This is a genomic window from Rhodococcus sp. NPDC080181 (genome assembly GCF_040702225.1).
GTDB classification, from domain to species: domain Bacteria; phylum Actinomycetota; class Actinomycetes; order Mycobacteriales; family Mycobacteriaceae; genus Rhodococcoides; species Rhodococcoides fascians.
Window position 1 is genome coordinate 1 of record NZ_JBFBKN010000001.1, and the last position, 230686, is coordinate 230686.

219 protein-coding genes and 2 pseudogenes (1 of these 221 cut by a window edge) are annotated in these 230686 nt (G+C 64.9%); 94 read left to right on the top strand and 127 right to left on the bottom strand.

The annotated features are described in order from the left end of the window. Positions 1-149: 149 nt before the first annotated feature. Entirely contained in the window at positions 150-767 is a 618-nt protein-coding gene (locus AB0O58_RS00005; RefSeq protein WP_366237697.1) for an alpha/beta fold hydrolase, read from the bottom strand. An 81-nt stretch (positions 768-848) separates the two neighbouring features. Between AB0O58_RS00005 and AB0O58_RS00010 the strand changes: the two genes are divergently transcribed. Beyond that, a complete protein-coding gene (locus AB0O58_RS00010; RefSeq protein WP_366237698.1) occupies positions 849-4298 on the top strand; it encodes a TM0106 family RecB-like putative nuclease in 3450 nt (1149 codons plus the stop codon). Here the strand turns inward: AB0O58_RS00010 and AB0O58_RS00015 are convergent. Together AB0O58_RS00015 and AB0O58_RS00020 are read right to left on the bottom strand one after the other, a co-directional pair. Further along, positions 4268-5482: an alanine racemase gene (locus AB0O58_RS00015; RefSeq protein ID WP_366237699.1), complete on the bottom strand. Its 1215-nt coding sequence runs from the start codon at positions 5480-5482 to the stop codon at positions 4268-4270. The two genes, AB0O58_RS00010 and AB0O58_RS00015, sit on opposite strands and share 31 nt — an antisense overlap. 83 nt (positions 5483-5565) lie before the next feature. Continuing rightward, a complete protein-coding gene (locus tag AB0O58_RS00020; protein WP_027498003.1) occupies positions 5566-6207 on the bottom strand; it encodes a helix-turn-helix domain-containing protein in 642 nt (213 codons plus the stop codon). Positions 6208-6282: 75 nt separating this feature from the next. Between AB0O58_RS00020 and AB0O58_RS00025 the strand changes: the two genes are divergently transcribed. After that, on the top strand, positions 6283-7596 hold the full coding sequence (locus AB0O58_RS00025) for a D-arabinono-1,4-lactone oxidase (protein ID WP_366237700.1): 1314 nt from the start codon (positions 6283-6285) through the stop codon (positions 7594-7596). Between the two features lie 61 nt (positions 7597-7657). After that, positions 7658-9145, top strand: coding sequence for a molybdopterin-dependent oxidoreductase (locus AB0O58_RS00030; RefSeq protein ID WP_032401320.1), 1488 nt, complete (start codon positions 7658-7660; stop codon positions 9143-9145). Position 9146: 1 nt separating this feature from the next. On the opposite strand, the gene AB0O58_RS00035 is transcribed toward AB0O58_RS00030, so the two are convergent. Then, positions 9147-10088: an adenosine deaminase gene (locus AB0O58_RS00035; protein ID WP_032375178.1), complete on the bottom strand. Its 942-nt coding sequence runs from the start codon at positions 10086-10088 to the stop codon at positions 9147-9149. Between the two features lie 10 nt (positions 10089-10098). Further along, entirely contained in the window at positions 10099-10890 is a 792-nt protein-coding gene (locus AB0O58_RS00040; RefSeq protein ID WP_032375185.1) for an enoyl-CoA hydratase/isomerase family protein, read from the bottom strand. Positions 10891-10976: 86 nt separating this feature from the next. On the opposite strand from AB0O58_RS00040, the gene AB0O58_RS00045 reads away from it, so the two are divergent. Next, positions 10977-12122 carry an acyl-CoA dehydrogenase family protein gene (locus AB0O58_RS00045; RefSeq protein ID WP_366237701.1) on the top strand — a complete coding sequence of 382 codons (1146 nt, stop codon included), beginning with the start codon at positions 10977-10979 and terminating at the stop codon, positions 12120-12122. Between the two features lie 52 nt (positions 12123-12174). On the opposite strand, the gene AB0O58_RS00050 is transcribed toward AB0O58_RS00045, so the two are convergent. The 3 genes from AB0O58_RS00050 to AB0O58_RS00060 all read right to left on the bottom strand — a co-directional run bounded on the left by AB0O58_RS00050 (position 12175) and on the right by AB0O58_RS00060 (position 14728). Continuing rightward, positions 12175-13638, bottom strand: a complete 1464-nt coding sequence (locus AB0O58_RS00050) for a DHA2 family efflux MFS transporter permease subunit (protein ID WP_366237702.1) — start codon at positions 13636-13638, stop codon at positions 12175-12177. Then, positions 13635-14252 carry a PadR family transcriptional regulator gene (locus AB0O58_RS00055; RefSeq protein ID WP_052067140.1) on the bottom strand — a complete coding sequence of 206 codons (618 nt, stop codon included), beginning with the start codon at positions 14250-14252 and terminating at the stop codon, positions 13635-13637. Before AB0O58_RS00055 ends, AB0O58_RS00050 begins: the two co-directional genes overlap by 4 nt. Positions 14253-14524: 272 nt before the next feature. Then, positions 14525-14728, bottom strand: coding sequence for a cold-shock protein (locus tag AB0O58_RS00060; RefSeq protein WP_008714360.1), 204 nt, complete (start codon positions 14726-14728; stop codon positions 14525-14527). Positions 14729-14922: 194 nt separating this feature from the next. Between AB0O58_RS00060 and AB0O58_RS00065 the strand changes: the two genes are divergently transcribed. Beyond that, complete coding sequence (locus AB0O58_RS00065; RefSeq protein ID WP_366237703.1) at positions 14923-15666, top strand: GNAT family N-acetyltransferase; 744 nt, start codon at positions 14923-14925, stop codon at positions 15664-15666. Between the two features lie 64 nt (positions 15667-15730). Next, entirely contained in the window at positions 15731-16744 is a 1014-nt protein-coding gene (locus AB0O58_RS00070; RefSeq protein WP_366237704.1) for a glutathione S-transferase C-terminal domain-containing protein, read from the top strand. A gap of 9 nt (positions 16745-16753) precedes the next feature. On the opposite strand, the gene AB0O58_RS00075 is transcribed toward AB0O58_RS00070, so the two are convergent. Further along, entirely contained in the window at positions 16754-17134 is a 381-nt protein-coding gene (locus AB0O58_RS00075; RefSeq protein ID WP_032365504.1) for a VOC family protein, read from the bottom strand. Next, positions 17131-17265, bottom strand: coding sequence for a hypothetical protein (locus AB0O58_RS00080; RefSeq protein ID WP_257885960.1), 135 nt, complete (start codon positions 17263-17265; stop codon positions 17131-17133). The genes AB0O58_RS00075 and AB0O58_RS00080 overlap by 4 nt, the downstream gene beginning before the upstream one ends. 97 nt (positions 17266-17362) lie before the next feature. Between AB0O58_RS00080 and AB0O58_RS00085 the strand changes: the two genes are divergently transcribed. The 6 genes and pseudogenes from AB0O58_RS00085 to AB0O58_RS00110 all read left to right on the top strand — a co-directional run bounded on the left by AB0O58_RS00085 (position 17363) and on the right by AB0O58_RS00110 (position 28794). Next, on the top strand, positions 17363-18082 hold the full coding sequence (locus tag AB0O58_RS00085) for a hypothetical protein (protein WP_032365401.1): 720 nt from the start codon (positions 17363-17365) through the stop codon (positions 18080-18082). A gap of 43 nt (positions 18083-18125) precedes the next feature. Next, a pseudogene (locus AB0O58_RS00090) lies at positions 18126-18964 on the top strand (LLM class F420-dependent oxidoreductase). A gap of 107 nt (positions 18965-19071) precedes the next feature. Next, a complete protein-coding gene (locus AB0O58_RS00095; protein ID WP_366237705.1) occupies positions 19072-20130 on the top strand; it encodes an ATP-binding cassette domain-containing protein in 1059 nt (352 codons plus the stop codon). Between the two features lie 8 nt (positions 20131-20138). Further along, entirely contained in the window at positions 20139-20897 is a 759-nt protein-coding gene (locus AB0O58_RS00100) for a hypothetical protein (protein WP_230591922.1), read from the top strand. A gap of 251 nt (positions 20898-21148) precedes the next feature. Then, on the top strand, positions 21149-24886 hold the full coding sequence (locus tag AB0O58_RS00105; protein WP_366237787.1) for an ABC transporter ATP-binding protein: 3738 nt from the start codon (positions 21149-21151) through the stop codon (positions 24884-24886). Between the two features lie 110 nt (positions 24887-24996). Continuing rightward, complete coding sequence (locus AB0O58_RS00110; protein WP_222063377.1) at positions 24997-28794, top strand: multifunctional oxoglutarate decarboxylase/oxoglutarate dehydrogenase thiamine pyrophosphate-binding subunit/dihydrolipoyllysine-residue succinyltransferase subunit; 3798 nt, start codon at positions 24997-24999, stop codon at positions 28792-28794. A 264-nt stretch (positions 28795-29058) separates the two neighbouring features. On the opposite strand, the gene AB0O58_RS00115 is transcribed toward AB0O58_RS00110, so the two are convergent. Then, positions 29059-29706 (bottom strand): TetR/AcrR family transcriptional regulator, encoded by a 648-nt coding sequence (locus tag AB0O58_RS00115; protein WP_032371667.1) that lies wholly within the window; start codon positions 29704-29706, stop codon positions 29059-29061. A 69-nt stretch (positions 29707-29775) separates the two neighbouring features. Between AB0O58_RS00115 and AB0O58_RS00120 the strand changes: the two genes are divergently transcribed. From AB0O58_RS00120 to AB0O58_RS00130, 3 genes are read left to right on the top strand one after another with little or no spacing between them, the layout of a single operon-like run. Beyond that, complete coding sequence (locus AB0O58_RS00120) at positions 29776-31344, top strand: NAD(P)/FAD-dependent oxidoreductase (RefSeq protein WP_283541941.1); 1569 nt, start codon at positions 29776-29778, stop codon at positions 31342-31344. After that, positions 31341-32174: an SDR family NAD(P)-dependent oxidoreductase gene (locus tag AB0O58_RS00125; RefSeq protein ID WP_032365394.1), complete on the top strand. Its 834-nt coding sequence runs from the start codon at positions 31341-31343 to the stop codon at positions 32172-32174. Before AB0O58_RS00120 ends, AB0O58_RS00125 begins: the two co-directional genes overlap by 4 nt. Positions 32175-32186: 12 nt before the next feature. Further along, on the top strand, positions 32187-33143 hold the full coding sequence (locus AB0O58_RS00130; RefSeq protein WP_032386323.1) for an alpha/beta hydrolase: 957 nt from the start codon (positions 32187-32189) through the stop codon (positions 33141-33143). Here AB0O58_RS00130 and AB0O58_RS00135 read toward each other — a convergent pair. Continuing rightward, the gene (locus tag AB0O58_RS00135) at positions 33099-33992 is read right to left on the bottom strand and encodes a glycine betaine ABC transporter substrate-binding protein (RefSeq protein ID WP_032386322.1); all 894 of its coding nucleotides are present in this window, start codon (positions 33990-33992) and stop codon (positions 33099-33101) included. The genes AB0O58_RS00130 and AB0O58_RS00135 overlap by 45 nt on opposite strands. Before the next feature lie 209 nt (positions 33993-34201). On the opposite strand from AB0O58_RS00135, the gene AB0O58_RS00140 reads away from it, so the two are divergent. Genes AB0O58_RS00140 through AB0O58_RS00155 form a run of 4 tightly spaced genes read left to right on the top strand, consistent with a single transcriptional unit; the run spans position 34202 to position 37675 of the window. Then, positions 34202-35176 carry an ABC transporter substrate-binding protein gene (locus AB0O58_RS00140; RefSeq protein WP_032365502.1) on the top strand — a complete coding sequence of 325 codons (975 nt, stop codon included), beginning with the start codon at positions 34202-34204 and terminating at the stop codon, positions 35174-35176. After that, positions 35176-36327 (top strand): ATP-binding cassette domain-containing protein, encoded by a 1152-nt coding sequence (locus AB0O58_RS00145; RefSeq protein ID WP_283541939.1) that lies wholly within the window; start codon positions 35176-35178, stop codon positions 36325-36327. Before AB0O58_RS00140 ends, AB0O58_RS00145 begins: the two co-directional genes overlap by 1 nt. Then, positions 36324-36986 (top strand): ABC transporter permease, encoded by a 663-nt coding sequence (locus AB0O58_RS00150; RefSeq protein WP_032365390.1) that lies wholly within the window; start codon positions 36324-36326, stop codon positions 36984-36986. The genes AB0O58_RS00145 and AB0O58_RS00150 overlap by 4 nt, the downstream gene beginning before the upstream one ends. After that, positions 36983-37675 carry an ABC transporter permease gene (locus tag AB0O58_RS00155; RefSeq protein WP_027498027.1) on the top strand — a complete coding sequence of 231 codons (693 nt, stop codon included), beginning with the start codon at positions 36983-36985 and terminating at the stop codon, positions 37673-37675. Before AB0O58_RS00150 ends, AB0O58_RS00155 begins: the two co-directional genes overlap by 4 nt. Positions 37676-37752: 77 nt before the next feature. Here the strand turns inward: AB0O58_RS00155 and AB0O58_RS00160 are convergent, their stop codons facing one another. From AB0O58_RS00160 to AB0O58_RS00175, 4 genes are all read right to left on the bottom strand, one after another. After that, entirely contained in the window at positions 37753-38952 is a 1200-nt protein-coding gene (locus AB0O58_RS00160; protein WP_032375496.1) for an NADP-dependent malic enzyme, read from the bottom strand. 245 nt (positions 38953-39197) lie between these two features. Continuing rightward, a complete protein-coding gene (locus AB0O58_RS00165; RefSeq protein WP_045840758.1) occupies positions 39198-39491 on the bottom strand; it encodes a hypothetical protein in 294 nt (97 codons plus the stop codon). Beyond that, positions 39488-40102: a MarC family protein gene (locus tag AB0O58_RS00170; protein WP_027498030.1), complete on the bottom strand. Its 615-nt coding sequence runs from the start codon at positions 40100-40102 to the stop codon at positions 39488-39490. Before AB0O58_RS00170 ends, AB0O58_RS00165 begins: the two co-directional genes overlap by 4 nt. Then, the gene (locus AB0O58_RS00175; RefSeq protein ID WP_027498031.1) at positions 40099-40935 is read right to left on the bottom strand and encodes a PHP domain-containing protein; all 837 of its coding nucleotides are present in this window, start codon (positions 40933-40935) and stop codon (positions 40099-40101) included. Before AB0O58_RS00175 ends, AB0O58_RS00170 begins: the two co-directional genes overlap by 4 nt. 79 nt (positions 40936-41014) lie before the next feature. Between AB0O58_RS00175 and AB0O58_RS00180 the strand changes: the two genes are divergently transcribed. Beyond that, the gene (locus AB0O58_RS00180) at positions 41015-42103 is read left to right on the top strand and encodes a magnesium and cobalt transport protein CorA (RefSeq protein WP_027498032.1); all 1089 of its coding nucleotides are present in this window, start codon (positions 41015-41017) and stop codon (positions 42101-42103) included. 90 nt (positions 42104-42193) lie between these two features. On the opposite strand, the gene AB0O58_RS00185 is transcribed toward AB0O58_RS00180, so the two are convergent. Next, positions 42194-42778: a suppressor of fused domain protein gene (locus AB0O58_RS00185; RefSeq protein WP_032371948.1), complete on the bottom strand. Its 585-nt coding sequence runs from the start codon at positions 42776-42778 to the stop codon at positions 42194-42196. Between the two features lie 80 nt (positions 42779-42858). Here AB0O58_RS00185 and AB0O58_RS00190 point away from each other — a divergent pair, with 80 nt between their 5' ends. The 3 genes from AB0O58_RS00190 to AB0O58_RS00200 all read left to right on the top strand — a co-directional run bounded on the left by AB0O58_RS00190 (position 42859) and on the right by AB0O58_RS00200 (position 45989). After that, the gene (locus tag AB0O58_RS00190; protein ID WP_048317143.1) at positions 42859-43575 is read left to right on the top strand and encodes a metallophosphoesterase; all 717 of its coding nucleotides are present in this window, start codon (positions 42859-42861) and stop codon (positions 43573-43575) included. Next, positions 43565-44428 (top strand): chromosome partitioning protein ParB, encoded by an 864-nt coding sequence (locus tag AB0O58_RS00195; protein WP_366237706.1) that lies wholly within the window; start codon positions 43565-43567, stop codon positions 44426-44428. The genes AB0O58_RS00190 and AB0O58_RS00195 overlap by 11 nt, the downstream gene beginning before the upstream one ends. 124 nt (positions 44429-44552) lie before the next feature. Then, positions 44553-45989 carry an MFS transporter gene (locus AB0O58_RS00200; protein WP_366237707.1) on the top strand — a complete coding sequence of 479 codons (1437 nt, stop codon included), beginning with the start codon at positions 44553-44555 and terminating at the stop codon, positions 45987-45989. 67 nt (positions 45990-46056) lie between these two features. Here AB0O58_RS00200 and ugpC read toward each other — a convergent pair whose 3' ends face one another. From ugpC to AB0O58_RS00230, 6 genes are all read right to left on the bottom strand, one after another. Further along, positions 46057-47226, bottom strand: a complete 1170-nt coding sequence (gene ugpC, locus AB0O58_RS00205; protein WP_027498036.1) for a sn-glycerol-3-phosphate ABC transporter ATP-binding protein UgpC — start codon at positions 47224-47226, stop codon at positions 46057-46059. A gap of 5 nt (positions 47227-47231) precedes the next feature. Then, entirely contained in the window at positions 47232-48065 is an 834-nt protein-coding gene (locus AB0O58_RS00210) for a carbohydrate ABC transporter permease (protein WP_027498037.1), read from the bottom strand. Continuing rightward, positions 48065-49009: a sugar ABC transporter permease gene (locus AB0O58_RS00215; protein ID WP_027498038.1), complete on the bottom strand. Its 945-nt coding sequence runs from the start codon at positions 49007-49009 to the stop codon at positions 48065-48067. The genes AB0O58_RS00210 and AB0O58_RS00215 overlap by 1 nt, the downstream gene beginning before the upstream one ends. Next, entirely contained in the window at positions 49006-50328 is a 1323-nt protein-coding gene (locus AB0O58_RS00220; RefSeq protein ID WP_027498039.1) for an ABC transporter substrate-binding protein, read from the bottom strand. The genes AB0O58_RS00215 and AB0O58_RS00220 overlap by 4 nt, the downstream gene beginning before the upstream one ends. 196 nt (positions 50329-50524) lie before the next feature. After that, entirely contained in the window at positions 50525-51013 is a 489-nt protein-coding gene (locus AB0O58_RS00225) for a general stress protein (RefSeq protein WP_027498040.1), read from the bottom strand. 99 nt (positions 51014-51112) lie between these two features. After that, entirely contained in the window at positions 51113-52069 is a 957-nt protein-coding gene (locus AB0O58_RS00230) for a CoA ester lyase (RefSeq protein WP_032365386.1), read from the bottom strand. A gap of 60 nt (positions 52070-52129) precedes the next feature. Between AB0O58_RS00230 and AB0O58_RS00235 the strand changes: the two genes are divergently transcribed. From AB0O58_RS00235 to AB0O58_RS00260, 6 genes are all read left to right on the top strand, one after another. Beyond that, positions 52130-53404, top strand: coding sequence for a CBS domain-containing protein (locus AB0O58_RS00235; RefSeq protein ID WP_027498042.1), 1275 nt, complete (start codon positions 52130-52132; stop codon positions 53402-53404). Positions 53405-53424: 20 nt separating this feature from the next. Beyond that, a complete protein-coding gene (locus AB0O58_RS00240) occupies positions 53425-53955 on the top strand; it encodes a DUF1003 domain-containing protein (RefSeq protein ID WP_366237708.1) in 531 nt (176 codons plus the stop codon). Positions 53956-54080: 125 nt separating this feature from the next. Beyond that, positions 54081-54953 carry a lytic transglycosylase domain-containing protein gene (locus AB0O58_RS00245; protein WP_032365384.1) on the top strand — a complete coding sequence of 291 codons (873 nt, stop codon included), beginning with the start codon at positions 54081-54083 and terminating at the stop codon, positions 54951-54953. A gap of 70 nt (positions 54954-55023) precedes the next feature. Further along, entirely contained in the window at positions 55024-56160 is a 1137-nt protein-coding gene (locus AB0O58_RS00250) for an Mrp/NBP35 family ATP-binding protein (protein ID WP_366237709.1), read from the top strand. Positions 56161-56252: 92 nt separating this feature from the next. Continuing rightward, complete coding sequence (locus tag AB0O58_RS00255) at positions 56253-57710, top strand: amino acid ABC transporter substrate-binding protein/permease (RefSeq protein WP_027498046.1); 1458 nt, start codon at positions 56253-56255, stop codon at positions 57708-57710. Then, positions 57707-58480 (top strand): amino acid ABC transporter ATP-binding protein, encoded by a 774-nt coding sequence (locus AB0O58_RS00260; protein ID WP_045840754.1) that lies wholly within the window; start codon positions 57707-57709, stop codon positions 58478-58480. Before AB0O58_RS00255 ends, AB0O58_RS00260 begins: the two co-directional genes overlap by 4 nt. 160 nt (positions 58481-58640) lie before the next feature. Here AB0O58_RS00260 and tatB read toward each other — a convergent pair whose 3' ends face one another. The 4 genes from tatB to sigE all read right to left on the bottom strand — a co-directional run bounded on the left by tatB (position 58641) and on the right by sigE (position 61665). Continuing rightward, positions 58641-59105 carry a Sec-independent protein translocase protein TatB gene (tatB, locus tag AB0O58_RS00265; RefSeq protein WP_032390319.1) on the bottom strand — a complete coding sequence of 155 codons (465 nt, stop codon included), beginning with the start codon at positions 59103-59105 and terminating at the stop codon, positions 58641-58643. Between the two features lie 18 nt (positions 59106-59123). Next, positions 59124-60629 (bottom strand): trypsin-like peptidase domain-containing protein, encoded by a 1506-nt coding sequence (locus AB0O58_RS00270; protein ID WP_032375490.1) that lies wholly within the window; start codon positions 60627-60629, stop codon positions 59124-59126. An 84-nt stretch (positions 60630-60713) separates the two neighbouring features. Continuing rightward, a complete protein-coding gene (locus AB0O58_RS00275; protein WP_032365497.1) occupies positions 60714-61040 on the bottom strand; it encodes a hypothetical protein in 327 nt (108 codons plus the stop codon). A gap of 16 nt (positions 61041-61056) precedes the next feature. Further along, on the bottom strand, positions 61057-61665 hold the full coding sequence (gene sigE / locus AB0O58_RS00280; protein WP_174557314.1) for an RNA polymerase sigma factor SigE: 609 nt from the start codon (positions 61663-61665) through the stop codon (positions 61057-61059). Between the two features lie 257 nt (positions 61666-61922). Here sigE and AB0O58_RS00285 point away from each other — a divergent pair, with 257 nt between their 5' ends. Beyond that, positions 61923-62534, top strand: a complete 612-nt coding sequence (locus tag AB0O58_RS00285; protein WP_032365496.1) for an O-methyltransferase — start codon at positions 61923-61925, stop codon at positions 62532-62534. Between the two features lie 61 nt (positions 62535-62595). Here AB0O58_RS00285 and glgC read toward each other — a convergent pair whose 3' ends face one another. Beyond that, positions 62596-63810, bottom strand: a complete 1215-nt coding sequence (gene glgC, locus AB0O58_RS00290) for a glucose-1-phosphate adenylyltransferase (protein WP_027498053.1) — start codon at positions 63808-63810, stop codon at positions 62596-62598. A gap of 76 nt (positions 63811-63886) precedes the next feature. Here glgC and glgA point away from each other — a divergent pair, with 76 nt between their 5' ends. Next, positions 63887-65050 carry a glycogen synthase gene (gene glgA / locus AB0O58_RS00295; RefSeq protein ID WP_027498054.1) on the top strand — a complete coding sequence of 388 codons (1164 nt, stop codon included), beginning with the start codon at positions 63887-63889 and terminating at the stop codon, positions 65048-65050. On the opposite strand, the gene AB0O58_RS00300 is transcribed toward glgA, so the two are convergent. From AB0O58_RS00300 to AB0O58_RS00330, 7 genes are all read right to left on the bottom strand, one after another. Beyond that, entirely contained in the window at positions 65020-65898 is an 879-nt protein-coding gene (locus tag AB0O58_RS00300; RefSeq protein WP_032400860.1) for a putative RNA methyltransferase, read from the bottom strand. The two genes, glgA and AB0O58_RS00300, sit on opposite strands and share 31 nt — an antisense overlap. A gap of 142 nt (positions 65899-66040) precedes the next feature. After that, complete coding sequence (locus AB0O58_RS00305; protein WP_008714277.1) at positions 66041-66208, bottom strand: DUF3117 domain-containing protein; 168 nt, start codon at positions 66206-66208, stop codon at positions 66041-66043. Between the two features lie 96 nt (positions 66209-66304). After that, on the bottom strand, positions 66305-66883 hold the full coding sequence (locus tag AB0O58_RS00310) for a DNA-3-methyladenine glycosylase I (protein WP_205913228.1): 579 nt from the start codon (positions 66881-66883) through the stop codon (positions 66305-66307). Positions 66884-66909: 26 nt separating this feature from the next. Continuing rightward, the gene (locus AB0O58_RS00315) at positions 66910-67323 is read right to left on the bottom strand and encodes a DivIVA domain-containing protein (protein WP_052055088.1); all 414 of its coding nucleotides are present in this window, start codon (positions 67321-67323) and stop codon (positions 66910-66912) included. A gap of 55 nt (positions 67324-67378) precedes the next feature. After that, positions 67379-68308, bottom strand: coding sequence for a glucosyl-3-phosphoglycerate synthase (locus AB0O58_RS00320; RefSeq protein WP_032386312.1), 930 nt, complete (start codon positions 68306-68308; stop codon positions 67379-67381). Beyond that, on the bottom strand, positions 68305-69165 hold the full coding sequence (gene folP / locus AB0O58_RS00325) for a dihydropteroate synthase (RefSeq protein ID WP_032375486.1): 861 nt from the start codon (positions 69163-69165) through the stop codon (positions 68305-68307). Before folP ends, AB0O58_RS00320 begins: the two co-directional genes overlap by 4 nt. Continuing rightward, positions 69162-69599, bottom strand: a complete 438-nt coding sequence (locus tag AB0O58_RS00330) for an ester cyclase (RefSeq protein WP_366237710.1) — start codon at positions 69597-69599, stop codon at positions 69162-69164. Before AB0O58_RS00330 ends, folP begins: the two co-directional genes overlap by 4 nt. 54 nt (positions 69600-69653) lie before the next feature. Between AB0O58_RS00330 and AB0O58_RS00335 the strand changes: the two genes are divergently transcribed. Then, positions 69654-70298: a TetR/AcrR family transcriptional regulator gene (locus tag AB0O58_RS00335; protein ID WP_051365251.1), complete on the top strand. Its 645-nt coding sequence runs from the start codon at positions 69654-69656 to the stop codon at positions 70296-70298. Here the strand turns inward: AB0O58_RS00335 and AB0O58_RS00340 are convergent. From AB0O58_RS00340 to AB0O58_RS00365, 6 genes are all read right to left on the bottom strand, one after another. Then, positions 70288-72063: a long-chain-acyl-CoA synthetase gene (locus AB0O58_RS00340; RefSeq protein ID WP_032400861.1), complete on the bottom strand. Its 1776-nt coding sequence runs from the start codon at positions 72061-72063 to the stop codon at positions 70288-70290. The genes AB0O58_RS00335 and AB0O58_RS00340 overlap by 11 nt on opposite strands. A 91-nt stretch (positions 72064-72154) precedes the next feature. Next, positions 72155-72718 (bottom strand): TIGR00730 family Rossman fold protein, encoded by a 564-nt coding sequence (locus AB0O58_RS00345; RefSeq protein WP_230074810.1) that lies wholly within the window; start codon positions 72716-72718, stop codon positions 72155-72157. Next, positions 72715-73485, bottom strand: coding sequence for a TIGR00730 family Rossman fold protein (locus tag AB0O58_RS00350; RefSeq protein WP_051365252.1), 771 nt, complete (start codon positions 73483-73485; stop codon positions 72715-72717). Before AB0O58_RS00350 ends, AB0O58_RS00345 begins: the two co-directional genes overlap by 4 nt. A gap of 10 nt (positions 73486-73495) precedes the next feature. Continuing rightward, positions 73496-74581 (bottom strand): succinyl-diaminopimelate desuccinylase, encoded by a 1086-nt coding sequence (gene dapE / locus AB0O58_RS00355; RefSeq protein ID WP_032365377.1) that lies wholly within the window; start codon positions 74579-74581, stop codon positions 73496-73498. A 10-nt stretch (positions 74582-74591) separates the two neighbouring features. Continuing rightward, on the bottom strand, positions 74592-75512 hold the full coding sequence (locus AB0O58_RS00360) for a hypothetical protein (protein ID WP_366237711.1): 921 nt from the start codon (positions 75510-75512) through the stop codon (positions 74592-74594). A gap of 69 nt (positions 75513-75581) precedes the next feature. Continuing rightward, positions 75582-75725 (bottom strand): hypothetical protein, encoded by a 144-nt coding sequence (locus AB0O58_RS00365; protein WP_155289653.1) that lies wholly within the window; start codon positions 75723-75725, stop codon positions 75582-75584. Between the two features lie 204 nt (positions 75726-75929). Here AB0O58_RS00365 and dapD point away from each other — a divergent pair, with 204 nt between their 5' ends. Next, the gene (gene dapD, locus AB0O58_RS00370; protein WP_027498065.1) at positions 75930-76883 is read left to right on the top strand and encodes a 2,3,4,5-tetrahydropyridine-2,6-dicarboxylate N-succinyltransferase; all 954 of its coding nucleotides are present in this window, start codon (positions 75930-75932) and stop codon (positions 76881-76883) included. A gap of 107 nt (positions 76884-76990) precedes the next feature. On the opposite strand, the gene AB0O58_RS00375 is transcribed toward dapD, so the two are convergent. The 5 genes from AB0O58_RS00375 to AB0O58_RS00395 all read right to left on the bottom strand — a co-directional run bounded on the left by AB0O58_RS00375 (position 76991) and on the right by AB0O58_RS00395 (position 80489). Further along, positions 76991-78358 carry a DUF222 domain-containing protein gene (locus AB0O58_RS00375; RefSeq protein WP_366237712.1) on the bottom strand — a complete coding sequence of 456 codons (1368 nt, stop codon included), beginning with the start codon at positions 78356-78358 and terminating at the stop codon, positions 76991-76993. 117 nt (positions 78359-78475) lie between these two features. Continuing rightward, positions 78476-78853: a DUF4440 domain-containing protein gene (locus AB0O58_RS00380; RefSeq protein ID WP_366237713.1), complete on the bottom strand. Its 378-nt coding sequence runs from the start codon at positions 78851-78853 to the stop codon at positions 78476-78478. Positions 78854-78866: 13 nt separating this feature from the next. Continuing rightward, complete coding sequence (locus AB0O58_RS00385; protein WP_032375463.1) at positions 78867-79322, bottom strand: 6,7-dimethyl-8-ribityllumazine synthase; 456 nt, start codon at positions 79320-79322, stop codon at positions 78867-78869. 10 nt (positions 79323-79332) lie between these two features. Further along, complete coding sequence (locus AB0O58_RS00390) at positions 79333-79764, bottom strand: DUF1810 domain-containing protein (RefSeq protein ID WP_032375462.1); 432 nt, start codon at positions 79762-79764, stop codon at positions 79333-79335. 140 nt (positions 79765-79904) lie between these two features. Then, positions 79905-80489 carry a TetR/AcrR family transcriptional regulator gene (locus AB0O58_RS00395; protein ID WP_032390519.1) on the bottom strand — a complete coding sequence of 195 codons (585 nt, stop codon included), beginning with the start codon at positions 80487-80489 and terminating at the stop codon, positions 79905-79907. A gap of 61 nt (positions 80490-80550) precedes the next feature. Here AB0O58_RS00395 and AB0O58_RS00400 point away from each other — a divergent pair, with 61 nt between their 5' ends. Further along, positions 80551-81312, top strand: a complete 762-nt coding sequence (locus AB0O58_RS00400; protein ID WP_366237714.1) for an SDR family oxidoreductase — start codon at positions 80551-80553, stop codon at positions 81310-81312. Positions 81313-81315: 3 nt separating this feature from the next. Here AB0O58_RS00400 and AB0O58_RS00405 read toward each other — a convergent pair whose 3' ends face one another. The 5 genes from AB0O58_RS00405 to AB0O58_RS00425 all read right to left on the bottom strand — a co-directional run bounded on the left by AB0O58_RS00405 (position 81316) and on the right by AB0O58_RS00425 (position 85911). Further along, positions 81316-81801 carry a CoA-binding protein gene (locus tag AB0O58_RS00405; RefSeq protein WP_032365367.1) on the bottom strand — a complete coding sequence of 162 codons (486 nt, stop codon included), beginning with the start codon at positions 81799-81801 and terminating at the stop codon, positions 81316-81318. Next, positions 81798-83096 (bottom strand): O-acetylhomoserine aminocarboxypropyltransferase/cysteine synthase family protein, encoded by a 1299-nt coding sequence (locus AB0O58_RS00410; protein ID WP_366237715.1) that lies wholly within the window; start codon positions 83094-83096, stop codon positions 81798-81800. The genes AB0O58_RS00405 and AB0O58_RS00410 overlap by 4 nt, the downstream gene beginning before the upstream one ends. A 4-nt stretch (positions 83097-83100) precedes the next feature. Then, positions 83101-83613: an OsmC family protein gene (locus AB0O58_RS00415; protein WP_027498074.1), complete on the bottom strand. Its 513-nt coding sequence runs from the start codon at positions 83611-83613 to the stop codon at positions 83101-83103. Positions 83614-83803: 190 nt separating this feature from the next. Continuing rightward, complete coding sequence (locus AB0O58_RS00420) at positions 83804-84463, bottom strand: SDR family oxidoreductase (RefSeq protein WP_283541925.1); 660 nt, start codon at positions 84461-84463, stop codon at positions 83804-83806. 47 nt (positions 84464-84510) lie between these two features. After that, positions 84511-85911 (bottom strand): acyl-CoA synthetase, encoded by a 1401-nt coding sequence (locus AB0O58_RS00425; protein WP_196251036.1) that lies wholly within the window; start codon positions 85909-85911, stop codon positions 84511-84513. Positions 85912-85928: 17 nt separating this feature from the next. On the opposite strand from AB0O58_RS00425, the gene AB0O58_RS00430 reads away from it, so the two are divergent. Further along, the gene (locus tag AB0O58_RS00430; protein WP_032400873.1) at positions 85929-86351 is read left to right on the top strand and encodes a hypothetical protein; all 423 of its coding nucleotides are present in this window, start codon (positions 85929-85931) and stop codon (positions 86349-86351) included. A 13-nt stretch (positions 86352-86364) separates the two neighbouring features. Here AB0O58_RS00430 and AB0O58_RS00435 read toward each other — a convergent pair whose 3' ends face one another. The 5 genes from AB0O58_RS00435 to AB0O58_RS00455 all read right to left on the bottom strand — a co-directional run bounded on the left by AB0O58_RS00435 (position 86365) and on the right by AB0O58_RS00455 (position 92122). Beyond that, positions 86365-86982, bottom strand: a complete 618-nt coding sequence (locus tag AB0O58_RS00435; protein WP_032390332.1) for a LysE family translocator — start codon at positions 86980-86982, stop codon at positions 86365-86367. Between the two features lie 261 nt (positions 86983-87243). Beyond that, positions 87244-88347 (bottom strand): succinyldiaminopimelate transaminase, encoded by a 1104-nt coding sequence (gene dapC / locus AB0O58_RS00440; RefSeq protein ID WP_363798627.1) that lies wholly within the window; start codon positions 88345-88347, stop codon positions 87244-87246. Between the two features lie 4 nt (positions 88348-88351). Continuing rightward, complete coding sequence (gene fdxA, locus AB0O58_RS00445) at positions 88352-88675, bottom strand: ferredoxin (protein WP_027498080.1); 324 nt, start codon at positions 88673-88675, stop codon at positions 88352-88354. A gap of 114 nt (positions 88676-88789) precedes the next feature. Then, a complete protein-coding gene (locus AB0O58_RS00450) occupies positions 88790-89545 on the bottom strand; it encodes a hypothetical protein (protein WP_027498081.1) in 756 nt (251 codons plus the stop codon). 36 nt (positions 89546-89581) lie between these two features. Next, entirely contained in the window at positions 89582-92122 is a 2541-nt protein-coding gene (locus AB0O58_RS00455; RefSeq protein ID WP_256987586.1) for a bifunctional FO biosynthesis protein CofGH, read from the bottom strand. Between the two features lie 134 nt (positions 92123-92256). Here AB0O58_RS00455 and AB0O58_RS00460 point away from each other — a divergent pair, with 134 nt between their 5' ends. From AB0O58_RS00460 to AB0O58_RS00470, 3 genes are read left to right on the top strand one after another with little or no spacing between them, the layout of a single operon-like run. Then, on the top strand, positions 92257-92736 hold the full coding sequence (locus AB0O58_RS00460) for a PH domain-containing protein (protein WP_045840735.1): 480 nt from the start codon (positions 92257-92259) through the stop codon (positions 92734-92736). After that, a complete protein-coding gene (locus AB0O58_RS00465; protein WP_287453869.1) occupies positions 92733-94250 on the top strand; it encodes a PH domain-containing protein in 1518 nt (505 codons plus the stop codon). Before AB0O58_RS00460 ends, AB0O58_RS00465 begins: the two co-directional genes overlap by 4 nt. A 26-nt stretch (positions 94251-94276) precedes the next feature. Next, complete coding sequence (locus AB0O58_RS00470; protein ID WP_057472835.1) at positions 94277-94978, top strand: uracil-DNA glycosylase; 702 nt, start codon at positions 94277-94279, stop codon at positions 94976-94978. Here AB0O58_RS00470 and AB0O58_RS00475 read toward each other — a convergent pair. The 7 genes from AB0O58_RS00475 to AB0O58_RS00505 form a co-directional block, all read right to left on the bottom strand. Continuing rightward, positions 94905-95357 carry a hypothetical protein gene (locus AB0O58_RS00475; protein ID WP_287453866.1) on the bottom strand — a complete coding sequence of 151 codons (453 nt, stop codon included), beginning with the start codon at positions 95355-95357 and terminating at the stop codon, positions 94905-94907. The two genes, AB0O58_RS00470 and AB0O58_RS00475, sit on opposite strands and share 74 nt — an antisense overlap. A gap of 86 nt (positions 95358-95443) precedes the next feature. After that, a complete protein-coding gene (locus AB0O58_RS00480) occupies positions 95444-95602 on the bottom strand; it encodes a hypothetical protein (RefSeq protein ID WP_008714214.1) in 159 nt (52 codons plus the stop codon). Positions 95603-95629: 27 nt separating this feature from the next. Beyond that, entirely contained in the window at positions 95630-96523 is an 894-nt protein-coding gene (gene mshB / locus AB0O58_RS00485) for an N-acetyl-1-D-myo-inositol-2-amino-2-deoxy-alpha-D-glucopyranoside deacetylase (RefSeq protein ID WP_287453889.1), read from the bottom strand. Between the two features lie 106 nt (positions 96524-96629). Next, a complete protein-coding gene (locus tag AB0O58_RS00490) occupies positions 96630-97313 on the bottom strand; it encodes a haloacid dehalogenase type II (protein WP_287453865.1) in 684 nt (227 codons plus the stop codon). Then, positions 97310-99091: an ABC transporter family substrate-binding protein gene (locus tag AB0O58_RS00495; protein ID WP_287453887.1), complete on the bottom strand. Its 1782-nt coding sequence runs from the start codon at positions 99089-99091 to the stop codon at positions 97310-97312. Before AB0O58_RS00495 ends, AB0O58_RS00490 begins: the two co-directional genes overlap by 4 nt. A 103-nt stretch (positions 99092-99194) precedes the next feature. After that, the gene (gene typA / locus AB0O58_RS00500; RefSeq protein ID WP_032365354.1) at positions 99195-101132 is read right to left on the bottom strand and encodes a translational GTPase TypA; all 1938 of its coding nucleotides are present in this window, start codon (positions 101130-101132) and stop codon (positions 99195-99197) included. A 317-nt stretch (positions 101133-101449) separates the two neighbouring features. After that, positions 101450-101875, bottom strand: coding sequence for a (deoxy)nucleoside triphosphate pyrophosphohydrolase (locus AB0O58_RS00505; protein WP_032381364.1), 426 nt, complete (start codon positions 101873-101875; stop codon positions 101450-101452). 14 nt (positions 101876-101889) lie between these two features. On the opposite strand from AB0O58_RS00505, the gene AB0O58_RS00510 reads away from it, so the two are divergent. Beyond that, positions 101890-102174, top strand: coding sequence for a 4a-hydroxytetrahydrobiopterin dehydratase (locus tag AB0O58_RS00510; protein ID WP_283550862.1), 285 nt, complete (start codon positions 101890-101892; stop codon positions 102172-102174). On the opposite strand, the gene AB0O58_RS00515 is transcribed toward AB0O58_RS00510, so the two are convergent. Next, positions 102116-103336, bottom strand: coding sequence for a mannosyltransferase (locus AB0O58_RS00515; protein ID WP_283550863.1), 1221 nt, complete (start codon positions 103334-103336; stop codon positions 102116-102118). The genes AB0O58_RS00510 and AB0O58_RS00515 overlap by 59 nt on opposite strands. 301 nt (positions 103337-103637) lie before the next feature. On the opposite strand from AB0O58_RS00515, the gene AB0O58_RS00520 reads away from it, so the two are divergent. After that, positions 103638-104498 (top strand): hypothetical protein, encoded by an 861-nt coding sequence (locus AB0O58_RS00520; RefSeq protein ID WP_048317156.1) that lies wholly within the window; start codon positions 103638-103640, stop codon positions 104496-104498. 105 nt (positions 104499-104603) lie between these two features. Here the strand turns inward: AB0O58_RS00520 and AB0O58_RS00525 are convergent, their stop codons facing one another. Further along, the gene (locus AB0O58_RS00525; RefSeq protein ID WP_032365350.1) at positions 104604-105353 is read right to left on the bottom strand and encodes a DUF1906 domain-containing protein; all 750 of its coding nucleotides are present in this window, start codon (positions 105351-105353) and stop codon (positions 104604-104606) included. Between the two features lie 226 nt (positions 105354-105579). On the opposite strand from AB0O58_RS00525, the gene AB0O58_RS00530 reads away from it, so the two are divergent. Then, positions 105580-106158, top strand: coding sequence for a TerD family protein (locus tag AB0O58_RS00530; protein ID WP_032390340.1), 579 nt, complete (start codon positions 105580-105582; stop codon positions 106156-106158). Between the two features lie 123 nt (positions 106159-106281). Beyond that, on the top strand, positions 106282-107103 hold the full coding sequence (locus AB0O58_RS00535) for a hypothetical protein (RefSeq protein ID WP_032390341.1): 822 nt from the start codon (positions 106282-106284) through the stop codon (positions 107101-107103). A gap of 62 nt (positions 107104-107165) precedes the next feature. On the opposite strand, the gene AB0O58_RS00540 is transcribed toward AB0O58_RS00535, so the two are convergent. Beyond that, positions 107166-108539 (bottom strand): sialidase family protein, encoded by a 1374-nt coding sequence (locus tag AB0O58_RS00540; RefSeq protein WP_283550864.1) that lies wholly within the window; start codon positions 108537-108539, stop codon positions 107166-107168. Positions 108540-108732: 193 nt separating this feature from the next. Between AB0O58_RS00540 and AB0O58_RS00545 the strand changes: the two genes are divergently transcribed. Together AB0O58_RS00545 and AB0O58_RS00550 are read left to right on the top strand one after the other, a co-directional pair. Next, complete coding sequence (locus tag AB0O58_RS00545; RefSeq protein WP_283550865.1) at positions 108733-110112, top strand: WS/DGAT domain-containing protein; 1380 nt, start codon at positions 108733-108735, stop codon at positions 110110-110112. A gap of 73 nt (positions 110113-110185) precedes the next feature. Then, on the top strand, positions 110186-111058 hold the full coding sequence (locus AB0O58_RS00550; RefSeq protein WP_230074539.1) for a PE-PPE domain-containing protein: 873 nt from the start codon (positions 110186-110188) through the stop codon (positions 111056-111058). A 6-nt stretch (positions 111059-111064) separates the two neighbouring features. Here AB0O58_RS00550 and AB0O58_RS00555 read toward each other — a convergent pair whose 3' ends face one another. The 3 genes from AB0O58_RS00555 to AB0O58_RS00565 all read right to left on the bottom strand — a co-directional run bounded on the left by AB0O58_RS00555 (position 111065) and on the right by AB0O58_RS00565 (position 114421). Continuing rightward, on the bottom strand, positions 111065-111424 hold the full coding sequence (locus AB0O58_RS00555; protein ID WP_032369663.1) for a VOC family protein: 360 nt from the start codon (positions 111422-111424) through the stop codon (positions 111065-111067). Positions 111425-111478: 54 nt separating this feature from the next. Further along, positions 111479-112432: an alpha/beta hydrolase family protein gene (locus tag AB0O58_RS00560; RefSeq protein WP_032369664.1), complete on the bottom strand. Its 954-nt coding sequence runs from the start codon at positions 112430-112432 to the stop codon at positions 111479-111481. A gap of 75 nt (positions 112433-112507) precedes the next feature. After that, entirely contained in the window at positions 112508-114421 is a 1914-nt protein-coding gene (locus AB0O58_RS00565) for an alpha-amylase family protein (RefSeq protein ID WP_063216020.1), read from the bottom strand. A gap of 71 nt (positions 114422-114492) precedes the next feature. Here AB0O58_RS00565 and AB0O58_RS00570 point away from each other — a divergent pair, with 71 nt between their 5' ends. Next, on the top strand, positions 114493-115452 hold the full coding sequence (locus AB0O58_RS00570) for an SDR family NAD(P)-dependent oxidoreductase (RefSeq protein ID WP_283550866.1): 960 nt from the start codon (positions 114493-114495) through the stop codon (positions 115450-115452). A gap of 6 nt (positions 115453-115458) precedes the next feature. Here the strand turns inward: AB0O58_RS00570 and AB0O58_RS00575 are convergent, their stop codons facing one another. Together AB0O58_RS00575 and AB0O58_RS00580 are read right to left on the bottom strand one after the other, a co-directional pair. Then, positions 115459-115998, bottom strand: coding sequence for a hypothetical protein (locus AB0O58_RS00575; protein WP_283550867.1), 540 nt, complete (start codon positions 115996-115998; stop codon positions 115459-115461). Between the two features lie 37 nt (positions 115999-116035). Next, positions 116036-117775 carry a GAF domain-containing protein gene (locus tag AB0O58_RS00580; protein WP_283550879.1) on the bottom strand — a complete coding sequence of 580 codons (1740 nt, stop codon included), beginning with the start codon at positions 117773-117775 and terminating at the stop codon, positions 116036-116038. A 71-nt stretch (positions 117776-117846) separates the two neighbouring features. Here AB0O58_RS00580 and AB0O58_RS00585 point away from each other — a divergent pair, with 71 nt between their 5' ends. Continuing rightward, entirely contained in the window at positions 117847-119220 is a 1374-nt protein-coding gene (locus AB0O58_RS00585; protein ID WP_057472822.1) for an FAD-linked oxidase C-terminal domain-containing protein, read from the top strand. Between the two features lie 35 nt (positions 119221-119255). After that, positions 119256-119816 (top strand): DUF2716 domain-containing protein, encoded by a 561-nt coding sequence (locus AB0O58_RS00590; protein ID WP_283550868.1) that lies wholly within the window; start codon positions 119256-119258, stop codon positions 119814-119816. A gap of 50 nt (positions 119817-119866) precedes the next feature. Here the strand turns inward: AB0O58_RS00590 and AB0O58_RS00595 are convergent, their stop codons facing one another. Then, positions 119867-121213 (bottom strand): MFS transporter, encoded by a 1347-nt coding sequence (locus AB0O58_RS00595; protein WP_057472820.1) that lies wholly within the window; start codon positions 121211-121213, stop codon positions 119867-119869. Positions 121214-121377: 164 nt separating this feature from the next. Here AB0O58_RS00595 and AB0O58_RS00600 point away from each other — a divergent pair, with 164 nt between their 5' ends. The 4 genes from AB0O58_RS00600 to AB0O58_RS00615 all read left to right on the top strand — a co-directional run bounded on the left by AB0O58_RS00600 (position 121378) and on the right by AB0O58_RS00615 (position 125369). Beyond that, the gene (locus tag AB0O58_RS00600) at positions 121378-122151 is read left to right on the top strand and encodes a metallophosphoesterase family protein (protein ID WP_366237716.1); all 774 of its coding nucleotides are present in this window, start codon (positions 121378-121380) and stop codon (positions 122149-122151) included. A 4-nt stretch (positions 122152-122155) separates the two neighbouring features. After that, a complete protein-coding gene (locus AB0O58_RS00605; protein ID WP_283550870.1) occupies positions 122156-123325 on the top strand; it encodes a winged helix DNA-binding domain-containing protein in 1170 nt (389 codons plus the stop codon). Positions 123326-123462: 137 nt separating this feature from the next. Further along, entirely contained in the window at positions 123463-124365 is a 903-nt protein-coding gene (locus AB0O58_RS00610; RefSeq protein WP_283550871.1) for a glycosyltransferase, read from the top strand. Beyond that, the gene (locus tag AB0O58_RS00615) at positions 124362-125369 is read left to right on the top strand and encodes a polysaccharide pyruvyl transferase family protein (RefSeq protein ID WP_057472816.1); all 1008 of its coding nucleotides are present in this window, start codon (positions 124362-124364) and stop codon (positions 125367-125369) included. Before AB0O58_RS00610 ends, AB0O58_RS00615 begins: the two co-directional genes overlap by 4 nt. 25 nt (positions 125370-125394) lie before the next feature. Here the strand turns inward: AB0O58_RS00615 and AB0O58_RS00620 are convergent, their stop codons facing one another. Next, the gene (locus tag AB0O58_RS00620) at positions 125395-126012 is read right to left on the bottom strand and encodes a class I SAM-dependent methyltransferase (protein WP_027498114.1); all 618 of its coding nucleotides are present in this window, start codon (positions 126010-126012) and stop codon (positions 125395-125397) included. A gap of 152 nt (positions 126013-126164) precedes the next feature. Between AB0O58_RS00620 and AB0O58_RS00625 the strand changes: the two genes are divergently transcribed. Further along, the gene (locus tag AB0O58_RS00625) at positions 126165-126617 is read left to right on the top strand and encodes a hypothetical protein (RefSeq protein ID WP_283550872.1); all 453 of its coding nucleotides are present in this window, start codon (positions 126165-126167) and stop codon (positions 126615-126617) included. Positions 126618-126639: 22 nt separating this feature from the next. Here the strand turns inward: AB0O58_RS00625 and ychF are convergent, their stop codons facing one another. Beyond that, positions 126640-127719, bottom strand: coding sequence for a redox-regulated ATPase YchF (gene ychF, locus AB0O58_RS00630; RefSeq protein WP_032369673.1), 1080 nt, complete (start codon positions 127717-127719; stop codon positions 126640-126642). An 85-nt stretch (positions 127720-127804) separates the two neighbouring features. Beyond that, positions 127805-128641 carry a helix-turn-helix transcriptional regulator gene (locus AB0O58_RS00635; protein WP_283550873.1) on the bottom strand — a complete coding sequence of 279 codons (837 nt, stop codon included), beginning with the start codon at positions 128639-128641 and terminating at the stop codon, positions 127805-127807. A 102-nt stretch (positions 128642-128743) separates the two neighbouring features. Between AB0O58_RS00635 and AB0O58_RS00640 the strand changes: the two genes are divergently transcribed. Continuing rightward, the gene (locus AB0O58_RS00640; protein ID WP_283550874.1) at positions 128744-129514 is read left to right on the top strand and encodes an SDR family oxidoreductase; all 771 of its coding nucleotides are present in this window, start codon (positions 128744-128746) and stop codon (positions 129512-129514) included. A gap of 22 nt (positions 129515-129536) precedes the next feature. Here the strand turns inward: AB0O58_RS00640 and AB0O58_RS00645 are convergent, their stop codons facing one another. Next, positions 129537-129839, bottom strand: coding sequence for a CD225/dispanin family protein (locus AB0O58_RS00645; RefSeq protein WP_196249606.1), 303 nt, complete (start codon positions 129837-129839; stop codon positions 129537-129539). 194 nt (positions 129840-130033) lie between these two features. Here AB0O58_RS00645 and AB0O58_RS00650 point away from each other — a divergent pair, with 194 nt between their 5' ends. From AB0O58_RS00650 to AB0O58_RS00670, 5 genes are all read left to right on the top strand, one after another. Beyond that, complete coding sequence (locus tag AB0O58_RS00650) at positions 130034-132307, top strand: carbon starvation CstA family protein (RefSeq protein ID WP_283550875.1); 2274 nt, start codon at positions 130034-130036, stop codon at positions 132305-132307. After that, positions 132308-132478 carry a YbdD/YjiX family protein gene (locus tag AB0O58_RS00655; protein ID WP_072692145.1) on the top strand — a complete coding sequence of 57 codons (171 nt, stop codon included), beginning with the start codon at positions 132308-132310 and terminating at the stop codon, positions 132476-132478. It abuts the gene before it with no gap. A 57-nt stretch (positions 132479-132535) separates the two neighbouring features. Next, positions 132536-134002: an AlkA N-terminal domain-containing protein gene (locus AB0O58_RS00660; RefSeq protein WP_032400245.1), complete on the top strand. Its 1467-nt coding sequence runs from the start codon at positions 132536-132538 to the stop codon at positions 134000-134002. Next, a complete protein-coding gene (locus AB0O58_RS00665; RefSeq protein WP_174557298.1) occupies positions 134002-134496 on the top strand; it encodes a methylated-DNA--[protein]-cysteine S-methyltransferase in 495 nt (164 codons plus the stop codon). Before AB0O58_RS00660 ends, AB0O58_RS00665 begins: the two co-directional genes overlap by 1 nt. Before the next feature lie 70 nt (positions 134497-134566). Then, positions 134567-135793, top strand: a complete 1227-nt coding sequence (locus AB0O58_RS00670; protein ID WP_032386274.1) for an AI-2E family transporter — start codon at positions 134567-134569, stop codon at positions 135791-135793. Between the two features lie 6 nt (positions 135794-135799). Here the strand turns inward: AB0O58_RS00670 and AB0O58_RS00675 are convergent, their stop codons facing one another. Next, positions 135800-138817 carry an SMC family ATPase gene (locus AB0O58_RS00675; RefSeq protein ID WP_283550876.1) on the bottom strand — a complete coding sequence of 1006 codons (3018 nt, stop codon included), beginning with the start codon at positions 138815-138817 and terminating at the stop codon, positions 135800-135802. Next, entirely contained in the window at positions 138814-140004 is a 1191-nt protein-coding gene (locus tag AB0O58_RS00680) for an exonuclease SbcCD subunit D (RefSeq protein WP_032400269.1), read from the bottom strand. Before AB0O58_RS00680 ends, AB0O58_RS00675 begins: the two co-directional genes overlap by 4 nt. Before the next feature lie 123 nt (positions 140005-140127). On the opposite strand from AB0O58_RS00680, the gene AB0O58_RS00685 reads away from it, so the two are divergent. Next, the gene (locus AB0O58_RS00685; protein ID WP_032375526.1) at positions 140128-141294 is read left to right on the top strand and encodes a DNA recombination protein RmuC; all 1167 of its coding nucleotides are present in this window, start codon (positions 140128-140130) and stop codon (positions 141292-141294) included. 20 nt (positions 141295-141314) lie between these two features. After that, positions 141315-142421 (top strand): DUF6542 domain-containing protein, encoded by a 1107-nt coding sequence (locus AB0O58_RS00690; RefSeq protein WP_032369676.1) that lies wholly within the window; start codon positions 141315-141317, stop codon positions 142419-142421. Between the two features lie 30 nt (positions 142422-142451). Here AB0O58_RS00690 and AB0O58_RS00695 read toward each other — a convergent pair whose 3' ends face one another. Then, positions 142452-143459 carry a 4-hydroxy-3-methylbut-2-enyl diphosphate reductase gene (locus AB0O58_RS00695; RefSeq protein WP_283550877.1) on the bottom strand — a complete coding sequence of 336 codons (1008 nt, stop codon included), beginning with the start codon at positions 143457-143459 and terminating at the stop codon, positions 142452-142454. Positions 143460-143555: 96 nt separating this feature from the next. On the opposite strand from AB0O58_RS00695, the gene AB0O58_RS00700 reads away from it, so the two are divergent. From AB0O58_RS00700 to AB0O58_RS00710, 3 genes are read left to right on the top strand one after another with little or no spacing between them, the layout of a single operon-like run. Continuing rightward, positions 143556-144173 (top strand): lipid droplet-associated protein, encoded by a 618-nt coding sequence (locus AB0O58_RS00700; protein ID WP_032400241.1) that lies wholly within the window; start codon positions 143556-143558, stop codon positions 144171-144173. Next, positions 144170-145432: an exodeoxyribonuclease VII large subunit gene (gene xseA, locus AB0O58_RS00705; protein WP_027498132.1), complete on the top strand. Its 1263-nt coding sequence runs from the start codon at positions 144170-144172 to the stop codon at positions 145430-145432. Before AB0O58_RS00700 ends, xseA begins: the two co-directional genes overlap by 4 nt. A 14-nt stretch (positions 145433-145446) precedes the next feature. Continuing rightward, positions 145447-145671 carry an exodeoxyribonuclease VII small subunit gene (locus AB0O58_RS00710; RefSeq protein WP_027498133.1) on the top strand — a complete coding sequence of 75 codons (225 nt, stop codon included), beginning with the start codon at positions 145447-145449 and terminating at the stop codon, positions 145669-145671. Here the strand turns inward: AB0O58_RS00710 and AB0O58_RS00715 are convergent. Next, a complete protein-coding gene (locus AB0O58_RS00715) occupies positions 145668-146237 on the bottom strand; it encodes a DUF4245 domain-containing protein (RefSeq protein ID WP_027498134.1) in 570 nt (189 codons plus the stop codon). The two genes, AB0O58_RS00710 and AB0O58_RS00715, sit on opposite strands and share 4 nt — an antisense overlap. Before the next feature lie 135 nt (positions 146238-146372). On the opposite strand from AB0O58_RS00715, the gene glpX reads away from it, so the two are divergent. Then, the gene (gene glpX, locus AB0O58_RS00720; RefSeq protein WP_027498135.1) at positions 146373-147413 is read left to right on the top strand and encodes a class II fructose-bisphosphatase; all 1041 of its coding nucleotides are present in this window, start codon (positions 146373-146375) and stop codon (positions 147411-147413) included. Between the two features lie 32 nt (positions 147414-147445). Further along, positions 147446-148849, top strand: coding sequence for a class II fumarate hydratase (locus tag AB0O58_RS00725; RefSeq protein WP_032369679.1), 1404 nt, complete (start codon positions 147446-147448; stop codon positions 148847-148849). 153 nt (positions 148850-149002) lie between these two features. Here AB0O58_RS00725 and AB0O58_RS00730 read toward each other — a convergent pair whose 3' ends face one another. Next, positions 149003-149860: an acyl-ACP desaturase gene (locus AB0O58_RS00730; protein ID WP_032400240.1), complete on the bottom strand. Its 858-nt coding sequence runs from the start codon at positions 149858-149860 to the stop codon at positions 149003-149005. A 126-nt stretch (positions 149861-149986) separates the two neighbouring features. Here AB0O58_RS00730 and AB0O58_RS00735 point away from each other — a divergent pair, with 126 nt between their 5' ends. The 3 genes from AB0O58_RS00735 (at position 149987) to AB0O58_RS00745 (ending at position 153233) form a co-directional block, all read left to right on the top strand. Next, positions 149987-151582 carry a serine hydrolase gene (locus AB0O58_RS00735; protein WP_283541889.1) on the top strand — a complete coding sequence of 532 codons (1596 nt, stop codon included), beginning with the start codon at positions 149987-149989 and terminating at the stop codon, positions 151580-151582. 26 nt (positions 151583-151608) lie between these two features. Beyond that, entirely contained in the window at positions 151609-151986 is a 378-nt protein-coding gene (locus AB0O58_RS00740; protein WP_051365414.1) for a limonene-1,2-epoxide hydrolase family protein, read from the top strand. 116 nt (positions 151987-152102) lie between these two features. Next, a complete protein-coding gene (locus tag AB0O58_RS00745; protein ID WP_155288672.1) occupies positions 152103-153233 on the top strand; it encodes an IS30 family transposase in 1131 nt (376 codons plus the stop codon). 31 nt (positions 153234-153264) lie between these two features. Here the strand turns inward: AB0O58_RS00745 and AB0O58_RS00750 are convergent, their stop codons facing one another. The 3 genes from AB0O58_RS00750 to AB0O58_RS00760 form a co-directional block, all read right to left on the bottom strand. After that, on the bottom strand, positions 153265-154590 hold the full coding sequence (locus AB0O58_RS00750; protein WP_027498140.1) for a PhoH family protein: 1326 nt from the start codon (positions 154588-154590) through the stop codon (positions 153265-153267). A gap of 429 nt (positions 154591-155019) precedes the next feature. Continuing rightward, positions 155020-156303, bottom strand: a complete 1284-nt coding sequence (gene glyA / locus AB0O58_RS00755; RefSeq protein ID WP_027498141.1) for a serine hydroxymethyltransferase — start codon at positions 156301-156303, stop codon at positions 155020-155022. 44 nt (positions 156304-156347) lie between these two features. Beyond that, the gene (locus AB0O58_RS00760) at positions 156348-157544 is read right to left on the bottom strand and encodes a hypothetical protein (protein WP_032400239.1); all 1197 of its coding nucleotides are present in this window, start codon (positions 157542-157544) and stop codon (positions 156348-156350) included. Positions 157545-157670: 126 nt separating this feature from the next. Here AB0O58_RS00760 and coaA point away from each other — a divergent pair, with 126 nt between their 5' ends. Then, positions 157671-158603, top strand: coding sequence for a type I pantothenate kinase (gene coaA, locus AB0O58_RS00765; RefSeq protein WP_027498143.1), 933 nt, complete (start codon positions 157671-157673; stop codon positions 158601-158603). Positions 158604-158653: 50 nt separating this feature from the next. Here coaA and AB0O58_RS00770 read toward each other — a convergent pair whose 3' ends face one another. Next, entirely contained in the window at positions 158654-159436 is a 783-nt protein-coding gene (locus AB0O58_RS00770; protein ID WP_027498144.1) for an isoprenyl transferase, read from the bottom strand. Positions 159437-159569: 133 nt separating this feature from the next. On the opposite strand from AB0O58_RS00770, the gene AB0O58_RS00775 reads away from it, so the two are divergent. Next, positions 159570-160235 carry a hemolysin III family protein gene (locus AB0O58_RS00775; RefSeq protein ID WP_366237717.1) on the top strand — a complete coding sequence of 222 codons (666 nt, stop codon included), beginning with the start codon at positions 159570-159572 and terminating at the stop codon, positions 160233-160235. 39 nt (positions 160236-160274) lie between these two features. Here the strand turns inward: AB0O58_RS00775 and AB0O58_RS00780 are convergent, their stop codons facing one another. Genes AB0O58_RS00780 through mca form a run of 3 tightly spaced genes read right to left on the bottom strand, consistent with a single transcriptional unit; the run spans position 160275 to position 163428 of the window. Continuing rightward, the gene (locus AB0O58_RS00780) at positions 160275-162284 is read right to left on the bottom strand and encodes a thioredoxin domain-containing protein (RefSeq protein ID WP_366237718.1); all 2010 of its coding nucleotides are present in this window, start codon (positions 162282-162284) and stop codon (positions 160275-160277) included. Continuing rightward, the gene (locus tag AB0O58_RS00785; protein WP_283314511.1) at positions 162284-162556 is read right to left on the bottom strand and encodes a hypothetical protein; all 273 of its coding nucleotides are present in this window, start codon (positions 162554-162556) and stop codon (positions 162284-162286) included. The genes AB0O58_RS00780 and AB0O58_RS00785 overlap by 1 nt, the downstream gene beginning before the upstream one ends. Then, positions 162553-163428, bottom strand: a complete 876-nt coding sequence (gene mca, locus AB0O58_RS00790) for a mycothiol conjugate amidase Mca (protein ID WP_283314829.1) — start codon at positions 163426-163428, stop codon at positions 162553-162555. Before mca ends, AB0O58_RS00785 begins: the two co-directional genes overlap by 4 nt. 103 nt (positions 163429-163531) lie before the next feature. Here mca and AB0O58_RS00795 point away from each other — a divergent pair, with 103 nt between their 5' ends. Continuing rightward, on the top strand, positions 163532-163972 hold the full coding sequence (locus tag AB0O58_RS00795) for a DUF4307 domain-containing protein (protein ID WP_027498149.1): 441 nt from the start codon (positions 163532-163534) through the stop codon (positions 163970-163972). A 223-nt stretch (positions 163973-164195) separates the two neighbouring features. Beyond that, positions 164196-164690 (top strand): transcription elongation factor GreA, encoded by a 495-nt coding sequence (gene greA, locus AB0O58_RS00800; RefSeq protein WP_027498150.1) that lies wholly within the window; start codon positions 164196-164198, stop codon positions 164688-164690. A 69-nt stretch (positions 164691-164759) separates the two neighbouring features. Here the strand turns inward: greA and AB0O58_RS00805 are convergent, their stop codons facing one another. The 4 genes from AB0O58_RS00805 to ilvA all read right to left on the bottom strand — a co-directional run bounded on the left by AB0O58_RS00805 (position 164760) and on the right by ilvA (position 170944). Beyond that, positions 164760-165554 (bottom strand): ABC transporter permease, encoded by a 795-nt coding sequence (locus tag AB0O58_RS00805; RefSeq protein WP_027498151.1) that lies wholly within the window; start codon positions 165552-165554, stop codon positions 164760-164762. Further along, on the bottom strand, positions 165551-166519 hold the full coding sequence (locus AB0O58_RS00810) for a daunorubicin resistance protein DrrA family ABC transporter ATP-binding protein (protein ID WP_027498152.1): 969 nt from the start codon (positions 166517-166519) through the stop codon (positions 165551-165553). The genes AB0O58_RS00805 and AB0O58_RS00810 overlap by 4 nt, the downstream gene beginning before the upstream one ends. Before the next feature lie 55 nt (positions 166520-166574). Further along, complete coding sequence (locus AB0O58_RS00815) at positions 166575-169706, bottom strand: arabinosyltransferase domain-containing protein (RefSeq protein WP_366237719.1); 3132 nt, start codon at positions 169704-169706, stop codon at positions 166575-166577. Between the two features lie 74 nt (positions 169707-169780). After that, positions 169781-170944, bottom strand: coding sequence for a threonine ammonia-lyase (gene ilvA, locus AB0O58_RS00820; protein ID WP_366237788.1), 1164 nt, complete (start codon positions 170942-170944; stop codon positions 169781-169783). 136 nt (positions 170945-171080) lie between these two features. Here ilvA and AB0O58_RS00825 point away from each other — a divergent pair, with 136 nt between their 5' ends. The 3 genes from AB0O58_RS00825 to AB0O58_RS00835 are packed head-to-tail and all read left to right on the top strand — an operon-like array spanning position 171081 to position 172974. Then, entirely contained in the window at positions 171081-172013 is a 933-nt protein-coding gene (locus AB0O58_RS00825) for a DUF6286 domain-containing Asp23/Gls24 family envelope stress response protein (protein WP_366237720.1), read from the top strand. Next, entirely contained in the window at positions 172013-172564 is a 552-nt protein-coding gene (locus AB0O58_RS00830; protein WP_366237721.1) for a hypothetical protein, read from the top strand. Before AB0O58_RS00825 ends, AB0O58_RS00830 begins: the two co-directional genes overlap by 1 nt. Positions 172565-172584: 20 nt before the next feature. After that, the gene (locus tag AB0O58_RS00835; protein ID WP_366237722.1) at positions 172585-172974 is read left to right on the top strand and encodes a hypothetical protein; all 390 of its coding nucleotides are present in this window, start codon (positions 172585-172587) and stop codon (positions 172972-172974) included. Positions 172975-173044: 70 nt separating this feature from the next. Here AB0O58_RS00835 and AB0O58_RS00840 read toward each other — a convergent pair. The 17 genes and pseudogenes from AB0O58_RS00840 to AB0O58_RS00920 form a co-directional block, all read right to left on the bottom strand. After that, positions 173045-175569 (bottom strand): annotated as a pseudogene (locus AB0O58_RS00840) (polynucleotide kinase-phosphatase). Beyond that, positions 175566-176876, bottom strand: a complete 1311-nt coding sequence (locus tag AB0O58_RS00845; RefSeq protein WP_366237723.1) for a 3' terminal RNA ribose 2'-O-methyltransferase Hen1 — start codon at positions 176874-176876, stop codon at positions 175566-175568. The pseudogene AB0O58_RS00840 and the gene AB0O58_RS00845 overlap by 4 nt, the downstream one beginning before the upstream one ends. Before the next feature lie 262 nt (positions 176877-177138). Further along, positions 177139-178329 (bottom strand): elongation factor Tu, encoded by a 1191-nt coding sequence (gene tuf, locus AB0O58_RS00850; RefSeq protein ID WP_008714056.1) that lies wholly within the window; start codon positions 178327-178329, stop codon positions 177139-177141. Between the two features lie 102 nt (positions 178330-178431). After that, a complete protein-coding gene (gene fusA / locus AB0O58_RS00855) occupies positions 178432-180534 on the bottom strand; it encodes an elongation factor G (RefSeq protein WP_032407315.1) in 2103 nt (700 codons plus the stop codon). A gap of 95 nt (positions 180535-180629) precedes the next feature. Continuing rightward, complete coding sequence (rpsG, locus tag AB0O58_RS00860; protein ID WP_003941856.1) at positions 180630-181100, bottom strand: 30S ribosomal protein S7; 471 nt, start codon at positions 181098-181100, stop codon at positions 180630-180632. Between the two features lies 1 nt (position 181101). Then, on the bottom strand, positions 181102-181476 hold the full coding sequence (rpsL, locus tag AB0O58_RS00865; RefSeq protein WP_027498160.1) for a 30S ribosomal protein S12: 375 nt from the start codon (positions 181474-181476) through the stop codon (positions 181102-181104). 276 nt (positions 181477-181752) lie between these two features. Continuing rightward, positions 181753-182262, bottom strand: a complete 510-nt coding sequence (locus AB0O58_RS00870; RefSeq protein WP_366237789.1) for a DUF3558 domain-containing protein — start codon at positions 182260-182262, stop codon at positions 181753-181755. 29 nt (positions 182263-182291) lie between these two features. Continuing rightward, entirely contained in the window at positions 182292-182810 is a 519-nt protein-coding gene (locus tag AB0O58_RS00875) for a DUF3558 domain-containing protein (RefSeq protein ID WP_366237724.1), read from the bottom strand. A gap of 74 nt (positions 182811-182884) precedes the next feature. After that, positions 182885-184300, bottom strand: a complete 1416-nt coding sequence (locus tag AB0O58_RS00880; protein ID WP_366237725.1) for a guanine deaminase — start codon at positions 184298-184300, stop codon at positions 182885-182887. Between the two features lie 46 nt (positions 184301-184346). Beyond that, entirely contained in the window at positions 184347-184970 is a 624-nt protein-coding gene (locus tag AB0O58_RS00885) for a TetR/AcrR family transcriptional regulator (RefSeq protein WP_366237726.1), read from the bottom strand. 10 nt (positions 184971-184980) lie between these two features. Continuing rightward, the gene (locus AB0O58_RS00890) at positions 184981-185733 is read right to left on the bottom strand and encodes an enoyl-CoA hydratase family protein (RefSeq protein WP_366237727.1); all 753 of its coding nucleotides are present in this window, start codon (positions 185731-185733) and stop codon (positions 184981-184983) included. Then, entirely contained in the window at positions 185733-186893 is a 1161-nt protein-coding gene (locus AB0O58_RS00895; protein WP_027498166.1) for an acyl-CoA dehydrogenase family protein, read from the bottom strand. Before AB0O58_RS00895 ends, AB0O58_RS00890 begins: the two co-directional genes overlap by 1 nt. Continuing rightward, a complete protein-coding gene (locus AB0O58_RS00900; RefSeq protein ID WP_027498167.1) occupies positions 186890-188866 on the bottom strand; it encodes a biotin carboxylase N-terminal domain-containing protein in 1977 nt (658 codons plus the stop codon). Before AB0O58_RS00900 ends, AB0O58_RS00895 begins: the two co-directional genes overlap by 4 nt. A 7-nt stretch (positions 188867-188873) precedes the next feature. Then, positions 188874-190472, bottom strand: coding sequence for a carboxyl transferase domain-containing protein (locus AB0O58_RS00905; RefSeq protein ID WP_366237728.1), 1599 nt, complete (start codon positions 190470-190472; stop codon positions 188874-188876). Beyond that, positions 190469-191617: an acyl-CoA dehydrogenase family protein gene (locus AB0O58_RS00910; protein WP_283314485.1), complete on the bottom strand. Its 1149-nt coding sequence runs from the start codon at positions 191615-191617 to the stop codon at positions 190469-190471. Before AB0O58_RS00910 ends, AB0O58_RS00905 begins: the two co-directional genes overlap by 4 nt. Next, a complete protein-coding gene (locus AB0O58_RS00915) occupies positions 191614-193308 on the bottom strand; it encodes an acyclic terpene utilization AtuA family protein (protein WP_283314483.1) in 1695 nt (564 codons plus the stop codon). The genes AB0O58_RS00910 and AB0O58_RS00915 overlap by 4 nt, the downstream gene beginning before the upstream one ends. Further along, a complete protein-coding gene (locus tag AB0O58_RS00920) occupies positions 193305-194117 on the bottom strand; it encodes a TIGR03084 family metal-binding protein (protein ID WP_366237729.1) in 813 nt (270 codons plus the stop codon). The genes AB0O58_RS00915 and AB0O58_RS00920 overlap by 4 nt, the downstream gene beginning before the upstream one ends. A 94-nt stretch (positions 194118-194211) precedes the next feature. Here AB0O58_RS00920 and AB0O58_RS00925 point away from each other — a divergent pair, with 94 nt between their 5' ends. From AB0O58_RS00925 to AB0O58_RS00935, 3 genes are all read left to right on the top strand, one after another. Continuing rightward, positions 194212-195270 carry an endonuclease/exonuclease/phosphatase family protein gene (locus AB0O58_RS00925; protein ID WP_283314479.1) on the top strand — a complete coding sequence of 353 codons (1059 nt, stop codon included), beginning with the start codon at positions 194212-194214 and terminating at the stop codon, positions 195268-195270. A 7-nt stretch (positions 195271-195277) separates the two neighbouring features. Then, positions 195278-195676 carry an ASCH domain-containing protein gene (locus tag AB0O58_RS00930; RefSeq protein WP_283314478.1) on the top strand — a complete coding sequence of 133 codons (399 nt, stop codon included), beginning with the start codon at positions 195278-195280 and terminating at the stop codon, positions 195674-195676. A gap of 200 nt (positions 195677-195876) precedes the next feature. Then, positions 195877-197724, top strand: coding sequence for a DUF222 domain-containing protein (locus AB0O58_RS00935; RefSeq protein WP_366237730.1), 1848 nt, complete (start codon positions 195877-195879; stop codon positions 197722-197724). Positions 197725-197768: 44 nt separating this feature from the next. Here AB0O58_RS00935 and AB0O58_RS00940 read toward each other — a convergent pair whose 3' ends face one another. Together AB0O58_RS00940 and AB0O58_RS00945 are read right to left on the bottom strand one after the other, a co-directional pair. Continuing rightward, positions 197769-198350: a class F sortase gene (locus AB0O58_RS00940; protein WP_366237790.1), complete on the bottom strand. Its 582-nt coding sequence runs from the start codon at positions 198348-198350 to the stop codon at positions 197769-197771. Between the two features lie 97 nt (positions 198351-198447). Then, positions 198448-199899, bottom strand: coding sequence for an ice-binding family protein (locus tag AB0O58_RS00945; RefSeq protein ID WP_366237731.1), 1452 nt, complete (start codon positions 199897-199899; stop codon positions 198448-198450). A 406-nt stretch (positions 199900-200305) separates the two neighbouring features. Between AB0O58_RS00945 and AB0O58_RS00950 the strand changes: the two genes are divergently transcribed. After that, entirely contained in the window at positions 200306-200983 is a 678-nt protein-coding gene (locus tag AB0O58_RS00950; RefSeq protein WP_283314472.1) for a TetR/AcrR family transcriptional regulator C-terminal domain-containing protein, read from the top strand. Positions 200984-201204: 221 nt separating this feature from the next. Here the strand turns inward: AB0O58_RS00950 and AB0O58_RS00955 are convergent, their stop codons facing one another. Together AB0O58_RS00955 and AB0O58_RS00960 are read right to left on the bottom strand one after the other, a co-directional pair. Next, positions 201205-202899: an MDR family MFS transporter gene (locus AB0O58_RS00955; RefSeq protein WP_283314471.1), complete on the bottom strand. Its 1695-nt coding sequence runs from the start codon at positions 202897-202899 to the stop codon at positions 201205-201207. Between the two features lie 128 nt (positions 202900-203027). Next, complete coding sequence (locus AB0O58_RS00960; RefSeq protein WP_366237791.1) at positions 203028-204317, bottom strand: MFS transporter; 1290 nt, start codon at positions 204315-204317, stop codon at positions 203028-203030. A gap of 90 nt (positions 204318-204407) precedes the next feature. On the opposite strand from AB0O58_RS00960, the gene aroQ reads away from it, so the two are divergent. From aroQ to AB0O58_RS00985, 5 genes are all read left to right on the top strand, one after another. Continuing rightward, a complete protein-coding gene (gene aroQ, locus AB0O58_RS00965; protein WP_283314470.1) occupies positions 204408-204842 on the top strand; it encodes a type II 3-dehydroquinate dehydratase in 435 nt (144 codons plus the stop codon). 63 nt (positions 204843-204905) lie between these two features. Then, complete coding sequence (locus AB0O58_RS00970) at positions 204906-205676, top strand: thioredoxin domain-containing protein (RefSeq protein ID WP_366237732.1); 771 nt, start codon at positions 204906-204908, stop codon at positions 205674-205676. A gap of 20 nt (positions 205677-205696) precedes the next feature. Then, the gene (locus AB0O58_RS00975; RefSeq protein ID WP_283314467.1) at positions 205697-206281 is read left to right on the top strand and encodes a vitamin K epoxide reductase family protein; all 585 of its coding nucleotides are present in this window, start codon (positions 205697-205699) and stop codon (positions 206279-206281) included. Positions 206282-206415: 134 nt separating this feature from the next. Further along, positions 206416-207927, top strand: a complete 1512-nt coding sequence (locus AB0O58_RS00980; protein ID WP_366237733.1) for an NlpC/P60 family protein — start codon at positions 206416-206418, stop codon at positions 207925-207927. A gap of 67 nt (positions 207928-207994) precedes the next feature. Next, a complete protein-coding gene (locus AB0O58_RS00985) occupies positions 207995-208771 on the top strand; it encodes an acyl-ACP thioesterase domain-containing protein (RefSeq protein ID WP_366237792.1) in 777 nt (258 codons plus the stop codon). On the opposite strand, the gene AB0O58_RS00990 is transcribed toward AB0O58_RS00985, so the two are convergent. The 7 genes from AB0O58_RS00990 to AB0O58_RS01020 all read right to left on the bottom strand — a co-directional run bounded on the left by AB0O58_RS00990 (position 208675) and on the right by AB0O58_RS01020 (position 216569). Further along, a complete protein-coding gene (locus AB0O58_RS00990; RefSeq protein WP_366237734.1) occupies positions 208675-210138 on the bottom strand; it encodes an AMP-binding protein in 1464 nt (487 codons plus the stop codon). The two genes, AB0O58_RS00985 and AB0O58_RS00990, sit on opposite strands and share 97 nt — an antisense overlap. Further along, the gene (locus AB0O58_RS00995; RefSeq protein ID WP_366237735.1) at positions 210128-210763 is read right to left on the bottom strand and encodes an energy-coupling factor transporter transmembrane protein EcfT; all 636 of its coding nucleotides are present in this window, start codon (positions 210761-210763) and stop codon (positions 210128-210130) included. The genes AB0O58_RS00990 and AB0O58_RS00995 overlap by 11 nt, the downstream gene beginning before the upstream one ends. Continuing rightward, on the bottom strand, positions 210760-211440 hold the full coding sequence (locus AB0O58_RS01000; RefSeq protein ID WP_366237736.1) for an ABC transporter ATP-binding protein: 681 nt from the start codon (positions 211438-211440) through the stop codon (positions 210760-210762). Before AB0O58_RS01000 ends, AB0O58_RS00995 begins: the two co-directional genes overlap by 4 nt. Beyond that, positions 211437-212558 (bottom strand): thiolase family protein, encoded by a 1122-nt coding sequence (locus AB0O58_RS01005; RefSeq protein ID WP_366237737.1) that lies wholly within the window; start codon positions 212556-212558, stop codon positions 211437-211439. The genes AB0O58_RS01000 and AB0O58_RS01005 overlap by 4 nt, the downstream gene beginning before the upstream one ends. Continuing rightward, positions 212555-213688, bottom strand: a complete 1134-nt coding sequence (locus AB0O58_RS01010) for an AMP-binding protein (RefSeq protein ID WP_283314459.1) — start codon at positions 213686-213688, stop codon at positions 212555-212557. Before AB0O58_RS01010 ends, AB0O58_RS01005 begins: the two co-directional genes overlap by 4 nt. Continuing rightward, positions 213685-214287, bottom strand: coding sequence for a biotin transporter BioY (locus AB0O58_RS01015; RefSeq protein WP_196249603.1), 603 nt, complete (start codon positions 214285-214287; stop codon positions 213685-213687). Before AB0O58_RS01015 ends, AB0O58_RS01010 begins: the two co-directional genes overlap by 4 nt. A gap of 107 nt (positions 214288-214394) precedes the next feature. After that, a complete protein-coding gene (locus AB0O58_RS01020) occupies positions 214395-216569 on the bottom strand; it encodes a DUF222 domain-containing protein (protein ID WP_366237738.1) in 2175 nt (724 codons plus the stop codon). Positions 216570-216644: 75 nt separating this feature from the next. On the opposite strand from AB0O58_RS01020, the gene AB0O58_RS01025 reads away from it, so the two are divergent. Further along, positions 216645-217157, top strand: a complete 513-nt coding sequence (locus AB0O58_RS01025) for a GNAT family N-acetyltransferase (protein WP_366237739.1) — start codon at positions 216645-216647, stop codon at positions 217155-217157. Here AB0O58_RS01025 and AB0O58_RS01030 read toward each other — a convergent pair. Together AB0O58_RS01030 and AB0O58_RS01035 are read right to left on the bottom strand one after the other, a co-directional pair. Continuing rightward, positions 217147-218094, bottom strand: coding sequence for a CPBP family glutamic-type intramembrane protease (locus AB0O58_RS01030; protein WP_366237740.1), 948 nt, complete (start codon positions 218092-218094; stop codon positions 217147-217149). The two genes, AB0O58_RS01025 and AB0O58_RS01030, sit on opposite strands and share 11 nt — an antisense overlap. Positions 218095-218303: 209 nt before the next feature. Continuing rightward, a complete protein-coding gene (locus AB0O58_RS01035; RefSeq protein ID WP_366237741.1) occupies positions 218304-219491 on the bottom strand; it encodes an MFS transporter in 1188 nt (395 codons plus the stop codon). A 62-nt stretch (positions 219492-219553) separates the two neighbouring features. On the opposite strand from AB0O58_RS01035, the gene AB0O58_RS01040 reads away from it, so the two are divergent. Next, positions 219554-220096 (top strand): GtrA family protein, encoded by a 543-nt coding sequence (locus tag AB0O58_RS01040; RefSeq protein ID WP_283314448.1) that lies wholly within the window; start codon positions 219554-219556, stop codon positions 220094-220096. Further along, the gene (locus AB0O58_RS01045; RefSeq protein ID WP_032390682.1) at positions 220083-220616 is read left to right on the top strand and encodes a histidine phosphatase family protein; all 534 of its coding nucleotides are present in this window, start codon (positions 220083-220085) and stop codon (positions 220614-220616) included. Before AB0O58_RS01040 ends, AB0O58_RS01045 begins: the two co-directional genes overlap by 14 nt. A 6-nt stretch (positions 220617-220622) precedes the next feature. Here the strand turns inward: AB0O58_RS01045 and AB0O58_RS01050 are convergent, their stop codons facing one another. Next, positions 220623-220823, bottom strand: coding sequence for a hypothetical protein (locus tag AB0O58_RS01050; RefSeq protein ID WP_222072580.1), 201 nt, complete (start codon positions 220821-220823; stop codon positions 220623-220625). A gap of 157 nt (positions 220824-220980) precedes the next feature. On the opposite strand from AB0O58_RS01050, the gene AB0O58_RS01055 reads away from it, so the two are divergent. From AB0O58_RS01055 to AB0O58_RS01065, 3 genes are read left to right on the top strand one after another with little or no spacing between them, the layout of a single operon-like run. Next, positions 220981-221559: a hypothetical protein gene (locus tag AB0O58_RS01055; protein WP_366237742.1), complete on the top strand. Its 579-nt coding sequence runs from the start codon at positions 220981-220983 to the stop codon at positions 221557-221559. A 17-nt stretch (positions 221560-221576) separates the two neighbouring features. Next, positions 221577-222845, top strand: a complete 1269-nt coding sequence (locus AB0O58_RS01060; RefSeq protein ID WP_366237743.1) for a histidine kinase — start codon at positions 221577-221579, stop codon at positions 222843-222845. Beyond that, the gene (locus AB0O58_RS01065; RefSeq protein WP_366237744.1) at positions 222842-223498 is read left to right on the top strand and encodes a response regulator transcription factor; all 657 of its coding nucleotides are present in this window, start codon (positions 222842-222844) and stop codon (positions 223496-223498) included. Before AB0O58_RS01060 ends, AB0O58_RS01065 begins: the two co-directional genes overlap by 4 nt. 13 nt (positions 223499-223511) lie before the next feature. Here AB0O58_RS01065 and AB0O58_RS01070 read toward each other — a convergent pair whose 3' ends face one another. Continuing rightward, on the bottom strand, positions 223512-224834 hold the full coding sequence (locus AB0O58_RS01070) for an NAD(P)/FAD-dependent oxidoreductase (protein ID WP_366237745.1): 1323 nt from the start codon (positions 224832-224834) through the stop codon (positions 223512-223514). Positions 224835-224965: 131 nt separating this feature from the next. On the opposite strand from AB0O58_RS01070, the gene AB0O58_RS01075 reads away from it, so the two are divergent. After that, positions 224966-225901: a LysR substrate-binding domain-containing protein gene (locus AB0O58_RS01075; RefSeq protein WP_366237746.1), complete on the top strand. Its 936-nt coding sequence runs from the start codon at positions 224966-224968 to the stop codon at positions 225899-225901. Here AB0O58_RS01075 and AB0O58_RS01080 read toward each other — a convergent pair. Further along, the gene (locus AB0O58_RS01080) at positions 225877-226845 is read right to left on the bottom strand and encodes an MsnO8 family LLM class oxidoreductase (RefSeq protein WP_283314821.1); all 969 of its coding nucleotides are present in this window, start codon (positions 226843-226845) and stop codon (positions 225877-225879) included. The genes AB0O58_RS01075 and AB0O58_RS01080 overlap by 25 nt on opposite strands. Positions 226846-226939: 94 nt before the next feature. Here AB0O58_RS01080 and AB0O58_RS01085 point away from each other — a divergent pair, with 94 nt between their 5' ends. After that, the gene (locus AB0O58_RS01085) at positions 226940-227314 is read left to right on the top strand and encodes a VOC family protein (protein ID WP_366237747.1); all 375 of its coding nucleotides are present in this window, start codon (positions 226940-226942) and stop codon (positions 227312-227314) included. Here the strand turns inward: AB0O58_RS01085 and AB0O58_RS01090 are convergent. Continuing rightward, positions 227311-228261, bottom strand: coding sequence for an endonuclease/exonuclease/phosphatase family protein (locus AB0O58_RS01090; protein WP_366237748.1), 951 nt, complete (start codon positions 228259-228261; stop codon positions 227311-227313). The genes AB0O58_RS01085 and AB0O58_RS01090 overlap by 4 nt on opposite strands. 175 nt (positions 228262-228436) lie before the next feature. Here AB0O58_RS01090 and AB0O58_RS01095 point away from each other — a divergent pair, with 175 nt between their 5' ends. After that, positions 228437-230038, top strand: coding sequence for a GMC oxidoreductase (locus AB0O58_RS01095; protein WP_366237793.1), 1602 nt, complete (start codon positions 228437-228439; stop codon positions 230036-230038). A gap of 23 nt (positions 230039-230061) precedes the next feature. Continuing rightward, positions 230062-230628, top strand: a complete 567-nt coding sequence (locus tag AB0O58_RS01100) for a GNAT family N-acetyltransferase (protein WP_366237749.1) — start codon at positions 230062-230064, stop codon at positions 230626-230628. A gap of 17 nt (positions 230629-230645) precedes the next feature. Here the strand turns inward: AB0O58_RS01100 and AB0O58_RS01105 are convergent, their stop codons facing one another. After that, a protein-coding gene (locus tag AB0O58_RS01105; RefSeq protein WP_366237750.1) for an alkaline phosphatase D family protein crosses the window boundary here: on the bottom strand, positions 230646-230686 show its 3' portion. The gene runs 1579 nt beyond the window's last position; 41 of the gene's 1620 nt are visible here — the last part of the coding sequence; the start codon falls outside the window, past its right edge; its stop codon occupies positions 230646-230648.

Here is a 230686-nt window from a genome sequence, read left to right on the forward strand (position 1 = left end):
CAAAACGCTCGGCTGGAAAACTCCAGCCGAGCGTTTACGTGATCTACTGACAGGCATCTGACCATCAGGTGTTGCGAGGACCCCTAGAATCCGCCCAATCGCGTCGGGCCCTTCGTCGTACAGCATGTGATCGTCAGTGCATGTGATCGTCAGTGCATGTGGTCGTCGAGGAATTCGGCGACCACCGTGGTCACGGCCTGGTGAATCTTTTCGTGCAGCAGATCGTGTCCGCCGTCCTCGAACTCGCGGAGGCTCGCCTGCGGAACGCGCTCGATCCATTCACGCACGGCATCGACCGGTGCCAGACGATCGTCGACACCGTGCACGGCCAGCAACGGGATGACGTTGTCGGACAGGTCGTCGGCAGAACCGGTCACGGACTTGGGCGTGCCGCACACGATTGCGCAGCGGACGGCCTCCGGATGCGCACCCAGCGCTGCGATGGCCGTCGCGGCACCGAGCGAGTGGCCCATCAGGGCGAACGACAGCTCGGGGTGCTCGGCCTCGGCGATGTCGATCAACTGCAGCGCGTTCTGTGCGAGACCGGGGATCTGTGCTGCGTCGGTCAGTTCACCCTCGGTCAGGCCGTGCCCCACGTGATCGACCGCCCACACGTCCACCCCACGCTCGTTCAGCAGCCGCGCGAAGCGGTGGTAATGGGCGCTGTTCTGGCCGAGACCGTGCAGGAAAACGAGACCGAATCGAGCGTCGGCGACGGTCCAGGTTCGATAGTGGACAGCACCGGTGGCTCCGTCGAAAAAAGGCATTGAATCATTTTGCCTGTTCCCGCCGGCTTCCGCGCGCAACGTGACCGGTGCCGCTGTCGTGGGTCGCTAGGGTGGACGCTTGTGTTCCTCCTCGGCGATCAGGTCGTCTACAGCGCCAGCGACCTCGCCGCGGCGGCGTCCTGCGAATTCGGCCTGCTCCGACGACTGGACGCTGTCTCCGGCCTGATCCCCCGGCAGAGCGTCGCAGCCGACCCGATGCTCGACCGCACGTCCACACTCGGATTCGAGCACGAACGACGCCAACTCGAGGCGTTCGAGCAGCGCTTTCCCGGTTGCGTCCTGACCATGGACCGACCGGGCCGCACCGCACAGGAACTGGCGGACGCGGCGTGGGCGACCTTCACCGCCCTGACCTCACGCACGCCGGTGCTCTACCAGGCCACCTTCTTCGACGGACGGTTTCTCGGTTTCTGCGACTTCTTGGTTGCCGACGGTTCTCGTTACACCGTCTACGACACGAAACTGTCGAGACACGCAAAGGTGCCGGCGCTGCTGCAGTTGGCCGCGTACGCCGACGCCCTGCACACCGGGGGTATCACTCCGAGCGAGCAGGTCCATCTGATGCTCGGCGACGGCAGCGACTCCGCGCACGCACTGGCCGACATTCTTCCGGTCTACCGGCAGTCGCGAGCACACCTGCAGCACATTCTCGACGAGCATCACGCCGAGGGCACCGTCGTCGAGTGGTTCGATCCGCGGTATTCGGGATGCGGGCAGTGCGATGCCTGCACCGCCGAGGTGGAGCAGCATCGCGATCTGGTGCTCGTCGCCGGCATGCGCGGCAGCACCAGGGACCGCCTGCTGGACGCAGGGATCTCGTCGATCGACGAGCTCGCCGAGTCGAGTACCCCGGTGGACGGCATGTCCACTCGAACACTGGAGAACCTGCGGGCGCAGGCAGCCTTGCAGGTACGCCAAGAGCGCAGCGGGGCAGCCGAATTCGAGATCTTCGACGCCGAGGCACTGGGGGTCATTCCCGAGCCCGACGACGGCGACATCTTCTTCGACTTCGAGGGAGATCCGCTGTACGCGGAATCCGGTTCGTCCGACTGGGGTCTCGAGTACCTGTTCGGCGTCTACACCGCGGACGGCGACTTCCTGCCGTTCTGGGCACACGACCGCGCGCAGGAACGTCGTGCGCTCATCGACTTCCTCGACTATGTCGCCGCCCGCCGAGCCGAGTATCCGAAGATGCACGTGTATCACTATGCGCCGTACGAGAAGACGGCCCTGCTGCGGCTGGCCGGCCGGTACGGAGTGGGCGAGGACGCCGTCGACGATCTGCTGCGGGAGAACGTTCTCGTGGATCTCTACCCCGTCGTGCGGTCGGCTGTTCGGATCGGTGCCCGCTCGTACAGCATCAAGAAACTCGAACCGCTGTACATGCCCGCGGCCCGTGACGGAGACGTCACCGACGCGGCGGCGTCGATCGTCGAATACGCGCACTGGTGCGAACTGCGCGATCGAGGCAAGGACGCCGAGGCGGCAGCTCTGCTCGCCGACATTGCCGAGTACAACCGCACCGACTGCGAATCGACACTGCGACTGCGTGATTGGTTGCTCGATCGGGCATCGGACGCCGGGGTGGCACCGCGGTCCCCGCAGCAGCTGGACCTCGAGGAGGTCGTCGACCGCACCGCGACCCGACTCGAACTCGAACTGGCCGAGCACGCCGGGCTGCCGTGGGATCGCACGCCGACGCAGCACGCGCTCGGATTGTTCGCCGGTGCCATCGGATATCACCGACGAGAGAACAAGCCGTTCTGGTGGGGCCACTACGACCGCCTGACCCATCCGCTCGACGAATGGGCCGACGCCGCGGACGTATTGAAGGTCGAGCGCGCCGAGCTGGTGCACGACTGGATGAAAACTGCACCCGGACAACGGGTGCTGCGTCGTCAGGTCAAACTGGTCGGGCACCTGAGCAACGGCGTGCTGTCCGGCTCGAAGGTGAAGCTGCTGTACGAGAACCCGGCGCCGGAGGGTTTGACGAAGCAGCAACCGACGCACCGGGCCACCACATCGGTCGAGATCGTGCAGACCGGGTACGAGGAAACCCTGGATGTGGTTGTCGTACAAGAGAATCTACGCAAGGGTGTGGAGGAGTACACCGATTTCCCAGTTGCCACCGCCCCCGAGCCGCCGCCGAACACCAAGCATCTCGAGCAGGCGATCGTCTCCGTCGCGACCGAGGTTCTCGGCGGGTTGCCGACACTACCGCGAACGGCCGTCGCCGATCTGCTGACGCGCTCGACGCCCCGAACTCGTTCCGGCGCCGGCCTTCCCGTGGTCCACGACAACGACTACGCGCATGCGATCACGGCCGCGCTGCTCGATCTCGACAATTCGTACGTCGCGGTGCAGGGCCCGCCCGGCACCGGGAAGACCTACACGGCGGCGCGCGTCATCGAACACCTGGTGAACACTCACCATTGGCGGATCGGGGTGGTCGGCCAGTCGCATCACGTGGTGAACAACCTGCTCGACACCATCGTCGGGGCCGGGGTCGACGCCTCGAAAGTGGGCAAGAAGGCCCCGACCGCGCACACCGTCGTGGACATCACCGGATACTCGCACTTCGTCACCGAGGCCGACGAGGGCTGCGTCATCGGCGGCACCGCCTGGGATTTCTCCAACCCCGGCCGAATTCCACCCGGCTCCCTCGATCTACTCGTCGTCGACGAGGCCGGTCAGTTCTCCCTCGCCAACACCATCGCGGTCTCGGTATCGGCGCGCAATCTGCTGCTTCTCGGCGACCCGGCGCAGCTCCCTCAGGTCAGTCAGGGCACCCACCCCGAGCCCGTCGACGAATCGGCCCTCGGATGGCTGACGACCGGGCACGCCACCCTGCCCGCCGACCGCGGCTACTTCCTGGCGACGACGTGGCGGATGCATCCGGATCTGTGCGCGCCGGTGTCGACGCTGTCGTACGAGGGCAAGCTCGAATCGAACAAGGATGTGACACAGTCACGTTCGCTGTCGGGTTTGGAACCGGGCCTGCACGTCGTCCTTCTGGACCACCACGGCAATTCCACCGACTCGATCGAGGAAGCCGACGAGATCGTCACGCAGGTCCGGTCGTTGCTCGGTCGGCCGTGGGTGGACCCCGCACACGGCAGCGACCCGCGCCCGATGCAGCAGTCCGACTTTCTGGTGGTCGCGGCCTACAACGCGCAGGTCGCCGTCATCGTCGAGCAACTCGCAGCCGCCGGGCTCGACGAGGTGTCGGTGGGAACCGTCGACAAATTCCAGGGCCGTCAGGCACCGGTGGTCCTCATCTCCATGGCAGCGTCGGCCATCGAGGACGTGCCCCGCGGAATGGGATTCCTGTTGTCGCGCAACAGACTCAACGTCGCCATCTCCCGCGGTCAGTGGGCCGCGATCCTGGTGCGCTCGCGCGCGCTGACCCATTATCTGCCGTCGACCCCGGACGGACTCGTCACGCTCGGCACGTTCATGCGGCTATGCGAGAACGCACGTCAGCCGAACGCCATACCCTCGCCGCGGTAGGTGGGAACGGCGTCGACCGATCCGTCGGAATGCACCAGGGTCAGGGTGTCGAACCGCTCGCACAACTCCCCGGCCTTGGCGTGGCGGAACCAGATTCGATCGCCGATGCGCACCTCCTCGGCGCCGCTCACCGGGGTCTGCACCTCCCCCGCGCCCTCGTTGCGCAGCAGTTTCAGGCCCGACGCGACAACGCCCGCTGCCCTCCTGGACCAGCCGACCGGTCGGGGTGATCGCGACCAGGACGCCGGGCCCGACGCGATGTAGCCGCCGCCGAACGCGGTGGCGATCCGCGGAGTCGGCTTGCGCACCACCGGCAGTGCGAAGAACAGCGAGGGTTCGGCCGAGAACGCGCGATACCGATCGAACAGGGTCGGCGCGAACAGACCCGAACCCGCGGTGACCTCGGTGACGGCCGGATCCGCGGCAGAGAAATCGATCGACCCGGTACCACCGCTGTTGACGATCTCGAGCGGCCCGATCGCCGCGGTCACGGCGTCCACCACTGCTGTTCTCCGCGCACCGATCTCACGAGACGACAGCGACTTCATCAGCTCGACAGCGACGTTGGCGTCGGGAACACCGGCGATCTGTGCCTCGTAGAACATCAACCCCACCACCCGGAACCCCCGCGAACGAGCCTGACGGGCGAACTGCGCCACCTGCTCCGGATCCCGAAGCGGAGAGCGCCTGACCCCGATGTGCAGCGGCCCCACCCGCAACGATGCGTCCACGTCGATACAGACGCGGGGCTTGAGTAGGTCGCTCCGCGCGGCGTCTCGGACGAGGTCCAGTTGCGCGACGTCGTCGACCATCAACGTGATGCGTCCCGACAGCACGCGGTCGTTGACCACCTCGGCGAGCGCTGTTCGATCGACCGTCGGATACCCCATCAGAATGTCGTCGACGCCGGACTGCGCCAACCAGATCGCTTCGCGCAGCGAATAGGCCATCACTCCGGATACACCCTGCGCCGCGAGGACCCGATTCAACACGGCTCGGCACCGCACCGACTTGCTGGCGATCCTGATCGGTACACCGTTCGCGCGTGCGCGCAGTGCTGCAGCATTGGCATCGAGAGCTGTCAGATCGACTGCTGCCGAAGGAGATTCGAGACCCTCGGTGGCTGCGGCAATGCGGGACAGCGGGGTCGTAGCGGTGGTGGTGTCACCGGCGATCGAACTCATTCGGCACATTCCTTCGTCGTCGTTGCCGGGCCGACACAGTCAAACACTCCGCAGCCGAGAAGTCCCGTCGAGCGGTTTTCCACTCAGCGATCTTCTGCCTTCGCGGCGATCAACCCGGACAGGTCGTCGATCTGGGCCAACACTTCGAGATCGTCGCCGTCGACCAACCACCGCAGCACCAAACCGTCGAGAGTCGCCATCCCGAAGCGGGCGATCGACTCCACTGGTTCGAGCCACCGCGTGCCGGTGTGGTCGGAACAATTCTCGAAGAACAGCTGCGCCTCGGAATCCCGGATTCGATACTGCCCGCTGGCGATCTCGGCGGCCGTGGCCGAACCCAGTGCGCGATGCCGCAACAGATACGTCTTGATCTCGTACGCCAACAGCTGCCGACCGTGCGATTTCTCGATCAGCAGCCACACCGCGCTCAGCCCGCTGTGCACCAGCTCGCGCAGCCCCCGAACACCGGGTAGTTCGTGTGTTCCGACCGCGCTGTCCAACGCGGCGTGCAGTATCTCGGTGACGTCGACGATGAGGTGCTCGCCCATCGCGATCACCAGATCCTGCTTGGTCTCGAAGTGGTATTGCACGATGCCTTTGGTGACGTCGGCATATTCCGACAGCGCCCGAACGGTGAGCGACTCGATACCGACCCGCTCGGCGACGTCGATTGCCGACTGCACCAGTTGTGCGCGGCGCACGTCGGCGGGCAGCCTCGATTGCATGACCCGATACTAGGTCGCGGTCGACATCTGTGCCTTGGATTGCCCCAGGGGAGCGCGCTGCGAGATAGTGATTCGATGATCGAGCGGTCGTGGCAGAACTGGGCGGGCAATCAACATGCATTCCCGGCGCGTCGAGCCGAGCCCTCGTCGGTCGAGGAGATGCGTGCGATTCTGCGCGATGCCGCCGAACGCTCTCTGCCGGTGCGCTGCGTCGGGGCAGGGCATTCCTTCACTCCCATTGCCGTCACCGACGGTATCCAGATCGTCTTGGACGCGCTGAGCGGTATCGAATCCGTCGAACGCGACGACGACGGATCTGCTCAGGTGACGGTGCTGGCCGGCACTCGACTCCGGGAGTTGTCGGCGCGGTTGTGGGAGCTCGGTCTGGCGATGACCAATCTGGGCGACATCGACGAGCAGTCCGTCGCCGGGGCCATCTCGACGGGCACTCACGGAACCGGTGCCGGATTCGGCGGCATCGCCACCCAGGTGCACGCGCTGGAGCTGATGACCGCAGACGGACAGTCGGTGCAGTGCTCCCGAGACGAGAACACCGAACTGTTCGACGCGGCCCGCATCGGTCTCGGCGCTCTCGGCGTCATCACGCGTGTGACGGTGAACTGCGTCGCGGCGTTCGCGCTGCAGGCCGTCGAGACGCCGTCGACGCTGACGGCGACGCTGCGTGATCTCGATGCCACCGTCGCCGGCGTCGACCATTTCGAGTTCTATTGGTTTCCGCACACCGATCGTGTGCTCACCAAACGCAACACCCGCCTGCCCGGTGACACCGATCTGCGTCCGCTGGGCAAGGTGCGCTCGTATCTCGACGACGAACTGCTGTCCAACACGGTCTTCGAGGGCCTCAACCGAGTGGTGACGCGGGTGCCTGCGTTGATTCCCAGGGTGAACGCGGTCTCGGCCCGAGCACTGTCGGCTCGCGAGTACACCGACCGCTCGTACCGGGTGTTCGCGTCGTCGCGGACGGTCAAGTTCGTCGAGATGGAATACGCCGTGCCCGTCTCCGAGATCGCCTGGGTGCTGCGCGAGGTGGATCGCTGGCTCGAGCGTTCGGCAATCTCCATCGCGTTCCCGGTCGAGGTGCGGTTCGCGGCCGCCGACGACATCTGGCTGTCCACGGCATCCGGGCGGCCGACGGCGTACATCGCCGTGCACCAGTACCACCGGCGTGATCATCGCGAGTACTTCGACGCTGTCGAAGCCATCTGCCGCAGCGTCGGAGGTCGACCACACTGGGGCAAACTGCACTCTCTCGGCAGCGCCGAGCTGCGCGATTCCTACGAGCACTTCGACGACTTCCTCCGCATCCGCGGTTCCCTGGACCCGATGCAGCTGTTCCGCAACGACTACCTGGACCACCTGCTGTCGTGAGCGGTATCTCGTACCCTGCTACGAAATACCGCGCACGACGAGTTCGCTTACATTGGACTCGGTGAGCACAGGAAAACGCGCGCTGTCCGGCATCATCGCCGCCGGAGTCGTCCTCGGCGTCGGCGAATTGATCGCCGTCCCCATCGGACCGAACTCGTCACCACTGACCGCCGTCGGATCCTCGGCCGTCGACAACAGTCCGGCACCGGTCCGTGAATGGGCCATCGACACGTTCGGCACCTCCGACAAGCTCGCCCTGTTCCTCGGTATGGCCGTGGTCATCGGCGCTATCGCCGCCGCGGCAGGAATCGCTCGCAAACCGATCGGGGCCGCGGTGTTCGCCGCCTTGGGCGTAATCGGCGTCCTCGCCGCGGTGACCCGACCCGACGCGACGGTGTTCTATGCAGTCCCGACCATCGGCGGCGTCATCGTCGGCATCGTCGTGCTGCACGCCCTCATCGGATCCGCCACCCCGGCGACCGACGGAATGAACCGACGCAGTTTTCTGACCCTCGCCGCCGGTGCCGCAGTACTCGGAGTCGTCGCAGGGACGGCCGGACGAATGCTCACCTCGGCGCGAGCGGTCACCGCCGATCGACTCGGCTTCATGCTCCCGACCCCGACGCCGCAAACGCCGATACCGTCGGGGGCGGACCTGAAGATCGACGGCCTCGCGTCGTACATCACCCCGAACGAGGACTTCTACCGCATCGACACCGCGTTGGTCGTGCCACGCGTGGCGTCGGATACGTGGTCGCTGCGGATCCACGGCATGGTGGACCGCGAGATCGAGTTGACGTTCGCCGATCTGGCACAGCGTCAGGCGGTGGAGAAAACAGTCACGTTGACGTGCGTGTCCAACATCGTCGGCGGCGACCTCGTCGGCAACGCGACGTGGATCGGCTACCCACTGAAGGACATCCTCGAAGAAGCGGGCATCTCCCCCGACGCCGACATGGCCCTGTCGTCCAGCAGCGACGCCTTCACCGCAGGCACTCCCCTCGAAGTGCTGCTCGACGGCCGCGACGCACTGTTGGCCGTCGGGATGAACGGCGCCCCGCTACCCGTGGAGCACGGTTACCCGGCCCGACTGGTCGTGCCCGGACTGTACGGATACGTCTCGGCCACCAAGTGGGTCACCGACATCGAGATCACCCGATTCGACAAGGTGACGGCATACTGGACCGACCGCGGCTGGGGCGTACTCGGTCCGATCAAGACCGCTGCCCGCATCGACACCCCGCGGTCGGGCAGCTCCGTGTCCGCGGGAAAGACCGTGTTCGCGGGCGTCGCCTGGGATCAGCACACCGGCATCGAGGCCGTGGAAGTACAAGTGGACGAGGGCAATTGGGTGCCGGCAACCCTGTCGGAGGAGTACTCCAAGGACACGTGGCGGCAGTGGATGATCGAGCTCGACCTGCCGGCGGGCCAGCACGCGATCCGCGCCCGGGCCACCAACTCCGCCGGGGAGCTGCAGACCAACAAGACTGCAGACACCGTCCCCGACGGAGCAACCGGCTACCCGAAAATCTCGGTGACGGCGAACTGATTCAGGTTGTCGCGAAGCTGGCGCGAACCGAGTTCTCCGCCAACTGCTTCCGCTCGTCCGCGGTCAGACCCATGCCCTCTTCCAGCGCGACGAAGTTGTCGTCGACGTACCCGCCGAAATAAGCGGGGTCGTCGGAATTGATCGACACCGACAACCCACGTTCGAGCATCTGCCGTAGCGGCAACTGCGCGACGTCGTCGATCACCTTGAGCCGAACGTTGGACAACGGGCAGACGGTGAGCGGAATCTGTTCCTCGACAAGTCGATTCACCAGCGCCTCGTCTTCCAGGCACCGGACGCCGTGATCGATGCGCTCCACCTTCAGCAGATCCAGTGCCTGCCAGATGTAGTCGGGCGGGCCTTCCTCACCGGCGTGGGCGACCACGTGCAGGCCCTCGGCGCGTGCCTTGGCGAACACGTCGACGAACAGCGAGGGCGGGTAGCCGACCTCGGCGGAGTCGAGACCGAGACCGATGATCGGTGCCTTCATCGCCAACAGCTCGTCGAGCAATTGGTTGGCGTGCAGCACCGGCTTGTCTCGCAGGATCGACGCGATCAACCCGCTGGTGACGCCGAATTCGCGCTCACTGGTCGCGCAGGCGTCGGCCAATCCCTCGACGACGGCCTGGAGCGGTACACCGCGCTCGGTGTGCGCCTGTGGATCGAAGAAGATCTCCGCATGCGTCACCCCGGCCTGCGCGGTGCGGCGGAAGTACGCGCGCGCCAGATCGGCGAAGTCCTCGGCGGTGCGTAACACGGCCATGTTCGCGTAGTACAGATCGAGGAAGGACTGCAGGTCGGTGAACTCGTACTTCGCCTGCAATTCGTCGATATCGTTGTACGGCAGCGTGATTGCGTTGCGCTCGGCGAGATCGAAGATCAGCGGCGGTTCGAGCGACCCTTCGATGTGCAGGTGCAGTTCGGCCAGTTGATCATTACTCACTCATACGATTCTACTTGCCGGTGTACGTCGCCTTACCAGGGCCGACCTCGAGGAAGCTCGTCACCGCACCGCGCAGATCATCGGTCTCGAACAATGCGCCCGACACCTCCGACGTGATGTCGTCCGCGTGCGCCACACCGCCCGAACGCCACGCCGCCACAATCTGTTTCGTGGCCGCATGGGCGACGGTAGGGCCGTCGGCCAGTCGGTGTGTCAACGCGAGCGCCGCGGCATCGACGTCGTCGTGGATCTGGTTGACCACGCCCCACTCCTTCAACGTCTGGGCGTCGTACAGATCACCGGTCATGACGAATTCACGTGCCCGACCCGACCCGGCCCGCTCGGCCAGACGCTGCGGTCCGCCCATCGACGGCGTCAACCCGACGACGGTCTCGACCAGACCGAACTTCGCCTTGGGTCCGGCCAGAACGATGTCGCAGGCCAGCGAGATCTCGAACGCCGCGGTGAGCGTCAAACCGTGCGCGGCGTAGATCACCGGACACGGCAACGCCTCGAGCGGGTGAATGATGCCGGCGAACAACCCACGCCACAGATCGGCACCCTCGGCCGCGGACAATCCCTCGAACACGTGCACGTCGACGCCCGCCGAGTTGACCTTGCCCTCGGCACGCAGCAGAACCGCACGCGGCGGGTTCGCGGCCAGATCGGCAACGTTCGCGGCCACCGCGTCGAACATTGCCTGATCGAACAGATTGAGGGGGCCGTGATCGAACGTCAGGACAGCGACCTCGGCGCCGGCCGCAGTGGTCGATCGGACGAGCGAGGTAGGTGCGTCAGCCATGCCTCGCATAGTGCCATACGCGTTCCGGGGCGTAGTTACCGACGAGTATTGTGCGCGTATCAGCCGTTACCGAGAGGAACAAGTAAGTGAAGCGCAGCCTGTTCGAGTCCGACCACGACGACTTCCGCGCATCGGTACGCGAGTTCGTCACCAGGACGATCACACCGGCCGAGGAAAAGCTGATCGAACAGCGATACATCGACCGCGAGATCTGGCTCGAAGCAGGACGCAACGGTTTCCTCGGCCTCGAGGTGCCCGAAGAATACGGCGGCAGCGGAGCCGAGGACTACCGATTCAACGCCGTCCTCGGTGAGGAACTCGCCCGCTCGAGTGCCGCGGTGGCGTCGTGCTTCGGTATCCACGTCGACATCGTCGCGCCCTACCTCGTCAAGCTCACCACCGAGGAGCAGAAGAAGCGCTGGCTGCCCGGGTTCTGCAGCGGCGAGATCCTCACCGCCATCGCCATGACGGAGCCCTCCGGCGGCTCGGACCTGGCCGCGCTGAAGACCACCGCCGTCAAGGACGGCGACGACTTCATCATCAACGGCTCGAAGACGTTCATCACCAACGGCAATTCCGCCGACCTCGTCATCGTCGCCACGCGCACGACGCCCGAGAAGAAGGCGAAGGGCATCACGCTGTTCGCCGTCGAGAACGGAACCGAGGGATTCACCCGCGGCCGCAAACTCGACAAGGTCGGCCAGCCCGAATCCGACACCGCGGAACTGTTCTTCGAGAACGTGCGAGTACCCAGCGCCAACATGATCGGCGAATTCGACGGCGGCTTCATCCACATGATGCAGCTGCTCCCCCAGGAACGCATCAGCTGCTCGGTGGCCAACCTCGGACACGTACGGCCCATTCTCGAAGAGACGCTGCAGTACGCCAAGGACCGCAAGGCATTCGGTCAGCAGATCGGCTCGCTGCAGTGGAACAAGTTTCTGCTCGCCGAGCTCGTCACCAAACTCGATGTGGCACAGGCATACATCGACAACTGCATCGTCGCCCACGGCCAGGGCGAGCTGACGGCCATCGATGCAGCCAAGGCCAAGTGGTGGAGCTCGCAGGTGCAGAACGAAATTCTCGACCACTGCGTCCAGCTGCACGGCGGCTACGGATTCATGAACGAATACCGCGCCGCCCGCGCGTGGAAAGACGCTCGCGTGACCAAGATCTGGGCCGGATCGAACGAAATCATGAAGGAACTGATCGGCCGGGATCTGGGGCTGTAGAGCGGCTTCGCCGCATGTGAGTGGAACTTCGTAGCAGGGGTCGAGGTTCCACTCACATGGGTTTCTCGAACGCAGGCCGGGCGTAGAAGCAGACGGCGACCATGCCGACCAGGAGCACGACGGCGGGCAGAATCAGCGACTGCGCCATGGCGGTGGTGAAGCCGTCACGCAGCATCTCGGGCACTAGGCCGGCGAATTCGTTTGCCCCCGAAGCCGATCCACCGGTAGGTAGTTCGGCGGCCAAGCGCGATTGGATGAGCGCGCCGATGCCCGCGCTGCCGAGTACGGACCCGATCATGCGGGTGGTGTTGTAAATTCCCGAACCCGCGCCCGCCTGGCTCATCGGCAGATTACGAGTGGCCGTCGCTGCCAACGGAGACCAGATCAACGCATTCGCCACACCCATTGCAGCGACGGGGAGCAGCAACTTCCAGATGGCCGTCGTGGGCGTCATCTCGTATGCGAACCACAGCAGCGACGCGGCGAGGATGAACAGTCCCGATCCGGCGATGTACCGCGGATGCGTCTTGTCGACGAGCTTGCCGATATTGGGTGCGAGCAGTCCGGTGAGCAGCGCCATCGGAACGAACAGCAGTGCCGACCGGGTGGGCGTCAGACCGGTGACGCTCTGCGCGTAGAACATTATCGGCAGCATCATGCCGGACATCGCGAAACCCATTGCGGCGATACCGATATTGGACAGCGAGAAGTTGCGGTCGCGGAACAGGGCCAAGGGCACCAGCGGCTCGCTGGTATTCACGGACTGCCAGTAGACGAACCCCGCGAAGACGAGCAGACCGACACCGATGAGAATCCACACGCCGGTACCCCAGTCGTACTTCTGACCCTCCTGGATACCGAAAACGATGCAGAAGAGTCCGACGGCGCTGAGCGCAACGCCTACTAGATCGAACTTGTGATCGTGGGTCGGCAATACCGGAACGAACTTCAGCGCCAACGCAATTGCGAGAATGCCCACCGGCACGTTGATGAAGAAGATCCATTCCCAGCCGAGCGAGTCGACCAGCACACCGCCGAGAATCGGCCCGACGAGCGTTGCGACGCCTGCAACGGCACCCCATGCCCCCATCGCCGTTCCGCGCTTCTCGGCCGGAAACACGCGAGTGATCACTGCCATCGTCTGCGGGGTGATCATCGCCGCGCCGAGGCCCTGAACCGCGCGGGCAGCGATGAGCATCTCGATCGATCCCGACAGTCCACACCACACGGACGCGAGGGTGAACAGCACCAGGCCGGCGATGTACAGATTCCGAGGACCGAACTTGTCGCCCAATCGGCCCGTGACCAGCAGTGGAACGGCGTAGGCGAGGAGATACGCGCTGGTGACCCAGATGACGTTGTTGATGTCGGTGTTCAGCCCGGTGAGGATCGCAGGTTGCGCGACCGCGACGATCGTCGTGTCCACCAGGATCATGAAGAAGCCCAAGCACAGTGCCCACAGCGCCGGCCACGGTCTGATCTCGTGCTGCGACGGGGCAGTCTCGACGGAATTCATGTAGCGCTCCCTATCCCCGAAATCGGGTTCGTGTGATGTGCGGAGATGTGATGCGGCCAGTCGAGCTCGCCGCTGTCGATCCGATCGAGGTAGCGCGTCAGCCACTGCACTTCTGCGCGCAGCATGTGGTGAATGTAATCGATTCCGGCCCAATAGATTTCGGATATCTGGCGATCTGCTGCGAGCTGTTGATAGCCCGACAGTTCGTCGATGTCCGCGGTCAGGTCCACGATTCGCTCCCGTAACAGGGCGGTCGCGTCGGATGCGGGTAGGTTGTGCATTTCGGACAGGCCGAGGACGAACTGCGGGTATTCCCGCACCGGGGTTCTCAGAATTTCGGTCAGCCGATCGGTCAGCACGTGCCGTCCGGCCGAGGTGATCCGATAGGTGGTCCGCTCCGGACGGTTGCCACCCCGGTCGGTTCCGACCTCGTCGACCAGTTCCTGCTCGTGCAGACGTGCGACCGCGTGATAGAGCGAACCCGGGCGAATCTTGACGATTCGATCTTCCTTGCGGGAGAGCAGCAATTGATACATCTCGTAGGGATGCATCGGGCCCTCCGAGAGCAGAGCCAGAATCGAGACGCCCAGCGGATTGACGGTTCCGGCTCGCATCGATCCCCCTGTCACCTATCCCGCACGAATTATTCCAACTGGAATATAGGGCCGGCGATAGCCTCGGAGCAACCCGGACAATGCGCCCACCAGGGGACAAAGGCGTCTTTCGACGCAGAATGGGCACCGACCGCGGTCGATGCCCTCACCGAACAGACGAAGGCCGGATACTCGGAAATACTTCCGTGTATCCGGCCTTGTCACCGAGTTTCTGGTGCTGAGAAAGTCTAGAGTTTCAGTCCACCAGGAGAAATCGGGTTACGAAGCTTGAATCAGATGGCGCGGACGCCGGTAGCCTGGGGGCCCTTCTGACCCTGGCCCACCTCGAACTCCACGCGCTGGCCCTCGTCGAGCGACTTGAAGCCGCTACCCTGAATCTCCGAGTAATGAACGAAAACGTCCGGTCCGCCACCATCCTGCTCGATGAAGCCGAAGCCCTTTTCGCCGTTGAACCACTTCACACTGCCCTGCGTCATTCTGTAAACCTTCTGTAAGCGAGCTAGATCTTCACGTCGAAGCTCTAATCTCAAAACCGAGTCTGCCATCTATCGGCGCTGAGCGAAACACCGGGGGCGAAAAAGTTCGAAAGATTGCTTTGGGACGGTGAAACAGAAATGCCGCCACAGCTGCCGCAGCCCGTCGGTTCCGGTGCCGTCGCTACTGTCGAACCGTGGAATTGCCTGCCTACGATGCCGACCGATTCGATCCCCACCGACTCGACATCGTCCGACTCGCCTGGTGCCGACGGCTGTCGTTGGACGACCGTGCCCTCGATACCACCGCGAACCGCGTCGAACATCGGACCGACACCGAGAACATCGTCGTACTCCGACTGGCGCAGACCACTCTGATCGTCGGGCCGTCCTGGGCCGTGGACGCCGCACGCGGCATCGAGGGCCAGGCAGACACCGGTCGGACGTGGTTGTCGACGCTGCTGGGCGATCGCGTCGAGCAGTACGATATCGATTCCCACACGCTGGCCTACGGATCCGAGATCGGCCACACCATCGACGTCCACGATCCGCTGATCTCCCACGACGCAGAGCACGCCCGCGCTCTGGCGGAGCACTGCAGCGAGGCCGACGTGACGGAGGCATTCGGCGAGCCGGTGTCGCGGCACTGGTTCACTTTGCTCGGAGACGACCGACCCGCGGATTCGGCGCGATCCCTGGCCTCGGCCGGGTACTCGGAAGAAAATATGATCCTGGCCGACATGCGCGTTCTCACCGACCCGGACCACCGACGACACGGACACGCCGCGGTCGTCGGGCGGCTCGCGACCAACGATGCCATCGACGACGGCCTGATACCGCAGTGGCGAGCGCGACCGGAGAACACCACCGCTCGACGCCTTGCCGCCCGGCTCGACTACGTGGAGATCGGCGCCTGCCACACCGCCGTGCGTCGAACCTAGGCGCTTGAATCCGGTCCGGACTGGGTAGCGTTTCGTGAGACCGACCGATGTGAGGAGTTCGATCATGGCCGAGGACGCCACCTACGTGAAGCCGGGCGAGGAATTCAAGCGCGATACCAACTACATCCCGACGCGCATCACCGCCGACGGCCGGGACGGGTATCCGGTGGAGCCCGGGCGTTACCGGTTGATCGCGGCGCGGGCCTGCCCGTGGGCCCATCGATCCATCATCGTGCGTCGACTCCTCGGACTCGAAGATGTTCTGTCCCTTGGCATTCCAGGTCCGACCCACGACCCGCGCAGCTGGAACTTCCAGGAGGAGCCGGGCGGCGTCGACTCGGTTCTACAGATCCCTCGGCTGCAGGACGCCTACTTCGCACGGTTCCCGGACTACGAACGAGGCATCACCGTGCCGGCGATCGTCGACGTTCCCACCGGCCAGGTCGTCACCAACGACTACCCACAGATCACCCTCGATCTCAGCACCGAGTGGACGCAGTACCACCGCGAGGGCGCGCCCGATCTGTACCCGGAGGCGCTCCGCGGCGAGATCGACGAGGTGGCCGATCTGGTGTTCAAGGACGTCAACAACGGCGTCTACCGATGCGGATTCGCCGGCTCGCAAGATGCATACGAGAAGGCGTACGACCGCCTGTTCGCTCGCCTCGATTGGCTCGTCGAACGGCTGTCCACCCGGCGGTATCTCGTCGGCGAGCACATCACCGAGGCCGACGTGCGACTGTTCACCACCCTCGTCCGTTTCGATCCCGTCTACCACGGCCACTTCAAGTGCAACCGCAGCAAGCTCACCGAGATGCCGGTGCTGTGGAACTACGCACGCGACCTGTTCCAGACCCCCGGATTCGGTGACACCGTCGACTTCGATCACATCAAACGGCACTACTACGAGGTGCACACCGACATCAATCCGTCGGGCATCGTGCCGAAGGGGCCCGATCTGGCCGGCTGGCTAGAACCGCACGGACGCGAATCACTCGGCGGATCGCCCTTCGGCGACGGCACCGCGCCGCAGCCGCCGAAGCCGGACGAACTGGTCCCGCCCGAGCACTGGGTGTAACAGTGACGGCTATGCCCCGGCGTAGGTGCCGAAGCTCCAGTAGACCCCCTCGGCGTCGCGGCAGGTGAAGCCGCGGCTGCCGTAGTCCTCCTCGCGCAGGCCCTGCGTGACGGTGCCGCCCGCCGCGACGACGCGATCGTGGATGCCGTCGGGGTCGTCGGTGACGATGTAGATCGACCCGACACCCGGCGGCAGTTCGCCGATGGCACTCCCGTCGCGAACACTGCCCAGCATCACCCCGCCTCCGTCGGGCCAGCGCAGTTCCGCATGATCGACGCGGTCACCTTCGCCGTGCACCGCGCACTCCTCGAATCCCAACACGTCGACGATGAATCGGATCGCGTCGCGTGCGTTGTCGTACTTCAGAGTGGGCCAAACGTGTGTCGTCATGACGCCATACCTTCCTCGTCTGCCGCGCGGATCGTCACCGGCCGCGATGCCGCTCGCCAGGGTCTCGAACACGCCCGCACCCCGACGCGGCGCGCGCCACCGGACACCACCTCGCTCGGAGGAATCTGCACGCCACGAGTCTAAATTGCCCCGTACGTGTGCAACGAAGAATTCGCGGGTAACTCCCCCGACCAGCGTCACCGACGCTCGCAACCGAAAGAGGTACCGATGGCAGGCAAGAAGGACGACGCTCAGGTCGAGATCTCGAGCGGAGGCAAGCTCGAACGGGCCCTGGTCAACATCCTGGACAACGCCAGCCGCCTACAGGGGCCCGCCGTCGACAAATACGTCGCGCACGTGCGTCGAGCACACCCGTACGACACCCCGGCCCAGATCATCGAACGGCTCGAGAAGCGATTCCTGCTGGCGGTCACCGGCAGCGGATCGGCAGTGGGAGGCGCAGCGGCGGTCCCTGGAATCGGTACGGTCGCATCGCTCGCCGCCGTCGGTGCCGAGACCGCGTTCTTCATCGAGTCGTCCGCTCTGCTGACGCTGTCGGTCGCGTCCGTGCACGGCATTCCCGTCGAGAATCACCAGCAGCGACGCGCGCTGGTGCTCTCGGTGGCACTGGGCGAATCGGGCATGCAGATCGTTCAACGAACAGTGGGCAAGACAGCCAAGAACTGGGGCCCACTCATCACGTCGCGCATCCCGGGCGGCTCGATGGCCAGCATGAACAAATCGCTGGTGAAGAAGTTCGTCACCAAATACCTGGCCAAACGCAGTGCACTGCTGGTCGGCAAGATGCTTCCCGCCGGAATCGGCGCGGCGATCGGCGGCGCGGGCAACCGAGTGGTCGGCAAAGGCGTCATCAAGAACGCCCGTGACGCCTTCGGCCCGCCGCCCGCACGGTTCCCGGAAAATCGCATCATCGAACCGGACGAATGAGAATGCCCGGAATCTTCGAGAGGCTGCTGCGTTGACTTCGAACATGACTTCCACACCTGAACTCGGCAAGTACGGCGTCTGGCGACTGCACTCGGCGTTCACGCCGGAGTTGTCCCGCGCCATCGAGTCCTTCGGCTACGGGACCATCTGGCTCGGCGGATCCCCGCCCGCGGACCTGACGACCACCGAGGAGATCCTCGACGCCACGGACACCATCGTCGTCGCCACCGGCATCGTCAACATCTGGTCCGATGCAGCCGCCGACGTCGCCGCGTCGTATCACCGCATCGAGAGCAAGCACCCCGGACGGTTCGTCCTGGGCATCGGTGCCGGTCACCCCGAGGCCACCCAGGAATACCGGAAGCCGTACGACGCATTGGTGAGCTACCTCGACGACCTCGACGAGGCCGGAGTCCGATGGAGCGTCGGGTCCTCGCCGCGCTCGGCCCCAAGGTGCTCGCGTTGGCCGCGAGCCGTACCGCAGGCGCGCACCCCTATCTGACCACTCCCGAGCACACCCGTGAAGCCCGAGAAGCAGTGGGGCCGAACAAGATTCTCGCTCCCGAGCACAAGGTGGTGCTCGAGACCGATCCGGAGAAGGCACGCGCGATCGGTCGGCCACCGGTGAACAATCCCTACCTGCATCTGCGCAACTACACCAACAATCTGAACCGGCTCGGCTACTCGGACGAGGAAATCGGCGACGGCGGCAGTGACCGACTGATCGACGCGCTCGTCGCACACGGCGATGCCGACGCCATCGCGGCGCGACTCGACGAGCACCTCACCGCCGGCGCGTCGCACGTGACGCTGCACTCGCTGCCCGACGACGCCGACCCGCTCGAGACGTACCGGGAGATCGCTGCGGCGTTGCATCGCTGAAACCGGGGTCATCCCGCCCGTCGGTCCCACCCCGTAACCTCGTGTACCGGTTGCCGCCAAGCAACCGGCACACGAGGTGCACCGACGGCCAGGGGGACACCGCACAGATGACCAGCTACTCGGCTCCGGCGCTGGAAGCGCAGGCTCTGACGAAACAATTCGGTACCGTTCGCGCGGTCTCGGACCTGAGCTTCGTCGTTCCACGCGGAACCGTCACCGGCTTTCTCGGGCCGAACGGCTCCGGCAAATCCACGACACTGCGGATGCTGCTCGGCCTCGTCGCCCCGACTTCGGGCGTCGGCCTCGTCAACGGCGTTCCGTTTCGCACGGCGACCCACCCGGCCCGTACCGTCGGGGCCGTCCTCGACTCGCTGAGTTTGCACCCCAAACGCAGCGCCGAGCACCACCTGAAGATCTACACCGCGGCGATCGGGGTACCCGACAGCCGCGCCCTCGACGTCCTGAACCTCGTCGGTCTGGGCGACGCCGCGCACCGCGCAGCAGGCGGGTTCTCTCTCGGCATGCGTCAGCGACTGACGTTGGCAACAGCTCTACTCGGCGATCCCGAGATCCTCGTACTCGACGAACCCGCGAACGGCCTCGATCCCGAGGGGATCGCCTGGCTTCGAGACTTCCTCAAAGCGTTCGCGGCATCGGGGAGAACCGTCCTGGTATCGAGCCACATCCTGCGCGAGATCGAGCAGACCGTCGACACTCTCGTCATCGTCAGCGCCGGCACCCTGATGTACCAGGGATCCATCGCTCAGCTGCGATCCACCCGCCCGAGCCGCGTGCTCGTCGCTGCGTCCGACCCGGCGAAACTGGCTCTGGCGTTGGCGTCCACAGGACTCACCGACACCCAACTGCTGCCCGACGGCCGCATCGGCGTCGCGGGTGCCGACGCCGCCACCGTCACGCGCATCGCGACCGACACTGGGGTCACGGTCTTCGGCACCACCAGCGAACACGTCGACCTCGAGCAGGTGTTCCTGTCCATGACCGCCGGGCAGTACACCGCAGCACCCGTCCAACCCACTGCATACGGACCGCCTCCGGGATACGGACCACCGCCTGGTTACGGGCCGCCGCCTGGTTACAACCAGGGGTACTCACCGCCGCCACAGAACTACGGACCACCGCAGAACTGGACCGGGGGTTCGCGATGAACGCGCTGTTGACATCAGAGATCCGCAAGGTCACCACACTGAAGTTCTGGTGGGCGCTGGCGATCGCACCGATCGTTGTCGGCGTGTTCGCGTCCGTCATCACCTCGGTGATCGCGAACCAGCTGGGCGAGTTCGAGGAAGATCTTCAGATCGCCGGCGGTGTCGCCTCCATCGGCCTGTACGTCGCCGCCGGTGCCGCCATCCTGTTCGCCGGCATCTTCGGCGCAGTCAACGCCGGAACCGAGTTTCGACACAAGACCATCACCACCAGCTTCCTGACGGCCCGCGGCAGAGACGGCGTCGTTGCCGCCAAACTCATCGTCACCGCCCTGTTCGGCCTGGGGTACGGCCTCGTCGTGCTCCTGGCGAGCCTGGTGTGTCTGCTGATCTTCAGCCAACGAACAATCGTCCTCGACGGCGCTTTCATCGGCGTCGTCGCGTCGTGCCTGCTCGCCGTGGTGCTGTGGTCGCTCATCGGAGCCGGGCTGGGGTTGCTGCTCAAATCCCCGACTTGGGCCGCCATCGTGCTCGTCGCCTGGCTGCCGTTCGGTGAAGGACTGCTGTCCCTGATTCTGTTCGGAGTCGGTTTCGGACCGGTGGCAACCGCGCTGCCGTCGAACCTGACATTGCCGACGATGGCCGCGACACAATTGGACGATGCGGGCGACCTCGCGTCGTGGCCGTGGGCTCCGCTCGGACTTGCCCTGTGGGCCGTGATCCTCACCGGTGGCGGTTGGTTCCTCGCCCGTACCCGGGACATCGACTGACCACCGCATCGGTGGGGATGTTCGCCCGATCCTGCTGTCGGTAGCCGGGTCTACCGTGTGAATCGATGGCACACAGCGAATACGTGAAGGATCGAGCAGCGTCGGGCAGCAATACGGGCAGTACCCGTCTGCTGGAAACCGACCCCGGCTCGTCCGGCGTACCCACCGACTCCCGGCCGACCACCGCGTCGTCGATCACCGCGTCGTCGATCACACGGCGTGGCTGGATCAGACGTCTGCTCGCGCAGTGCATGTTGCACCGGCGGACGGCACTCGGCGCACTGGGCGTGACGATGATCGCCGCGCTCATCGACATCTCGTTTCCGCTGCTGACGCGCCTCGCGATCGACGACGCCAGCGCAGGCAAGAACGACGTGATCGCCGGAGTCGCGATAGCCATCGCACTGCTGGGTGCTCTCCGGTTCGCCTGCCAGTTCGGTCGGCGCATGCTCGCCGGGCGCCTGTCGATCGATGTCCAACACGATCTGCGGATGGACCTGCTGGCGTCGCTGCAGCGACTCGACGGTCGCAAGCAGGACGAAATCCGAACCGGCCAGGTCGTGTCGAGATCGATCACCGACCTGCAGTTGGTGCAGGGTCTGCTCGCCATGGTGCCGCTGTCGGCCGGGGCAATTCTGCAGTTCGTCCTGGCCCTGGTCGTGATGGCCTACCTCTCACCGCTGCTCACCCTTGTCGCGGTCGTCATCGTTCCCGCGGTCAGCGTCGTCGTCTACCGGATGCGACCCACCCTCTTCGCTGCCACCTGGTCAGCACAACAGCGCGCCGCCGATCTGGCCCAGCACGTGGAGGAGACCGTCACCGGAGTCCGGGTGGTCAAGGGCTTCGGGCAGGAAGCGCGTGCGGTGGATCGCATCGAAGCTCTCGGGCGCAGGCTGTTCGCCGAACGTATGCGCTCGGCCCGCATCAATTCACGGTTCGCACCGACCATGGCAACCATTCCTCAGCTCGGACTGGTCGGCGTCATCGCTCTCGGCGGCTGGTTGGCACTGCACGGCCACATCACCATCGGCACCTTCCTCGCCTTCGCCACCTACGTGGCCACGCTGTCGGCCGTCACCCGAACCGTGTCGTCGGTGGTGATCATGGCGCAGCTCTCCCGCGCGGCCGTCGAGCGCGTCTACGAGGTGGTCGACACCGAGCCGACCGCACCGGAACCGGCGCACCCCATCGCACTGCCCGACGGCCCCCTCGGCGTCCACCTCACCGGCGTCACGTTCGGATTCGAGGCAGAGCGCAACGTTCTCAGCGGCCTCGACCTGAGCATCGCCCCCGGGGAGACGGTGGCCGTCGTGGGACAAGCGGGCTCGGGAAAGACCGCGCTCTCCCTGCTGCTCCCCCGCTTCTATCGCCCTACTCGCGGCCGGATCGCGGTGACCTCCGGGGACACGTCCATCGACATCGACGACCTGGATTCCGCGTCACTGCGCGAAGCGGTGTCGTTGGTCTTCGACGAGCCGTTTCTGTTCTCCGACACCATCGCCGCCAACATCGCGCTCGGCAGGCCCGAGGCAAGCGCGGAGGAGATCGAACACGCGGCTCGGCTGGCTCAGGCCTCGACCTTCATCGACGCTCTGCCCGAGGGCTACGACAGTCTCGTCGGCGAACGCGGCCTCACCCTCTCTGGCGGGCAACGCCAACGCATCGCCCTGGCTCGCGCCCTGTTGGTCGAGCCGCGGATTCTCGTCCTCGACGACGCCACCTCCGCCGTCGACGCCGAGACCGAGGCCGCCATCTTCGACGCATTGCGCGGCGTGCGTACCCGGGCGACCCTCGTCCTCGCACACCGCCGATCGACGCTGACGTTGGCCGACCGAGTAGCCGTCCTCGACGGTGGACACATCATCGACACCGGCACAGTCGACGAACTCGACGAGCGCTGCCCACTGTTCCGCGCTCTCCTCGCGGGCGGAGACGAGAACGAACACAGCGACGCCGCACCGGAACCGCGCACGGAACCGTCGGCGGCGATGCTCTGGCCGGACGATGCTCTGGAAGCCGCATCGAACCCCGGTGGCGCGATGCCGCCCGCAGGTGCCGGAGGCGGAGGCACCCACGGCGCAGCGATGGCCGGCGCATTCGGCTCGTTGGCACCGACGCAGGCCATCTCCGACGCGGTGGCAGCCCTGCCACCGGCAACGGAGGAACCAGGCGGATCGGGACAACAGTTGCGTCGACCAGACCCGGAATTCCGGCTCTCACGACTGCTGAGTCCTGTCCGGCTGCTGCTGGCAGGTGTCGTGGTGCTGCTGGCGCTGGACTCGATCGCCTCGATCGCCTTTCCCTCACTCGTCCGGTACGCGGTGGACAGCGGCGTGGCCCGCGGGGACTCCGACACCCTGTGGATCGCAACATCGATAGGCGTCGCCCTGGCTGCTGCCAGCTGGTTCGTGGTCTGCGCGACGACCGTGCTCACCGCACGAGCCGGCGAGCGGGTGCTGTTCGGATTGCGAGTACGCAGCTACGCGCACATTCAGAGACTCGGGCTGGACTACTACGAGCGCGAGCTGTCCGGGCGCATCATGACGCGAATGACCACCGACGTCGATGCGCTGTCGTCGTTCATCCAGACCGGCGCGTCCACGGCCGTGGTCAGCGTGCTGACCGTCGTCGGCATCGCGATCGCACTGCTCGTCACGGATACGACACTCGGGCTGGTGGCCCTGGCGGTCGTGCCGCCACTCGCCGTTGCAACCGTCGTCTTCCGACGCATCTCCTCGGCTGCGTACTCGACCTCGCGCGAACGCATCTCCATCGTCAACGCCGATTTCCAGGAGAACGTCACCGGACTGCGCGCAGCGCAGGCATACCGACGTGAGGAGTACGCAGCCTCTCGCTTCGCCGAACGCAGCAACCGCTACCGAGCGAGCCGCATGCGATCGCAGACCGCGATCTCGGTGTTCTTCCCGTTCATCACACTGCTCTCGGATGTCGCGCTGGCCGTCGTCGTCTTCGTCGGTGCGCATCAGATCGCCACGGGCACCGCCACCGCGGGCACCCTGGTGGCGTTCGTGTTGTACCTCGGACTCCTCTTCGGCCCGATCCAGCAACTCTCGCAAGTATTCGACGGCTACCAGCAGGCCCGCGTCGGCGTCGGCCGAATCGGAGACCTTCTACGCACGACGAGTTCGATCGAAACAGCGACAGCGACCGGGTCCGGTGCAGTCGTCGGCGATCGCCTGCACGCCGACATCGACCTCGTCGACGTCAGCTTTCGGTATGCCGGAGCTCACTCCGACGCGCTCAGTGAGGTATCTCTCAGCATCCCGGCCGGCACCACCGTCGCATTGGTCGGTCGCACCGGAGCAGGCAAATCCACCGTCGTGAAGCTGCTCGCTCGGTTCTACGACCCGACCTCGGGATCGGTACGCGTGGGTGGCCACGACCTTCGCGACTACCGGTTGTCCGACTACCGCCACCGGCTGGGCGTCGTACCGCAGGAAGCCCACCTGTTCACCGGAACCATCGCGTCGAACATCGCGTACGGCAGGCCCGACGCCAGCAGGGCCGACATCGAGAACGCGGCACGCTCGGTCGGGGCCCTCGACACCATCGCTGCACTTCGCGGCGGTATGCAGCAACCTGTCGGCGAACGCGGCCAAGGGTTGTCGGCCGGCCAACGACAGCTCATTGCGCTGGCCCGCGCCGAACTGGTGGATCCCGATCTACTCCTGCTCGACGAAGCGACCGCGACCCTCGATCCGGCCACCGAACGCAAGGTCCTCGAAGCCAGCAACGCCGTTGCGCGAACCCGCACCGCTGTGGTCGTCGCGCACCGATTGGCCACCGCCGCACGAGCGGATTTGATCGTGGTCGTCGACGGTGGTCGTATCGTGGAAGTCGGACGACATTCCGAACTTCGCAAACGGGACGGCTTCTACGCCACATTGTGGGCTGCAGCCGAAACGAACCGGGGGAATAATTCGATAGTCAACGGGGTCATCGACAACGAGGCCGATGGTTACCGGTGAGTACATATCACAGCTACGTCCCGGACGCACGCGATCTCGACCGGAGGTCTAGCCTGGAGTCGTACGCGCGCTGATCGGGAACGAAGACAGAAACGAGGCGAACTACTGCCGTGAGCAGCAGCTCTACTACCCAATTCGGACAAAATCAATGGCTGGTCGACGAGATGTACCAGCGGTTCAAGCAGGACCCGTCCTCCGTCGACGCGAGCTGGCACGAGTTCCTCACCGATTACGACCCCGAAGCCGTGATCGACGAGAACCCCATCTCCAACGGTAAGTCCGGTTCCAACGGCTCGGCCTCGAACGGCAGCTCGGCCAAGTCCGCTCCTCCCGCAGCACCCGCGCCTCCTGCGAAGCCCGCCGCCTCGGCCGCGAAGACCGAAGCTCCCAAGAAGACCGAAGCCCCCGCGAAGGCCGCAGCTCCCAAGGCTGCTGAATCCAAGCCTGCTCCGGCGAAGTCGGCCCCGGCCAAGCCGGCCGAGAAGAAGGCAGCCCCGGCCAAGCCCGCCGCTGCCGAATTCGGTGAAGAGTCGAGCAAGATTCTGCGCGGCGCAGCTGCAGCGGTTGCCAAGAACATGTCCGCTTCGCTGCAGATTCCGACAGCTACCAGCGTGCGAGCCATCCCGGCCAAGCTCATGGTCGACAATCGCCTCGTCATCAACAACCACCTCGCGCGTACCCGCGGCGGCAAGATCTCGTTCACGCACCTGCTCGGCTACGCCATCGTGCAGGCCGTCAAGGCGTTCCCGAACATGAACCGCCACTTCGCCGAGGTCGACGGCAAGCCCAATGCCGTCACTCCGGCGTCGATCAACCTCGGTCTGGCGATCGACCTTCCCGGCAAGGACGGCAACCGTTCCCTCGTCGTCGCGGCCATCAAGAACACGCAGGACTTCACGTTCACGCAGTTCTACAACGCGTACGAGGACATCGTCCGGCGTGCCCGCGACGGCAAGCTCACCGGCGAGGACTTCCAGGGCGTCACGATCTCGCTGACCAACCCCGGCGGAATCGGCACCGTCCACTCCGTCCCGCGCCTGATGAACGGCCAGGGTGCCATCATCGGTGCCGGTGCCATGGAGTACCCGGCGGAATTCCAGGGTGCCAGCGACGAGCGTCTCGCCGAGTTCGGCGTCGGCAAGCTCATGACGCTGACCTCGACGTACGACCACCGCATCATTCAGGGTGCGGAGTCGGGCGACTTCCTCAAGACGATCCACAATCTGCTGATCAGCGACGAGTTCTACGACGAGCTGTTCCACTCGCTCAAGATCCCGTACGAGCCGATCCGCTGGCGCAAGGATCTGCCCGAGGGCACCGTCGACAAGAACACCCGCGTGCTCGAGCTCATCGCGGCGTACCGCAACCGCGGTCACCTGATGGCCGACACCGACCCGTTGCAGTTCACCAAGGACAAGTTCCGGATGCATCCGGACCTCGACGTGATCAGTCACGACCTGACGCTGTGGGACCTCGACCGCGAGTTCAAGGTCGGCGGATTCCACGGCAAGGACAAGATGAAGCTGCGCGACGTGCTCAGCGTCCTGCGCGACTCGTACTGCCGCCACGTCGGCGTCGAGTACACCCACATCCTCGAGACCGAGCAGGTCTCGTGGCTGCAGGAACGCGTCGAAGCCAAGCACGTCAAACCAACTGTGGCGCAACAGAAGTACATCCTCAGCAAGCTCAACGCAGCCGAGGCCTTCGAGACGTTCCTGCAGACCAAGTACGTCGGACAGAAGCGCTTCTCGCTCGAAGGTGCCGAGTCGGTCATCCCGATGATGGACTCCGTCATCGACCAGAGCGCCGAGTACGCCCTCGACGAGGTCGTCATCGGCATGCCGCACCGCGGTCGTCTGAACGTGCTGGCCAACATCGTCGGCAAGCCGTACTCGAAGATCTTCACCGAGTTCGAGGGCAACATGAACCCGGCTGCCGCACACGGCTCCGGTGACGTGAAATACCACCTCGGCGCCGAGGGCACGTACATCCAGATGTTCGGCGACAACGACATCAAGGTCTCGCTCACGGCGAACCCGTCGCACCTCGAAGCCGTCGACCCCGTTCTCGAAGGCCTCGTCCGGGCCAAGCAGGACCTCCTGGACAAGGGCACCGGCCAGGGCGGTTACTCCGTGCTGCCGCTGATGCTGCACGGCGACGCGGCCTTCGCAGGCCAGGGCGTCGTCGCGGAAACGCTGAACCTGTCCGATCTGCGTGGCTACCGCACCGGCGGAACCGTGCACATCGTCGTCAACAACCAGGTCGGCTTCACCACCTCGCCTGAGTTCTCGCGCTCGTCCGAGTACTGCACCGACGTGGCCAAGATGATCGCCGCGCCGATCTTCCACGTCAACGGCGACGACCCCGAGGCATGTGCCTGGGTGGCTCAGCTGGCAGTGGACTTCCGTCAGAAGTTCCACAAGGACGTCGTCATCGACATGATCTGCTACCGCCGTCGCGGACACAACGAGGGCGACGACCCCTCGATGACCCAGCCGGCGATGTACGACGTGATCGACACCAAGCGCAGCGTCCGCAAGAGCTACACCGAATCGCTCATCGGCCGTGGCGACATCTCGCTCAAGGAAGCCGAGGACGCGCTCCGCGACTACCAGGGTCAGCTCGAACGCGTCTTCAACGAGGTACGCGAACTCGAGAAGTACACCCCGGAGCCCAGCGAATCGGTCGAACTCGACCAGCAGTTGCCGACCAAGCTCACCACCGCCGTCGACAAGGCCGTCCTGCACCGCATCGGTGATGCGCACCTCGACATCCCCGAGGGATTCAACGTGCACCCCCGCGTCAAGCCGGTGCTCGAGAAGCGTCGGGAAATGGCGTACGAGGGCAAGGTCGACTGGGCCTTCGGCGAACTGCTCGCACTCGGCTCGCTCGTGGACGAGGGACGCAACATTCGTTTCTCGGGCCAGGACACCCGCCGCGGCACGTTCACGCAGCGGCACTCGGTGATCATCGACCGCAAGACCGGTTCCGAGTACACGCCGCTGCAGAACATCGGCAGCGACAACCCCGGCAAGTTCATGGTCTACGACTCCGCACTGAGCGAGTTCGCGGCCGTCGGCTTCGAGTACGGCTACTCCGTGGGCAACCCGGACGCGCTGGTGATGTGGGAAGCGCAGTTCGGCGACTTCGTCAACGGTGCCCAGTCCATCATCGACGAGTTCATCTCGTCCGGTGAAGCCAAGTGGGGACAGCTCTCCGACGTCGTGCTGCTGCTCCCGCACGGCCACGAGGGTCAGGGCCCGGACCACACGTCCGGACGCATCGAACGCTTCCTGACGCTGTGCGCCGAAGGATCGATGACCGTCGCACTCCCCTCGACCCCCGCGAACTACTTCCACCTGCTGCGTAGGCATGCGCGTGACGGAATCCGTCGCCCGCTGATCGTCTTCACCCCGAAGTCGATGCTGCGCAACAAGGCAGCAGTGAGCAACATCGAGGACTTCACCGACGGCAAGTTCCACTCGGTGTTCGACGAGCCCACCTACGACACCGGCACCGGCGACCGCAGCAAGGTCAAGCGCGTGCTGATGGTCAGCGGCAAGCTCTACTACGAGCTCCTCGCTCGCAAGCAGAAGGACAACCGCGACGACGTCGCCATCGTCCGAATCGAGCAGCTCTACCCCGTGCCGACGCGTCGAATCCGGGAAGCACTCGAGAGCTACCCGAACGCAACGGAATTCCGCTGGGTTCAAGAAGAGCCTGCGAACCAGGGTGCCTGGCCGTTCTTCGGTCTCGCACTGCCCGAACTCATGCCCGAAAAGCTGGTCGGCATCAAGCGCATCTCCCGTCGCGCCATGTCCGCACCGTCCTCGGGATCGAGCAAGGTGCACGCCGTCGAGCAACTCGAAATCATCGACGAGGCCTTCAACAAGGTCGGCGAAGACTAGAATCTCCGACAGCGACAAGCGGCCCACTCCTTCGGGAGTGGGCCGCTTTCGTCGTTTCTGTGCGCACCCGGGTTGGGATCAATGTGGGATTCAGTCGGTCAGACTGCAACAAAGCCGCATTCATTCGGCTGTGGCCTCGGCCGCACTTCGGATGAATGCGGGATTCAGTCGGTCAGACTGCAACAAAGGGACATTGATCCCAACCGGGGAGGACCTGCAACCGGGGAGGACGTCCAACCGGGGGGACCCACACTGGGGCGGGGCTCAGGCGTCGGCGTCGGCTCCCAGCAGCGCGGAGATCATGCCCGGGGCCAGGGCGACAGCAGGTAGGGCGTTGACGTTCAGGTCGATCAACTCGTCGCGAGTGATCTGTGGATTTCTGAGCCAGGTGATGGTGGCTTCTTCGACGAAGGCGATCCACCCGCGGACGGCGAGGTCGATGGTGGGGGTGACATCGACGTCGAGTTGAGCGAGTTGGACGAGAGTGCGATCGGCCATGGTGGTGCGGGTCTGCTCGAACACCTCGCGCATCTGGGGGTCTCCGCTTGCCGTGCCGCGGAGCAGGGAGATGAAGGTGTCGCGTTTCTCGCTGACGTAATCGACGTAGTTGGCGATGGAGTCGCGCAGAATCTCGAAGGGTTCGAGGTCGGGGTCGGGTGCAGTCCGTTCGATCATCGACCGCGACGCCTCGCGGACTATTTCGAGGTGAAAGTCCTGCTTGGACGCGAAGTAGTGGAACAGTAGACCTCGGGAGACTCCGGCCTGATCGGCGATGTCCTCGACGGAGATCTGTTCGAGTGGCCGATCGGCGAGCATCTCGGTGCCGAGCTCGATCAGCTGCGCTCGTCGTTGCTGCGGACTGAGTCTGGTCCTTTTCGTCGTCGATACTCCAGCGCGGTTCACATCCGCCATGCAATCATCCTATTGAATAGTAGTCAATAACTATTGACTCACACTCAGTAAGCTTCTAGTCTGCTCTACATGAGTCTCCCCGTAACAGATACTTCGGACCGCGCAACGTCGCCGCGTCACGTCGATACGCTGATCATCGGCAGTGGTTTCGCCGGGCTCGGAGCGGCGATCAAGCTGACCAAGGCAGGCAAGAAGAACTTCGTCGTCGTCGAACGCGGCCACGATGTGGGCGGTACCTGGCGCGACAACACCTACCCCGGTGCAGCCTGCGACGTGCCCTCGCATCTGTACTCGTACTCGTTCGCGCTGAACCCGGAGTGGACTCGTTCGTTCTCCACCCAGCCCGAGATCCAGAAGTACATCGCCGGAGTTGCGCGCAAGTACGGCGTCATGGACAAGCACGTCTTCGGCACGGACGTGACGTCGGCGCGATGGAACGCCTCCACCAGCCGCTGGGACGTCGAGACGACCACCGGCAACTACACCGCCAAGATCGTCGTCTCGGCCGTCGGCGCACTGTGTGAGCCGAACCTGCCCGATATAAAGGGAATTCACGACTTCGAGGGCGACGTCTTCCACTCCGCTCAGTGGAACCACGACGTCTCGCTCGCCGGCAAGCGCGTCGCCGTCATCGGGACCGGCGCATCGGCGATCCAGATCGTTCCCGCCATCGCAGGCCAGGTCGAGCACCTCGACGTCTACCAGCGCACCGCGCCGTGGATCCTCCCTCGCGCCGATCGCCCGTACACCAAGCTCGAGCGCTTCGCCTTCAAGCACGTGCCCGGCTTCCAGCGCCTCGCCCGCGCCGGCATCTACGCGATGCGCGAGACCCAGGTCGTCGGGCTGGCGAAGAACCCCGCGTTCATGAAGCCGCTGCAGTGGGCGTCGGAGAATCATCTGCGCACGCAGATCAAGGACAAGGCGCTGCGCGCGAAGGTGACCCCGAACTTCCGCATCGGCTGCAAGCGCATGTTGATCTCCAACGCGTACTACCCGGCTCTCGCGCAGAGCAACGTCGACCTCGTGACCGACGGCATCGCCGAGATCCGCACGGGATCGATCGTCACCAAGGACGGCACCGAGCGCCCGATCGACGCACTCGTCGTCGCCACCGGCTTCCACGTCACCGATTCGCCTGCTTACCAAGCCATCGTCGGCAAGGACGGCCGAACGCTGGCGCAGACGTTCGACGACGGCGGACAGCAGGGCTACAAGGGCGCTGCGGTGGCGAACTTCCCGAACATGTTCTTCCTCGTCGGCCCCAACACCGGCCTCGGGCACACCTCGATGGTCTTCATGATCGAGTCGCAGATCAACTACCTGGTCGACGCCTTGAACACCATCGACAAGCACGACATCGGGACCATCGAAGTGCGCAAGGATGTGCAGGACGAGTACAACGTGACCCTGCAGGACCAGCTCGCCAAGAGCGTCTGGATGAACGGCGGCTGCGCCAGCTGGTATCTGGACAAGCACGGAAACAACACCACCCTGTGGCCCGGGTTCACGTTCGAGTTCCGTCGTCAGACCAAGCATTTCGATCTCGATGCGTACCGTAGCGTCGCAACCGCAGATCTGACCCCCGCGTCGGCGAGCACGGCCGCCGGCAACAACACAGACAAGGTGTCCGCACGATGAGCACATTCACAGGCAAGGTAGCCGTCGTCACCGGCGCGGGTTCGGGAATCGGCCGGGCCCTGGCCCTCGAGCTGGCCGGACGCGGAGCCAAGCTCGCACTGTCCGACGTCGACACTGCCGGACTCGACGAGACGGTGCGCCGCGTCGAAGCACTCGGAGCCGAAGTGAAGTCCGATTTCCTCGACGTCTCGCAGCGCGAGACCGTGCTGGACTATGCCGAGGCCGTCGTCGCGCATTTCGGCAAGGTCAACCAGATCTACAACAACGCGGGCATCGCCTACCACGGTGACGTGGAGAAGTCCTCGTTCAAGGACATCGAGCGCATCGTCGACGTCGATTTCTGGGGTGTCGTCAACGGCACCAAGGCATTTCTGCCGCACATCAAGGCCTCCGGCGACGGCCACATCGTCAACATCTCCAGCCTGTTCGGCCTGCTAGCGATGCCGTCCCAGTCCGCGTACAACGCTGCGAAGTTCGCCGTCCGCGGATTCAGCGAGTCGCTGCGCATGGAGATGTTGATCGCGAAGGCTCCGGTGAAGGTGACCGTGGTGCACCCCGGCGGCATCAAGACTGCCATCGCCCGCAACGCCACCGTCGCCGAGAATTTCGACCAGGCCGACGTGGCGAAGTTCTTCGACAGCAAGTTGGCGAAGACCACCCCGATCGACGCGGCCAAGACCATTCTCAAGGGCGTCGAGAAGGGCAGGGGCCGCGTGCTCATCGGTTCCGACGCCATCGCGCTCGATCTGCTGCAACGCATCACCGGCTCGCGGTACCAGGGTCTGATCGCTGCGGTGTCCAAGCGTGCCATGCCACGGTCGAAGAAGTAGGCGGGTCGCGTCGTGAAAGCCTTCTACGTTCCACTGCCGATCGTTGCGGCGGCGCTCAAGCCCTTCTACCGCCTCGCGCTGAATCCGCGTCTGTCCTTCCGGGCGCAGCGGGCGGTCCTCGAGGCCGCGGCTCCCGTGCAGACGCTCCCACACGGGACCGTCGCGCAGAAACTGACGCTTGCGGGCAGGCGGGCCGAGCGCATCACCGTCGGAGCCACCGAACGCGACACCGCCATCCTGTACCTCCACGGGGGCGCGTTCACGATCGGTTCGATCAACACCCACCGATCGCTCGCCGCCCATCTGGCCCGAGAGTCGGCCAGCGCGGTGTACGTGCTCGATTACCGCCTCGCCCCGGAGAACCCGTACCCGGCCGCGCTCGACGACGCCGTGGCGGCGTTCCGAGAACTCGTGCGTTCGCACGGCTTCACCCTGGATCGCATCGCCATCGCCGGTGATTCGGCCGGCGGCGGACTGACCGTCGCGACGGCGAGACGGCTGGTGGACGACGGCGCGAGGCCGGCAGCACTCGGATTGATCTCACCGTGGGTCGATCCGGGCGCACGCGACGCGGTCAAGCCGCGCGACCTGGTGGTCAACACCGGGTGGTCGAACTCCTCGGCCGACGCATATCTCGGGGCGGGCGACCCCCTGGATCAAGGCTTCGCGCCGCTCCAGGGCAACCTCGACGAGCTGCCTCCGGTCGTCATGCACGTCGGGACGGACGAGGTGCTCTATCCGCAGATCACCGCGTTCGCGGACAAGCTGCGCCTGTCCGGCGTCGAACTCGAGTACATCGAGTACAAGAAGCTCTGGCACGTGGCGCATCTGCAGGCGTCGATCCTGCGGGAAGCAGCCGAAGCCGTCCAGCACATGGGTTCCTATCTGGGCCGCAAGCTCAGAGCAGAGCAGAAGTCCGACGTGTCAGAGGCTGTGCTCGCCGAGCCAGCGGCCGGCGACATCGCCTGACGCAGCACCCCCGCGGACCTCGCCGATCATGTCGGCGAGGTCCGCTGTCGTCAGCTCCCCCGCCACCACCGAGAACGACTTCACCGCACTCTCGTCCAGCACACCGGTGCGGTACAGCGGAACGACGTTCTGCGCTGGATACACATGATCGTCGTCGGGCAGAGTCGTCAGATCCTTGGCCAGCGGACCGAACGACGCCGTCCGAATCGCGAGAGCATCCACCGCACCGGAATTCAGGTCGTCGACGGCGAACTGCGCATCCGGGTAGACCATGAACTCGGAGAAACGGGCCCGGGTGAAGCTGGGACTGCCCACACCCTCCATCCTCACGTCCATCGGATCGACCTCCCCCTCGACCGTCCCGACTGTCACGTCGTCACGACGAAGAAATTCTGTGACTGTCGTGCCCTCGTCCGAGGTCGCGTCTGGAGCGAGAGCAATGGCCAACCGATCCTCGGCGGTTGCGTAGTCTCCCACCGACAGTCCGGCGGGCAGCGATCGGTTCAGTTCGGTGAACACGTCCTCCGCTTCGGTTGCCCCGGCCAGGGTGTCGAAGGTGCGCAACAGGTCCCCGGTCAGGTCGGGGATCATCGATACCTCGCCGCGGTCCAGCGCCGCGAGGTACGCCGTCCGATCCCCCAGGTTCTCGGCGACGGAGACCTCGGCTCCCGTCGACCGGAGTCCTCCTGCGTAGATCTGTGCGAGCAACCGGGAGAGGTCGGAATTCCCGGCTCCGACGACGACGGGCACGTGCCCGGGTTCGGCCCGGTCGGCCGCACTGCACCCACCGACGGAACCTGCAATAGTGACCGCGAGGGCCGCTGCCAGAATCGACGAACGCACTCTCATTTTCTCCTGTTCACTGCCCGTGGGGTTTACCGATCCCGACCGCGGGGCACAGATGCGAACGAGAGGGTAGTCGAACCAACCTTATGGGCACGGCGACGTCGACTACCATCCCGAGCAGCCCGAGTCCTGGTTCGGCGGTGTCCCCGGTGATCGGGCGGCACCTGTCGGAGTTGGGGCTTCGTCTGTGCCCGAACCGATGGAAGGACACCATGACCACCTCCCGAATCACGCGCGCGTTCTCCGCCCCGAAGGCAGTGGCGGCCGTTGCCGCGCTCGCCCTGTCGGTCACCGCACTGACCGCCTGCGGCGGAAATTCGGATCCGCTCTCGAGCGGAGGCGGCGAGAGCAACGACGACACGAACTCGATCATCGTCGGCTCGGCCAACTTCCCGGAGTCCGAAACCGTCGCGAACATCTACGCAGAAGCATTGCGCGCCAACGGTTTCGAGGTGAGCACCAAGCTCAACATCGGTAGCCGCGAGGCGTACATTCCCGCCGTCCGCGACGGCTCGATCGACCTGATTCCCGATTACACGGGCAACCTGCTCCAGTACTTGGACGAATCTGCCACGGCCACCTCGTCCGAGGACGTGCTGGCGGCACTGCCCGCTGCACTCGGCGACGACCTCTCGGTGACGGCCCAGGCACCCGGCGAGGACAAGGATGCCGTCGTCGTCACCCGCGCGACCGCAACCGAGCGCAATCTGAAGACCGTCGGGGATCTCGCACCGTTCTCCTCGGAGGTGACGTTCGCAGGCACGCCGGAATTCCAGGAGCGCGTCGGCGGACTGCCGGGCCTAAAAGCGAAGTACGGCCTGGACATCTCCCCCGGTAACTACGTGCCCATCTCCGACGGCGGCGGACCGGCCACGGTCGAGGCACTCGTGTCGGGCCAGGTCGTCGCGGCGGACATCTTCACCACCTCGCCGGCCATCGCGCAGAACGATCTCGTGGTTCTCGAAGACCCGGAGAACAATTTCGCCGCTCAGAACGTCATCCCGGTGCTGCGGACGTCCAAGCAGTCCGACAAGCTCACTCAGGTCCTCGACGCCGTCTCGGCGCAGATCACCACCGAAGAGCTCATCGCACTGAACACCTCGGTGTCCGGCGACCAGAAGGTCGAACCGGCTGCGGCGGCAACGGCGTGGGTCAAGGACAAGGGTCTGGACCAGCCGGTCAGCTGATGATCACCTTCGAGAACATCACCAAGACGTACCCGGACGGCACCACGGCAGTCGACTCGTTGGACCTGGTGATCCAGCCACACTCGTTCACCGTGTTCGTGGGGCCGTCCGGCTGCGGCAAGACGACGTCGATGCGCATGATCAACCGGATGATCGCTCCCACCTCAGGCGTCATCACGGTCGACGGCCGCAACATCGCCGACACCGACGCGGTGAAACTGCGCCGGGGAATCGGCTACGTCATCCAGAGTGCCGGGCTGCTGCCCCATCGTTCCGTCGTCGACAATGTTGCGACGGTTCCGGTCCTCAACGGTCAGTCCCGGCGCGCTGCCCGTAAGGCGGCGCTCGAGGTACTGGAACGAGTGGGCCTGGATCCGGCTCTCGCGTCCCGCTACCCGGCACAGCTGTCCGGCGGGCAGCAACAGCGCGTCGGGGTGGCCCGTGCGCTCGCCGCGGACCCACCGATTCTGTTGATGGACGAACCCTTCAGCGCCGTCGATCCGGTGGTGCGTGAGGATCTGCAGGCCGAGATGCTCAGGCTGCAGGCCGATCTGAAGAAGACGATCGTGTTCGTCACGCACGACATCGACGAGGCCGTGCGGCTGGGCGACCACATCGCGGTCTTCGGACCGCAGGGTCGTCTGCAGCAATACGACAAGCCCGAGACCGTGCTCGCGGCACCGGCGACGTCGTTCGTGGCGTCGTTCGTCGGCCGCGACCGCGGCTACCGAGGCCTGTCTTTCCGCTCGGCGCAGTCGGTGACGATGCATCCGATCCATACCGCGACCGAGGACGAGATGAGCACCCTGCGACTCGACCAGGGGCAGTGGGTTCTGGTCGTGGACTCCCAGCGTCGTCCCCTCGGCTGGATCGACGCCACCGGCGTCGAGAAGGTACGCGGCGGCGGCAGCCTGGACGAGAGCACCGCGGCCGGTGGGTCGCTGTTCCTCGAGGGCGGCGATCTACGGCAGGCGCTCGACTCGGCGATCTCGTCTCCGTCGGGAATCGGCGTCGCCGTCGATTCGACCGGTGCCGCCGTGGGCAGCGTCGACGGTGCGGAGATTCTCGAAAACCTGGCCGTACAGCGCAAGTCGGAGGACGAGGAGCGCAATCGCCACCACTTCGGCGCGACCGGGAACGACGCACAGTGACCTGGCTGTTCGACAACTTCGGCGTCGTACTCGGGTACACGAAGACACATCTGTATCTGTCGCTCGTGCCCCTGCTCATCGGACTGCTCATCGCGGTTCCGGTCGGCACCCTGATTCGCAACACGCGGTGGGTCCGCCGAATCACGTTGACGGTGGCCAGCATTGCGTTCACGTTGCCGTCACTGGCACTGTTCGTCACCATTCCTGCGGTCGTGGGACTGCCTGTGCTCGATCCGCTGAACGTGGTGATCGCACTGACGGTGTACTCCACGGCTCTGCTCGTTCGCGCGGTTCCGGAGGCACTCGATTCGGTTCCGTTCGCCGTCGTCGATTCGGCTCAGGCCATGGGCTTTTCGTCGTTACGACGTGCGGTGACCGTCGAGCTCCCCCTGTCCTTGCCGGTGCTCATCGCCAATATTCGAGTTGTCACGGTCACCAACATCTCGTTGGTCTCGGTGGGTTCGGTGATCGGTATCGGTGGTCTCGGCCAGCTGTTCACCCAGGGCTACCAACGTGACTATCCCGATCAGATCTTCGCCGGCATCATCTCGATCGTGTTCTTGGCGTTGATCTTCGACGCCGCCCTGTACCTGGTGGGCCGTCGACTCACGCCGTGGACCCGGCAGGGCAGCTCGTCGACGAGGAAGGCGCGCGCATGAATCTGTTCTCCGAAGCGTTCTCGTACATCCTCGACGGTGCCAACTGGGCCGGGCCGACGGGAATCGGCGCTCGACTGCTCGAGCACATGTGGTATTCGCTGTTGGCCGTTGTGCTTTCGGCCGCTGTCGCGATTCCCATCGGACTGATCATCGGTCACCTGCGCCGCGGCGAAGCGGTGGTCGTCGGACTGGTCAACGCTCTGCGCTCACTGCCGACTCTGGGTGTGTTGGTGTTCCTGGTCCTGGTGATCGGATTGGGTCTGATCCCGCCGATCATCGCGCTGGTCCTGCTCGGGATACCGCCGCTGCTGGCGGGCACCTACTCGGGAATAGCCAACGTCGACGCCCACGTGGTCGACGCCGCCCGTGCAATGGGGATGACCGAATCACAGGTGCTGCTGCGGGTAGAGATCCCCAATGCACTGCCACTGATCCTCGGCGGACTACGGAACACCACCCTGCAGATCATCGCCACCGCGACCGTTGCGGCCTACGTCAACCTGGGCGGGCTCGGTCGCTACATCTTCGACGGTCTCGCGCTCTACGACTACGGCCGGGTTCTTGTCGGGGCGATCCTCGTCGCGCTGCTCACACTCGTCGTCGACGGCCTTCTCGCCCTTGCGGTGTGGACGTCGGTGCCGGGAACCGGTCGCCTCCGGCGCATGCCGACCGGACTGGCAAAAGTCTGACGACGACTCATACGAACGAAAAGCACCCCGAACCACCGGCCCGGATAGGGCGGGGTTCGGGGTGTTTTTCTGTTTTCCTACGCGACGCCCTCGGCTCGCGCTGCTGCCGCAACTGCGTCCGCAACGGCCGGGGCGACGCGAGGATCGAGCGGGCTCGGGACGATTCTGTCCGCGGCCAACTCGTCGCCGAGAACCGAGAGGATTGCCTCGGCAGCGGCGAGCTTCATGCCTTCGGTGATGCGGCGTGCGCCGGCGTCGAGCGCGCCCTTGAACACACCGGGGAAGGCCAGAACGTTGTTGATCTGATTGGGGAAATCGCTGCGTCCGGTCGCGACGATGGCCGCGTACTTCCTGGCCACCTCGGGGTGGATCTCCGGATCCGGGTTCGAGAGCGCGAACACGATGGACTCGGGGGCCATCGAGGCGATGACGTTCTCGTCCACCTTGCCTGCGGACAGTCCGAGGAACACGTCGGCTCCGGCCAGCGCATCGCCCGGTCCCCCGCTCAGTCCACGAGGGTTGGTTCGCGCAGCGAGGTCGGCCTTGACGCCGGTGAGGTCACCGCGATCGGCCGAGACGACGCCCTTGGAGTCGAGGACCACGACGTCGGAGATGCCGGCGGCGAGCAGCATGTTCGCGCACGCAACGCCTGCAGCGCCTGCGCCCGAGACGACCACTCGGAGCCCGGCCAGGTCCCGGCCCTGTACCCGTGCAGCACCCGTCAGCGCCGCAAGGACGACGATGGCCGTGCCGTGTTGGTCGTCGTGCATCACGGGGCAGTCCAGTGCCTCGACGACGCGTCGTTCCACCTCGAAACACCGCGGGGCGGAGATGTCTTCGAGGTTGACGGCTCCGAAACTGTGTCGCATCCGCACGATCGTCTCGACGATCTCGTCGACATCGTGGGTATCGAGCACGATCGGGATGGAATCGAGGCCGGCGAACTTCTTGAACAGCGCCGCCTTGCCCTCCATCACCGGCAACGACGCGCGCGGACCGATATCGCCCAGGCCGAGCACCGCGGAACCGTCGGAGATGACGGCGACCAGCCGGTCGGTCCAGGTGTAGCGCTTGGCCAGTGCCGGGTCGGCGGCGATGGCACGGCTGACCTGGGCCACTCCCGGGGTGTAGGCGATCGAGAGATCGCGCTGGGTCTCGAGCGGCGCGGCCAACTGGACCGAAAGCTTGCCGCCGAGATGCCCGGCGAAGATCTCGTCGTCGGTGATCGCGGCCGCAACTGCCGATGGTGTTCCTGTGGTGTCTTCGACTGCCGTCACGGTGAAAGCTCCTCGCACTGTCGGCCTCGACGAGGCAACACGTGTCTACGAAGTGATTGATGCTCGAAAGGGTCGCGGACTACCGGAGGGCGCCAGTACTGGCTGCCGACTGCCGAAAAGCGTGTCTCGCACGTGCGGCGGGTGTGCCTGCACAGTCAACGATGGGCTGTAGCCGCATCGCTGCAACGGCCCAAGTGTGCCATACCGCCCACCGAACTGACCATAGAGTCAGAAACCAGCGTGAACTACTGCCACCATTGGGTCCACAGGACGAGACCGGTGACCACGAAGACCACGATCGCTCCGAGGAAGGCGGCGAATCCGCGTCGATGATCGGCAATGCGCTGCGCGACGATGGCGACGACAGCGGCAACGATGTGCACGGTGACCGACAGCGCGCCCGGTCCCGGGTAGCCGCGGGACTGACCGAGATATTGGGTGACGCCGACGCCGATCGCCAGCACCACCAGTCCGGCGGTGACGATGCCGCTGAGACCGCGCAGGAAGCGCAGCCCTGCACCCGCTCCGGCCCCGCTCATGCTCCGGCCACGAATCCGCGGACGGAGTCCGCGATCAACTGCACCGCGATGGCGGCGAGCAACAGGCCTGCGATGCGTGCCAGCAGCGAGATGCCGCCCTCGCCGAGCAGCCGGATAAGGACGGTGGAGAAGCGCAGAATCACGAAGAACAGGACGTGAATCGTGATGATGCCCAAGGCGATTGCGAGCAACGAGCTCGCGTTGCCGTCGGCCTGACTGACGTAGACGATCACCGCGGCGATGGCTCCGGGGCCCGCCATCAACGGCGTTCCCAGCGGCACGAGTGCGACGTTGACGTCCTCGGCCGCCGCGTCGCCGCCCGCGCCCTTACCGGTGAGCAACGACAGCGCGATGAGCAGGAGCAGAAGTCCACCCGCGCCCTGCAGTGCCGGAATGCCGATGTGCAGGTAGCTCAGAATGGCCTGGCCGCCGATCGCGAACACCGAGATGACGGTGAGCGAGACCGCGGGTGCCTGCCATGCGGCCTTGTTGCGCACTTCCTTGCTCTTGCGTCCCACCAGGGACAGGAACACCGGAATCGCGCCCGGTGGATCCATGATCACAAACAGCGTGATCAGAACCGTCAGGTACAGCGTCACGTCGAAGTTCATGACCGGGCCGCCGCGATCAGTCGGTCGTACTGCTCCGGGTCAGTGGTGTACTCGCCCAGCTTCACGGTCTTGTTGGTGCCGTGATAATCCGAGGACCCGGTGACGATGAGGTCCAACTCCGCGGCCAACTCGGCCATCACCACGGTGTCCTCCGGCGAGTGGTCCATGTGGTGGACTTCCACACCGCCGAGCCCGAGCGGGGTGAGTTCTCGGATGTGGTCCAGATCCAGGATGCGTCCGCGCTTGCGGGCCCGGGCATGCGCGAGCACGCTGACGCCGCCTGCGGCGGCGATCATCTCGACGGCGACGTCGAGTGGAGTGTCGACCTTGCCCACGTAATACTTGCCACCCGTTGCCAGCGGACCGGCGAACGCCGCGTCCATGTCCGAGACGTAGCCGGCCTCGATCAGAGCCTGGCCCAGATGGGGACGACCGGCGGCCTCCCCGGCCGAGGCGAGAACCGCGTCGGGATCGATGGGCAGGCCGTCCGCGGCCATGTTCTCGGCGATGGCCCGCAGCCGGGTCACCCGCTCACCGCGCAGTCGTGCACGCTCGGCGGCGAATGCCTCGTTCTCGGGGTCGAACAGGTACGCCAGCAGGTGCACCGGGACGGGCGTGCCGTCCTCCCCACGACCGGTGCACGACAGTTCCATGCCGCGCACGAGCGTCAGGCCGGCGGGCGATGCGGCAGCGGCCTCGTCCCATCCCGCCGTGGTGTCGTGATCGGTGAGCGCCACCACCGACAGGCCCGCTGCCGACGCAGCGCGAACCAGCTCGGCCGGGCTGTCGGTACCGTCGGACGCTGTCGAGTGGGTGTGGAGATCGATGAGCACCAGAACAGTGTCCCAGGCGTACCGCCGTGATGTTCCGGGCCCACTGTTCTGTCGTTTTCCTGGCGTACGATTGCCCGCCATGCCGTCCCTTCCACCGCGTCCCTCACTGCCCTCGCTGCACCGACGAGGAAACAAGGCCGTTCCCGATTCGAGTCCACGAATACCGGTGCCGACGGCGCGCGCCATCGTCGACTGCGCTGTCTACGTCGACGGCTCCCGGCTACCCGGCCGGTTCACTCACACTTCCGCGATCGCCGAAGTACGAGCCCGCGGCGAGGGGTTCGTCTGGGTGGGCCTGCATGCGCCGGACGACCGTCAGATGAACGCGATCGCTCAGTGTTACGACCTGCACGAGTTGATGGTCGAGGACACCGTGCACGCGCATCAGCGGCCCAAGCTGGAGCGATACGACGACGTCGCATTCCTCGTCCTGCGCACAGTCAAGTACGTCGAACACGAGTCGGTGACGACGGCGAACGAGATCGTCGAGAGCGGCGAGATCATGGTGATGGTCGGTCGAGATTTCGTCATCACCGTCCGACACGGCGAACACTCCGGATTGGCCGGCGTGCGCCAGCGCCTCGAGGACAATCCGGAGCAGCTCGCACTCGGCCCGTCGGCGGTGCTGCACGCGGTTGCCGACCACGTCGTCGACGAGTACCTGGCCGTCACCGACTCGATCGAGAGGGACGTCGACGGCATGGAGGAGGAGGTGTTCTCTCCGCATCATCACGTGCCGATCGAGAACATCTATCTGCTCAAGCGGGAGGTCGTGGAACTGCGCCGGTCGGTGACCCCACTGTCGACGCCTCTCGCACGGCTGGTCCAGGAGCCCAGTGTTCCGAAATCCGTCCGGCGGTACCTGCGCGACGTGCAGGACCATCACACCACTGTCGCCGAACGTATCTCCGAATACGACGAGGTACTCAGCTCGCTCGTCGACGCCGCCCTGGCTCGGGTGACGATGCAGCAGAACCTCGACATGCGCAAGATCTCGTCCTGGGTGGCGATCGCGGCGGTGCCGACCATGGTGGCCGGCATCTACGGCATGAACTTCGACAACATGCCCGAGCTGCACTGGACCTATGGGTATCACACGATCGTCGCGATCGTCGCCTGCGTGTGCGTCGGTCTGTGGCGAACGTTCCACAAGAACAACTGGCTGTAGATCCTGCGCCGGAGATCTACAGCCAGGGACGAACTCCGACAGAAGCGGGTAGCCACCGGAAGTCGACACCCTGTGCGCAGGAGCGCCCGATCAGAGGCTGGCTGCGGACCGGTTGGGGTCTCGAACGTCGATCCCCGCTTCCTTCCAGGCCTCGCGCAACGCATCCGCCCCGCGTAACCGCACCCAGGCGGCCTCGGTTCCGGTCAACGGCACCGCGGCGAAGAAATGAACCGGATCGAAAGGCTCCGGCAGCGGCAGGTCCGCGATGTCGCTCGGCCCGAGCAGCACGGCCGTGAACGGCGCGTTGGTCCACAGCGGCTCACCGAGATCGAGCAGGGCGTCCTCCACCAGCACGACGCCCTCCACCGCGGGCGAGGCCGCGAGCACGGCCAAGCTCTTGTGGACGCCCGACGCCACGCCTGCGCCACCGCGAAGGGTCAGTACCAGTTCGGCGCGAGGGCCACGGGACGGATCGGCGACCATGTCGTTCGGGTCTGCCATGGGATGACGCGAGCAGCCGAGGCTGACGTACCGCACCACCTCGGAGTCCGCTCCGAATCGCAGCACGTCCAGTGACTCCAGGCCGAGGAACGTCACGGACGCGGACGACGGGTTGTCGTCGCCGATCTCGGTCACCAGGTGTGCGCGTACCGCGGTAATGACACTCTCGCTCACGAGACCCATCCAACACCACCGGTGCCCGAGAAGTCCGTTCGGAGGTGCCCACCGCGGACGAGGTGGGTACCGTCGTACCCGTGGTATCCGTTCTCGCTGTGTCCGACGAAACGATCGAATCTCTGTGGAGTCCGCAGGTGAAGTCGCTCGGCGTCGATCTGATTCTCGGCGCGGGCGACCTTCCGTTCGATTACCTCGAGTATCTGACCGACGCGTTGAACGCTCCGTGCGTGTTCGTGCCCGGCAATCACGACGCGGACCTGACGGGTTATTCGGCCGGGAAGGCCGGCTGGATGCGCGCCGGGCTGCCTGCCACCTGGCCGGGGCCGGTGGGTGCGATCAACGTCGACCGGCGGATCGTGTCCGCTGCCGGTCTGCGTATCGCCGGTCTCGGCGGGTCGATCCGCTACAACGGCGGACCCAATCAATGGACGCAACGTCAGCAGCGCAGACGCTCACGCACCCTCACTCGAACATTCGCGTGGAATCGCAACGTCCGCAAGGACGTACGGCCGGTGGACATTCTGCTCACTCACAGCCCACCCCTCGGAGTCGGCGACGACACCGACCCGGCACACGTCGGCTTCGACTGCCTGGACGAGGTGACGCGTCGGCTCTCCCCACAGTTGTTGTTGCACGGCCACATTCATCCACACGGCCACACCCCGGACGATCTGGCCCTGCACGGGGCGACGGTGATCAACACCGTCGGATACACCCTGCTCGACGTCGAACCGGGTGGGCAGCGACAGCACGTCGAAGCACCGAGGATCGTGAGGCGCAGACATGGCACGTGACACCGGATTTCCGGCCGCCGACGCGGAGAACGACTTCACCCGCCAGCGTCGACGCGCCGACGTGGCGAGACTCGTCGGGTGGCTGCGGCGTCAACCCGACGACGTCAACACCATCCTGCCGTTCGACGAAGTGGTTGCTGCCCTCGGCAAGGTCGGTGAACGGCACCTGGGTCTGCAGGTCATTCGCGTCGAGACCATCGTCGGCAGCGTCGACCGCACTCGCGACTTCGACAGGTTCTTCAGGCCGACCTCGGCGCGGATCAGGGAACGCTGGCAGCGGCTGGCGGCGGCGCAGCGCCGCGGTGAAGCGATGCCGCCGATCCAGGTGTATCGCATCGGCGGCATGCACTTCGTCGTCGACGGGCATCACCGGGTGTCGATTGCGTTCGCGATGCATCGCACGACGATCGATGCCGTCGTCACCGAGATCATCACGCGTATCTCCCCCGAGGGCATCACCCGGCGCGGCGATCTGTTGATCAAGGATCATCGCCGCATCTTCCTGAGTCGGGTGCCCCTGGTGGGACGCGCACGCGAGGCGGTACAGGTCACCGACCCGTTCGATTACGCGCAACTGAGCGAGTCGGTGGAGGCCTGGGGATTTCGGCTGATGCAGGAACTCGGGGAGTTCGTCGACCGCGGAACGGTCGCACGACGCTGGTTCGGTGAGGAGTACCTGCCAGTGGTCCGCATGGTCCGGGCGGTCGAGATTCTCGAGGACCGCACCGATGCCGAGGCCTATCTGTGGATGAGCCGTGAGCGCTACCGGTTGGTGCGCGAGCACGTCTGGAACGACGAGATCGTCAGTGAACTCCGGCAGAAGGCCCTGGGGAAGCCCAACCGGGCCCAGTAGCTCGTCCGAGGCACCTCGGCTCACACCGGGGAAACCGGTACCCGATAATTAATTAGATGCGTTCAACATTTTAGTTTGATCGGTTCGTATTTTCGGTTGTCATAGGTAACGAGGTTGTTCTTCCATGTCCACCCGCCGCACGCTGCTGCCAGGACTCTGTTTCATCGTCATGACCCTCGCCGTCCTGCAGACGATGGTCGTTCCCATCGTGGGCACCATCGGCACCCAACTGGGCGTCAGCACCACCGCTGCCGGGTGGGTGCTGACGGCGAACCTGTTGGCCGCGGTCATCGCCACCCCCGTCATCGGCCGACTCGCCGACCTGCACGGCAAACGCCCCGTGCTCATCGGCGTCCTGACCGTCGTGCTGGCCGGGTCGCTGCTGGCAGCGTTGACCGATTCACTGACCTGGCTGCTGGTCGGCCGCATTCTGCAGGGTGTCTCGTACGCCCTGTTCCCCATCGCCCTGGCGGTGTTGCGCGACGAGGTGCCACCGCGCGCACTCGTCGGCTCGATGTCGATCCTGTCCGGCACTCTCGGCGTGGGCGGCGGCTTCGGATTGGTGCTGACGGGGCTGCTCACGGCCAACGGTGCCGACTACCACCGCGTCTTCTGGCTCACCGTCGCCATCGTCGTGGTTGCACTCGGCATCGCGTGGTTCGGTGTCCCGGCCCGACCGCGTAGCGGCAGCGGGTCGGTCGACTGGTGGGGTGCCGTACTTCTGGCGGGCACACTCCTGCTGCTGTTCCTGGCCCTCACCCAGGGCCGCACGTGGGGCTGGGGTTCGGTGGCCACCATCGGATGCGCTGTCGCGGGCGTGCTGCTGGGAACCGTCTGGTGGATCTTCGAGAAGCGCATCGATGCCCCGCTCGTCGCACCCCGCATGCTCACTCACGGGCCCCTGCTGGCCACCAACGTCGCCACCCTGTTCGTCGGCGTCGGAATGTTCGCCAACTTTCTGGCCTGCTCCTACTTCGTGCAGACCCCACGTGCCGTCGCCGGCTACGGATTCACCGCCAACGTTCTCGAAGCGAGTGTCGTGTACCTGCTACCCGGTGCAGCGGTAGGAGTGGTGGCCGCGGTGATCAGCGGTCGCCTCATCGGATCGTTCGGGCCGCGCCGAGTTCTCGTCGGCGGCGCGGTGATCGGCGTTCTCGGATTTGCGTTCGTCGCGGTGGCCCACGATCACACCTGGCAGCTGATCACCGCAGGCATCGTCATCAACACGTTCGTCAGCCTCGCGTTCGCGGCCCTGCCCAACCTGCTCATGGCCGAGGTCAGCGCAGCGGACACCGGCGTGGCCAACAGCGTCAACTCGATCGTGCGCACCGTCGGCACGTCGATCGCGAGTGCGTCATTGTCCACCGTGCTGGCGATGTTCACCATCGACGGCACAAACGTGGCCCGCGAGAGCGCGTACACCGCAGCCTTCGTCGCCGGTGCCGTGGCCTGCACCGTCGTCGCCGCGGCAGCCCTGGCCATCAGAAGCACCCCGGCAGCGCGGCAATCGGTGCGGGTTGCCGAGTCCGAACCGAACACCACGTCGAACGTGCCACTGTAGAGCCTGCGGCATGTGAGTGGAACTTCGTAGTGGGCTACGAAGTTCCGCTCACATGCGGCGCAGCCGCTCAGATTGTCAGGTTCGCACCCGACGCCTGGTCGAACACCGAGATCTTGCCCGGGTCGAACCACAGTTCCACCTGACCACCCTCGGCGGCCTTGGATTCGGCTGCCAGACGCGCAACCACCTGTGCGCCACCGAGATCGGCGATGCCGGCATCGGCGGCCAGCTCCTGGAGTTCGCTGGACTCGACCTTGGCACCCTTCAGCGTGAAGTAGACGTACTTGTCGCTGCCCATGGACTCGAGCACGTCCACGGTTGCGGTGAAGGTGGCGCCGCTCATCTTCTGGTAGCCGTCGATCAGTGCCGCGTCCTCGAAGTGCTCGGGGCGGATACCGACGACCACCTCGCGGCCCGGGTTCTTGGCCTTGATCGCGTCCATTCGCTCGAGCGGGATCTCGATGTCGCCGAGGGCCGTGGACACTCCGTTCGAGGTGAGCTGTCCCGGAACGAAATTCATCGAGGGCGATCCGATGAAGCCGCCCACGAACAGGTTTCGCGGCTTGTCGTAGAGCTCCTGCGGAGAACCGATCTGCTGCACCAGCCCGCCGCGCAACACCACGACGCGGTCGCCGAGGGTCATGGCCTCGGTCTGATCGTGCGTGACGTAGACGGTGGTGGTGCCCAGACGCTTCTGCAGCCGCGAGATCTCGGCGCGCGTCTGGACTCGCAGCTTGGCGTCGAGGTTGGACAGCGGCTCGTCCATCAGGAAGGCCTTGGGGGTGCGAACGATGGCGCGTCCCATCGCAACTCGCTGTCGCTGACCACCGGAGAGGTTGGCGGGCTTCCGGTCGAGGTGCTGACTGAGATCTAGGATCTTGGCAGCCTCTTCGACCTTGTCGTTGATCTCGGTCTTGGAGAGCTTGGCGAGCGTCAGCGGGAAGGCGATGTTCTGCCGGACCGTCATGTGCGGGTACAGCGCGTAGGACTGGAACACCATCGCGATGTCGCGATCCTTCGGCGCCTTCTCGTTGACGCGCTCCCCCGCGATCCGCAGCTCACCGGACGAGATGTCCTCCAGCCCGGCGATCATGTTGAGCGTGGTGGACTTTCCGCAGCCGGACGGTCCGACGAGGATGATGAATTCGCCGTCGGCGATGGTGATGTCGACGTCGCTGACGGCAGCGGCGCCGTCCGGGTAGAGCTTGGTGACTTTGTCGAGAACGATTTCGGCCATGACGGTTATCCCTTCACTGCGCCGGACGTCAAGCCCGCCACGATACGTCGTTGGAAGAAGAGCACAAAAATGATGATCGGGATCGTGATGACGACGGCGGCTGCCGCGATCGATCCCGTGGGCTCCTCGAACTGAGAGCTACCGGTGAACTGCGAGATGGCCGCCGGGACGGTGACCGAACGTTCCGTCGCCGTCAGCGAGATGGCGAGCAGGAGGTCGTTCCAGGCGAAGATGAACACCAGGATCGACGCGGTGACGATGCCGGGTGCTGCCAGCGGGGCGATGACCTTGCGGAAAGCCTGTGCGGGCGTCGCTCCGTCCATCTTCGCTGCCTTCTCCAGCTCCCACGGGATCTCGCGGAAGAACGCGGAGAGGGTGTAGATCGCCAATGGCAACGCGAAGGTGATGTACGGGATGATCAGACCCGGCCAGGTGTCGAACAGCCCGAGCGAGCGCGAGATGTCGAACAGCGGTGTCACCAACGAGATCTGGGGGAACATCGCGATCAGCAGAGCCGCACCAACCAGGAGCTTCTTGCCCGGAAAGTCCAGCCGGGCAACGGCATACGCGGCCATGGTGCCGATCACGACGGCGATCACAGTGGTGATCAACCCGATTCCGATGGAGTTCACCAGCGCCGAGGTGAACTGGTTGGTGGAGAAGATGCCCTTGTAGTTCTCCAGAGTGAACGACTGCGGGATGAACTTTCCGTCGGCGATCGTGGCCGTCGATTTGAACGACAGGCTGATGATCCACGCCAACGGAACGAGCGCGTAGAGGAGGACGAGGACGTTGACGACCGTCCAACCGACCTTCTTGCGAGGCGTAACAGTGGTCATTACTTGCGGCCTCCGTCGTCGGATCCCGGTGCCGAGGCACCGAACAACTTGATGAACACGAACGCGATGATCGCGACGCAGAAGAAGATCAGGATGCTGATCGCCGACCCGAGTCCGAGGTTGAACGCGCCGAACAGGTTGTTGTAACCGAGAATCGACACCGATCCTGTCTCGTTGCTCCCTCGGGTGAGGACGTAGATGTTGTCGAAGATGCGGAACGCGTCGAGCGTGCGGAAGAGCACCGCGACGAGAATTGCCGGCTTCATCAACGGAATGGTGATCCGCATCAGCCGCGTCCAACCACCCGCTCCGTCCACCTCGGCGGCCTTGAGCAGATCGTCGGGCACCAGAGCCAGGCCTGCCAGCAGCAGCAGAGCCATGAACGGGGTCGTCTTCCACACCTCGGCCAGAACCACGATCGCGAGCGACGGGAACTGCTCGGTGAGTGGCGCGCTGCCGTCGGGCAACAGGTTGGCGAGATAACCGGTGCCCGGGGTCCAGGCGTAGTACCAGCTGTACGCGGCGGCGACGGTCACGATGCCGTACGGAATGAGCACCACGGTGCGGACGAGTCCGCGGCCGAAGATGGTGCGGTGCATGACCAGAGCCACTGCCAGACCGAGGATGAACTCGATGATCACCGAGATGATCGTGATGCCGGCGGTGACGCCGAATGCCGTCCACCAGTAGCCGTCGGACAGCACGGTCACGTAGTTGGAGATGCCGACGAATTGGCGATCCTCGGGGAACGCGAGGTTGTACTTCTGCAGACTGAGCCAGAAGGCGTACACGATCGGGTAGCCGGTGACCGCGAGCATCAGGATCGCCGCGGGTGCGACGAGGAGCAATCCCAGGCGTCGTTCGGCTTTCTTACCGTCGGAGATGTTCTTCAGAGCCGCCTGCCGATCGGCGGGCTGCGGCTGCGATTCGGTGGGATCGCTCATGGAATCAACCCTTCGGAATTGACGGCCTTGCTGACCAGTTCTGCGAGCTTGTCCACGTCGGCAACCGGATCGATGTTCTGCGGCGGGTTGAGGGCATCGGTCAACAGAATCGAAATGCTCTGGTAGGCAGGCGAAACGGGCCGCACTGCCGCGGACTCGATGGAACCGAGCACCCCTTCCCATGCGGGATAGACGGCCTGGAACTCCGGATCGGAGTACAGCGACTTCAGCACCGGGGGCACGCCGCCGTTGACGGCGTTGTTGCGCTGATTCTCCTGGTTGGTGAGGCACTCGACGGCTTCCCAGGCGAGGTCCTCGTGCTGAGTGGTCTTCGCGACGCCGATGTTGAAGCCGCCGATGGTGACCTTGGCGGGCTCCCCCGCGTTCACCTCGGGATACGGAGCACTGCGGAAGACCTCGGCGATGCGTGCATCCTGCTGATCGGCAGGCACATTCGCCAGATCGAGGAACGACACTGCCCCGGCGACGGCGTTCTCCTTCAGGCCGGGAAGCACGAACGGGTAGTTGACCTGGAAGGCCATCCGCCCCGACTCCATCCCGAGTCGAGCTGTCGCCTCGTCGCTCTGCGAGACCGATGGATCGCGGCCGTCGGCCGTGGCCACCCGCTTGATGATCTCGAGGGCCTTCTCGGTGGCGGCGCGGTGCTCGGGAGTGTCGTTGAGGGTCACCGTCGTTCCGTCTTCGGCGACCACCGACCCACCCGCGCTCTCGAGCAGCGAGTTGAACCAGACCATGAAGCCCTCGTACTGCTTGGCCTGCACACCGATCTGAGCGGGCTTACCGGCGGCCGCGTTGGCCTCGGCCACGTCGATCAGCTGATCCCACGTCTGCGGCGGGGTACCGCCCGGCACCTCGTCGGGCCGGTACCAGAGCAACTGGGTGTTGGAGTTGAGCGGAACGGCGTAGAGCTGGTCCTGCCATTCCGCGGTGGCGAGCGGGCCTTCCAGGGTGGACCCGTCGCGCAGCTTCGCCGAGAGGTCGTCCGGGACGGGCAATGCCCATCCGGCCTCGGCGAATTCGGCGGTCCAGACGACGTCGAGCGTCATCAGATCCAACGTCTTGTCGTTTCCGGCGAGACGCCTCGCGAGCTGCAGGCGCTGATCGTTGGCACTCTTGGGCAGTGTTCGCTGCTCCACCCGATACCGGCCGTTGGAGGCGTCCGAACACACCTGTGCCGCAGCGGCGTACTGCTCTGCGCCGTCTGCGGCAGTGTAGAAACTCAGAACCGGAACCGAACTGTCCGACGAACCACACGCTGCGAGCAACGGACTCGTCACCAGAGCCGCTGCCGCCAACACCCCTATCCTCGTTGCTTTTCCACGCCTACGACCACGATGTCTCGGCACTGTCCCGCCTCCGTACGTTCGGTTACTCGCGCAGCCCTTGTGTCGGCACTGCCGTGCACGAGAGAAACGTAACCGAACTCACTGGCCTCGAGGGCGATTTGGGGCTATTCCGTTACCTGTCGGTTGCCTGGTCGTCCAACCGTTGTGATCAAATCGACAGTTTGGCGAGCAGGTCGCGTGCTTTCTCTGCCGTCCGGGGCTCGCAGATGACGTCGTAGCGTCCGGCGACCAACTGCATGCTCGACGCGAAATCACGCTGTCCCTTGGTCGCGGCATACGGAATGGACGCCGAGATCAGGCCGAAGATGATGCCGCCGCCGACGCCGATGAGCAACGCGCCGAAGATGTTCTCGCTGAAGATACCGAGGACGAGACCGAGGAACACGCCCAACCATGCACCCGAAACGATGCCTCCGCCAATGACTTTGGGCCAGGTGAGCCGGCCGAGAACGCGTTCGACCTGCATCAGATCGACGCCGACGATGGTGACGTCCTGTACCGAGAATTCCTCGTCGGAGAGGAAATCGACGGCGCGCTGCGCCTCGGCATAGGTGGGGTAGGAACCGATGGGCCAACCGGACGGCGGCGTCGGCAGTCCTTGCCCTGGGCGGCCCGGCTGTGAGAGGGGATTGGTCATGACTCCATTGTGCCCCGAAACGGACTTTTCTGGTCGCTTCTGCAGGCTCCGCTCCGGCACCGTCACACCCATTGTTCGGCCCTCGGACAACCGCCTCGATCAGGAGATCGGCGGCTCGAACGTCGTCGTGCGTGTCAGACCGGCCGCCCGCCCCTTCGCCGAGACGACCAGCGCCATCTTGCGGCTCGCCTCGTCGATCATCTCGTCGCCGAGCATCACCGCACCGCGAGCGCCACCTGCTGCGGAGGTATGGAACTCGTACGCGTCGAGAATCATCTCGGCCTTGTCGTAATCGTCCTGTCGTGGCGCGAAGATCTCGTTGGCCGCCTCGATCTGCGTCGGGTGCAGCACCCACTTGCCGTCGAACCCGAGGCCGGCCGTCCGTCCCGCGGCCCGGCGAAACGCGTCGAGATCACGAATCTGCAGGTACGGGCCGTCGATCGCCTGCAATCCGTGCGTCCGAGCCGCCAGCAGGATCGTCATCAGAATGTGGTGATAGGCGTCGCCGGTGTCGTATCCCACCGGCTGTTCTCCGACGACGAGGGTGCGCATGTTGACGCTCGCCATCAGGTCGGCCGGCCCGAACACCAACGTCTGCACCCGGGGGCTCGCGGTTGCGATCTCGTCGATGTTGCGCAGGCTGCGCGCGCTCTCGATCTGCGGCTCGATGCCGATGGCCCCGACGGCGAGACCGTGCTCCTTCTCGAGCTGAGTGAGCAACAGATCCAACGCCTGTACGTGCGCCGCGCACTCGACCTTCGGCAACAGGATGGCGTCGAGATTTCCACCCGCCCCGGAGACGACGTCGATGACGTCGCCGTACGTCCACTGCGTCGTCCAGTCGTTCACGCGCACGACCTTGAGCTGATCGCCCCACCCGTCGGAGTTCAACGCGTCGACGATGCGTGCGCGGGCCTCGACCTTGGCGATCGGCGCGACGGCGTCCTCGAGATCGAGGAAGATCGCGTCGGCAGGCAAGCCCTTGGCCTTGGCGATCATCTTGTCCGAACTGCCCGGAACGGCCAGTACCGATCGACGCAATCCCGAAGCACCCATCGAAAGCACTACCCCTGTCTGATTCACCCGCTGTATTGCCCTGCCTCTAACCTTGCCATCATGGCAGCACTGAGCAAGGTATTCGCGGCCAGGCTCGCCGGCCTCGGCGTCCTGGGCCCCGACGGCGAATCGATCGGGCGAGTGCGCGACGTGGTGGTCTCCATGCGCGTAGGCAGGGCACAGCCGCGAGTCCTCGGACTCGTGGTCGAATTGGCAACGCGCCGAAGAATTTTCGTCCCAATGCTGCGAGTGACCAGCATCGAGCCCAACTCCGTTCAGCTCACCACCGGAAACGTCAGTCTGCGCCGATTCACTCAGCGCGCGAACGAGATTCTGGTGTTCGCGCAGATACTCGACTCCAAGGTGCGCGTCGACGATCCCGAGCTCGACGAGTTGCACGACACCGATTCCGTCGTCGTCGATCTCGGCATCGAGCTCACCCGAACTCGAGACTGGAAGGTCGCACGCGTGGCGGTGCGTAAGCAGCGCCAACGCCTTGCGCGACGCGGTGCCATCCACGTCGTCGACTGGCAGCACGTGCAGGGGCTCACGCAGAACGAACTGTCGATGCCCGACCAGGGTGTGGCGCAGCTGCTGATGCAGTTCGAGGACCTGCGCGCCGCCGACGTGGCGAATGCGATGCGCGAGCTGCCCGTCAAGCGCCGCATGGAAGTTGCGCGGGCGCTCGACGACGAGCGCCTCGCCGACGTCGTCCAGGAATTGCCCGACGACGATCAGGTGGAGCTGATGCACTACCTCGGAGTCGACCGCGGTGCCGACGTGCTCGAGGCCATGGACCCCGACGACGCCGCCGACCTCCTCGGCGAGCTACCCGAGACCGAAGCGGAATCGCTTCTGCGACTGATGGATCCGGAGGACTCCGCGCCGGTCCGCCGCCTGCTCGAACACTCCCCCGACACCGCCGGCGGTCTGATGACGCCCGAGCCCGTGATCCTCACCGCGTCGACGACGGTGGCCGAGGCCCTCGCTCGGGTACGCAACCCCGACCTGACGCCTGCGCTGGCCTCACTCGTGTTCGTGGTGCGGCCGCCGACCGCAACACCGACCGGCCCATATCTGGGCTGTGTTCACCTGCAGCAACTGTTGCGAGAACCCCCGGCGAGTCTGGTGGGCGGAGTCGTGGACAGCGCACTCCCGCGGCTGTCCCCCGAGGACAGCCTGACCGCGGTGACGCGGTACTTCGCGACGTACAACCTCGTCTGCGGCCCGGTGGTCGACGACGAGGACCACCTGGTCGGGGCCGTGACCGTGGACGACGTCCTCGATCACCTGCTGCCCGAGGACTGGCGAGATCAGGAAGTGGCCGGACAGTGAAAGAAACAGCACGCCAAAGAATGGACACGCCGCGCGGTTCGCGGCTGTTCAACGTCAACTTCGACTTCGATCTCGGCAAGTCGGGTGAGAAAGCCGCCAGGTTCTTGGGCACCGGACGCTATCTGGCGATTCAGACCGGCATCGTCATCGTCTGGATCTTCCTCAACGTCGTGGCCGTCAATCTGCAGTGGGACCCGTATCCCTTCATCCTTCTCAACCTCGCCTTCTCGACGCAGGCCGCGTACGCCGCGCCGTTGATCCTGCTCGCCCAGAATCGGCAGGACGATCGCGACCGCGTCTCTCTCGAAGAGGATCGGTCGCGGGCTCAGCAGACCAAGGCCGACACCGAGTTCCTCGCGCGGGAGCTCGCAGCTCTGCGTATCGCCGTCGGTGAAGTCGCCACCCGTGACTATCTGCGCCGCGAACTCGACGACATCAGGGCGTTGCTGGAACAAGCGACGGGTCAACCCGCCAACGCACCGAAGAAGGCGCGCAAGAAAGCGGCCGCACGCCTGGCCGACGACGCGTCGGGCGAGACCGACCCGCACTAAACCGCGCACCCCTCCGCGCCTGGTAACGGCCCGATAACGGAACAGTCTCGAATCAGGTACCCTCGATCCCGGTCATCAGGTCGGGCCCCGGAGATCATCCGGGGAAATCAGGAGGTACAGCGCGCGTGGGTCGTCACAGAAAAGCATCGAATTCCAAGGTTCGACGGAACTCGGTGATTGCTCTGGCAGGCCTCGTCCCCGCAGGACTCGTCACGGCCGCGACCAGCGCCGGAGCCACCGAATACATCCCGTTCGTCACCGCCAAGACGGCCCCGGCCGCACAGGAATCGAACTCCGTGGTCGAGACCCCGCAGGCGATCGCCCAGGACCAGCAGGCGCAGCCGGTGGCTCAGGCCGAGCTGCCGACACCCGCCCCGGTCCCCGCGCCCGCCCCGGCTCCCGAGATCCCGCCCACACCCGAGCTGCCCACCAACCTTGCGGTCAGCCCGATCGCGATCCCGGTCGTCAACGTCTCCGCCTACAAGAACGCCGAACGCATCCTGGCCCAGCAGCAGCCCGGCTGCGGCATCAGCTGGACCGTCATCGCCGGCATCGGCCGCGTCGAATCCACCCACGCCAACAACGGCAAGGTCGACGACTCGGGCGAACTGCACGAGCCCATTCTCGGACCGGTTCTCAACGGCACCCTCGCCGGCAATCAGGTGATTCGCGACACCGACGGCGGCGCGCTCGACGGCGACACCCAGTACGACCGCGCAGTCGGCCCGATGCAGTTCCTGCCCTCTACGTGGAACCTCTACCACGCCGACGGCAACGGCGACGGAGTCTCCGACCCACAGAACCTGTACGACGCGGCCCTGGCCACCGGCATGTACCTGTGCGACGACGGCACCAACGCCCGCGACCTGGCCTCGACCACCCGGGCAATCCTGCGCTACAACAATTCGATGGCCTACGTGGCGAACGTGCTCGCATGGTCGGCCGGTTACGCCACCGGCATCGTGCCGTCCTCGGACCAGCTGCCGCGGATTCACTGAATTCAACGCAGCACTAGATCGAGCTGCCCTGCTGTTCATCGGGACTCGGTGCACCGCATAGCATGAAGCAATGGCTGTACTGACCGAATCCGACGTTCGGACCGCGCTGACGAAGGTCATCGACCCCGAGATCCGTAAACCCATCACCGACCTCGGCATGGTCAAGAGCATCGACATCGCCCCCGACGGAGCCGTCGGCGTCGGCATCTACTTGACGACCTCCGGTTGCCCGATGAAGACCGAGATCAGCGATCGCGTGAAGAACGCCGTCGCCGACGTCGCCGGAGTCGGCACCGTGACGGTCGAACTCGACGTGATGAACGACGAGCAACGCACCGCACTGCGCAAGTCCCTGCGCGGCGATTCCGCCGAGCCGGTCATTCCCTTTGCGCAACCCGGATCGCTGACGCGCGTGTACGCGGTGGCGTCGGGCAAGGGCGGCGTGGGCAAGTCCAGCGTGACGGTCAACCTTGCCGCGTCCCTTTCCGCCCGCGGCCTGTCGGTGGGTGTGCTCGACGCCGACATCTACGGCCATTCCGTTCCCCGCATGCTCGGCAACGACGCGCGACCCACGCAGGTGGAGAAGATGATCATGCCGCCGCAGGCGCACGGCGTGAAGTTCATCTCGATCGCTCAGTTCACCGAGGGCAACACCCCGGTCGTCTGGCGCGGACCCATGCTGCACCGGGCCTTGCAACAATTCCTCGCCGACGTGTTCTGGGGCGACCTGGACGTGCTGCTCCTCGACCTTCCGCCCGGCACCGGCGACGTGGCAATCTCTGTCGCACAACTGATTCCGAACGCAGAGATCCTCGTGGTCACCACCCCGCAGCAAGCCGCTGCCGAGGTCGCCGAGCGCGCCGGAGCGATCGCACTGCAGACGCGTCAGCGCGTTGCAGGCGTCGTGGAGAACATGTCATGGCTCGAGCTGCCCGACGGTACCCGGATGGATATCTTCGGATCCGGTGGCGGACAGGACGTATCGGATCGCCTCACCAAGGCCGTGGGTGCCAAGGTGCCTCTGCTGGGCCAGATTCCGCTCGACACCGCCGTCCGTGAAGGCGGCGACGCCGGCACTCCGATCGTATTGGGCCACCCGAATTCGCCTGCGGCACAAGCACTCGAGGCGGTCGCCGGAAAACTTGCCGTGCGCGAGCGCGGACTGGTGGGAATGTCGCTGGGAATCGACACAACTCGGAAACTGTAAGGCAGGCGCTTATACCCGACAAACGACGCGGGGAACAGGGTTGGAGCCTTATGATTTGCCTTCAATCCTACTGTCGATAGAGAGTGGCCTTCATGAAGAAGCCGCATCGGGTCAGGCCGGTCGTCGTTCCGGTACTGATCGCACTGCTGATGACCCTGCTGGGATCCGTACTCGGTCCCGCGCTGGCGTCGGCACAACCTGCCCCGCCAGCCCAGAATTACTCGATCGCGACAGACACCACGTTCGCGCCCTTCGAATTCCAGGACGAGACAGGCAAACTCGTCGGAATCGACATGGACCTGCTCGCGGCCATCGCCGTCGACCAGGGCTTCGACTACACCGTCGAGCAGGTCGGATTCGACACCGCACTCCAGGGCGTCACCAGCGGCCAGTTCAACGGAATGATCGCCGGCATGTCGATCACCGACGAGCGCAAGGCCACCTTCGACTTCTCCGATCCGTACTTCGATTCCGGCGTCCAGATGGCAATTCTGGATTCGAACGACGAGATCAAGGGCTACGAAGACCTGCGCGGTAAGTCGGTCGCGGTCAAGAACGGCACCGAGGGTGCGACGTTCGCGACGTCGATCGCCGATCAGTACGGCTTCACCATCCGCAGCTTCGACGACTCCGCGACCATGTTCGAGGAAGTGCGTACCGGAAACTCCGCAGCAGCCTTCGAGGACTACCCGGTGCTCGCCTACGGCATCACCCAGGGCAACGGCTTCAAGACGGTCACCGAGAAAGAAGCCGGTGCCAGTTACGGATTCGCCGTCGCCAAGGGCACCAACGCCCAGTTGCTCGACCAGTTCAACACCGGCCTCGAGAACCTGCGCGCCAACGGACAGTACGACGAAATTCTCGACACCTACCTCAACGCCGACGCGTCCACCGCCGACACCTCGATCCCCGGCCTGATCGCCAGCAGCTGGCAGTTGCTGCTCAAGGGTCTGTGGCTCACGATCGTGCTGACCGTCATCTCCATCGCCATCGCGTTGGTACTCGGCGGCATCTTCGGCCTGTTCCGCGTCTCGACCAACATCGTGCTCCGCGGCATCGGAACCACCTACGTCGACATCTTCCGTGGCACACCACTTCTGGTGCAGGCATTCTTCATCTACTTCGGCGTACCCGCGGCACTGAACTTCCAGATGTCGGCGTTCACCGCAGGCATCATCACACTCTCGCTCAACGCCGGTGCTTACATGGCCGAGATCGTCCGCGGCGGCATCCTCGCCGTCGACAAGGGCCAGATGGAGGCGTCCCGCAGCCTCGGCATCAGCTACCTCAAGTCGATGCGAAAAGTGGTGATGCCCCAGGCAATTCGCACGATGATCCCGTCGTACATCAATCAGTTCGTCATCACGCTCAAGGACACGTCGCTGCTCTCGGTCATCGGCCTCGCCGAGCTGACGCAGACCGGTCGTCTGATCATCGCCCGAAACTTCGAGTCGTTCAACATGTGGCTGATCGTCGGCGTCCTGTACTTCATCATCATCATGGCTCTCACCAAGCTGTCGAACCGGCTCGAGAAGAGGATCAACAAATGAGCACCGAACTGACCAAGGACCTGCCGGTCGACAAAGGTCCGGGAACGAAGATCTCGATCAAGGCCCTGCAGAAGGCGTTCGGCGACAACACGGTTCTCAAGGGCATCGACGCCGAGATCGCCAACGGTGAAGTAGTCTGCGTGATCGGACCGTCCGGCTCCGGCAAGAGCACGTTCCTGCGCTGCCTGAACAAGCTGGAAGACATCACCGCCGGATCGGTCGTCGTCGACGGAACCGACCTGACGGCGAAGAACGTGGACCTGGACAAGGTGCGCCAGAACATCGGCATGGTGTTCCAGCACTTCAACCTCTTTCCGCACATGACAGCCCTCGAGAACGTCATGCTTGCACCCGTCGAAACCAAGAAGATGTCGAAGTCGCAGGCCAAGGACGCGGCCCTGCAGCTGCTCGAACAGGTAGGACTGTCCGAGCGTGCCGACTACAAGCCCGCCAACCTCTCGGGTGGGCAGAAGCAACGCGTGGCCATCGCGCGGGCACTGGCCATGAACCCGTCGATCATGCTGTTCGACGAAGCCACCAGCGCCCTGGACCCCGAAATGGTCGGCGAAGTTCTGCAGGTACTGCGCGACCTCGCCAAGGGCGGCATGACGATGGTGGTCGTCACCCACGAAATGGGCTTCGCGCGTGAAGTCGCGGATCGAGTGATCTTCATGGCCGAGGGCGTCATCGTCGAAGAGGGAACACCCGACGAGCTGTTCGGGAACCCCCAGAACCCACGCACCCAGGACTTCCTGAACAAGGTGCTCTAGCCACTGGCCCGCCCGCTCCCGCCGCCCGCCCCGCCGCGGATCAATGCGCCTTTGTTGCACTCAGAGCGACTGAATCCCACATTCATCCGACGGGGGGCGCAGCGGTCGGGCGGGCGCAGCCTGCAGACTGGGTGGTTCGTCGGGCCGGTTGGGGCTATGCCTACGTGGCGTCCGCGTCGATGGGCGGGGTATCGCCCGCCGCGAGTTTCGGTTCGTTCTTGCTCATCGACACGGCACCCCCGGACGCACCGCCCGAGGACACGCCGTTCTGCGGCGTCGGTCCGCCCATGTTCTTGGGCTTGGTGTCGAAGGGCTTGCCTTTGAAGGTGTCGTCCAGCGGGTTCTTGAAGACCGAGTCGTCGCCGTCGAGCAGGTGTTTGGTGATCACGGCTCGGGGTGTCATACCGCGGAGTTGGTTGAGGTCGGCGAGGGGCTTACGCAGGTCCTCGAAGTCGGTGCCGAGCTCGTCCTTGAGTTGTTGGCTCGCGCCGTTGGCGTAGTCCTTGACCTGGCGGAGGGATTTGGACACCCAGCTGATGGCACCGGGGAGACGATCCGGGCCGAGGATGACCAGAGCTGCTACGAGGAGAATGACGAGCTCTCCCCAACCGATGTTGCCGAACACGGGTGCCAGCCTACGTCGTCAGTCGGAAACCGGCGTGACGGACAGGTCCACCAGCCGTCCGGAGCGGACGAGTTGCACCGGCACCGCCTGGCCGATCGTGGTTTCCTGCACCGCGACGACGAGCTCGTCCGCGTCCCCCACCGAGCGGTCGCCGACCTTGGTGATGACGTCCCCTTCGACGATTCCGGCTTGCTGGGCCGGCCCACCGGCCCGGACGTTGGCGACTTCTGCGCCGGCCGAGGTTTCGTTGATCACCGAACGCGCGTTGATCCCGAAATCCGGGTGCCGCATGACGCCGTCCCGAATCAGGGCCTGCGCCACCTCGGTGACCTCGTCGACGGGTATCGCGAAGCCCAGTCCCACCGATCCGCCGCTCTCGCTTCGGATGGCGGAGTTGATGCCGATGACGCGACCTTCGAAGTCGATGAGGGGGCCACCGGAGTTACCCGGGTTGATGGCTGCGTCGGTCTGAACCGCGTCGATGACGGCGTTGGTGTCGGTGCCCTCCCCCGACAGCGCGACGGGGCGGTCGAGAGCACTGACGATGCCCGAGGTGACCGTCTTGTTCAGACCGAGCGGTGACCCGACGGCGATGACGTCCTGGCCGACGCGGACGTCGTCGGAGCGTCCGAGCTGAGCCTCGGTGAGGTTGCCGACGTCGGTCTTGAGTACGGCGAGGTCGGTCTTGGTGTCGCGGCCGACGATGCGTCCGGGCACTTTGGTGCCGTCGGAGAAGGTGACTTCGAGGGTCGACTTGTCCTCGTCGGATGCGGCGAGCGAGATCACGTGGTTGTTCGTGACGATGTAGCCCTCGTCGGCGTCGATCACGACGCCCGAGCCGGTGCCTCCGGTCTCGCCGAGGGTCACCTGAATGGAGACGACCGACGGCAGGACCGCGTCGGCCACCTTGCTGATCTGGCCGCGTGGGACGTCGTCGCCACTGGACTGGGTCAGTGTCACTTTCTGGCTGGTCAGTGCGCCGGTCACTTCGGCGGTCAGGCGGCCGAACAGTCCACCGACCAAGCCGATGACGAGGGCAAGGACACCGAGTACGACGAGCGCCCGCACGGATACCGATCGCCCGAACAAGACGTCGCGCACGCCGAGCTTGGTTCCAGGAGGGAGTACAGGAGGTGGTGGGGTGTCGAGGGCCGCGCCGCCCAGCGACACTCGGGACGCGGGATCACGCCACGGATCAGCCGGAACCTGGGGGCCGGCGTCGGACTCGTCGGCGGCGTCGGGGTCGCGCTGTAATGACTCGGTGGCGTCGTCGGGACGTCCGAAGGCCTCGGCCAAGACGGGGTCCGGCGGCCGGACCGACAGCCGGGAAGGCAGTTGTTCGTCGGGGCGACGTGGGGAGAACGAACCGCCGACGTCATCGGGACGTCCGAATACCGAGGCCGACACCGGATCGACGGTGGGTCGATGGACCGGACGCGGCGGCAACCGTGGACCCTCGTCTGCTGTGCCTGTGGTCTCGGTGCTGGTCGAATTCGATGTCACGCGTCCGGTTACCCCTCGCATACGTCGGTGTGAGAGTTCAGTATCACTCGAGCGGTCGGGGCAGCTCGATGCAGGTGAGGACTCGTCGGGCAGAAAACGCGGCGGTCAGCGTCGACGACGGCGCACGGCCTCGACGGACGCCATGAACGACCGCTTGGATCGAGCGGGCCCGTCTTCGCCTGCACAGGACGGAATCTGGCTCAGCAAACCGAGGAGCGAATGTGGCATCGACATCTCGCCTGCTCCGCGGAGCGCTCGACGCGCCTGCTGCTGCGCCTCGACCTCGGCCGAGCATTCCGGGCATTCGGAGAGGTGGTGAGCGGCGCGGAGGTGGGCGGGCATTCGTAGTTCACCATCGACGTAGGCTGCGACGGCTTCACTGGCCAGATGTTCGGTGGAGCTGAATTGCCGAGGCTTGCGTGCCTGCGTCATCCAACCCTCCTCGTAGCTAGTGGACACTTGCGTGACCCGAGTCGACCTTCCCGTGCACTCGAAGGTACTCCCGTAGCGCGTGACGGCCACGGTGAATGCGACTACGAACCGTTCCGAGCTTGACGCCCAGTGTCGCACCGATCTCTTCGTACGACAGTCCTTCGATGTCGCACAACACGATTGCGGCGCGAAACTCGGGTGCCAGCGAATCGAGCGCAGACTGCAGATCCGGGTCGAGGCGAGCGTCGTGGTAGATCTGCTCGGGGTTGGGCCGGTCCGACGGAACGCGGTCGTAGTCCTCGGGCAGTGCTTCCATGCGGATACGGCTGCGGCGACGAACCATGTCGAGGAACAGGTTGGTCGTGATGCGGTGCAGCCAGCCCTCGAACGTTCCCGGCTGGTAGTTCGACAGGGAGCGGAACACGCGGATGAAGGTGTCCTGAGTCAGGTCCTCGGCGTCCTGGGCATTGCCGGAGAGGCGGTACGCGAGTCGGTAGACGCGGTCGCCGTGTTCGCGAACGAGCTCGTCCCAGGACGGCATGGTGGAGTTCTCGCCGGTCGCATCGAACACTGCGGTGCCGCTGAGGTCGTCGGGGGTGGGCACGGACTCGGGTAGACGAGCGATGTCGCGATCGCCGTTGATCTTGTAAATAGTTGGATCCTCCTGCTCAGGACTGCGTACGTCCTTCTGATGCAACCGACGACTACCCTCGGATGTTCCAGCTCACACTTCGCAATCGACACGGACCTGCGATTCCTCCATAGCCTGACCGACCCGCGTGTGGGTCCGGTATGAATCACCTGAGGCCCACCTGAGAATGTGTGCGTGAGATCGAGCCCCGGGCACGATAACCTCGGGACGTGCCGACCAACGCCGAGAAGATGCTCGCTTATGCCGAAGACTCCGCTCAGGAGGACGAGGTTCTGATCGCAGCCAGAGAGCGAGCCGTCGACCTCGGTGCCGCTCCGGTGCCGCCGTCCGTCGGTGCCATCCTGAGCATCTTCACTCAGATGCTCGGCGCGAAGACGGTCGTCGAAATCGGAACGGGCGCGGGAATCAGCGGCCTGTGGTTGCTCGACGGGATGCGAGCGGACGGTGTACTGACCACCATCGACACCGAGCCCGAACACCAGCGGGCAGCGCGAGAAGCATTCCGGGCAGGAGGAATTGCGCCGTCCCGCACTCGGCTGATCAACGGCTGGGCGTTGGACGTGCTCCCCCGATTGGCCGACGACACCTACGATCTGGTGTTCATCGACGCCAGCCCCGCGGACCATCCGCACTTCGTCGCCGAGAGTGTGCGGTTGCTACGCCCCGGCGGAGTTCTGGTGCTGCACAACGCATTGCTGGGTGGACGGGTTGCCGATCCGACTCAACGAGACGCAACTGCGGTGGCCGTTCGATCGGCTGCGCGTGCCATCGCCGAGGACGAGCGCCTGACGACGGTGCTGCTCCCTCTGGGCGACGGGTTGATCTGCGCGTCGCGCGCATGACCATGTGAGTGGAAATCCGTAGCACGCTACGAACTTCCACTCACATGCCGCAGGCTCTGCTCTAGATCCAGACGCCCTTACCGACGGAGACGACTCCCCCGGCACTGACGTTGAAGCGTTCCCGGTCGCGTTCGAGATCGACTCCGACGATTTCGCCGTCACCGACGACCACGTTCTTGTCCAGGATCGCGTGCCGAACGACGGCACCCTTGCCGATCCGGACTCCGGGCATCAGGACGCTGCCTTCGACGGTCGCGCCGCTGTCGATCATGACGTTCGAGCTCAGTACCGAGTTTCGGACGGTGGCGGCACTGAGAATGCAGCCGGCACCGACGACGGATTCCTGAGCGAGGCCGCCCTGGACGAACTTGGCGGGCGGCAGATTCTCGGCCGATCCGCGGATGGGCCAGCGGCGGTTGTAGAGATTGAAGATGGGATGCACCGACACGAGGTCCATGTGGGCGTCGTAGAAAGCGTCGATGGTGCCGACGTCTCGCCAGTAACCGCGATCGCGTTCGGTGGCACCGGGAACGACGTTGTCGTTGAAGTCGTAGACCGAGGCCACGCCTGCTTCGACGAGCGCCGGGATGATGTCGCCGCCCATGTCGTGGTCGGAGTCGGAATTCTCGGAGTCCGCCTTGATGGCATCGACGAGCACCTTGGTGGTGAACACGTAGTTGCCCATCGACGCATACGTGACGTCCGGGTCGTCGGGGGTACCGGGCGGCTGCGCCGGCTTCTCCAGGAACTGGGTGATCTTGCCGTTCTCGTCCGAGTCGATGCAGCCGAACGCGAATGCCTCGCTACGCGGAACCCGGATACCCGCGACGGTGACACCCGCGCCGGAGTCGATGTGCTGCTGCACCATCTGCTCCGGATCCATTCGGTACACGTGGTCTGCACCGAAGACGACGATGTACTCCGGGTCCTCGTCGTACACCAGGTTCAGCGACTGGAAGATGGCGTCGGCGCTGCCGGTGTACCACCGGGGGCCGAGACGCTGCTGTGCCGGGACCGGAGTGATGTACTCCCCGGCGAAACCGGACAGTCGCCACGTCTGCGAGATGTGGCGGTCCAGGGAATGGGACTTGTACTGAGTCAGCACGCAGAGCCGGAGGTAACCGGCATTCACGAGATTGCTCAGCACGAAGTCGATGAGTCGGTAGGCGCCCCCGAAGGGAACGGCTGGCTTGGCTCGGTCCGCGGTCATCGGGTAAAGGCGCTTACCCTCTCCGCCGGCAAGCACAATCCCTAGTACGTGCGGTTGTGTCCTCACCCACCCAACCTATCCGCACCGAGAGAACCTTGCTACCAGTACACGCACAACTGCCGGGGAATGTAGGTTCGTTCACGTGCGAGTAGCGATGATGACCAAGGAATACCCGCCGGAGATCTACGGTGGCGCAGGAGTTCATGTCACGGAGTTGACTGCGCAGCTGAAGTCGCTGTGCGAGGTGGACATCCACTGCATGGGAGCTCCGCGCGACACCGCACAGGTGCACGATCCCGATCCTGCACTCGCCGGAGCCAACGCAGCACTGACGACGTTGTCAGCGGAGCTGCGGATGGCCAACGCGGCCGCCGGAGCGGACGTGGTGCATTCGCACACCTGGTACACCGGGCTCGCCGGCCACCTCGCGGCCGAACTGTACGGCGTACCGCACATTCTCACCGCGCACTCGCTCGAGCCCCGGCGGCCGTGGAAGGCCGAGCAGCTGGGCGGCGGTTACCGGATCTCGTCGTGGTCGGAAAAGAACGCGGTGGAATACGCCGACGCCGTCATCGCCGTCAGCGAGGGCATGGCCAAGGACGTGCTCGACGCTTATCCGCGCCTCGACCCGAGTCGAGTCCACGTGGTGCGCAACGGGATCGACACCGAGCGGTGGTACGCAGATCACGGCACGTCGACTCTCGACGAGATCGGGGTGGATCCCAGCAAGCCGATCGTCGCGTTCGTCGGCCGCATCACTCGGCAGAAGGGCGTGGGTCACCTCATCGCCGCGGCGCACCATTTCGATCCGTCGATTCAGCTCGTCCTGTGCGCGGGCGCGCCCGACACTCCGGAGATCGCCGCAGAAACCGAACGCGCAGTGGCGTTATTGGCCGAGCAACGCAGCGGGGTCTTCTGGGTCAAGGACATGCTCCCCACCGACAAGATTCGCCAGATCCTTTCCGCCGCAGCAGTATTTGTCTGCCCATCGGTGTACGAGCCACTCGGCATCGTCAACCTCGAGGCGATGGCCTGCGAGACCGCGGTCGTGGCGTCGGACGTCGGCGGCATCCCCGAGGTCGTCGACGACGGCCGCACGGGACGGCTGGTGCACTACAACTCGTACGAGCCCGACGTCTTCGAGCGAACCCTCGCCGACACCGTCAACGAGGTCGCTCTCGACCCCGCACTGGCGACGGCGATGGGCAAGGCCGGCCGCGAGCGGGCCGTTGCCGAATTCTCGTGGGCGTCGATCGCGAAACAGACCCTCGCCGTCTACAACGACGCGCTGGCGCGTCGGGGCTGAGAGATCTTTCGGTAGGTCGACACCGTCACCGACGCGGTGACCGGGACGGTGTCGGGCAAATCCTTCAACGCCGCGGACCGCGCGTGGGGGTCACCGTGCCGAATCGACGGCCCCATACCGATGAGTTCCTCGATGTCGTTGTGCGAGAGCATCATCGAGTACTCGAGCGGGGTCTCGGCCACCGACTCGAAGAGACCCGACAACGACTCACCGAGCCGACGGGTCTTGTCCTCTTCGACGCCGATCAGCCCCAGCGGCCCGCGCAGTTCTCGCTGATGCCGCGACGTCGGCGTGACGACCACCAACGTGCCGTCGTCGCCGAGAACTCGATGCAGTTCACCGGCGTTGCGCGGCGAGAACACACACGTCACCGCAGACACGGCACCCGCCCGAATCGGTAGCCCGCTCCAGATGTCCGCGACGACGCACCCGAGCCGCGGATGCGACCGCGCGGCTCGGCGCGCCGCGAACTTGGACACGTCCACCCCGACCCCCAGCGCGGCCGGACGCGCGTCCAGGACACCTGCGAGGTAATACCCGGTGCCGACCCCGACATCGAGGACCACGTCCGACTCGGGCGGAACAGCCGCCGACACCGCCGCCGCGATGGGCTCGAAATGACCGCCACCGAGGAACTTCTCACGGGCTGTGACCATCTCGGCCGAATCACCGGCGAACTTGCCGCCGTCGCCTGTCAACAGGCTGACGTACCCCTGCCGAGCCACGTCGAACGAATGACCACGATCGCACCACAGACTTCGATCGGTCTCACCGAGACCCAGGCCCGACTCGACCTCACGGACGCGGCACTGTGGGCAGACCAGCAGATCGACGACGTCGGTCAGCATCGAGCACCTCTTTCACATCGAGACAGATTCTCCGGCACTCCCCCGGAAACGACCTGCCGATCACAACACCGCTGATGACAACACAAAGCCCCGCTGGCCGGTGCGGCGAGCGGGGCTGAGCGATGATCGATCGACGTGGCGATCAGCCGGTGACGCCCTTCAGTTCGTCACCGAGTGCCGCGGCCTCGTCGGGGGTCAATTCGACGACCAAACGGCCGCCCCCCTCGAGCGGGACACGCATGACGATTCCTCGTCCCTCTTTGGTTGCTTCGAGGGGACCGTCCCCGGTCCGGGGCTTCATCGCCGCCATCCTCTGCTCCCTCCAGATCTGCGCCCACCTGCTCGGCGCCTCGGCCTAAAAGATAAATTCGTCGCGGGGCGACGGAGTGTCCTGTGCCATTCTTCCCTATCGCCGTCGATGGGGGGAACCTGAGTCGGTATTCGTGACCTGCACCCAACACCTCGACAGGTGATCGTCGACCATTCCGGTGGCCTGCATCAATGCGTAGGCGGTAGTCGGACCGACGAACCGTAGCCCGCGGCGTTTGAGCTCTTTGGCCAACGCCGTCGATTCGGGTGTCGACGCGGGCACGTCGGTGAACTCCGTGAGCCGCTGTGACCTGGGCTCCGGCGCGAAAGACCACAGCAGAGTGTCGAGATCGGTGTCGTCGAGGTCGACGATCGCGCGAGCGTTGCTCACCGCCGCCTCGATCTTGAGCCGATTCCGCACGATCGACGCGTCGCTCATCAATCGCTCCACATCGGCGTCGTCGAAGCGGGCCACTGCGTCGGGATCGAATCCGGCGAAAGCAGTGCGGAAGCTTTCCCGCTTGCGCAGGATCGTGATCCACGCCAGGCCCGACTGAAACGCTTCCAGACACAGGCGCTCGTAGAGCTCATTGCGGCCGTGCAGCGGCTGCCCCCACTCCGTGTCGTGATAGGTGCGATACAGCTCGTCGTCGGTGGCACCCCACGGGCAGCGCAGCTTGCCGTCCGGCCCCGCGACTGCGCTCACCGTTCGTCCGACTCGACCGTGCCTGTGACGCCCGAACTATCCGTGAGGCCGGCACTGTCGGTGAGGCCAGAACTATCCGTGAAGCCCGCACTGCCGGGCTGCCCCGACAGCGGGGATCGAGAACCTGACTCCTGCGCCGCGGACAGCCGTGACCGCAGCATGTCTATCTCGCCGCCCAGGCGCTCGAGAGCCCAGTCGACTTCGCTGGGCTTGTAACCCCGCAACGTCTGCTGGAACTTCAACGCGCGCACATCGGCACCAGTGACTCCTTCGGCCGGCAGCACTGTTGCGGTGGTTCCCTCGGGCAACGGCCCCAGCTCTTCACCGCGACCGAACACCGCTGCGGCGATGAAGAACAACGCCGCAGCGACGACTGCAATGACGATGATGTAGATCAACAGCGTCAACATGCCACGATCTTGTCACGGCTGTCCGACACGTCGGCCGGACGCACCTGGTGGTCGGTCAGATCAGCGAGTTCATCGCCGGTCGATCGGCCAACGACACTTCGGTCGAGAACGGCTCGAACGAATCCCCTGCCACGCGGAACTGCATCAGTCCGGCACCGGAATCGACCATGCCGCACCGGTTGAGCATCGTTCCGACGATCTGCCGACTCATCGCCCCGAGTTCGACCAGCGGCCGATTGCGATGCTTTCGCACTCCCAGGTTCACCTGTCCGATGGCCTGCAGACCGAGCCGGTCGTACGTGTCGAGAAGCAGGCCGATCTCCACCCCGTAACCGGGCGCGAAGGGCACCGCCGACAACAACTCACGAGTGCCCGCGTACTCCCCGCCCAGCGGCTGAATCACGCCGGTCAACTCCGGGCGCAGCGCCGCGAGCAAGGGTCGAGCCACCAACTCGGTGACGCGTCCACCGCCGTTGGCGTCCTCGGTGCCACTGACGCGAAGTGGACGTCGGTAGTAACCCTTGACGAGATGAATGCCGTCGCCCATCAGCAGTGGTCCCAGCAGTTTCGGCACGAACGCGGGGTCGGGATTGATCAGATCGGAATCGACGAAGGCGATGAGATCACCCGTCGACGCCGCGACCGATCGCCACAGCACCTCGCCCTTGCCCGGTACCGGATCGAGCCCCGGTACTGCCTCCTCTCGACTGATGACACGGGCACCGGCCGCTTTCGCGCGCACTGCCGTCTCGTCGGTCGAGCCCGAGTCGAGCACGATCAGTTCGTCGACGAGGCCACCGAGCAACGGGTGGATGGTGTCGATGACGGCAGCCACCGTCTGTTCCTCGTTCAGCGCCGGAAGCACCACGGACACCGTGCGGCCCGCCTTGGCGGCCTCGAGCTCGGCGATGGTCCATTCGGGGGTGTCCCAGCTGTTGGTCTCGGACCACATTCGGGTCACGTCCGTTCGATCGGCCAGTGTCATGCCAGCCCCCTGACCGTCCGCGCCGGGGTTCGTCGTCCCTGGATCGCTGCCACCATGTCGACGACTCTTCTGGTCGACGCAACCTCGTGCACCCGGAACATCCGGGCTCCGCCTGCTGCGGCCAATGCTGTCGCTGCCAATGTTCCCTCCAACCGGTCGGCGAGCTCTACCCCTAGAGTCTCGCCTACGAAGTCCTTGTTGCTCAGCGCCATGAGCACAGGCCACCCGGTGTTTACAAGAACGTCCACGCGACGCAACAACTCGAGCCCGTGATAGGTGTTTTTCCCGAAATCGTGGGTCGGATCGATCAGAATCGAATCTTTCTTCACCCCCTCCGCGACGGCATTGTCGGCAGCTGCGGTGACTTCCGCGACCACATCGGCCACGACGTCGGTGTACCGAACCCGGTGCGGACGGGTCCGCGGAACGGCACCGCCGGTGTGCGAGCAGACGATCCCGACTCCCTCGGCAGCGGCGACGCGCACCAACTCGGGATCGGCTCCGGCCCAGGTGTCGTTGATCAGATCGGCTCCCACACCGCAGGCCAGGCGAGCAACCTCGCTACGCCAGGTATCGACACTGATCAGCAGATCCGGATACGCACCCCGGATCGCTTCGACGAACGGCACGACGCGGCGGATCTCCTCCGCCGCGTCGACGAGATCACCGGGGCCTGCTTTGACGCCGCCGATATCGACCATGTCGGCACCCTCGGCAACAGCCCTGTGCACGGACGCCATCGCTGCATCGTCGGAGAAATTCGCGCCCCCGTCGTAGAACGAGTCGGGGGTGCGATTGACGATCGCCATGACCAGAGCTCGATCGTCGGCGACCGGCTTACCGCACAGAGTGCTCATTCATCCATAGTGGCATTTCGGCGGAGGTGCCCGAGCGCGATGGTGTCGGCACGCACATTCGCCCAGTGCCGGGCACCACGTCCGTCGGCGTCGAGCTCGATGACGTGGAACTGTTCGAGCGCAACGGGCAGCCCCGAGGATGGCACGCCGAACAGAGGCGAGCCCGTGTGGGTTCCCTCCATCTCGACCCGCGCGGCGATGCGGTCTCCTTCCCCGAAGAGATCACCGATCGTCACGCGCAGGTCCGGCATCGCAGAACGGAACATCGCGATCGCGCCTTTGAGGTGTGCCGCCATATCCGGTTCGTCCTGTCCGAAAGCGTGCCGGTCGACAGCGCTCGGCGCGAGTGCTGCATCCACCGTCGAGAGATCACCCCGCCCGAATCCGTCCTCGAAGACCCGTCCCACTCGATCTTTCGCCTGTTGGATATCCATGACGCTCCGATTCGTTCAAGTGACACTCGGATCAATATGCATATACTCGACCCGATGACCGAAAACGTCAAGAGGACCTACAACTCCGCCGTGCGGCAACAGCAGGCCGAAGGCACCCGACTCCGCATCATCGAGGCCGCGCGCGGACTCTTCCTCGCCCACGGATACGGCACAACCTCGGTCCCGTCGATCGCCGCCGCGGCAGGTGTCTCGGCGGACACCGTCTTCCACGTCTTCAAGAACAAGCGCACGCTGCTCAGAGAAATGGTGGATCTGGACATCGGCGGAGACACCGACCCGACGCCGATCATGCAGCGCTCATCAGCATCGGCCGTGCGCGACGAACTCGATCAACGCACGCAGCTCCGCATGTTCGCGTCAGGAATCGCCGAACAGGTCGCGCGAATCAGAGCGGTCGACGACATCTTGCTCAGCGCGGCTGCCGTCGACGAGGACATCGCAGCACTACGACGCGATATCCAGGACCGACAACGCAGATCGGCGATGATGCAGATCGCCGAGTGGATCGGGGCACGTGGAGATCTGGCCGTTGACCTCGAAACGGCAGGAACCACCATCTGGGCCCTGACCAGCCCCGAAATGCACCGAATGTTGTGCGAGCGGTCGGGCTGGACGACCGACCGCTACGCACGATGGCTCGAGGCCACCCTCGCCTCGAGCTTGCTGGTTACCCCATAGGGGCCTTGCCGGCGGCAACCTCGTCGACGTAGCCGTCGTAGAACTTCTCGTAGCCACCGGACTTGCCGCGCAGCACGTGGAGTTCGCTGTCACCGTCTTCCTGGAACCCCAGCTTGCGTAGAGCGACCTTCTGGCTCTTGAACGTCGAGGTTTGCTCGAGGCTGTCGACGATGCGTACGAACAGCGGCACCGCGTAGGTCGGCAGCTTGCCGTAGAGGTGCTCGGCGAACGACTTACCGTCGAAGGACTCACCGTCGCGCAGTGTCACCGCAGCCATACCGGCCTTGCCGTCGGCACCCTCGATATCGACGCCGTAGACGACGGCCCCGTCCACTGCCGGGTGGCTACCGAGTGCACCCTCGACCTGGGTCGTGGCGACGTTCTCGCCCTTCCACCGGAACGTGTCTCCGAGCCGGTCGACGAAGGCGACGTGCATCCAGCCCTGCTTGCGAACGAGGTCGCCGGTGTCGAACCACGCGTCACCGTCCTTGAACCCGTCGCGCACCATCTTCTTCTCGGTGGCCTTGTCGTCGGAATACCCGTCGAACGGAGCCCGGTCGGTGATCTTGGACAGCAGCAGGCCCACTTCACCGTTGCCGACCTTGCGGAGCTTGCCGTCGTGGCCGCGCTTGGCCTTGCCCGACTCTTCGTCGTACTGCACCACGGCATACGGCAACGGGCAGATTCCGGCAGTCTTCTTCATGTTCAGTGCGTTGATGAAGGCGATGTTGCATTCGCTGGCACCGTAGAACTCCGCGACGCGGGAGATACCGAATCGCTCGGTGAACTCCTCCCAGATCTCCGGTCGCAGTCCGTTGCCGACGATCAGCTTGACCGAGTTGTCCCGGTCGGAATCCTTCTTCGGCTGCGTGAGCAGGTACCGGCAGAGCTCACCGATGTAGGTGAACGCCGTGGCCTTGTTGACGCGAATGTCTTCCCAGAAGTTGCTCACCGAGAACTGCTTACCGATGGCCATCGTCGCGCCGCCGGCGAGCACCGAGGACAGCGTCACCGTCAGCGCGTTGTTGTGATAAAGCGGAAGGCAGCAGTAGATGACGTCGTCGCCGCGCAGTCGCACGCCCATGTTGCCCAGGCCCGACATCGACTTGAGCCAACGGAAGTGGCTCATCAGGCTGGCCTTGGGCATGCCCGTCGTTCCCGAGGTGAAGATGTAGAACGCCTTCTCCTTGGCCTGGATCTCCGCGGTGACCGACGGGTTGGCCGTCGACGCCTTCGCGGCCAGCTCGCCGAGCTCCTTCAGCGGCAACACCGACCCGACCTTGGGCTCGCTGTCCAGAGAATCCAGCGCTTCCTGCGCGTTCTCGTCGAGGACCAGCACCTTCGCTTCGAGAATTCCGAGGCTGTGCTCGAGCACGTCGCCGCGCTGGTTGTAGTTGAGCATGCCTGCGGTGGCACCGAGCTTCACGGCAGCCAGCGCCGCGAACAGCGCCTCGGGGCGGTTCTTGCTCAGCACACCGACGACGTCGCCGCGTACGACACCCCGGTCGGTGAACACTGCGGCGTACTGATTGACCAGCGCGTTCGCGTCCTTGTAGGAGATCGACTCACCCTCGAAACGGACGAACGGTCGAGTGCTGTTCTTGGCTGCCGCGTCCTGGAAAATCAGTCCGATGGAGACCTTGTGGTCGGGCTTGCGGGTGAAGCCCGCCAGCCCCTTGAGCAGGCTCGGCACCTCCGTCACCATTTTCGGCAACGCGACCGCGAGGTCGGTCACTCCGATTTTCTGACGGGCATCGACAGCCATGAGCTCCCCTTTGAGACGATGTGAGATAACTAACCCTACTAGAGAGTAACAACTTCCAGCACTTCGTCAGGCGGGCTCGGTTGGTGAACTTTCACAACGCGCCGCACACGTCCAGGGCCTCGTCGACAGAAGTGGTGCGCACGAGCGCGTCGAGGGCTCGTTGCTGCACGAACCCGGTGGAGCTCAGACCGTCGATCCACTGCATCAGGCCGTCGAAGTGCCCGAACGGATCGAGCATCACCATCGGCTTGCTGTGCATGCCCAAATAGCCGGCCGTCCACGTCTCGAACAGTTCTTCGAGCGTTCCGATGCCGCCGGGCAACGTGATGAACGCGTCGGCTCGGTCCTCCATGATCTTCTTCCGCTCACGCATCGTGTCGGTGACGATCAACTCGTCGGCATCGACGTCGGCGACCTCGCGGTGCACGAGCGCTTTCGGGATGACACCGACGGTGTTGCCTCCGGCTGCGCGTGTCGCCGCGGCCACCGCGCCCATCATCGAGACGTTGCCGCCGCCCGATACCAGCTGCCAACCACGTCGACCGATCTCGGTACCGACCTCACGCGCCAGATCGATGAACGACGCGTCGACCGGTCCCGATGCGCAGTAGACACACACGCTGATCCCCGAAACGCCGACCGGCTGCACGCTCACTGCTGGGCCTCCCGGACGATGCGGACGGCCTCGTCGACGCTGTCGGTGCAATGGATGAGGTCGAGGTCCTTCTCGGACACCTTGCCTTCTTTCACGAGAGTGGTCTTGATCCAGTCGAGCAATCCCGACCAGAAGTCCTTGCCCAGCAACACGATCGGGAATCGTGTGACCTTCGCGGTCTGCACGAGTGTGAGCGCCTCGAAGAGTTCGTCGAGAGTACCGAAGCCTCCGGGCAGGCACACGAACGCTTGGGAGTACTTGACGAACATGGTCTTGCGTACGAAGAAGTATCGAAAATTGACACCGAGATCGACCCAGTCGTTGAGGCCCTGCTCGAACGGCAGCTCGATGCCCAGTCCGATGGAGTACCCGTCGGCCTCGCTCGCGCCGCGGTTCGCGCCCTCCATCACACCGGGACCGCCGCCGGTGATCACGGCGAAGCCTTCGCGTGCCAGAGCAGCTCCGAGTTCACGCGCCCGCTCGTATTCGGGATGGTCGACGGGTGTGCGCGCCGAACCGAACACCGTCACCGCTCGCGGCACCTCGGCCAGAGCACCGAAGCCTTCGACGAATTCGCTCTGAATGCGCAGCACGCGCCAGGTGTCCGAGTGGATCCAATTGCCGGATCCGCGTTCGTCGAGCAATCGTTGGTCCGACGTGGACGTCTCGGTGTTTCGACCGCGGCGAAGTACGACGGATCCCTTGTGTTTGGCAGGCTTTTCGCTGCCGATCTGTTCGAAACCACTGGGACCCTCGACGCTGTTCATGGCGTTCAGGCTATCCGGCGGAGAGGTAGCTCCGTAGAACCTGTGTGACGTGGGTGATCTGTTCGACCGGGACGCGCTCGTCGCGCTTGTGGGCGAGGTTGGGATCGCCCGGTCCGTAGTTGACCGCGGGTATGCCGAGGGCGGAGAACCGGGAGACGTCGGTCCAGCCGTACTTGGCCCGGAACTGTCCTCCCGCTGCCTCGATGAGGGCAGCGGCAGCGGGCTGGTTCAGCCCGGGCAGCGCACCCGGTGACGAGTCGGTCACCTCGAACCCGAGATCGAGTCCGTCGACCACCTCACGAACATGCTCGACGGCCTCGTCGACGCTGCGGTCCGGCGCGAAGCGGAAATTGACGTCGAGCTCGGCGGCATCGGGGACGACGTTGCCCGCCACCCCGCCGGCGATCCGAACAGCTTGCAGCCCTTCGCGATACACACATCCATCGATATCGACACTGCGAGCGTGGTAGGCCGCCAGGCGATTGAGCACCGCGCCGAACTTGTGAATAGCGTTGTCGCCCAGCCAGGACCGGGCACTGTGCGCTCGGGTTCCCGACGCCGTCAGCCGAACACGCAGTGTCCCTTGGCAACCGGCTTCGATGAACCCTCCGGACGGTTCGCCCAGAATCGCGACATCGGCGTTCAGCCATTCGGGTAGCTCACGCTCGATGCGACCGAGACCGTTGCGTGAGGCAGCAATCTCCTCGCAGTCGTAGAACACCAGAGTCAGGTCGTGTGCCGGGTTGTCGATCGTTGCGGCGAGGTGAAGAAACACCGCATCGCCCGACTTCATGTCGACGGTCCCGCAGCCGTGCAGGATGTCTCCCTCGGCGCTCTCGTGCTCGCGCCTCGACGGGACGTTGTCGGCAATCGGCACGGTGTCGAGATGACCGGCGAGCATCACCCGTGAACCCAGCCCGCGGTTGGTTCTCGCCAGGACGGCGTTGCCGCTGCGAATGATCTCGAAGCCAGTGGTCTGCTCGCGGAGTGCTTGCTCCACCTCGTCGGCGATACGCGCCTCGTCCTCACTGACGCTGGGGATGTCCACCAGCGCTGCGGTGAGGTCTATCGGGTCGGCATGCAAATCGAGCGTCACGGCGACAACCCTAGGCTTTGGCCCCCGGAATCTCGCGGACCACGCCGTCGAAGCCTGCGCCGAACAATCTTCCGCTCGAAAAGCCCTGCTCGGAGCGACCGTAGGAGACGACACTGGTCAACCGAGTACCGGTACCGATCACGCAGGTGACCCCCGGTGCATCGATGCGGACGACGGAACCGCCTGCATTGAGCGGCACCACCGGACGGCCGGCGGCGTCGAGAGTGAGACCGTCCGGGGCAGCCAACGAATCGAGCCCCTTCAGATCGAGCAGGTCTTCCGGTGCCGACGGATTCGCAATCGGGATTCGACTGACGCCCGCGTTCACGAACGTCCGAGAGACGTAGAGATATTTCCCAGCGGCATCGAGCACCGCGCCGTTGGCGCTCGGCAAGCGCGCCCAGCTCGGGTCGACAGAACCGTCGGGGCTGATGCGGCCGATGAGCGCACCGAAGTCGTTGGTGGCGTAGACGGTTCCGTCCGCAGCAACGGCGAGTCCATTGGCAGCACTGAGTCCCTTCGCAAAGGGAGTGACGGCAAGTGTGTCGGTGTCGAGTCGAACGATGCCGGCGGCCTTGACGACGTCTCCGACGAATACACGGGGATCGGCACCGTAGCCGACCAGGAGCGTCCCGTCGGGCATCCACGCCAGAGCTCCGCCGCCGCCGCTGGGCACCTTCGCAATGGGATACGCGGGCTGTCCAGGTGCGTCGATGCGGTACACCCGGCCCGAGACAATATCGGTGACATACGCGCGGCCCGACCCATCGACGGCAAGGCCCTCCAGCGCAGCCCCCGGAATTTTCGCGACCTCTGCCGACTTCCCGCCGACTCCGGCGCAGTTGGGTGCGGCAGTGGCGGTGCCGGAACCGGCAACTACGCCGGTCACCGCCAGGAGTGAAGCAGCGACCACCGAAATTATCGAACGCATAGCTATTGACCTGCTCGAACTCATGGAATCCCCCGCCTACGGCGACCCCCTGTCAGCCGATGGGCATTTTTACCACGCCTCGGCGACAGCCAAGCCGAAAGCGACTCCAAGAATGATGGTCGAAGCGAAGGTTGCCACCAACCCGGTGAACGACATCCCGTCGGCCATCATCGACACTGCTCCTCTTCCGAGCGAAATCCTGCGGGTGGTCATTGTCGTCACTCTGTCAGCCCACCGGCCCCGGGCCGGTCTCCGCGAATCCCGATGTGGTCACGCTCGTCAGTCGAACGGATAACGAACCGCCGTCGTGACCGAACCGGCGACTACCGCCGGTCGGTGTGCCCGGAAATCACCTGAAAACCTGCGGCACCCAGTCACCGAACCACGCACGACGCACCACCGCGTATTCTTCGAGCCGTGAGTGCACAGGGAGCAACAGCAGTAGGTATTGCCAACATCACGACGTCGGGCGTAGTTCTCGACACCTGGTTTCCGAGCCCGGAGCTCGGGTCGGGACTCGAGGCCGGCACGACTCGACTCGAAGGATCGGACATCCCCGCGGAGCTGGCCGCGCTGGTCGGTGCGGACGAGGCGCGCGGCGTCGAGGTCGTCGCAGTGCGCACCAACATCGCATCTCTGGACGATGCTCCGATCGACGCCCACGACGCGTACCTACGACTGCATCTGTTGTCGCATCGCCTGGTCGAGCCGCACGGTCAGAATCTCGACGGACTGTTCGGACTGCTCGCCAACGTCGTCTGGACCAACTTCGGACCCGCAGCGGTCGAGGGCTTCGAGACTGTGCGTGCGAAGCTACGTGCCCGCGGCCAGGTGACGGTGTACGGCGTGGACAAGTTCCCACGCCTGGTCGATTACGTCGTTCCCACCGGCGTTCGCATCGCCGACGCCGACCGCGTCCGTCTCGGCGCGCACCTCGCGAGTGGAACGACGGTCATGCACGAGGGCTTCGTCAACTTCAATGCTGGCACGCTCGGTAACTCGATGGTCGAGGGACGCATCTCCGCGGGCGTCGTGGTGGGTGACGGTTCCGACGTGGGCGGCGGTGCGTCGATCATGGGCACGCTGTCCGGTGGCGGCAAGAACGTCATCTCCGTCGGCAAGAGCTGCCTGCTCGGTGCCAACTCCGGACTCGGCATTTCACTCGGTGACGACTGCGTCGTCGAGGCGGGGCTGTACATCACCGCCGGAACGAAGGTCAGTGGACCGGATGGAACTGTGGTGAAGGCGGCGACGCTGAGCGGCAAGTCCAACCTCCTGTTCCGTCGTAACTCGCTCTCGGGTGCGGTCGAGGTTGTGCCGTGGAAGGGCACCGGCGTCGAGCTGAACGCTGCGCTGCACGCCAACGACTGAGAGCCTGATCGACTCCAATCGATCAGACGGACAATCTCTTCCAGCCCCGCACCGTGTTCTCGGTGCGGGGCTGGAGTGTTTGTGTGGGGCTGGAGCGTTCGAGGGGCCTATGCGATGTGGGGGCCGGCTCGGGCGTGGGATGGTCTCGGTTGTCGGTACGGGTCGACGGTGGCCGGCGGCACGAACCACGGGTGCTGATCGGTGCCGATGAACACTTCCCAACCGGAGTGGTGGATGAGTCGGTGGTGGAATCCACACAGGAGGACGAGGTTGTCCATGTCGGTGGGGCCACCATCGGTCCAGTGCCAGATGTGGTGGCCTTCGGTCCAGGCGGCGGGTTTTCCGCATCCCGGGAACGCGCAGCCGTGATCGCGGGCAGTCAATGCTCGTTTCTGTTTCGCGGTGACGGTACGGGCGGTGCGGGCGAGGTTCAACGGGTTGCCGTTCTCGTCCATGACGATCGCGGTGAGAAGACAATCGCAGGCGAGTTGGCGGGAAGTGTTGCGGGAGAGCGGGCCCATCCACGGCAGCCAGCCGACGGTGGTGCCGTCGCCGAACAGGTCCCGATATGCGCCACGATCCGCAGTCACCGAACCGGCCTCGTTGTTGGTTTCTGCTGTGGTGTCGATGTCGACCGGGTCGACCAGGTCTGAGTCGAATTCTGTTGTAGCGCGTGTGGTTTCGTCATCGGTGATGTCGTCACTGCTCTGGCCGGCCAGGCTCTGGAGGTCCTGCAATCGGATGTGCAGGTTGACGTGCGGCTTCTCACCGCCCTCGGTGGGGCGGTCACTGGAGGCGAGGTAGCGGTCGAGGATGTGCCCGAAGGCGTCGGCTCTGCGCTTGGCGGGGCTGCGGTCGTCTGGGGTGCCGTCTGCGGCGGGTCGGGGTTCGGTCAACGGCGAAAGCGCGGTGAGCAGCTTTTCTCCGGTGATCGCATCGAAATCCATCTTCGCCACGAGACGTCCGTTGAGGGTTTTCGAGGCGAAGAGTTCGTTGCGGTCGGTGTCTTCCGGTGGTGGCTTGTTGCCGCCGTAGGTGTCCTCGAGTTTGGTGATCGCTTCGCGGATGTTGTCGGTGCGTGCCCCGGGCCCGGTTGCTGCGGTGATCATGGCTTTACGAGCGAGATCGCGGCCCTCTTGGGGGAGGTTTTTCGGGGGTGTTTCGGCGAAGGTGAGGATCAGGGCGGCGTGGTCGACGGACATGACGCCGGTGTTCACGGCGTCGGCGATGTCGGGGAAGTTCTTCAACCCGCGAGCGAGGGCCACGATCTTGTTCGCTTTGCTCGGGGTGAGCAGGGTGGTGGAGGTCAGCCACCCTGCGGGTCCGGGGAAGCCGAGCTTCTCCCGGCTGACGCGGGTGTCGATGTCGGCGACGAGGGCGATCCGCCGGGCCTCCAACAACTGGATCTTGTGGGAGACATCAGCAGCGTCGGCGAGGAGTTCGCTCTCGCTCAGTTGCCAGATCTCCGTCGTCATGGACCAAGTGTATCGAACAAGTGTTCGACTGGCAACCATAGTGCAATCGAAAACTATTGCTGTGCATAAGGATTCGCGAGCCGGAACCTGTCGGTGGTACATGCTAAGAGGGATGACCTACTGCACGAGGGACCCCTGGTGATACAGAATCGTCCACTCCCCTGCCCGTCGCTGCCAGAGTGTCGCTCGCCGGGTGCGTCTGTCCATCTGCAGCAGCGAGTACGTCAACAGGTACGTGTCCGAGACGATCTCACGGACCTCGAATTCACTGGCTTCCCAGTCGATATCGCGGTCGCCGAACGGGTCCTCCCGATAGCGCTTTTCGAGAACGGCCCACACCTCGTCACGGTCGTATCGGGTACCGGCCGCACCGACCTCCCAGAAATCGACATCGGTCAGACGATCGAAATCTTCACGCGTGATGCCGTACTCACGGCGGTGGAAAATGGGTTCACGCCGTTCGAGCTCCGCGAGCACGGATCGCACGTCGACCATCGGCTGCCGGTCGTCAGCCGATGGTTCGGAGCGAAGCCAGTGTCTTGACCACGGCGCGCGCGGCCTCGGCACCCTTGGTTTCGAGGTGCGCGGTGAAGAAGGCGTTGTGATCGGCGTGTTCGTGGAAGTGATGTGGAGTCAGGACCACCGAGAACACGGGGACGTCGGTGTCGAGCTGCACCCGCATCAGCCCGTCGATCACCGCCGTTTCGACGAAGTCGTGTCGGTAGATTCCGCCGTCCACGACGAGCGCTGCAGCGACGATCGCCGCATACTTTCCGGTTCTGGCGAGCCGCTGCGCGTGCAGCGGGATCTCGAATGCTCCGGGCACCTCGAAGACGTCGACCGCGGTGTCGGCATGGCCCAACTGCCCGAGTTCGGCGGAGAAACCCACCCGCGCACGATCGACGATGTCCAGATGCCAGGTGGCATGGACGAAGGCAATGGATCCGGCGAGTGGAGTGGTCATGGATGCGATGCTAGCGGTATCGCTCGTCGAGCAAGTCGAGTGTTGCGCCATCGAATTCGCCGGAGAAATACTTCTGCAACACTTCGACGAAAACGGACTGCCCCTTGGTAGCTTCGGCGAAAAGCGTCATGGACGAGTGCAGCTTCAGATTGTCCGGGTAACCGAAGATCTTGTCGACCGTGCTGCCCTCGACCGCAACAGTGAGCTGCGCGGCTTTCTTCAGGCGTGGCCCGAGAACTTCGTGGGACAGGTACAGCTCGGCCTCGGTCAGGTCTGCGATGCCGAAGTGCTGAGCGGTGGCACTACGGCCCAGGCCGGCCAACTGCGGAAACACGAACCACATCCAGTGCGTCTGCTTCCGACCTGCCTTCAACTCCTTGACCACGACGTTCCAGACGGGATCCTGGGCGTCGACGAAGCGTTGCAGGTCGTATTCGGTCATACCGACAACTTAGCGACACAGGAGTGGAGCCCGCGGAATGACCCGATGGTGGGAGTGGATCCCGCGGAATGACCCGATGGCGGGAGTGGAGCCTGCGGAATGACCCGATGGTTGGGAGTGGAGCCTGCGGAACGACCCGGTCAGGTGAATCCGCGGAGCAGGGTGTCGACCGTGGCGTCGAGTAGGTCATCGGCAGGCATGCCGTCGAGGAGGTCGCCGGCGGCGAGCACGGCGAGTCCGTGGACGCTCGCGAACGCGACGCGGGCGAGGACGGCAGGCGATGCTTCGGTGATGACTCCCGCGTCCATCGCAGCGTGCAGCAAGGATTCCGTCGCCGCCATGCTTTCGTGCGCAACGTCTTTGAGTTGTTCGCTGGCCTCGGGGTGATGCTTGGTGCTGTACATGACGTCCAAGAGCTGCGGGTGTTCGACTGCAAAACCCAGGTAGGCGCGGGCGACACCACGAAACTTGGCCAGCAGCTCTCCCGGCCCGGTGGCCGCGTCGACCATTCGGCGATTCATTTCCTGAAAGCCGTGCAGCGCCAACGCATCCAGCAGTGCTTGCTTGTCGCGGAAGTGGCGCGCGGGCGCTGCGTGACTGACACCCACGTCTCGGGCCAACTGCCGCAGCGACAGCGCATCTACGCCGTCGCGGGCGATGCTCCGCTCGGCCTCCTCCAGGAGCACCGCGCGCAGATCACCGTGGTGGTAGCGCTCCGTTGCCATGGACTCACCTTAGGCGATGTTGGCGTTGACAACAATGCTGACAGTGCCTACATTTGCTCGCATGACATCCACAGCACTCATCACCGGGGCGAGCTCCGGCCTCGGCGAGGAATTCGCACATCGCTTTGCCGCACGCGGCGAGAACGTCGTCCTCGTGGCACGCCGGGCGGACCGACTCGAGGCACTTGCCCGCCGCATCGAAGCAGACCACGGCGTCACCGCGACCGCCGTCGCCATGGACCTGGGCGTACCGGGCATCGGCGAGTCACTACGAAAGAAACTGGCCGACAAAGGGATAACACCCACGACGCTGATCAACAATGCAGGATTCGGGACCCACGGGCGCTTTCGCGACGAGGATCCGGCGCGGGTGGCGTCGGAAATCGCATTGAACGTCAGCGCGCTGGTGGATCTGACACATGCGTTTCTGCCGAATCTGACCGGAGCGTTGATCAACATCGCGAGTACCGCTGCGTACCAGCCCACTCCGAACATGGCGGTATACGGGGCGACGAAGGCGTTCGTACTGAACTTCACCGAGGCGCTCGCCTACGAGTACCGCACGTCACCGCTGAAGATCATCGCTCTCTCCCCCGGCCCGACGCGCACCGAGTTCTTCGACGTCGTCGGATCCGAGGATGCCGCAGTGGGCAACTTCCAGACCTCCGAGCAGGTGGTCTCGACGGCTATGCGCGCCTTGGACTCTCGCCGTACCCCTGCCAGCGTCGTGTCCGGTCTGTCCAACAAGATCAGCGCCGGCAGTGTGCGTCTCGCGCCACGCTCGTTGGCCGCATTGATCAGCGGTCGCCTACTGAAGGCCTGACCTCTAACCCCGCGTTCGACGCGAATCGATTACTCCCGTGTCGAATCCGGCCAAATGCAGTCCGCCGTGGAAGCGGGCGTGTTCGATCTTGAGGCACCGGTCCATGACGACGTTCAGTCCCGCCGCCTCGGCGTCGTGGGCCACCTGCTCGTGCCACAACCCGAGCTGCAACCAGATCGTCTTCGCCTGCGCGGCAATGGTTTCGCTCAACACCTCCGGGAGATCGTCGTACTTGCGAAAGACGTCGACCAGGTCCGGACTCTTCGGTAGATCCGCGAGAGTCGGATAGACGGTCGTTCCTTCGATGTCCGAGACCGTCGGATTGACGAGAAATATTTCGTAGTTGCTTGTCGAGGACAGATACCGATTGACGAAATAGCTTGCTCGCGACGGGTTCTTGGACGCACCGACGATCGCGACGGTTTTCGTCTCACGCAAGATCCGCTGACGGTCCTGAGCGGAGGGTCCCTGCCAGGTTCGTTCGCTCATGACCGCGCCTTCCCGGTTGCCAGCGTCAAGGCCTGATCGAGATCCCACAGCAGGTCCTCACCGTCTTCGAGGCCGACACTGATCCGAATGAGTTCGGGCCCCACCCCCGCGCCGGCCAGTTGATCATCGCTGAGCTGTCGGTGGGTGGTGCTGGCCGGGTGGATGACCAGGGTGCGTACGTCGCCGATGTTCGCGACGTGACTGGCCACCTGGACGCTCTCGACAAACGTTCGGCCGGCGTCGCGACCACCTTCGATGCCGAATGCGAACACCGCGCCCGGACCCGAGGGCAGATATTTCGCGGCGCGATCGTGGTGCGAATGACGCTGCAATCCAGCCCATCTCACGTACTCGATGCGTGGGTCCGACTCGAGCCACTCGGCGACGACGCGCGCATTGGCCACGTGCGCGTCCATGCGCTGCGGCAACGTCTCGACGCCCTGGATCAGCGTGAAGGCAGAGTGCGGAGCCAGTGCTGCACCGATGTCGCGCAGTTGCTCACTGCGCAGTTTGGTGAGAAATCCGTACTCCCCGAAGTTGCCCCACCACGACAGGCCCCCGTACGAGGCCACCGGCTCGGTCATCTGCGGGAACTTGCCTCGGCCCCAATCGAATCGACCGGATTCCACCACGACGCCGCCGAGCGTGGAGCCGTGACCGCCGAGGAACTTCGTTGCCGAGTGGATGACGAGGTCGGCTCCGAACTCGATCGGCCGGCTCAACCACGGTGTCGCCATCGTCGCGTCGACCACCAGCGGGATCCCATGATCGTGCGCGACCGCGGCGAGACCCTCGAGATCGGCGATCTCACCGGAGGGGTTCCCGATGACCTCCGCGTAGATCAACTTGGTCGAATCTGTTACCGCCGCCGCATAATCGGCCGGGTCCGTGCCGGGAACGAAGGTGGTCTCGACGCCGAAGCGCCGCAGTGTGACGTCGAGTTGCGTCACGGTTCCGCCGTAGAGTCCGGCTGCCGCGACGATGTGATCACCGGTGCCGGCCAGCGCGGCGAACACCGCGAACTCGGCCGCGAGCCCGCTGGCGAACGCGACCGCCCCGATGCCGCCTTCGAGGCTCGCGATGCGCTCCTCGAAGGCGGCGACCGTCGGATTACCGATGCGGCTGTAGACGTTGCCGTACTTCTGCAGAGCGAACAGATCCCCTGCGTCAGCAGAATCCTCGAACACGTAGCTCGCAGTTTGATAGATCGGCACCGCACGCGAACCGGTTGCCGAGTCGGGCCGCGCGCCGGCGTGAATTGCTCTGGTACGCAGGCCGAATGTTCGCTCGCTCATGACGTCAGGCCGTTTCGAGGACGGTGTGGATCGGCGTGGGGTTACGCGTGAGATCCAGTACCGGGCAGTGATCGTCCACGGCCTGCTGCAATTCCTCGTACCGCTCACGGGTCTCGGGCCCGGTGACCGTCACGACGACGCGCACCTCACCGAATCCCGGCCGCACGTCGTCGTCGAACCCGAAGAAGCCACGTACGTCGAGGTCGCCCTCGGCCTTCGCCTTGATGTCGTCGACGACGATACCGAGCTTCTCGGCCCAGACGCGGTAGGTGACCACCTGGCAGGACAGCAGCGACGCGAGGTAGTACTCCACGGGATTGGCGGCCGTGTTCTCACCGCCGAGGGCCGGCGGCTCGTCGACCTCGACGCTGAACTTGCCGAGTGTGACGGTGCTGGCGACGGCATCGTGCGCGGTGGCGGAGGCACGGAATACAGCGTGAGCGTTCTTCGCGTCCGCGCGTACTGCGTCGTCGGTGGCAGCGATGACGCCGCCGAGGTGGGAGACAGATGTGGTCATGAGTGATCCTGTTCGTAGAAAGAGGTTGCCGGAACGACCCGAGGAGCGCGTGGAGCTCGTCGGGGCTGGGTTCGATCGACAGTTACGAACAGGAAGAAGTGCAGACCAGGCACAGATCGATGGTGCGACGACGCACGAGCCTTCTGCCCGCGTCGGTCACATGTGTCTCGGTCACGGTGCCGACAATAGCCTAAGAGAACTGGTCTGCGCCGACGTCGGTTTCGTCGTCGGTGATCGCGGCGACGATCCGTGCTGCCACTGCCTCGGGCGTCAGGCCCTGCGGTAGTTTCGGTGCCTGCCCGGCGATCGGCCGCGTCGCCAGCCCCGTCTCGGTGTGCGGAGGCCGCACGTCGACGATACGGATCTTCGACTTCCGGGCCTCTGTGCGAACACTTTTCACCAGCGCACTCGCCGCGGCCTTGCTCGCCGAGTAGGCACCCATGTTGGGCATCGGCTTGTCTGCGACCACCGCACTGATGTTGAGCACGAATCCACCCTGATCCAGAGTGGTCAGCGCTTCACGCATGATGCGCAGCGGTGCCAGGTAGTTGAGCAGCAGCAACTCGTCGACGGTGTCGTCGTCGACCTCGGTGACCGAGCCGAACGCCACGACACCGGCGGCGATCACGATCCCGTCCAGCCCACCGTGGTGGTCGACGGCCTGCGCGATCACCGAGCGAGCCGAATCCGGGAGCGTCAGATCGGCATTCACCGTGTGATGCTCCGCGGACTCGAGGCTGCGTCCGCTGATGGTAAGCCGCGCGCCGGCCTCCGCGAGTTGCTCGACGATCGGACCGCCGAGCCCGCCACTGGCACCGAATACGAGAATGCGTGCGCCGTCCAGGTTCATGACTCGAAGCTAGCGCGTTTCACCCGACCCGCGCTCACAACGCGGAGTCAGCCGAGGAGCTTCTTCTGCACCTTGCCCATGGCATTGCGCGGCAGTGAGTCGACGACGCGAATCTCCCGGGGCCGCTTGTGGATCGACAGTTCGGTGGCCACCAGGTCGATGAGCACTCGATCCTCGACCTCGGTACCGACGACGAACGCCACGATGCGTTGACCCAGATCATCATCCGGCAGGCCGACGACAGCTACTTCGTCCACGCTCGGGTGGTTAAGCAACACCGTCTCGATCTCCCCCGCGCCGACGCGATACCCGCCGGACTTGATCAGGTCGGTCGAGGCTCGCCCGACGATCCGGTGGAACCCGTCGGGCTCGATGAGCGCGACGTCTCCGGTGTCGAACCACCCGTCCTCGGTGTAGGTCTTCGCCGTCGCCTCGGGGTTGTTCAGGTAGCCGTCGAACAACATAGGGCAGCGGATCTGCAATGCGCCGATGGATTCGCCGTCGTGCGGCAGGATGTCGCCCTGCTCACCGAGCAATCTGGTCTCGACGCCTGCGACGGGCAGTCCCACCGATCCTGGTCGACGTTCACCGTCGGCGCGGGTGCTGATGGTGATCAGGGTCTCGCTCATGCCGTACCGCTCGATGGGAGCCTGACCGGTGAACTCACGCAGCTTCTCGAACACCGGAACCGGGAGCGGCGCACTGCCGGACACCAGCAACCGGGCGTGGGCCAGGGCGCGGGCGGACGTCTCATCCGCGGCGACGCGCGACCACACCGTCGGCACCCCGAAATACAGAGAACCCCGCGCTGCCGCATAGAGCTCGGGAGTCGGTTTGCCGGTGTGGATCAGCGGGCTGCCGACTCGCAGTGGGCCGAGCAACCCGAGAATCAGTCCGTGCACGTGAAACAGCGGAAGACCGTGCACCAGAGTGTCTTTCCACGTCCAGCTCCAGGCCTGCGCCAACGCGTCGAGCCCGGCCGCGATGGCGCTGCGAGAAATCAGCACACCTTTCGGTGGGCCGGTGGTGCCGGAGGTGTAGAGCACGAACGCGATCGACGACGGCTGCGGCTCGGGGTAGCTGTGCCACGACCGTGCGTGCTGACGCACCGGCAGAACCGTCAGACCCGCGGTGTCCGGCGGCGCTTCGCCGAGCCACGCCTGCGCACCCGAATCGCGGAGGATGTGCTCACGTTCGGCCGAGCCTGCATCCGGTGGGACGGGAACAACGGTGACTCCGGCAATCATCGCACCGACGACGGCGAGGACCGTTTTCACCGATGGCGTCGCGTGGATGGCGAGCCGATCTGCCCGGCCGATGCGCTCGGCTACGGAAGTCGCCGCTCCCAGGATGTCGGCACGAGAGAGCGAGATGCCGTCGATGGTGACGGCGTCGGGAATATCGTCTCCCCGCGCAACGGCGAGTGGGTTCAGTGAACGAAGCAGCACATGGCTACCGTACAGACATGGACGTGGACGGAATCGACACCGGCGACTACGCCGAGTACATGACGGTCGCCGCCGGTGACCTGCAGGCGGGTGTCTATCTGATCGGAACCGACGCCGAACAGGACGTCGATTCCGAAGACGACCTCGACCTGGACCTCGAGGACGAGGACTCCGACGACGAGGACATCGACCTCGCGCACGTCAGTGACGGAGCGCCGCGACTGGTCTACTCGGTGCAGTCCGACGATTTCTGGACGCGAGTGGAGTTGGCCGACCTCCGAGCGACTCAGCTCTACGAGGAGGCGCACGCGCGCAACCCCGAGGTCAACGCCGAACCGAAGCGTTTCACCACCATCGAAGCCTTCGGCAGCAACGAATTGGTCTACATCCTGCGCATCAGGCGCGGCGGATGGGACGTCGGGGAGCCGGACCTCGACTGACGGTCCACCGCAACTAGGCCGAAGACGCCACCGTTCCGATTCCGAGGGCGACGAGGAATCCAGCGCTGATGCGGTCCAGCCAGTCGGTCACGGCCGGTTTACGCAGCAGCGTCACAGCGCGTGAGGCGAGAACGGAGAACACTCCCATCACCACGGCAGCGACAACCACCTCGACCAGACCGAGCGTCATGGCACCGGTGAACGTGACGACGGTGAGGAACTGCGGTACCACCGCGAGGTAGAACAGTCCGACCTTCGGGTTGAGCGCGCACGAGAGAACTCCGGCACCGAACGCCGACCACGCGGACGCAGCGACAGGCAGGAGCGGCTCGCCGTCCACCTTGTTCTTACGTCGCGCCCGGAAAGCCTTCACGCCCAGATACAGCAGGTACAACCCACCGAGAACTTTGACGACGCGGTATGCCGTCGCGGATTGCTCGACGATCGCCGCCAACCCGACGGCCACCAGCACGGCCCAGAACAGTCCGCCGATCGCGACACCCATCGCCGCAGCGACGCCTGGCTTGAGGCCGCCGATGCTGTAGCGGAGCACCAGAAACGAATCCGGCCCGGGCAGAATCGCCAGCAGAAAGCACACACCGGCGAAGCTGAGCAGCAGGCTGAGGGTCATGGGTACATGAGAACACCCGATCCGAGCAGGGGCCAACTGAGCTCGGTGTCCACTATTCGTATCGAGAACCGGGATCCCGTCGATCGGGCCGAATAGTGGACACTCAGCGCACCTCGAGCTCACACGCTTCAGCGGCGTCAGCGGGGCCGAAGCCAACTGAGGTGAGTGTCCACAATTCGAGTCGAGCGACGGGATCCCGATCGCCAGGCTCAATAGTGGACACTCAGCGCACTACAACACTCAGCGCACCAGGAAGCTCGGCTAACCGCGCAGGCGAGCCGCCGCAGCCTCGATGCGCTCGTCCGTCGCAGTCAGTGCGATGCGGACGTGTTTGCCACCGTTCGGTCCGTAGAACTCTCCCGGTGCGGCGAGGATGCCGCGTTCGGCGAGCCAGTCGACGGTGTCGCGGCACGGCTCGTCGCGGGTGGCCCACAGGTACAACCCGGCCTCCGAGTGGTCGACGCGGAATCCGGCTGCCTCGACGGCAGACTTCAAAGTCGTTCGACGGGCGCGGTATCGCTCTCGCTGGATGTTTTCGTGCTCGTCGTCGGCCAGGGCCGCGGTCATGGCGGCCTGAATGGGCAGCGGCACCATCATGCCTGCGTGCTTGCGGACCTCGAGCAACTCGGCGATCAGGGCCGCGTCGCCGGTGACGAAACCGGCGCGGTAGCTGGCCAGATTCGACGTCTTCGAAAGTGAGTGCACAGCAAGGAGGTTGGTGTGATCGCCGTCGCAGACGCGCGGGTCGAGCACCGAGACGGCGTCGGCTTCCCAGGTCAGACCCAGGTAGCATTCGTCGGAGACGACGATAGCGTCGCGCTCTCGTGCCCAATCCACGACCTTGCGAAGGTGGTCGATACCGAGCACCTTGCCGGTCGGATTGGACGGCGAGTTGACGAAGATCAGCGAGGCGCGTTCGGGGCCGAGACGATTCAGTCCGTCTGCACGAAGAATTCGTGCACCGGCGAGCAGCGCACCCACTTCGTATGTGGGATACGCCAATTCGGGGATGACGACAAGATCATCGGCACCCAGACCCAGCAGACTCGGCAACCAGGCGATCATTTCCTTGGTGCCGATGGCCGGAAGCACCGCGTCGGTCGAGATACCGGTGATCGAGTAGCGACGTTCGAGCGACGCCACCGCGGCCTCCCGCAGCGCGGCGGTACCGACGGTCGTCGGGTAACCGGGCTCGTCGGCCACCGAGTTCAACGCGACCCGAATCACCTCGGCGACCGGGTCGACGGGCGTGCCGACGGACAGATTCACGATGCCGTCCGGGTGCGCCGACGCCTTCTCCTTGGCAGCGGTCAGCGAGTCCCACGGAAAGTCGGGCAGCGTCGCTGCCACCGCTCTACGTGCCAAGGCGTCAGTTCTCGCCCATGGGAGGCAGAGCCTTGATGAACGGCGGGTCGTAGTCGGTCTTGCCGAGTTTCGCTGCGCCACCGGGAGATCCGAGATCGTCGAAGAAATCGACGTTGGCGCTGACGTATGCACTCCACTGCTCGGGCACGTCGTCTTCGTAGAAGATGGCCTCGACGGGGCACACGGGTTCGCAGGCTCCGCAGTCGACGCATTCGTCGGGGTGGATGTACAGCATTCGGTTACCCTCGTAGATGCAATCCACCGGGCACTCTTCGATGCACGCTTTGTCCAGTACATCTACGCACGGTTCTGCAATCGAGTAGGTCACTGCTGCTCTCCCCTCCTTGTATAGATCGTGGGCGCTCTCGCGCCCTCAGCATCCTAGTATCGCGGTCCGAACCTGGGACAATCCGACCAGGGTGACCTCACCTGCTCCGGCCTGCTATCGCCGGAGCTGCTTCGCGGGCTGGGCCACCGAAGCCGACGCCGTCTTGTGGGCGGCGAGCCACTTGCGTCCCTGCTTGGCAGCGCGCGACAGTGCGCCCCGCTCACCGAGATATCCGGCGACGCCACCGACGAGCGGGATGGCTCCGAGTACCCGATAGAACCCGCGTGGATGCGGGCGCTTCTCCAACTCGCCTGCCACGTCACGCAGCACGTTGGCGATCTGCCACATTCCGCGCAGCAGTGCGAACGGGCCGGATTTCGGCGATTCTTCCTTCTTCGCAGGAGCACTGTCGGCCAAGGACGTCAGGTCACGCTTGCACAGCACCGACCCGAGCAGCGCCACGTGCGTCTCGCGGTCGGTCACTCCGGATTCGCGAGCCACGGCGACGAGCACCATCGCCTGGTTGGCGAACCCGAGCAGATCCTGGATCGGCAAACGGTTGACCAGGATGCCGAAGACGCCGGGGAAGGCGACGGCGACAGTGTTGAGAGCTCCGATGCGATTGACCCACCACTGCGAACGAGCATCACTGTCGAGCTTCTCCCAGCCGGCGGTACCCGGGAAGTCGGTGGTGTCGAACGCCTTGGCCAGGAAGTCGATGACGTTGTCGAGGGTCGAATCGTCCGCGGAGGACTCGCGGAACGTCCGTCCTTTCAGTCCGATCGGGTCACGTGTGGCCAGGATGTCGAGCACGGGATGAATGATGGCGACGGCACTGCTCAGTACCGCGGCGACTCGACGGTCGTCCATGTCGGGCAAACTCCGTTTCGGGTAAAGACCTGTAGGTCAGATCAGGCCGGCGACCGACACCGCCGGTGCCGGGCCGTACGTAGTGGTGCGCTGACGAACCGGTCGACCGATGCCGTCGGCGATCTCGTGCAGTTCCGCGACGGTCTTCTCCGAACCGTTCTGCGAACCCGCCATGCGCGAGATCGTCTCTTCCATCAGGGTCCCGCCCAGATCGTTCGCGCCTCCGTTCAGCATCGCCTGTGTACCCGTGATTCCCAATTTCACCCATGACGTCTGAATGTTGTCGATACGGCCGTGCAGCATGATCCTGGCCAGGGCATGCACCGCACGGTTGTCCCGATTGGTCGGGCCGGGACGCGAGGCACCCGCCAGATACAGCGGCGACGACTGGTGCACGAACGGCAGCGGCACGAACTCGGTGAATCCACCGGTCTTGTCCTGGATCTTCTTGAGTACGTTCAGGTGCCCGACCCAGTGCGACGGATTGTCGACGTGGCCGTACATCATCGTCGAGCTCGATCGCAGGCCCACCTCGTGCGCGGTGGTGATCACTTCGATCCACTCGGCGGCGGGCAGCTTGCCCTTGGTGAGCACCCACCGCACCTCGTCGTCGAGAATCTCTGCGGCGGTACCCGGAATCGAGTCCAGGCCGGCGGCCCGCAGCTCGGTGAGCCACTCGCGGATCGACTGGCCGCCGCGGGAGGCCCCGTTGACGATCTCCATCGGCGAGAACGCGTGCACGTGCATCGACGGCACTTTCGCCTTGACCGCACGGACCAGATCGGCGTATCCCGTCACCGGCAGTTCGGGGTCGATGCCGCCCTGCATGCACACCTCGGTGGCCCCGACGACGTGCGCTTCCCACGCACGGTCGGCGACTTCGGTGGTGGACAGTGTGAACGCGTCGGCGTCGCCCTTGCGCTGCGCGAACGCGCAGAAACGGCATCCGGTGTAGCAGATGTTGGTGAAGTTGATGTTCCGGTTCACCACGTAGGTGACGGTGTCCCCGTTGACCTGCTTACGCAGATCGTCGGCGAGCGCGGCAACGGCGTCCATGCCGGGGCCTTCGGCCGTCGCCAGGGCGAGGTACTGCTCGTCCGACAGACCGGCCGGGTCCTTCTCAGCCGCCGTCAACGCCGACACGAGGTCGCGATCCACCCGCTCCAGCCCGGCGAGATCACGCACCTGCTCACGAATGGAATCCCAGTCGCCGAACGCATTCGCCAGATCCGAGCGCGTCTCGGTGTTGCGGCCCTCGGTGTCGATCTCGGTGTTCAGATCCACCCGTCCCGAGGACTCCCATTCCTCGTCGGGCTCCTGCCACGGCAGACCGGTCGGGTTGACGCCCTCGCGTGCCATCCCGGTCTCCGGGTCGGCCACTGCCCGCACGTGTGCCGAGATTCGCGGGTCGATCCACGGTGCACCGGCCAACACGTACTGCGGCTGCGCGGCAGTACGTTCCACGAGCGTGTAACCGGCGGCCGCCGACAACTCGGCGAGAGTGTCGAGGTTCGGCCACGGCCGCTCGGGATTGACGTGGTCGGGAGTCAGCGGCGAGACACCGCCCCAATCGTCGACGCCTGCGCCGAGCAACGCTGCGGTCTCCTCCGCTGCGACGAGGTTCGGCGGGGCCTGAATTCGCATCGACGGACCGACCACCATGCGCGTCACCGCGATGGTCGCCAGAAATTCTTCCATTCCCGCGTCGGGCACGGACCGCATCGCGGTATCGGACTTGGCCAGGAAGTTCTGCACGATGATCTCTTGCACATGACCGAAAGACTTGTGCACCTTACGAATTGCCATGATGGACTCGGCCCTGTCCCGCAACGTCTCACCGATGCCGACGAGGATGCCCGTCGTGAAGGGAATGTTGAGCCGGCCCGCGTCGGTCAGTGTGCGCAGCCGCACCTCGGGATCTTTGTCGGGACTGCCGTAATGCGCCTGCCCCTTCTCCTCGAACAGCCGACGCGAGGTGGTCTCGAGCATCATGCCCATCGAGGGGGCCACCGGCTTGAGGCGCGAGAGCTCCTGCCACGACATCACTCCGGGATTGAGGTGCGGCAGTAGGCCGGTCTCCTCGAGCACCCTGATCGACATCGCGCGCACGTAGTCCAGAGTCGAGTCGTAGCCGCGCGAGTCCAACCACGCCTTGGCCTCGGGCCACCGCTCCTCCGGCCTGTCGCCGAGCGTGAACAGCGCCTCCTTGCAGCCCAACTCGGCACCCTTGCGGGCGACGTCGATGATCTCGTCGGGATCCATGAACATCCCGTGCCCGGCGGCATTGAGCTTGCCCGGCACCGTGACGAACGTGCAGTAGTGGCACTTGTCGCGGCACAACCGCGTGATGGGCACGAACACCTTGCGCGAATACGACACGGTCTTCGGACGGCCCGCCGACTCCAACCCGGCATCCCGTACCCGGGACGCCGACGTCATCAGATCCACGAGGTCGTCACCGCGAGCGTGCAGCAAGACGGTTGCCTCGTCGACGTTCAGCGACACCCCGTCGCGGGCGCGACGCAGGACGCGGCGCATGGCGGAGGCGGCTGGAGCGGTATCAGGCTGCGAAGTCACCAGTCGATCATGCGCCTTCTTGGTACGCACGTGCCACCCGCGGGTGGGCCTGCGGCCCTTGTGCGCGTTTTGCGTACCTGGAAGGGCGCACAACGCGCACGACGGGGCAGCGCTAGGTTTGTACCGTGACAACGATGACAGACCCACAGTGGCAGCCTTCTCCCCGTGCGCGTCTGCTCTGGACACTGAGCGCCGGACTGCTGTGGCTACCGGTGTTCATCGCTCAGATCGTCTGGTTTTTCGTCGACTCGAACCGGACGTCGTGGCTGCACGTCACCGTCCTCGTCGCATCGGTCGTGCTGACCGCACTGCACCTCGCGATCGTGCCGCAGTGGCGCTACCGCGTGCACCGCTGGGAGATCAGCGACACCGCCGTGTACACCCGCACCGGTTGGCTCAGCCAAGAACGACGCATCGCCCCCATCTCGCGGGTGCAGACCGTCGACACCGAGCGCGGACCACTCGATCGCCTGCTCGGGTTGGCGACGGTCACCGTGACGACGGCATCGTCGGCGGGCGCGGTGAAGATCACCGCACTCGATCAGGCCGTTGCGGACGAGACCGTCACGCGACTGACCGATATCGCCGGCCGCACCGTCGGAGATGCCACATGACCGATCAGGCGGAGTTGCTGGCAGTCGAAGAGGAGCAGCCGTGGTTGCGCCTGGACAAGCGAATGTTGTTGGTGCATCCGGTGAACGAGGGCATCAAGATCCTGCCGGTACTGCTGATCTCGTTCTTCGTCGGCAGTCAGAGCGGTAATCACTACTGGAGTCTGGGCATCCTCGCGGTCGTCGTCGTGTTCGCGATTGCGCGCTGGTTCACCACCAGCTACCGGATCGGGCCGGTGCACGTACAACTGCGCACCGGGGTGTTGCAGAAGAAAGTACTGTCCATCCCGCGCAACAGGATTCGGTCGGTCGACGTGGAAGCGAACGTACTGCACCGAGTGCTCGGCCTGTCCATTCTCCGCATCGGGACCGGCCAGCAGGCGGGCAAAGGCGAGGCTTTCGAGCTCAACGCCCTCGACACGTCACTGGTGCCGGAGCTTCGCGGTGAACTGCTGCAGCGGGTGTCGGGCCGAACAACGCCGAGCGACGGAATGCCCGTTGCCGCAAACGACCCCGGCGTCGAGATTGCACATTGGCAATTCTCGTGGGTGCGGTTCGCGCCATTCTCCATCACCGGCATCGTCACCATCGCCGCGGCAGTGGGCGTGCTGTTCCAGTACGGCATCGGACAAACGTTGGCGGAGACGTCGGTGATCTCGAACAGCGTCGAATCGGCGCAACGGTTCGGCATCGCCCTGTTCGTCGTCCTCGCACTGATTGTGCTCCTCGTGGTGTCCAGCATCTTCGCCTGCGTTCGATACCTGATCACCTACGGCAACCTGACCGTCACCGACCAGGGTCGCACCCTGCACGTCAGCCACGGGCTGCTCCGCACCCGTCAGTCGACCCTCGACCGCAAGAGACTGCGCGGCACTTCCCTGTCGCTACCACTACTACTGAGGTCGGTCGGCGGGGCTCGACTCGACGCCATCATGACCGGAGTGAGCGCCGAGAAGAAGGAATCGTCGCTGCTGCTCCCCCAAGCTCCGCGGGCCGAGGCGCTGCGCATGATGACCACGGTGCTCGGCGACGCAGGCATGCACGGCAATGCCGACCGCCCGCTTCTGCAGCACGGGCCTGCCGCGCGGCGACGCCGCTACACCCGGGCCGTTCTACCGCTGCTCGTCGTCGCGGCCGGACTTGGAATTGCGCAGTCTCTCGGCGCACCGATCCCGATCCTCGCGTGGATCGTCGTGGCCGTGCTGTTCGTGGCTGCCGTCGGAGTCGCTCACGACCGTTACCGCGGCCTCGGGCACGCCGTCCTGCCCGGCTGGCTGATCACCCAGCACGGATCGCTCGACCGCACCCGGCACAGCCTCGAAGCCGGCGGCATCATCGGTTGGACGGTGCGCCAGACGTTCTTCCAACGTCGCGCCGGCGTGGCCACCGTCGTGGCAGCGACACCGGCGGGCGTCGGACGCTACGAGGTGGTCGACATACCCATCGAGAACGCGTGGGCAATGATCGACGCCGTCACACCGGGTGCCGGAGACATCTGGCTTCGCCCCAGCACGTGAAGACGTAGCCGATAAAGAAGGAGCCGATGAAGAAGGAGCGCCCGCAGACCATTGCGCAGCTCGACCTGGCGGTGTCCCAGTGTCGCGCCTGTCCACGGCTGGTGCAGTGGCGCGAACAGGTCGCTGCCGAGAAGCGCGCCGCGTTTGCCAACGAAACGTATTGGGGGCGAGCCGTTCCCAGCTTCGGCCCGGCCGATGCGTCGATGTTGATCGTCGGGCTCGCCCCGGCCGCCCACGGCGGCAATCGCACCGGACGGATGTTCACCGGGGACCGCAGCGGAGACGTGCTGTACCGAGCCATGCATGCCGTCGGGCTCGCCAGCCAACCGACCGCGACGCACATCGGCGACGGGCTTACGCTCAACGGAGTTCGTATCGCTGCCCCCGTGCACTGCGCTCCGCCGCAGAACAAGCCGACTCCCGCCGAGCGCGATCGGTGCCGCCCCTGGCTCGACGACGAATTGCGCTTGCTGCGTCCGCGACTGAAGTCGATTCTCGTGCTCGGGGCGTTCGGTTGGCAGTCGCTGCTACCGATTCTCGCCGCGAACGGGTGGGAAATACCCAGGCCTGCACCGAAATTCGGTCACGGCGTGCAGCTCGATCTGGGCACGATCACCGTGTTCGCCAGCTACCATGTCAGTCAGCGAAACACGTTCACCGGACTGCTGACCCCGACGATGATCGAGGACGTGCTCCGGAATGCGGGTCGGCACGCACGCTTGCTGTGATGGCTTTCATTCTGAACATGAACAGCAGCACACCGGCAGGCCCGGCACCGGCCACGATGAGCAGCATCGTGCGCCAGTCGGCCAGCAGCAGAACATCGTTGCCGGGGCCGCCGAACAAGCACAGCACTACTGCGACGAACCATCCGATCAGCGGCGACGCCACCCAGATCGGCCGTTCGGCGACCTTACGCGCGGCCAGAACCAGAGCGACGTTCGCGATGCCCCCGAGCACCGCGCTGATGGGAAACTGCACCGACCCCACGTAGGTCGGGAGAAAGAAGACCGACAGGATTCCGGACAGGAAGCCGTCGAACACCAGTACTGCGACCGTCGCCCACGACACCAGGGCGACAGTATTGGATGCGGCCTTCGAGATCATGCGCCCAATACTGCCTTGGCCCGGGTCGTTTCAGTGCACCGCATTCGAAAACCGGGCATCGCATTCGAAAAACCGGGCACCGGCACTCAGGAAACCGGCGGATAGCCCAGCGAGGTCAGCAAGTTGCTCGCACCCATGGCGATCTGACCCAGAACGTACTGGTACAGATCTGCCTGTGCGCCGAACTGCGGCTTGAGAGAATCGACGAACGCGACGATTGCGTCCTGCACTACCCAGTTGTACATGTGTGTTCCGCCCCTGTTGTCATGAGATCAGTGATTCGGAACACAGCCTAGTACGCCCGCGAACAAGTCGTTCTCCCTGCCCGCCCCGTCGGAGCCGAGCACGCCCCGCACGAGTACGTACTGCTCGTCGGGCAGGATCGGCTGAACGATGTCGTTGGAGAGTGCGTACTCGGCACCCGAGGGCGCAACCGTCACCTGCGTGGCGTGCGCACGCAACGCGTCGGTCTTCGCGTCGAGCACACCGCGAACGTCGATGCTGGTAGTGATCATGTCCTCGGCCACACTCGGCAACTCGCCGTCGAGGGGCATGCGCCACCCCTCGGGGATATCGGCGATCGCCCGGAGTCCCGCGTCCAGTTGATCGCGGCCGGTGACGGTCCAGTAGAACTTCGCCACCTCCCACGGAGCTCCGGCCGCGGAATGGGCGTCCGTTCCACAGACCTCGACCGCCTCGGTCACCAGGGAGTGGACCTGCTGATGATCGGGGTGTCCGTAGCCACCCTCGGGGTCGTAACCGACGACGACCTGAGGCCTGAGTTCGCGGATCACCGACACGAGCGCCCCGAGCGCCTCCTGCCGGTCTGCGTTGACGAATGCGCGCGGTTTGAGAGCAGCCGGGGTTCCGGCCATTCCAGAATCTCGCCAGCGGCCGGCACCACCGAGAAAGCGGGGAGGGTTGCAGCCCAACGCCGCGAGTGCGCGATGCAGTTCCAGAATTCGGTAGCCACCGAGCTGATCGGCTCGGTCGACCACGAGATCGGCCCACGTATCGCCGATCACCTCACCCTCTTCACCGAGCGAGCACGTCAGCACGGTGACGTCGACGCCCGCGCGCACGTAATGGGCGATGGTCCCGCCGGTGGTGATGCTCTCGTCGTCCGGGTGCGCATGGACCAGCAGCAACCGCTGCGGCTGCGTCATCGCTTGTTCTGTCACAACCTGCTCTGTCACAACCTGTTCCGTCATGCCTCGTCGCTCGCTACTCGCTGTGTCATCGTTTGTCTCGGTTTCTGGGTCGGGCAGCCGTTCATCGCTCGCCGAGCATTCGCGCCACATCCGGCAACGACTGCGCTGTCACATCGGCAGGCACGAAATGGTCGGGATAAGGACGGTTCTCGCGATCGAGCCACGCCGTCGACAGGCCTGCCCGGTGCGCACCGTCGATATCCCAGGGGTGCACGGCCACCAGCATCGCGTCGCCGGGTTCGACACCGCACTGCTCCAACGCGTAGCGGTAGGCATCGGCGTGCGGCTTCCAACGTCCGGCGTCCTCGACCGAGAGCAGCAACTCGAAAGCACTCCGCACGCCAGCTCGTTCGAGCAGAGACTGCGCGAGCGACGCGGACCCGTTACTGAGGGTGATCATCCGAATACCAAGCGCTGCAAGAGCATTCACTCCGGCTACCACATCGGGATGGACCTCGAGCTCGGCGAAACCGGCCATGATGTGGTCCACTGCATCGTCCAACCGGCGATCGATCGCGGCATCGGACAGCAACGCCTCGAGCACACCGGAACCGACCTCGGCGAACGGCCGAGCGGTACCTGCGACCGCGAGCGCGAACCCGTCCCGCAGCACTCCTGCGAACCACGTCGGGAACAGGTGCTCGGGCGCTCCGACGTCGGCGAATCGCGCCGCCATGGGAGCCATGTCGGACAGGGTCTCGTTCACGTCGAAGATGATCACCCGAGGCAAGCGCACGGTGTTCACCGGACCGTCCGGATCCACTTCGCGGCATCGGCGAAGATGCCGACCTCGACCGGCCCGGTCAACGAGACGCCGGTGATACCCGGCACCGCAGCCACCACGGACTGGTCCTGCATGATCGGCAGCGTCGACGCCAGAGACCACAGCTTGGGCTCGATCTCCTCGGCAACGATCGTCGCATCGACGCCGGTTATCAGGGCGCGGTCGATCGTCGGCTGTAATTCCGGAACACACAGACCGGACAGATTGCGCGGGGCGTCCACGCTGCCGCTGCTCCCCGGAGCCGGCTCGACAACACAGCCGAAGCGCGAGGCCAGGGCCGTTGCCGGGTCCACGCCCGCACTGGTCCACCCGACCACGGCGTCGACGCCGCCTTCGGTCAGCGCCGTCGAGTACAACTCGTCCGCGGGCAGCGGAGTGACGGTCGCGTCGATACCCGCACTGACGAGCTCGTCCGCGGCGGTCCCGGCCACGGCCAGTGCGATGTCGTCGTTCTCGACGGCACCGATGACGAATCGCAGCGCGGTACCGCCGGCGTCTGCGAGTCGGGGTACTCCGGGAGCCGGCGCGCTCGTGGTCGGCGCGCTGGTGGTCGGCGGCGCAGCAGAGGTCGTGGATGCGCCCGCGCTCGGCGTCGAGGTCACGATCGCATCGGGTGTCGGAACGAAGCCGGCGCGGCGAAGCAGGTCGAGGGCCGCGGTTCTGCCGATCGGGGCGGGTGCGGTCGCGGTGTAACCGGGGTCCGATGGCGACGACAACTGCGCTGCTGCTCGGCGATCCGTCGCCCCTCCTCCGGCCCCGACCGTGGCCAGCAGGTTCGGGTCCAGCAGACCCATGATCCCCTGCCGCACAAGCGACTCCGACATATTCGGTGCCCGGCCGTTCACGGTCATCGACAACACTCGCGATTGATGGATCGTGTCGGTGCGGACCCCGGGAATTGCCGAGAGTTGCGCGCGCGTCGCAGACCCACCCCGAACCTGTGCGATCTGCGCATCACTCGACCGCAACGAATCGGCCAACTGTGCGGGGGTGCCTCCGCGCCGAATGAGGATCTGGTCGGGCGAGGCGGGTTGGTCCCAGAAGCGATCGTTGCGTTCCAGCAGAATCTCGTCCCGGCCCTGGTCGACGGTCTTGATGTTGAACCGCGAACCGGAGACCGGCACGTTGTCGGTGAGGCCACCCTCGAAGCCGCCGGGCGAATCCTTGAGCAGGTGCGAGGGCACGAGGTCGGCGAACAATCGCTGCCACGCCGGATACGGCGACTCGAGGGTGACGTCGACGGTCTTGCCGCCGCCCGAAGAGGCAACATCGCTGATCAGTGCGTAGCCGGCCGGATCGACGACGCCCGGCTGCGTGATCATCTGCTGCCAGAGGTACCGGAAGTCCTCGGCCGCAATCGGTGCGCTGTCGGACCACTGGGCCTCGTTGCGTAGCTGGTACCGGATGGTGAACGGAGACTGAGAGGTCACTTCGGCGGAGATCAACAGCGACAGGTCCGGCTCCCACGTGGTCACGCCGGTGTCGGGGTTCAGGGTGGGGCGGAACGGGCTGGGCAGCACGAGCGAACTGACCGCGGCGGTGGCGGGCGACTGGTCGGCCAGCAGGTGTGGGTTGAACCCGATGCCCACGTCGTCGATCGCCACGACTACGGGGTCGCCGGTCTTCGACGGCACGGTCGTCGTGGTGACCGGAGTTTCGACGCTCTCGATCGGTGGCGGTGGATCCGCGGTGCATGCGGTGAGTACCAGGGCAGTGGCGGAGGCCAGAACCACCGGCATCAGTACGTTACGCAACGAGGATCTCCTTCGTGATCGGCTACAGGTACGGCAGAAGCGACGTCCCACGATGGTGACACGTCGCTTCTGCCGTACAGGATCTGTCTTACAGAGCAGCCTTGTCGCGCGTCTTGCTGCGCGAACGCTCACGGGCGCGCTCGTTGGAATCGAGGTGCACCTTGCGGACGCGGACGACCTCGGGGGTCACCTCGACGCACTCGTCGCCTGCACAGAACTCCATGGCCATTTCCAGGTCCAGCTTCTTCGGCTTGGCCAGGGTCTCCATGACGTCGGCGGAGGACTGACGCATGTTGGTCAGCTTCTTCTCGCGGGTGACGTTGATGTCGAGGTCTTCCTGACGCGGGTTGATACCCACGACCATGCCCTCGTACGTGTCTGCGCCCGGCTCGACGAAGAACGTGCCGCGATCGGCCAGCTGGATCATCGCGAACGGGGTCACGGTGCCGTGACGGTCCGAGACGAGCGAGCCGGTGTGGCGGGCGCGGATCTCGCCGGCCCACGGCGCGTAACCGTGGAAGACAGCGTTGGCGATGCCGGTGCCGCGAGTGTCCGTGAGGAACTCGGTGCGGAAACCGATCAGGCCACGCGAGGGAACGATGAATTCCATGCGAACCCAGCCTGCGCCGTGGTTCGTCATCTGGACCATCTTGCCCTTGCGTGCGGCGAGCAGCTGCGTCACTGCACCGAGGTATTCCTCCGGTGTGTCGACCATCAGCTCTTCGAAGGGCTCGTGCAGCTTGCCGTCGACCTGCTGGGTGACCACCTGGGGCTTGCCGACGGTGAGCTCGAAGCCTTCACGACGCATCTGCTCGACGAGGATGGCGAGCGCCAGCTCTCCACGACCCTGGACCTCCCAGGCATCGGGGCGACCGATGTCGAGGACCTTGAGCGAGACGTTACCGATGAGCTCCTGGTCGAGGCGGCTCTTGACCATGCGCGAGGTGAGCTTGTGGCCGCTGACGCGTCCGACGAGCGGGCTCGTGTTGGTGCCGATGGTGACCGAGATGGCCGGCTGGTCGACGGTGATGCGAGGCAGAGCGACCGGGTTCTCCAGATCGGCGAGGGTGTCGCCGATCATGATGTCCGGGAAGCCCGCGACGGCGACGATGTCTCCTGCGACACCCTTCTCGCCGGGAACGCGCTCGACGCCGATGGTGTTGAGCAGCTCGGTGATCTTGGCCTTCTGAACGACGGGCTCGCCGTCGACCTCACGCATCCAGCTGACGGTCTGGCCCTTGGAGAGCTGGCCGTTGTGGATACGAACCAGGGCGAGGCGGCCGAGGAAGGCCGACGCGTCGAGGTTGGTGACGTGTGCCTGCAGCGGCGCGTCGACGTTGCCCTTGGGCGCGGGGACGTAGCTGAGCAGAACCTCGAACAGCTCGTCGAGGTTCTCGGCGTCGGGAGCGTGTCCGTTCTGGGGCTGGACCTTCGAGGCCTTGCCCTCACGGCCGGAGGCGTAGAGAACGGGGAGGTCGAGGGCGAGCTCGGCTGCCTCGGACGCTTCGTCGTCGAGATCGGACGCGAGGTCGAGCAGCAGATCGTGGCTCTCCGAGACGACCTCTTCGATACGCGCGTCGGGACGGTCGGTCTTGTTGACGACCAGGATCACCGGCAACGACGCGGCGAGCGCCTTGCGCAGCACGAAACGGGTCTGCGGCAGCGGGCCCTCGGAAGCGTCGACGAGGAGCACGACGCCGTCGACCATGGACAGGCCGCGCTCGACCTCTCCGCCGAAGTCGGCGTGGCCGGGGGTGTCGATCACGTTGATGACGGTGATGGTGCCGTCGGCATTGCGCTTGTGAACGGCCGTGTTCTTGGCCAGGATCGTGATGCCTTTTTCTTTTTCGAGGTCACCCGAGTCCATGACGCGGTCGATCGCTTCGGCACGTTCCTCGAACGCGCCGGACTGCCGAAGCATGGCGTCGACCAGGGTGGTCTTGCCATGGTCGACGTGTGCAACGATGGCGACGTTGCGAAAAGTAGTGGTGCTGTCGATGTTGTCTGCACTGCTTGGGGCGCTCACGCGAAAAATTCTCCTGGAGTCGAATGCGGGCTCTTGTTCGCTAGCGGGCTTATGTCGCTAGAGAAGCGCGCTGCACCGCGAGGTTCTCGCGACTGATCGAGTTTACCCGTAGTCCGGCAGTGCCCCGCGCCACCCTCAGGTCTGTGACCTGCGCCACCCATTAGTCTTGGTGCCCATGGGCAAGATAAAGGCCGCAGATGTCTCGGGGATGAAGCCCAAGAAAAAATGCTGCCGCAAGAAAGTTCGTTGCATCAAATGCCCCGTCGTGATCATGCGAATGAAGAAGTTGGAATCCGCGGGCGCGACCAAGAAAGACCTCAAGAAAGGTCTGAAGACCGCTCGGGCGAAGTGAGCAGAATTTCCTGTAGGTCCGGCAGCCAGAGTCGGTCCGCATCGACCAGATCCACCGTCGGCAGCGTCGCGGCATCGACCCACCGTAGAGCCGAATGCTCTAGCGGCGCAGGGGTTCCCGAGACAATCGAGGCTCGGTAGGCCCGCAACACCATGCCACCGGAAAGCTCGACGTCTCCGCTGAGCGCGGCACCGATCGAACACTCGACCCCCAGTTCCTCGCGCAGTTCGCGCGCCAGTGCGGCGTCCTCCGACTCCCCCGGCTCGACCTTGCCGCCGGGCAGCTCCCACCGACCGGCCAACTCCGGCGGACGAGTTCGTTGCGCGAGCAGCAGACGACCGTCGTCGATCAACGCGGCCGCGACAACCACAGCCGTAGGGGTACCGGACATGCCACCATCTTTCTATGACCGAATTGCTGACCGACCGCGATATCGAGGACGCACAGCTCACCCACTGGACGGTGGCGGAGAAATCTCTGACTCGCACCGTCGAGCTGACGTCGTTTTCCGCCGCGATCGAGGTGGTGAACCGCGTGGCCGACGCCGCGGAGGCGGCGGACCATCACCCCGACATCGACATCCGATGGCGGACGCTCACGTTCACGCTGTCCACACACAGCGCCGGCGGTCTCACGCAGAAGGACGTGGATCTGGCGCGTCGGATCGATGCACTGACCGCGCCTTCCTGACAAGTCCTGCGTAGACGACCCAGCCGAGGAACAGGGCCGATCCGATCACGTCGACGGCACCGGCCCAGGCCTCGAGCCCAGGACGGGGAATGGTCCAGATCGATTCCTGGAAGAAGCTCAGCAACCAGGGCACCCCCACCGTGACCGTCACCAGCCAGTAGCCGGCAACGATCTTGGCTCCGGCGATATCGCGCAACGGCCCGTGCAGCAGCCAGATCACCATCGGAATCACCCAGATCCAGTGATGCGACCACGAGATAGGCGACACCAACAGGCCCAGGATTTGGACGATGATCAGGGTTCCCAGGTAGTCGCGGCGATCGAGCGCTCGCCATGCCAGCACTGCGAGGACCACGGCGATCACTGCGGCGGCGATCCACAGCGGTCCCTGGCCGACGTCCTCGCCCACGATCCGGCTCAGAGCTCCACGCAGAGACTGATTCCAGACCGAGCCGACGGGTCCGATGCGGTCGGCATCGCCGAGCAACGTGGTGAAGTACGTGGCCGCCTGACGCCCCAGCACCGCATAACTGACCGCGACACTGAGTGCGAATGCCACCGCCGAGAACGCCGCGGCCTTCCACCGCCGAGTGGCGAGGAAGTACAGGCCCGTGATGGCCGGGGTCAGCTTGATGCCCGCGGCGAAGCCCACGAGTCCGCCCGCCACCCACCAGCGCGAGCTGCGTACCGCGAGTAGCGCGAGCAGCACCAGGAACACGTTGACCTGGCCGTAATCGAGGGTGGTGCGCACGGGCTCGGACCACAGCCCCAGCGCGGTCCACAGCATGGCGATTCTCACCCAGCGGCAGTCGGCGGCCCGGTCGTCGCCGAGAACCATCGACAGGGCGAGCCGGACCACTGCGAACAGCGCGATCATCGTCGCGGCCTGCCAGACGATGCCGACCACCGTGAACGGCAGATAGTGCAGCGGGAAGAACACCAGGGCAGCGAACGGTGGATACGTGAACGGCAGTGGGAAGTCCGGGGTCTGCACCGAGTACGTGTAGTCGTACAGGTTGTCGCCGAGCAGCGCAGCGGAGCCTTCGACGTAGACGTGCAGGTCGACGAGGTTCATACCGTTGGGGGTGACGAACGCCCACACGAATCGGCTGATCACCGAAACTGCCAGCAGAACGGGGGCCAGCCGAACAAGTCGGTTCACGGTGCGTGTGGTTCCGTTCGGTATCGATGCCGTTTATCGACAGCCGAGCTTATAGGGCGATCGATACCCACCCTAACCGTGCCGATCCCCTCGTAACATTTACATCACCTTTCACACTGGTCACTCGTGCAACACGCTATTGTTCGATTCTGCGGAGAATTCGCAGCGCGTGGCCCATAGAATCCTCGATAGAGTTCAGCCGGGGAGGACTGGACCTACTACGGCTGTACATCCGGGATCGCTCTACATAGAGTGACCCCTCGGGCACCGGCTGTCGCCGTGGACCTGCGTCATGATCAGAATGGGGAATATCACCGTGCTTCGTACTCGCGGAACGCGTCGCGTCGTCACAGCTCTGGCTGTGGCCGCAGCCGCCGCACTCGTTGTGCCGACCAGCGCATCCGCTCAGCCTCTGGTGCCCATGGCTCCGGCAGACCTGCCGGCTGCTCCGGCAGATCCCGCAGCGCTGATCGCCCAGTTCCTGCCCGCTCCCGGTGAACCCCTACCCAACCTCTCCGACATCGAGGCACTCGCGTCCTTCGCGCCTGCCATCGTCGGTGCAGCTGCAGGACCGGCCGATGTGGGTGCCGCTCCCGCAGCAGATCTCCTCGGCCAGGCTCGCGCCCTTCTCGAAACCGCGCAGCTTCCGGACCAGGTCAAGTCGCTGCTGGAATCGGTCATCACCTTCCTGGACGGATCCGGCGGCGGTGGGCCCGAGCTGCCCGCCGACGGCCCCGTCATCGCACAGTTCCTGTACCCGACCCTGGGCAAGGGCTGCATCTCCGACACCGCAGATTCCGTCGGAACCGCCTTGGCCGTTCCCGGACCGGCCACGTTGCCGCCCCCCGGACCGGCTGCAGGCCAGGCCGGTTTCGTCTTCACCGCCCTCGGTACCGCGCCTCTCGCCGCGCAGCAGTCCGCTCCGCTCACCGTGACGTGGCTCAACATCGACAACCGCCGATCGGGAACCCAGGACCTGACCGGCGCAGCCAAGATCAACGCCGACGGCCCGGCGACGTTGTCGGCCATCGCCGACACCGGCCCCGGTCGCGTGCTGTCCGTGGTGTCCGGATCGATCACCACTCAGTCCAAGGAAGACGCCGCAGCGCCGCCGCGCAGCTGCAACTTCCTGCCGACGATCGGCACGGTCTACGTTCCGTAGCTCACGAGACCACAGCAATTCGCCCCCGGCTTCCTCGAAGCCGGGGGCGAATTGCTTTCGTGCTTATCGGCCGGAGAAAAGACCACCGAATTACACGGATGGTATTCAGACGATGTCGGCACCGGATTTCGACCACTGGCCGTAATCGGACTTCAAGACATTGTTGATATCCACTTTCACTCCACCCACCGTGTCCTTGTCGATACGAATCTGGTGAATGTGCGCTTCGGGATGTACGAACCCCTTCGGGGTCCCCCAATTGTGCTGCCAATACCACTGGCCCAGTCCTGCGACGGACGCCAATTCGATGGTCGGAGAATTTGCGTAGATACCGGTGTTCTCCGCTCCGATCACCGACTGCCAGCCCAGGATGTACGGCGCGATGAGGGTGGCGAACTCGACGGCCGTCGGGTTGTCGTCGATCGATGCGTAGATCGGCCGATCGGACGGGCCACCGGCCGCCAGATGGAGCTCGAGTCCACGTTTCGCATGCTTGACGCCCGCAACGTACCCGCCTCGCCAATCCGCGGTGGCACCCTTACCGAACTGGTAGTTGGAGACCACCTCCAAGCCGGCCTCGGTGAGGGACTGCGCCTCCGACGCGGTCATCGGCTTGCCGACCATCCAGGTCGCGTCGGGACGCCGATCCGACACGTAGCGGACAGCTCCGAGATGGCCCGCGCTCTTGATGGCCGACGCCGATGGCACCCCTCCCGCGTAGTCGACGAGCGTTCCCAGCCCCGCGTCTGCGTGAGCGGTGGCCGAACCCAACGCGGCCAGGCCAACGGCGGCTGCGGAGCCGGCCGCGGCGTACTTGAACAGTTCACGTCGCGAAACCTGCACAAAATCTCCCATGCCGTTCGATTGCCACGGCGCGCCTACGTAACGAAACGCGCCGTCACTGCTATTTTCCGATGTTTTGTCGTATCCCATCACAAACACATGTGCACCGCCAGCCCCACTGCTCACACCCCACCCGCGTGGCTCGTCGTTCACACATGCAACTCGAGCACCGCGCCCGCAGTCATGAATAGGGTGGGGAGGACGAAGCACGAACGACAGCGTGAAGGAGTGGTTGGACATGGGCGTAACACTCGCCAAGGGCGGAAATGTCTCCCTGACGAAGGAAGCACCGAACTTGACCGCGGTCACCGTCGGACTGGGCTGGGACGTTCGCTCCACCACCGGCGGGGACTTCGACCTCGACGCGAGCGCGATCGGCCTCGGTACCGACAAGAAGGCGCTCAGTGACAACTACTTCGTCTTCTACAACAACCTGCGCTCCCCCGACGGCGCGATCGAGCACACCGGAGACAACCGCACCGGCGAGGGCGAAGGAGACGACGAGAGCATCGACGTGGACCTTGCAGCGCTGACACCCGAGGTGGATTCCATTGCATTTCCGGTATCGATTCACAACGCGGACGCGTTGGGACAGAACTTCGGTCAGGTCGTCAACGCCTTCATTCGCGTGGTCGACAAGTCCGACGGCCGCGAACTCGCGCGCTTCGATCTGAGCGAGGACGCGTCGACCGAGACTGCGATGGTCTTCGGCGAGTTGTACCGCCGCGGTGCCGAATGGAAGTTTCGCGCAATCGGTCAGGGCTACGCGTCCGGCCTGGAGGGCATCGTGCGCGATTTCGGCATCGACGTCGGCTGACGCAGGGTGCGCGTGTCCGTCTCGATTGCACAACGGTCTACAGCTGAGCTTGTGACGCCAAGATGATGTGTGGTGATATCAGCGCACACGCAACATCAGCCACATAAGTCACAGGAGTCACACATGTCTCGTCGCCTCAGCCGTCTGGCGGGCGCGCTCGCGCTCTCCTGCGCGGCATTGCTCGCCGTTCCCGCCACTGCGGCAGCGGATCCGGCTCCCGCTGATCCGCTCGCCCGGGCGATCGCCGCATTGCAGGGGCAGGACGGTGCCTCGCTCGCCGCAGCGACTGCCATCGCCGACTCGCGCACCCCGGTCGCCGAGAACACCTCCGCAGACCCCTTCGCTGCCCTCGACGCGGCCAACAAGGCTCTCACCGACTTCGGCATCACGCCGTTCTTCTACCCGACCGCTGCGATCAACTGCGCCGCCACACCGGGCGCGCCGCTCGGAATCGTGCCGGGCGTCGCCGGTGGTGCCGGCGGACCGTGGCCGCAACTGAAGGCACCCGCCATCCCCACAATCCCAGGTGTGCCGTCCTTGCAGATTCCCGATCTCAATGCCGTCGACAAGGGCGAGACGATGTTCGCGTTCGTTCCGGCCGGCATCGTCAACGATTCGGCCGACAAGTCCGGCATGCAGGTGGCGTGGTTCAACGTCAACACCCTGCAGGGCGGCTTCGCCGACTTCGGCGGCCTGGTCACCACCATGGCCCAGTCGATCCTCGACAACTCCGGAATTCCGGCGGAGTTGAAGGACATGGCCCGGCCCCTCGTGGTCAATGCACTCAATGCGTTGCCCGCTGCCGGTGCACGCGCTGTCCCCGTGCAAACCGGATCGGGAACCGTTCTGGCCGCGGTGTTCGGCACCGTGAACCACAAGGCAATCGACGGCTCGGACAAGAGTTGCTTCTTCTTCCCGACGGTCGGCCTGGTGAACGTCGCCTGACTCAGGTCCAATCGAACGATCGAAAAGCCGTGTAGCTCTGCGCTGCACGGCTTTTCGCTGCATCAGGAGCGATCGATGCGGCCGAGCCGACCCAGAACCGCCTGTATTTCGGTGCGCCGTGCGCGTGCGGCCCAGGGACGCAAGCGGTTCCGCCCGCGCATCTGCATGACCGCTCCGGTCACGAGATCTCCGTTGGGCGCGAACCGGACCCGCACCATCTCGTCGAGAGATCGCCCGAAAACGGAGCCGGGGAAACCTCGACGGAACCCGTACGGAAACAGCGGAGCATCGGGTTCGTTGTACTTTCCACCGACGAAAACCGGTCCTGCAGTGCGGAAGTCGCGACTCTGCGCAATGAAGCCGTGGAATGCGCGGCCGGCCTCACGCCCGTAGTACGAAATTCCGACGCGCCCCGATCCGGTGGCGGTGATCGCACCGAACCTCGCACCTCGCACTCCCGGAGCGGACACCACGACGGGTCTCGACCAGCTGTTCGCGCCGTCGGAAGACCACGAAGCGTGCAGCAATCCGTCCCGGTCCGGCCACAGGGCGTACAGGGTGCCGTCGCAGTCGACGGCGACCGACTCCGGTAGTAGGTATCGGGAAGCGAGCAGCAGAAGGTGCAACGGGTTGTGATATTTGGCGAGCGCCGATCCGGGGACTATGCGGACATCCCAGGTCAAACCCTCGTCGCGGCTGACCGCCACCGCGAAACGACGGCCGTATCGGCCGCCGATGTAGACCGTGCCGTCCGGGCCGACGACACCGGTGCCGAATGCGACGTAGTCCGTACCGGGAAGTCCCGGAATGTTTTTCGGGTCGATGTCGAACCCGCCGGCTACCTCCCATTTGGTCCCGCCGTCGTACGAACGCCAGATCACCTGGCGAGTGGCGTTGATCAAAGGTCGCACGCGGAGGGCGAACGGCGTGGGAGCGGACAGGTACGTCACGCGAGCAGATGACGGAGACGACGCGTCCGGTGCGGACACCCGAGGTCCGGCGAATATCTTGGCACCTGTCCTGGCCTTGGATGCCACCCTCCGGAAGCGCCACGTTCGGCCTCGGTCGTCGCTGATTCCGAGGTCGAAGCCCGATCGAAACATGCGCGTCGGAGTCGAGTCGACGCGACCGGCGGTGAGAAACAGCCGGTCGTCGGCATCGTCGAAGTACATGTGCGCTCGACGGCCGGTGTTCACCGTGCCGTCCGGCACCGATGCTCGCCAGGATTGTCCGAAATCGGAGGACTGCAGAACTCCGACGCCGTCGACGGTATATGCCGGGGCGAGAAATACGGTGTTGTCCGCGGCTGTTCCGAGGGTGCAGGCAGACGACCCGTATTCGGTGTAGGAGATGTCGGTGGCGTAGTCGGCCGATGCTGCCGCGTTGGTCGAAAAGCGAAGCCCTGCTCGATATCCCGACGCGACCCGCGGTGTCACGACACCCGCCCGCGGCGGCGCGGGCGTCGTGATATCGGGGCGCGGTGGTGCATTGGATCAGGCTAGCGTCGATTCACGCCGAAAACGCCGAGGCCGATGCAGAAGTCCTGGGCCGAACGTCGTGACAGCTCACAGAACGAAACCGGTCTGTTTCGAGACCGTCGATCGCCGATGCACGCCTTAAGCTTCTGGTGTGCCCTGTGCGTTCGCCGAACCTCTGTTGTCGGGCTCTGCGCGTCTCCACCCGGTCGATGCGCAGGCGTACTGGATGGCGTCGAAGGTCCCCAGTGACCAGTTTCTGCTGTATTGCTTCGAGGGAGCGCGCGAACCACTGGAGTCCACGGTGCGACGGCTGCGCATTCGCAGTGCAGCCGTCGAGGTGCTGAGTCTGCGAATCACAGAGGTACCGTTCGGTCTCGAGCGTCCACACTGGACTGCGATGGACCCCGCCACGGACACGATCAGCGTTCACCCCGAACCCCGGACGTGGCAGGAGTGTCTCGACGCCGTCGCGTCGTCGTTCGAGCGTCAGGTCGACCCGCGACACACGGTCTGGCATCTGCACCTGTATCCGAACGTATCGGGTGCTCCTGCGTGTGACGGACCGAGTCTTGTTGCTGTTCTGCAACTGTCGCACGCAGCCGCGGACGGAACACTGGCCGCCCGAACTGCTCGCGAGTTGTTCGGTACACAACCCGTGCCCTCTCGGCCCGTTACACCGACTGCGCCACCCGCACCCCTGACCGCCGCCGTCGCCGCCCTGACTCTACCTGTGCGAGTAGTGCGCATGGCTCGCGCCGGCATTCGGGCGCGATGCGACGCACTGCGATTGGAGGAACACACCGCGTCCGGTTCGGTCCCTCCTCCTGCACGTTCTCGCGCGTTGACGACTCTCGACGTTGCGCCTACGGACCGGACGGATCTGCGAACGATCGTGCTGCCCAAGTCGGCTCTCCAATTCGCCGACACCTCGATCACCGTCACTGCCCTGACGGCCATTTCCGTTGCACTCCATCGGTTCCTCGGCGATTCGGACGATGCTTCGGCCGATCTCGCAGCCGAGGTCACCGTCGCACGGACGGCTGCAGTGGGCGCACGCAACAACTTCGGCAACGTCGGCGTCGGCTTGTTTCCCGCCGAACCGGACCTGCGGACTCGCAGCCGACTCGTGGCCGCAGACCTGGCCGAGCGCAGAGCGCGAGCAGGTCACCCGGTGTCGCTGACAGCCCGCGCATCTCAGAACGAGACAGAACGCCACGTCCCGGCATTCCTGGCGGCGTGGGGAGTCGCACAGTTCGATCCGACTGCGGTGCCGCCGACCGTCACGGGCAACACTGTTGTCTCCAGTGTTTCGCGCGGTGCAGCGGACCTCACGCTCGGCGGCGGGCCCGTTCGATTCACGGCAGGGTTCCCTGCCCTCTCCCCTGCCATGAGCCTCACGCACGGCGTGCACGGTATCGGCGACACCGTCGCGATCAGCGTGACGTCCAACCGAGCGGCCGTACCGGATCCGGATCGCTACGAGACACTTCTGCGCGATGGCCTCGACGACGTACGTGCCGCGCTGAGCTGAACGCGTCAATGCCAGACAGTTCTCAGCATTTGTCGGGCGTTCGGCTCAGGTTCGTCGGCCACACTCGGTAACCATGAACCAGGAGCAGGTAACCGTACTCGCGGTCGGCGGCACCGGCGAATCGCGTCCGGCCGACCATCGGACCCGCGTCACCGGTCTCCTGTCGTGTGTCGTCGGCGCACTCGACGATCGTTTCGTCGGCCGCTGGGTGGGCTACCCGGCGTCGTACGGGCCCGTTGCGTTCGGGGGACTGAGCTACCGGCACAGCACCGAACTCGGAGTTCGTCGCCTGCGCCGCGCGATCGAGAACACCACTGGGCCTCTCGCTCTGATCGGATATTCGCAGGGAGCCACGGTCGTTCGCGAAGTACTGGGCCTCGTTCACGACGGAATCGTCGACGGCAGCCGCATCGTCGCGGCCGGTCTGGTCTCGGATCCCCAGCAGCCGGCCGGGGCGGTGCCCGGCTGCACCGGCCGCGGGGTCGCTGGAACCGGGCCGGCTCTGCCGGAGTCGATTCCGACCCACTGGATAGCTCTCGCGTCGGACATGATCTGCAACGCCAGCGACGACAGCCTCGTTCGCGACATCGCCGACCTGACGCGCTGGATGTCGTTCCGCACGCCCAAGACCTGGTTGCGCGAGCTCTGGCTACTCGTGCGCAGCAACAGCTTTCAGAACGCGACTCGCACTCGCCTACGACCGGCCCAGTGGGCGAAGGATGTTCGACGCCTCCGCACCGCGGCCACCGAGGTGTCCGGGTACCTACCCACGTCGCTCGGCTGGAGACGATGGGTGTGGACCAACTCGGGTGGCGGTCGGCACATCGCCTACGCGTCGGAGCCGTACGCAGACGGCCTCACCGGATGCCAGGTTCTCGCCCGCTGGCTCGGTGAGCAAGAGGATGAGCGGCTCGGCCGAGCTGTACCGGCCGCGCAGGTCGCGTAACGCAGATCAGTCTCGCTTGCAGAGACAGAAGATGTGGCCGACCGGGTCTCGGTACACCCAGAACGACTCGTGCGCGTCGTCGATCAATGTCGCTCCGGCACCGACGACGAAGTCGCGGGCCCGTTCCATCTCGTCGACGACGAAATCGAGGTGAATCTTGATGCCGTCGTTCGGCCAGTCCACCGGGGTGAAGTCGGGGGCCTTCTGGAAGGCCAACCGCAGTTCGCCCGGACCGTGGACGACCACCCAATCTCCGTCGTCGCGCACCGGTTCCCAGCCGAGGATCGTGCTGTAGAACCGGGCGAGCGTTGCCGGATCGGGACAGTCGAGAACCGTGTAGTCCACGGCGATGACGGGTGCATTCATGTCGGAATCGTAGCGAGAATCACCCGGGTTGGACTATCGATTACTCGCTGCCGATCAACCGCCGACTGCCGGGGCAATGGTCTCGAACCACGCCTCGTGCAGATGCTGCTGCCAGTGGTTCCACCAGTGCACGCCGGTGCCGGTGATCTTGACGTTGGGTCGACCGCCTGCGGCCTGCAACAACGGAACGAATGCCCGACTGCTCATGCCTGCGGCGGTTTCGAGCGGCACCATCTGCGCGAACTTGACGGGGTCGAAGCGGCTGCTGGCCGGGTTGAACACCGGGTCCGTCGCCGGTGAGCCGCTACCCGAAGAGACGAAGACTGCCGTGTTGCGCAACGCGCCGACATTGAGCGACGGATCGTTGCGGATCCAGTCTGCCGACGGCCAGGTGCCCCACATGTTGCGCGCGTTGCCGCCCATCTCGCCGACGGCGACCGAGATGCCCTGAGCGAATCCGGGGCTGCTGGCCGTCGGGTAGCCACTGAACGACGCCACCGCCTTGTAGAAGTCCGGCCGGTGAGCCGCCAGGTTCAGTGCCGAGGTGCCGCTCATCGACAGGCCGGCCACGGCGTTGTTGACGTTGTCGCTACCGAAACGATCGGCCATGAAGGGCGGCAATTCCTGGGTGAGGAATGTTTCCCACTTCACCCGTCCGAGCTTGGGGTCGTCGCGCTGCCAGTCCGAGTAGAAGGTTCCGCCGCCGCCGAACGGAATGACCACGTTGACGTGCTTGTCGGCGAAGAAGCTCTCGACGTCGGTTTCGATGAGCCAACCGCTGTTGTCCTCGGGCGCACGCAGCCCGTCGAGCAGATACAGCGTGGGTGCAGGGCCGCCACCGGCAGCTCGGAGCACCTTGATCGGGATGTTCTTGTCCATCGACGGCGAGTAGACGTAGACCAGCTCGGAGTCGGCTTTCGCCACACCGGTCCCCATCAGCACCGTTGCCATCGTGGCGACCATGACCGCTACCAGAGCGAGCACCGTACTTCGTAACCGACCGCGCATCGAGATTGTCCCCTTGTTCGTATCCAGCCCCACCGTCCCGGGGAGGGTAACAGCTCGGTCACGGTAATGCGTCCTCTAGCGCGACGGGCTGTCGACGATCCACCAGGCCGCGTACGGCGGCAGCCATACCGATCCGTTGTCGTCGACCGCCAGGTCGTGCTGCGAGAGCACCTCGGTGGGGGCCGGGATGCCGAGCTCGATCAACTGCGCATGGGGGAACGGGCGGTGCTCAGAAGTGACGTTGTAGAGCCCCACCAGGGTGCCGCTGGGATGACGTCTGCGCACCACGAGCAGGCCGTCGTCGGATTCGGTCTGGACGTCGACCGGCGCCTCGGCGTGCAACATCGGTAGACCGGAGCGCACCTTCGCGATGCGAGCGATGCCGTCGAACACTCGTTGGGCGTCGCTCCCCTGCTGAAATCGGCCGGCGCGGTCGGCGTCGGTGACGCGGGGTCGATGCACCCATCTGTTGTCCTCGGCATGAGCTGGTTCGTCTGCCCAGTTCGGGTCTCCCGGGGAGCCGAGCTCGTCACCGCTCCACACGACGGGAATGCCGCCCCATCCGGCAATGATGGCGTGCGACAGAAAGATTCGCCCGAACGCGCCGTCGGGATCCAGGCGGGCCGGGCCCAGACCGGTGAGCGCGGCTGCGGTTCCACTGATTCGGCGATCCCCGGTGTCCGGATTGTACTGAAACACAAGCCCTTCGGCCCAGGAACCATCGAACTCGCCGGAGTACCAGTCGGCCAGAAAATGCCGATGGCCTGCACCCGACAGTCCGAGCGACGCCGCGTCACCGTCGTCGATGGCCCAGCCGATGTCGTCGTGGCATCGCACGTAGGTCACCCAGGTGCCACTCGGTGGCGTGGGCGGTAACGACGCCAGGGCATGACGCGCCAAAGCCGTACTGCCCGTGGCCAACATCGACCAGACCTGCACCATCAGCGAGTTGTGGTAAGCGATGTCCGATACTCGCCCGGTGTGTCTGCCCTGCCCCAGATACGGCAACAGATCGCGTGGGCCGACGATTGCTTCGGCCTTGAAGAGCGTTGCCGGAGCGGCAAGGCGAGCGGTCGCTCGGAGAGCCTGGGTGATCGCATGCACTTCGGGCTGGTTCTGGCAGTTGGTGCCGAGCCGCTTCCACAGAAATGCGATCGCATCGAGGCGGAGCACTTCCACCCCGAGATTGGCCAGGTGCAGCACGATGCTCGCGAACTCCTCCAGCACAGCCGGATTGGCCCAGTTCAGATCCCACTGCCACTCGTTGAACGTGGTCCACACCCACTCGCCGAGTTCGTCGTCGAACGTGAAGCTGCCCGGCGCGAAGTCCGGAAATACCTCGGGGAGGGTGCGCTCGTAGGAATTCGGGGTCGTCCGATCGGGGTAGATCAAGAAATAGTCGCGGTACACGGGATTGGCGGCTCGCGCCTCGACAGCCCATTCATGTTCGCGAGCAACGTGATTGAGGACCAGGTCGACCACCATGCTGATACCACGTCCGCGCAAAGTCTCGGCGAGAGTACGCAGATCCTCGTTGGTGCCCAGATCTTCTCGCACCGCGCGATAGTCCATCACTGCGTAGCCGCCGTCGTTGTCGCCCGGCCGCGGTCGAAGCAACGGCATCAGATGCAGGTAGGTGACACCCAGATCGGTCAGATGATCCAGTCGTTCACCGACTCCGCGCAGCGTCTCGCCGTAACGGTCCACATAGCAGGCGTAGCCGAACATGTCCGGCTGCTGAAACCAATCGGGTTCGAGCAGTCGACGCTGATCGAGTCTGTGCAGATCCTCGGACCGTTCCGCGTACGCACGGGCGGCGATCTCCACGAGCGTGGCAGCCACTGCATCAGGGTCGGGGTAGACAGCCGTGACGGCGTCGTGCAGATCGGGAAACCACTGTTCGAGGCGGAGCTCGAACGTCTCGCGTCGATGGGCGGGCAGTTCGGCGAGGATGTCGCGGGTGACGTCTGAGACCGTGGTGTGCGCCATGGACTCATCATGGCATCGAGCAGTCGCTGCCGACGCGCATACATCCCGACTCCCTGGGGTACTGGCGCAGCATGTCATTGCTGAGCCGCACGGTGGACACGATTCTCGACAGAGCCGTCGTTCCCGGTTACTCCCGAATCGGTGCCACGGTGCGTCGGCGATTCTGGGCCGCCGATCCGTTACCGTTCGCCTCCCCCATCGACATGGTGGTGACCGGCGCATCCTCGGGGTTGGGAGCAGCTACCGCGAAGCAGCTCGCCCGCCTCGGAGCGCGGGTGCATCTGGTCGGACGATCGGCCGAGCGACTCGACGCCGCCGCTGCTGCGATCCGAACCGAAGTGCCCGACGCCTCTCTCGTGGTGCGTGAGTGCGATATCAGCGATCTCGATTCGGTGGCGGCCCTGATCGCGGCGTTGGCGTCCGAACTGACATCGGTGCATGCACTCGTGCACTGCGCCGGGGTGATGCCCGATTCACGACGACTCTCCGCGCAGGGTCACGAATCCGCTTTCGCCACGCACGTTCTCGGACCGGTCGCGCTGACGGTGGGACTGAGAGAATTGTTCGACGCCGGATCGCGGGTGGTGTTCGTATCGAGCGGCGGCATGTATGCGGTTCCGCTGCAGAACTCGGACTTCGAGTTCGAGAACGGTCGCTATTCAGGGATGACTGCTTACGCCCGAACGAAACGAATGCAGGTGGTGGTGGCCGAGCAACTGGCCGAGCGCTTTTCGCTCGAGGACGATCCGGTGGTGCACAGCATGCACCCGGGCTGGGCGTCCACGCCGGGCGTCACCGGCTCTATGCCACTGTTCGATTCGGTGATGAAGCCCATTCTGCGCAGCGCCGACGACGGCGCCGACACGATCGTCTGGCTCGTGGCCGCCGATCCCGCGTTGACCAGCACCGGCACATTCTGGCACGACCGAGCGCCGCGGCCGACGCACTATCCCTCCTGGCGCGGAGATTCCGCGCGGATGCGAGATGCATTGTGGGCGAATGTGGTCGAGGCAACGGGAATCGAGATCTGACGTCAGTTACGGCTCGACTGCCGGCCGCTTTCGCCCACCGACCACGTTCCGAACGAGCATCAGCAGTGTCAAGCCGGTACCCCAGCCCAGCATGCACAGAATGACGCCCACACCCGATTGCCCGGTGACGTCGGTGCTCGCGTCGACGCAGAACGCCGTCGAGAACCCAGCGGTCGTGCCCAGCGCAGCGACGTGTCCGCCGGTATTCGCCCATCGCGACAGATGCGCGGCCAGCAGGCACAGCAACACCACCGTCGTCCCGCACGCGGCCACTTGCCAGGACGGGAACGCGTTCGGGGCCGGAAGACCCGGTCCACGGAACTCGCCCCGATAGTCGGCAGACCAGCTCAGCCACCCTGCACACGCGGCGAAACCCGATGCGCCAGCAATCCATCCAGTGGCCCACAGCCCCATAGATCCCTTCCCCGGCCCCTCTCGCAGTCTCGAGAACAGAGCCCACAGAAGGAGCGCCCAGAAGGTCGACGGCACGCCTACGAAAACGAAGACTATCCACAGAAACTGAGACCACGAAAAGTCGACTGCCATCCGCCGACGCTATCCGACGAGCACCGATTCGTTCGCATCACAGACCCAGCAGGTCGGCCGATCTGCGCAGCCGCATCAGGACCTGAAGATCGAGAGCATTGTCCGGGTCGCGCCAGTGCGTTCCGATCAGGCGGTCGATCGCGTCGAGTCGTTGATAGAGCGTGTTGACATGCACCCCGAGAGCCGACGCGGTTGCCGAATGATGGCGTCCACGCGCCAGATAGGTCGAGAGTGTCTCCATCAGCGGAACCCCGCGCTTGTTCTGCTCGGCCAACAGCGGACCCAACTTTTCCTGCGTGAGTTCGTCGAGATGTTCACGCGCCAAGTGGCTGAGCAGAATTCGATAGATTCCCAGCCCCCGCGCCGAACATGCTTCCCCCTCGCGGCCGAGGGTGACCAACACGTCGACGGTCTGCCGAGCTTCCCGATAGCCCTTTGCCAGCGCCTCGGGTCCGGTGCTCGGCTCAGAGATTCCGACGGTGGTGCCGGCGAGGAACATCGGTGTGACCGTCGCCGAATCGCGCGCGGGCACCACCACGATCAGGCTCGAACGTTGCTCCGCGACAACAGATCCTGTCGGGAATCGGCCGAGCTTGGTTCTCGACGCACCCTGCGCGACGGCTACACAGTAGGACATGTCGGGGGCAAGTCCGGCCAAATGGAGTTGTCGCCGTTCGGCATCCGGAGTGGACGCCGGGTGCGAGAGCAGGTCCACCAGGAACGCATCCTGGGCGCGCCGCGCGGAATCGGCGGCGGCTCGCTCCTCGGCAAGTGACAGGGCAACTGCAGGCGCGGCTCGGTCGAGCAGCAGACGCGTCCTGGCATCGTCCGGTCCGATCGAGATCAGCGCGCCGAGGAATTGACCGGCTGCGGCCACCCGATGAGCCGTCATCGACGGCGTCGACACGGTGTCCTTGCCGTCGCCACACATGCGTAGCAGTTCGTCGACCTCCGCCGAGTGGACCGCCAGTGCCGCGGGAACCGCAGCGGCATCCGGAACGAAGTACGCCGGACGCTCGGTCAATACAGCAATCTCGCGCACCAGTGTTCGTACGCCGCCGCCGCGCAGGACCACCTGGGTCAACGTTCGGTCCCACTGCAGTGTCTGTTCGAGTTCGGCTGTGCGTTCGGATAATTCGGCATTCAGCGTCTCGAGCCGGTCGATGGTCCGAACGTTCTCGATGGCGATGGCCGCGTGCGCGGCCAGCGCCGAGAGCAGGGCGATCTCACTGTCTGCGAAGTCGCGTTCCTGGCGCTTGCATGCAAACAGTGCGCCGATCACTCGATCGCCCACCCGCAACGGCACGCCGAGCAGACCGCGCATGTTCTCCGAGCGGGCCGCGCTGTCCGCACCAGTAATGTGCTGGAACGCCGGCTCGCTCTGGTAGTCGGGGGTCCACGACGGCGACGCACTGCGCACGATGAGTCCGACGAGCCCTGCATCCTGTTCGAGCCGAAGACCGACGAGCCTAGGAGTCAGGGCTCCGCTGGTGACGTCGATGACGAACTCGTCTCCCTGTACGGACCCCATGTAGGCGAGGTCGACACCGAGAAGCCTGCGTGCCTGATCGACGACCTCTTGGAGAAGAGCACGGTTGTCGCGCACCGTCGTCAGTCGCACCGCGATGTCGTTGAGTGCCGCCAACTCCGTGCTGCGTTGACGTCGCTGATCCAGCAGGGCGCGTAGCCGGAGAGCTGCGTGCGCTTCGGCACCTGGAAATGCCTTCCGGTGCTCCTCGAGACGATCGATCGACGCGTCGTCGAGCAGAAGTTCCATCCATGACTTCTCCGCGGACATAGAGAGAACCTACATTGGCCGAGACCCAGCTCACAGCTAGAGTCGAGAACATGACCCTCGTCGAACAACTGTCCGAGGCCTTGCCCACCGATCGCATCGTGGTCGACCCGGACGTCATCGCCTCCTACCAGCACGACGAGGCGGAGTGGGCCCCGTATTCGCTGCCCGTTGCCGTCGTGCGTCCTCGTACCGCCGAGGAGGTGCAGACCGTCGTACGAGCCTGTCTCGCCCACGGAACGCCGATCGTCACTCGCGGGGCGGGCACCGGCTTGTCCGGCGGAGCCAACGCCACCGAAGGCTGCGTCGTGCTCGCGCTCGACGGGATGGACACCATCAAGGAGATCGACGTACTCGAGCGTTATGCCGTCGTCGAACCCGGAGTCGTCAACGATCACCTCAGAGCAGCCGTCGCAGAGCAGGGCCTGTGGTATCCGCCGGATCCAGCCAGTGCGCCGTGGTCGACGATCGGCGGCAACGTGGCCACCAACGCCGGTGGGCTGTGCTGCGTCAAGTACGGCGTCACCCGCGACTACGTCATGGGAATGCAGATCGTCACCGGTACCGGAGAATTGGTACGACTCGGGCGTAAGACCGCGAAAGGCGTTGCTGGATACGATCTTGCGGGTCTGATGGTCGGATCCGAAGGAACTCTCGGAATCATCACCGAGATCACGGTCAAGTTGCGCCCGCTGCAGGATCCACAACGCACCGTCGCCGGCTACTTCGACAGCATCGTCGATGCCGGACGTGCCGTGGCCGCAGTGGCCGCCGCCGGATTGACGCCGTCCGCGCTCGAGCTGATCGACAAGCAGTGCCTCATCGCCGTCGACGCCTGGAAGAACATGGGCCTGTCGGTCGAGGCCAATGTGGTGTTGCTCGGTCGGATCGACGATCCAGGGCTCATCGGAGACCAGCAGGCCGAGAAGATGCTGACGTGCTTCGACGAGGCCGGAGCCACCTGGTCTGCGGTATCGACCGATCAGGAGGAGGCCGACGCCCTGTTCTCTGCTCGGCGGTTGGCGTATCCCGCGATGGAGCGACTCGGACCGGTATTGACCGAGGACGTCTGTGTGCCGAAGAAGCATGTGCCCGACATGCTGTCGCGTATCGAACAGATCGGCCTGCGATACGAGACGACGATCGCCAACATCGCCCATGCGGGCGACGGAAACCTGCATCCGTTGCTCATCACCCCGCACGACGACATCCCGGCGCGCGAGCGCGCGCAGGCCGCCTTCGCCGAGATCATCGACGCTGCACTGGAACTCGGAGGCACTGTCACCGGCGAACACGGCGTGGGACTGCTCAAGATGGACGGACTGGCACAGGAGCTGGACCCAGTTGTGCTGGACATGCACCGCGCAGTGAAAAAAGCACTCGATCCGCACGGAATCCTGAACCCGGGCAAGGTATTCGCACCCTGAGATCGCAGCCTCCCAAGCCCTGGGACGATGGACCTATGACTAGCAAGCTGACCATGGACTTCGGCTCTGCGTTGCCCATCGGGTGGACCGAACTCGACCGAAGCGTGACATCGGAGCATTGGTCGCTGTTCGACAACAAGTTCGGGTTTCGGCCCGGGACCAAACCTGACTCGTGGCCGGCCATTGCTGAGCCTGCCCCGTCGATGACATTCGACCTCGACGCAGACACCGTACGCACGATGGCCTCGTGGTCTGCGAGAGTCGACGCAGTCAATGCGGAAGCCCTGCGCTGCTTCGTCACCGAATTTGCGGATGACCCCACGTTTGTGGTCCTGGACTGGCAACACCCCTGCTACAACTTCGATGCCCAAGCGCACGCCGATGCGGCCGAGAACGCCGAGTGGCGGGTACCCGTCTACCCGGACGGCGACTACTACATCTTCGCCCGCGACGAATTCACCGAGGGGACCTTCGGTCACCCGTGGGAACGCACCTTGTGTGTCTTCGGACCGCGCATGGTCGCCACCCTCGGGCGCACCTTGGCGACGTGGCTCCCCACGATCCGGGTCGACGGGCGACGGGTCGCGGATCGATAGCCGATCCGCTCGGCGTCGAGACGACTTGCCGCTCCGGATCCACTCGGTCGTCAGTGCGAGACCGGCGCTCCCGCATCACTGCTCGTGCTGTCACCCACCGTGCGACGGTGCAGCGCGAGCACCAGCCCGACGGCCACCATCATGACGCCGCCGACGACCCACAGTCCGGCGCGGGCGTTCCCTGTCGCGTCGAGTAGCCAGCCCGTCACGTACGGCGCGCCGAAGCCGGACAGGTTGCCCACCGAGTTGATGATCGCAATGCCCGCGGCCGCGCCTGCCCCGGTGAGGAATGCACTGGGCAGGTACCAGAACACCGGCAGCGCGCAGAACACTCCGACTGCGTTGACCGTCACGGCGATCATCGTGGTGAACGGCGAATCCATGTACAGCGCAAATGGTATGGAGACCGCGCCGATCAACGTGGGGATCGCGACATGCCAGGTGCGCTCACCCGTCCGGTCCGAATGCCTGCTCCACAACACCATGGCGAGGGCACCCACCGCGAACGGAACCGCGACGATCAGCCCAGTTGTCACGAGGGAGAAGTTGGCATCGAACGTCTTCTTGAAACCGGCGACGATGCTGGGTAGGAAGAAGCTCAGCGAATACAGGCCGTAGGTGATCCCGAAGTACACCAGTCCGAGCATCCATACCCGTGCGTCGGTGAGAGCCCGCTTGACCGAGCCGGTGATGTGCGCGCTCTTCGACGACCCCTCGGACTCCAATTCCGCTGTCAACCAACTCTTCTCGTCGTCGTCCAGCCATGTGGCCTGCGACGGCCGATCGGTCAGGTAGAACCAGGTGATCACCCCGAGAACGATTGCCGGGAGGCCCTCGAACAAGAACATCACGCGCCAACCGGAGAGTCCGAACAGTCCGTCCCAGTACTGAATGATCGCGCTCGACAGAGGCGCACCCAGCGCCGAGGAGACCGGCAGAGCCAACATGAACAGGCCCATCAGCCGAACTCGATAGGCCCGCGGGAACCACATCGTCATGTACAGCAGGACACCGGGGAAGAAGCCGGCCTCGGCGATGCCGAGAACGATGCGGAGTCCGTACAGCCAGCCCGCTGTGGGTACGAATGCCATGGCGGCGGCCACGATTCCCCACGAGACCATGATGCGTGCAATCCAGCGGCGCGCGCCGAACTTGTGCAGGGCCAGGTTGCTCGGCACCTCGAACAGCAAATAGCCGATGAAGAACAGCCCGGACGCCAATCCGAACATCGTCTCGGTGAGCCCCAGCTCGTCGCTCATCGTGAGCTTGGCCAGCCCGATGTTGGTGCGATCGAGATAGTTGACGAAGTAGGCCACCCCGAGGAACGGAATGATGCGTCGAGCGACCTTCTTGACCACCCTGGTTTCGATCTCGGGCTTCGTCGTGATTGCAGGCATGGGCTCGGCTTTCCATCGAACGGAAGTGACTTGGACCACACTAGGGAACCATCAGGCAAGGGTCTATGGAGAAACCACCCATCGAAGACGGAGATACGAGGGCGAAGTCTCCAACGCTCGACGAGGGTTGCCGTGTTGCAGTCGAATGCCCACGCTGCGATCCTGTGCTTGTGCGAGTAGCTCTCATTGCCGATATTCACGGCAACATCGCGGCGCTCGACGCCGTCCTCGAAGACATCGAACGGCAACGCGTCGATTCCGTGGTGAACCTCGGCGATCTGCTCTCCGGCGGACTGCATCCGCGCCGAACTGCGGATCGATTGATGGCACTGGGTTTCCCCACCATCGCCGGCAATCACGATCGCTACCTCCTCGAGCAGGAGCCCGATTCAATGGGCAGTTGGGATCGGCATGCCCACGATCGACTCGACGACGAGCATCGACGTTGGCTGGGTTCGCTCCCGTTCTCGCTCGAGCTGGGTAACGGAATCCTCGCAGTACACGGAACACCCACCGATGATCAGCAGTACTTCCTGCACTCGGTGGACCCTCATGGCTCTCGCGAGGCAACCGAGGTCGAAATCACCGAACGGGCAGCAGGTTTCACGGACCGATCTGTCATCGCCTGCGGCCACACCCATCTGCAGCGCCAGTGGACTCTTCCCAGCGGCACGCTCGTCGTGAATCCGGGCAGCGTCGGCGCGCCCGCGTACGACGACGATCAGCCCTACCCACACGTCATGGAATCGGGGACTCCGCACGCCCGATACGCGGTGCTCGACGATCACGACACAGGCGGCTGGACGGTCTCCTTCGAGCTGGTCGAGTACGACCACGTCGGTGCTGCCGCCGATGCCCGCGCGTACCGAATGACCGATATCGCCGACGCGCTTCTCACCGGTTTCGTCGGTCCCGCGCCACGCGAGCAGTCACACTGAGCCCGTGAAGATCACCGACGTCCAGCGGCGACAGCGGCTCGTCGCGCAGCACTTGTCCGACGCCCCGAGTGCGGAATCCGTGGTGTCATCGTTGCTCGCGCTGCATGCCACCGATCCCGCGACCGTGTATCTCTCCGTGCTTGCGCGCGCTCGATCGCTGGGACTGTCGGACGTTCGTGACGCGATGTACGAGCGCCGTAGCTTGGTTCGCTTGATGGCGATGCGTCGCACGATGTTCGTCGTCGCGCACGACGACGTTCCGATGATCCACGCTGCCGCCAGCCTCGGAGTTGCCCGCACGATGCGAACCCGGTTGATCAAGCAGGTGTCGACGCTGCCGACCGAACCGGTGATCGACGACGTCGAATCCTGGCTGGCGGCAACCGAAGCCGAGACCGATGCCGTTTTACGCTCGATGGGCACGGCGACCGGGGCGGAGCTGTCCGCAGCAGTTCCCGGACTCAAGACCGCTCTGCTGCCGACCACGGACAAGGTGTACGACGTCAAACGCTATGTGACCTCCGAAGTGTTGGTGATGATGGCCGCGGAGGGAAAGCTGGTACGGGTCGAGCCGCGCGGCGCGTGGACGTCGCGCCGACATGCCTGGGCACCGATCGATCAGTGGTGGCCCAACGGGATTCCCGAGTTGGACGAGACTTCCGCCCGAGCCGATATGGCCCGGCGCTGGCTCGACGTGTTCGGACCGGCGACCTTGGACGACCTGCAATGGTGGACGGGATGGAACAAGACGCAGACCCGTGGGGCGGTCGCCGAACTCGACACCGTGGCCGTCGAACTGGCCGAGGGTGACGGAATCATGTTGACCGACACAGTGTTCCAGGATTCCCCACCTCGGGCGATACTGCTTCCAGCCCTGGACCCCACTCCGATGGGGTGGAAGCACAGACACTGGTATCTCGGCGAACACAAGGCCCCACTGTTCGATAACTTCGGAAATATCGGACCGACCATCTGGTGGGAGGGACGCATCGTCGGCGGATGGGCCGTGGATTCCACCGGTTCGGTGGTCACGGAATTACTCGAGGACGTCGGGTCTGCGGTATCGAAAGAGGTTGCAGCAGAGGCCGGTCGGATCACTGCCCTGCTCGACGGTACCGCGGTGGTCCCGTCGTTTCCGACGCCGTTGGAGAAGAGACTGCGCGGAAAGTCGTAATCACATCGGTCCGAGGTGACAGTCGAACTATGTGTGTAAATGGCGGTGCCACACAACCCTTCGAGTTGTGTGATCCCCACTCCTACGGTTGGGATGCCTAACCAAACAGCACCCGGATTTCGTTGTAGGGTCACAACGTGCCTATCAGTCTGGTTTCCATCGTCCTCCCCGTGTACAACGGTTTGCCCGAACTGAACGAGCAGCTCCACGCGCTTGCTGCTCAGGACTACACAGGCGATGTCGAGCTCATCGTCAGCGACAACGGCTCGACCGACGGCCTGCGCTCACATCTCGAAGAATTGTCTCTACCTCTGTCGATGCGCATCGTCGACGCCTCCGCCAAGCGTGGCGTCTCCTACGCCCGCAACCTCGGCGTGGAAGCCGCGCAGGGCGACATCATTGCCTTCGTCGACCACGACGACGTCGCTTCTCCGACGTGGCTGACTGCCATGGTGCGCGCACTCGACAGCTACGACGCCGTGGGCGGCGCAATCGAACACGATTCCCTCAATCCGCCCGAGGTGACGGCGTGGCGAGACAACCCTCCGAACGGCACCCTGTTTCCCACCGCCTACCTGCCGTATGCCCCGGGAAGCAATTTCGCGCTGTGGAGACGCGTCTTCGACGAGGTCGGAGGCTTCGACGAAGACCTCGTGGGCGGTGCCGAAGACGTCGACTACTCGTGGAGGCTTCAGCAAGCAGGATTCACTCTCGGACATGCCGCGGATGCGTCGGTCGCCTACCGCATCAGAACTACGGTTCGTCGATCGTTCTTGCAAGGCCGCGCTTACGGACGCACGTCGTACCAACTGTCGACCAAGCACCGTGCTGCGGGCTGCCCTCATCCGTCGTCACTTGCCCGGATTCCCGCGCACACTGCGGCAATCTTGTATCTCGCGACAATTCGCAATCCGTGGTTGCCGAAGGTACTACGACCGATGCCCAGCGGTCTGTGGGCCCACTACATCGGAATCCACTACGGCGCATTCCGAATTCGGGTGGCCGCGCTCGGCCGCGGCCTGCGACGGAGTCCCCGATGACATACGAGATAGTCGACGCGATACGCGAAGAGACCATGGCCGTCCTGCGGCAGCATGCCAAACCCGGAGATCGGGTGGCTCACTTGGACTTTCCGAATCACTTCAATGCCGGTGACTCGCTCATCTACGCCGGTGAGGTCGAGTACCTGAAGCGGTTGGACGTGCACGTCGACTACGTGTCCGATCCGTTCACCCACAACCACGATCTGCTCGAACAACGAGTCGGTGATGGGACCCTGTTTCTGCAGGGCGGAGGAAATTTCGGTGACCGCTGGCCGATGGACCAGAAATTTCGTGAAGCAATCGTTGCGCGGTTTCCTCGCAACAAGATCGTGTGCCTCCCCCAAAGCATCGACTACTCCGACGCCGACGCCATGCACAGGACCGCGGCCCTCTACGCACAGCACCCGGACCTCACCCTCATGCTGCGTGAACAGCGTTCGTACGAGCTGGCGCTCGCCCATTTCCCGAACAACCGCGTCGAATACTGTCCGGACATGGCTTTCGGTGCCGAGATCGCACACAGCGCCGAAGGCTCTGCAGTGGACGTCGTGAAACTCGTGCGCGACGATTCCGAAAGCCTCGGTCATGCTTCGGTGAACGTCGACGCGTCGTCCGTCCAGTACGACTGGGGTCTGCACGGAAGGGATCTGGCGATCTCGACGGTGGTGACGCTGCCGACCCGAATCGCATACAACTTCCCCAAAGCGAATCGCCTGCTGTACCCCGCTCTCGTTCGCTCGTACGAGCAGACAGCGAAGCTCAACCTCCGTGTGGCGCAGCGCATTCTGAATCTGGCGCCCGTCGTGCTCACCGATCGGCTGCATGCGGCCGTGTTGGCCGCGATGATGGGCAAGCGCGTCGTGGCGATGGACAACGCGAACAGGAAAGTATCCGGCATCTACGACGCCTACCTGCACCGGTTCGACAACGTTCAGTTCGCAGCGACACCCGACGCAGCCGCCGACATGGTTCGGCAGGCCGTGTCCGACAGTCGACGATGAACGCTGGTCGACACCCCGTCCGTTTTCAGAAGGGGTAACGGCCCTCGGCCCAGGCACGTGCGGCGGGAGGCGTCACCGCGTCGACGGGTTCGCCGTCGCGAAAGTAGTTGGTGTGCAGGATTCGACCCGCGTCGACGGCCTCTTGCCAGGCCTGCGTCGGGCCTTCGCCGAACCAGAGCCACGGCGTGATGTCGTCCATGATGACGACCGATTCCGGGGTGGCGAGCGCGCGAAGATCGTCGAGGTCTGCGCGGGCACCTTCCACAGAATGGTCACCGTCGATGAAGATTACATCGAAGCGCGCGTCCGGGTGTTGCTCGGCATAAGCCTTGATGGTGGTGTGCGAGTCTCCCTGGATCAGGGTGTGTCGGCCCGGGAAGTGTTCGTCGACATGGGCTTTCGCGGCATCGCTGTACGCGTATGCGGCCAGATCGAAGGATACGACGGTCACGTCGGGAGAGGCTTCGAGGAACGCCCAGCTCGAGAAGCCGGCATTGAACCCGACCTCGCAGATCGACTTCGTGCCGGGCCTCGCGGCCAATGCGGACAGGTATCCGAGTTCCGACTCGTCGGCTCCACGCTCGAAAGGCTCCCCCGCTGTGGCGGTTCGATGCACCAACGACTCGAGGTATTCCAGGCCCATCCATGTCCTCCTGTTCGACTGCTTCGGAGCGTAGCCGACGGTCGATCGTGCGCGCAGACGACAACAGCCACCTGGCCGACACCGATACCTGTAGCGTTCGCACCAAATGACTTTCCGTTCGTGGAATTGCCATCGCGGGCTTGGTAATCGGAGTGATCGAACTGCTCGTGGTCGCAACTGTCGTATACGGTTTCGGATCTCTCACGCCGAGCACGCCGGCATCCGTCGAGACACTTGTTCCGTACTCCTTACCGGCTACCGCACTCTTCACGGTTCCTCCCACTACGGAGCCACCGACTCCGGTCGAGACCACTGTGGACGCGACCGAGGCCCCCTCGGCCTCACTGCCCGAGGTGGACGGACCATGCGATCCGGGCGTCGACAATCACGGAACCTCCGCCGACGGCACGTTCCTGAAGTGCACCTATGCAGGGTCGACTCGCGCGCATTGGGTGCAGTCGGCACCGATCATCGGCGGCAATGCGGAGCCAGGGTCGGAATGCGACCCCGCAGCGAGAGGGATTGCGGTCTCGCCGGACGGATTCGACATGTTCTGCGTCTCCGACGGCGCGAACGGTGGCGGCTATTGGTCACCCGGACCGTAGGCGATCTGCGGATCGACGGCCGTCAGACGTTGAAGCGGAACTCCACCACGTCGCCGTCGGACATGACGTAGTCCTTGCCCTCGATGCGCACCTTGCCAGCAGCCTTGGCCGAGGCCATCGAACCTGCGGCGACGAGGTCGTCGAAGGACACGATTTCGGCCTTGATGAAGCCGCGCTCGAAGTCGGTGTGAATGACGCCTGCGGCCTGGGGCGCGGTGTCGCCCTGGTGAATTGTCCACGCGCGAGCCTCTTTCGGGCCTGCGGTGAGGTAGGTCTGCAAGCCCAGAGTGTGGAAGCCGGCGCGGGCCAACGCGTCGAGACCGGGCTCGGTCTGACCGACGGATTCGAGCAGCTCGGCCGCCGACTCCTTGTCCAGTTCGAGCAACTCCGACTCGATCTTCGCGTCGAGGAACACCGCATCGGCGGGTGCGACCAGGCGAGCCAGTTCGCCGATCTTCGCGTCGTCGGTCAGCACCGACTCGTCAGCGTTGAAGACGTATAGGAACGGCTTGGTGGTGAGCAGCTGGAATTCACTGAGCAGCTCGAAGTCGAGCTTCGCCTTCGCCGAGAACAGCGTCTTGCCGTCGTTCAGAACGGCCTGCGCAGCCAGAGCCGCGTCGAGCGCCGGCTTGCGGTCCTTCTTGATCCGCACCTCTTTCTCGAGGCGCGGGATGGCCTTTTCGAGGGTCTGCAGATCGGCGATCGCGAGTTCGGTCTCGATGACCTCGATGTCTGCGGTCGGGTCGACGCGACCGTCGACGTGCACCACGTCGTCGTCGGCGAAGACGCGAACGACCTGACAGATGGCGTCGGCCTCACGGATGTTGGCGAGGAACTTGTTGCCCAGGCCTGCGCCCTCGGACGCACCCTTGACGATGCCGGCGATGTCGACGAAAGACACCAGCGCGGGCACGAGCTTCTCCGAACCGAACACCTCGGCCAGCTTCTCGAGCCGGGGATCCGGCAGCGCGACCACGCCGACGTTGGGCTCGATGGTCGCGAACGGATAGTTCGCGGCCAGAACATCGTTGTTGGTCAGTGCATTGAAGAGGGTGGACTTGCCGACGTTGGGCAGTCCGACGATTCCGAGGGTGAGGCTCACGGTCTATGGAGTCTACTTTGACGACAAGGCCAGCTCGGACAGTGCCCGGCCAGCGTCTACTCGACGGCGTGATCTGCCATGCCGGTCACGTGGTGATCGCCGAATTCGGGTCCCAGCTCGCCAGGATCGGCAGGACGTGTGCCGTACTGGAATCCTCCTCGACCGTGTAGACGATCAGACTTTGATCCTGCGCGCTCGGCGAGGTCAGAAACTCGATTCCGAATTGCAGGGTGCCCGCCGCCGGGTGCTGGATGATCTTGGTTGCACCCGCGAATTCGGCGACCTCGTGATCGCTCCACCATTGCTCGAAACAAGGCTCGGTCGAACGCAATTCGTCGATCAGCGCGGTCAACTCCGAATCCCCTGGCCTTCGAGCAAGATCGCGGCGCAGCGCGGCAACCGAGGCCGCCGCGAACTGCGACCAATTGACGATTCGCTCCCGCGCGATGGGATTGCGAAACAGATAGTGGAACAGCGAATCCCCGGCGGACGACTGCAGACTCAACACCGCACGAACCAGCGCATTGCAGGCCAAGATGGTTCCCGAGCGCCCGAGCAGTAGCACCGGCACGTGATCGAGCGCCCGCATCACCTGGAGTAACCCCGGATCCGGTCGCTCCGGGGCGCTGCCGACCGGCACAGCCGGGGATGCGAGATCGAGCAGATGCGCGGACTCCACCTGGTCGAGTTTCAACGCCCGAGCAATGGCCCGCAGCACCTCGGGTGAGACGTTGGCCTGGCGACCCTGTTCGAGCTTGCTGTAGTAATCCGGGCTCACTCCGGCCAGCGCTGCGAGCTCTTCGCGCCGCAGGCCCGGGACCCGTCGCGCACCGGGATAGATCGGTACTCCCGCCTCGGCGGGAGTGATGCGGTCGCGTCGATCACGCAGAAACGCACTCAGCGCCGACCTGTCGTTGTTCACGAAATCCACAGTAGCCACGCGAGCGATGGCCAACCTGGTCATGACAGACCTAGGTCGAACGACGCCTGGTCCGCTCGATTCGGCGACCGTAGACATGGCGTCATGACATCTTCCAGTTCCACACAACTCCATGGACGCACCGCCGTCGTCACCGGATCGACCAGTGGAATCGGTGCGGCCATCGCGCTCACCCTTGCCGCCCAGGGGGCATCGGTGGTCGTCAGCGGCCGCGACGCCGAGCGCGGCAAAGCCCTGGCGGCCCGCATCTCGGAAGCCGGCGGCACAGCGGCATTCGTCGACGTCGATCTCTCGGGCAGCTACGACGAACTTCGTGAGTTCGCCGCCCGCACTACCGACGCCCTCGGCGGCCGCGTCGACATTCTCGTCAACAACGCCGGTATCTATCCGGCCACCGCGACAGCCGATCTTTCCGACGACCAGCTCGACGCCATGCTCGCCGTCAACGTCCGAGCACCGCACGTGCTCGTCGGTGAGCTCGCACCGGCCATGGCCGAGCGCGGCAGCGGAGTCATCGTGAACATCGGGTCGTGGATGGCCACGATGGGCAGTCCTTTCGCTGCCATGTACTCCGCCACCAAAGCCGCCGACGAGCAGCTCACTCGCAGTTGGGCCGCCGAGTTCGGCCCCCGCGGTGTGCGAGTGAACGCCCTCGCGCCCGGAGCCACTCTGACTCCGGGCAACGAGGATGCACGCCAGGTACTCGACGCCATGACGGCCGGAACCCCGGCAGGCACAGTGCTGTCGCCGCAGAACATCGCCGACGGTGTGCTGTTCCTGGTCTCGGACGATGCCGCGATGGTGCACGGAACCACGCTCTACGTCGACGGCGGTATCTCGGTCACCCGCGGGTGAGCAGCACACCGCCGTCGACGCATCACATGTTGGAGACGACCAAGCCGATGAACGCCAGGTAGAGAACGATGAAGACGCCGAAGATGATGAGGGACAGCTTGCCGAAGAACGCCGCGCGCTGCGACGAGTACTGCGCGCCCTGGACATCACCCATCGACCACAGAGGATGGACCTTGAGCGCGTGATTGAACGCGGGGATGGCCAGTGGCCAGAAGAAGATGACTGCCACCACTGCCCACCCTGCGTTCGATGCGGGCAGCGCGGGCGCGAAGGGCTGCGCCGCGGGAAAGGTCTGCTGATGAGTTTGCTCGTACGGTCCCGACATGTGGTGTTCCCCCCGAATGAATGAAGTGATGACACCCGGTACGACGCAGCCCAGGACCATCCGGTTCCAGGCCGCCGCCACTCGGCGCACACGAGTGACCGCCGGGCGCACCGCCAAGTGTCGATTCGAGGACGTGCAAGTGCGTCACGCATAGGGTGATCGCAGTCACACCTGCGACCATGGAGACCCCACACATGTCACTGAAAGCGGCCGACGATCCACACGTCGAATTGCTGAAGACAGACCCCGACCTACCACCTGTCGGAGTCGTCGATTCCCATCCCATGACGCCGATCAAGCGTCTGATGCTCGTCGTGATCGGCCTGCTCGGCGGCGTCGCCTGGACGATCATCGCCATCGTCCGCGGCGAGAATCCCAACGCAGTCTGGTTCGTCATCGCCGCGGTGTGTACCTACATCTTCGCGTTTCGCTTCTACGCCAGGCTGATCGAACGCAAGATCGTCTTTCCTCGCGACGACCGAGCCACGCCCGCCGAGATCTTGGAGAACGGCAAGGACTACATGCCGACGGACCGTCGGGTGCTGTTCGGCCATCACTTCGCCGCAATCGCCGGAGCGGGCCCCCTCGTCGGACCGGTTCTGGCTGCCCAGATGGGCTACCTGCCCGGCACTATGTGGATCATCATCGGCGTCGTGTTCGCCGGGGCCGTCCAGGATTTCCTGGTGCTGTGGATCTCGACGCGCCGCAACGGCCGCAGCCTCGGCCAGATGGCCCGTGACGAACTCGGAGTAGTCGGCGGAACCGCCGCGCTGATCGCGGTGTTCGTCATCATGATCATCCTGATCGCGGTTCTTGCTCTCGTCGTCGTCAACGCGCTCGCCGAAAGTCCGTGGGGCGTGTTCTCCATCGCGCTGACCATCCCCATCGCCCTGTTCATGGGTGTGTATCTGCGCTACCTGCGGCCGGGCAACGTCACCGAGGTCTCACTCATCGGTGTCGTCCTGCTGCTGCTCGCCATCGTCGCCGGCGGCTGGGTCGCCGAAACCGAATGGGGCACAGACTGGTTCACGCTCTCCAAGGTGACGGTCGCCTGGCTGCTCATCGGCTACGGTCTGCTGGCCTGCATCCTGCCGGTGTGGCTGCTGCTCGCCCCACGCGACTATCTTTCGACGTTCATGAAGGTCGGCACCATCGCGCTGCTGGCCGTCGGCATTCTCATCGCGCGCCCCGAGATTCAGATGCCCGCCATGACGAGCTTCGCCACCGAGGGCAACGGACCGGCCTTCGCGGGATCACTGTTCCCGTTCCTGTTCATCACCATCGCCTGCGGCGCGCTGTCGGGTTTCCACGCTCTGATCTCCTCCGGCACCACGCCGAAGTTGCTAGAGAAGGAGAAGCAGATGCGCATGATCGGCTACGGCGGCATGCTCACCGAGTCGTTCGTCGCCATCATGGCGCTCATCACCGCCTGCGTTCTCGATCAGCACATCTACTTCGCGCTGAACGCACCGGCGACGCTGACCGGCGGTACTCCCGAGACCGCGGCGGAGTACGTCAACGGTTTGGGATTGAGCGGCGGAGACATCTCGGCCGGCGAATTGAGCCAGGCCGCAGCCGATGTGGGCGAGGAGTCGATCATCTCCCGTACCGGCGGCGCTCCGACGCTGGCGTTCGGTATGTCCGAGGTTCTGCATCAGGTGTTCGGCGGAGAATCGCTCAAGTCGTTCTGGTACCACTTCGCGATCATGTTCGAGGCACTGTTCATCCTCACCACGGTCGATGCCGGCACCCGCGTCGCACGCTTCATGCTCTCCGACAGCATCGGCAACCTGCCCGGAGCCTCGGCCAAGAAGTTCAAGGACCCGTCGTGGCGTCCCGGAGCATGGATCTGCTCGCTGATCGTCGTCGCAGCCTGGGGCGCAATCCTTCTCATGGGAGTCACCGACCCGCTCGGCGGCATCAACACCCTGTTCCCGCTGTTCGGTATCGCCAATCAGTTGCTCGCCGCGATCGCGCTGACTGTGGTCATGGTGATCGTCGTCAAACGAGGTCTGTACAAGTGGGCCTGGATCCCTGGCATTCCACTTGCCTGGGACCTGATCGTCACGATGACGGCCTCGTACCAGAAGATCTTCTCCTCCACCCCGGCCATCGGTTACTGGACGCAGCATTCGCAGTTCCGTGACGCAAAGGATCAGGGCCTGAGCAGCTTCGGCAGCGCGAAGACCCCCGAGGCCATCGACGCGGTCATTCGCAACACGTTCATCCAGGGCACGCTCTCGATCATCTTCGCGGTACTCGTCCTGGTCGTCGTCATCGCCGGAGTCATCGTGTGCGTCAGGGCCGTTCGCGGTGCTGATCTGCCGGACAACGAGGAACCGGAGGTGCCGTCGAAGATCTTCGGTCCCGCCGGATTCGTCCTCACCCCCGCCGAGAAGCAGATCCAGGCCGAGTGGGACGAATTGATCGATGCGGGCACCGTTCGACGCCCCGGGTCGGCGCACTAGATGCGCGGGCTGTGGTGGTGGATCACCTCGGTGATGGGTGATCACGATTACGACCGCTACGTCGCGCACCTGGCCCGGCACCACCCGGGCCAGGAGCCACCGACCGTGCGGCAGTACTGGAAAGACCGGCACGCGGAGGCGGACCGGAACCCAGGGGCTCGCTGCTGCTGACACGGTGCTGTCCGATTTCCGCTAGCACTGGCGGGATCGCGCTGACACAGTAGGAGCATGAGCAGCGAACGGCAGGTGCAAGAACTGGACTTCGATCGGTGTTATCGCGCGGTCTCCTCGCGTGACGCGCGGTTCGACGGCCAGTTCTTCACCGCCGTCTCCACCACCGGCATCTACTGTCGACCTTCCTGCCCGGCGCGCACCCCCAAGCCCGGCAACGTCTCGTTTTTGGCCACGGCAGCAGCGGCCCAACAATCCGGCTACCGCGCCTGCCGCCGTTGCCAGCCCGACGCCACCCCCGGCTCCCCACGATGGAACATCCACTCGGATCTCAGTTCTCGCGCGATGCGGCTGATCTCCGACGGAGCCGTCGAGCGCGGGGGCGTCGATGGCCTCGCCAGCACCCTCGGCTACTCGAGCCGCCAACTGACTCGCGTTCTGACGGCAGAAGTGGGTGCCGGGCCGCTCGCGTTGGCTCGCGCCCATCGCGCGCATACCGCCCGCACGTTGATCCAGACAACCGACATGTCGATGGCCGACATCGCCTTCGCCGCCGGCTTCTCGAGCGTCCGCCAGTTCAACGACACCGTCAAAGAGGTCTTCGCCGTCGATCCGACGACCCTGCGGCGAGAAGCGCACCGCTCGGCCGTACCTACTGCGGGTGGCACCGTCACGTTGCGACTGCCGTACCGCCCGCCGCTGGACCGCGGCTGGGTCGAGTGGTTTCTCCGAGGCCACGTGGTCGAGGGCATCGAATCGTTCTCCGACGACGGCGAATACGTGCGTTCACTGCAGTTACCGCACGCTTCCGGACTGGTGGCACTGCGCATCCTGGACGGATTCGTCAGCGCCGCACTGACTCTGCAGGACATGCGCGACCTCGCTCCGGCCGTGGCCAGGATTCGACACCTGCTCGATCTCGACGCCGATCCGCTTGCCGTCGACGAGGCCCTGCGCGCCGACCCCCAGCTCGCGCCGAGCGTCGACGCCCATCCGGGTATCAGGGCGCTCGGGGTCGTCGACGGGGTGGAGATGTTGCTGCGCACCGTCATCGGGCAACAGATCTCGCTGAAGGCTGCGGCGACCCACACCGCCAGGCTCGTCGACGCGCTCGGGGCACCACTGGATTTCGGCGACGGACGAGTCGGACGGCTGTTCCCCGACGCTGCCGTCATCGCCGAACGCGGCCACGAGGTCCTCACCGGCCCGGCGGCTCGGGTCCAGACCGTCATCCGCGTCGCCGACGCCATCGCGTCGGGAACGGTGACATTGCACCCCGCGCGGGAGGGTCCCGATCTGGAACGAGAACTGCTCGCGCTCAAAGGAATCGGGCCGTGGACGGCCCGCTATGTCGTCATGCGACTGCTGGGCGACCCAGACGTTCTGCTCGACACCGATCTCGTTGTCCGCCAAGGCGCGCAGGCGCTGGACATTTCTTTGAAGAACTCCCAACGCTGGGCACCGTGGCGTTCGTACGTCTCGATGCACCTGTGGATCACCGCACTGGAAAGAAGGCAGGCATGATGGCCACCTCCGCAACGCAGGACACCCCTATCGGTCCGTTCACCACCATCGTCGACGCCGATCAGCGCGTGCTGGCGTCGGGCTGGACCGCCGATGTCGAGGAACTCCGAGTGTTGATCCATCCGACGTTGCGACCCACCGACGTCCGCTCGGCGACCGACCTCGGCGCCGTCACCGCAGCTGTCGACTCCTATCACCGCGGCGACGTCGACCGCATCGACGACATCGACGTCGCACAACGATCGGGCGAATTCCTGATGCACGCCTGGGACGTGCTGCGCACTGTCGAACCCGGAGCGCCGGTGACGTACTCCGCGTTCGCGGAATTGTCCGGACGGCCGACGGCGATTCGCGGTGCCGCGTCGGCGTGCGCGCGCAATGCCGCCGCCCTGTTCGTACCGTGCCACCGAGTGGTTCGGATCGGCGGTGCACTCGGCGGATTCCGTTGGGGACTGCCGACGAAGAAGTGGCTGTTGGCCCACGAGGCGCTCTGACCGACACCGCGTCGGAGTGGGAGGTTAAGGTTCTTCACGAACCGCCACCCGCCGAATGTGAGGACCCACCGTGACCGAATCGGCAGTTCCCGGCAGTACTGCGAAGCCCGCGAAGTCCGGACGAGATCGCGGGGACCTCATCGGAACCGGTGGCCTCTGGCTGGCGAAATGGTCGCTCATCCTGATCTCCATCGCGGCCGGCGCGTGGGTGTTCGGTTGGCTGATCGGTCATCTCTGGGTGATTCTGCTACCGGTTCTACTCGCGGTGATCGTGGCCACGGTTCTGTGGCCACCGGCGAAATTGATGATGCGCCTTGGCTTTCCGCCTGCGCTGGCGTCGTCCGTGTCGCTCGTGGTGTTCTTCGTCGTGATCGGCGGGGTCATCACTCTGATCATTCCGTCGGTGGCCGAGCAGGCTCCCGAGTTGGTCGATCAGGCGTCGGGCGGCATCGGTCAGGTGCAGGACTGGCTCAAGGGACCTCCGCTCAACATCGGCGACGACCAGATCGACAATGCGGTATCGGCCATCGTCTCGCGGCTGCAAGACAGCGGCGACGTCATCGCGACCGGCGTGTTCAGCGGCGTCTCGGCAGCCGGTTCCATCCTCGTGACCCTTGCCCTGGTGCTCGTGCTGTCGTTCTTCTTCGTCAAGGACGGCCCGAAGTTCCTGCCGTGGCTGCACGGATTCTCCGGCGGCCGCGCGGGACGCCACCTCGGCGAAGTCCTCTCCCGCATGTGGGTGACGCTGGGCGGTTTCATCCGGACTCAGGCCATCGTCAGCTTCATCGACGCGTTCTTCATCGGGCTCGGATTGGTGATCCTCGGTGTCCCGCTGGCATTGGTGCTCGCCACCCTGACGTTCCTCGGTGGCTTCATCCCCATCGTCGGTGCGTTCGTCGCGGGCGCTCTCGCTGTGCTCGTCGCATTGGTGGCCAACGGCTTGACGACCGCGTTGATCGTGCTCGCGATCATCCTCGCGGTGCAGCAGCTCGAAGGTAACGTGCTGCAGCCGATCCTGCAGAGCCGCAGCATGAATCTGCATCCAGCGATCGTGCTGCTCGCCGTCACCGGAGGCAGCTCGCTGTTCGGGATCATCGGCGCGTTCCTCGCAGTGCCCGCTGCCGCGGTGGCTGCTGTGCTGATTCGCTACGTCTCCGAACAGATCGACGAGCGATCGAACGAGCCCGATCAGGACGAGCTCGAGGATCAGATCCCCGCACCCGAGGGACTGACCGACGAACAGGCCGGCCTCGAAGATGAGGACGAGGACGAGAAGGCTACGACGGAGAAGAAGTAGCTCCGATCAGGACGCGACGACCTGCAGTGTCGAGCCCGCGCGTCCACGCTTGACGTAGAGGCGGCTCGGAATGCGCTGACGCATTTCGTCGACGTGACTGACGACTCCGACGACGCGGCCGCCCGCACGTAATTCGTCGAGCACGGCCATCACCGATTCCAGCGTGTCCGCATCCAGCGTGCCGAACCCCTCGTCGATGAACATGGTGTCGAGCACGACCCCGCCGGATTCGGCGGCCACGACATCGGCGAGACCCAGCGCGAGCGAGAGCGACGCCAGAAACGCCTCGCCGCCCGAGAGCGTCTTGGCCGAACGCACCACACCGGTGTAGTCGTCGCGGATGTCGAGACCGAGTCCACCCCGCTTTCCGCGAAGGCCGGCCTCGTCGGAGTGCACGAATTCGTATCGACCCGAGGACATCCGACGCAAGCGTGCCGATGCCGACTCGGCGACGTCCTCGAGACGGGACGCAAGCACGTAGGACCGCAGCGACATCTTGCGTGCATTCTGCCCACGCCCGGCGACCACATCCGCCAAGTTGGCGAGCTCGTCGAACTCGGCGCGTTGCGGCGCGATGGCCGCAGCCGCCACGAACAGTTCGGCGATCAACCGCTCGAGCTCGTCCGCGCGTCGGCGACACTCGGCCACCTCCCCCGCGGCAACCTTCGCCGCGCCGTCCAGTTCGGCGAACCGGGCACGCAGCGGATCCAGGTCGATCGGCGGTTGCCCGCTCTGGGCGACGATGCCGGGTTCGAGCAGCACGTGTTCGGCGTGTGCCCGACGCTCCTCCGCGAGACGAAGTTCGGTCTCGATCTGCTCGACGCGGTCCTTGGTGAGAACGGCATCTGCTGCATCGGCGGAATCGAAGTTCGATGCCGATACCCGTCGATCCAGTTCGCCGCGCAGCGCGGCATGCTGCTCGCTGGCGTCGAGCCAGGCGATTCGCGCTTCCTGCAGTCGGCGGGCACCGTCGATCAGCTTCTCGCACTCGGCAATTCGCTCCGTCAACGATGTGCCTTCGGCAATTTCCTCGGCTACCGACGCTCGCATCTGCGCCACCGATCGCTCGGTGGCTGCGATGCGTTCGTCGAGCGCGCTGCGCCTGGCGACGAGATCCTGCAGCGTGACCGCCAGCGCATCCGACTCGGCGCGCAGCCGGCGCAGCTCGGTCGTCGCCGGGTCGAGGTCGGCGGCCCTCGCTCGGGCGTCTCGGACGGCAGTCGTCGCCGCATCGAGGGTGTGAGCAAGCTCCGCGGCGGAGGCTCCGCCCGTCCGGTCGTGCAGCAGATCGACCGCACGACTGGCGTCGGCGACGGCCGCGATCGACCGTTCCAGCTCGGCAGCGCATTTCCGCTCCGCGGCAGCGGCCTTGTCCTCCTGCGCTTTCGTGACCGTCGACGTCGCGGCAGCCGCCGGATTCGGGTGTTCGGCCGACCCGCACACGACACACGGCGCACCGGACTCGAGGCGGGCCGCCAGCTCTGCGGCCATGCCGTCGATGCGGCGTTCGCGCAGCTCGAGCAAGTGTTCCCAGGCGCTGTTGCGCGCGGTTGCGGCACGGTCCCTGACGCGTTCTGCCTCGACGAGAACGGCTCGGGTCCGCACCAATTCGAGGGCCGACTCAGCGGCCGCCTGAGCGCGGGCGCACCGCTCGTCCAGTCCCGGAAGCTCGGCAGCGGCCGCAGCTGCGCGCGCCACCCGCGCTTCCACAGCGGCGAGGGTTTCGGGAAGTGTCGCCTGTTTCGTCGTCGTGCGTTCGATGGCAGCAACGGTCTCGGCGCGCTGTGCGCGCTGTTCTGCGAGCTCGGCGTCCAGCCGGTCGGCCTCACGGGCTGTCCCGAGCAGCGACTGCAGCCGTGCGACATCGGTGGTCCATGCTCGCACGAACTCGGCAACCACTGCCCGCTCGTCGGCCGGATCGTTCTGTACCGGCGGCCACTGCAGTGCGTCGTGGAAGCGCCTGCCCTCTGCGGACGTCGGCAGTGCCTGTTCCGCGGCGGTCAGCGCTGTGGTGGCCGCATCTGCGGTAGTGGCGGCAAGGCGCAGATCGGCGACGGCGTCGGCGATGGGACCCGCAGCAGCAGAATCGGCCAGTTCCGCGCGTCGCGCTGCTCGGGCGGCTTCGCCGTCCCGGTACTGCGCGAGTTGCTCTTCGGCGATGGCGCGTCGGCGCTGCAGGTCCAGGGCGCTGATGGCCTCGGCCAGCGCGGCGGACGCACGCCCGGCTGCCGCGTCGACCAGCACCGCACGACCCTGGGCGAGAGTTCTGTTCTGCCGTGCACCGTCCAGAACCCGTGCCGCCCATTCGAGGGGATCCTGGGCCTGCTCACCGGGCGCGGCGTCGTCGGTGGACGGCTCGGGTACGCCCGCGGCCTGGGACACTCTGCCCAGCATGATGTCGATGGCCTGGTCGGCGTCGGCAAGACCGGCGGCCAATTCTCGACGCCGCTCAGCGAACCATTCCTCCACGTCGCCGAATCTGCCTGTGTCGAAGAGTCTTTCGAGTAGGTTTCCTCGCTCGTCGCTGTCTGCTCGCAGAAACTTCGCGAACTCGCCCTGCGGCAACAACACCACTTGAAAGAACTGATCGGCACTCATTCCGAGCAACCCGTTGACCGCGTCGCCGATCTCGTTGAGCCGCGTCAAGTTCTGCCCACGCCCATCGAGCCACGTGAGACTCGCCTTGGCATGCTGCTTGGTGGTGCCGGCAGTCCTGAGCTTGGGGCGCAGAAACTCCGGACTGCGCACGATCCTGATTCGTCGCCCACCGAGCGTTGCTTCGAGGGTCACCTGCGGGACGGCACCTCTCGCGGCGTGGTCGGACAGCAGCCTCTTGCCCTCCCGCCGTGCTCCGGGAACGGTGCCGTAGAGCGCAAAGGCAACGGCGTCGAGCACTGTCGTCTTCCCGGCTCCGGTCTGGCCGTGCAACAGAAACAACCCGTCGGCTCCCAGCGCGTCGAAATCGACCGTCTCCGTTCCCGCGAAGGGGCCGAAGGCGGTGATCTCGAGTGAGTGCAGCCTCATGCAGCGCCGCGGTCGACGGTGCTCGCCGGTGTGCGCGTGGATTCGGCCTCGCGCTGCACGGAAGCAAGAGCGCGCTCGAAGAGCGCGGACTCGGCTGCGGTGGGCGCGCTCCGCATGTCCGTCAGGAACGACGTCGCGATCTCGAGGTCGCTGCGGCCGCGGACACGATCGCGATACCGAAGCCCCCCGTCGTCTTCGGGTCGACGCCACTCGAGATGGATCGCGTGCCGAAAACGCTGTTGCAGCAACCGCATTGCATCGACAGGACGTACCTCGTCGGTCAGCACTGCCGAGACGTAGTGGTCCTCGTATTCGGAAAAGGCTGCGTGAGTGGTCAATTCCTCGACCGTGCCCTCGATGCGGGCGAGACCGCGAACCACCGGTAAGTCCACTCGATCGACGCTGCCGAGCCCGTCGGCGTCGAGTTCGAGAATCCACACGGCCTTACGGTGCGAGCGTTCGCCGAACGAGTAGGGCAACGGGGAGCCGGAGTACCGGACCCGCTCGGTGAGTGTCTGCGGAGAATGCAGATGACCCAGGGCCACGTAGTCGACGCCGTCGAATGCCGATGCCGGTGCGGTTTCGATTCCCCCGGACGAAATCGATCGCTCCGAACCTGTCGCTTCGCCGCCGACGATGAACGCATGCGCGAGGACGACGGACCGAACATGTTGCCCTGCTTCGTCTCTCGCTGCGAGGTCGGCGCGCACCAGGTCCATGGCAGCATCGAGCACCTCGGCGTGCGTCCGTGCCGCCGGAACGTCGAGTTCGACTCGGGTGGTCTCGGGCTCGAGGTACGGAATGCCGTAGAACGCAACCGATCCGTGCTCGTCGTCGACGACCACCGGGGTTGCGACGTTGCCGACCTTGGTCATCAGATGCAGTCCACCGGCCGAGGCGAACGCAGCTCCGGCACCCAACCGAGCGGGCGAATCGTGGTTACCCGACGTCGCGACGATGACGGCTCCGGCGGCTCTGATCGCTTCGAGTCCGCGATTGCAGACCACTACGGCATCCGCGCTCGGCACGGCGCGGTCGTAGATGTCACCCGGGACGACTACCACGTCGATCGACTGTGCGGCAACCAGTTCCGCGATGGACTCGAGCACTGCGCCCTGATCGGCCAACAGGTCGACACCGTGAAAGGTGCGACCTATGTGCCAGTCCGAGGTGTGCAGGATTCTCATGTCGACGACGCTATCGGCAACCACCGACAAACTATTCGAGGCTCGTCGGCCTGTCGGGCGTGAGCATCGACCCACAGCTCGTCTCGCCCGAACTTGTCGGTGGCGTGCTGCATCATCGGCACCATGAACATTCTCACCGCGCTCGGCCTGCTCGTCGCCCTCGCCATCGGCGGCGTGGTGGGGTGGCTGTTGCATGCCTCTCGGGTGGGTGATCGGGCCGTACGAGCGGAGGCACAGCTGGCGGCTCTACGCCAGAACGAGGCGCTGCTTCGCCAGTCGCTGAGCGCGGTGAACGAGGATTCCGCGCGGCGCAATTCGACTGTCATCGGCCAACAGGTGTCCCATCTGGTGGAGCCACTGCACGACGCCGTCGACGCCCTGGCCGAGCACGTGCGAGAAGTCGAGCACCACCGCATCAGGGCGTACGCGGGGCTGTCGGAACAGGTCACCGGAATGCATCGCGCGTCGATGCAGCTCTCCATGCAGACCGGACAACTGGTCACCGCACTGCGCGCACCGCAGATCCGAGGTCGGTGGGGCGAGATCCAGCTCGAACGGGTCGTCGAACTCGCCGGAATGGTCAAGCACTGCGACTTCGACACTCAGGTGAGCAAGGACGGCTTTCGACCCGACATGATCGTTCGCCTCGCCGGCGATCGGCAGATCGTCGTCGACGCCAAGGTGCCGTTCGCGGCCTACCTCGACGCCGCGCAGGACGAAGAACCCGGTGCTCGCGACAAACATCTGCGCCGCCACGCCAAGCAGTTGCGCACCCACATCGATCAACTGGCCGACAAGGCCTACTGGGAGGCGTTCGAGCCGACGCCGGAGTTCGTCGTCCTGTTCGTTCCCGGCGACCCGTTTCTCGACGCTGCGTTGACGTCGGATACGAGCCTGCTGGAGTACGCCTTCGGTCGGAACGTGATTCTTGCCACCCCGACCACTCTGGTCGCTCTGCTGCGCACCGTCGCGTACACCTGGAAGCAGGAGTCGATCGCCGAGGACGCGGCGCGGATCCACCAGCTGGGCCGCGAACTGTACGGCCGCATCGGAATCGTCTCGACACATCTCGACAAGCTCGGAGCCCACCTCGGCAAGGCCGTGGAGTCCTTCAACTCCACCGTCGGGTCGGTCGACAGCAGGGTGGGTGTCACCGCACGCAAGCTGCACGAGCTCGAGCTGTTCGACGCCGAACCGGTGGAGATCGCACGCGTGGACGAGCGTCCCAAGCTGTCCGATTCGTCCCGCTACCGGCACGACTTCGGTCATGTCAGCGATGCAGTGGGCTGAACTACGGCTAACCTCGAGGGGTGTCTACCTCCCAACGTGCCCGATCCGGGGTACCGCTGGATCACCGATCCATCCTCGCGACCCTGCCCGGCGTACCAGCGTGGGGTGCCGTTGCGATCGCCGCAGGGCTGACCTTTCTCGGATTTCTCATCGACGCCGCGCGTGGAACCGAGCTGACCGGTGCGTTCGCGTTCCTCTACATCCTCGGCTGCATCGCCGCGGTATTGCTGGTCCGCTACCGCGGACTGTTCACCGCGATGGTCCAAGCCCCGTTGATTCTGTTCGTGGCAGTGCCGCTGTCGTACCAGTACTTCACCGACAACGCGGGCACCAGCCTCAAGGACATCATCCTGAACGTGGCGATTCCGCTGGTCAACCGATTTCCGCTGATGCTGCTCGGCACCCTTGTGGCCGTCGGCCTCGGCGCCGTACGCATCGTGCTGAAGCGGCAGAACACGCACGCGCCCGCAGTTCGACGCAGCACGAAGACCGCCGACACACCTCGGCGTCGCACGAAGTCGGAAGACGCCCCTCGTCGAAGCACCAAGGCCGGAGACTCCGCTCGCCGGAGCCCGACCTCCGAGGACGACACACTCACCCGGGCACAGCGGCGAGCGCAGGAAGACCGTCCGTCGCGCGCTCGTAGCCGTCGAGCTGCGGCGGACCGTGACGACGTGTCCGCGGTCGAGGCCACCGACATCGTGCCCGAGCCGTACGTGGGCCGCCGAGGAACCTCTCGCGCCGCAACCGACTCCGGTGCCGCGCCACGACGGTCGGCAACAACCCCCGGGGCGACGCCCGGATACGCACGTCAGGCGAGTCCGCAGCCCGAGTACCAGCGGCCCTCCCGCTCCCACGCCCAGTACCCGCAGGACCGCACGCCCCCACCCGGCGTAGCACGCCCGTCGCGGCCGCAGCCGTCCGAGGCACCGTATTCGACGGAACCTCGCCGGGAGCGTTCACCTCGGGTTCAGCCGCCGCGGGACGCCGTCGATCCGTACTCCAGCAGCGCTCGGCACACAGTCGAACCGGTTGTGAACGACGCGCCGCCGAACGTGCGCCGTGACGACATTCCTCCGCATCCGGTGCCGCAGGTTCGGTACCGCGACCGCCACGCCGACGACTGACCCCACCGATACCGGCCGGTCATGGACCGGTCAGCGTGCGGGGCGCAGCTCGCGGGGCAAGGAGAAGACCAGGGTCTCGTTCGCGGTGGTGACGGGCTGCACGTCCGCGTATCCGTGCTCGGCGAACAGGTCGATGACGCCCTGAACCAGGATCTCCGGCACGGACGCTCCCGACGTGATGCCGATGGTCTCGACGCCGTCGAGCCACGCCAGGTCGATCTCTTTCGCGTAGTCCACCAGGTAGCTGGCCCGTGCGCCGGCACCGAGGGCGACCTCGACCAGACGCACCGAGTTCGACGAGTTCTTCGAGCCGACGACGATCAACAGATCGCACTCCGGTGCCATCGCCTTCACCGCGACCTGACGGTTCTGCGTGGCGTAGCAGATGTCGTCGCTCGGCGGATCCTGCAAGGTCGGAAAGCGCTCCCGCAGCTTCGCGACCGTCATCATGGTCTCGTCGACGCTCAGCGTGGTCTGCGAAAGCCAGATGACTTTGTTCTCGTCGCGCACCGTGACGCTGTCCACCGATTCCGGGCCGTCCACGAGCTGGATGTGCTCGGGTGCCTCACCTGCGGTGCCCTCGACCTCCTCGTGGCCCTCGTGGCCGATGAGCAGAATGTCGTAGTCGTCTCGGGCGAACCGCTTGGCTTCCTGGTGCACCTTGGTCACCAGCGGGCAGGTCGCGTCGATCGTCCGCAGGTTCCGCTCGGCGGCAGACGTGTGCACCGCAGGCGAGACACCGTGCGCCGAGAACACCAGCAGCGAACCCTCGGGCACCTCGTCGGTCTCCTCGACGAACACCGCACCGCGATCGGACAGCGTCTCGACCACGTGCTTGTTGTGCACGATCTCTTTGCGCACGTACACCGGCGCACCGTGCTGTTCGAGTGCCTTCTCGACGGTCTCGACGGCGCGATCCACGCCCGCGCAGTAGCCACGCGGCTCGGCGAGAAGCACTCGCTTACCCCCGGCATGCGCGGTCGTGTGCGAGCCGGCGGAGTGTGCGATACCAAGATTCAAAGGAACGGCCGAAGACATACCTCCCAGGATACGTGCATCGCAGCAACCGGGTCATTCCGCAGGCCCTGGCCTGTCGGCTACCCAAAGACGACGACTTCGGGCAGTCTGGTGTGCATGACTCGACTCCCCTTTGCGGCGCGGGTGGCTGCAGGCGTCGCCGTGACCGTCGTGGAAGAGGCCCGCAAGCTTCCCGGTTCCGCGTTGATGTTGCCGATGACCGTTGTCAGCGAGGCGTTGGCGCGCGGCATGCGGCTGCAGCAGCAGGTGACAGCCCTCGCCATCAAGGGCGATCTGGTCATTTCGGCTCTGCCGGTGATCGGAACTCCACGCGAGGAGCAGCCGTCGTGGGCGAGTTTCGACGAGGACGAAGACGACGAGTTCCCGGCCACGTCGAGGTTCGACTCCGCAGCAGTCACCGATGACGTCGATGTTCCCGACGCACCGGTGGCCGAGCCCATCGCCGCGAACGGACGATTTGCTCTGTACTCGACGCCTCCGCTGGACGAACCGGTGCAGGACACGTCGGCGAAGCCCGCAGCAGCTGCGACGAAGCCCGAGATCGTCGAGATGATCGACTTCGACACTCTTGCCCTGGCTCAGTTGCGCGCACGGCTGCGCACGCTGTCCATCGAGGATCTGGAAACCCTGCTCGAGTACGAGAACGCGACGTCGGCTCGCGCACCGTTCCAGACCATGCTCGCCAACCGAATCACCACCGCCAAGGCGAAGTGAGCACTCCCCCCACTCAGTCCGGCCCCGCCCCATCCGGTGCGAGCACCGCCGAACAACCATGGCCGGTGCGCACCGTCGCGATGAAAGTCGCCGGGTGGATCGACAAACTCGGCAGCATCTGGGTCGAGGGTCAGCTGACGCAGATCAACGCCCGCCCCGGCACGCGCACGGCATTTCTGACTCTGCGTGATCCGTCGGCGGACATGTCGTTGTCGGTGACCTGCTCGCCGCAGCTGCTGGATCGTTCGCCCGTTCCACTGACCGAGGGCGCGCGCGTCATCCTCTACGGCAAGCTGTCGTTCTTCACCGGCCGTGGCACCATTTCGCTGCGCGCCACCGATATTCGCGCTGTGGGTGTCGGCGAACTACTGGCCCGCATCGAACGGCTCCGGGCTCTGCTGGCGGCCGAAGGACTGTTCGACCCGCGACTCAAGCGTCCGCTGCCGTTCCTGCCCGGCACCATCGGGCTCATCACCGCTCGCGCCAGCGCAGCCGAGAAGGACGTCCTCACCGTCGCGCAGAGGCGTTGGCCCGCAGTGCGATTCGAGGTACGGAACACTCCGGTCCAGGGTCCACAAGCGGTGCCGGCAATCCTGGACGCGTTGAAGGATCTGAACGACGACCCGCGCGTCGACGTCATCGTCCTCGCCCGCGGCGGCGGTAGCGTCGAGGATCTTTTGCCGTTCTCCGACGAGGCACTGTGCCGAGCCATCTCACGGGCGACGACGCCGATCGTCAGCGCCATCGGACACGAACCCGACAGTCCCCTCAGCGATCACGTCGCCGACCTGCGCGCCGCCACCCCCACCGATGCCGCCAAGCTCGTGGTGCCCGACGCCGTCGCCGAACAAGCGTTGGTCGCGGAGCTGAAGGCCAGAAGCGCTGCAGCGCTGCGCAATTGGGTGGAACGGGAGGCGCGTGGGCTGGAGATGCTGCGGCATCGACCGGTGTTGGCCGATCCGTTGGCGGCCCTCGAACAGCGTCGCGAGGAAGTTCGGCGACTCGCCGATGCAGCTCGACGCGACGTGCAGCGCGAGCTGACCACCCAGGACACGCTCGTCGAACATTTGCGGGCGAGGCTGTCGACGCTGGGGCCTGCTGCCACACTTGCCCGGGGCTATGCCGTCGTACAGCGGGTGGTGCCGGGTGCCGATCCCGAGGTATTGCGTTCGGTCGAGGACGCGCCGCCGGGTACACAGATCAGGGTGCGGGTGGCCGACGGTGCCGTCACCGCCGCAGTAATGGGCCGAGTGAAATGACAGAGGGAGATTCGATGAGCGAGAACGAAGACAAGCCAGTGTCCGAACTGGGCTACGAGGAAGCCCGCGACGAGCTGGTCGGCGTGGTGAAGATCCTCGAGCAGGGCGGGCTCGACCTCGACGCTTCCCTGGCCCTGTGGGAGCGCGGCGAACAATTGGCGACGCGCTGCGAAGAACAACTGGCGGGCGCACGCAAGCGCATCGAGACCGCGCTGGCGAGCACCGAGAACGACAGCTAGGGCGCGAGCGGTTCGGTGGCCTCGACCGCAGCCGCGAGAGTGGTGAATTCCTCGGTGTTCGCCGTGCCGCCCAACAGGATTCGCACGTCACCGAAGTCCGAGACCCAGTAGGTGCGCGAGCCTTCCTCGCCGTACACGACCCAGTCTCGACCCGAGACGTTCTGCGCGCCCGACGCGTACACTGTCTCCCCGGCCACGAACGGCACCACCAGTTCCTCGGACGCGGCCGTCTGAGTCAGTTGCAGGTACGCACCCGATCCGGTGATGTATCCGACAGTCGACGCCGCTCCACCGCTGTCACCGGAAATGGTCGCGCGGCTCCCCGAATTGGGCGTCCATTCCTCGGGAACGACCGGGTTGCGCACCGGGAACCCGATTTCGGCAGCGTCGTACTGCAGTGCCGAGTTCACGTCGAAGTTGGGAATGGGTCCCTGCTTGGGTCCACCCGGGCTCAACGAGCACTGACTGGCCACGCCTGCGATCAACAAACACGCAATGACCAGCGGAATCAGCGACCAGACCATGTCGCGGTTGTTGTTGAGAATCCGAGGTTTGCTGTTTGCCACATCTCCAGTATCCCCTCTGTGCGGCAGTGCTCGGTCGGCGCGTACCTCACAGTCGACCCGACCCCACCGCGGGCATCACAGAAGTGAGATAATCCTGCCTGGGTAACACCCCACCAACCAGGAGGCTACAAACCGATGACGGCCAGCACCGAGTCCACTCGCGCCATGGCGCCAGATCGCAACCTCGCACTCGAACTCGTCCGCGTCACCGAGGCCGGTGCGCTCGCCTCGGGTCGCTGGGTCGGTCGGGGCGACAAGGAAGGTGGCGACGGAGCAGCCGTCGACGCGATGCGTCAGTTGGTCAGCTCGGTCTCCATGCGCGGCGTCGTCGTCATCGGCGAAGGCGAGAAGGACGAAGCGCCGATGCTCTACAACGGCGAGCAGGTCGGCAACGGAAACGGACCCGAGGTGGACTTCGCCGTCGACCCCGTCGACGGAACCACCCTGATGGCCAAGGGCATGCCCAACGCCATCTCGGTACTCGCCGTTGCCGAACGCGGCGCGATGTTCGACCCCTCGGCCGTCTTCTACATGGAGAAGATCGCCGTCGGACCCGATTACGCCGACGTCATCGACATCACCGTCCCCGTCGCCGAGAACATCGCCCGCATCGCCAAGATCAAGAAGGGTTCCGCCTCCGACGTGACGGTGTGCATCCTCGACCGCCCCAGGCATGCCGAACTGATCCAGCAGGTACGCGACGCCGGATCACGCATCCGGTTGATCTCCGACGGTGACGTCGCCGGTGCCATCGCCGCCGCTCGTCCCGACTCCGGCACCGACATGCTCATCGGCACCGGCGGAACGCCCGAGGGCATCATCGCGGCCGCCGCGATGCGCTGCATGGACGGCGCGATCCTGGGCCGTCTGGCACCCACGGACGACACCGAGAAGCAGAAGGCCATCGACGCCGGCCACGACCTCGATCGCGTCCTCGACACCAAGGACCTCGTCTCGGGCGAGAACGTCTTCTTCACCGCCACCGGCGTCACCGACGGCGACCTGCTGCGCGGCGTCCGCTACGCGGGCGGCGGAGCCCACACCCAGTCCATCGTCATGCGCTCCAAGTCCGGCACCGTACGCATGATCGACGCCTACCACCGCCTCGAGAAGCTGCGCGAGTACTCCTCGGTGGACTTCGACGCCGACGAATCCGGCCAGGCACCGTCCTTCTGATCCCCGAAACCACGACTGGCAAAGTAAGGCTCATGACGCAGACAGACGAACAGCAGTTCCGGATCGAACACGACACCATGGGAGAGGTTCGCGTCCCCATCGACGCACTCTGGCGTGCCCAGACGCAGCGTGCGGTGGAGAACTTCCCCATCTCGGGCCGCCCGCTCGAGCGCACCCAGATCCGCGCGATGGGCCTGCTCAAGGCAGCCTGCGCGCAGGTCAACAAGGATCTCGGTCTGCTCGACGGCACATTGGCCGACGCGATCATCGCGGCAGCCAACGAGATCGCCGAGGGCAAGCACGACGATCAGTTCCCGATCGACGTGTTCCAGACCGGCTCGGGCACCAGCTCCAACATGAACGCCAACGAGGTCATCGCGTCGATCGCCAAGGCCAACGGCGTCGAGGTGCACCCCAACGACCACGTGAACATGTCGCAGTCCTCCAACGACACGTTCCCGACGGCCACGCACGTCGCCGCCACCGAAGCAGCCGTCACCTCCCTGGTGCCCGCGCTGCGGCACCTGCACGAGGCTCTGGTGACCAAGGCCACCGAGTGGAAGCACGTCGTCAAGTCCGGACGCACCCACCTGATGGATGCCGTCCCCGTCACTCTCGGTCAGGAATTCGGCGGCTACGCCCGGCAGATCGAGGCCGGCATCGAGCGCGTCGAAGCCACCCTGCCGCGTCTGGGTGAACTGCCCATCGGCGGTACCGCCGTCGGCACCGGCCTCAACGCACCCGACGGCTTCGGCCCGAAAGTCGTTGCTGCTCTGGTGAAGTCGACGGGCATCGACGCCCTCACCGCCGCCAAGGATTCGTTCGAGGCGCAGGCCGCTCGCGACGGACTGGTCGAGGCATCCGGCGCACTGCGCACCATCGCAGTGTCATTGACCAAGATCGCCAACGACATTCGCTGGATGGGATCGGGGCCGCTCACCGGACTCGGCGAGATCGCACTCCCCGACCTGCAGCCCGGCAGCTCGATCATGCCCGGCAAGGTCAATCCCGTTCTCCCCGAGGCTGTTACCCAGGTCGCCGCACAGGTCATCGGTAACGACGCGGCAGTGGCATTCGGCGGAGCATCGGGTGCCTTCGAGCTCAACGTGTACATCCCGATGATGGCCCGCAACGTTCTCGAATCCTTCAAGTTGCTCGCCAACGTCTCGGTGCTGTTCGCCGACAAGTGCGTCGTCGGTCTCGAAGCCAACGTCGAGCACCTCAAGACCCTCGCCGAGTCCTCGCCGTCCATCGTGACGCCGCTGAACTCCGCAATCGGCTACGAGGAAGCGGCCGCAGTCGCCAAGCAGGCACTGAAAGAAAAGAAGACCATCCGCCAGACCGTCATCGACCGCGGACTGATCGGCGACAAGCTCAGCGAAGCAGAACTGGACAAGCGCCTCGACGTCCTCGCCATGGCGAAGGTCAAGGACTAGTTTCGCTGCTCTACCCGCCGGACCCGCAGGACCCGCTGCACCCTTGAACGCGCCCGCCCCCGGTTGGATCAATGTGGGTTTCAGTCACTCTGACTGCAACAAAGTCGCATTGATCCGACCGGGGGCGGGTCGCTTTCGAAAGGGGCCGAAACCTCAGGCCAGGTGCGCGAGTTCTTCGCGTGCCTTCAGGCCGTCCTCACCCAGATCGGTGCGGTCGAAGATCTTCCAGCCTGCGAGCAACGGCTTGAACACCTTGTCGCGTTCCTGGTCGGCGTCGTAGATGCCGGCTTCGGCGAGGGCGGCGATGCTGCTGCCGCGGTCCGGAAGCTCGATCTCGGGGATCTTGAAGCCGTTGATTCGGTCGGCCACTGCGCGCGCAGCCTGATCGGGTACGACAGCGAATGCTTCGTCGAGGATGCTGGCGAAGAATGCCGACTGCAGCTCGTCGTCGTCGGCGATTCTGCCGAGGATGGTGGCCAGCACCGGATCCTTGCCCAAAGCGATGGTGTTGCGGTTACGCAGGGCGGCGGCAGCTTCTTCGATGGCGAAGTGCGCCAGGATGTCGAGCAGCCGCTGGCTGGGCGCGTCGAATCCGAGGGTCATGTGTTCCATCCGCACTCGCTCGAGGGCGACCGGATCGACAGCGCGGGTGAGCACCAGGAAGTTGCGCAGCACGATCGACTGTCGGTTCTCTTCCGACGTCCAGCGGCCCGTCCACTTCCACCAGGCACCGAGGCCGGTGAGGGCGTGGGCCAGTTCCCGGTGGTAGGCGGGGAGGTTGTCGGCCACCAACACGCCCACCGTGGCGGACAGAATTTCGACGTCGCTCAGGTGCGACTGCTCGGGCGACCAATCCTCGCCGCCGAGGAACGCGAAGTTCTTACCGTCGTCGAACGGCGCGAGCTCATGGGGGTGCCAATCACTCGCTGCCTCGATATGGCGTCGTAGATTCTCTTCGACCGCGGGCTCCAAACGGACCAGCAGATCACCGTCGAACAGGTTCGTAGACATGCGGTAACCGTAGCGCCTGCCGCCGAGCGTCCGACGTCGCGCCCCTGACCTCTGTGAATTCTCCTAACGCCAGGTCGTTGCGGGTCTATCCTCAGGTGCATCCAATCATCGACGTGAGGACTCCTCATGATGCGGTCGGGTCGAAATTTTCTGTGTCTTTCTGTCGTGTGCTCTCTGGTTCTGTTGGCAGGGTGCTCCGAAGACGCACCCACCGCACACAGTCCACCGGCGTCCGAGCCGGTGCCGACCGAGGATCTGTCGCCCGGCCAGGTTGCCGGCGTCGACGTTCCGGCCGGTCGCGTCGACGATGCGGTCGGCAAGCTCGACGGTATCGCCGACGAGCTGATGGCGTCGTCGAACATTCCGGGTATGGCCATTGCCGTCGTGCACGGTTCGGACGTCGTCTACTCGAAAGGCTTCGGCGTTCGCGAAATGGGGAAGGACGACCCGATCGACGGCGACACCGTGTTCCAGCTGGCCTCGCTGTCCAAGTCGGTGGGTGCGACGGTGGTCGCGTCACAGGTGGGAGCGGGTGTCATCGACTGGTCGACGCCGGTGGTCTCCGAGCTGCCGTGGTTTGCGCTGGACGATCCATGGGTGACCCAGAACATCACGGTCGGCGACTTCTACGCGCATCGAAGCGGACTCCCAGAGCACGAAGGCGATCTGCTCGAAGACCTCGGCTACGACCGCAGACAGATCCTTGAGCGCCTTCGGGAGGTGCCCCTCGATCCGTTCCGTTCCACGTATCACTACACCAACTTCGGGATCACAGCCGCGGCCGAGGCCGTCGCTGCCGCCTCGGGCAAGGACTGGGACACCCTCAGCCAGGACACGATCTACGGTCCACTCGGCATGACCTCGACCAGCTCGTCGTTCTCCGACTACATCGACCGCGCCGACCGAGCGGTACCTCACGTCCTCGTGGACGGCGAGTATCGGGCCCGATACCAACGCGAACCCGATCCGCAGACGCCGGCCGGTGGCGTCAGCTCCTCGGTGAACGATCTCGGCAGGTGGCTGACGATGCTCATCGCCGACGGCACCCACGACGGGAACCAGATCGTCGATCCCGAGGCCCTCCTTCCTGCCATCAGCGCGCAGATCGTCTCGAGCCCGTCGACGACGGCGGATTCGCGCGCGGGCTACTACGGGTACGGATTCAACGTCTCCACCAGTGCAGCCGGCCGCACGACCGTCAGCCATTCCGGAGCGTTCGCGCTCGGGGCGGGCACGAACTTTCTCTGGATCCCGTCGCTCGACGTCGCCATCGTCGTACTGACCAACGCCGCGCCACTCGGCATCGCAGAAACGTTCACGGCCGAGTTCGCCGACCTCGTGCAGTTCGGCGAGGTACGCGAGGACTGGCGAACGCTGTACAAGAATGCTTTCGCCGGTATGAGCGAGCCGGAGGGCGAGCTCGCGGGGAAGACCGCTCCGCCGAATGCCGCTGCACCACAACCGCTCACGTCGTACACCGGGGTGTACCAGAACGCCTACTGGGGGCCGGCGACCGTCGCGGAGGTCGACGGGAGGCTGGTGTTGACCCTCGGACCGAACTCGACTTCCTACGAGTTGTCGCACTGGGACGGTGATACCTTCGCGTTCGAGCCGACCGGTGAGAACGCACCGGACGGAACGATTTCTCAGGCGACATTCGAGGGGAACACGGTCACACTCGAGTTCTTCGACGGCGATGGATTAGGACGGTTCACCAAGTGACTGATACCCGACAAGCAACCGATATCGTGCAAAACCTGTTCGACGCGTTGAGGCTTCGCGAGACCGATCGCGCGCTGGCCCTTCTCGACGAGAAAATCGTGTGGCACAACGTCGGGCTTCCGAAGGTACGCGGAATCTCGAACGTCGGCAGATTTCTGACGCTGCTGGCCAAGCCGGGTTACGGCTTCGACGTCGTCGTGCACAACATCGCGGCCGACGGAGATGTCGTGCTCACCGAGCGCACCGACGTTCTGATCTGGCGTCGGCTTCGTGTCGAGTTCTGGGTGTGCGGAACATTCGAGCTGCGCGACGGCAAAATAGCTGTGTGGCGCGACTATTTCGACAACGTCGATTTCCTGAAAGGTGTTGCGCGAGGAGTGCTCAGGGCTGCACTCGGCCGGTGACCCATGTGAGTGGAACTTCGTAGCAGGCTACGGGCGGATTCGAGCGGTGGTTGCAACGTGCCTGATCATTAGGGATGTTTGCGATGGTTCACCCGGGTTTCTCACATCAGGTTCGAATGACGTTCTGGTCACTGCGTAGCAGTGGCGTGACGATCAAGGACGCTGCCCTCGCAGTCGGTATCAGCGAGGGCAGCGGCTGGAACTGGGTGTACGAACGTGGTGGTGTGCGTCCACGCTCGACACCGGAGCCGACGGGCCGTTTCCTCTCACTGGAGGAACGCGAGTTCATCGCCGACGGTGTCCGGGACGGCTGGACGATGACCGCGATCGCGACATGCCTGGGGCGAGCGGTGTCGACGATCAGTCGAGAACTCAAGCGGCACAAGTACTTCCGTGGACAGTACAAGCCGCATCAGGCTGAGTGTGATGCCCGAAAGGCAGCCAAACGCCCGAAGAAGGGCAAGCTCGAGCTCACACCGTTGCTGCGCGATCGGGTGCAAGCGCTGCTCGAGTCGGACTACTCGCCCGAGCGGATCTCGGCGACACTGAGGAAGGAATTTCCTCACTCGCCGGAGATGCATGTGTCGCACGAAACGATCTATCAGACCCTCTACGTTCAGAGCAAAGGTGGCCTGACCAAGGAGCTGACCAGGCATCTTCGGACGGGCCGGCCGGTGCGGCTGGCGCACCGGCGCACCACCGAACGGCGATCGAAAATCCGCGGGATGATCAACATCTCCGAACGCCCCGCCGAGGTCGCCGACCGCAACGTTCCCGGCCATTGGGAGGGTGATCTGATCATCGGCACCAAGGGCGGGTCGGCGATCGGGACACTGGTCGAGCGGACCTCGCGGTTGGTGATGCTGCTGCATCTGCCCATCGATCATTCGGCGGCGTCGGTGGCCGAGGCGATGACGGCGAAGATCGCGGAACTGCCTGCGGCACTGATGCGTTCGATCACCTGGGATCAAGGCGGGGAGATGGCCAAGCATGCCGAGATCACCGTCGCCACAGGGGTGCAGATCTACTTCTGTGATCCGCACTCCCCGTGGCAGCGGGGCACCAACGAGAACACCAACGGTCTGCTCCGTCAGTACTTCAAGAAGGGCACCGACTTGTCGGTGCACGGTCCCGAACGGCTCGACGAGGTCGCCGCTCTACTGAACAACCGCCCCAGAAAAACCCTGGGATGGGATACTCCACTCGAGGAGTACAACAAACGACTGCTCGTTGCGACGACCACGTGAACCCGTCACGAACTTCCACTCACGAGGGGCGTCAGGCCCCTGACGGACCGAATTCCTCGAGCATTTCGGTCACCAGTGCAGCGATCGGTGAACGTTCACTACGAGTGAGGGTGATGTGCGCGAAAAGCGGGTGCCCCTTGAGCTTTTCGATGACGGCAGCGACGCCATCGTGTCGTCCGACCCGGAGGTTGTCTCGTTGCGCGACGTCGTGAGTGAGCACGACGCGTGAGCCCGACCCCAGTCGGGACAGGACCGTGAGCAGCACATTGCGCTCGAGTGACTGCGCCTCGTCGACGATCACGAACGAATCGTGGAGCGAGCGACCACGAATGTGCGTGAGCGGCAACACTTCCAGCATTCCGCGGGCGATGACTTCTTCCATGACCTCCGGGCTCGCGAGTCCTTCGAGGGTGTCGAAGACAGCCTGGCCCCACGGGCCCATCTTCTCACTCTCACTGCCAGGGAGGTAGCCGAGTTCCTGCCCACCGACGGCGTAGAGAGGCCGGAAGACAACAACTTTCCGGTGTGAGCGACGTTCGAGGACGGCCTCGAGTCCGGCAGTGAGAGCCAGTGCGGACTTACCGGTGCCGGCCTTGCCGCCGAGCGAGACGATGCCGATGCTCTCGTCGAGCAGAAGATCGAGCGCCACACGTTGTTCCGCCGAACGACCGTGCAGGCCGAACGCCTCACGCTCGCCGCGCACGAGCTGAAGCTGCTTGTCGGGCGTGACGCGCCCCAGCGCACTCTGCCGTCCGGCAAGCAGTCGAACTCCGGTGTGACACGGCAAGTCTCGGGCCTCGACGAGATCGATGACACCGTCGTTGAACAGGGTGTCCACGGCGTCGGAGGGCACCTCGAGCTCCGTCATACCGGTCCATCCGGACGGCACGACGTCGTGAGCGTGGTACTCGTCGGCGGGGAGCCCGACAGCACCGGCCTTGACGCGCAGCGGGATATCCTTGCTGACCAGCACCACATCTTTGCCCTCAGCCGCCAGATTCAGGGCGCAGGCGAGGATTCGAGAATCGTTGGAGTCGGTACGGAATCCGACGGGAAGCACCGACGGATCGGTGTGATTGAGCTCGACTTGCAGTGTGCCGCCGGACGTTCCGATGGGGACCGGCTGATCGAGTCGGCCGAATTCTACGCGAAGGTCGTCGAGCATGCGCAAGGATTCCCGCGCGAACCATCCCAGTTCGTGATGGTGGCGTTTGCCCTCCAACTCGCTGATCACGATCAACGGAAGTACCACATTGTGCTCGGCGAACCGGATGACTGCCCACGGATCCGACAGCAGGACCGAGGTATCGAGCACGAATGTCCGAAGAGGGGCGGAAACGGAGCGTGAAGTGGTCACGTGGGGCTCCTACGTTTGCGCGGCACCGCGCAAACTCTGTCGCTCGGCCGGTCGGGTCCGATGTGTCAGGTGACACGAGGACCGGGTACCGGCCCTCTCGCGCTCACTAGCTCAGTCACGTATCAGAACCTCCCGCACAGGCAGCTTCCCCGCTGCCTGTTACTGCCGACGGTACCGCCGAAATCACTTGGGGGCGCGCTGGAAGTCTGGCGTGTCGGTGAACAACGCGTTACGGCCGATTCGCCCCAGGTCGGCGGGACGTTCGGTGCCGAGACCGCCCTCCCCCGTCGGATCAATGTGGCTTTGTTGCACTCAGATCGACTGATAGCCACATTGATCCGACCGGGGGCCAGCGTGAATGAACCACTGCAGACGTCTAAACGCTGCAATGGTCCATTGACGCGACCGGGGTGGGCAGGAAAGCCAGGGTCAGCCCAGCAATCCCCAGTCTTCGAGGCCCTCGTACAGCGGCTTGCTCTGTGCCAGTTTCACGACGCGTTCTTTGAGGGCGTCGGTGGCCTGACCCGTGGCCAGGGCGGTTGCGATAATGTCGGCGACCTCGGTGAACTCGGCTTCGCCGAATCCGCGGGTGGCGAGTGCGCCGGTGCCGATGCGCAGGCCGGAGGTGACCATGGGCGGGCGTGGGTCGAAGGGCACGGCATTGCGGTTGACGGTGATGCCGACCTCGTGCAGGAGGTCTTCTGCCTGCTGGCCGTCGAGCTCGGAGTTGCGGAGGTCGACGAGGACGAGGTGCACGTCGGTACCGCCGGTGAGGACGGAGACGCCCTTGTCGGCGACGTCGGCACCGGTGAGCCGCTCGGCGAGCAGCGACGCGCCGAGGAGGGTGCGTTCCTGACGTTCCTTGAACTCCGGCGTCGCAGCGATCTTGAAGGCGACGGCCTTCGCGGCGATGGCGTGCATCAGCGGCCCGCCCTGCTGGCCGGGGAACACGGCGGAGTTGAGCTTCTTGGCCCATTCCTTCTTGGCGAGGATGATGCCGGAGCGCGGTCCGCCGAGGGTCTTGTGCACCGTCGAGGACACGACGTCTGCGTAGGGCACGGGTGAGGGGTGTACGCCTGCGGCGACGAGTCCGGCGAAGTGCGCCATGTCGACCCAGAGCAGTGCGCCCACTTCGTCGGCGATGGAACGGAACGCAGCGAAGTCCTGGTGGCGCGGGTAGGCCGACCAGCCGGCGATCAGCACCTGGGGCTTGGCGGCGATGGCCTGCTTGCGCACCTCGTCCATGTCGATGCGGTGATCTTCTTTCGACACCCCGTAGGACTCGACCTCGTAGAGCTTGCCCGAGAAGTTGAGCTTCATGCCGTGGGTGAGGTGGCCGCCGTGGGCCAGGTCGAGGCCCATGATCTTGTCGCCCGGGTTGATCAGTGCCATCAGTACCGCGGCGTTGGCCTGCGCACCGGCGTGCGGCTGCACGTTGGCGAACTCGGCACCGAACAGTTCCTTGGCGCGATTACGCGCGAGGTCCTCGACGATGTCGACGTGCTCGCAGCCGCCGTAGTAGCGGCGTCCGGGGTAGCCCTCGGCGTACTTATTGGTCAGGACGCTGCCCTGGGCCTGCAGAACCGCGCGGGGCACGAAGTTCTCCGAGGCAATCATCTCGAGGGTGTCGCGCTGACGTCCCAGTTCACCTGCCATCGCCGCGGCGACCTCGGGATCGAGCTCGGCCAGTGACAGGTTGTTGACGTCAGTCATAACAGGAGTCTCCAAGGGACAGCAGAGTAAGGGGCCAGGCCAGTTTACGAGACGCGTACCGCGCCCGGTGTCAGTGGCTCGTCGAGCAGTCTGCCGAACAGCTGCGCCCGCTCGCTAGCGGTCTCTCCCTGGTCCAGCCAGCCGGCGAGAAGCCTGTAGCCCTCGACGTACGTGCTGATGTATGCCCGCCACAGCGGCGAGGACAGAAAGCGCAGACTGTGCCTTGCGCGCTGCGGCGAGGCCAGCGACCATCGCTCCAGGTAAGCGGCCACATCGTCCTCGCTTTTGTGCTGATCGTGCAGCAACAGCGCGGCGTCCTGGCGAACACCCAGCAGCTGGCTCGACGCCGCCGAGAGTCGCTCGGCCTTGTCGCCGTCGAATCGCAGTCCGAGGTCGGCGTAGATTTCCTGCGCCCACGCGCCCCAGCCTTCGCCGACGATCGCCCCGAGAGCGTGGTCGGCGAGCCCCTCGGCCATCAGGCACTGCGGAGTGTTGACCACGAACAACGTCTGCTCGAGTTGTCCTGCGCCGACGAGCCCCGTCTCCTTGCGGCAGTGCTCGGTGTGGTGGCCGGGGTAGGACTCGTGCGCGATCAGGTGGGGCAGGTTGGCCATCTGCTGTTCGATGTCGGAGTTGATCGCGACGGTGGACTGGAAGTTGCCGAGGTAGTAGTTGAAGCCGGACCACGGCTTGTCGCCGACTACCTCGTACGTCACCTTCTCGTTCTCGGGCAACGAGTATTCGGCGCGGACGCGGTCGCGCAATGCGGACGAGAACGCTTCGACGCAGTCCTGCAGTCGATCCGCTGGGATGACGTCGGCGCGGCGGTGGGCGATCAACCGTTCGCTCAGCGAGCCGGGTCCGGGGAGCACCTCGTCCATCTTGCGATGCGCCTGCAGGTACTGGTCCTGATCCCCCGGTGCGATTCGAACGTCGAAGTAGGCGTGGACCTCGTCGACGAAGCCGATGTTCTCGCCTGCGAACTTGCGCGCGGAGCATTCCAACGCCCGCAGGTGGACGTCGAGAAATGTCCGGCGTTCCGCTGTCAGTTCGACGTTGCCGAGCTCGGCGCGCAGTGTCTGCGCTCGACGGACGAGCTCACGCGGCTCCGGCGCCGGGGCGTTCTCGGTGATTCGACGCAGTTCGGGATCACCGGTGTACGCGTCGACGAAACCGTCTTCGAGGCGGTCGAAACTCAGGCCCAGCAACAGGTATTCGCGAACCAGGGAAGCAGCATCCATATCCGAACCCTAGTACGGCGAACGACCCCGCCCGTGCGCGGTGGACAGGCACCGAGCACAATCTGGAACCATGCGACTCGCGCCCGACAGGAGCACCGCCGAATCCTCAGCAGCTCCGATGCTCAGGTGGCGTGCGTGAGCGAGTCCAGTCCGTACGTCGAGTTCGACCGTGTGCAGTGGCGCACGCTGCGTCAATCCACACCGCTGGTACTCACCGAGGAAGAACTGGTCGGCCTGCGCGGTCTCGGTGAGCAGATCGATCTGGACGAGGTGGCCGAGGTCTATCTGCCGCTGGCCCGACTGATTCATCTCCAGGTGGCCGCGCGCCAGCGGTTGTTCGCGGCGACGGCCACGTTCCTCGGTGAGAAACATCCCGATCGACAGGTTCCGTTCGTCATCGGCGTAGCGGGCAGCGTCGCGGTCGGTAAATCCACCACTGCCCGTGTGCTGCAAGCACTCCTGGCCCGGTGGGATCACCATCCCCGCGTGGACCTCGTCACCACGGACGGTTTCCTGTATCCGACGGCCGAGCTCATGCGCCGAGGGATCTTGCACCGCAAAGGTTTTCCCGAAAGTTACGACCGACGCAAGCTGCTCAGGTTCGTCACCGAGGTCAAGTCCGGAACCGAAGAGGTGGGCGCGCCGGTCTATTCGCACGTGTCGTACGACATCGTCAAAGGCCAGTACCACATGGTTCGCCAGCCCGACATCCTGATCGTGGAGGGGCTCAACGTACTCCAGACCGGACCTCGGCTGATGGTCTCGGATCTGTTCGACTTCTCGATCTACGTCGACGCTCGGATCGAGGACATCGAGAGCTGGTACGTCAAACGATTCCTGGCGCTACGCAAGACCTCGTTCACCGACCCGTCCTCGCATTTCCATCACTATGCAGGACTGTCCGACGATCACGCGCAGATCGCGGCCGAGGATCTCTGGCATTCGATCAACCTGCCGAACCTGGTGGAGAACATTCTGCCGACGCGTCCGCGAGCAACCATGGTGCTGCGCAAGGACAACGACCATGCGATCAACCGGCTGCGCCTGCGAAAGTTGTAGGTCCAGGTCGTGAGTGGAAGTTCGTAGCAGGCTACGAAGTACCGCGCACGTCAGATGCCGAACCGTCGGTGCCGTGCGGCGAAGTCTCGCAGGGCGCGCAGGAAGTCGACGCGGCGAAATTCCGGCCAATAGGCCTCGGTGAACCAGATCTCCGAATATGCGCTCTGCCACAGCAGGAAACCGGACAGGCGTTGCTCTCCCGAGGTGCGGATGACGAGATCGGGATCGGGCTGGCCCGAGGTGTACAGGTGACTGTCGATACCGTCGACGTTGATGGAGGCCACCAACTCGTCCCCGGTGATGCCCTCGGCGATTTTCTCGGTGACCAGCGACTGCACAGCGTCGGCGATTTCCTGACGCCCGCCGTATCCGACGGCGACATTGACGTGCGTTCCGGTTCGGCCCTCGGTGCGCGCAGCCGCCTCTTTGAGCCGGCGTGAGGTCGATGCAGGCAGCAGATCGAGGGTGCCGACGAGTTTGACGCCCCAGTTCATCTCGGGTCCGCAGATCTCCTCGACGACGTCGGTGATGATGTCGAGCAGCGAATCGAGTTCGTCGGCGTCCCGTCGGAGGTTCTCGGTCGAGAGCAGATAGATGGTGGCCATCTCGATTCCGGCAGCGTCGCACCAGCCGAGCATCTCGGCGATCTTGAGCGCCCCCATGCGGTGGCCGTGCGCGACATCGGTGAACCCGTTCTCCCGTGCCCACCGCCGGTTGCCGTCGCACATCACTGCCACGTGCCGCGGGTGCTGCACACCCTCGAGCTGACTCAACAGACGCCGCTCGTACACGTTGTAGAGAACGCCGCGCACCTTCTGCGGAATGATCACCACTACTTCGTCACCGCTGCTCTCATCACCACGGAGGATCACCTTACGCCGACGTCTTCGAGCGGGCGGCCGGTACAGTAGCGTCCGAACCTACGGTTGCGTAGGTTCACCAGGGCGGAACGGGAGGTCATCTTTCATGACGATGTTCGGACTGGACGAGATACCCGTCAAACCACGCATGCGTGGCTGGATTCACCTGTACGCCTTCGGCGTCGCAGTGGTGTGCGCGATCACCCTCGTCACCATGGCGTTCAGCCTGGTGTCGGTCAGCGCGGGCCTCGCGACGGGAATCTATTCGATCACCGTGTGCGGGGTGTTCGGCGTCAGTGCCACCTACCACCGCGTGCACTGGAAGACCCCCGCGTCGCAGATCTGGATGAAGCGGGCCGACCACTCCATGATCTTTCTGTTCATCGCCGGTAGCTACACCCCGTTCGCCGTACTGGGCCTACCTGCCGCGACGGGACGAACTCTGTTGATCGTCGTGTGGATCGGGGCGATCTGTGGGGTGGCTTTGAAAATGCTGTGGCCCACCGCTCCCCGCTGGGTCGGGGTACCGCTGTACCTCGTTCTCGGCTGGGCCATCGTGCCGGTCGCTCCCACGCTGATCGAGCACGTCGGCTTTGCACCGTTCCTGTTGTTACTGGTCGGCGGCATCTTCTACAGTGTCGGGGCAATCCTCTACGCCACCAAGTGGCCGAATCCGTGGCCCGCGACATTCGGCCATCACGAATTCTTCCACGCAGCAACGGTGTTGGCGGCTATCTGCCACCTCGTGGCAGTGTGGCTCGTCCTGTTCTGACGGCGCGTCGGAAGGACTCGGAACACCACGTCGGCGACGTCACTTCCGCAGAGCGACCGCCAGATCCTCGACCGACGTCACAGGGCGGTCGCAGACGAATCCGCGACACACGTACGCCGTTTCCTGCCCATCGACGGGCGGTCGGCCCGTCAGCAGTGCAGACGAATCGGCTGAGCCTGCGACCACCACGGAACCCCCGGGTGCCAGCGACCGCGCGGCGGCGAGCAACTCACCACCCGGCGCGAGCGACACGGCGACCTGAATAGGGCCGCGCACTGCCGCCTCGGCCACGGCCAGCCAGTGCCCACCCGATCTCGGGGCGCGTTCGAGGATGGCCGCCGCCCGAGCGAGCGACGCGGCGGCCAGTTCGGCGTACCGTCCGGACGACTCGTGATCGACGAGGGCGGCGGCGGTGAGCAGCGCCTCGGCCATCGTCGACGCTCCCGACGGAGTCGCGCCGTCGATCGGATCCCGCGGCCGGGTGACCAGGGTCTCGGCATCGTCGGCGGTGTCGAACCAGCTGCCGGCGTCGTCGGGATCGGCGAAGTGCTCGATCGCAGCGTCGAGGATCGTCGTCATCCGTTGGGTCCAGACCGCGTCGCCGGTGGCCTGGAACAGGGTGGCAGCGGCCACAGCGAGGCAGGCGTAGTCCTCGAGCACTCCGGTGGCCTCACCCACCGCGCTACCGAGGGACGCACGCCGGACGCGTCCCGATTCGACATGCGTGGCGAACAGTTGCTCGCCGCATTCGACGGCCGCGTCGACCCAGGTCGGTTCGTTCGCTCCGCTTCCGGCCTCGGCCAACGCGGTGATGGCCAGTGCGTTCCATGCGGTGACCACCTTGTCGTCTCGACCGGGTTGCGGCCGCGACGCACGAGCCGCCGACAACGCGTCCCGTATGCGGGCGAACCGGTCGTAGTCCTCCGGCTCGGCGGGGAGCTGCAGCACCGACATACCGGCCTCGAACGTGCCGGCGGAGTTCACTGCGAACAGGCCTGCAGCCCACACTCCGTCCTCGAAGCCGAGGGTGTCGACGAGCTGCTCGGGCGTCCACACGTAGGTCAGACCCTCGACTCCTTCGGTGTCGGCATCGAGCGCCGACGCGAAACAGCCGTTGTCCGTGCGCAATTCACCGAGCAGGAATTCTGCGGTATCCGACGCCACCCGACGAATCAGAGGATCGTCGTCGACCCGGGCGGCGTGCGCGTAGAACCGCAGCAGCAGCGCATTGTCGTAGAGCATCTTCTCGAAGTGCGGGACGATCCACTCGGCATCGACGGAGTAACGCGCGAAACCGCCGCCGAGTTGGTCGTATATTCCCCCGCGCGCCATCGCCGACGCGGTCCTCAGAACGACGTCGCGAACCTCACCGTTGCCGGTGCGCTCGTAGTGCCGGAGCAGACCCTCCAGCAGTGCACCCGGTGGAAACTTCGGTGCCCGGCCGAAGCCGCCGTAGGTGGTGTCCTCGTCGGCGCAGACCGCCGCGACGGACGCGGCGAGAAAATCCGCGTCCATCGGTCGTCCGCCGGCCGGAATTCCGGCACTCTGTTTGCGCAGTTCGGTCACGATGGCCGCGGACGCGTCGAACACGTCCTGTCGCCGGGTGGACCAGGTGTCGGCGATTGCGGTCAGAAGTTGCTCGAAGGAGGGCATCCCCTGGCGCGGGGCCGGTGGGTAGTACGTCCCGCAGTAGAACGGTTCGGTCTCGGGTGTGAGAAAGCAGGTCATTGGCCAACCGCCCTGACCGGTCATCGCGACAGTGGCGTTCATGTACACCGCATCGAGGTCGGGGCGCTCTTCCCGATCGACCTTGATACACACGAAGTGCTCGTTCATCAGGGCCGCGGTGGCCTCGTCCTCGAACGATTCGTGTGCCATGACATGACACCAGTGGCACGCCGAGTACCCGATGGACAACAGGATCGGGACGTCGCGATCACGCGCGGACTGCAGTGCCTGCGGTCCCCACTGCTGCCAGTGCACCGGATTGTCGGCGTGCTGACGCAGATACGGACTGGTGGATTCGCCCAGCGTGTTCGCGTCGAGCATCAGGGTTCGTCGGGAACAGCGGGTTTCGGACGGCTGGTGTCCGGTTGTGGGCTCGGCGTGATGCCCCCACGATCGGTGCCCTCGTCGAGCGCCTGATCCAGCGTGGGATCTTCTTTCGCGAATGTCGCGGGCAGACGCTTGATCTTCTTGTTCATGGACCAGATCAGCAGCGCCGTTCCGACCAGCAACGCCACGAGGATCACCAGACCGATCGGGGACGACTTGCCGAACTCGGGCCCCGTGGGCTGCTGGGCGAGGATCGACACGATCATCGTTCGGTCTCTTCTATTCCCGCGAACAGGTCGGTCTCGGGCAGTGACGTGGTGACGCGGGTGCGAGCGAGCTCGAACTCCTCGGTGGGCCACAGCTTGCGTTGAACGTCCACCGGCACCGCGAAGAACGCTCCGTTGGGATCGATCTGTGTCGCGTGGGCTCGCAGTGCGTCGTCGCGCTGCTCGAACCAGTTGCCCACGTCGACCTGCGTGGTGATGCGACCCATGATCTCGTCGCGCTGACCGTCCCACCGCTTCAGCCAGTCGACGAACGGGCTCTCCTCGCCGCGGTCGATGAACCAGTCGTGGAAGAGCTGCATGCGCTTACGCAGGAAACCGTGCGAGTAGTAGAGCTTGAGTGGCGTCCACGGCTCACCGGCATCGGGGAACTGCTCGGGATCGCCCGCGGCGTCCCACGCGGCCATCGAGACCTCGTGGCAGCGGATGTGATCGGGATGGGGGTAGCCACCGCGTTCGTCGTAGGTGGTGATGACGTGGGGCTTGAAGTCCCGGACCACCTTCACGAGCGCCTCGGTGGACACCTCCAACGGCACCAGCGCGAAGCAGCCCTCGGGCAGCGGCGGCAGCGGATCGCCCTCGGGAAGTCCCGAGTCCTCGAATCCGAGCCACGTCTGCTGTACCCCGAGGATGCGCGCCGCCTCGGCCATCTCCTCGCGTCGAACCTCCCGGATGCGTTGGTGGACGCCCGGAATGTCCATCGCCGGATTGAGGATGTCCCCTCGCTCGCCGCCGGTGAGCGTGACGACCAGAACGTCGTGCCCTTCGGCCGCATAGCGGGCCGTGGTCGCAGCACCTTTGCTGGACTCGTCGTCGGGATGGGCATGCACTGCCATGAGCCGCAGTCCGGACACGTTCTTCCTCACCTCGGATTCGCCTTGTTCTTGCCTGCCCTATAGTTCCACCTGACGCCGACATGCCCCCAGCGGCACCCCCGATTTCACTCCGAGAGCTGACATGACCAACGCACTTCCCGCAGGTAGATACCCGTCGGGTTCCGGTCCGAGCGGCATTCGGCGAGCTCCGAAACGTGCGACGAAGATCGCACTGGTGGCACTGGTCCTGCTGGTCGGGCTCGGCGTGGCCTACTACGCGTACACGAAATTCTCGGTCAAGCCCGTCGAAGGCAGCCAGCTTTCGTTCGATATCGTCGACGAGAGCACGATGTCGATCCGATTCAGCGTCACCCGAGAGAACCCGGAGCAGCCGGCGGTGTGCATCGTCCGCGCTCGTTCTCGCGACGGTTCCGAGACCGGACGGCGCGAGGTGTACATCCCACCGGAGTCCTCCTCGACCACGGTGGAGCTCACCACCGACGTGACGACGTCGTCCCCACCCGCCGTCGGAGACGTGTACGGCTGCAGCCTCGATGTTCCCGAGTATTTACGAGCCCGATAGGCGAAGAGCCTGTTCGTGGTAAGCTCGGGTCGTACACGGCTGCCGCACAGGTGCCGTGTATTGCTGCATTGCGGGCAGGGTTACCTGCGTCAACGATGTCGACGGCTCCAGGATGCGGGCCGACCAAGGGGATCCATCCATTGGGGTCCCCTCTTCGTTGCGTGCCCTACCGCCTAGAAACCGGAATCGAACTCGAGATTCCGACTACGAGGGAGTGATCGAGATGACCGAGACCCAGGTGACCTGGCTTACCCAGGAATCACACGACAGGCTCAAGAGCGAACTCGACCAGCTCATTTCCAATCGCCCCGTCATCGCCGCCGAGATCAACGAGCGTCGCGAAGAGGGCGATCTGAAGGAGAACGGCGGCTACCACGCTGCGCGCGAGGAGCAGGGCCAGCAGGAAGCACGCATTCGTCAGCTGCAGGAACTGCTCAACAACGCGAAGGTCGGCGAGGCGCCCACCCAGTCGGGCGTGGCTCTGCCCGGATCCGTCGTCAAGGTCTACTACGACGGCGACGAGTCCGACACCGAGACCTTCCTGATCGCCACCCGCGAAGAGGGTGCCCGCGACAGCAAGCTCGAGGTGTACTCCCCCGCGTCCCCGCTGGGTGGATCGCTCATCGACGCGAAGGTCGGCGACACCCGCGAGTACACCCTGCCCAACGGCAAGACCATGAAGGTCACGCTGGTCAGCGCAGAGCCGTACCACACCTGATTCGAGTCTTTTCTCGAACAACACCCCCGGTCGCTCAGCGGCCGGGGGTGTTGTCGTTTCGGACGCCCCTCAGGCAGTCATCGTCTTCTGGTACTTGCGGACAGACAGCGGAACGAACACCACGAGCATCACCACTACCCAGATCAACGTGTACAGCACCGGGTTCTGCAACGGCCAGACCTCGGGCGGTGGGGCCATCGGATTGGTGTTGCCGAACTGCTCACGCACGGCCAGTGTCACCGACGAGATGGGGTTCCATTCCGCGATGGTCTTGAGCACGCTCGGGAAATTGTCGATCGGCACGAAGGTGTTCGCGATGAACGTGAGCGGGAAGATCACGATGAACGACGCGTTGTTGAAGATCTCCGGGGAGCGCACGATCAGTCCCACCAGAGCCATCACCCAGGAAATCGAGTACGCGAACAGCAGCAACAGCACGTAACCGAGCAGAGCGTCGAAGAACGACGACGTGATGCGCCAGCCCACGATGAGTCCGGTGATGGACATGATCGTGATGGTGACGACGTTGTTGCCGACGTCGGCCGCCGTCCTGCCGATGACGACGGCAGATCGTGCCATCGGCAGGGACCGGAAGCGATCCATGACGCCCTTCTGCAGATCCTCGGCCAACGAGGATCCGGTGATGGACGCACCGAAAATCATCGTCTGAACGAAGATGCCGCCCATCAGGAAGCTCTTGTAGTCGATGCCGGGTACGTCGATGGCACTGCCGAAGACATAGGCGAACAACAGCACGAACATGATCGGTGACAGCGTTGCGAAGAACAGCAGATCGGGAACTCGCTTGAGCTTGATCAGGTTTCGCTTGGTGATGATCGCCGAATCCAGGAGAACGTTGCTCATTTCTCTTCCTCCGCAGCCTCGGGCTCGCCGGTGGTCTGACCGGTCAGAGACAGGAACACATCGTCGAGGTTCGGTCGTCGCAGACCGACGTCGACCACCCCGATCCCCGCAGCTTCCAGACGGCTCAACGCCGTGGACAGATCCTTCGATCCACCGTTGACCGGCATGACGATCCGTCCCACCTGTTCGTCCAGGGTGGGCGGCTCGACGCCGATCGGGGTCAGGATCTCCTTGGCGCGATCGGCCTGAGATCGGTCCGTGAGTACGAATTCGATTCGCTCGCCGCCCGTTTGAGCCTTCAGCTCGTCGGCGGTGCCGCGCGCGATGATCTTGCCCTTGTTGAGGACGATGATCGAATCGGCGAGCCGGTCCGCCTCCTCGAGGTACTGCGTCGTCAACAGGATCGTCGTTCCGTCACGGACGAGATCCGCGATGAACTCCCACATCGTGATTCGGCTGCGGGGGTCGAGACCGGTGGTGGGTTCGTCGAGGAACACCACCCGTGGCCTGCCGATCAGACTGGCCGCGATGTCGAGTCGGCGACGCATACCTCCCGAGTACTGCTTGGCGGTGCGGTCGCGTGCATATTCGAGGTCGAATCTGCTCAGCAGCTCATCGGCGCGTTTCCTGGCCTCGGCCTTGCGCAGCCCGAACAGTCTGCCGACCATCTCCAGATTCTCGTACCCGGTCAGATACTCGTCCACAGCTGCGAACTGGCCCGTCAGGCCGATCGTCCCCCGAACCTCGTTGGCCTGCTTGGCCACATCGAGCCCGAACACCCGCGCCGAACCGGACGTTGCCTGCAGCAGAGTGGCCAGGATCCGCACCGCCGTCGTCTTGCCCGCGCCGTTCGGGCCGAGCACACCGAGCACCGTGCCCTCGGGAACCGTGAAATCGATCCCGTCGAGCGCAACGTTCTTCCCGTACCGAAGTACCAGGTTCTCTACTTCTATAGCGTTCGCCATGGCCCTCTCCCCGTTTCTTCCACTGTCGGTATAAGGACTTCCGAACGCGTAGAGATTAACCGGTCTTGATGGGACCGGGCGTCCACAGGCCGGACCGCTGGATCTCGGTGGCTGTGATCTTCGCCGGCTGAGCCGATCGGTCGTACGGTGTGTATTGCTCGATCGATCCCCAATCACGATCCCAGTCCCCGTCCAGGTACGACGGGATGGTGCGGGCCGAGGCAACGACATCGATCCATCCGAGCGGGCCGCCGCCGAAATGGTCCTGCCACGCGTTGGTGATGACGGCACCGCTTCGGTCCGGCAGCACTCGGTACCCCGGCACCTCGGCGACGCCGAAGCGATGATCGAACGGATGCTGACACGGGAAGTTGAAGCCCACCTCCCAGTCCAGCAGCACGGGAGTCTCCCGCCCGACCACCTCGTTCAACGTCTGCGTTCGCGGCACCCGCGGCGGGGTGACCGCAAGCCACTGGTCGGGGTCGCGGTCGGTGTCACTCAGCACCAAGCGAATCATGTTGCTGCCGGCGGGAATCAGGTCCATCGGCACCCGCAGATTGCGCCAGGACGGCGTCGGGCCGATGTCGATGGGCGTCACCCGCCCCTGCGCCCGGCCGTCCACTCCGTACTCGAGTTCGAGGTTCTGGCCGTAGGTGACGATGCCGTCGGAGTTCACCGAGCGGATGCGTCCGGCCGCTGCGATGGAGACCAGCTGACCGGGATCGGCGGGCAGCGCGTACCAGCCGGTGGTCAGGGTGGCGGGAGTGTCCGATCCGAACGACCCCAGTACCGGCACGGTCGCTGGGTCGAGGCCGTACGGCAGTGCACTGCCCCCAGTTCCGGCTCCGGTGGTCGACGTCGGCTGTTGCTGATCCTCGGTGTCGACGGTGTTCGAGGTGCCCGACGCCGAGGATTCCTTGTCTGCGGTGAGGTCCCGCGCAACCCCGTCCGGGGTGAACCCGTCGTTCTCGGCCCCCAGCGCGGCGAAGGCGTCGCCGCTGATCGGTTGCAGCACATCGGCATTGGGGTTCGTCTCGAGCAGCACGTCGTTCGCGAGTCCACACGTGTTGCCGGCCAGCGCCGACAGGTTCGATTTCGCGACCGAGTACGACGGCCACTGAGCCACCGCGCCCTTGGCCATCGATGCGACGGCCAGCAGCACCATCAGACCTGCGGCCACGGCGATCGGTGGCACCGACCACCATCGCGCCATCGGCTTGTCGGCGCGAACGTACGGTGCACGCAGATGGAACCACACGGCGGCGAGCAACAGCAGTACCGTCAGGCCGAGGAACATCGTCGAGATACCGAGACCGGCCACCAGAATCGGCTTGTCCCAGAACGGGACTCCCCAGGCCGAGACGTACCAGTAGCCGTTGGTTCCGGTGAAGGCGACCGCCGTCAGGAACGACACCGCCGCCGCGAACAGCAACCGGTTGCGCCGCGAACGGAGCACCGCTGCGCCGGTTGCCACGGCCGCGAGCACCGCAACCGAGGCCGCGAGCCCGGCGAAGACACCGAAGTGATGGGTCCACTTGGTGGGGGTGATCATCATCAACGCCATGGCCCCGACGGTGATGCCGACGATGCGTCGGGCGGGTCCGGTGGCCGTGCCGGGAATCTTGCCGCCCTTGCGCAGCATCGCGATCACCACCGCAATGAGCGAGACGACCATGACGAACACCCCGAATCGGCGGGCGAGCGAGCCGTCGATGTCCATGTTCATCAGCCACTGGTAGCGCAGGTACTCCTCGAACCACGCCTGGCTCGGCCCGGCCGCAGTGTGCACCCGCTGCATCTCGAGCATGCCGGCCACGGTCTGATTCCCGAACGCGAAGACCAGCACCACGGTGCCCGACGCGATCAGCGGGGCGAGCAGTGTCAGTGCACCCCATGCTGTGTTGCCGAACGCGCGGGCGCGGCCGACGACGATCTGAATCACCGGCCGGGCACCGGCGATCAACGGCGCGAAACAGATGAAGCCCGACGGCGCGCACGTGACAGTCAACGCGGCGATCAGAATTGCCGCTGCCGCAGGCAGCAGTCGCTGCGTCGCGATGGACCGCTCCACCGAACACCACGTCAACAGCACTCCCAGAGCCACGAACGGCTCGGGGCGCAGACCGTTGTTGTACGGCAGCCAGAAGGCGAGCATCACCAGCCCGCCGGTCCACAGCGCAGTCTTCGACGCGCGAGCAGCGGCACCGAACCGAAGGATCACCTCACGACTGAGGACGAGCCAGACGACGACGCCGCAGATCAACGTCGGGATCCGCATCCACACGCTGGCCGTCGACACGTGCGAGAGCAGGGTGAACATGTCGTACAACGGTGTGCCGAAAGGTGTTTCGGGCACCCCGAAGTAACGGAAGTAGTTGGCCATGTACCCGGCGTGATCGGCCGTACGTGCCATGCCCAGCTGATAACCGTCGTCGGAGGTGTTCGCGCCGATCACGTGCCACACCAGCAACGTCCCGATCACCACCGCGTCGGCCGGCCCGAAGCTCCACCAGCGACGCGGCAGGAACCGTCGGGCGCGACGCCCGTCGGACAGATCGAGGCGGTGCAGTGCCACCAGCGAGATTCCTGTGGCGAGCACTCCGACGATCATCGCGAACCACTTGAGCGCACTCGGCGTGGACGAGAACCTACTGTCCAGCTCGGCCTGCAGCTGCAGACCGGGAACGTTGCCCTGCAGATCGCTGAACACTCCGACCAGCTGAGGTCGCACGTCGCCCTCGCGGGAGACGGTGTCGTCACCGGTCAGTCCGACCGTTGTCGCGGCGGCGTCGGAGGTGATCGTCAACGAGCAGTCGCCCGCAGTCGAAGGACTCAGTTCCGAGACCGGCTTCTCGAGCAGGACCGAATCGCGCAGCGTCACTTTCAGTTGCGACGCTTCGCCGCCGGTCACTTCAGCGACGAGACCGTAGCGATAGGCGTCGGGCGATCCCTCGGGCGAGGTGGACAGCAACAGGCCGCCGTCGGAGAGACCGGCCGCGGCTGCACAGGGAACGGTCGCGTCGACGCTGATCGGGGTGTAGCCGACGAGCGGAGCCTCGACATTGCCGACGGTGTCGTTCTGCGGCCAACTCAACGACGACTGTTGTTGTTCGATCGGCAACAGCGGTATCGAGATCGTCAGCAGGATTCCCACCAGTGCGGAAACGATCGCGACGAGCCGTGCCATGCAAACTTCTCCCACCGATGTCCTGGTCCAGGTCGCTGATCAAGGTACCAGTGCGACCTGTGTGAACCCGGCCGTCAGTTCTCGACCTGCACCGCATATCCCGCTGCGCCCAGGGCGTCGAGCACCGTGCCGCGGTGATCGGGTCCGCGTGTCTCGACGGTCAACATGACGTCGACTTCCTCGAGGCCCAGGCGTCCGCCGGTGCGGGAATGCACGACGTCGACGACACTCGCACCGGCGTCGCGCACGACCCCCAGGACGCCGGTGAGCCCGCCGGGCTTGTCCGAAATCGTCACCCGCACGGCCAGATAACGTCCGCCGGCCCGAAGTCCGTGGGTGATGACATGTGTGAGCAGCAGCGGATCGATGTTTCCGCCGGACAGCACCGCGCACACCGATCCGGTCAGGCCCAATTCCTCGGCCGAGTGCGTCATCAGCGCTGCCACCGCAGCAGCACCGGCCGGTTCGACGATGAGCTTCGCTCGTTCGATGCACAGCACCAAGGCACGGGACAGCGCGTCCTCACTGACGGTGACGACGTCGTCGACCCAGCCCTGCACGTGATCGAACGGCACCGATCCGGGGAGACCGACGGCGATGCCGTCGGCCATCGTCGACATCGACGTCAGCGCGATCGGGTGGCCTGCCTTCAACGACGCCGGCCACGCGGCCGCGCCCTCGGCCTGAACGCCGATAACCCTGACGTCAGGTCTCGTCAGCTTCACCGCTGCGGCGACACCCGCCAACAGTCCCCCGCCGCCGGTGGGAATCACGATGGTGCCGACGTCCGGCATCTGCTGCAGCAGTTCGGTTCCGAGCGTCGCCTGCCCGGCCACGATATCGAGATGATCGAACGGGTGGATGAGCGTGGCACGGGTACGGTCGGCGAATTCCCGTGCCGACGTCAGAGCCTCGTCGACGGTATTGCCCACCAGATGAACCGTCGCGCCGTACGCCTTGGTGGCGACCAGTTTGGGCAGCGACACTCCGACCGGCATGAACACCGTCGAGGTGATCCCCACCTGCGACGCGGCCCACGCGACACCTTGAGCGTGGTTGCCTGCGCTGGCCGCCACCACCCCGCGGACGCGCTGGTCGGCGTCGAGTCGGGCGATGCGGTTGTACGCCCCGCGCGGTTTGAACGAACCGGTGCGCTGCAGGTTCTCGCATTTGAGGCGCACCTCGTGACCGGTCAGGTCGGACAGAATCCGTGACGCGACCACCGGAGTCCGGCGCATGACCGGCTCCAGCAACGCCTCGGCCGAGGCAATATCCGACGTGGTCACCCGAACGATTTCCGACACAACCGCAGTATGCCAGGAATAATTGCGCCGCCGATCCGGCCGAGGTGCACCGCGTCACTACAGTTGTGGAGTGCAACCCCACAGTGCCCGAGACGAGCTGCGCGGAAGTCTGGAGATCAAACACCGTGCGCTGTCGAGGACGGCCATCGCGGCAGCATCGAAGGACCCTCGGGTCACCCGCACCACCGGCGGCATGTCGCGTTTGACCGGCCGCGAACTTCCCCGTGCCGACGTCACCCTCGGAGAAGACACCGTCTCGGTCAACCTCTACATCGGAGTGCGATGGCCCTCGCAGATCACCGACGTGACCGAGTCCGTTCACCGCACCGTCGAGGCCGCACTGGCCACGATGACCGGCGTGCACGTGCACCGCGTGAACGTGCTGGTATCGGATACCGCGCTGGACCGTTCGGCGCGCGGACCTGACGTTGCCGCCGATGATGTTGCTGCTGCGGTGGTTTCACCTCGACCACCCACGGCCGGTCCCGCGGCGATGCCGGTGGCGCTGGTGTTCGGGTTCGCCCTCCTCGCCGTGGCGTTCGTAGCCGGCCGCGAATTCTTCATCGCTCAGGGACACATCGTCGGCAGTCCATGGATTGCCGATGCCGTGCATTGGGTTTCGCACCTGCACTGGCAGGGGTGGATGATCGCTCCCGCCGTCGGATCGATCGTCGTCGGTGCACTCTTCGTCTTTGCGGGCGTCAAACCTCGGACGAGAACTCATTCGGGATTGGGCGGCAAGACACCGACCGTCTGGGCCACGCCGACCGACATCGCCCGATTGTGCAGTGCTGCAGCGCAGTCCACCCGCGGAGTCGTGGACGCGCATACCGTCGTCACACGCAGGAAGATCGAGGTCCGGGTGGAGCGAGACCGCGCTGTTTCTCCGGACAGTGCCGACGCTGCCGTGCGCGCTGCCCTCGCTCCGGTACTGTCCGTCGCCGCGGGTGGACGGCGCCTGACGGTGCAGCACTCGGTGTCGCAACCGACACGGGTGTCGTAGTGAAAACCTTTGTCGCCGGAGTCGATCGACTCGTTGCCGTCATCGCGGGAGCCGCTCTGCTCGCCGGTGGCGGCTTCGCACTTGCCTGGCACTACGACGTTCCGTGGGCACGAGAGACGCTCTCTCGCTTCGAGCGTGCTCGTATTGCCGATCTGCCGCAGCAGGGTTGGTGGGTCCCGACTCTGGCAATCGCCGTCGCGGTGGCCGTCGTCGCGGCGCTGGTGTTGTTGATCGGCAACTTCTCACCACGCACGACCGGGACGGCCGGCGTCATCGAGGAGCCACATTTCTCGGCGCATGTGGACCTGAGTGCGATCGCGTCGGGAGTGGCCGCGGAGTTGGCGCAGTTCCCTGGTGTCAGACGGTCCAGGGGAACTGCCATCGATGACCGAGGTATGCCCACCATCACCGTATCGGTCTATGCTGCAGCCGATTTCGATGTCGTCGGCTTCATTGCCGAAGCCGAGTCTCGCGCTGCGTTCGTGGCACGGTCTCTGGGCGGCGCGAATGTGGCGACACGCGTCCAACTGCACATCGACAAACGGACCTGACGTCACGTTACGGTGGATCCATGACGGCATCGACGCGCAGCAGATTCGAGCGATGGTCCGGCGGAATGCCCCTCTCTGTCCCGGTGGCATTCGGAGCGGTACTGGTGATCGTCGCGTTCGCATCGAAACTCGGTGACAGTTCCCTCTACTTCTACGTCCCTCTGGTGTTCGCGACGACCGGGACGATGATCTGGCTCAACGCCCGTCGTACCCCCGATCGAATCGGCCTGCTACACGCCGCTGTTGGATCAGCACTGCTCATCGGATGCGGCATCGTCGTCGCGGTCTGCGGACTTGCCGGAGGCGTGATGCTGGACTCGACCACCTTCTGGGCATCGATAGCGGTGACCGCCGCAATCGCAGCACCGATCGGTGCCGGAATCACTCCGTTTTCATCGCCGCGGGCCTGAGTGCGGCTTCGCCGCAGTGGTGTGGATATGTGCCCCAGATGGCGCATATCCACACCACTGCCGCAGGCACCTACAACCGCGGGTCCACTGGCTCCGATTCCAGTGCCAGTACCGCGAACACGGCCTGGTGGATGCGATACAACGGTTCACCACGCACCGATCGGTCCAACGCCTCCATGCCGAGCGCGTATTCGCGTAGCGCCATCGACTGCTTGTGTCCCACGTTTCGGTTACGCAGTGCAGTGAGTCGATTCGGGTCGGTGTAATCCGCACCGTAGATCAGCCGTAGGTACTCCCGGCCACGAACCTTCATGCCGGGCTGCATCTTTCCGCGCGGCATGTTGGCCGCCGGTTTGACGACCATGCCCTCACCGCCCTGCGCCGTCAGCTCCTCCCACCATCTCTCCCCTGCCGCAACCGAATCCGACGATGACAGATCGACCTCGATTCGACGTGTCGTCGTGAACAGCTTCGGCGCAGTGGCCACCAGTCGATCGACCAGTGCGAGATGCCATTCGTGCGGGCGGTCCGCATACGTGCCGGCGTCGGAGGCCAGCAGCTGGAACGGGGCGAGACTGACGCCTGCCAGTCCATCCGTCGGCCAGCTGTACCGCCGATACGCAGCAGTGAACTCGGCGAGGTTACGCTGCCGACTCACGTTCCGTTCCTGCAGTTCGGACACGGCCAGGCCACGCGAGGCCGCCCGAGCGAGCACCGACTCCTCGGCCTCGAGATTCGCCCGCGACACGGCAGCAGGCGCCGCATACTCGGACTTGATCAGGCCCTCCGCCTTGGCAGACCACGGCATCAGTTCGCAGTCGAGAACCAGCCAGTGCGAGGACAATTCATCCCACACGCCGGCCCCCTTCAGAGCGTCGGCCACCCCAGCGATCAGCACCCCGGTCACGGTCTCGTCGAACACCGGCCGACCGGTCCGTGTGTACGCGGCGCCGAGGACACCGTCGGGAGCGTCGAACTTCGCCCGAGCGGTGTCGGCATCGCGGCACACCACGACGACCACCCGCGAGCCCATGTGCTTCTCCTCGCAGATCACCGTCGACGCGCCGAGCGCCCGATACGCGTCGAATGCCTCCGTCGGGTACTCGAGATAGCCCTCTCGTTCCGAGGTACGACTCGGTGCCATGGTCGGCGGAAGGTAGTGCAGCCACTGCGGAGCCAAGGCGAACCGGCTCATCACTTCCAATGCGCCCGCGGCGTTCTCCGGCCGAATCGACACACGCCCCCGCAGCGCAGTCTCCACTCCGGTCGGTCCGATGACGTCCGACAGATCCAGCGAGGACGACTCCCGCACGAACCCGCCCAGCGGCCGGGTCGGCTCGTACCAGACCTGCTCCGCCGGCACCGAGACGACCTCACGCTCCGGATACCGCAGCGCCGTCAACTTGCCGCCGAAGACGCACCCCGTGTCCAGACACGCAGTGTTGTTCTCCCACTGCACCTCCGGCACCGGCGTGTGCCCGTACAGCACAGTCGCCGACCCGCGATAGTCCTGAGCCCAGGGATACCGCACCGGCAACCCGAATTCATCGGTCTCGCCGGTGGTGTCGCCGTACAGGGCAAAGCTACGTACCCGGCCCGACGCCCGGTTGTGGTACTTCTCGATCAACCCCGCGTGCGCAACGACGAGTTTTCCGCCGTCGAGCACCAGGTGTGCGACGAGGCCATCACAGAATTCGAGCACCTCGCGGCGGAACTCCTCGGTCTCGCCGCCGAGCTGCTCGAGTGTCTCGGCCAAACCGTGTGAGGCAGTGACCTTCCGATCTCGCAGCGCCTTGACGAGCTTGTTCTCGTGATTGCCCGGAACTGCCAGTGCTGAACCCTCTGCCACCATCCCCATCACGAGCCGCAGAACGCCGACCGAATCCGGCCCACGGTCGACGTAGTCCCCGACGAACACCGCAGTTCGACCCTCCGGAGGCGTTGCTCCGACTGCCTTACCGTCTGCGTTGCCTCGAGTATGTAACCCAGTGTCGTGAGCAGGCTTTCGAGCTCCGACAGACATCCGTGAATGTCGCCGATGACATCGAAAGGCCCGGAAAGTCCCCGCCGGTCGCTCCGCAGCGGGGTACGAACGAACGTCGCCGACGCCACCGCGTCGACACCGTCGAGGACATGAACCGAGCGAAAGCCTTCTTTGGACAGCCCTCGCATCGAGCGCTGCAACTGAGACTGCTGGCGGCGCAGCACGTCTCGGCCGAACGTCCTGTCGCTGCGGTCCGCGTTGCGCTGTGCGCAGACCGGTTCCGGCACGTCGAGCACGACGGCAACCGGAAGGACATCGTGCACACGAGCCAGTGCGATCAGGGCCTTGCGAGCCGCCGGTTGCACGTTGGTGGCGTCGACGACGGTGAGCAGACCGGCCCGCAGCCTGGTTGCGACGAGAAATTCCAGGAGCGCGAACGCGTCCTTCGTGGCGCTCTGCAGGTTTGGATCGTTGCTGACCATCCCTCGACAGGCATCACTCGACACGGTTTCGTACGGGCCGAACCGGTCTGCAGCGAAGGATGACTTCCCTGATCCACTGATGCCGACGAGGACGACGAGGGACAGGTCCGGAATCTCGTAGGTACTCACTGGGACTGCTCCTCTCTGGTGAAAATCGCTATCTGGGTAGGGCTACCGAGCACGTCGTCGACGGGTCCGATGCGGTCGAAGCGAACCGTGTAGGCGTGTGCGTCCGCCACCGACGTTGCCCACTGCTCGAATTGGGCACGGGTGAACTCGAATCGGTGATCGACGTGCCGAAAGGCCCCGGCGTCGAGGCCCGGGTACAGCACGTTGTATTCCGAGTTCGGCGTGGTGACGAGCACCGACCTCGGACCGGCCTCTCGAAATACCGAGCGCACCAACGCCGGAAGGCGTTCGAGATCGATGTGCTCGATGACCTCCATGAGCACCATCGCGTCGAATCCTTGCAACCGCACGTCGCGATAGGTCGCCGACGACTGCAGCAGTTCGATGCGTCCACGCTGCCGATCCGACATCTCGTCGAGCCGGAGCCTGCGCTGCGCCTTCGCCAGTGCACGATCACTCACGTCGGCACCGAGTATCCGCTCGATTGAGTTGTGCGCCAGCAATTCACGCAACAAACGACCTTCGCCGCACCCCATGTCGATGACCGACTTCGCACCGGCATCACCGAGTGCGGCCAGTACAGCATGTAGTCGTTGCTCGGCCAACGTCGGATCCCGTGGGCTGACAACCTCTTCCGGTGCATCGGGGACCAGACGATCGAGTGCGGACTCGACGAGCTCACGTCGGTGCGCCAGATATCGGGAGGCGATCAACGACGACTCCGGATGCTCGCCGAGCCAATCCCCCGCGGCCCGAACGAGTTTGTCCGCCTCGTCCTCACCGACCCAATAGTGCTTGGTGTCGTCGAGTACTGGCAGCAGTACGTATAGATGCCGCAGCGCAGCCGACAGAGTGAAGGTGCCGGTGAGTACCAGATCCACGTATTCGGAGTCGCCCCAGTTCGGCTGCGTCGAATCCAGTGGGATCGGGGTGGTCTCTACATTCCATCCGAGGGGTCCGAACAGCCGAGGCGCAAGATCTGGCGCACCGCGAGACGGCGCGGCCGGCATCGTGACGCTCAGATCGATTGCCGCAGAGACCAATTCGGGTCTTGTGGTACAGACGCCTGCCAGCGTCTGCTTGAACAGGCGAGACAACGCCACGGCAAGCCCGGATGCGGCCGGACTCTTGCCGTCTGTGGCGTCGAGCAGTACTGCAAGGGTTGTCCGCTCTGCCGAGACCTCGGGATACAACACCGTGGTCTGGCCCATGGGCAGGTTGCGAGTCTGTACGCGATCGGGGTGCTTGTGCAACAAATACCCGATATCGGAGGCGTCCGGGAAATCGGTTGTGGCATTTGCAGTCACGGTCAGTAGCACCGCAGCGACGTTACGGGACAGCCGCGTCCGATGCGTCCCATTTTTCGGTCGTGTACTCCCCTCTACCCGCCGGATCAATGCGACTTTGTTGCAGTCTGAGCGACTGAAACCCACATTGATCCCAACGGGAGGGCGGTCCAACGGGAGGGCCACACAAGGGAGGCCGCACATTGAGGAGGTCGCGTGCACACGCAAAAGCGGCACCCACCAGAAGGTGGGTGCCGCTTTCGTAGAGCTGGGTGAAGCTAGATCACTTGATGATCTTCGTGACGCGACCGGCTCCGACGGTACGACCGCCCTCACGGATTGCGAAACGCAGGCCGACGTCCATGGCGACCGGCTGGATCAGCGTGACGGACATCTCGGTGTTGTCACCGGGCATGACCATCTCGGTGCCCTCGGGGAGGGTCACAACGCCCGTAACGTCCGTGGTACGGAAGTAGAACTGCGGGCGGTAGTTGTTGAAGAACGGCGTGTGGCGGCCGCCCTCGTCCTTGGACAGGATGTAGGCGTTGCCCTCGAACTCCGTGTGGGGAGTCGTGGTGCCGGGCTTGATGATGACCTGTCCACGCTCGACGTCTTCGCGCTTGATGCCACGAACGAGGAGGCCGACGTTGTCGCCTGCCTGACCCGAGTCGAGCAGCTTGCGGAACATTTCGATGCCGGTGACGGTGGTCTTGGTCGAGCCGGGGCGGATGCCGACGATCTCGACCTCTTCGTTGACGTTGACCGAGCCGCGCTCGATACGTCCGGTGACCACGGTGCCACGACCGGTGATGGTGAAAACGTCCTCGACGGGCATGAGGAACGGCTTGTCGGTCTCACGGACGGGGTCCGGAACCGAATCGTCGACGGCCTGCATGAGCTCCAGAACCGACTCGCCCCACTTCTCGTCACCCTCGAGTGCCTTGAGTGCGGAGACCTTGATGACCGGTGCGTCCTCGTCGAACTCCTGCGAAGCGAGGAGCTCGCGGACCTCCATCTCGACGAGCTCGATGATCTCGTCGTCGTCGACCATGTCGGCCTTGTTCAGTGCGACCAGGATGTACGGCACGCCGACCTGGCGGGCGAGCAGCACGTGCTCGCGGGTCTGCGGCATCGGGCCATCGGTAGCTGCCACGACCAGGATTGCGCCGTCCATCTGAGCCGCGCCGGTGATCATGTTCTTGATGTAGTCGGCGTGACCCGGTGCATCGACGTGCGCGTAGTGGCGCTTCTCGGTCTGGTACTCGACGTGGGAGATGTTGATCGTGATACCACGAGCCTTCTCCTCCGGAGCCTTGTCGATCTGATCGAAAGCCGAGGCCTCGTTCAGGTCCGGGAACTTGTCGTGCAGAACCTTGGTGATTGCAGCCGTCAGCGTCGTCTTACCGTGGTCAACGTGACCGATGGTGCCGATGTTGACGTGCGGCTTCGTCCGATCGAACTTCGCCTTCGCCACTGTGTGTCCTCCTGGACTGATCTGTGCGTACCCCTGCGGGGCAAGCACGCGTATGTGTTGTTACTTATTACAGGTCGAGCGTGGTCCAGCAAACGAAGAGATTTACTCTCCGTTGACCTTCGCGATGATTTCCTTCGCTACGTTCGCGGGAACTTCTGCGTACGAATCGAAGACCATGGAGTAGTTAGCGCGGCCCTGCGTCTTCGACCGAAGGTCTCCGATGTAGCCGAACATCTCCGACAGCGGAACCAGTGCCTTGACGATACGGGCACCGCTGCGTTCCTCCATGGCCTGGATCTGACCACGGCGGGAGTTCAGGTCGCCGATGACCTCACCCATGTAATCCTCGGGCGTGATGACCTCGACGGCCATGACGGGTTCGAGGATGACGGGGCTGGCCTTGCGGGCGGCTTCCTTGAACGCTTGTGAGCCGGCGACCTTGAAGGCCATTTCCGACGAGTCGACGTCGTGGTACGCACCGTCGAGCAGTGTGACCTTGACGTTGACCAGGGGGTATCCGGCGAGAACACCGTACTGCATGGCGTCCTGTGCACCGGCGTCGACCGAGGGGATGTACTCCCTGGGCACTCGACCACCGCTGACCTTGTTCTCGAACTCGTACGTCGCGCCGTCTTCGCCCTCGAAAGGCTCGAGCTTGATGATGACCTTCGCGAACTGGCCGGAGCCACCGGTCTGCTTCTTGTGCGTGTAGTCGTGCTTCTCGACCGTCTTGCGGATGGTCTCGCGGTACGCAACCTGCGGCTTGCCGACGTTGGCCTCGACCTTGAACTCGCGACGCATACGGTCGACGAGGATGTCGAGGTGGAGCTCGCCCATGCCGCCGATGACGGTCTGGCCGGTGTCCTCGTCCAGCTTCACCGAGAACGTGGGGTCCTCTTCGGCGAGCTTCTGGATGGCTGTTCCCAGCTTCTCCTGGTCGGACTTGGTCTTGGGCTCGATGGAGACCTGGATGACCGGGTCCGGGAAGCTCATGGACTCGAGGATGATCTGGTTCTGCGGATCGCAGAGCGTGTCACCCGTCGTGGTGTCCTTGAGGCCGATGACGGCGTAGATGTGACCGGCAGACGCGGTCGCGATCGCGTTCTCCTTGTTGGAGTGCATCTGGAAGAGCTTGCCCAGACGCTCCTTCTTGCCCTTGGTCGAGTTGATGACCTGAGCGCCGGAGTCGACCTTGCCCGAGTACACCCGGACGTAGGTCAGCTTGCCGAAGAAGGGGTGAGTCGCGATCTTGAACGCGAGAGCTGCGAACGGCTCGTCTGCGGACGGCTTGCGAGTGATCTCCTTCTCCTCGTCGCCGACGGCGTGTCCGATGGTCTCGGCAACGTCGAGGGGAGACGGGAGGTAGTCGATGACCGCGTCGAGCATGGGCTGAACGCCCTTGTTCTTGAACGCGGATCCACACAGGATCGGGTACAGCTCGCTGTTGACCGTCATCTTGCGGATGGCGCCCTTGATCTCGTCGATCGTGAGCTCTTCGCCGCCGAAGTGCTTCTCCAGAAGCGCTTCGTCGGACTCGGCCACGGTCTCGAGCAGCATCGTGCGGTACTCGTCTGCGCGCTCCTTGAGGTTTTCCGGGATCTCCTGGATCTCGTACTTCTCACCGAGCTTGGTCTCGCCACTCCACACGAGAGCCTTCATCTGCACGAGGTCGATGACGCCCTCGAACTCGTTCTCTGCACCGATGGGCAGCTGGATGACCAGCGGCTTGGCACCGAGACGATCGATGATGGTCTGCACGGTGTAGTAGAAGTCCGCGCCGAGCTTGTCCATCTTGTTGACGAAGCAGATACGTGGCACGTCGTACTTGTCGGCCTGACGCCACACCTGCTCGGACTGCGGCTCGACACCCTCTTTGCCGTCGAACACTGCGACAGCGCCGTCGAGGACGCGGAGCGAACGCTCCACCTCGACGGTGAAGTCGACGTGACCGGGGGTGTCGATGATGTTGATCTGGTTGTCGTTCCAGAAGCACGTCGTGGCAGCAGAGGTGATCGTGATGCCACGCTCCTGCTCCTGCTCCATCCAGTCCATGGTGGCTGCGCCATCGTGAACTTCACCGATCTTGTAGGAGATACCGGTGTAGAAGAGGATGCGTTCGGTAGTGGTGGTCTTGCCGGCATCGATGTGGGCCATGATGCCGATGTTGCGGACCTTGTTGAGGTCGGTCAGCACGTCCTGTGCCACGAGTTAACCCGCCTTGGTGTTGGAAGAGGTATTGCCTGAGCTGATCAACGCTCCGGCGGTATCGGATAGTTCCGAATACCGCCCGAGCGAGGAGATCACCAGCGGTAGTGGGCGAACGCCTTGTTGGCTTCGGCCATCTTGTGAGTGTCTTCGCGGCGCTTCACAGCGGCACCGAGGCCGTTGCTGGCGTCGAGCAACTCGTTTGCCAGACGCTCGACCATGGTCTTCTCACGACGAGCGCGCGAGAACGTGACCAGCCAGCGCAGTGCCAGCGTGGTGGAGCGGCCGGGACGAACCTCGACGGGCACCTGGTAGGTGGCACCGCCGACGCGTCGGCTGCGAACCTCGAGAGCCGGCTTGACGTTGTCGAGTGCACGCTTGAGCGTGACGACGGGGTCGGTGCCGGTCTTCTCGCGAGCCTGCTCGAGCGCCTGGTAGACGATGCGCTCTGCGGTCGACTTCTTGCCGTCGAGAAGGATCTTGTTGACGAGCTGCGTGACCAACGGCGATCCGTAGACCGGGTCGTTGATCAGCGGCCGCTTGGGTGCTGGGCCCTTGCGTGGCATATCAGCTCTTCTCCTTCTTGGCTCCGTAGCGGCTGCGAGCCTGCTTGCGGTTCTTGACACCCTGGGTGTCGAGCGAGCCGCGGATGATCTTGTAACGCACACCCGGGAGGTCCTTCACACGACCGCCGCGAACGAGCACCATCGAGTGCTCCTGCAGGTTGTGGCCCTCACCGGGGATGTATGCGGTGACCTCTACCGAGGTGGTCAGGCGAACACGCGCGACCTTACGGAGAGCGGAGTTCGGCTTCTTGGGGGTGGTGGTGTACACGCGAGTGCACACACCACGGCGCTGGGGACTGCCCTTGAGGGCAGCGGTCTTCAGTTTCGCGACCTTGTCGGTGCGACCCTTACGGACCAGCTGGTTGATCGTTGGCATAAACCGGCTTTCTTCGTGTCGATAAACAGGGATCTAGCAGTTGGAGCAAGAGAACACTGCTCCTCACCCATGACGTCTCCGCGGGTCTCTTGCACCCCGCGGTCGGGTGTGTCGCATACCCCCACACGTCCAGCCGGTTGCGCGCTCTCGAGACGAACGTGCGCACGGCTGTACCTCGCATAGGCACACAAACGGTCCGGCCAGGCCGGACACGACCCATAACGATACCCGGCGGCGCGGCCTCGGGTCAAAACACCCTTCGCTCTGATACGCAACCTATCTGCTCAGGTTGAGTGTGAGGTCTGCCAGCTTCGCGGCCGCCTGGCAGGGATCGGGGTGTGCGACGCCCGGGCGGTACTGCACCCACCACCCGAAGATGCCTGCCTGGTCTGCTCCGGCCGACACTCCGCACGAGTCCGGGTCGTTGGGCCGTTGGGCCTGTATTGCCTTGCGTCCCTGCACCGTTGTGTCGCTGACGGAGTACGTCATCTTCTCGTCCGCCGCCCGCTCCGCGGCCAGGGTGCCGGACTCGAACCAGTTGAACGTCACCTTCACGATGCCCGACGAACCGATCAGATCCCATCGGCAGATCGCTCCGAAGAAGCCGCGAGCGATGTCGTCGGCTCCGGTGGCATCGGCGATCTGGTCATCGGAGACGGCATCGCACTCGGTCAACAACTTGGTGAATTCTTGGTTGCCCGCGCCGGCAAAGGACTCGGGCGTCGCGGTCCCCTGGACGGTCTGGGTGCATCCGGCAACGAGCAACACCGTCGCCGCTGCGGCCATCACGCGTCTCGTCGCCACCGCACGTCCGGTCACTGCTTGCGCTCCACGGTCAACTTCGCCAGCTCGTTCCCGACGTCGCACGGCGGGCGCGCCGGAATTTGCTCGGAGTAGGTGACCGACCAATGGAAGAAGTCGTCTCCGAACTGGACACCGATCTCGCACAGCGGGCCCTGTTCGGCCTCGAATCCGGGGTTGCCGTCGATGGCGATGTCCTTGGCCGGGCGGCCGATCAGTTCGGAACCGGCGCGTTCGCGGCCGATCGGACTGCCGCGGTACCAGGAGAAGCTGACGCTCGGTCCGCTGATGGCCACGGTTTCCCACTGGCAACCGACGGAGTTGCGGGTGACTTGGGCAAACGGTCCGGCACCGAACGCAGTCTGCACCTCGGTGTCGCTGATCGATCCGCATTCGCCGAAGAACGGCCCGGGCTCGTACTCGGCCTTGCTGGTCGACGACTCGGGCCCGGTGTCGGCGGCATCGGTATCCGAGCCACCGCAGCCCGCAAGCAGCGCGGCGACCGCGGTGATGACCAGTGCCACTCGCTTCATGGGCGTCCTTCGCGTGCTGGTCCGATGCTGCAGTTCGACGTCGCACAGAACCTATCAACCGAACCGGGCACCGGTCATCTGCCGTGCACAGCGCGTCCCTGGACGTACACGCCCACGATGGCCGGCTCTCGCATGGCCATCAGCAGGGCGAACAGCGTTTGGTCTCTGGCCAACGCCGGGTCGTCGGCCCGCACGCCGTGGTCGATCGCTGCGGCGAGCTGCGGCCACGCGCCGGGATCGACGACGACGAAGTCCGCCTCCTTCCCCGCGTCGAAGTTGCCGATGCGCTCCTCCATGTCGAGTGCACGTGCCCCGGCGAGCGTTCCGGTGAACAGCAGTTCGGCCGGATGCAGCGACAGGCCCGCGTCCCCCGGTTCGGAGATGTGCACCTTGAACGCGTCGGCGAGTACCTGCGGTAGTAGCCACTCGTCACCGCCGCCGAAATCGGACCCGATGGCGATGGTCACCCCGGCGGCGACGGTTCTCTTCCACGGCATCGTGCCCGAGCCCAGGAACTGCTGCGACGTGGGACAGTGCGCGATGGACGTACCCGTCTCGGCCAACCTCGTCAGTTCCGCGTCTTCACAGTGCACCGCGTGCGCCAGAATCGACCGTCTGCCGAGCAGGCTCTTGCCCCCTACTTTCGAGCCCGGCAGGAACTTGCCGTCGTAGGTATCGAGGTAACTCTCGACCTGGTACGCGCCCTTGGTGGCGTCGATCTCGCCGGTGCCCGGTCGGTTGTTCTCGTTGAGGTGCGTGTGGAAGTAGACCCCTCTGCCGCGTACGGAGTCGTAGAGCTCGCCGAGGTTCCTCAGCGTTTCCGTCGTCACCGACAGAGAAAAACGCGGTACGACGGCGACGTGCAGCATCGCCGTGTCGACGTCGCCGGTATCGGCGGCGTGCCACTTCTCTATCTCCTCGGACACCAGGCGGATCGCCTCGTCCTCACCGGTGATCAGTGCGTGCGCCGAGGCGGGGCCGGTGGTCTGGATCCCGCGGCCACTGACGATGCGCAGTCCGTGCTCGAGCGTCTCGGAGAACAAAGAATCCTGTGCGTGCGGGAATGCCGACCCGAACACCATGGCCTGCGTCGTCCCGGCGCGAATGCGTGCTGCGCAGAAGTCGCGCGCAGCGGCCGCCGCGAACTCCGGATCGGCGAAGCGCGACTCGGACGGAAAGATGCACGTGTTCAGCCATTCGAGCAACTGCCCGCCGCCGTAGGAATCGCCGGCATAGGTCTGTGGGAAGTGGATGTGCGTGTCGACGAATCCAGGCAGTAGGAAGCCGGGCCTATGATCGAACACATCCGAATGGGCGTAGTGCGTTGGTAGAGAATCGAACTCGCCGCAGAACTCGATCCTGCCGTCGTCGCCGACCACGAGGGCACCGTCGGGAATGGACACCAACGCGGTTGCGGCCTCGAGCACCGTGGGCGAGCCCGCGATGTGAAAGATATGGCCACGGTGGACGCGTGCGGAATCGGAAGTCACGAGCCGACTCAAGCACAGGTCGATCGGAACTGCAGATCGTGCGCTTCTAGTGCGCTACCGCTCCTACGGCGGACAGCCGCGCGTTCAGCGAGGCATCGAGCACATCGGCCCAGGCTCGCACGATTTCGACGCGGCGACGCGCGTCGTCGGTCAGGACGTCCGCGAGACCGAGCCCACGCGCCAGGTCGAGCGTCGCCTGAACGAGACGGTGGGTGACGGGATCGTTGTCGTCGACTCCGAGGTTCTCGACGGCCATCGAGTGCGCTCGACGACCGAATCGCTCTTCGAGTGGGACGATCCGGTCGCGCAGCTCCGGGTCGGCCGACGCGGCTGTCCAGACCTGCAGCGCCGCCTTGAACATCGGACCCGTGTAGTACTCGACGAGCCGCTCCACCACCAGTTTCGTTCGGCCGGGGCCGGGCGGAATCTCCTGCGCCTCGCGGCGCGCGTGGTCCATCCGGGTGTCGAACATAAACTCGAGTGCCCCGGTGATGAGGTCCTCACGCGTCGGGAAATGGTGTTGGGTGGCACCGCGAGAGACGCCGGCGCGCTCGGCGACGACCCCGACCGTCGTGGCGCTCCAGCCCTGCTCCGCGAGCGAGTCGATTGTCGCCTCGAGCAGTCGCTGACGCGTCACCCTGCTGCGATCCTGCTTGGGTTCGCGCGCCATCACCATCTCCCTAACTTTCGGCAGCCCAGGACGGCGGCCTCTTCTCCAGAAAGGACATCATCCCCTCTCGGGCCTCCTCCGATGCAAACAACCTGGCCGATTGCTCGGCGACGGCCGCACCGCGCTCGTCGATATCACGTCGGATCGCTGCGGTGGTGAGCTGTTTCGACTCGGCCAGGCCCTGCGGCGAACACTTGCGAAACATGATCATGTAGTCGGCCACCGCGGCCGCGGGGACGGCGTCGGCCACTGTGACGAGACCGATCTCCTGGGCCGTGGCACCGTCGAACGTCTCCCCGGTGAGGAAGTATCGACTCGCCGCCCGGGAGGTCAATCGCGGCAGCACGGCGACGGATATGACCGACGCCGCCAGTCCGAGGCGAACCTCGGTCAGCGCGAACGAGCTTTCCGGTCCGGCAATGGCGACGTCGCACGCCGCCACGAGCCCCATCCCGCCTGCCCGCACATGACCATCGATCTGTACGACGACGGGTTTCGGGGTGTCGATGATCAGCCGCATCAGATCCAGCATCTGCCGAGTCCGGAGCTCCGGCGACGCCCCGGCTTCCCGGAGATCTGCACCGGCGCAGAACGTCGTACCGGTGTGACCGAGCACGATCGTTCTGATGTCGTCGTCGTGCGCCGCAGCGATGAGGCCCGCTGTCAGCTCCTCGACCAACACCGACGACAGCGCGTTTCGGTTCTGCGGCGAATCCAACGTCAAATACGCTGTGTCCTTGCCCGACTCGACGAGAACGGCCATCAGTAGCTTCTCGGCAGGCCGAGCGAGTGCTGGCTCACGAAGTTCAGGATCATCTCCCGGCTCACCGGAGCAACGCGGGCGATACGGGCGGCTCCGAGCATCGCAGCCAATCCGTATTCACTGCTCAACCCAGCACCACCGTGGGTTTGGATCGCCTGATCGAGTGCCTTGATACTGGCCTCGGCGGCAGCGTATTTCGCCATGTTCGCGGCCTCGGCGGCACCGAAATCGTCGCCGGAGTCGTAGAGCACCGCGGCCTTCTGCATCATCAATTTCGCCAACTCCAGCTCGATCTTGCACTGCGCCAACGGGTGCGCCAAGCCCTGGTGAGCGCCGATCGGCGTCTTCCAGACCGTCCGCTCGTTGGCGTATTTGACCGCCGCGTCCAGAGCGTATCGACCCATACCGACAGCCATCGCAGCACCGAGAATGCGCTCGGGGTTCAGTCCGGCGAACAACTGCATCAGGGCAGCGTCGGCCTCACCGACGAGTGCCTCGGCAGGCAACCGGACGTCGTCGAGGAACAGCACGAACTGATGATCGGGCTCGACGATGTCCATCTGCATCTGCGTCTTCTGCAGTCCGGGAGCGTCGGTGGGCACGATGAACAGGGCAGGCTTGAGCTTGCCGGTCTTGCTGTCTTCCGTTCTGGCAACGATCAATACGGCGTCGGCCTGATCCACGCCCGAGATATAGATCTTGTTGCCCTTCAAGATCCATTCGTCACCGTCGCGACGCGCCGTGGTGGTGATCTGGTGCGAGTTGGATCCGGCGTCGGGCTCGGTGATGCCGAACACCATGATCTTGGAACCGTCGGCAAGGGCGGTGAGCCACTCCTGCTTCTGGTCCGGCGTGCCGTACTTGCCGATGATGGTGCCGCAGATGGCCGGACTGACGACGACGAGCAGTAGACCGGCACCGTGCGCAGCCAACTCCTCCTGCACGAGCGCAAGTTCGTAGATGCCTGCGCCTCCGCCGCCGTATTCCTCGGGCAGATTGACCCCGAGGAAGCCGAGCTTGCCCGCCTCGTTCCACAGTTCGGTCAGTGGCTCACCTTTACGCGCCTTGGGCAGCACGTAGTCGATGTAGTTGTAGCGCTTGCCCAGTGACGAGACTGCGTTGCGCAGACCCTTCTGCTCTTCGGTTTCGATGAAACTCATGGTTGCTCCACTCCGTTATCGGTGACGACTGGCGTGTCGGTGACTACTGCCAAGACCTGTCCTACCTCGACTTGCTGACCCTGCTGCACGTTCAGTTCGGTGAGCACACCATCGGCGGGTGCAGTCACGGTGTGCTCCATCTTCATCGCCTCCAGCCACAGAATGGGCTGGCCCGCGGTGACGGTATCTCCCTGCGCAGCAGCAATTCTGATGACGCTGCCCGGCATCGGCGCGAGCAGTGATCCGGCCGCCACCTCGTCGGTGGGGTCGGTGAACCTCGGTGCCCGAGCCAATCGAACGGGGCCCAGGGAAGAATCCACGAACACGTCGGACCCGTAGGTGCTCACTGCGAAGATACGACGAATACCGTTGTCGTCGAGCGTCACCGAAGTCGGTGTGTGCTCCACCAGTTCGACACCCTCCACCGAGGAGGTGAGTCCGCTGCGTCCGATCGAGTATTCGACGGTGATGTCGTTGTACGTCTTGCGCTGCGGTTGCGACCGGAGATTGCGCCAGCCGCCGGGTAGACCCCGGTTCACCCGAGCTCGCGAGACGTTGCTCGCCGCGTCGGCCAAGGCAGCCGCGAGCGCCGACAGTTCCTCGGCCCGGCCCTGCGCAAACGGCTGAGCCAGGACATCGAGGCCGTGCGTGTCGAAGAAGGCTGTATCGGTGTCGCCCGCCAGGAACGCCGGATGGCGCAGAATGTTGACCAGCAGATCGCGATTGGTCTTCAGGCCGTGAATGGTGGCGTTCTGCAGTGCTTTCGCCAACAGAGTCGCCGCTCGGTCCCGCGTCGGGGCGAAGGAGATCACCTTGGCGAGCATGGGGTCGTACTGCGTTCCCACCACACTGCCCGTCTCGACGCCGGAATCGACTCTGATGTATCCAGCTTTGTCCGACACCTCGAACTGCGCACCAGGGATTTCGAATCGGTGCACGGCACCGCTCTGCGGCTGCCAGTCCTGAGCCGGATCCTCGGCGTACAGCCGAACCTCGATCGAGTGTCCCCGTGTCGTGGGCTGTTCGGCCGGTAGCCGCTCCCCCGCCGCAACCTGGATCTGCAGCGCAACGAGATCCAGACCCGTCGTGCATTCGGTGACCGGATGCTCCACCTGCAGGCGGGTGTTCATCTCGAGGAAGAAGAAATTTCCCTTTTCGTCGGCGAGGAATTCGACGGTCCCTGCACCCTCGTAGCCGATGGCCTCGGATGCCAATGTGGCTGCCTCGAATAGCTTCTCGCGCATGCCGTCGATGCGTTCGACGAGCGGCGACGGAGCTTCCTCGACGACCTTCTGGTGCCTGCGTTGGATCGAGCATTCACGCTCGCCCACCGTCCACACCGTGCCGAATCGATCGGCCATGACCTGAACTTCGATGTGCCGTCCGGTTTCGATGTACCGCTCGATGAACACCGTTCCATCGCCGAAGGCCGACAGGGCTTCTCGTCCGGCTGCCTCGAGCTCCGACTGCAGTGCATCGAGACTGCGGACGATGCGCATCCCCCGACCGCCGCCGCCCGCGGAGGCCTTGATCAGCACCGGTAGCTCGTTCTCGGTGACCGACTCGGGATCGAGTCGAGTCAACACCGGCACTCCGGCGTCGGCCATCATCTTCTTGGACTCGACCTTCGAGCCCATCGATTCGATGGCCTTGACGGGCGGTCCGATCCAGGTCAACCCGGCGTCGAGTACCTGCCGGGCGAATTCGGCGTTCTCGGAGAGGAATCCGTATCCCGGATGGACCGCGTCGGCTCCGGCCTGCACCGCGGCGGCGATGATCAATTCTCCGCGCAAGTAGGTCTCGGACGGGCTCTGCCCAGGCAGACGCACAGCGGAGTCCGCCTCACGCACATGGGGAGATGCCGCGTCGGCGTCGGAGAAGACAGCGACGGTATCGATGCCCTCCGCGCGGCAGGTGGTGAAGACGCGTCGGGCGATTTCGCCGCGATTGGCCACGAGGACTTTGTTCAGCATGCGGGCATCACATCCGGAAGACACCGAAGTTCGCGGTGCCTTCGATCGGGGCAGAGGCGATGGCCGACAGGCACATTCCCACTACCGTGCGGGTTTCACGGGGATCGATGACGCCGTCGTCGTAGAGGCGTCCGGACAGGAACATCGGCAACGATTCGGCCTCGATCTGATTCTCGATCATCGCGCGCAGTCCGGCATCGGCCTCCGCGTCGAACGCTTGACCGCGAGCTTCTGCGGCGGCGCGTCCGACGATGGAGATGACGCCGGCCAGCTGTGCGCCACCCATGACGGCGGATTTGCTGGACGGCCAGGCGAAGAGGAAGCGCGGATCGAAGGCGCGGCCGCACATGCCGTAATGGCCGGCTCCGTAGGACGCCCCGAGCAGGATCGAGATGTGCGGCACCTTCGAGTTGGAGACGGCGTTGATCATCATCGATCCGTGCTTGATCATGCCGCCTTCCTCGTACTCCTTGCCGACCATGTAGCCGGTGGTGTTGTGCAGGAACAACAGTGGCGTGTTCGACCGGTTAGCGAGCTGGATGAACTGCGTCGCCTTCTGCGATTCCTCGCTGAACAGCACGCCGCGTGCGTTGGCCAGAATGCCGATCGGGTAGCCGTGCAACTCTGCCCAACCGGTGACGAGCGAGCCGCCGTACATGGGCTTGAACTCGTCGAAGTCGGAACCGTCGACGATGCGGGCGATGACCTCGCGGGGATCGAACGGGATCTTCAGGTCGGTGGGGACGATGCCGAGCAGATCCTCGGGATCGGCGAGTGGCTCGATGACCTCGGTGCGTGGCTCGGGCCCCTTCTTCTTCCAGTTCAACCGGGAGACGATGCTGCGTCCGATGCGGATGGCATCCTGCTCGTCGACGGCGAAGTAGTCTGCGAGACCGGACTTTCGGGCGTGCATCTCGGCTCCACCGAGCGACTCGTCGTCCGAGTCCTCACCGGTGGCCATCTTCACCAGGGGCGGCCCGGCCAGGAACACCTTGGATCGTTCCTTGATCATGACGACGTGATCGGACATGCCGGGAACGTAGGCACCGCCCGCAGTCGAGTTGCCGAACACCAGGGCGATGGTCGGAATGCCGGCCGCCGAGAGCTGCGTCAGATCGCGGAACATGCGTCCGCCGGGGATGAACACCTCTTTCTGCGTGGGCAGGTCGGCACCGCCCGACTCGACGAGAGAGATCACCGGCAGTCGGTTCTGGGTGGCGATGTCGTTGCCGCGGAACCCCTTCTTGAGGGTCCACGGGTTGCTGGATCCGCCGCGGACCGTGGGATCGTTGGCCACGATGAGACATTCGACCCCGCACACGACACCGATACCCATGACGGTGCTGGCACCGACGGGAAAGTCGCTGCCCCACGCGGCAAGTGGGCACAGTTCGAGAAACGCGGAATCCTCGTCGATCAACAGTTCGATGCGCTCACGGGCGAGCAGCTTGCCACGCTTCTTGTGGCGGTCGACGTACTTCTGACCGCCACCCAGCAGCGCCTTGTCGTGTTCGGCGTCGATCTCGGCCAGTTTGGTGTGCATGGCCTCGGTGGCACCGGTGTACTGCTCCGATGCGGTGTCGAGAGTGGACTTCAGCACGCTCATGCCTGGTACCCCAATCGTTTTGCGGCAAGGCCGGTGAGAATTTCGGTGGTTCCGCCGCCGATGCCGAGGATGCGCATGTCGCGGTACTGCCGCTCGACCTCGCTCTCGCGCATGTACCCCAGTCCGCCGAAGAGTTGGACGGCTTGATTGGCCACCCACTCTCCGGATTCGACGGCGGTGTTCTTGGCGAAGCAGACCTCGGCGATGAAGTCACCGTCCTCCTGCATGGACCGCTCGACGAGGGAGCGCGTGTACACGCGAGCGATGTCTATCTTCCGCGCCATCTCGGTGACGGTGTTCTGCACGGATTGCCGTGCAATGAGCGGCTTTCCGAAGGTCTCTCGGTCTCGAACCCACTGCAGCGTCAGATCGAGGCACCGTTGCGCACTGGCGTAGGCCTGAGCAGCGAGAGCGATGCGCTCGGTGAGAAATGCCTGCGCGATCTGAACGAAGCCACTGTTCTCGGCACCGACCAGGTTGGCCACCGGCACCCGGGCGTCGACGAAGGAAAGTTCGGCGGTATCGGAGGCGCGCCAGCCCATCTTGTCCAGCTTGCTGGTGACCTCGAAGCCCGGTGTTCCTCTCTCTACGACGAGGAGCGACACTCCGGCTGCACCCGCGCCTCCCGTCCGCACCGCGGTGACGACGAAGTCCGCACGGCACCCCGAGGTGATGTAGGTCTTCGACCCGTTGACGACGTAATGGTCGCCGTCTCTGACCGCCTTGGTCCGCAGGTGACCCACGTCGGAGCCGCCGCCCGGCTCGGTGATCGCGAGCGATCCGATCTTCTCCCCCGCCAACGTCGGCCGTACCCATTTGTCGATCTGCTCAGGATCTCTCGCGGCAACCAAGTGCGGCAACGCAATTCCACAGGTGAACAGAGAAGCGAACAGTCCGCCCGACGCGCCGGCCTGGTGCATCTCCTCGCAGATCAGCACCGCGTCCGCGAGATCACCGCCGTCGCCGCCGACGTCCTCGGGAAACCCTGCGCCGAGCAAACCGAGAGCGGCCGCTTTCTTGTGGAGCTCGCGCGGGATCTCGCCCTCGCTCTCCCACCGATTCATGTGCGGCGCAATGTCCTGCTCGACGAAACTGCGAACGGTCTTGCGAAGCTGCTGACGCTCCGGGGTAGTCCAGATGCTCATACGAGTGCTCCCTTGTAAGCGAGTGTTTCGGGGATGTCGATGTGCCGCGACCGCAGCCATTCACCGAGTCCCTTGGCCTGTGGATCGAATCTGGCCTGCGACGCCACACCTTGGCCGAGGATGCCGTCGATGACGAAATTCACGGCCCTCAGATTCGGCAACACGTGTCGCGTGACCGTGAGGTGCTCGGCCTCGGGAAGCATCTGCTTCAGGGTGTCGACGGTCAATGAGTGGACGAGCCAGGCGAATTCGTCGTCGGTGCGCACCCACACTCCGACGTTGGCGCTCCCACCCTTGTCTCCGCTGCGGGCGGCGGCGATAGTGCCGAGTGGTAGTCGGATGGTGTACTCGGCGGCTCGCGGTGCCGGCAGCTGCGGTTCGACCAGCGATTCCAGGACTCGCGTCTGCGCCGAGGGTGCGATGCTGCGTTCGGTGCCATCGGCCAGGTGGGCCGTATGCGGTACGTCGTGTGCGTCGACGAAACCTGCGGTGAACACCCCGTACGGGGCTCCGTTTCCGGGCGGTGCGGTGACCGAGAAGCCCGGGTAACTGGCGAGTGCGAGTTCGACCGCTACGGCGGAAAACTGGCGTCCCACCGCGTCGGGGTTACTGTCGCGGGCGACGCAGCGCAGCAACGCGCTTGCGGTTTCCTCGGTCTCGGCGTCGGGCTTGTCGGTACGCACCAGAGTCCAGTCCAGCTCGGTCGGCCGAGCGGGTAGCCACGACTCGAACTGTCTCTGCGCCAGTTCGGCTTTGGCCTCGATATCCAGGCCGGTCAACACCATCGTGAATTCGTTACGGAAGCCGCCGAGTGCGTTGAGCGAGACCTTGTAGGTGGGCGGCGGCGCTTCTCCGGTGACCCCGCTGATCGATACTCGGTTGCTGGACTCCTGCGCCAGGACCGCCGTGTCGATGCGCGCGGTGACGTCGGGGTTCGCGTATCGGCCACCGGTGATCTCGTACAGCAGTTGCGCAGTGACGGTACCTACACTGACGGCACCGCCGGTGCCCTCGTGCTTGGTGATGACGGAGGATCCGTCGGCTTCGATCTCTGCGATGGGGAATCCGGGACGGGACATGTCGGCGATCTCGGTGAAGAACGAGTAGTTACCGCCGGTGGCTTGAGTACCGCATTCGATGACGTGGCCCGCGATGACCGCGCCGGCCAACGCGTCGTAATCGGTTGTCGACCAGCCGAAGTGAGCAGCGGCCGGGCCGACGATGACACTGGCGTCGGTGACGCGTCCGGTCACGACGACGTCGGCACCGGAGTTCAGGCATTCCACGATTCCCCATGCACCGAGGTATGCGTTTGCCGTCAGTGGGCTGCCGAGGCCGAGTTCGCTTGCTCTGCCGAGGAGGTCGTCGCCGTCCACGTAGCCGATCTTCGCGCCGGAATCGAGCTTCTCCAACGCCTCGACCAGTCCGCGAGGATTGAGTCCGCCGGCATTGGCGACAATTTTGACGCCCTTGTCGAGTGCCAGTCCGAGGCAGTCCTCGGCTTGCCGCAGAAAGGTTTTGGCGTAGCCACGGGTCGCGTCCTTCATTCGGTCGCGGCCGAGAATGAGCATGGTCAGCTCGGCGAGGTAGTCACCGGTGAGGTAGTCGAGGTCGCCTCCTTCGAGCATCTCCCGCATCGCGGACAGTCGATCCCCGTAGAAACCGGAGCAGTTGCCTATACGTACGGTCATGCTTTCTCGCGTCCTGCCTTGTCTCGTCCCTGTCCGGGAGGGCCTGCGAAGGCTTGGGCGATGGTGAGCCAGTGTGCGGCATCGGCACCGTCGGCTCGAACGTCCAGGTCGTCGCGGTGTGCGCGCTGGGTGACGAGGAGACAGAAGTCGAGTGCCGATCCGGTGACACGCTGCTCGGCGGCGTCGGGGCCCCAGGTCCACAGCTCGCCCGACGGTGCGGTGAGCTCGATTCGGAACGGGTCCGGCGGCGGAGTCTGCTCGTTGACGGCGTAGGCGAAATCTCTCGTGCGGACACCGATGTGTGCGACTCCGCGGATTCGGTCGGTCGGTACGCGGGTGACGCCCAGCGCGTCGGCGACGTCCTGACCATGGGCCCACGTCTCCATGAGACGGGCGGTGGCCATGGACGCGGCACTCATGGGCGGGCCGAACCATTGGATCTTGACGCCCGCCGGGACCTGCTTCAGCGCCTCCGTCATGGCGTGGCGGCGGGTTCGCCACGCGCTCAACAGTTCTGGATTGCCCGCTTCCTCCTCGGCGGCCTCGTCGACGAAGCCGGTGGGGTTCTCCCAGGCCGTTTTCAGCGTGCGAGCGAACTCCTCCTCGGCCGCGGTATCGCCGGACGCTGCGGATGTGGTTCGCTCCGCGACGTGATCCGTCCACGACAGGTGCGCGATCTGATGTGCGATCGTCCAGCCCGCCGCCGGTGTAGGTACCGCCCAGCGTTCGGGTGCCAGCTCGGCCACCAGCGCGTCGAGGTCGTCACCCTCGGCACGGAGATCGCCGACGAGTGAGTCGAGGTCTGCCATGGGACCAGCTTCACAAAGGCACGAGAAAAAAGCAAGCACGCTTGCTTGTTAATTCGTAACCCTACGTTCGCTTGCCGTGTCTACGGTCGGAAACGTGAAAACGTCGAGACTTGTGGCCGTCGCCGTTACCCTCGCCTTCATGGCTGCCGGCTGCTCTTCTGCGGACCCGACCCCCGACGAACCGTCGAGCATTCGGGTGGCGACATTCAACGCCAGTCTCAATCGATCCGCGGCCGGACAGCTGATGGCGGACCTGCGCGGAGAGAACGCCCAGGCTCGCGCGGTAGCCGACGTGATCTCCGCGAACTCACCGGATGTGTTGCTGGTCAACGAGTTCGACTATTCGGGGTCCGATGCCCCGACCCTCTTCAACGAGAACTACCTCGACGGGCAGTACCCGTTCTTCTTCACCGCTCCGGTGAACACCGGCGTCGACTCGGGACTCGACCTCGATGGGGACGGCGCACTCGGTGGCCCCGGGGACGCCTGGGGATTCGGACAGTTCCCCGGCCAGTACGGCATGGTGGTGTACTCGAAATTCCCGATCGACACCGGTTCGGTACGCACGTTCCAGAACTTCCTGTGGAAAGACATGCCGGAATCACTGTTACCGCGCGACTATTACGGAGAGAACGCGGACGCGCTTCGACTGTCCAGCAAATCTCATTGGGACGTGCCCGTCGACGTGAACGGGAAGACGCTCCACGTGTTGGCCTCGCACCCCACTCCCCCGTCCTTCGACGGACCCGAGGACCGAAACGGCAAGCGCAATCACGACGAGATCCGGTTGAGCGCCGATTACATTTCCGGTGCCGACTACCTCTACGACGACAACGGCGTGCGAGGCGGACTCGACGAGGGAGCGTCGTTCGTGATGATGGGAGACCAGAACAGCGATCCGGTCGACGGCGACTCCGTGGCCGGGGCCATCGCACAGGTTCTGGATCTTCCGCGCGTTCGAGATACGGCACCCACGTCCGATGGACATGGAACGGACACAGCAGATTTCGCTGATCCGACGCCGGGTGATCTGCGCGTGGACTACGTACTGCCGTCGGACGACCTGACCGTGCGCGACTCGCAGGTGTATTGGCCCGATCAGGCCGAGCACCCGTCGGACCACAGACTGGTGTGGGTAGACCTCGAAATATGATGCGTGAGTGACCGATCTGCCGATTGTCGAGTTCGCCTACCCGGGCCCACTACGGGACAGGCTGGTTGCGGCCGTGCTGTCAGGAGCGAAGACCAGCACGGCAAGCCTGTTGGCTCAGAACACTGACGAGGAGCTACCGAGGGTCGGCGAACGCGGTGCGGTGGTGAATTCGGCGGGTGCCGTGGTCGGGGTCATCGAGACCACGGCAGTCGTTGTCGTTGCGCTGAGCGATGTTTCGCTGCAGCATGCGCTCGACGAGGGCGAAGGATACATCGATGTGGCGCAGTGGCGTGCCGGACACGAGAGATTCTGGCAGTCCGCCGAAGTCCGCGAGGAGCTGGGCGATCCGAACTTCACGGTGAACGACGACACTCTGGTGGTGCTGGAGCGCTTCGAGCTGACATGAAGGTCGCCCGACAGCTTTGCGGCGATGTTCGAGGCTCGAGCCGCGGACTCACAGCTTGTCGGTGGGTGGGTGTATGGGCACCCTGACGCCAATCCTTCTTCATTGCAACATAATTGAGGTTGACGATTGGTTCCCATCTCGGTACCATCGAACACACGTTCTACATATTGTTGGAACATCAGCCGGGGGGCGAAGGCACAATGGGCACATCGACGCGTAGCCGTTTCGCGGCCTATCTCGGGCCGCAATCGAAGCCGTACATCGAGGCTGCTTCGTTGGCCGAGATTCTGGATGTCGCGATTCTGGAGAATCAGGCGTGCGCCCGCAAGGTCGCTGTGGCCGCCGCCATCTGGGACTCGTGCATTCATCAGAACGTTCTGGTCGGCGATGTCGTTCAGGATGCTGGCAACTATGCAGCGTCCGAGATTGCGCACTTGCTGGGTTGCTCGAAGACGGTCGCGAACTCGTACGCCGAGATCGGTATGGACCTACGGCTTCGGCTACCCGCCATTGCAGCTGCGTTCGGGGCCGGCGAACTCGATTTGCCCCGAGTCCGTGCGATCTACCGCTGCACTCACAATTTGACGCAGGACGCGGCAACGGCGGTCCAAAGCGAGGTACTCCACGCTGCCAGACGCCTCTCCCCCGGCCCGCTCGCGACCGAGATCTGGTCGATCATGTACCGCATCGCTCCCGAGGAGGCCGCCGCTCTCCGTAAGGACCTGGAACGACACACCAACGTCACTTACACCGACAAGGACGTGCTGTCGACGCTCAAAGCCGATCTCACCGCTGCCGACGCCGCCGCCGCCTGGCAGCTGATCAACGAGATGGCCGCCACCGTCTGCCGACGCGATCCGCGCAACAAGGGACAGAAACGAGCGGCCGCGTATGTCGCTCTGCTGCACCAGGAATCGTCGATGGCATGCCTGTGCGACGCGGACGACGACCATCCCTGCACTGCCGACGCATCGCGGGCTGATCGACGTGCACCGCTGACCGTCATCACCGTCGACCTCGCCACCCTCGCCGGCCTACTGTCCAATCCCGCGCACCTGGCCGGACACGGAACCATCGACGCCGAGTACGCCCGCGAGCTTGCCGAGAACTCACAGTGGCAGCTCCTGCTGACCGAGGCGCGCAACCTCGCCGACAAACTCGGACACGGTGACGACCTCGAATCGATGATCGACCTCGACTCGACAGAAGACACGAACACCGACACTGGCGCTGGCGCTGGGACCGACACCGACACTGGCACCGACACCGAAAACGTCGCCGTGGATGTCATAGACGACGATGCAGTACATGCCGCACCGCTTCGGCCGACATGTACCCCGCATGTGGTGTTTCATCCGCTGGGTCGTGGGCGTCGTCGAAGCATCGCAGTTCCTCGTCCACTCCGATCGCCGGCGGCAGCCGGAACTCCACCGCGCAGCAGTTGCATTGCCACGCCGTATCGCGGTGCTTTCACTCTGGTGGCCAAGTTCGAGGCGGCGATCGCATGCGAACCCACGCTCGGGGTAGCGCTTCACCCGGATGGGCACGGGGGCCTCGTGATACCGCCACCCGGAGCCCTCGTCTATCGGCCGTCCGGCGCCCTCGCCGAAAGAATTCGCTTCCGCGACCGAACATGCAGGCATCCCGGATGTGATGTCCCCGCGCAGCAGTGCGAGATCGACCATATAGTCCCGTATCTCCACCGCGATCCAATGACCGGCGGCTGGACGATCGACACCAATCTGCACTGCCTGTGCCGCTATCACCACAGCCTGAAGACCATGGGCCTGTGGACTCCGGTCATGCTTACCGATGGCGTCGAATTCTGGGTCTCCAATGCCGGCACCACTGCCGTCACCGTGCCCGCAACAACTCAGCTCGCCGATTGCGGCCACCTACCGACCGTCTACCGCAGACCGAAAGGCGCGGGACGGCAGGCAGTTTTATCGACCTCGACCTCGACCTCACCAAGGCTTCGATCTACCTCGACTTCGGTGCCTCTGTCCACTTCTGCATCCACACCCGACGACGACGTGCCGCCGTTCTGAATACGTAGTCGATGGCGCTGCAGCCGGGCTCGAAAGGCAGAGCGTCAGACCCGATCCGCGTAGACGACGATGTTGTCCTCGTAACTCGCTACATCCGAATCGAATTGGCCACCGCACGTGATCAGACGCAACCCTGGGTGGTCGAGATCGCCGTACACCTTCTGGGTGGGGAAGGCATCCTTCGGATACTGCTCCACAGCGCTGACGACGAACCGGATGGTGCTTCCATCCTCGGCAGTGACGGACACATCGTCTCCCTGCTCCAGTTCGCGGAGTCGGTAGAAGACACCCGGGCTACCGGCCCAATCGACGTGGCCGGCAACGATCGACGGTCCCAGCTGACCCGGAATCGGCGATCCGGTGTACCAGCCTGCGGGAAAACCGCCCGGCGGGACCTCCATTGCTCCATCGGGATTCAACCCGAGGTCCATCACATCGGAATCGACACCGATCGCATCGATCTCGATACGTTCGGGCGGAGATGCGACACCATCGGCCGAACCACTGCTCTGGGCAGGGACCGAATTCGGTTGAGCAACAACTTCAGCCGATGTCGTTGCTGGAGTTCGAGTCGGAGCGGGTTCATCGGCCGGTGTCGCACACCCCGACACCAGTGCGACCGCCATCAAGCAGGCTGCTGCCGCAGCCCGCACTGCAACCCGGCGACGGGTCACAGTGCGGGATGCTTGTGCAGCAGTATGGATCTCACTGTTCACGTGTTACTCAGCGACGACGACGGCTGAGCGCCAGGGCCGAAACCCCGCCTGCAGCAAGGACCGCGAGCACACTCAGCATCGATGTCATCGACGACGCACTCGGCCGCACGCTGGTGCTGCCATCGCCCGTTTCGACTCCGCCGTTGGGAATCTGCGTGATCTGGCCGCCGGGGTTGTACGTACCTGGCTGGTCAGGGCCACCCGGCTGTTCGGGCGTGCCCGGGGTGCGCGGCTGGTCAGGAGTGTTCGGAGTATTCGGAGTATTCGGAGTATTCGGAGTATTGGGGGTGTTCGGCTGCTCAGGCACGCCCGGTGTGTTCGGCTGCTCAGGCACGCCCGGTGTGTTCGGCTGCTCAGGCACGCCCGGTGTGTTCGGGTTGTCCGGCACGTTCGGGATACCCGGAATCGGCGGAAGCGTGATCACCGGCGGCACACCGGGAATGGGTGGCAGGCCCGGAATCGGGGGTACTTCGATCACGATCGGCGGCGTACCGCCACCATCACCCGGTGTACCCGGATTACCGCCACCATCGCCCGGTGTACCGCCGCCGCCACCCGGTGCGGTCGTCGTTGTCGTGGTTACCGGCGGCGTCGTCGTGGTGGTCGTGGTTACCGGCGGCGTCGTCGTGGTGGTGGTCGTGACCGGCGGCGTCGTGGTCGTAACCGGTGGGGTGATCCCACACTCCGCATTGCTGATTGTGTTCGAGTCGAGGGTGACTGCACCGGTCAGAGCCAGGAGTCGACCCCTCACATCGGCATTCGTCGTCGCAGTGATCGACGCCTGCGCCAGGATCGTGCCGACGAAATCGGTGCCGGTACCGAGAGTGGCCGAGCTTCCCACCTGCCAGAACACGTTGCACGGGCTGGCCCCGTTGATCAGGGACACACTGCTGTTCGAGCCCGTGATGAGAGTGGATCCAGCCTGGAAGATGAAGACCGCAGCGGAATTGCCTTGCGCATCGAGCGTCAGAGGCAGAGATCCGGTCAGTCCGAGCGTGTCGCCCTTGTACAGACCGGCATACCGTGTGGTGCCCCCTAGCTCGACTGGAACCAGTTCGGGACCAGACCTGTTGGCAGCGTCGGTGTACGCAACCTGCAGAGCAGCTTTCGCATTCAAGGCCCGTTCGTTCTTGTCATCGATCACGCCGTTGGAAATTTGGCCTTGCAGCAGGCCGCTGACGCTCGAAGGGTTCCCGTCACCTGGGCTCACACCCACGGAGCCGGATATGTCCGATCCGCCCGCGTCGGTCACGGTGGAGCCGGCAAGAATTGCGTACGGGTCTGCGGCACCGAGACCGACGGTGGGGACAACGACAGCAGGTGATTGAGCGTCGGCCGATGAGGCGTTGACCAGCATGAGCGCGGTGGTCGCCAGTGCGACGGTACCGACAAGGGGAATCAAGGCCGAGCCCTTGCGTCGGGATGTGGACGGCGCAGGACGATGTTGCGGAGAGTACATGATGTGTACCGATCTGCTCGAGGAGGTGCCAGTGAGACTTGTTGTCGCACAAAGCATTAGAAATATCGATTCCCCCGACGAGATTCGACAGAAGTTCAGATGTCACGCGACGGTCGACGGTGGTCACTGGAATTCACCAGGGGCGTCGAGGTCTCGCGGAATCCGTAGATCGGTGGCGTCGCCGGCTGGCTGTTCAACCGCGCGACATGGGTAGAGGGGACGCGGAGGCTCGTGGCCCACTCCGCAACAGCGAGTTTCCCCGTATCTCTACGGTGTAGGACTACAGCACACCATGTGTAGGGTCGGGGGTCAAGCGAAAAGCGTTGGTGAACAATAAGATTTTTTTTCGACCGAAAACCGTCGGCACGCCGCTTATCCGAATTACCGAAAATGGTGAAGCAACGTGATGACCCCCTCGGATCGCAGCAGCCAGCATGCACGGGACAGAATCGACCACGAATTCGTCGTGTCGGCCGCCCTCGCCATCATCGACAGCACCGGACTCGACAGCCTGACCATCCGCAGCCTGGCCGTCTCGATCGATCGCGACCCCATGACCGTGTACCGGTACGTCGCCACCAAGGAAGCCCTACTCGACGCCGTTGCCGATTCGATTCTCGGCGACCTCGTGTCGGTGGACGGATCGGACACCGACTGGAGACGGCAGCTCACGATCTTCGGCCGGCACTACCGCGAACTCGCGTTGGCACACCCCCGCGCGGCCATTTTGTTGGCGACTCGGCCACGAGCAACTCCACTGGGCCTGGGCACCACCAGGTCCCTGATGTCACTCGAAGGCATATTGAGCCTGCTCGCCACCGCGGGATTCACTGTCCCCGAGGCACTCTCGGCCTACCGATTGCTGATGTCGCTGCTCCGCGGACACGTTCTCAGTGAAACGCAGGAGACAACGGACAAGCCGGACGAGACGGTCGACAGGCTCAGCCTCGCGTTACGCAGACTCCCGGTCGAGGATTTTCCGATCATGTCCGTCCTGCCGTCACTGATCACCGCATACGACGGTGCCCACGAACTCGATCGCGGATTGGACGCACTGTTCGACGGCCTGCGTCACAACCCGTGACCACAGATCGAGTTCGGCGGATGGGCGCGATTGTCTGCACCGCATCACGGGTAAACAAGTCCACCGACATCGCAGCGCACAACGCGGGTTTCTCGACCGACACACCATGCGAGGTACCCGGGACCATTACCGGCTCGGCGACCGGCACAGTGCGGTAGAACTCGGCCGGCGACGTAGGCCAGACGACCCACCGGATCCCCCAGTTCTGCGAATTCACGCCATCAATGCAAACCCGTGCCCACGTCGTTCGCTCGTTCTTCGTCGCGCTGCTGCTGAGCCGCGGCCAGGCCTGACATCGTTCGTAACGGAACCTCTTTGAGAAAGAGCACCAGGACGAATCCGAGGAGCATCAGGATCGATACGGCCAGGAACACGTAGTCCATCGCATCGGAGAAGCCGATACGGAATGGCTCGGCGAGCGCGGGATCGAGCTTCTGGATGAACGAACTGTCCTGCAAGGCGCTACCCGCAACGGATGCATCACCCGAGGCGATGGCTTTCGCGAAGCCGGACTCCAACGGATCGGCACTGGTGGCCGCGCTCTGCACGGCCTGCTGGAACGCGGGCGTCGAACTCGCGGCGACCAACGCATCGCCGGTCTTGGGGGTCAGCTGCGTGAACAGCATCGACAGGAACACCGCCACGCCGACAGTGGCACCGATCTGGCGGAAGAACGTTGCCGCCGAGGTGGATACTCCCATGTCCTTGGGCGGCATGGCATTCTGGATGGCCAACGTGAGCGGCTGCATCATCGAACCCAGACCGAGACCGAACACGCCCATCACGACCATCGTCTGCCACAACGGGGTGTCGGCATGAACGTAGTGGAACGTGAACATGGCGATGGCCATCAGCGCCGTGCCGACGATCGGAAAGATCTTGTACCGCCCCGTCTTCGAGATGATCGAGCCCGACACGATGGACGCGATCATCAAAGCGCCGACGAGCGGCAAGGTCTGGTAGCCGGCGAGAGTCGGTGACGAACCCTTGACCACCTGCAGGTACTGCGGCAGCAACGAGATGCCGCCGAACATGGCTGCGCCTGCGATGACACTGACGGCAATACACAACGAGAACAACGGGTTTCGGAAGAACCGCATGGGGATCAGGGCGTCGTCGCCCATCTTGATCTCGGCGAGCACGAACGCGATGACGCCCACGATGCCGATTCCGAAGCACAGCAGTGCCCGCGGCGAACTCCATCCCCAGACGCGGCCCTGCTCGGCGATGATCAGCAGCGGCACGAGCCCGACACTGAGCAGCACTGCGCCCCACCAGTCGACACGCGCTTCGCGGCGGTACACCGGCAGGTTCAACACCCGCCACACGACGACGAGCGCGATGATTCCCAGCGGAACGTTGATGTAAAAGACCCAGCGCCAGCCGGTGATACCGAGGATGGACGACTGCCCGGCCAGCAGACCGCCGATCACCGGTCCGAGCACACTGGACGTACCGAACACAGCCAGGAAGTAACCCTGATACTTGGCCCGCTCACGCGGGGGCACGATATCGCCGATGATCGCCAACGCCATCGACATCAAGCCACCTGCACCCAACCCCTGGACGGCGCGGAAAGCGGCCAGCTCGTACATCGATGTCGCGATGCCGCACAGCATGGACCCGACGACGAAGATCGAGATGGCCGTCATGAAGAACGGCTTGCGTCCGTAGAGATCGGAGAGTTTGCCGTAGAGCGGGGTCGAGACAGTCGACGTGATGAGATACGCCGTCGTCACCCAGGCGAGAACGGAGAACCCGTTCAGGTCGTCGGCGATGGTACGGACCGACGTCGACACGATGGTCTGATCGAGAGCCGCCAGGAACATACCCATCATCAGGCCCGACAGAATGGTCATGATCTCGCGGTGCGAGTACTCGCCGCTGACCGCAGTGACTCCAGGTTCGGCGGTCATGTCAGGTCCCGCGGTCACTTCAGGCTCGCTTACCATCTCTTTGTTGCACCTTTACGTAACGTTTGCTTGTGTCCTACAACAATATTCGGACCACCAGCATGCTCGCAGAAAGCCGACTAAGCAAAGGTTTATTTGCGGCGAATCCGGTCTCGCACCTCACGCATCGTGTGCGGGTGAATGCCGTCGGCCGCGAGCACCTTGCGCGTCTTGCGCCGCGTCGCCAGCACCCCGACGATCGCGATGATCCACACGGGAAACTGCACCAGCATCGCGACCCGGAAACTGTCGAAGTCGTAACCGCCCATGGCATCGAGAATCCACCCGATCGCAGCGATGACCAACAGCGATGCCAGGAAACCGCCGATGTTGACCATTCCCTGAGCCGTCCCCAGATTGGCACTCGGATTGAACGTACGGGCGAGGTCGAATCCGATCACCGACCCCGGCCCACCCACGGAAATCACCACGACGAGAAGAACGAGCAGCCACAGCGGCGCAGGTCCGGGCAGCGACAGCACGATGGCCCACATCGTGGCGTTGCTGACCATGATCGCCAGCACCAGCCAGGATCGACGCATCGGGTAGCGCCCGGTGAGCAAACCGAGCACGATGCCCGACGCCACCGCCGACAGCACCGACAACGTCAGCAGCGTTCCGGCCGTCGACGCCGACAATCCCTGAGCGGTGGTCATGTAGGGCACACCCCACAACAAGGCGAACGTGGTGATCGAGAACTGGGTCCCCATGTGCGAGAAGAATCCGAGCCGCGTCCCCGGTCGTCGCCACACCTCGCCGATGGAGTCCAGCGTCTGCCGCAACGACGTCGGCTCCGGTTCCGGAACAGTGCTGTCGTCGGGACGATCTCGAATCAGAGCGAGTGCCAGGACGAGCGCGAGCACCCCCAGTGCCGCCGCGCTACCGAAAGCGAACGTCCACCCCGGCCCGTTCAACAGAATCAGAAACGGCACGGCCGAGAGCACCTGCCCGAGCTGACCCAGCAGCCCGGTCAACTGCGACACGATCGGCACCCGCCGCGGCGAGAACCAACGCGGCACCAGACGCAGGACCGAGATGAAGGTCAGCGCGTCGCCGATGCCCACGAACGCACGCGCCGCCACCGCGACCGGCAGCGAATCGGTGAGCGCCAACGTGATCTGCGCCGACGCCATGATCAACGCACCGGCGGCGATCATCTTGCGCGAACCGATCCGATCCAGCAGCACTCCGGCCGGAATCTGCATCGCCGCGTACACGACCACCTGCAGCACCACGAACGAGGACAACAGAGACGGGGAGATCGAGAACCGGTCCGCAGCGCTCAGCCCTGCGACCCCGAAGGCCGTTCGATTCAACACCCCGATGACATACGCGAAGACACCGATGCCCCACACCACCCATACGGTTCTCCCCGTAGTCACCGTCTTCCCAATGCTCACGGGGCAATTGTGTCAACCACGCTGTGAAATGATCGACTCGGTAGTTCGCCCAGCAAGAAAGTGAGTGACGTCATGGCCAAGCAAGTGCTGGTGCTCAACGGTCCGAACCTGAACATGCTCGGCACCCGCCAGCCCGAGGTGTACGGCCACGCAACCCTGGCCGACGTCGTCGCCCTGTGCGAGAAGACCGCTGCCACACATGGACTCGACGTGAAAGCAGAGCAGTCCAACCACGAGGGACAGTTGATCGACTGGATCCACGAGGCACGCGGGGTGGCGTCGGGCATCGTCATCAACCCCGGCGGACTGACTCACACGTCGGTGGCACTGCGTGACGCCCTCGTCATCCCCGAGGTCCCGATCATCGAGGTGCACATCTCCAACGTGCACGCCCGTGAAGATTTCCGGCACCACTCCTTCGTCTCTCCGATCGCCAGCGGAGTCATCGCCGGACTCGGCATCGACGGATACCGATTCGCAATCGAACGACTCGCAGCACTTATCTGATACGGCACTTACCTGATACTGCTCTCATCTGACACTCAGGTTGCCCTGCATAAACTGGTCGCCGTGAACACCAGCAACAAGGCACCGAGAGACAGCAGAGCGTCCAAGGACATCAGGGCAATGCAGAACGGCGACAAGAATCGCCGAACGTTGATCCAGATCGTCGTCGCAGTCGTTCTCATCGCGCTCGTTGCAGCCATTGCTCTGTTCATCGTCAACAAGGATTCGACGTCGGGTGAGGCATCACCCGACGCGAGTTCCACATCGGGCCCACAGCTGACGCCCACGTCGCTCACCGCGAACGGTGCCATTCGTTTCGGCAACCCCGACGCCACCACTGTCGTCAGCGTCGTCGAGGACTTCCAGTGCCCGGCCTGCAAGGCATTCGAGTCGGTCAGCGGATCGACTCTGCAGCAGCTGGCGGACGCAGGCAATGTCGCCGTCGACTACCGTCCCATCTCCATTCTCGACCGCTTCTCGAACGGCACGACGTACTCCACCCGCGCTGCGAGCGCGTCGATCTGCGTCGCCGAGAACGATCGGGACAGTTGGATGAACTGGCACAACTCGATGTTCGCCGAGCAGCCCGCCGAGAACGGCAACGGTCTGCCCGACGACAAGCTCGTCGAGATCGCCGCCGCAGCCGGTGCCGACTCCCCCGCCACCGCGTCGTGCATCACCGACGGTAGTTACACGGACTGGGTCACCACCCAGACGCAGACCGTCATCGGCGAAGGCATCAACGGAACGCCGAGCGTCCGCGTCAACGGCACCGACGTCGCCACCCCGACACCCGAGAACATCCTCGCTGCCGCCGCGGCAGCCGGAAACTGAGCAGCAACCGGTAACCGACCATGAGAACTCGCGCCGGCGCTGCTGTCTTCACTCTCTTCAGCGCACTGGGGCTCCTCGCCGCACTGACCCTGACGATCGAACGATTCAAGCTCCTCGAAGACGCGTCCTACGTTCCGTCGTGCAGCCTGAATCCAGTCCTCTCGTGCGGGTCGGTGATGGTGACGAAACAGGCCGCTCTGCTCGGCTTTCCCAATCCGATCCTCGGAATCGTGGCGTTCTCCATCGCCCTCGTCGCCGGTGTCCTGTGGCTCGGCCGCGTCGAACTCCCGCACTGGTTCTGGCTCGGACTCAGTGCCGGCCTGCTGCTCGGCGAAGTGTTCGTGCACTGGCTGATCTTCGAGAGCCTCTACGAGATCGGTGCCCTGTGCCCGTACTGCATGGTGGTGTGGGCGGTGACGATGCCACTGTTCGTGCTGGCTCTGAGCCGCACGATCAGTACCGCCTCCAGTAACCCGGACGAACGCCCGGGCACAGTCGGCCGTCTTTTCCTCGAATGGCGGTGGACGCTGCTCGCCGTGTGGTACGCAATCGTCGTCGCGCTCATCGGAATCCGGTTCTCGGACTACTGGGGCTCGTTGCTCTGAGTTTCGCAGCTCTGACAGTTTCGCAAAACTCATGAGTCGATCGGCTGCACCGTGCATGATGGTTGCAGCACCCGGGTGAGTCTGATCACAGCTCCTGGCTCGGGGAAGAACGATCGAGTAACAGGAGTCGAAGCATGGCAGGCGATCCCTTCGCAGTCATCGTTGCCGTCATCGTGTCTGCCGCAGGCGCAGTCGCCGGAACGGACGCCCCAGCTCCACTGCAGAATCAGGCGGTGAAGGATCAGGCAGCCGCGGTCGCTGCCGCTGCCGAGGACCAGGGCAAAACGATGTCCGATCAATGGGCAGACCTGATGGGCACCATGCCTGAACCCGCCGCCGACGTCGCAGACCGGACTCTGAACGACGCCGCCGAGGGACTGCACACCGCCGTCGAACCGATGCTGCCGGACCTGCCCGCGGTTGCCGACATCGAGACGCCGGACGCTATCGCCGCTGCAGGCGCTGCCGCCACTACTGCGCCCGGGGCGGTGTCCCCAGCTGCCGGGGCGGCCGCGGCCGCCCCGGCAGCTGCGATCACTCCCAGCGCCCCGCTTCCCTTCAGTGTCTTCTCGTCCGGTACGGCATCCAGCGCCGTCGCCGGGCTCGCCACCGGCGCTCTGCAATTCGCCGGCCGGACGTACACCGCCGCCGACATCGCGACCCAGACGGCGTTCATGGCGTCGGCCGAAGCCATTCGGCGAGCACTCTTTCCCGGTCTACCCATCACGTTCACCGGCATCAATGTCGGTCCGATCGGTTTGGGTGCGGTGGGAGCGATCACCGCGTTCGTTCCGTGGTTGCAGAAGGCAGGCAACATCTGCGGCGGCGTCAAGGCCACAACGATTGCCGCACTCTATGCCGCAGAGAACGGATTCCGGTACGGCCCGACAGCTCCGGTATCGAGCACCGGTGCACAGGGACCCGGCCAGTTCATGCCGGGAACCTGGGCAACCTACGGCAAAGACTACGACGGCAACGGCGTGGTCGACGTCAACAGCATCGGTGACTCGGTCATGGCGTCGGGGACGATGCTGTGCGACATCTACGGACAGGTCGACGGCTGGAAGCGCGCAGGCAAGGTCTCGGGCGACACGACGGACCTGACGCTGGCCGGATACAACGCCGGAGCGGGCGCCGTGTTGCGCTCGGGCGGAATGCCTTCGGGGTCGGTCGATTACGAGACTCAGACCAAGCCCTACGTAGCGCGCATCCGGGCCACCGAGGCCCAGTTCGCGGCCATCCTCACTCCGTTTGCGGGGCTCGATCTCACTGGAATGGGCGGGCGGGCAGTGCAATTGGCGATGGATTACCTGGGCCTGCCGTACGTGTGGGGCGGCGGAAACACCAACGGCCCGTCCGGCGGCGGATTCGACTGCTCGGGCCTGACGTCCTACGCACTGTTCAAGGCCTCGGGAGGAAAGGTCACCCTGCCGCGTACGTCGGAGACGCAGTGGAACGTGGGCACCGAGGTGCCGATGGCCCTCGCCCAGCCGGGCGATCTGCTGTTCGGCAACTGGGGCGCGGCGGGCCCGGGACACGTGGCGATCTACATGGGCAACGGGCAGATGGTGCATGCGCCCACCACCGGTGACGTGGTGCGGGTGGCACCGGTGTTCGACGGAATGCGAGCGCGCCACATCCTGTAATGGTGGGCCGTCTAGCGGTGAGCTCGTCGGCCCACCCGCGTACAGTGCGGACGTGACCAATGCACGCGTGGAACCGGCCGGCTTCGACGACGATCTGGCACCCGAGCCGCCGCCCGGCGAGGGCTTCGAGACGAGCTGGCCGGTACGTACCGGCGACATCGACCCCAACAACCGTCTCCGGTTCGACGGGGTCGCGCGCTACCTCCAGGACATCGGCACCGACAATCTCGACGCCACCCCCCTCGGTAAGACGGACCCGATGTGGATCGTGCGGCGCACCGTCATCGACGTCTTCGAGCCGATCCACTTCCCCGACCGCGTGCACCTGCGGCGCTGGTGTTCCTCGATGTCGACGCGGTGGTCCAACATGCGGGTGGCGGTGACGACCCCGAAGGGCGGTCGCATCGAGACCGAGGGCTTCTGGATCAACATCAGCAAGGACACCGGCATGCCGACGCGCATCAGCGACGGGGCACTGGAGATGCTGGCCAAGACCACCGATCAGCACCGGTTGCGATGGAAGGCGTGGCTGACCGAACCGGTACCGTCGCAGTCCCAGAGCGACATCGAATTCCCTTTGCGTGCAACCGATATCGACCCTTTCAATCATCTCAACAACGCGGCGTACTGGCATGCGGTCGAAGAACTGCTGGTCGACTTGCCGCATCTGGCCGCAGCGCCCCACCGCGCCGTCATCGAATACCTCACGCCGGTACTGGCAAACGAACGCGTGACGCTGCGTCACCGCTACGAGGGCGGAGCGCTCACCGTCTGGTTCGTCGTCACCGGGGCCTCGGGCGAGCCGACGGTTCGGACCGTCGCCAAGGTTGCACCCAAGGCCTGACGATCGAGCTTGCCCCGCGGGGTACGCGGCAAACCGTCGACGATTGCCATGACGACGGGCAGACTCGGGCCCGGCAGCAACGAACGCAGGTGCCGCCGTATCTGCGCCACCGTCGTTGACCTGTCTTGTGCCACAACCACTCCGGCGGCCGGTACCTCCCCCGCTCGGTCATCGGGCAGGCCGAGCACTCCGGCGTCGAGAACACCGGGGACCGATAACAGCGCCGCCTCGATCGGGGGCAACTCGACCATGAGTCCGGCTCGGACGATCGTCTCGTTACCGCGGCCGAGCAAGGTCAACCGGCCCTGGTCGACACTGCCGCGATCACCGACCGTCATCCACCCGTCGACCGGCCCGTCCGTCAGAATGGTGTGCTCGCCCACCCGGCTCAGATAGCCGTCGAACAGCATGTCGCTGCGCACGTGCAGCAGTTCTTCCCGGGTCTCCACCTCGACGCCGTCGAACAGCGCACCCTCGATCCCCGCCCCCTCGATCCCCGCCCCCTCGGACGTTCGACGGTCGTAGGAGACGAAGCTCAGTTCCGACGCGCCGTAGAAGTGCGTCATGGTCGCGTTCGGTAGCACCGTGGCAAGTGCCGCCCGACCCGACTGCGGCCATCGCGCCGCAGACGAGAGCACCTCGCGGACGCTCGGGTACTGCACGTTCGACCGCGCGATGTCCCAGGCGATCGTCGGTACCGAATACAGATGTGTCGGAGCATCTTCGAGAGCGGCCGCCGCCGTGCGCAGGTCCACCGTCGCGCCGCGGGTCAGCCCGTGCAACGCACCGTAGAGAAAGTGCGTGTGATCGAAGGTTCCCGATGCAGACACTCTGTCGCCCGGACCGAGATCGAACAGAGAATCGGAACGGTCGAGCGTGGCTGCCCAGGACGCCTGATCACGAACGAACAGTTTCGGTGGGCCGGTGGTTCCGGACGTGACGCCTACGAGCAGTTCGGCACAACCTGCGGGTGAGTCCACGCGCACGGAACTGTCGGTGGCGAGCTGCCCGGGTGCCAAAACTGTGTCTGCACCCCACCTGTGCAATCGTGCGTGCTGACGCGGATGCGCCACGATCAGCGACGGTGCAGTGACCGACATCGCGTCGGCGAATTCGCCGCGTAGCAGATGTCTGTGCAGCAGAACGACACTCACGCCGGCATGCATCGCGGCCGCGACGACGATCAGCGACTCGATGTCCGACGTCGGCAACACCGCGATTCGATGCATCCCGGCCATCGACCCGGCGGTTCTTTCCACCCGACGCCACAGATCCCGGTACGTGATCCGATCTGTCGCGTCGACGATTGCGATGTCTGCCCGGTCGCAATGCTGCGCTATCCGTGTGGTGAGAAGATCACTCGTCATCATCTACACCGTCGTCGTCCACACCGTCGTCGTCCACACCGCGCGCCACCAGAGCGTCGCCCATCGCATCGGCAGTGCGGAGCGCACGCACCAACACCGGTGTGGCCAGGGCAGTCATCGACCACTGCAGGCCGCGGGCCTTTCGGGCCTGCGACACTTCCTGCACGATCGACGCCAACAATGGTATGCAGCGAATCGCAAGGGCCAGAAGCAAACCGATACGATCCGGGTCGACGCCGAAGCGGCGGACGGGACCGAGAGCTCGGGTGACGGTATCGAGCATGTCGGTCACGCGGGTGGTAAGCGTGACCAATGCGGCCAACGCGACGGAGACGATCAGCACTCCGCAGACCACCACTGCGCGTTGCCAGGTGGTGATGATCACCTGGAACACTCCGATGATCAACAGCATCCACAAAACCGGACGTAGTTGCGCCAGAGCGACTTTCACCGGAATGCGGGCGACCGCGAACAGTACTGCGACCATCACGGCAACCACGCCGACCTCGAGCGGTGTGCGTGCGAAAATCACCGTCGCCAGAATGGCAACGATCAGCGCCAGCAGTTTCGATCCCGGACTCATCCGATGCAGCAACGAATCACCGGGGCGGTAGAGACCGATCATCCGATCAACTCTCGGTAGGCCGGTACTGCGGCAGCCGGGGTGCCGTCGAATGCGATGCGCCCGTCGTCGATGACGATGACGCGCTCGAAACCGTCCAGCAACGCCAGCTGATGAGTCACGACGATGACCTGCTGGTCCATCGAATTCAAGGCATCGGCGACGACGCGACCGTTACGCAGATCGAGCAACGTCGTCGGCTCATCCGCGACGATCACCTCGGGCCGCCGGATGAGGACGGCCCCGATGGCTAGCAACTGCTTCTGCCCACCGGACAGCAGATGCGCAGGGTGATCGCGGTGCCGATCGAGTCGAAATCTGACGAGCATCTCGTCGACACGCTCGGCCACCTCGGTCTTGCTGAGCCCGGACCTCCGCAGCGAGAACGCGAGATCCTCTGCGACGGTGGGCATGACGATCTGAGAGTCGGGATCGGTGAACACGAAGCCGACCTTCTTGCGGACCTGCGCGCCCTTCTTGGCCGCGTCGACGCCGTCGACCGTGACCCGGCCGGTGTCGGGCTTGATCAACCCGTTGATCATGCGGGCCAACGTGGATTTCCCCGACCCATTGGACCCGATGATGCCGACACGGCGTTCGTCGAATTCGAGATCGATGCCGCGCAGCACCTGGCGCTCGCCGAAGGCGTGAGAGATGTTCTCGAAGGCGACCGTACTCATGACACTCTCTCCACCAGCATTGCTATTCCCTGCCCGCCGCCGATAGCGCAGGCCGCCAACCCCAGCGCGGGGCCTCCGGGCTGCAGCATACGAGAGAGCAACCGCACCAACAATATTGCGCCCGACGCTCCCCACGGATGCCCCATTGCGATGGCGCCACCGTCCGGGCAGATGCGGTCCTCGTCGATACCGAGTTCGTCCGCGACAGCGAGTACGACCGACGCGAAGGCCTCGGTGATCTCGACTGTTTCGATGTCGCTCAGCGCCACCCCGGTGCGGGCGAGCAGTTTGTCGATCGCGGGTACCGGTCCGAGCCCGGGGAGGGCAGGATCGGACCCGGCCACAGCGCTGCCGAGAATGCGCAGTGCCGGCATGCCTGCGGCTCGGTCGAGGCTGGTCACCGCCAGAACGGCTGCGCCGTCGGAGATTCCACACGAGTTACCCGCGGTCACGGTCCCGTCCGTGCTGAACGTGGGGCGCAGCCTGCTCAGACGCTGCGTCGTCATGTTGGGCCGAATGCGCTCGTCGGTAGCCATGTTGTTCACAGACACGATTTCGGCGGAGAAGTCGTACGCTGCCGCTCGCGCAAAAGACCGTGCGGCATAGGCATCCTGGCGTTCGCGACCGATCCCACGACGCCGGGCGAGGTCATCCGCCGCAACCCCCATGTCGGGGTCGTCGAACCCGTCGGGCGCGAACGGCGCTCGGGTGTAGCGGACAGGCTCCGCGTCGCCGACGGGCGGCCAGAACCGCCACGGGCTGGTACTCGCAGATTCGACTCCCCCAGCCAGAATCATCGTCTCGTCGCCGCTCCGGATACGCGACGCGGCCTGGGCCAACGCGTCCAACCCGGATCCACACTGGCGATCGACGGTGACTCCCGGGACGGCGACACCGAGCCCAGCACCCAACGCCGACACTCGGGCGACGTCACCGCCTGGGCCGAGGCAGTTGCCGAGAATCACGTCGTCGATCGGAACACCGAGCGGATCAATCTCTGCGGCAACAGCTTTCAGGACCGGTACGGCCAAGTTCGGTGCCGTGACATCGGCGAACCCGTGCCCTGCAATACCGATCGCGGTGCGTTTACCCGCGACTACAACGGGTGTGGGCGTCATGCCAGTGCCCCTCTGGCTAGTAGGGCCCCTCGTGCGATTTTGCCGCTGGCGGTGCGGGGCAACTGCTGTACCACCGTCCACCGCCTCGGTAGTGCCTCTTTGGCCATGATCGCTCGGGCATCGGCGCGCACCACGTCGAGATCGCGCGAACCATCGAGTTCGATGACAGCAGAGACTGTTTCGCCGAGAACGGAGTGCGGGGTCCCGATTGCCGCGGCGGCGAGGACGCCGTCGATCGAGACCAGTATTCGCTCGACGTCCTCGGCGATGACGGTGGTGCCGCCGACGTTGATCGCCGCATCTCCGCGCCCGTGGACGACGAGCTCCCGGCCATGCACGTCGGCCAGGTCGCCGACGGCGAACCAATCACGTGCACTCAGGGCGGCGTAGGGGGACCGCACGAACAGGTAACCGTTGTCGGTGCGCACCTCGACGTCGCGAAGCAGCGCCAGTGACGGCTGCTCACCCACGACCCTCGCTGCGATCAAGGACAACTCGGCGGCCCCATAGTATTCGATCAGTCTCACACTGGCCGGAACGCACTGGGCCGCAACGGAGTCCAGCATCGTCCCAGCAACGACCGCGATCCGAAGGTGCGGCATCTGCGGGGCGACGTCCCGCAACACCGCAGGGACCGCATGTACCACCGTGGCCTGCGCCTGGTCGTCGGTGACACAGGCACCCAGCCACAGCGCATGCAGTGCCGCGAACAGATGCATCGTGGCGTGCAGGGGGCCGGTGATCGCTACCGAATCGGTGGCACGGATGTCGGTGATGTCGGTGAACTCGGCGAAGCTGTCGAGCCAGGACGACGCGGTGCGCGCGAGCGGCTTGGGTCGGCCGGTGGAACCGGAGGTCGCCACCAGCAGGAAGGCATCGGGATCATGGTCGCCGCCGCGTTCGGGCCTGGCGGCCGGGTCCTCGACATGCACGGCGCTCCCCTGCCGAGCCGCCGCGAGAACGCAGACCAATGCGTCCGGCAGATCCAGTGCTGATGCGTCGTGTGATTGGGCGTGTGCCGGGAGGTGAGGCCACTGCTCGACGGCGGCGTCGAGTTCGGCGTAGGTGAGACTGCGACCGCGCCAGACGATGGCGGTGTCCTGGTCTCGACCTCCCAGCGTCGGAATCACGCCTTGATCAGTCCCGGGTAGGCGCGGTGCACGCTCTTGGCCACGACCGTGGCGACGACGACCTTCGCTATGTCGCCAGGCAGGAACGGACCGTTGGTGGTGATCGCGGCCCAGAGCCCGACGTCGGTGCGGAGCAGCAATCCGATGGTGCCGAAGATGTAGATGACGAGGATCCCGCCGACTGCGTTGATCAGCAGTCCGAGCACGATCGAGTACTTCGGCAGGATGCGGGCGGTGAGCCAGCCGATGATCAGCGCTGCCGGAATCCAGCCGATCAGGTATCCGACGGTGGGGCCGGCCATCGCCGCGAGGCCGGTGCGTCCGCCCGCCAGCAGCGGCAGGCCGATCATCGTCAGGGCGAGGAACACCAGTACTGCGGCCGTACCCTTGCGTGGCCCCAGAACTGCGCCGGCCAGGATGATGCCGAGGGTCTGCAGGGTGATCGGGACTCCGGAGAAGCCCACTGTGATCGATCCCGGCAATCCGAGCGCGGCGATGAGCGCCGCGAACACCGCGATCTGCGCCATGTCGCGGGCGGAGACGTTCATTCGACCGACCTTACGGCTCGGCGGGCGAGTACTGCTGTCGATACCTGACACGGTGGCTCCTCGAAGAAGGGGCGATCACCTGCCCCAGATACTTGAACGGCGTTCAAGGTAGCAGGTGCGTGGCCCTGACCACCTTTCGGGCACCGGCAGTGCCGGCGTCAGAAGGGCGCGGGATCGTATCGACTCCAGTCCTGTCGTATGCGTGCGTGTACAACGCGGCAATGCTCGAGATAGGCCCGCCTCTTCTCTGCCAGCCTCTTCCTTGCCGAGTCCGTCGAGGCAGTACGGAAGTCCGCGAGCGTCGGGGGTGCGGATCCGCTGTAGTCGAGTTCCCATCGGGTCGGTTCGGACAGGAATCTCACCGGTTCCGCAGACCGTTTCCGACGTCTGCTGCGACCCGCGGGCGATCCGATCGAGAAGTCCGGCAACGTGATCGAGCGCAAACCGAGCGAGTTCGACCACAGAATCACCCCTCCGGCCATCATCGCCGCCGACCACGTTTTCGAGGTCTTGGCCTGATGATGGAACACGCAGACCGGTTGAAGATTGGTCACGATGGTCCAACCTCCCCGCCGCGGATCGTCCTGATCGAACGGCACCAGATGATCGATCTGGCACCGTGCCGACGGCACGTCGCACTGGGGAAACGTGCACGTGCGATACGCGGCCCGAACGACAGCAGCGACACGGGCACTGGGTCGATAGGTCACCGCAGCCGGAGACGGACTGGACTCCCCGCCATGCCCGTCGGGAAATATGCCCCGGGCACGCTCGGGCTTCTCGGCAATCCATGCGAGCCACCGCGCGACCAGCCCATCGCGGACAGACTCCTCCCCCAGCACAGGGGCTGCGAGTGAACGCGCACAGCCACCACCTGCCCCGCGTATCGTCGGAAGCTCGCCGGCGCCGCGCACGCGCCCGATGCCCACCACTCGACGTAGCAACAAACCGGTCGACAACCGCACGCCTGAGTCGTGTCTGCTGTCCGGGTACCTACTGCTACCCGGGTCTCGCCCGCTGCACTCACCGCGCTGCGAGCCTCCAACGCCGTCCGGGCCTCTTCCGCGACGGTCGTCCTGGTCGCCGCCGCCTGGACCCGCATCGCCGTCTGAACCGGCATCGCCGTCGGGACCGCCATCGCCGTCAGGACCGGCATCGGGACCAACGTCGTCGTCGGGACCGGAATTGCCATCAGGATTCACGTCGTCCGGGTCACCGCCATCCGGCCCTCTGCTAGACGGTCCTCCGCCTTTCGGGTCACCGCCAACCGGGCCGTCGTCGCCCTTGTGGCCGTCACCGCCCTCACCGCCCTCACCGCCCTCGCCGCCGCCGTCACCGCCGTCACCGCCCTCGTCGTCGCCGGGACTGTTTTCTTCGGGTTTGAGCATGTCGACCAACTCGGTCAGCATCGCCTGCCATTTCGCGTCGGTGGCGACGACGCGCGCCACCTCCGGATCGATGGGCGTCCCGTCCGCCAAGGTCCCGGGATCCGAGGACAGTCCCAGCAGCGTCTCCACCGCCACCACGATCTGAAGGAGATGCCCGCGCCGAGGAGGGAGATCATCGGCGGCACCGGCAACCGGGCACTCGTCACCGAGATCGCACTGGCAGACCAGCGAATGCTCGGCGTGCAGCAAAGCCATCAGTCCGGCGGCCCGCAGCATCCCCGTCGACCGCGGATCGTCCTTGCAGACAGTCCCCACAATCTCGATGATGAGTGCATCCGCCTCGGCCGCTTCGAGATCCGTGATCTTTGCAATGAGCGACGAAATACCCCCAGGACCGGGGCGGTCGATCCGCACTCCGACCTCTTCGGACTTCGCGATCTCACGGGCCTGCTCGGCACCGTCCGGATCGGCCTTCATCCACAACCGCCAGATTCGGTTCCGCAAAGCCTGCGGGCGCATTCGACCCCCTGCGGCGCAAACCTCGTATTCGATTGTCGAGATGGTCTCGTCACTGGCGCGATGCAACACCGACGTGATGGTGACCACCGTCGACCAGTCGAAGCTACCGGTCACGAAACGCAAGGCCGTCAACGGCATTCGATGTAAACGCTCGGCGACATCGTGCACCACCGACGCATCGCGACGCGTGCCGGTCATCGTGACGGCCAAGTCGCACAACGCGCCGCGGACGGTCTCGCCGGGATCTCCGTCAGTGGCCTCGGCGGCCTCGAGACGCATCTCGAGTACGTCGCAATACGCGAGCAAAGTCGCTGCCCGTGCCAGGTTTTCCTGAACACGGCTGAGCGCGATGACATCGAGAAACCCCGCGATACAGTCATCGACCGACGGCGTCTCCGCCGCTCCCCACCCCCCGGTATCGAACATGCATTCGATAATACGAGAGGGGTCCGACAAGAAAATTCGATTCACTCACCGAGTTCGGGCCGGTATAACGACACGATGAGCAGTTACTCGATCCGCGACGTTCGGCCCGGCGACGAGCATCGGATCGGCACCGCACACGTTGCGATATGGAAGGCAACGTATGCGGGAATGATGAACGATGCGAAGTTGGATGCGATGAGGCCCGAGCATCGCATCGAACGGTGGGAGCAGATCATCGCCCACCGCGACGAGTCGTCGGCGCGCGGAGTTCGCACCCGATGCGCAATAGACGTCGCCGATGCAGGCGTCGTCGGCTTCGCGACCGGAGGACCCCCGCGCGACGAAAACCCGCCCGCGCCACGAGAATTGTGGTCGTTGAACGTTCTTCCCGAACACCACGGCACCGGCATTGCACTGGCGTTGATGAACGACGTACTAGGTGAGGACACTCCCGCTGCGTATTTGTGGGTGGCCGCGGCCAACGAGCGCGCGGTTGCCTTCTATCGCAAGAACGGGTTCGCGCTGGACGGCGAAGTCCGCTTCGACCCGACGTGGGAATGCCACGAAGCGCGCATGGTCAGGGTTTGACGGGCGGTTCGTTTCTGGATCGGTCGGGGTTCAGGTTCTCGGGATTCAACACGACTTCGGTCACCATCGGCGTCGTCTCGACGGTCCGATCGTTGTACCGGACAGCCACCGTATTCGGCAGGAACGCATCGAGAGCGCGGGGCGTGATCCACCACAGCAGGGCGGCGAACAGGATCAAGATGTTGATCCACTGCAGCACCGTCGCCGAATTGTCGGACGGAATCACCCGATCGAAGGCCTGAATGTTCATCACGAATCCATGAATGGCGATCAGCACCCACAATTGCCGATATCGGTAGTACACCCACACCGCCGCAGCACCCCACAGCGCTGCCCAGAGGAACCCGCCGCCGCCGAAATACAGGTACAGGAAGCCCCGCAACGTTGCCGACAACCCCATGATCGCCCAGATCGGCATCCTGCCCACCAACAGCAGAACCGGAAGAGCTACCAGAATCGGCTCTTCCCTCAGACCGACAGCGAGCGCCGAAACGACTGCCAGCCAATCGGATTCGACAGATGCAGGGATCGAGAACCCGAACCGGAGTATATCCAGTCGAGACAGTACGAGCACTGTCGCCGACGCCGCGCCGATCGCAGCACACCATGTCAACGCAGCCTCGCGCGCAGAGCCATGCCGCAGAGGCAGCACCGCCGGCAATGTCCGTCGCCGCGCGAGATACACCGCGCCGATCGCTATCGCACCCACCGCGACCTGTAGCGCGCCGACCGCGAGATCGGTCCACTGATCGTGCATCGTGAGAATCGGTGCCGGAGCGTGCGGCTCACGAAAACGCCACAGCGCACCCACCAAGCCGATGAAGAAAACGACGACCCACCCGGCCACCAGAGCGAGCGCCAGAGCAGCCGTACCGGTGACAGACAGCGCCCGCCTGCGGGACTTGTCACGGAGACCAGAGTCGGCATCGGTCGCCATCAAGTCACCACCATTCACTCATCGCCGCATACAGCATCGCGTCTCGCCATTCCCATATGGCCTCTCACCCCGCCGAGACCGTAACTCCGGACTTTGTCTATCACGCACGAGACCAAAATTCAGTACCGCGCAGTCACGGTGACATTTCCCGATCAGCTCACGCCAACCGAGACTCGTCGGCTTCACCTCGACTCTCCGACTGGTCGAGATCAGGTGGACTGCACTGGGAATTTGCGGCCGTACAGCCACCCGATCAGCGCGAAGACGACGCCCGCGGCAGCGATCGCGGCCAATACCGACCCGAAGCCCGATGCCTCGACGACCCGCCCGACCACCAACGGTGCCAGCAGAAATCCGGCACGCGAGATCAGCGAGACGGTCGAGATCGCCGCAGCCGACGAGACACCGGGAAGCCGCCCGGCCAGGCTGAACACGATGGGAAACAGCGGACTCGACCCCAGGCCGGCGACCGCGAATGCAGCGATGACCAGTACAGGCACGTCGACGGCGAGCACCGACAGCCCCGCGATGCCCGCAAACGCGACCGCTACCAGCGCTGCGCCACCCGTCAGTACCGACGACGGTCCGAACCGATCCACGATCCGGTCACCCACCAGGCGTCCCACCAACATCGCTGCAGAGAACGCGACGAACGCCAGACCGGCAGCGCCAGGACCGGCACCCTCCTCGGTCGTCATGTACACCGCACTCCAGGACTGCGGAAAGTCCTCCATCAAGCCGGCCAGCAGAACCACCGCACCGAGCATTGCGAGCGCCGCAATCGGACGGCCGACGGCCGGCTGAGGAGTTGGCCCGTCGGCGGACTCGTCCGGCCGCGCATCCGGACCCAGCAAACCCCGGCCGACCGCCGCGAGCGCCAGAACCAACACCACGGCGACGCAGGCGAAGTGCACCGCGACCGGAAGGCGAGCACCTGCGGCCGCGGCACCCGTCACTCCGCCCACCACAGCCCCCACACTCCACGCCGCGTGAAAGCCACTGAGCAGAGATCGACCGGCACGCTCCTCGACCAGCACTCCCTGAGCGTTCATGGAAATGTCCATCACCGCGTCGGCCCCGCCGAGCAGGACCAGAGCTGCCAGCAACGTCCACCACGACACCGCCACAGCGGGGAGCACGAACGCCCCGCACAACAACAGTCCCGACGCAAGAACAGTCCACCGACTGCCGAACCGGTGTACCAGCGCAGCCGCAACGGGTGCTGCGGCGAGCCCACCGACACCGACCCCCGCGAGGGCGAAACCCAGCGTGGCGACGTCGATGGACAACGAGTTCTGGATCTCGGGGATGCGGGGTGCCCAGTTGGCGAACACGGCGCCGTTGACGAAGAAGACGATCAGAACGGACAAGCGAGCACTGGTTTTCGGGCGGCCCATAGTGCCGCGAGCATATCGTTCATGGGACTACGCAACCCGTTACTCGAGGTAACGTCGATGGGATGCATGTGTCCGACCGCCTCACCGACCACGTTCCCGAGCGTTGGCTCGCGCCCCTCGTCAAGCACGCCGAGGCTCTCAAGTTCCTCATCGTCGGAGCAATCACCTTCGTCGTGACCGTCGTGCTGTTCTTCGGCTTGAAGTGGACGATCCTGCAGGACAAGCCGGTGACAGCCAATGTTCTGGCCGTGCTGATCGCAACGATCGTGTCGTACGTTCTGAACCGGGAATGGTCGTTCACTGCCCGCGGCGGACGACGTCGTCATCACGAAGCGGCGCTGTTCTTCGCTGTCGCCGGGACCGGTCTGGCCATCAACCAATTGCCGCTCTGGGTGTCGAGTTACGTGCTGGATCTGCGCGCTCCCAACGTGTCTTTCATCACCGAGAACATCGCGGACTTCGTCAGTGGATCCATCGTCGGCACCCTGCTCGCCACCGCCTTCCGGTGGTGGGCAATGCGCAAGTTCGTTTTCCCCGAGCCGGCGAACGTCGTTCCCGATGAGATTGCCCTGACCGTTTACGGTGGACGGCATGGCGACCACTAGGACTCTCGTGCTGATGCGGCACGGAAAATCCGGCTATCCCGACGGCGTGCCCGACCACGAGCGGCCACTGGCTCCGCGCGGCCAACGGGAGGCAGGACTGGCTGGAGCCTGGATCACCGAGCACGTCGGCTCCGTCGACGCCGTGTTGTGCTCGACGGCTCTGCGCACTCGCGAGACCTTGGCCGCCACCGGCCTCGGCGATGCACCCACCCGTTTCGAGCGAGACATCTACGGTGGATCGGCCGACGAGATCATCGACGAAATCAAACTGGCGGACACCTACTTCGACGACGTGACCGTCTCGACACTGTTGGTCGTCGGGCACGAGCCCGGAATTCCCTGGACGGCACTCGAACTGGCCGTCGACGACGACACCGACGTGGCCCGCGAAGTGCGACACCGCTTCCCCACCTCGGCAATCGCCGTGCTGACCACCGAATGCAGCTGGGCCGAGCTGGCAGCAAGTACCGCCACGATCACCGAATTCTGCATCCCCCGCGCCGATTCCGACGGCGCGTAGACCCGACTAGCGGTTCCGGAGATACAGGTATCCGGCACCGCCTGCGGCGATCAGCAGAATCAGCGCGGCGGGAAATCCGAGAAGCCACCACACCACTGCGAGCACCACCAATGCTGGTGCGGCGGCAATCATTGCAATACCCGGATTCTCGCGAACCGTTTCCAGCGCGGACTGTGCATGGACTCTGTCGATCTTCTTGCCTGCCATCGTCGACTCCCTCTTCGTGTCCCGTATGCGTATTTCCACAGTAGCGCGGCCTACTACGACTTTCGGTGGACCGCCGCGTCGTACGTCGGTAGGAATCACCAGCTACGACGCCTCGGCAGGGGTGTTCGCGCGAGGGGTGCTCGGGTGAGATCGAGGCATGAACAACCCGATCCTGCTCACCATCGCCGTCTGCGAAGTCGGTTTCTGGGTACTGGTCCTCGGCGGCCTGTGCTTGCGCTACCTGGCTCGGATGCGGCCGGCCAGCACCGTCACTCTTGCCCTGCTCCCGGTCCTCGATCTCGTCCTCGTCGCAGCGGTGGCTCTGGATCTGCATCGCGGCGGAGACGTCGAGTTCGCTCACCGTCTCGCCGGAATCTATCTCGGTTGGACCCTCGTGTTCGCACACTCCACCGTGGCCTGGCTGGACGTGCGCTTCGCCCACCGTTTCGCGGGAGGACCGGCACCGTCCACACCACCCAAGACCGGACCGCAGGCCTACCGCAACGAGATCCGAGGATTCGCGAAATGGCTGTGCGCTGCCGCGATCGCACTGGCCATCACTTACGGACTCGCCGCCACCGTGGCAGACTCGGAGCAGGCAGAAGCGTTGAAAACTGTGGTGCAACCACTCGGCGTCATCACGTTCTTCTGGTTCGTCACCGGACCGCTGTGGGTGCTGGGAACCAAGAGCCCAGGGCACGCGAAAGATAGTGCAGGAGAACGGAGTCGACTCTGATGGTGAGCAGGTCCCGGATGCCGAACACGTTTCGCCCCTCATGGCGGCCGCGTAATCCGGTGGTCCTGCCCGTCGAGATGCTGCTGGCCACCGTCGTCTACGCCGCATTTCAACTCTCGACGGGCATGGTCGGCGATACCAGAGACGAACTCGTCGAGAGCCCGGCCTTGGTCACGGTGAGTGTCGTCGCAGTATTGGCGATGACAGCGGCGACCTGCGTCCGCCGAACCTACCCTGTGTTCTCGTACTCGACTGTGGTCGCGATCAGCGTGGCACTCATCCTCGTATTACCCGAGCGCACTTTGGGTTTCACTCCCCTGTACTGGTTCGCGATCGCCGCGTTGGCAATTCGCGTGAGCGGCCCGAGACTCTTTGTTCCCCTCGGTGCCGGATTGATACTCGAAATCCTGGTCAGTGTCGATACACGCCTGTCCTATCCCGACGCAGCAGCCGGACCTGGCGGAACCGTGGGAGTAGTGGCCGAACAGATCGCCAACCTGGCCATCAACTACACGGTGCTCATCGCGCTGGGCAAATACATCGCACGTGGCCGGGCCCAGGAACTGGAGAGCGAGGCGGCATTGGGGCGGGCCGAATCGGCGCACCGGGAACGCCTGGAGACAGCTCTGGACAACGAGCGGCGCACCATGGCACGCGAATTGCACGACGTCGCGGCCCATCACCTCACCGGCATGCTCATCCAGGCCAAGGCTTCGAAGACTCTCATCACGAGCGACCCCGAGCAGGCACGCGAACTACTCACCGGCGCAATCGGACACGGTCAACGCACCCTCGACAGTCTCCGCCAAATTGTCGGCATCCTGCGTCCGACCGACAATGACGGCGGCGCACCACAGCCCATGATCTCCGATATCACCGACCTCGTCGAACAGTCTCGAATGTCGTTCGCCTCCATCGACCTCGACGTCACCGGCGACGCAGCCCGAACGGACAGCGCGGTGCAGCTGACATGCTTTCGCATCGTGCAGGAGTCGCTGTCCAATGCTCGACGCCACGCGCCCGGTTGCGCCGCGCTGGTCCAGGTCAGCACTGGAGCCTCGACTGTCGAGGTGACCGTATCCAACACGATCGCCTCCCCCGCCTCCGGCCAGAGCGATTCCTCGGGGCAGGGTTTCGGCATTCCCGGCATGCGGGAGCGAGCAGCCCTGTTCGGCGGGACACTGGAGGCCGGGCCGAGTGAGCTCGGCGAGGACAGGCGCTGGGTGGTGCGTGCACGACTTCCGGTCGACGGCAAGATTTCCCGGCCTGACGGGGTACCGGCATGATCAGAGTACTGATCGTCGACGATCAACCGGTGGTTCGGCAGGGATTCGAGCTGTTCCTGGCCGACCACTCCGCCATCGAGGTCGTCGGACATGCCGCATCGGGACGCGATGCCGTACAACAGGTCTCGGCACTACAACCCGACGTCGTACTGATGGACATCCGGATGCCGAACGGTGACGGGCTGACCGCAACGAGGGAAATCCTGGCGCGGTTCGACGAGGTTCGCGTCATCGTCGTCACCACCTTCGATCTCGACGAGTACGTGTACGCCGCGCTCGACAGCGGTGCATCCGGATTCCTGCTCAAGGACGCCGATCCGGACGAGCTCGCCGACGCCGTGACGACCGTCGCCGCCGGCGGAGCGGCCCTGTCGCCGCGCGTCACCCCACGGTTGATGGCGGAGTTCGCGCGACGAGGGACACCACAGCGATCGGCGAGAAGCGCTGCACCACAACACGGCCTGAGCCTGCGCGAGATGGAGGTGGTGCAATTGCTCGCGACAGGGCTGGGCAACAGCGAGATCGCCCGATCACTGCGACTCGAGCAGAGTACGGTCAAGACCCACATCGGCAACATCTGCCGCAAACTCGAGGTCGGCACCCGAGTGCACGTGGTGATCTGGGCCTACCGCAACGGCCTGGTGAGCAGCTAGCCCTATCCGAGTTCTAGGCCGCTGAACGTTCCTCGTCGTCCGCTGTCTCGTCGGTAAGTTCCAGCATCGACCCGGACTTGTCGGTGTACTGGAAGTGCGGTCGCTTGTCGCCGATGTACGACGTCATCCACGACACCACCGCAACGTAGCGGTTGCGGAAGCCCACCAGGTACATCAGGTGCACCGCGAGCCACATCAGCCAAGCGATCGGTCCGGACATGTCGACCTTGCCGAACAACCGAGCCACCGCACTGAATCGGCCCACGATCGACATGCTGCCCTTGTCGACATACTTGAACGGCGTTCCCGCGTCGACCTTTCCGATGATCGTCTTGGCTACGTGGCGGCCCTGCTGCATCGCGACCGGCGACTGTCCCGGCAGCTTGTGCAGCGAGGTCACGTCGCCGATCGCGTAGATGTCCTTCGCGGTACCGACAGTGAGGTCGTCGTGCACGAGCAACCGACCGGCCCGATCGGTCTCGCACCCGGTGCGCTCGGCGATCGTCGCAGCCAGCTCACTGGCCTGAACGCCGGCCGACCAGATGACCGTCTTGGCCGGGTAGGTGCGCGAGGTCTTCGTGTCGACGTCCTGCACAGTCACGACGTCGTCGGCGATATCGGTCACCATGGCACCGGTGACGACGTCGACGCCCGACTTCTCGAGCTTGGTGCGGGCATAGGCACTGAGCTTGCCGCCGAAAGCGGGGAGTACTTCTTTCACACCGTCGACGAGGGTGACCGTGACGTCGTCGGGTCCGATATCGGGGAACGAGCCGGCGAAGTAGCGGTGCGCGAGATCCCTGATCTGGCCGGCCAATTCGACGCCGGTCGCGCCTGCACCGACGACCACGAAGCTGAGCAACTCCTTGCGTACGTCGAGATCGGAGGTCTGGTGCGCCTTTTCGTAGCAGCTCAGAATCTGCTCTCGCAGGGCGATCGCGTCGTCGACTGTCTTGAGCGCGAAGGTGCGGTCCTTGAACTCGTCGCGACCGAAGTACGCCTGAGTAGCCCCAGTGGCGACGATCAGGCGGCCGAATCCGATGGTGTGGCGTTCGCCGCCACCGACGTAGGTGACCTGATGGCTCTCGGGGTCGACGTCGACCACTCGGCCCAGACGCACGTCGGCGGAGTCGTACTGCGTGAGAATGCGCCGGATCGGCGGGGCGATCTCGCCTGTCGAGATCATCCCGGTTGCTGCCTGGTAGAGGAGCGGCTGGAACAGGTGCTCGGTGGTGCTGGAGATCAAAGAGAACGTCACACCGGCCTTGCCCAGAGCCTTGGCCGCGGCCAACGCTCCGAATCCCGAACCCACGATGACGACGTCGTACGTTTTCACAGCACTTCCCTTTCCGAGCACACATTTCTTGTAGATCGAAGAACTACCTCCATGAAACTCCGCGGTTCCTGCGCTATCAACGCGAAAGTTGAAATAGCATCCATGAGCAGAACTCATGGATGGAGGACGCCGTGGAGCTGCGGCAACTGAAGTACTTCCTCGCGGTCGGGGAAGAACTCAACTTCTCGCGTGCCGCCGAGCGGTGCTACGTCTCGCAATCGGCGATCAGTCTGCAGATCTCCAAGCTCGAACGCGAGATCGGTGAGCCGCTGTTCGAGCGCACCTCACGCGCAGTCCGATTGACCGTCGTGGGAGCACAATTGGTGTCCATCGCCCGCCACATGGTGGAGCTGGAACAGGCCGCTCTGGCGCTGACGACCAGGCGCCGAAACCAGCTCCGCCTCACCGGAAACATGACCTTCGCCGCGAACGCCATCTCCGCAATCGTCGCGGTACGTGAACGACATCCCGACGCCGAGATCGACTTCGTTCTCAAACGATTCGCAGAACAGATCGAAGCCGTGACATCGGGCGACTGCCAGGTGGCACTGATCCGCGGCAGCGTCGAACGCTCCGGTCTGCACGTGACCGAGTTGTGGACCGAGGACCTCGTCGTCGTCCTCGCAGAGGGCCATCCCCTGGCCGGGGAACCCAACCCGAGCCTGAGCCAACTCGCCGAATATCCACTGCTGCTTCCCAAACGAAGCGAGCAGATACTGTTGCACCGCGTCATCGAGCGCGAGATGAAACGCAGCGGGCTACCACTGACCTTCGGTCCGCCGGTGGCGTCCGATCACACCGCGAGCGCCGAACTGCTCAACCACCCGCAATGCTGGTCGATCCTCTACGCCAGCACGGCCGAGAGCACACCCAAAACCGGCCTCGTCTTTCGCACCGAGGCCGACCGTCGCCTTCGACTACCGGTCTCGGCAGTGGTCGACGCCACCGTGCCGGCCACCGACATTCAGCGCGATCTGGTTGCCGCGCTGGCAGATACGGCACCGGCCCAGCCCGCAGCTCCGGTTCAGCCCACAGCTCCGGTTCAAAAAACAGCGCCGGAGAGCTGAGCGAAAGCGGCGTCCGCAGCGAACAGTTCGGCCCGGTCGAACGTCGACGTGGAGGCCATGACCTCGTCCGCGCCGGTGCGCTCGATCAGCTCGTCGAGCCGTGGCCGGACCTGCTCGGCCGTGCCGAGGATGGTTGCTTCCAACGAGGATTCGATCCGATCTCTGGTCCGCGGCGTCCACCGAGCTTCGTCGATCGACGAGGCGGGTTCGAGCGCTGGGAACTCACCCTCGCGCCGTGATCGCGCCATCGCCCACGCCTCCGGGAGGGCGAAACGGCGCGCATCTGCTGCGTCCGCGGCGATCGTCACATCGAGCGAGACGACGACGTACGGATCCGGCAGTTGCGGACTCGGCCGAAAGTGCTTGCGATACTGCGCCAGTGGATCGTTCCCGCGCAGTACCGGGCCCCCGACGACCACCGGCAACCCGGCACGGGCAGCAACCTCCAGACCGGCACCGGTGGCGAGCACGAACATCGGCGGCGGCGTAGTTGCCGGCCGCGCGGTCACAGGACCGGACCCGTCCAGATACGAACGCACTTCGGCGACGTCGGCCTCGAACGTATCCGGGGCGTCACGATCTCGACGCAGAGCAGCGCGCACCGGCTCGGTGAACCCGAGGGAACGCCCGACGCCGAGGTCTATCCGGCCCGGAAAGAGCGACTCCAACATCAGAAACTGTTCGGCCACGACCAGCGGTTGATGGTTCGGCAGCATCACCCCGCCGGATCCGACGCGTATACGCGAAGTCTGCGACGCCACCGCCGATGCGAGAACCGCGGGCGCGCCCGAGGCGATGCCGGGTACCGCATGATGCTCGGCCACCCAGAACCGGTGCAGCCCGAGCTTTTCGGCGTGTACGCCGCGTTCGACGGTATGACGGAGCGCCGCGGCGTCGTCGACACCTACCCGCGTGCGAGATCGATCGAGCAATGAGAAGAACACAACAGCTGCAACCGGCGAGGCGTCGGGCATATTTCTCGGAACGACCTGCTCATCGCGGACCGAATGTGTCCGCAATGGGGCTCATCATTGCTTCATGACTCTCACCATGAAGATCGAACTCATCACCGTCCCTGTCACCGATGTCGACCGCGCCAAGGAGTTCTACACCTCGATCGGGTTCCACGCCGACCATGATGCACGTCCGTGGGAAGGCATTCGGTATGTCCAACTCACCCCTCCGGGATCGGCGTGCTCCATCGCCATCGGCGAGGGCATCACCGACGCCGAACCCGGTGCCGGCGCGGGAATCTTGATGGTCGTCGACAGCGCCCAGGAGGCCTACAACCACCTCACCGCGGTGGGCCTGACCGTCGAGCAGCCGAAGGACGAGGGCTGGGGAACGTTCGTGTACTTCGCGGACCCCGACGGCAACAAGTGGTCGCTGCAGCAGTTGCCGGCCCAGCCCTAGTTCGGAAAGCCCTGGTTCGGTAAGAAAGCCAATCGCGCCAGGATGCCGCGGTGGTCGGAGCCGGGGACGGTCACGGCCTCGACCGAACGAACCCCCATGTCTGCCACCAGAACATGGTCGATGGCAATGACCGGCGGGTGCCAGGTGTGCGCCGGATAGGTCCTGAGCATGCCGGCTCCGGTGGCCACTGCGGCGTCGACGAATCGGCCGTCCTGCAGGTCGCGGTAACGCCGGTGGTCCTGCGTGGCATTGAAGTCCCCGGCCACCACGACGGGTCCGTCGTCGGCGGGGATCTTGGCCAGCAGCTGCCGGAGCAGCCCGAGCTCACGTACCCATTCGGACGGCTCCCGCGGCCACGGCGGAACAGGATGCACCGCGAACACCAGCGGCCGACCCGGCATCTGCACCCGCGCCGACAGCAGTTCGGTCACGAAGCCGTCGTGCCGCTGCTCGTCGGCGAGTGGGAATCGGCTGTAGATGCCGGTTCCATTGCCTCCGGGCCCGGCGCTGACGTGGGCGTACGGTAACCGCTCGGAGAGCCTGGGTCGAAGGCTCGCGTCGGCCTCGGGCGTCAACTCGACGAGGGTGAGCACGTCCGGTCGGTGGTGTTCGACGAGCGCGATCAACGCATCCGGATCAGCCTGGCCGAGCCAGATGTTGGCGTGCAGCACCGTCAGGTCCGCGGCCCGGGGCCTCGGCGCGACGCGGCGGTAGCGGAGCCGGAACTGGGTCGCGACCGCCGCGGCACAGACCGCCAGTCCTGCCGTCAGCCCCCACCCGCCGAAGGCCACACCTGCCAACACCGTTCCGGGCACGGCCGCGAGCATGAGGACATGTGCCAAAGCCGCAGCGACCGCCATCGGCTGACCACGTCCGTCGAACAGGTGCGCGACGACCCCCGTGACCGCCACGACGAGCAGTAATACAGCCACCGATGCCGACACCATGAGCGGAGTCTGGCAGGCAAACCTGAGGCCGAGCTGGGAGCCGTCCCGAAATACGACCGGACCGTTGGCTTTATTGTCGCAAACACGACAGAATCGGGGGCGCTGTCCGCGAGGTGTCCGAGGGGGAAGTACTGCCGTGAATAGAAGGCAACTGTTGCGGTTGGCCGCTGCCGGAATGCTCGGCGCCGCTGCAGCCCCGGTCCTGAGTTCGACCGGACTGCCCGGATCCCCCGTCGCCGGCGCTCTGCCGATCGGAGCAGACCGCATCCGGTCGCTGGTACCCGAACTGTTCGCCGACCCTCCCCGGCCACCGGACCACTCGCCCGTCATCGTCATCGGTTCCGGTTTCGGGGCCAGCGCCGCCGCCCTACGCATGGCCCAGGCCGGCACCGCGGTGACCGTCCTCGAGCGCGGACTGCGCTGGCCGCGCGACCCCTGGCGCGAAATCTTCACGGCAGACATGACCGCCGACGGCCGCGGACTGTGGCAGCAGAGCTCGTTCACCAACATCACCGGACTCCCCGTCGGACCGGTCGATCTCTTCGGCGGTGTCCTCGACACCACCCGCTACGAGAACCTCTCGGTCTGGCGCGGCGCGGCCGTCGGCGGCGGCTCCGTGGTGTACACCGGCGTCACCATCGCACCGAACAAGAAATTCTTCGACCTCTCGTTCGGCGGACGCCTGAACTACGACGAGATGGCAGCCACCTGGTATCCCAAGGCCCGTTCCATGCTCCGGCCGTCGGCGATGCCCGAGGACGTCTACAACAGCCCCAACTTCGCTCACTCACGAACCTGGGACGATCACGCCCGCCGCGCAGGCTTTCGCCCCGAAGCAGTCGACGGCAACTGGAACTGGAACGTCGTGCGCGACGAGATCGCCGGCCGCTCCCGGCCGTCCGCCACCGTCGGTGAGAGCACCTTCGGTAACTCCAACGGTGCCAAGCACGACCTGACCCAGAACTACATCCCCCAAGCCGAAGCCACCGGTAACGCAACGGTGTGCCACAGCCACCGCGTCGCAGCGATCGGCAGCGAATCCGGCGGCCGCTACCGCGTCGACATCGAACGCCTCGACCCGTTCGGCAACATCGTCGAGACCCGGACACTCACGTGCGACGCCCTCGTCCTCGGGGCCGGATCCATCGGTACCACCGAACTGTTGATGCGTGCTCGCACCACCGGCGCATTGTCGAACCTCAACGAATTCGTCGGCACCGGCTGGGGCACCAACGGCGACGCCTCGATGACCAGGTCCCTCGGACCGATGTCTGCCGGCCCTCAAGCTGCGCCCTGCGCATCCCGCATCGTCGACGACTCCGGACTGCCCCTGACCGTCGAGAACTGGTACACCCCAGGCGTTCCCGTGAACATGGGCTTCCTCGGCTCGCTCGGCATGACCATCGACCCGTTGCGTGGAAACTTCGGATTCGATTCCACTGCAAACAAATTGACCCTCAACTGGCCCAAGGGCGGCAGCCGCGACACCGTCGAGGCCCTGCGTGCCGTGCAGAACCGCATGGCTCAGGCCGGCGGCACCGTCGTCGCCGCCGAACCGTTCACCCGCGATGTCGACGACACCTTCACTGCCCACCCCCTCGGCGGCGCAGTACTCGGTGACGCCACCGACGATTACGGTCGAGTCAAGGGCCACCCCGGGCTCTACGTCGTCGACGGTGCCCTGATCCCGGGTAGTACCGGCGCCGCCAACCCGTCACTGACCATCACCGCACTCGCCGAACGCAACGTCGCTCAGATCATCGCCGACGGTCGCTGAGCCGTCTGTCCATAGGTTCACCCATGCACCATCCCGCCACCCGACTTGCCGAGAATCACGATCTGCTGCCTGCGGCCGATACCCTGCGCGACGCATTTGCCGACTACCCATGGACGCGATGGGTGATCCCGGCCGATGACCACCTGGCCACGCTGCAGGAACTCCAGCAACTGTACCTACAACACGCGCATCGACACGGAATCGTATTGCTCACCGCGGACTACGCCGGGGTCGCGGCACTACTTCCCGCAGATGCCCCTCCACCCGATGACGAATCCATGGCGAGGATCATCGAACTACACGGAGATCGGATCGATCGACTGTCCTCCGGTGAATCACCACCGGGGTCATGGACACTGGAAACGCTTGGTGTGCAACCGCATCGGCAAGGGCACGGGATCGGCGGACGACTGCTCGAGAAGGCCGTCGACGAAGCACGGCAACGTGGCGCCTCCGGGTTGGCCTTGGACACGTCGGATCTGCGAAACGTGCGCCTGTACGAGCGGGCCGGGTTCCGTGTCTCGAGCCACGCCGCACCGAGTGAGGGCCCCGAGGTGTGGTCCATGGTCCGTACATTCGGCACGGATTGAGCCTGCGGCATCAGGCGCTACCCCAGCTGGATCTCCGGCCGCCCCTCCGGAACGGTGA

Bases quoted from the DNA above. Each gene is read 5' to 3' on its own strand.
- AB0O58_RS00005 (WP_366237697.1), bottom strand. From the start codon at position 767: ATGCCTTTTTTCGACGGAGCCACCGGTGCTGTCCACTATCGAACCTGG.
- AB0O58_RS00015 (WP_366237699.1), bottom strand. From the start codon at position 5,482: ATGAGTTCGATCGCCGGTGACACCACCACCGCTACGACCCCGCTGTCC.
- AB0O58_RS00020 (WP_027498003.1), bottom strand. From the start codon at position 6,207: ATGCAATCGAGGCTGCCCGCCGACGTGCGCCGCGCACAACTGGTGCAG.
- AB0O58_RS00025 (WP_366237700.1), top strand. From the start codon at position 6,283: ATGATCGAGCGGTCGTGGCAGAACTGGGCGGGCAATCAACATGCATTC.
- AB0O58_RS00040 (WP_032375185.1), bottom strand. From the start codon at position 10,890: ATGGCTGACGCACCTACCTCGCTCGTCCGATCGACCACTGCGGCCGGC.
- AB0O58_RS00050 (WP_366237702.1), bottom strand. From the start codon at position 13,638: ATGAATTCCGTCGAGACTGCCCCGTCGCAGCACGAGATCAGACCGTGG.
- AB0O58_RS00055 (WP_052067140.1), bottom strand. From the start codon at position 14,252: ATGCGAGCCGGAACCGTCAATCCGCTGGGCGTCTCGATTCTGGCTCTG.
- AB0O58_RS00060 (WP_008714360.1), bottom strand. From the start codon at position 14,728: ATGACGCAGGGCAGTGTGAAGTGGTTCAACGGCGAAAAGGGCTTCGGC.
- AB0O58_RS00070 (WP_366237704.1), top strand. From the start codon at position 15,731: ATGGCCGAGGACGCCACCTACGTGAAGCCGGGCGAGGAATTCAAGCGC.
- AB0O58_RS00075 (WP_032365504.1), bottom strand. From the start codon at position 17,134: ATGACGACACACGTTTGGCCCACTCTGAAGTACGACAACGCACGCGAC.
- AB0O58_RS00085 (WP_032365401.1), top strand. From the start codon at position 17,363: ATGGCAGGCAAGAAGGACGACGCTCAGGTCGAGATCTCGAGCGGAGGC.
- AB0O58_RS00095 (WP_366237705.1), top strand. From the start codon at position 19,072: ATGACCAGCTACTCGGCTCCGGCGCTGGAAGCGCAGGCTCTGACGAAA.
- AB0O58_RS00105 (WP_366237787.1), top strand. From the start codon at position 21,149: ATGTTGCACCGGCGGACGGCACTCGGCGCACTGGGCGTGACGATGATC.
- AB0O58_RS00115 (WP_032371667.1), bottom strand. From the start codon at position 29,706: ATGGCGGATGTGAACCGCGCTGGAGTATCGACGACGAAAAGGACCAGA.
- AB0O58_RS00120 (WP_283541941.1), top strand. From the start codon at position 29,776: ATGAGTCTCCCCGTAACAGATACTTCGGACCGCGCAACGTCGCCGCGT.
- AB0O58_RS00125 (WP_032365394.1), top strand. From the start codon at position 31,341: ATGAGCACATTCACAGGCAAGGTAGCCGTCGTCACCGGCGCGGGTTCG.
- AB0O58_RS00135 (WP_032386322.1), bottom strand. From the start codon at position 33,992: ATGAGAGTGCGTTCGTCGATTCTGGCAGCGGCCCTCGCGGTCACTATT.
- AB0O58_RS00140 (WP_032365502.1), top strand. From the start codon at position 34,202: ATGACCACCTCCCGAATCACGCGCGCGTTCTCCGCCCCGAAGGCAGTG.
- AB0O58_RS00145 (WP_283541939.1), top strand. From the start codon at position 35,176: ATGATCACCTTCGAGAACATCACCAAGACGTACCCGGACGGCACCACG.
- AB0O58_RS00155 (WP_027498027.1), top strand. From the start codon at position 36,983: ATGAATCTGTTCTCCGAAGCGTTCTCGTACATCCTCGACGGTGCCAAC.
- AB0O58_RS00165 (WP_045840758.1), bottom strand. From the start codon at position 39,491: ATGAGCGGGGCCGGAGCGGGTGCAGGGCTGCGCTTCCTGCGCGGTCTC.
- AB0O58_RS00170 (WP_027498030.1), bottom strand. From the start codon at position 40,102: ATGAACTTCGACGTGACGCTGTACCTGACGGTTCTGATCACGCTGTTT.
- AB0O58_RS00180 (WP_027498032.1), top strand. From the start codon at position 41,015: ATGCCGTCCCTTCCACCGCGTCCCTCACTGCCCTCGCTGCACCGACGA.
- AB0O58_RS00195 (WP_366237706.1), top strand. From the start codon at position 43,565: ATGGCACGTGACACCGGATTTCCGGCCGCCGACGCGGAGAACGACTTC.
- AB0O58_RS00200 (WP_366237707.1), top strand. From the start codon at position 44,553: ATGTCCACCCGCCGCACGCTGCTGCCAGGACTCTGTTTCATCGTCATG.
- ugpC (WP_027498036.1), bottom strand. From the start codon at position 47,226: ATGGCCGAAATCGTTCTCGACAAAGTCACCAAGCTCTACCCGGACGGC.
- AB0O58_RS00210 (WP_027498037.1), bottom strand. From the start codon at position 48,065: ATGACCACTGTTACGCCTCGCAAGAAGGTCGGTTGGACGGTCGTCAAC.
- AB0O58_RS00215 (WP_027498038.1), bottom strand. From the start codon at position 49,009: ATGAGCGATCCCACCGAATCGCAGCCGCAGCCCGCCGATCGGCAGGCG.
- AB0O58_RS00225 (WP_027498040.1), bottom strand. From the start codon at position 51,013: ATGACCAATCCCCTCTCACAGCCGGGCCGCCCAGGGCAAGGACTGCCG.
- AB0O58_RS00230 (WP_032365386.1), bottom strand. From the start codon at position 52,069: ATGGGTGCTTCGGGATTGCGTCGATCGGTACTGGCCGTTCCGGGCAGT.
- AB0O58_RS00235 (WP_027498042.1), top strand. From the start codon at position 52,130: ATGGCAGCACTGAGCAAGGTATTCGCGGCCAGGCTCGCCGGCCTCGGC.
- AB0O58_RS00240 (WP_366237708.1), top strand. From the start codon at position 53,425: ATGGACACGCCGCGCGGTTCGCGGCTGTTCAACGTCAACTTCGACTTC.
- AB0O58_RS00250 (WP_366237709.1), top strand. From the start codon at position 55,024: ATGGCTGTACTGACCGAATCCGACGTTCGGACCGCGCTGACGAAGGTC.
- AB0O58_RS00255 (WP_027498046.1), top strand. From the start codon at position 56,253: ATGAAGAAGCCGCATCGGGTCAGGCCGGTCGTCGTTCCGGTACTGATC.
- AB0O58_RS00260 (WP_045840754.1), top strand. From the start codon at position 57,707: ATGAGCACCGAACTGACCAAGGACCTGCCGGTCGACAAAGGTCCGGGA.
- AB0O58_RS00270 (WP_032375490.1), bottom strand. From the start codon at position 60,629: ATGCGAGGGGTAACCGGACGCGTGACATCGAATTCGACCAGCACCGAG.
- AB0O58_RS00275 (WP_032365497.1), bottom strand. From the start codon at position 61,040: ATGACGCAGGCACGCAAGCCTCGGCAATTCAGCTCCACCGAACATCTG.
- AB0O58_RS00285 (WP_032365496.1), top strand. From the start codon at position 61,923: ATGCTCGCTTATGCCGAAGACTCCGCTCAGGAGGACGAGGTTCTGATC.
- AB0O58_RS00300 (WP_032400860.1), bottom strand. From the start codon at position 65,898: ATGCTGACCGACGTCGTCGATCTGCTGGTCTGCCCACAGTGCCGCGTC.
- AB0O58_RS00305 (WP_008714277.1), bottom strand. From the start codon at position 66,208: ATGGCGGCGATGAAGCCCCGGACCGGGGACGGTCCCCTCGAAGCAACC.
- AB0O58_RS00315 (WP_052055088.1), bottom strand. From the start codon at position 67,323: ATGTTGACGCTGTTGATCTACATCATCGTCATTGCAGTCGTCGCTGCG.
- AB0O58_RS00320 (WP_032386312.1), bottom strand. From the start codon at position 68,308: ATGACACTGGCCGATCGAACGGACGTGACCCGAATGTGGTCCGAGACC.
- folP (WP_032375486.1), bottom strand. From the start codon at position 69,165: ATGAGCACTCTGTGCGGTAAGCCGGTCGCCGACGATCGAGCTCTGGTC.
- AB0O58_RS00330 (WP_366237710.1), bottom strand. From the start codon at position 69,599: ATGGATATCCAACAGGCGAAAGATCGAGTGGGACGGGTCTTCGAGGAC.
- AB0O58_RS00335 (WP_051365251.1), top strand. From the start codon at position 69,654: ATGACCGAAAACGTCAAGAGGACCTACAACTCCGCCGTGCGGCAACAG.
- AB0O58_RS00340 (WP_032400861.1), bottom strand. From the start codon at position 72,063: ATGGCTGTCGATGCCCGTCAGAAAATCGGAGTGACCGACCTCGCGGTC.
- AB0O58_RS00350 (WP_051365252.1), bottom strand. From the start codon at position 73,485: ATGAACAGCGTCGAGGGTCCCAGTGGTTTCGAACAGATCGGCAGCGAA.
- AB0O58_RS00360 (WP_366237711.1), bottom strand. From the start codon at position 75,512: ATGCGTTCGATAATTTCGGTGGTCGCTGCTTCACTCCTGGCGGTGACC.
- AB0O58_RS00365 (WP_155289653.1), bottom strand. From the start codon at position 75,725: ATGACCACCCGCAGGATTTCGCTCGGAAGAGGAGCAGTGTCGATGATG.
- AB0O58_RS00375 (WP_366237712.1), bottom strand. From the start codon at position 78,358: ATGACGACGGAGATCTGGCAACTGAGCGAGAGCGAACTCCTCGCCGAC.
- AB0O58_RS00380 (WP_366237713.1), bottom strand. From the start codon at position 78,853: ATGGTCGACGTGCGATCCGTGCTCGCGGAGCTCGAACGGCGTGAACCC.
- AB0O58_RS00385 (WP_032375463.1), bottom strand. From the start codon at position 79,322: ATGACCACTCCACTCGCCGGATCCATTGCCTTCGTCCATGCCACCTGG.
- AB0O58_RS00390 (WP_032375462.1), bottom strand. From the start codon at position 79,764: ATGACCGAATACGACCTGCAACGCTTCGTCGACGCCCAGGATCCCGTC.
- AB0O58_RS00395 (WP_032390519.1), bottom strand. From the start codon at position 80,489: ATGGCAACGGAGCGCTACCACCACGGTGATCTGCGCGCGGTGCTCCTG.
- AB0O58_RS00400 (WP_366237714.1), top strand. From the start codon at position 80,551: ATGACATCCACAGCACTCATCACCGGGGCGAGCTCCGGCCTCGGCGAG.
- AB0O58_RS00405 (WP_032365367.1), bottom strand. From the start codon at position 81,801: ATGAGCGAACGAACCTGGCAGGGACCCTCCGCTCAGGACCGTCAGCGG.
- AB0O58_RS00410 (WP_366237715.1), bottom strand. From the start codon at position 83,096: ATGAGCGAGCGAACATTCGGCCTGCGTACCAGAGCAATTCACGCCGGC.
- AB0O58_RS00415 (WP_027498074.1), bottom strand. From the start codon at position 83,613: ATGACCACATCTGTCTCCCACCTCGGCGGCGTCATCGCTGCCACCGAC.
- AB0O58_RS00420 (WP_283541925.1), bottom strand. From the start codon at position 84,463: ATGAACCTGGACGGCGCACGCATTCTCGTATTCGGTGCCAGTGGCGGG.
- AB0O58_RS00430 (WP_032400873.1), top strand. From the start codon at position 85,929: ATGGACGTGGACGGAATCGACACCGGCGACTACGCCGAGTACATGACG.
- AB0O58_RS00435 (WP_032390332.1), bottom strand. From the start codon at position 86,982: ATGACCCTCAGCCTGCTGCTCAGCTTCGCCGGTGTGTGCTTTCTGCTG.
- AB0O58_RS00450 (WP_027498081.1), bottom strand. From the start codon at position 89,545: ATGGACGACCGTCGAGTCGCCGCGGTACTGAGCAGTGCCGTCGCCATC.
- AB0O58_RS00460 (WP_045840735.1), top strand. From the start codon at position 92,257: ATGACAGACCCACAGTGGCAGCCTTCTCCCCGTGCGCGTCTGCTCTGG.
- AB0O58_RS00465 (WP_287453869.1), top strand. From the start codon at position 92,733: ATGACCGATCAGGCGGAGTTGCTGGCAGTCGAAGAGGAGCAGCCGTGG.
- AB0O58_RS00470 (WP_057472835.1), top strand. From the start codon at position 94,277: ATGAAGAAGGAGCGCCCGCAGACCATTGCGCAGCTCGACCTGGCGGTG.
- AB0O58_RS00475 (WP_287453866.1), bottom strand. From the start codon at position 95,357: ATGATCTCGAAGGCCGCATCCAATACTGTCGCCCTGGTGTCGTGGGCG.
- AB0O58_RS00480 (WP_008714214.1), bottom strand. From the start codon at position 95,602: ATGTACAACTGGGTAGTGCAGGACGCAATCGTCGCGTTCGTCGATTCT.
- mshB (WP_287453889.1), bottom strand. From the start codon at position 96,523: ATGACGCAGCCGCAGCGGTTGCTGCTGGTCCATGCGCACCCGGACGAC.
- AB0O58_RS00495 (WP_287453887.1), bottom strand. From the start codon at position 99,091: ATGCCGGTGGTTCTGGCCTCCGCCACTGCCCTGGTACTCACCGCATGC.
- AB0O58_RS00505 (WP_032381364.1), bottom strand. From the start codon at position 101,875: ATGTCCGGTACCCCTACGGCTGTGGTTGTCGCGGCCGCGTTGATCGAC.
- AB0O58_RS00510 (WP_283550862.1), top strand. From the start codon at position 101,890: ATGACCGAATTGCTGACCGACCGCGATATCGAGGACGCACAGCTCACC.
- AB0O58_RS00520 (WP_048317156.1), top strand. From the start codon at position 103,638: ATGGGGAATATCACCGTGCTTCGTACTCGCGGAACGCGTCGCGTCGTC.
- AB0O58_RS00525 (WP_032365350.1), bottom strand. From the start codon at position 105,353: ATGGGAGATTTTGTGCAGGTTTCGCGACGTGAACTGTTCAAGTACGCC.
- AB0O58_RS00530 (WP_032390340.1), top strand. From the start codon at position 105,580: ATGGGCGTAACACTCGCCAAGGGCGGAAATGTCTCCCTGACGAAGGAA.
- AB0O58_RS00535 (WP_032390341.1), top strand. From the start codon at position 106,282: ATGTCTCGTCGCCTCAGCCGTCTGGCGGGCGCGCTCGCGCTCTCCTGC.
- AB0O58_RS00550 (WP_230074539.1), top strand. From the start codon at position 110,186: ATGAACCAGGAGCAGGTAACCGTACTCGCGGTCGGCGGCACCGGCGAA.
- AB0O58_RS00555 (WP_032369663.1), bottom strand. From the start codon at position 111,424: ATGAATGCACCCGTCATCGCCGTGGACTACACGGTTCTCGACTGTCCC.
- AB0O58_RS00560 (WP_032369664.1), bottom strand. From the start codon at position 112,432: ATGCGCGGTCGGTTACGAAGTACGGTGCTCGCTCTGGTAGCGGTCATG.
- AB0O58_RS00565 (WP_063216020.1), bottom strand. From the start codon at position 114,421: ATGGCGCACACCACGGTCTCAGACGTCACCCGCGACATCCTCGCCGAA.
- AB0O58_RS00570 (WP_283550866.1), top strand. From the start codon at position 114,493: ATGTCATTGCTGAGCCGCACGGTGGACACGATTCTCGACAGAGCCGTC.
- AB0O58_RS00575 (WP_283550867.1), bottom strand. From the start codon at position 115,998: ATGGCAGTCGACTTTTCGTGGTCTCAGTTTCTGTGGATAGTCTTCGTT.
- AB0O58_RS00580 (WP_283550879.1), bottom strand. From the start codon at position 117,775: ATGGAACTTCTGCTCGACGACGCGTCGATCGATCGTCTCGAGGAGCAC.
- AB0O58_RS00585 (WP_057472822.1), top strand. From the start codon at position 117,847: ATGACCCTCGTCGAACAACTGTCCGAGGCCTTGCCCACCGATCGCATC.
- AB0O58_RS00590 (WP_283550868.1), top strand. From the start codon at position 119,256: ATGACTAGCAAGCTGACCATGGACTTCGGCTCTGCGTTGCCCATCGGG.
- AB0O58_RS00595 (WP_057472820.1), bottom strand. From the start codon at position 121,213: ATGCCTGCAATCACGACGAAGCCCGAGATCGAAACCAGGGTGGTCAAG.
- AB0O58_RS00615 (WP_057472816.1), top strand. From the start codon at position 124,362: ATGACATACGAGATAGTCGACGCGATACGCGAAGAGACCATGGCCGTC.
- AB0O58_RS00620 (WP_027498114.1), bottom strand. From the start codon at position 126,012: ATGGGCCTGGAATACCTCGAGTCGTTGGTGCATCGAACCGCCACAGCG.
- AB0O58_RS00640 (WP_283550874.1), top strand. From the start codon at position 128,744: ATGACATCTTCCAGTTCCACACAACTCCATGGACGCACCGCCGTCGTC.
- AB0O58_RS00645 (WP_196249606.1), bottom strand. From the start codon at position 129,839: ATGTCGGGACCGTACGAGCAAACTCATCAGCAGACCTTTCCCGCGGCG.
- AB0O58_RS00650 (WP_283550875.1), top strand. From the start codon at position 130,034: ATGTCACTGAAAGCGGCCGACGATCCACACGTCGAATTGCTGAAGACA.
- AB0O58_RS00655 (WP_072692145.1), top strand. From the start codon at position 132,308: ATGCGCGGGCTGTGGTGGTGGATCACCTCGGTGATGGGTGATCACGAT.
- AB0O58_RS00660 (WP_032400245.1), top strand. From the start codon at position 132,536: ATGAGCAGCGAACGGCAGGTGCAAGAACTGGACTTCGATCGGTGTTAT.
- AB0O58_RS00665 (WP_174557298.1), top strand. From the start codon at position 134,002: ATGGCCACCTCCGCAACGCAGGACACCCCTATCGGTCCGTTCACCACC.
- AB0O58_RS00675 (WP_283550876.1), bottom strand. From the start codon at position 138,817: ATGAGGCTGCACTCACTCGAGATCACCGCCTTCGGCCCCTTCGCGGGA.
- AB0O58_RS00680 (WP_032400269.1), bottom strand. From the start codon at position 140,004: ATGAGAATCCTGCACACCTCGGACTGGCACATAGGTCGCACCTTTCAC.
- AB0O58_RS00685 (WP_032375526.1), top strand. From the start codon at position 140,128: ATGAACATTCTCACCGCGCTCGGCCTGCTCGTCGCCCTCGCCATCGGC.
- AB0O58_RS00695 (WP_283550877.1), bottom strand. From the start codon at position 143,459: ATGTCTTCGGCCGTTCCTTTGAATCTTGGTATCGCACACTCCGCCGGC.
- AB0O58_RS00700 (WP_032400241.1), top strand. From the start codon at position 143,556: ATGACTCGACTCCCCTTTGCGGCGCGGGTGGCTGCAGGCGTCGCCGTG.
- AB0O58_RS00710 (WP_027498133.1), top strand. From the start codon at position 145,447: ATGAGCGAGAACGAAGACAAGCCAGTGTCCGAACTGGGCTACGAGGAA.
- glpX (WP_027498135.1), top strand. From the start codon at position 146,373: ATGACGGCCAGCACCGAGTCCACTCGCGCCATGGCGCCAGATCGCAAC.
- AB0O58_RS00725 (WP_032369679.1), top strand. From the start codon at position 147,446: ATGACGCAGACAGACGAACAGCAGTTCCGGATCGAACACGACACCATG.
- AB0O58_RS00730 (WP_032400240.1), bottom strand. From the start codon at position 149,860: ATGTCTACGAACCTGTTCGACGGTGATCTGCTGGTCCGTTTGGAGCCC.
- AB0O58_RS00735 (WP_283541889.1), top strand. From the start codon at position 149,987: ATGATGCGGTCGGGTCGAAATTTTCTGTGTCTTTCTGTCGTGTGCTCT.
- AB0O58_RS00745 (WP_155288672.1), top strand. From the start codon at position 152,103: ATGACGTTCTGGTCACTGCGTAGCAGTGGCGTGACGATCAAGGACGCT.
- glyA (WP_027498141.1), bottom strand. From the start codon at position 156,303: ATGACTGACGTCAACAACCTGTCACTGGCCGAGCTCGATCCCGAGGTC.
- AB0O58_RS00760 (WP_032400239.1), bottom strand. From the start codon at position 157,544: ATGGATGCTGCTTCCCTGGTTCGCGAATACCTGTTGCTGGGCCTGAGT.
- AB0O58_RS00775 (WP_366237717.1), top strand. From the start codon at position 159,570: ATGACGATGTTCGGACTGGACGAGATACCCGTCAAACCACGCATGCGT.
- AB0O58_RS00780 (WP_366237718.1), bottom strand. From the start codon at position 162,284: ATGCTCGACGCGAACACGCTGGGCGAATCCACCAGTCCGTATCTGCGT.
- AB0O58_RS00785 (WP_283314511.1), bottom strand. From the start codon at position 162,556: ATGATCGTGTCGATCCTCGCCCAGCAGCCCACGGGGCCCGAGTTCGGC.
- AB0O58_RS00795 (WP_027498149.1), top strand. From the start codon at position 163,532: ATGACCAACGCACTTCCCGCAGGTAGATACCCGTCGGGTTCCGGTCCG.
- greA (WP_027498150.1), top strand. From the start codon at position 164,196: ATGACCGAGACCCAGGTGACCTGGCTTACCCAGGAATCACACGACAGG.
- AB0O58_RS00805 (WP_027498151.1), bottom strand. From the start codon at position 165,554: ATGAGCAACGTTCTCCTGGATTCGGCGATCATCACCAAGCGAAACCTG.
- AB0O58_RS00810 (WP_027498152.1), bottom strand. From the start codon at position 166,519: ATGGCGAACGCTATAGAAGTAGAGAACCTGGTACTTCGGTACGGGAAG.
- AB0O58_RS00815 (WP_366237719.1), bottom strand. From the start codon at position 169,706: ATGGCACGGCTCGTCGCGATCGTTTCCGCACTGGTGGGAATCCTGCTG.
- ilvA (WP_366237788.1), bottom strand. From the start codon at position 170,944: ATGCGCCGGACTCCGGTGGTCGCGTCACGGATTCTGTCCGACCTGACC.
- AB0O58_RS00835 (WP_366237722.1), top strand. From the start codon at position 172,585: ATGACGGCATCGACGCGCAGCAGATTCGAGCGATGGTCCGGCGGAATG.
- rpsG (WP_003941856.1), bottom strand. From the start codon at position 181,100: ATGCCACGCAAGGGCCCAGCACCCAAGCGGCCGCTGATCAACGACCCG.
- rpsL (WP_027498160.1), bottom strand. From the start codon at position 181,476: ATGCCAACGATCAACCAGCTGGTCCGTAAGGGTCGCACCGACAAGGTC.
- AB0O58_RS00870 (WP_366237789.1), bottom strand. From the start codon at position 182,262: ATGGCCGCAGCGGCGACGGTGTTGCTCGTTGCCGGATGCACCCAGACC.
- AB0O58_RS00875 (WP_366237724.1), bottom strand. From the start codon at position 182,810: ATGAAGCGAGTGGCACTGGTCATCACCGCGGTCGCCGCGCTGCTTGCG.
- AB0O58_RS00885 (WP_366237726.1), bottom strand. From the start codon at position 184,970: ATGGCGCGCGAACCCAAGCAGGATCGCAGCAGGGTGACGCGTCAGCGA.
- AB0O58_RS00890 (WP_366237727.1), bottom strand. From the start codon at position 185,733: ATGGCCGTTCTCGTCGAGTCGGGCAAGGACACAGCGTATTTGACGTTG.
- AB0O58_RS00895 (WP_027498166.1), bottom strand. From the start codon at position 186,893: ATGAGTTTCATCGAAACCGAAGAGCAGAAGGGTCTGCGCAACGCAGTC.
- AB0O58_RS00900 (WP_027498167.1), bottom strand. From the start codon at position 188,866: ATGCTGAACAAAGTCCTCGTGGCCAATCGCGGCGAAATCGCCCGACGC.
- AB0O58_RS00905 (WP_366237728.1), bottom strand. From the start codon at position 190,472: ATGAGCGTGCTGAAGTCCACTCTCGACACCGCATCGGAGCAGTACACC.
- AB0O58_RS00910 (WP_283314485.1), bottom strand. From the start codon at position 191,617: ATGAGCATCTGGACTACCCCGGAGCGTCAGCAGCTTCGCAAGACCGTT.
- AB0O58_RS00915 (WP_283314483.1), bottom strand. From the start codon at position 193,308: ATGACCGTACGTATAGGCAACTGCTCCGGTTTCTACGGGGATCGACTG.
- AB0O58_RS00920 (WP_366237729.1), bottom strand. From the start codon at position 194,117: ATGGCAGACCTCGACTCACTCGTCGGCGATCTCCGTGCCGAGGGTGAC.
- AB0O58_RS00935 (WP_366237730.1), top strand. From the start codon at position 195,877: ATGGGCACATCGACGCGTAGCCGTTTCGCGGCCTATCTCGGGCCGCAA.
- AB0O58_RS00940 (WP_366237790.1), bottom strand. From the start codon at position 198,350: ATGGCGGTCGCACTGGTGTCGGGGTGTGCGACACCGGCCGATGAACCC.
- AB0O58_RS00945 (WP_366237731.1), bottom strand. From the start codon at position 199,899: ATGTACTCTCCGCAACATCGTCCTGCGCCGTCCACATCCCGACGCAAG.
- AB0O58_RS00950 (WP_283314472.1), top strand. From the start codon at position 200,306: ATGACCCCCTCGGATCGCAGCAGCCAGCATGCACGGGACAGAATCGAC.
- AB0O58_RS00955 (WP_283314471.1), bottom strand. From the start codon at position 202,899: ATGACCGCCGAACCTGGAGTCACTGCGGTCAGCGGCGAGTACTCGCAC.
- aroQ (WP_283314470.1), top strand. From the start codon at position 204,408: ATGGCCAAGCAAGTGCTGGTGCTCAACGGTCCGAACCTGAACATGCTC.
- AB0O58_RS00975 (WP_283314467.1), top strand. From the start codon at position 205,697: ATGAGAACTCGCGCCGGCGCTGCTGTCTTCACTCTCTTCAGCGCACTG.
- AB0O58_RS00980 (WP_366237733.1), top strand. From the start codon at position 206,416: ATGGCAGGCGATCCCTTCGCAGTCATCGTTGCCGTCATCGTGTCTGCC.
- AB0O58_RS00990 (WP_366237734.1), bottom strand. From the start codon at position 210,138: ATGACGAGTGATCTTCTCACCACACGGATAGCGCAGCATTGCGACCGG.
- AB0O58_RS00995 (WP_366237735.1), bottom strand. From the start codon at position 210,763: ATGATCGGTCTCTACCGCCCCGGTGATTCGTTGCTGCATCGGATGAGT.
- AB0O58_RS01000 (WP_366237736.1), bottom strand. From the start codon at position 211,440: ATGAGTACGGTCGCCTTCGAGAACATCTCTCACGCCTTCGGCGAGCGC.
- AB0O58_RS01005 (WP_366237737.1), bottom strand. From the start codon at position 212,558: ATGACGCCCACACCCGTTGTAGTCGCGGGTAAACGCACCGCGATCGGT.
- AB0O58_RS01020 (WP_366237738.1), bottom strand. From the start codon at position 216,569: ATGTTCGATACCGGGGGGTGGGGAGCGGCGGAGACGCCGTCGGTCGAT.
- AB0O58_RS01025 (WP_366237739.1), top strand. From the start codon at position 216,645: ATGAGCAGTTACTCGATCCGCGACGTTCGGCCCGGCGACGAGCATCGG.
- AB0O58_RS01030 (WP_366237740.1), bottom strand. From the start codon at position 218,094: ATGGCGACCGATGCCGACTCTGGTCTCCGTGACAAGTCCCGCAGGCGG.
- AB0O58_RS01035 (WP_366237741.1), bottom strand. From the start codon at position 219,491: ATGGGCCGCCCGAAAACCAGTGCTCGCTTGTCCGTTCTGATCGTCTTC.
- AB0O58_RS01040 (WP_283314448.1), top strand. From the start codon at position 219,554: ATGCATGTGTCCGACCGCCTCACCGACCACGTTCCCGAGCGTTGGCTC.
- AB0O58_RS01045 (WP_032390682.1), top strand. From the start codon at position 220,083: ATGGCGACCACTAGGACTCTCGTGCTGATGCGGCACGGAAAATCCGGC.
- AB0O58_RS01050 (WP_222072580.1), bottom strand. From the start codon at position 220,823: ATGGCAGGCAAGAAGATCGACAGAGTCCATGCACAGTCCGCGCTGGAA.
- AB0O58_RS01055 (WP_366237742.1), top strand. From the start codon at position 220,981: ATGAACAACCCGATCCTGCTCACCATCGCCGTCTGCGAAGTCGGTTTC.
- AB0O58_RS01060 (WP_366237743.1), top strand. From the start codon at position 221,577: ATGCCGAACACGTTTCGCCCCTCATGGCGGCCGCGTAATCCGGTGGTC.
- AB0O58_RS01065 (WP_366237744.1), top strand. From the start codon at position 222,842: ATGATCAGAGTACTGATCGTCGACGATCAACCGGTGGTTCGGCAGGGA.
- AB0O58_RS01085 (WP_366237747.1), top strand. From the start codon at position 226,940: ATGACTCTCACCATGAAGATCGAACTCATCACCGTCCCTGTCACCGAT.
- AB0O58_RS01090 (WP_366237748.1), bottom strand. From the start codon at position 228,261: ATGGTGTCGGCATCGGTGGCTGTATTACTGCTCGTCGTGGCGGTCACG.
- AB0O58_RS01095 (WP_366237793.1), top strand. From the start codon at position 228,437: ATGCTCGGCGCCGCTGCAGCCCCGGTCCTGAGTTCGACCGGACTGCCC.
- AB0O58_RS01100 (WP_366237749.1), top strand. From the start codon at position 230,062: ATGCACCATCCCGCCACCCGACTTGCCGAGAATCACGATCTGCTGCCT.